General features: G+C 71.1%; 213 protein-coding genes and 4 tRNA genes (2 of these 217 cut by a window edge). 137 read left to right on the top strand and 80 right to left on the bottom strand.

All coding sequences use genetic code 11. From position 1 onward, the window contains the following. Together P8R59_RS02735 and P8R59_RS02730 are read left to right on the top strand one after the other, a co-directional pair. On the top strand, positions 1–46 hold the 3' portion of the coding sequence (locus P8R59_RS02735; protein WP_278102609.1) for a hypothetical protein. 350 nt of this gene lie to the left of the window's left edge; the window shows 46 of its 396 coding nt (coding positions 351–396); the start codon falls outside the window, past its left edge; its stop codon occupies positions 44–46. Positions 47–229: 183 nt separating this feature from the next. Next, positions 230–1,702 (top strand): amino acid permease, encoded by a 1,473-nt coding sequence (locus P8R59_RS02730; protein WP_431606875.1) that lies wholly within the window; start codon positions 230–232, stop codon positions 1,700–1,702. Between the two features lie 145 nt (positions 1,703–1,847). Here the strand turns inward: P8R59_RS02730 and P8R59_RS02725 are convergent, their stop codons facing one another. Beyond that, positions 1,848–2,411, bottom strand: a complete 564-nt coding sequence (locus tag P8R59_RS02725) for a VanZ family protein (protein ID WP_278102608.1) — start codon at positions 2,409–2,411, stop codon at positions 1,848–1,850. Positions 2,412–3,084: 673 nt separating this feature from the next. On the opposite strand from P8R59_RS02725, the gene P8R59_RS02720 reads away from it, so the two are divergent. Both P8R59_RS02720 and P8R59_RS02715 read left to right on the top strand, forming a co-directional pair. Next, positions 3,085–4,278, top strand: coding sequence for a DUF222 domain-containing protein (locus P8R59_RS02720; protein WP_431606874.1), 1,194 nt, complete (start codon positions 3,085–3,087; stop codon positions 4,276–4,278). Between the two features lie 62 nt (positions 4,279–4,340). After that, on the top strand, positions 4,341–5,132 hold the full coding sequence (locus P8R59_RS02715) for an excalibur calcium-binding domain-containing protein (RefSeq protein WP_278102607.1): 792 nt from the start codon (positions 4,341–4,343) through the stop codon (positions 5,130–5,132). Between the two features lie 22 nt (positions 5,133–5,154). On the opposite strand, the gene P8R59_RS02710 is transcribed toward P8R59_RS02715, so the two are convergent. Beyond that, positions 5,155–5,787 carry a LysE family translocator gene (locus tag P8R59_RS02710; protein WP_278102606.1) on the bottom strand — a complete coding sequence of 211 codons (633 nt, stop codon included), beginning with the start codon at positions 5,785–5,787 and terminating at the stop codon, positions 5,155–5,157. A gap of 75 nt (positions 5,788–5,862) precedes the next feature. Between P8R59_RS02710 and P8R59_RS02705 the strand changes: the two genes are divergently transcribed. After that, a complete protein-coding gene (locus tag P8R59_RS02705) occupies positions 5,863–7,188 on the top strand; it encodes a flavin monoamine oxidase family protein (RefSeq protein WP_278102605.1) in 1,326 nt (441 codons plus the stop codon). Between the two features lies 1 nt (position 7,189). On the opposite strand, the gene P8R59_RS02700 is transcribed toward P8R59_RS02705, so the two are convergent. Together P8R59_RS02700 and P8R59_RS02695 are read right to left on the bottom strand one after the other, a co-directional pair. Then, entirely contained in the window at positions 7,190–8,050 is an 861-nt protein-coding gene (locus tag P8R59_RS02700) for a sulfurtransferase (RefSeq protein ID WP_278102604.1), read from the bottom strand. Continuing rightward, positions 8,043–8,405 carry a carboxymuconolactone decarboxylase family protein gene (locus P8R59_RS02695; protein WP_278102603.1) on the bottom strand — a complete coding sequence of 121 codons (363 nt, stop codon included), beginning with the start codon at positions 8,403–8,405 and terminating at the stop codon, positions 8,043–8,045. Before P8R59_RS02695 ends, P8R59_RS02700 begins: the two co-directional genes overlap by 8 nt. 179 nt (positions 8,406–8,584) lie before the next feature. Between P8R59_RS02695 and P8R59_RS02690 the strand changes: the two genes are divergently transcribed. From P8R59_RS02690 to P8R59_RS02645, 10 genes are all read left to right on the top strand, one after another. Continuing rightward, the gene (locus P8R59_RS02690; RefSeq protein WP_077052446.1) at positions 8,585–9,460 is read left to right on the top strand and encodes a LysR family transcriptional regulator; all 876 of its coding nucleotides are present in this window, start codon (positions 8,585–8,587) and stop codon (positions 9,458–9,460) included. An 85-nt stretch (positions 9,461–9,545) separates the two neighbouring features. Beyond that, positions 9,546–10,688, top strand: coding sequence for an acyl-CoA dehydrogenase family protein (locus P8R59_RS02685; RefSeq protein WP_278102602.1), 1,143 nt, complete (start codon positions 9,546–9,548; stop codon positions 10,686–10,688). Between the two features lie 226 nt (positions 10,689–10,914). After that, positions 10,915–12,561, top strand: a complete 1,647-nt coding sequence (locus tag P8R59_RS02680) for an ABC transporter substrate-binding protein (protein ID WP_278102601.1) — start codon at positions 10,915–10,917, stop codon at positions 12,559–12,561. 10 nt (positions 12,562–12,571) lie between these two features. Beyond that, positions 12,572–13,579 carry an ABC transporter permease gene (locus tag P8R59_RS02675; protein ID WP_278102600.1) on the top strand — a complete coding sequence of 336 codons (1,008 nt, stop codon included), beginning with the start codon at positions 12,572–12,574 and terminating at the stop codon, positions 13,577–13,579. Then, positions 13,576–14,424 carry an ABC transporter permease gene (locus tag P8R59_RS02670; RefSeq protein ID WP_278102599.1) on the top strand — a complete coding sequence of 283 codons (849 nt, stop codon included), beginning with the start codon at positions 13,576–13,578 and terminating at the stop codon, positions 14,422–14,424. Before P8R59_RS02675 ends, P8R59_RS02670 begins: the two co-directional genes overlap by 4 nt. A gap of 3 nt (positions 14,425–14,427) precedes the next feature. Next, complete coding sequence (locus P8R59_RS02665; RefSeq protein ID WP_278102598.1) at positions 14,428–16,047, top strand: dipeptide ABC transporter ATP-binding protein; 1,620 nt, start codon at positions 14,428–14,430, stop codon at positions 16,045–16,047. 28 nt (positions 16,048–16,075) lie between these two features. Beyond that, positions 16,076–17,188, top strand: coding sequence for an LLM class flavin-dependent oxidoreductase (locus P8R59_RS02660; protein ID WP_278102597.1), 1,113 nt, complete (start codon positions 16,076–16,078; stop codon positions 17,186–17,188). Next, on the top strand, positions 17,185–18,171 hold the full coding sequence (locus P8R59_RS02655) for a ketopantoate reductase family protein (protein ID WP_278102596.1): 987 nt from the start codon (positions 17,185–17,187) through the stop codon (positions 18,169–18,171). Before P8R59_RS02660 ends, P8R59_RS02655 begins: the two co-directional genes overlap by 4 nt. After that, on the top strand, positions 18,168–19,217 hold the full coding sequence (locus tag P8R59_RS02650) for an LLM class flavin-dependent oxidoreductase (protein ID WP_278102595.1): 1,050 nt from the start codon (positions 18,168–18,170) through the stop codon (positions 19,215–19,217). The genes P8R59_RS02655 and P8R59_RS02650 overlap by 4 nt, the downstream gene beginning before the upstream one ends. Then, a complete protein-coding gene (locus tag P8R59_RS02645) occupies positions 19,214–20,524 on the top strand; it encodes an FAD-binding oxidoreductase (RefSeq protein ID WP_278102594.1) in 1,311 nt (436 codons plus the stop codon). The genes P8R59_RS02650 and P8R59_RS02645 overlap by 4 nt, the downstream gene beginning before the upstream one ends. A gap of 10 nt (positions 20,525–20,534) precedes the next feature. On the opposite strand, the gene P8R59_RS02640 is transcribed toward P8R59_RS02645, so the two are convergent. Beyond that, the gene (locus P8R59_RS02640) at positions 20,535–21,044 is read right to left on the bottom strand and encodes a DUF4188 domain-containing protein (protein ID WP_278102593.1); all 510 of its coding nucleotides are present in this window, start codon (positions 21,042–21,044) and stop codon (positions 20,535–20,537) included. A gap of 71 nt (positions 21,045–21,115) precedes the next feature. Between P8R59_RS02640 and P8R59_RS02635 the strand changes: the two genes are divergently transcribed. After that, complete coding sequence (locus P8R59_RS02635) at positions 21,116–21,727, top strand: MerR family transcriptional regulator (protein WP_278102592.1); 612 nt, start codon at positions 21,116–21,118, stop codon at positions 21,725–21,727. 9 nt (positions 21,728–21,736) lie between these two features. Here the strand turns inward: P8R59_RS02635 and P8R59_RS02630 are convergent, their stop codons facing one another. Next, the gene (locus tag P8R59_RS02630) at positions 21,737–22,027 is read right to left on the bottom strand and encodes a DUF4287 domain-containing protein (protein WP_278102591.1); all 291 of its coding nucleotides are present in this window, start codon (positions 22,025–22,027) and stop codon (positions 21,737–21,739) included. A gap of 90 nt (positions 22,028–22,117) precedes the next feature. Here P8R59_RS02630 and P8R59_RS19225 point away from each other — a divergent pair, with 90 nt between their 5' ends. Both P8R59_RS19225 and P8R59_RS02615 read left to right on the top strand, forming a co-directional pair. Beyond that, entirely contained in the window at positions 22,118–23,089 is a 972-nt protein-coding gene (locus P8R59_RS19225) for a GNAT family N-acetyltransferase (RefSeq protein ID WP_341210447.1), read from the top strand. Beyond that, positions 23,086–24,879 carry a S16 family serine protease gene (locus P8R59_RS02615; RefSeq protein ID WP_278102590.1) on the top strand — a complete coding sequence of 598 codons (1,794 nt, stop codon included), beginning with the start codon at positions 23,086–23,088 and terminating at the stop codon, positions 24,877–24,879. Before P8R59_RS19225 ends, P8R59_RS02615 begins: the two co-directional genes overlap by 4 nt. Before the next feature lie 9 nt (positions 24,880–24,888). On the opposite strand, the gene P8R59_RS02610 is transcribed toward P8R59_RS02615, so the two are convergent. The 3 genes from P8R59_RS02610 to P8R59_RS02600 are packed head-to-tail and all read right to left on the bottom strand — an operon-like array spanning position 24,889 to position 26,967. Further along, a complete protein-coding gene (locus tag P8R59_RS02610; protein WP_077052432.1) occupies positions 24,889–25,110 on the bottom strand; it encodes a hypothetical protein in 222 nt (73 codons plus the stop codon). Between the two features lie 55 nt (positions 25,111–25,165). Beyond that, positions 25,166–26,155, bottom strand: a complete 990-nt coding sequence (locus P8R59_RS02605; RefSeq protein ID WP_278102589.1) for a DNA-3-methyladenine glycosylase family protein — start codon at positions 26,153–26,155, stop codon at positions 25,166–25,168. A 50-nt stretch (positions 26,156–26,205) separates the two neighbouring features. Continuing rightward, the gene (locus tag P8R59_RS02600) at positions 26,206–26,967 is read right to left on the bottom strand and encodes a winged helix-turn-helix domain-containing protein (protein WP_077052430.1); all 762 of its coding nucleotides are present in this window, start codon (positions 26,965–26,967) and stop codon (positions 26,206–26,208) included. A 431-nt stretch (positions 26,968–27,398) separates the two neighbouring features. On the opposite strand from P8R59_RS02600, the gene P8R59_RS02595 reads away from it, so the two are divergent. From P8R59_RS02595 to P8R59_RS02565, 7 genes are all read left to right on the top strand, one after another. Further along, positions 27,399–27,692 carry a GNAT family N-acetyltransferase gene (locus P8R59_RS02595; protein WP_278102588.1) on the top strand — a complete coding sequence of 98 codons (294 nt, stop codon included), beginning with the start codon at positions 27,399–27,401 and terminating at the stop codon, positions 27,690–27,692. Between the two features lie 90 nt (positions 27,693–27,782). After that, entirely contained in the window at positions 27,783–27,992 is a 210-nt protein-coding gene (locus P8R59_RS02590; RefSeq protein ID WP_077052428.1) for a hypothetical protein, read from the top strand. 1 nt (position 27,993) lies between these two features. Further along, a complete protein-coding gene (locus tag P8R59_RS02585; protein ID WP_278102587.1) occupies positions 27,994–28,311 on the top strand; it encodes a hypothetical protein in 318 nt (105 codons plus the stop codon). Between the two features lie 78 nt (positions 28,312–28,389). After that, positions 28,390–29,544 (top strand): exonuclease SbcCD subunit D, encoded by a 1,155-nt coding sequence (locus tag P8R59_RS02580; protein WP_278102586.1) that lies wholly within the window; start codon positions 28,390–28,392, stop codon positions 29,542–29,544. Then, complete coding sequence (locus P8R59_RS02575) at positions 29,541–32,612, top strand: AAA family ATPase (RefSeq protein WP_278102585.1); 3,072 nt, start codon at positions 29,541–29,543, stop codon at positions 32,610–32,612. Before P8R59_RS02580 ends, P8R59_RS02575 begins: the two co-directional genes overlap by 4 nt. A gap of 9 nt (positions 32,613–32,621) precedes the next feature. Next, positions 32,622–32,804, top strand: a complete 183-nt coding sequence (locus P8R59_RS02570; protein ID WP_278102584.1) for a hypothetical protein — start codon at positions 32,622–32,624, stop codon at positions 32,802–32,804. A 119-nt stretch (positions 32,805–32,923) separates the two neighbouring features. Continuing rightward, complete coding sequence (locus tag P8R59_RS02565) at positions 32,924–34,411, top strand: MFS transporter (protein ID WP_278102583.1); 1,488 nt, start codon at positions 32,924–32,926, stop codon at positions 34,409–34,411. A 33-nt stretch (positions 34,412–34,444) separates the two neighbouring features. Here the strand turns inward: P8R59_RS02565 and P8R59_RS02560 are convergent, their stop codons facing one another. The 4 genes from P8R59_RS02560 to P8R59_RS02545 all read right to left on the bottom strand — a co-directional run bounded on the left by P8R59_RS02560 (position 34,445) and on the right by P8R59_RS02545 (position 36,467). Then, positions 34,445–35,002, bottom strand: coding sequence for a nucleoside phosphorylase (locus P8R59_RS02560; RefSeq protein WP_278102582.1), 558 nt, complete (start codon positions 35,000–35,002; stop codon positions 34,445–34,447). A 106-nt stretch (positions 35,003–35,108) separates the two neighbouring features. After that, positions 35,109–36,053, bottom strand: coding sequence for an aldo/keto reductase (locus P8R59_RS02555; protein WP_278102581.1), 945 nt, complete (start codon positions 36,051–36,053; stop codon positions 35,109–35,111). 70 nt (positions 36,054–36,123) lie between these two features. Then, positions 36,124–36,273: a hypothetical protein gene (locus P8R59_RS02550; RefSeq protein WP_160897446.1), complete on the bottom strand. Its 150-nt coding sequence runs from the start codon at positions 36,271–36,273 to the stop codon at positions 36,124–36,126. Continuing rightward, positions 36,270–36,467 (bottom strand): hypothetical protein, encoded by a 198-nt coding sequence (locus P8R59_RS02545; protein ID WP_077052421.1) that lies wholly within the window; start codon positions 36,465–36,467, stop codon positions 36,270–36,272. The genes P8R59_RS02550 and P8R59_RS02545 overlap by 4 nt, the downstream gene beginning before the upstream one ends. A gap of 113 nt (positions 36,468–36,580) precedes the next feature. Here P8R59_RS02545 and P8R59_RS02540 point away from each other — a divergent pair, with 113 nt between their 5' ends. After that, positions 36,581–37,078 carry a DUF427 domain-containing protein gene (locus P8R59_RS02540; RefSeq protein WP_278102580.1) on the top strand — a complete coding sequence of 166 codons (498 nt, stop codon included), beginning with the start codon at positions 36,581–36,583 and terminating at the stop codon, positions 37,076–37,078. Positions 37,079–37,080: 2 nt separating this feature from the next. Here the strand turns inward: P8R59_RS02540 and P8R59_RS02535 are convergent, their stop codons facing one another. Next, positions 37,081–39,141 carry an NAD(+) synthase gene (locus P8R59_RS02535; RefSeq protein ID WP_278102579.1) on the bottom strand — a complete coding sequence of 687 codons (2,061 nt, stop codon included), beginning with the start codon at positions 39,139–39,141 and terminating at the stop codon, positions 37,081–37,083. 61 nt (positions 39,142–39,202) lie between these two features. Further along, complete coding sequence (locus P8R59_RS02530; RefSeq protein ID WP_278102578.1) at positions 39,203–39,706, bottom strand: hypothetical protein; 504 nt, start codon at positions 39,704–39,706, stop codon at positions 39,203–39,205. A gap of 118 nt (positions 39,707–39,824) precedes the next feature. On the opposite strand from P8R59_RS02530, the gene P8R59_RS02525 reads away from it, so the two are divergent. Beyond that, positions 39,825–43,361, top strand: coding sequence for a TM0106 family RecB-like putative nuclease (locus tag P8R59_RS02525; RefSeq protein ID WP_278102577.1), 3,537 nt, complete (start codon positions 39,825–39,827; stop codon positions 43,359–43,361). A 275-nt stretch (positions 43,362–43,636) separates the two neighbouring features. On the opposite strand, the gene upp is transcribed toward P8R59_RS02525, so the two are convergent. Next, positions 43,637–44,269, bottom strand: a complete 633-nt coding sequence (gene upp, locus P8R59_RS02520; RefSeq protein ID WP_076495229.1) for a uracil phosphoribosyltransferase — start codon at positions 44,267–44,269, stop codon at positions 43,637–43,639. Positions 44,270–44,355: 86 nt separating this feature from the next. On the opposite strand from upp, the gene tadA reads away from it, so the two are divergent. After that, a complete protein-coding gene (gene tadA / locus P8R59_RS02515; protein WP_278103781.1) occupies positions 44,356–44,790 on the top strand; it encodes a tRNA adenosine(34) deaminase TadA in 435 nt (144 codons plus the stop codon). A 15-nt stretch (positions 44,791–44,805) separates the two neighbouring features. On the opposite strand, the gene P8R59_RS02510 is transcribed toward tadA, so the two are convergent. Together P8R59_RS02510 and P8R59_RS02505 are read right to left on the bottom strand one after the other, a co-directional pair. Continuing rightward, positions 44,806–45,735, bottom strand: coding sequence for an LLM class F420-dependent oxidoreductase (locus P8R59_RS02510; protein WP_278102576.1), 930 nt, complete (start codon positions 45,733–45,735; stop codon positions 44,806–44,808). Between the two features lie 9 nt (positions 45,736–45,744). Continuing rightward, a complete protein-coding gene (locus tag P8R59_RS02505; protein ID WP_278102575.1) occupies positions 45,745–46,857 on the bottom strand; it encodes an alpha/beta hydrolase in 1,113 nt (370 codons plus the stop codon). A gap of 100 nt (positions 46,858–46,957) precedes the next feature. Here P8R59_RS02505 and proC point away from each other — a divergent pair, with 100 nt between their 5' ends. After that, positions 46,958–47,803, top strand: a complete 846-nt coding sequence (proC, locus tag P8R59_RS02500; RefSeq protein WP_278102574.1) for a pyrroline-5-carboxylate reductase — start codon at positions 46,958–46,960, stop codon at positions 47,801–47,803. A gap of 1 nt (position 47,804) precedes the next feature. Further along, complete coding sequence (locus tag P8R59_RS02495; RefSeq protein WP_278102573.1) at positions 47,805–48,092, top strand: DUF1905 domain-containing protein; 288 nt, start codon at positions 47,805–47,807, stop codon at positions 48,090–48,092. A gap of 127 nt (positions 48,093–48,219) precedes the next feature. Here P8R59_RS02495 and P8R59_RS02490 read toward each other — a convergent pair whose 3' ends face one another. Further along, positions 48,220–48,891 (bottom strand): potassium channel family protein, encoded by a 672-nt coding sequence (locus P8R59_RS02490; protein ID WP_077052411.1) that lies wholly within the window; start codon positions 48,889–48,891, stop codon positions 48,220–48,222. After that, on the bottom strand, positions 48,884–50,299 hold the full coding sequence (locus P8R59_RS02485; protein WP_391518143.1) for a TrkH family potassium uptake protein: 1,416 nt from the start codon (positions 50,297–50,299) through the stop codon (positions 48,884–48,886). Before P8R59_RS02485 ends, P8R59_RS02490 begins: the two co-directional genes overlap by 8 nt. Before the next feature lie 95 nt (positions 50,300–50,394). Between P8R59_RS02485 and P8R59_RS02480 the strand changes: the two genes are divergently transcribed. The 6 genes from P8R59_RS02480 (at position 50,395) to P8R59_RS02455 (ending at position 52,295) form a co-directional block, all read left to right on the top strand. Then, the gene (locus P8R59_RS02480; RefSeq protein ID WP_077052409.1) at positions 50,395–50,790 is read left to right on the top strand and encodes an ArsR/SmtB family transcription factor; all 396 of its coding nucleotides are present in this window, start codon (positions 50,395–50,397) and stop codon (positions 50,788–50,790) included. A gap of 142 nt (positions 50,791–50,932) precedes the next feature. Further along, complete coding sequence (locus P8R59_RS02475; protein ID WP_022877899.1) at positions 50,933–51,124, top strand: helix-turn-helix domain-containing protein; 192 nt, start codon at positions 50,933–50,935, stop codon at positions 51,122–51,124. Between the two features lie 83 nt (positions 51,125–51,207). Continuing rightward, positions 51,208–51,306: a 30S ribosomal protein bS22 gene (locus P8R59_RS02470; RefSeq protein WP_003792170.1), complete on the top strand. Its 99-nt coding sequence runs from the start codon at positions 51,208–51,210 to the stop codon at positions 51,304–51,306. Positions 51,307–51,392: 86 nt separating this feature from the next. Continuing rightward, positions 51,393–51,686 carry a rhodanese-like domain-containing protein gene (locus P8R59_RS02465; RefSeq protein WP_278102572.1) on the top strand — a complete coding sequence of 98 codons (294 nt, stop codon included), beginning with the start codon at positions 51,393–51,395 and terminating at the stop codon, positions 51,684–51,686. A gap of 31 nt (positions 51,687–51,717) precedes the next feature. Continuing rightward, on the top strand, positions 51,718–51,996 hold the full coding sequence (locus tag P8R59_RS02460) for a glutaredoxin family protein (RefSeq protein WP_278102571.1): 279 nt from the start codon (positions 51,718–51,720) through the stop codon (positions 51,994–51,996). Further along, entirely contained in the window at positions 51,993–52,295 is a 303-nt protein-coding gene (locus tag P8R59_RS02455) for a Dabb family protein (RefSeq protein WP_077052406.1), read from the top strand. The genes P8R59_RS02460 and P8R59_RS02455 overlap by 4 nt, the downstream gene beginning before the upstream one ends. A gap of 9 nt (positions 52,296–52,304) precedes the next feature. Here the strand turns inward: P8R59_RS02455 and P8R59_RS02450 are convergent, their stop codons facing one another. From P8R59_RS02450 to P8R59_RS02430, 5 genes are all read right to left on the bottom strand, one after another. Continuing rightward, positions 52,305–53,360 (bottom strand): ATP-binding cassette domain-containing protein, encoded by a 1,056-nt coding sequence (locus tag P8R59_RS02450; RefSeq protein ID WP_278102570.1) that lies wholly within the window; start codon positions 53,358–53,360, stop codon positions 52,305–52,307. 72 nt (positions 53,361–53,432) lie between these two features. Next, the gene (aspS, locus tag P8R59_RS02445) at positions 53,433–54,773 is read right to left on the bottom strand and encodes an aspartate--tRNA(Asn) ligase (protein ID WP_278102569.1); all 1,341 of its coding nucleotides are present in this window, start codon (positions 54,771–54,773) and stop codon (positions 53,433–53,435) included. Positions 54,774–54,812: 39 nt separating this feature from the next. Beyond that, positions 54,813–55,694, bottom strand: a complete 882-nt coding sequence (locus P8R59_RS02440) for a carbohydrate ABC transporter permease (RefSeq protein WP_278102568.1) — start codon at positions 55,692–55,694, stop codon at positions 54,813–54,815. Beyond that, positions 55,691–56,638, bottom strand: a complete 948-nt coding sequence (locus tag P8R59_RS02435) for a carbohydrate ABC transporter permease (protein WP_278102567.1) — start codon at positions 56,636–56,638, stop codon at positions 55,691–55,693. The genes P8R59_RS02440 and P8R59_RS02435 overlap by 4 nt, the downstream gene beginning before the upstream one ends. After that, positions 56,635–57,873, bottom strand: a complete 1,239-nt coding sequence (locus P8R59_RS02430) for a sugar ABC transporter substrate-binding protein (RefSeq protein WP_278102566.1) — start codon at positions 57,871–57,873, stop codon at positions 56,635–56,637. Before P8R59_RS02430 ends, P8R59_RS02435 begins: the two co-directional genes overlap by 4 nt. A gap of 181 nt (positions 57,874–58,054) precedes the next feature. On the opposite strand from P8R59_RS02430, the gene P8R59_RS02425 reads away from it, so the two are divergent. Then, positions 58,055–59,047, top strand: coding sequence for a nucleoside hydrolase (locus tag P8R59_RS02425; protein WP_278102565.1), 993 nt, complete (start codon positions 58,055–58,057; stop codon positions 59,045–59,047). Between the two features lie 16 nt (positions 59,048–59,063). On the opposite strand, the gene P8R59_RS02420 is transcribed toward P8R59_RS02425, so the two are convergent. Genes P8R59_RS02420 through P8R59_RS02405 form a run of 4 tightly spaced genes read right to left on the bottom strand, consistent with a single transcriptional unit; the run spans position 59,064 to position 63,712 of the window. Beyond that, positions 59,064–60,431 (bottom strand): NtaA/DmoA family FMN-dependent monooxygenase, encoded by a 1,368-nt coding sequence (locus tag P8R59_RS02420; RefSeq protein WP_278102564.1) that lies wholly within the window; start codon positions 60,429–60,431, stop codon positions 59,064–59,066. Beyond that, positions 60,424–61,719, bottom strand: coding sequence for an amidohydrolase family protein (locus tag P8R59_RS02415; RefSeq protein WP_278102563.1), 1,296 nt, complete (start codon positions 61,717–61,719; stop codon positions 60,424–60,426). The genes P8R59_RS02420 and P8R59_RS02415 overlap by 8 nt, the downstream gene beginning before the upstream one ends. Beyond that, on the bottom strand, positions 61,716–62,972 hold the full coding sequence (locus tag P8R59_RS02410; protein WP_278102562.1) for an adenosylhomocysteinase: 1,257 nt from the start codon (positions 62,970–62,972) through the stop codon (positions 61,716–61,718). Before P8R59_RS02410 ends, P8R59_RS02415 begins: the two co-directional genes overlap by 4 nt. After that, positions 62,969–63,712, bottom strand: a complete 744-nt coding sequence (locus P8R59_RS02405; protein ID WP_278102561.1) for a hypothetical protein — start codon at positions 63,710–63,712, stop codon at positions 62,969–62,971. The genes P8R59_RS02410 and P8R59_RS02405 overlap by 4 nt, the downstream gene beginning before the upstream one ends. A gap of 67 nt (positions 63,713–63,779) precedes the next feature. On the opposite strand from P8R59_RS02405, the gene P8R59_RS02400 reads away from it, so the two are divergent. The 7 genes from P8R59_RS02400 (at position 63,780) to ccsB (ending at position 69,807) form a co-directional block, all read left to right on the top strand. Next, positions 63,780–64,172 (top strand): hypothetical protein, encoded by a 393-nt coding sequence (locus tag P8R59_RS02400; RefSeq protein WP_278102560.1) that lies wholly within the window; start codon positions 63,780–63,782, stop codon positions 64,170–64,172. A 91-nt stretch (positions 64,173–64,263) separates the two neighbouring features. Continuing rightward, a complete protein-coding gene (locus P8R59_RS02395; protein ID WP_278102559.1) occupies positions 64,264–64,950 on the top strand; it encodes a DedA family protein in 687 nt (228 codons plus the stop codon). Between the two features lie 84 nt (positions 64,951–65,034). Next, a complete protein-coding gene (locus tag P8R59_RS02390) occupies positions 65,035–65,679 on the top strand; it encodes a histidine phosphatase family protein (RefSeq protein ID WP_077052396.1) in 645 nt (214 codons plus the stop codon). Further along, the gene (locus P8R59_RS02385) at positions 65,679–66,272 is read left to right on the top strand and encodes a TlpA family protein disulfide reductase (protein ID WP_278102558.1); all 594 of its coding nucleotides are present in this window, start codon (positions 65,679–65,681) and stop codon (positions 66,270–66,272) included. The genes P8R59_RS02390 and P8R59_RS02385 overlap by 1 nt, the downstream gene beginning before the upstream one ends. After that, positions 66,269–67,018, top strand: coding sequence for a cytochrome c biogenesis CcdA family protein (locus tag P8R59_RS02380; RefSeq protein ID WP_278102557.1), 750 nt, complete (start codon positions 66,269–66,271; stop codon positions 67,016–67,018). The genes P8R59_RS02385 and P8R59_RS02380 overlap by 4 nt, the downstream gene beginning before the upstream one ends. 25 nt (positions 67,019–67,043) lie before the next feature. After that, positions 67,044–68,786, top strand: coding sequence for a cytochrome c biogenesis protein ResB (gene resB / locus P8R59_RS02375; protein ID WP_278102556.1), 1,743 nt, complete (start codon positions 67,044–67,046; stop codon positions 68,784–68,786). Positions 68,787–68,790: 4 nt separating this feature from the next. Next, positions 68,791–69,807 carry a c-type cytochrome biogenesis protein CcsB gene (gene ccsB, locus P8R59_RS02370; RefSeq protein WP_278102555.1) on the top strand — a complete coding sequence of 339 codons (1,017 nt, stop codon included), beginning with the start codon at positions 68,791–68,793 and terminating at the stop codon, positions 69,805–69,807. Positions 69,808–70,109: 302 nt separating this feature from the next. On the opposite strand, the gene P8R59_RS02365 is transcribed toward ccsB, so the two are convergent. From P8R59_RS02365 to P8R59_RS02355, 3 genes are all read right to left on the bottom strand, one after another. Beyond that, the gene (locus tag P8R59_RS02365) at positions 70,110–71,006 is read right to left on the bottom strand and encodes an endonuclease domain-containing protein (protein ID WP_278102554.1); all 897 of its coding nucleotides are present in this window, start codon (positions 71,004–71,006) and stop codon (positions 70,110–70,112) included. A 231-nt stretch (positions 71,007–71,237) separates the two neighbouring features. Further along, on the bottom strand, positions 71,238–73,280 hold the full coding sequence (locus tag P8R59_RS02360; RefSeq protein WP_278102553.1) for a YhgE/Pip domain-containing protein: 2,043 nt from the start codon (positions 73,278–73,280) through the stop codon (positions 71,238–71,240). Then, positions 73,277–76,174, bottom strand: a complete 2,898-nt coding sequence (locus P8R59_RS02355; RefSeq protein WP_278102552.1) for an MMPL family transporter — start codon at positions 76,172–76,174, stop codon at positions 73,277–73,279. The genes P8R59_RS02360 and P8R59_RS02355 overlap by 4 nt, the downstream gene beginning before the upstream one ends. Positions 76,175–76,296: 122 nt before the next feature. Here P8R59_RS02355 and P8R59_RS02350 point away from each other — a divergent pair, with 122 nt between their 5' ends. Next, positions 76,297–76,923, top strand: coding sequence for a TetR/AcrR family transcriptional regulator (locus P8R59_RS02350; protein ID WP_278102551.1), 627 nt, complete (start codon positions 76,297–76,299; stop codon positions 76,921–76,923). Here P8R59_RS02350 and P8R59_RS02345 read toward each other — a convergent pair. Continuing rightward, a complete protein-coding gene (locus tag P8R59_RS02345) occupies positions 76,910–77,911 on the bottom strand; it encodes an o-succinylbenzoate synthase (protein ID WP_278102550.1) in 1,002 nt (333 codons plus the stop codon). The two genes, P8R59_RS02350 and P8R59_RS02345, sit on opposite strands and share 14 nt — an antisense overlap. A 47-nt stretch (positions 77,912–77,958) precedes the next feature. Between P8R59_RS02345 and P8R59_RS02340 the strand changes: the two genes are divergently transcribed. From P8R59_RS02340 to P8R59_RS02325, 4 genes are read left to right on the top strand one after another with little or no spacing between them, the layout of a single operon-like run. Continuing rightward, positions 77,959–78,756, top strand: coding sequence for an LLM class F420-dependent oxidoreductase (locus tag P8R59_RS02340; protein WP_278102549.1), 798 nt, complete (start codon positions 77,959–77,961; stop codon positions 78,754–78,756). Positions 78,757–78,761: 5 nt separating this feature from the next. Further along, positions 78,762–79,664, top strand: coding sequence for a 1,4-dihydroxy-2-naphthoyl-CoA synthase (locus tag P8R59_RS02335; protein WP_278102548.1), 903 nt, complete (start codon positions 78,762–78,764; stop codon positions 79,662–79,664). A gap of 28 nt (positions 79,665–79,692) precedes the next feature. Continuing rightward, entirely contained in the window at positions 79,693–80,835 is a 1,143-nt protein-coding gene (locus P8R59_RS02330; protein WP_431606885.1) for an AMP-binding protein, read from the top strand. Positions 80,836–80,846: 11 nt separating this feature from the next. After that, positions 80,847–81,818 carry a 1,4-dihydroxy-2-naphthoate polyprenyltransferase gene (locus P8R59_RS02325; protein WP_278102546.1) on the top strand — a complete coding sequence of 324 codons (972 nt, stop codon included), beginning with the start codon at positions 80,847–80,849 and terminating at the stop codon, positions 81,816–81,818. 3 nt (positions 81,819–81,821) lie between these two features. Here P8R59_RS02325 and P8R59_RS02320 read toward each other — a convergent pair whose 3' ends face one another. Continuing rightward, positions 81,822–82,133: a DUF4229 domain-containing protein gene (locus tag P8R59_RS02320; protein ID WP_077052385.1), complete on the bottom strand. Its 312-nt coding sequence runs from the start codon at positions 82,131–82,133 to the stop codon at positions 81,822–81,824. A gap of 74 nt (positions 82,134–82,207) precedes the next feature. Here P8R59_RS02320 and P8R59_RS02315 point away from each other — a divergent pair, with 74 nt between their 5' ends. Genes P8R59_RS02315 through P8R59_RS02305 form a run of 3 tightly spaced genes read left to right on the top strand, consistent with a single transcriptional unit; the run spans position 82,208 to position 85,324 of the window. Further along, on the top strand, positions 82,208–82,633 hold the full coding sequence (locus P8R59_RS02315; RefSeq protein ID WP_278102545.1) for a PLD nuclease N-terminal domain-containing protein: 426 nt from the start codon (positions 82,208–82,210) through the stop codon (positions 82,631–82,633). A gap of 2 nt (positions 82,634–82,635) precedes the next feature. Further along, on the top strand, positions 82,636–84,411 hold the full coding sequence (gene menD, locus P8R59_RS02310; protein WP_278102544.1) for a 2-succinyl-5-enolpyruvyl-6-hydroxy-3-cyclohexene-1-carboxylic-acid synthase: 1,776 nt from the start codon (positions 82,636–82,638) through the stop codon (positions 84,409–84,411). 55 nt (positions 84,412–84,466) lie between these two features. After that, a complete protein-coding gene (locus tag P8R59_RS02305) occupies positions 84,467–85,324 on the top strand; it encodes a polyphosphate kinase 2 family protein (RefSeq protein ID WP_278102543.1) in 858 nt (285 codons plus the stop codon). On the opposite strand, the gene P8R59_RS02300 is transcribed toward P8R59_RS02305, so the two are convergent. Beyond that, positions 85,321–86,535 carry an isochorismate synthase gene (locus P8R59_RS02300; RefSeq protein ID WP_278103779.1) on the bottom strand — a complete coding sequence of 405 codons (1,215 nt, stop codon included), beginning with the start codon at positions 86,533–86,535 and terminating at the stop codon, positions 85,321–85,323. The two genes, P8R59_RS02305 and P8R59_RS02300, sit on opposite strands and share 4 nt — an antisense overlap. A gap of 161 nt (positions 86,536–86,696) precedes the next feature. Here P8R59_RS02300 and P8R59_RS02295 point away from each other — a divergent pair, with 161 nt between their 5' ends. The 4 genes from P8R59_RS02295 to P8R59_RS02280 all read left to right on the top strand — a co-directional run bounded on the left by P8R59_RS02295 (position 86,697) and on the right by P8R59_RS02280 (position 90,541). Next, positions 86,697–87,260, top strand: a complete 564-nt coding sequence (locus P8R59_RS02295; RefSeq protein WP_278102542.1) for a DUF402 domain-containing protein — start codon at positions 86,697–86,699, stop codon at positions 87,258–87,260. Positions 87,261–87,269: 9 nt separating this feature from the next. After that, positions 87,270–87,989: a demethylmenaquinone methyltransferase gene (locus tag P8R59_RS02290; RefSeq protein WP_278102541.1), complete on the top strand. Its 720-nt coding sequence runs from the start codon at positions 87,270–87,272 to the stop codon at positions 87,987–87,989. Between the two features lie 75 nt (positions 87,990–88,064). After that, complete coding sequence (locus P8R59_RS02285; protein WP_278102540.1) at positions 88,065–89,126, top strand: polyprenyl synthetase family protein; 1,062 nt, start codon at positions 88,065–88,067, stop codon at positions 89,124–89,126. A 41-nt stretch (positions 89,127–89,167) separates the two neighbouring features. Beyond that, positions 89,168–90,541, top strand: coding sequence for an FAD-dependent oxidoreductase (locus P8R59_RS02280; protein WP_278102539.1), 1,374 nt, complete (start codon positions 89,168–89,170; stop codon positions 90,539–90,541). A gap of 15 nt (positions 90,542–90,556) precedes the next feature. Here the strand turns inward: P8R59_RS02280 and P8R59_RS02275 are convergent, their stop codons facing one another. Then, a complete protein-coding gene (locus tag P8R59_RS02275) occupies positions 90,557–92,677 on the bottom strand; it encodes a carboxypeptidase regulatory-like domain-containing protein (RefSeq protein WP_278102538.1) in 2,121 nt (706 codons plus the stop codon). Positions 92,678–93,293: 616 nt separating this feature from the next. On the opposite strand from P8R59_RS02275, the gene P8R59_RS02270 reads away from it, so the two are divergent. Genes P8R59_RS02270 through P8R59_RS02250 form a run of 5 tightly spaced genes read left to right on the top strand, consistent with a single transcriptional unit; the run spans position 93,294 to position 98,641 of the window. Continuing rightward, on the top strand, positions 93,294–94,559 hold the full coding sequence (locus P8R59_RS02270; protein WP_278102537.1) for an extracellular solute-binding protein: 1,266 nt from the start codon (positions 93,294–93,296) through the stop codon (positions 94,557–94,559). Further along, positions 94,556–95,536 (top strand): carbohydrate ABC transporter permease, encoded by a 981-nt coding sequence (locus P8R59_RS02265; protein ID WP_283286243.1) that lies wholly within the window; start codon positions 94,556–94,558, stop codon positions 95,534–95,536. The genes P8R59_RS02270 and P8R59_RS02265 overlap by 4 nt, the downstream gene beginning before the upstream one ends. Beyond that, on the top strand, positions 95,536–96,384 hold the full coding sequence (locus P8R59_RS02260) for a carbohydrate ABC transporter permease (RefSeq protein ID WP_278102536.1): 849 nt from the start codon (positions 95,536–95,538) through the stop codon (positions 96,382–96,384). Before P8R59_RS02265 ends, P8R59_RS02260 begins: the two co-directional genes overlap by 1 nt. An 11-nt stretch (positions 96,385–96,395) precedes the next feature. After that, entirely contained in the window at positions 96,396–97,658 is a 1,263-nt protein-coding gene (locus P8R59_RS02255; RefSeq protein WP_278102535.1) for an ABC transporter ATP-binding protein, read from the top strand. Positions 97,659–97,681: 23 nt separating this feature from the next. After that, complete coding sequence (locus P8R59_RS02250; protein WP_278102534.1) at positions 97,682–98,641, top strand: alpha/beta hydrolase; 960 nt, start codon at positions 97,682–97,684, stop codon at positions 98,639–98,641. Between the two features lie 10 nt (positions 98,642–98,651). Here the strand turns inward: P8R59_RS02250 and P8R59_RS02245 are convergent, their stop codons facing one another. Further along, the gene (locus P8R59_RS02245; protein WP_278102533.1) at positions 98,652–99,998 is read right to left on the bottom strand and encodes a dicarboxylate/amino acid:cation symporter; all 1,347 of its coding nucleotides are present in this window, start codon (positions 99,996–99,998) and stop codon (positions 98,652–98,654) included. Positions 99,999–100,148: 150 nt separating this feature from the next. On the opposite strand from P8R59_RS02245, the gene P8R59_RS02240 reads away from it, so the two are divergent. Beyond that, on the top strand, positions 100,149–100,853 hold the full coding sequence (locus P8R59_RS02240) for a FadR/GntR family transcriptional regulator (RefSeq protein ID WP_278102532.1): 705 nt from the start codon (positions 100,149–100,151) through the stop codon (positions 100,851–100,853). 55 nt (positions 100,854–100,908) lie between these two features. Beyond that, on the top strand, positions 100,909–101,304 hold the full coding sequence (gene arr, locus P8R59_RS02235) for an NAD(+)--rifampin ADP-ribosyltransferase (RefSeq protein WP_278102531.1): 396 nt from the start codon (positions 100,909–100,911) through the stop codon (positions 101,302–101,304). A gap of 4 nt (positions 101,305–101,308) precedes the next feature. On the opposite strand, the gene P8R59_RS02230 is transcribed toward arr, so the two are convergent. Next, positions 101,309–101,446, bottom strand: coding sequence for a hypothetical protein (locus P8R59_RS02230; RefSeq protein ID WP_278102530.1), 138 nt, complete (start codon positions 101,444–101,446; stop codon positions 101,309–101,311). After that, the gene (locus P8R59_RS02225; protein WP_278102529.1) at positions 101,443–102,084 is read right to left on the bottom strand and encodes a dihydrofolate reductase family protein; all 642 of its coding nucleotides are present in this window, start codon (positions 102,082–102,084) and stop codon (positions 101,443–101,445) included. Before P8R59_RS02225 ends, P8R59_RS02230 begins: the two co-directional genes overlap by 4 nt. A 164-nt stretch (positions 102,085–102,248) precedes the next feature. Between P8R59_RS02225 and P8R59_RS02220 the strand changes: the two genes are divergently transcribed. Continuing rightward, on the top strand, positions 102,249–103,652 hold the full coding sequence (locus P8R59_RS02220; protein WP_278102528.1) for a hypothetical protein: 1,404 nt from the start codon (positions 102,249–102,251) through the stop codon (positions 103,650–103,652). Positions 103,653–103,704: 52 nt separating this feature from the next. Here the strand turns inward: P8R59_RS02220 and P8R59_RS02215 are convergent, their stop codons facing one another. Continuing rightward, a complete protein-coding gene (locus tag P8R59_RS02215; protein ID WP_076495316.1) occupies positions 103,705–104,193 on the bottom strand; it encodes a YajQ family cyclic di-GMP-binding protein in 489 nt (162 codons plus the stop codon). A 226-nt stretch (positions 104,194–104,419) separates the two neighbouring features. On the opposite strand from P8R59_RS02215, the gene P8R59_RS02210 reads away from it, so the two are divergent. From P8R59_RS02210 to P8R59_RS02185, 6 genes are all read left to right on the top strand, one after another. After that, positions 104,420–105,658, top strand: a complete 1,239-nt coding sequence (locus P8R59_RS02210; RefSeq protein ID WP_278102527.1) for a sugar ABC transporter substrate-binding protein — start codon at positions 104,420–104,422, stop codon at positions 105,656–105,658. Between the two features lie 98 nt (positions 105,659–105,756). Then, the gene (locus P8R59_RS02205; RefSeq protein ID WP_278102526.1) at positions 105,757–107,391 is read left to right on the top strand and encodes an ABC transporter permease subunit; all 1,635 of its coding nucleotides are present in this window, start codon (positions 105,757–105,759) and stop codon (positions 107,389–107,391) included. A 1-nt stretch (position 107,392) separates the two neighbouring features. Continuing rightward, the gene (locus tag P8R59_RS02200; RefSeq protein ID WP_278102525.1) at positions 107,393–108,322 is read left to right on the top strand and encodes a sugar ABC transporter permease; all 930 of its coding nucleotides are present in this window, start codon (positions 107,393–107,395) and stop codon (positions 108,320–108,322) included. 44 nt (positions 108,323–108,366) lie between these two features. Next, the gene (locus P8R59_RS02195; RefSeq protein WP_077052367.1) at positions 108,367–108,867 is read left to right on the top strand and encodes an FBP domain-containing protein; all 501 of its coding nucleotides are present in this window, start codon (positions 108,367–108,369) and stop codon (positions 108,865–108,867) included. Beyond that, entirely contained in the window at positions 108,864–109,739 is an 876-nt protein-coding gene (locus P8R59_RS02190) for a PfkB family carbohydrate kinase (RefSeq protein WP_278102524.1), read from the top strand. Before P8R59_RS02195 ends, P8R59_RS02190 begins: the two co-directional genes overlap by 4 nt. Before the next feature lie 109 nt (positions 109,740–109,848). Next, positions 109,849–109,930 (top strand) — tRNA-Tyr (locus P8R59_RS02185). Here the strand turns inward: P8R59_RS02185 and aztA are convergent. After that, positions 109,921–110,637 carry a zinc ABC transporter ATP-binding protein AztA gene (aztA, locus tag P8R59_RS02180; RefSeq protein ID WP_278102523.1) on the bottom strand — a complete coding sequence of 239 codons (717 nt, stop codon included), beginning with the start codon at positions 110,635–110,637 and terminating at the stop codon, positions 109,921–109,923. The genes P8R59_RS02185 and aztA overlap by 10 nt on opposite strands. A gap of 55 nt (positions 110,638–110,692) precedes the next feature. Here aztA and aztB point away from each other — a divergent pair, with 55 nt between their 5' ends. The 4 genes from aztB to aztD are packed head-to-tail and all read left to right on the top strand — an operon-like array spanning position 110,693 to position 114,953. Further along, positions 110,693–111,547 (top strand): zinc ABC transporter permease AztB, encoded by an 855-nt coding sequence (gene aztB, locus P8R59_RS02175; protein WP_278102522.1) that lies wholly within the window; start codon positions 110,693–110,695, stop codon positions 111,545–111,547. A 14-nt stretch (positions 111,548–111,561) separates the two neighbouring features. Continuing rightward, positions 111,562–112,812, top strand: coding sequence for an ABC transporter (locus P8R59_RS02170; protein WP_278102521.1), 1,251 nt, complete (start codon positions 111,562–111,564; stop codon positions 112,810–112,812). Between the two features lies 1 nt (position 112,813). Further along, entirely contained in the window at positions 112,814–113,722 is a 909-nt protein-coding gene (gene aztC, locus P8R59_RS02165; protein WP_278102520.1) for a zinc ABC transporter substrate-binding protein AztC, read from the top strand. A gap of 34 nt (positions 113,723–113,756) precedes the next feature. Then, complete coding sequence (aztD, locus tag P8R59_RS02160) at positions 113,757–114,953, top strand: zinc metallochaperone AztD (protein WP_278102519.1); 1,197 nt, start codon at positions 113,757–113,759, stop codon at positions 114,951–114,953. 46 nt (positions 114,954–114,999) lie between these two features. On the opposite strand, the gene P8R59_RS02155 is transcribed toward aztD, so the two are convergent. Continuing rightward, on the bottom strand, positions 115,000–116,013 hold the full coding sequence (locus P8R59_RS02155; protein ID WP_278102518.1) for a LacI family DNA-binding transcriptional regulator: 1,014 nt from the start codon (positions 116,011–116,013) through the stop codon (positions 115,000–115,002). 162 nt (positions 116,014–116,175) lie between these two features. On the opposite strand from P8R59_RS02155, the gene P8R59_RS02150 reads away from it, so the two are divergent. From P8R59_RS02150 to P8R59_RS02130, 5 genes are read left to right on the top strand one after another with little or no spacing between them, the layout of a single operon-like run. Further along, on the top strand, positions 116,176–118,203 hold the full coding sequence (locus P8R59_RS02150; RefSeq protein ID WP_278102517.1) for a beta-galactosidase: 2,028 nt from the start codon (positions 116,176–116,178) through the stop codon (positions 118,201–118,203). Then, positions 118,200–119,108, top strand: coding sequence for a carbohydrate ABC transporter permease (locus P8R59_RS02145; RefSeq protein WP_278102516.1), 909 nt, complete (start codon positions 118,200–118,202; stop codon positions 119,106–119,108). The genes P8R59_RS02150 and P8R59_RS02145 overlap by 4 nt, the downstream gene beginning before the upstream one ends. After that, a complete protein-coding gene (locus P8R59_RS02140) occupies positions 119,105–120,031 on the top strand; it encodes a carbohydrate ABC transporter permease (RefSeq protein WP_083735184.1) in 927 nt (308 codons plus the stop codon). Before P8R59_RS02145 ends, P8R59_RS02140 begins: the two co-directional genes overlap by 4 nt. Before the next feature lie 47 nt (positions 120,032–120,078). Then, a complete protein-coding gene (locus tag P8R59_RS02135; RefSeq protein WP_077052359.1) occupies positions 120,079–121,404 on the top strand; it encodes an ABC transporter substrate-binding protein in 1,326 nt (441 codons plus the stop codon). A gap of 10 nt (positions 121,405–121,414) precedes the next feature. Next, on the top strand, positions 121,415–123,478 hold the full coding sequence (locus P8R59_RS02130) for an alpha-galactosidase (RefSeq protein WP_278102515.1): 2,064 nt from the start codon (positions 121,415–121,417) through the stop codon (positions 123,476–123,478). 54 nt (positions 123,479–123,532) lie between these two features. Here the strand turns inward: P8R59_RS02130 and P8R59_RS02125 are convergent, their stop codons facing one another. Continuing rightward, entirely contained in the window at positions 123,533–124,480 is a 948-nt protein-coding gene (locus P8R59_RS02125; RefSeq protein ID WP_278102514.1) for a phytanoyl-CoA dioxygenase family protein, read from the bottom strand. Between the two features lie 73 nt (positions 124,481–124,553). Between P8R59_RS02125 and P8R59_RS02120 the strand changes: the two genes are divergently transcribed. Continuing rightward, positions 124,554–125,363, top strand: coding sequence for a helix-turn-helix domain-containing protein (locus P8R59_RS02120; RefSeq protein ID WP_278102513.1), 810 nt, complete (start codon positions 124,554–124,556; stop codon positions 125,361–125,363). An 18-nt stretch (positions 125,364–125,381) separates the two neighbouring features. On the opposite strand, the gene P8R59_RS02115 is transcribed toward P8R59_RS02120, so the two are convergent. After that, on the bottom strand, positions 125,382–125,729 hold the full coding sequence (locus tag P8R59_RS02115; protein ID WP_278102512.1) for a hypothetical protein: 348 nt from the start codon (positions 125,727–125,729) through the stop codon (positions 125,382–125,384). Positions 125,730–125,810: 81 nt separating this feature from the next. Beyond that, positions 125,811–126,188, bottom strand: a complete 378-nt coding sequence (locus tag P8R59_RS02110) for a hypothetical protein (protein ID WP_278102511.1) — start codon at positions 126,186–126,188, stop codon at positions 125,811–125,813. Positions 126,189–126,273: 85 nt separating this feature from the next. Between P8R59_RS02110 and P8R59_RS02105 the strand changes: the two genes are divergently transcribed. Then, a complete protein-coding gene (locus P8R59_RS02105) occupies positions 126,274–126,702 on the top strand; it encodes a MarR family winged helix-turn-helix transcriptional regulator (RefSeq protein WP_278102510.1) in 429 nt (142 codons plus the stop codon). Here P8R59_RS02105 and P8R59_RS02100 read toward each other — a convergent pair. Next, entirely contained in the window at positions 126,674–127,588 is a 915-nt protein-coding gene (locus P8R59_RS02100; RefSeq protein ID WP_278102509.1) for a LysR family transcriptional regulator, read from the bottom strand. The two genes, P8R59_RS02105 and P8R59_RS02100, sit on opposite strands and share 29 nt — an antisense overlap. 99 nt (positions 127,589–127,687) lie before the next feature. Here P8R59_RS02100 and P8R59_RS02095 point away from each other — a divergent pair, with 99 nt between their 5' ends. Further along, the gene (locus P8R59_RS02095; RefSeq protein ID WP_278102508.1) at positions 127,688–131,122 is read left to right on the top strand and encodes a bifunctional proline dehydrogenase/L-glutamate gamma-semialdehyde dehydrogenase; all 3,435 of its coding nucleotides are present in this window, start codon (positions 127,688–127,690) and stop codon (positions 131,120–131,122) included. On the opposite strand, the gene P8R59_RS02090 is transcribed toward P8R59_RS02095, so the two are convergent. Next, positions 131,092–131,763: a pyridoxamine 5'-phosphate oxidase family protein gene (locus P8R59_RS02090; protein WP_278102507.1), complete on the bottom strand. Its 672-nt coding sequence runs from the start codon at positions 131,761–131,763 to the stop codon at positions 131,092–131,094. The two genes, P8R59_RS02095 and P8R59_RS02090, sit on opposite strands and share 31 nt — an antisense overlap. Positions 131,764–131,820: 57 nt before the next feature. Between P8R59_RS02090 and P8R59_RS02085 the strand changes: the two genes are divergently transcribed. Further along, on the top strand, positions 131,821–133,323 hold the full coding sequence (locus P8R59_RS02085) for a PLP-dependent aminotransferase family protein (protein WP_278102506.1): 1,503 nt from the start codon (positions 131,821–131,823) through the stop codon (positions 133,321–133,323). Positions 133,324–133,800: 477 nt separating this feature from the next. On the opposite strand, the gene P8R59_RS02080 is transcribed toward P8R59_RS02085, so the two are convergent. Together P8R59_RS02080 and P8R59_RS02075 are read right to left on the bottom strand one after the other, a co-directional pair. Next, positions 133,801–135,246, bottom strand: a complete 1,446-nt coding sequence (locus P8R59_RS02080) for an HNH endonuclease (protein WP_278102505.1) — start codon at positions 135,244–135,246, stop codon at positions 133,801–133,803. Positions 135,247–135,328: 82 nt separating this feature from the next. Then, positions 135,329–137,020, bottom strand: coding sequence for a phytoene desaturase family protein (locus P8R59_RS02075; protein ID WP_278102504.1), 1,692 nt, complete (start codon positions 137,018–137,020; stop codon positions 135,329–135,331). Positions 137,021–137,085: 65 nt separating this feature from the next. Here P8R59_RS02075 and P8R59_RS02070 point away from each other — a divergent pair, with 65 nt between their 5' ends. From P8R59_RS02070 to P8R59_RS02055, 4 genes are all read left to right on the top strand, one after another. Then, complete coding sequence (locus P8R59_RS02070) at positions 137,086–137,883, top strand: inositol monophosphatase family protein (protein WP_278102503.1); 798 nt, start codon at positions 137,086–137,088, stop codon at positions 137,881–137,883. A gap of 228 nt (positions 137,884–138,111) precedes the next feature. Next, on the top strand, positions 138,112–139,608 hold the full coding sequence (locus P8R59_RS02065) for a M23 family metallopeptidase (RefSeq protein ID WP_278102502.1): 1,497 nt from the start codon (positions 138,112–138,114) through the stop codon (positions 139,606–139,608). A gap of 55 nt (positions 139,609–139,663) precedes the next feature. Then, positions 139,664–139,735: transfer RNA gene (locus P8R59_RS02060), tRNA-Thr, on the top strand. 30 nt (positions 139,736–139,765) lie between these two features. Continuing rightward, positions 139,766–139,842: transfer RNA gene (locus P8R59_RS02055), tRNA-Met, on the top strand. A 246-nt stretch (positions 139,843–140,088) separates the two neighbouring features. Here the strand turns inward: P8R59_RS02055 and P8R59_RS02050 are convergent. Then, positions 140,089–141,006, bottom strand: coding sequence for a CPBP family intramembrane glutamic endopeptidase (locus tag P8R59_RS02050; RefSeq protein WP_278102501.1), 918 nt, complete (start codon positions 141,004–141,006; stop codon positions 140,089–140,091). Between the two features lie 249 nt (positions 141,007–141,255). On the opposite strand from P8R59_RS02050, the gene P8R59_RS02045 reads away from it, so the two are divergent. The 5 genes from P8R59_RS02045 (at position 141,256) to P8R59_RS02025 (ending at position 147,037) form a co-directional block, all read left to right on the top strand. Further along, the gene (locus P8R59_RS02045) at positions 141,256–141,693 is read left to right on the top strand and encodes an SHOCT domain-containing protein (RefSeq protein ID WP_083696726.1); all 438 of its coding nucleotides are present in this window, start codon (positions 141,256–141,258) and stop codon (positions 141,691–141,693) included. Between the two features lie 76 nt (positions 141,694–141,769). Next, the gene (locus P8R59_RS02040) at positions 141,770–143,461 is read left to right on the top strand and encodes an MFS transporter (RefSeq protein ID WP_278102500.1); all 1,692 of its coding nucleotides are present in this window, start codon (positions 141,770–141,772) and stop codon (positions 143,459–143,461) included. Further along, the gene (locus P8R59_RS02035) at positions 143,458–144,975 is read left to right on the top strand and encodes a leucyl aminopeptidase family protein (RefSeq protein WP_278102499.1); all 1,518 of its coding nucleotides are present in this window, start codon (positions 143,458–143,460) and stop codon (positions 144,973–144,975) included. Before P8R59_RS02040 ends, P8R59_RS02035 begins: the two co-directional genes overlap by 4 nt. A 44-nt stretch (positions 144,976–145,019) precedes the next feature. Beyond that, entirely contained in the window at positions 145,020–146,585 is a 1,566-nt protein-coding gene (locus P8R59_RS02030; protein WP_278102498.1) for an SLC13 family permease, read from the top strand. Next, entirely contained in the window at positions 146,582–147,037 is a 456-nt protein-coding gene (locus P8R59_RS02025) for a hypothetical protein (protein WP_278102497.1), read from the top strand. Before P8R59_RS02030 ends, P8R59_RS02025 begins: the two co-directional genes overlap by 4 nt. Before the next feature lie 14 nt (positions 147,038–147,051). Here the strand turns inward: P8R59_RS02025 and P8R59_RS02020 are convergent, their stop codons facing one another. From P8R59_RS02020 to P8R59_RS02005, 4 genes are all read right to left on the bottom strand, one after another. After that, on the bottom strand, positions 147,052–148,065 hold the full coding sequence (locus P8R59_RS02020; RefSeq protein ID WP_278102496.1) for a hypothetical protein: 1,014 nt from the start codon (positions 148,063–148,065) through the stop codon (positions 147,052–147,054). Beyond that, entirely contained in the window at positions 148,062–149,222 is a 1,161-nt protein-coding gene (locus tag P8R59_RS02015; protein ID WP_278102495.1) for a sensor histidine kinase, read from the bottom strand. The genes P8R59_RS02020 and P8R59_RS02015 overlap by 4 nt, the downstream gene beginning before the upstream one ends. Further along, complete coding sequence (locus P8R59_RS02010) at positions 149,219–149,872, bottom strand: response regulator transcription factor (RefSeq protein WP_278102494.1); 654 nt, start codon at positions 149,870–149,872, stop codon at positions 149,219–149,221. The genes P8R59_RS02015 and P8R59_RS02010 overlap by 4 nt, the downstream gene beginning before the upstream one ends. Before the next feature lie 429 nt (positions 149,873–150,301). Further along, on the bottom strand, positions 150,302–150,592 hold the full coding sequence (locus tag P8R59_RS02005; protein WP_077052720.1) for a hypothetical protein: 291 nt from the start codon (positions 150,590–150,592) through the stop codon (positions 150,302–150,304). Between the two features lie 135 nt (positions 150,593–150,727). Here P8R59_RS02005 and P8R59_RS02000 point away from each other — a divergent pair, with 135 nt between their 5' ends. Further along, positions 150,728–151,654, top strand: coding sequence for an aldo/keto reductase (locus P8R59_RS02000; RefSeq protein ID WP_278102493.1), 927 nt, complete (start codon positions 150,728–150,730; stop codon positions 151,652–151,654). A gap of 10 nt (positions 151,655–151,664) precedes the next feature. On the opposite strand, the gene P8R59_RS01995 is transcribed toward P8R59_RS02000, so the two are convergent. From P8R59_RS01995 to P8R59_RS01980, 4 genes are all read right to left on the bottom strand, one after another. After that, positions 151,665–152,678, bottom strand: coding sequence for a hypothetical protein (locus tag P8R59_RS01995; RefSeq protein ID WP_278102492.1), 1,014 nt, complete (start codon positions 152,676–152,678; stop codon positions 151,665–151,667). After that, complete coding sequence (locus tag P8R59_RS01990) at positions 152,665–153,180, bottom strand: RNA polymerase sigma factor (protein WP_077052334.1); 516 nt, start codon at positions 153,178–153,180, stop codon at positions 152,665–152,667. The genes P8R59_RS01995 and P8R59_RS01990 overlap by 14 nt, the downstream gene beginning before the upstream one ends. Before the next feature lie 292 nt (positions 153,181–153,472). After that, a complete protein-coding gene (locus P8R59_RS01985) occupies positions 153,473–154,315 on the bottom strand; it encodes an NAD-dependent epimerase/dehydratase family protein (protein ID WP_278102491.1) in 843 nt (280 codons plus the stop codon). A 121-nt stretch (positions 154,316–154,436) separates the two neighbouring features. After that, the gene (locus P8R59_RS01980; RefSeq protein WP_278102490.1) at positions 154,437–154,844 is read right to left on the bottom strand and encodes an Asp23/Gls24 family envelope stress response protein; all 408 of its coding nucleotides are present in this window, start codon (positions 154,842–154,844) and stop codon (positions 154,437–154,439) included. Positions 154,845–154,964: 120 nt separating this feature from the next. Here P8R59_RS01980 and P8R59_RS01975 point away from each other — a divergent pair, with 120 nt between their 5' ends. The 4 genes from P8R59_RS01975 to P8R59_RS01960 all read left to right on the top strand — a co-directional run bounded on the left by P8R59_RS01975 (position 154,965) and on the right by P8R59_RS01960 (position 157,318). Next, positions 154,965–155,507, top strand: coding sequence for an RNA polymerase sigma factor (locus P8R59_RS01975; protein ID WP_076494424.1), 543 nt, complete (start codon positions 154,965–154,967; stop codon positions 155,505–155,507). 4 nt (positions 155,508–155,511) lie between these two features. After that, on the top strand, positions 155,512–156,081 hold the full coding sequence (locus P8R59_RS01970) for an Asp23/Gls24 family envelope stress response protein (protein WP_278102489.1): 570 nt from the start codon (positions 155,512–155,514) through the stop codon (positions 156,079–156,081). Further along, positions 156,081–156,398, top strand: a complete 318-nt coding sequence (locus tag P8R59_RS01965; protein WP_278102488.1) for a hypothetical protein — start codon at positions 156,081–156,083, stop codon at positions 156,396–156,398. The genes P8R59_RS01970 and P8R59_RS01965 overlap by 1 nt, the downstream gene beginning before the upstream one ends. A 71-nt stretch (positions 156,399–156,469) precedes the next feature. Continuing rightward, the gene (locus P8R59_RS01960; RefSeq protein WP_278102487.1) at positions 156,470–157,318 is read left to right on the top strand and encodes an SDR family oxidoreductase; all 849 of its coding nucleotides are present in this window, start codon (positions 156,470–156,472) and stop codon (positions 157,316–157,318) included. Positions 157,319–157,358: 40 nt separating this feature from the next. Here P8R59_RS01960 and P8R59_RS01955 read toward each other — a convergent pair whose 3' ends face one another. From P8R59_RS01955 to P8R59_RS01945, 3 genes are read right to left on the bottom strand one after another with little or no spacing between them, the layout of a single operon-like run. Continuing rightward, positions 157,359–158,057: a methionine ABC transporter permease gene (locus P8R59_RS01955; RefSeq protein WP_278102486.1), complete on the bottom strand. Its 699-nt coding sequence runs from the start codon at positions 158,055–158,057 to the stop codon at positions 157,359–157,361. Then, complete coding sequence (locus P8R59_RS01950; RefSeq protein WP_278102485.1) at positions 158,054–159,076, bottom strand: methionine ABC transporter ATP-binding protein; 1,023 nt, start codon at positions 159,074–159,076, stop codon at positions 158,054–158,056. Before P8R59_RS01950 ends, P8R59_RS01955 begins: the two co-directional genes overlap by 4 nt. Positions 159,077–159,082: 6 nt before the next feature. Continuing rightward, a complete protein-coding gene (locus tag P8R59_RS01945) occupies positions 159,083–160,033 on the bottom strand; it encodes a MetQ/NlpA family ABC transporter substrate-binding protein (protein ID WP_278102484.1) in 951 nt (316 codons plus the stop codon). Between the two features lie 171 nt (positions 160,034–160,204). Between P8R59_RS01945 and P8R59_RS01940 the strand changes: the two genes are divergently transcribed. Then, positions 160,205–161,293, top strand: a complete 1,089-nt coding sequence (locus P8R59_RS01940; RefSeq protein ID WP_278102483.1) for a pyridoxal-phosphate dependent enzyme — start codon at positions 160,205–160,207, stop codon at positions 161,291–161,293. After that, positions 161,290–162,450 carry a cystathionine gamma-synthase gene (locus P8R59_RS01935; protein ID WP_278102482.1) on the top strand — a complete coding sequence of 387 codons (1,161 nt, stop codon included), beginning with the start codon at positions 161,290–161,292 and terminating at the stop codon, positions 162,448–162,450. Before P8R59_RS01940 ends, P8R59_RS01935 begins: the two co-directional genes overlap by 4 nt. A gap of 255 nt (positions 162,451–162,705) precedes the next feature. Here the strand turns inward: P8R59_RS01935 and P8R59_RS01930 are convergent, their stop codons facing one another. After that, positions 162,706–163,341 carry an NADPH-dependent F420 reductase gene (locus tag P8R59_RS01930; RefSeq protein ID WP_278102481.1) on the bottom strand — a complete coding sequence of 212 codons (636 nt, stop codon included), beginning with the start codon at positions 163,339–163,341 and terminating at the stop codon, positions 162,706–162,708. 345 nt (positions 163,342–163,686) lie between these two features. On the opposite strand from P8R59_RS01930, the gene P8R59_RS01925 reads away from it, so the two are divergent. The 4 genes from P8R59_RS01925 to P8R59_RS01910 are packed head-to-tail and all read left to right on the top strand — an operon-like array spanning position 163,687 to position 166,504. Further along, positions 163,687–164,484, top strand: coding sequence for a sulfite exporter TauE/SafE family protein (locus P8R59_RS01925; RefSeq protein ID WP_278102480.1), 798 nt, complete (start codon positions 163,687–163,689; stop codon positions 164,482–164,484). A 33-nt stretch (positions 164,485–164,517) separates the two neighbouring features. Beyond that, positions 164,518–164,967: an FAS1-like dehydratase domain-containing protein gene (locus P8R59_RS01920; RefSeq protein ID WP_278102479.1), complete on the top strand. Its 450-nt coding sequence runs from the start codon at positions 164,518–164,520 to the stop codon at positions 164,965–164,967. After that, a complete protein-coding gene (locus tag P8R59_RS01915) occupies positions 164,964–165,368 on the top strand; it encodes a MaoC/PaaZ C-terminal domain-containing protein (RefSeq protein ID WP_278102478.1) in 405 nt (134 codons plus the stop codon). Before P8R59_RS01920 ends, P8R59_RS01915 begins: the two co-directional genes overlap by 4 nt. Beyond that, a complete protein-coding gene (locus P8R59_RS01910) occupies positions 165,368–166,504 on the top strand; it encodes a UDP-N-acetylmuramate dehydrogenase (RefSeq protein WP_278102477.1) in 1,137 nt (378 codons plus the stop codon). Before P8R59_RS01915 ends, P8R59_RS01910 begins: the two co-directional genes overlap by 1 nt. A 61-nt stretch (positions 166,505–166,565) precedes the next feature. Here the strand turns inward: P8R59_RS01910 and P8R59_RS01905 are convergent, their stop codons facing one another. The 3 genes from P8R59_RS01905 to P8R59_RS01895 all read right to left on the bottom strand — a co-directional run bounded on the left by P8R59_RS01905 (position 166,566) and on the right by P8R59_RS01895 (position 169,189). Continuing rightward, positions 166,566–167,177, bottom strand: a complete 612-nt coding sequence (locus P8R59_RS01905) for an endonuclease domain-containing protein (RefSeq protein ID WP_278102476.1) — start codon at positions 167,175–167,177, stop codon at positions 166,566–166,568. Positions 167,178–167,602: 425 nt separating this feature from the next. Then, positions 167,603–168,802, bottom strand: a complete 1,200-nt coding sequence (locus P8R59_RS01900) for a pyridoxal phosphate-dependent aminotransferase (RefSeq protein WP_278102475.1) — start codon at positions 168,800–168,802, stop codon at positions 167,603–167,605. Positions 168,803–168,865: 63 nt separating this feature from the next. Continuing rightward, the gene (locus P8R59_RS01895) at positions 168,866–169,189 is read right to left on the bottom strand and encodes a hypothetical protein (RefSeq protein ID WP_278102474.1); all 324 of its coding nucleotides are present in this window, start codon (positions 169,187–169,189) and stop codon (positions 168,866–168,868) included. Between the two features lie 55 nt (positions 169,190–169,244). On the opposite strand from P8R59_RS01895, the gene P8R59_RS01890 reads away from it, so the two are divergent. Then, positions 169,245–170,540 carry a chloride channel protein gene (locus P8R59_RS01890; protein ID WP_160897439.1) on the top strand — a complete coding sequence of 432 codons (1,296 nt, stop codon included), beginning with the start codon at positions 169,245–169,247 and terminating at the stop codon, positions 170,538–170,540. Positions 170,541–170,618: 78 nt separating this feature from the next. Here P8R59_RS01890 and aceB read toward each other — a convergent pair whose 3' ends face one another. After that, complete coding sequence (gene aceB, locus P8R59_RS01885) at positions 170,619–172,277, bottom strand: malate synthase A (protein WP_278102473.1); 1,659 nt, start codon at positions 172,275–172,277, stop codon at positions 170,619–170,621. A gap of 120 nt (positions 172,278–172,397) precedes the next feature. Then, on the bottom strand, positions 172,398–173,714 hold the full coding sequence (aceA, locus tag P8R59_RS01880; protein ID WP_077052716.1) for an isocitrate lyase: 1,317 nt from the start codon (positions 173,712–173,714) through the stop codon (positions 172,398–172,400). Between the two features lie 127 nt (positions 173,715–173,841). Here aceA and P8R59_RS01875 point away from each other — a divergent pair, with 127 nt between their 5' ends. The 8 genes from P8R59_RS01875 (at position 173,842) to P8R59_RS01840 (ending at position 184,310) form a co-directional block, all read left to right on the top strand. Next, a complete protein-coding gene (locus tag P8R59_RS01875) occupies positions 173,842–175,317 on the top strand; it encodes a helix-turn-helix transcriptional regulator (protein WP_278102472.1) in 1,476 nt (491 codons plus the stop codon). 240 nt (positions 175,318–175,557) lie between these two features. After that, on the top strand, positions 175,558–177,156 hold the full coding sequence (locus P8R59_RS01870; protein WP_278102471.1) for a glucoamylase family protein: 1,599 nt from the start codon (positions 175,558–175,560) through the stop codon (positions 177,154–177,156). Positions 177,157–177,222: 66 nt separating this feature from the next. Continuing rightward, positions 177,223–177,828: a TetR/AcrR family transcriptional regulator gene (locus tag P8R59_RS01865; RefSeq protein WP_278102470.1), complete on the top strand. Its 606-nt coding sequence runs from the start codon at positions 177,223–177,225 to the stop codon at positions 177,826–177,828. Positions 177,829–178,150: 322 nt separating this feature from the next. Next, positions 178,151–179,413, top strand: a complete 1,263-nt coding sequence (locus P8R59_RS01860; protein ID WP_278102469.1) for an extracellular solute-binding protein — start codon at positions 178,151–178,153, stop codon at positions 179,411–179,413. A 4-nt stretch (positions 179,414–179,417) separates the two neighbouring features. Continuing rightward, on the top strand, positions 179,418–180,365 hold the full coding sequence (locus tag P8R59_RS01855) for a carbohydrate ABC transporter permease (RefSeq protein ID WP_278102468.1): 948 nt from the start codon (positions 179,418–179,420) through the stop codon (positions 180,363–180,365). A gap of 11 nt (positions 180,366–180,376) precedes the next feature. After that, entirely contained in the window at positions 180,377–181,276 is a 900-nt protein-coding gene (locus tag P8R59_RS01850; protein ID WP_278102467.1) for a carbohydrate ABC transporter permease, read from the top strand. A 23-nt stretch (positions 181,277–181,299) separates the two neighbouring features. Beyond that, positions 181,300–183,180 carry a glycoside hydrolase family 3 protein gene (locus tag P8R59_RS01845; RefSeq protein WP_278102466.1) on the top strand — a complete coding sequence of 627 codons (1,881 nt, stop codon included), beginning with the start codon at positions 181,300–181,302 and terminating at the stop codon, positions 183,178–183,180. Next, entirely contained in the window at positions 183,177–184,310 is a 1,134-nt protein-coding gene (locus P8R59_RS01840; RefSeq protein WP_278102465.1) for a LacI family DNA-binding transcriptional regulator, read from the top strand. Before P8R59_RS01845 ends, P8R59_RS01840 begins: the two co-directional genes overlap by 4 nt. A gap of 20 nt (positions 184,311–184,330) precedes the next feature. Here P8R59_RS01840 and P8R59_RS01835 read toward each other — a convergent pair whose 3' ends face one another. Then, a complete protein-coding gene (locus tag P8R59_RS01835) occupies positions 184,331–185,905 on the bottom strand; it encodes a PucR family transcriptional regulator (protein WP_347404940.1) in 1,575 nt (524 codons plus the stop codon). Between the two features lie 41 nt (positions 185,906–185,946). Between P8R59_RS01835 and gabT the strand changes: the two genes are divergently transcribed. From gabT to nusG, 8 genes are all read left to right on the top strand, one after another. Beyond that, complete coding sequence (gene gabT / locus P8R59_RS01830; RefSeq protein WP_278102464.1) at positions 185,947–187,305, top strand: 4-aminobutyrate--2-oxoglutarate transaminase; 1,359 nt, start codon at positions 185,947–185,949, stop codon at positions 187,303–187,305. Between the two features lie 91 nt (positions 187,306–187,396). Then, complete coding sequence (locus tag P8R59_RS01825) at positions 187,397–188,854, top strand: flavin monoamine oxidase family protein (protein ID WP_278102463.1); 1,458 nt, start codon at positions 187,397–187,399, stop codon at positions 188,852–188,854. After that, entirely contained in the window at positions 188,851–189,750 is a 900-nt protein-coding gene (locus P8R59_RS01820) for a universal stress protein (protein WP_278102462.1), read from the top strand. The genes P8R59_RS01825 and P8R59_RS01820 overlap by 4 nt, the downstream gene beginning before the upstream one ends. After that, positions 189,747–191,297: an APC family permease gene (locus P8R59_RS01815; protein WP_077052307.1), complete on the top strand. Its 1,551-nt coding sequence runs from the start codon at positions 189,747–189,749 to the stop codon at positions 191,295–191,297. Before P8R59_RS01820 ends, P8R59_RS01815 begins: the two co-directional genes overlap by 4 nt. A 38-nt stretch (positions 191,298–191,335) precedes the next feature. Next, positions 191,336–192,697 carry an NAD-dependent succinate-semialdehyde dehydrogenase gene (locus P8R59_RS01810; protein ID WP_278103777.1) on the top strand — a complete coding sequence of 454 codons (1,362 nt, stop codon included), beginning with the start codon at positions 191,336–191,338 and terminating at the stop codon, positions 192,695–192,697. A 173-nt stretch (positions 192,698–192,870) separates the two neighbouring features. Beyond that, positions 192,871–192,943 (top strand) — tRNA-Trp (locus P8R59_RS01805). A 43-nt stretch (positions 192,944–192,986) separates the two neighbouring features. After that, positions 192,987–193,262, top strand: coding sequence for a preprotein translocase subunit SecE (secE, locus tag P8R59_RS01800; RefSeq protein ID WP_077052305.1), 276 nt, complete (start codon positions 192,987–192,989; stop codon positions 193,260–193,262). A gap of 61 nt (positions 193,263–193,323) precedes the next feature. After that, on the top strand, positions 193,324–194,457 hold the full coding sequence (gene nusG / locus P8R59_RS01795) for a transcription termination/antitermination protein NusG (RefSeq protein WP_278102461.1): 1,134 nt from the start codon (positions 193,324–193,326) through the stop codon (positions 194,455–194,457). A gap of 412 nt (positions 194,458–194,869) precedes the next feature. Here the strand turns inward: nusG and P8R59_RS01790 are convergent, their stop codons facing one another. Beyond that, positions 194,870–195,823, bottom strand: coding sequence for a type IV toxin-antitoxin system AbiEi family antitoxin domain-containing protein (locus tag P8R59_RS01790; protein WP_278102460.1), 954 nt, complete (start codon positions 195,821–195,823; stop codon positions 194,870–194,872). Between the two features lie 403 nt (positions 195,824–196,226). Between P8R59_RS01790 and rplK the strand changes: the two genes are divergently transcribed. The 6 genes from rplK (at position 196,227) to P8R59_RS01760 (ending at position 200,929) form a co-directional block, all read left to right on the top strand. Beyond that, the gene (gene rplK, locus P8R59_RS01785; RefSeq protein WP_076494491.1) at positions 196,227–196,658 is read left to right on the top strand and encodes a 50S ribosomal protein L11; all 432 of its coding nucleotides are present in this window, start codon (positions 196,227–196,229) and stop codon (positions 196,656–196,658) included. An 11-nt stretch (positions 196,659–196,669) separates the two neighbouring features. Then, positions 196,670–197,362 carry a 50S ribosomal protein L1 gene (gene rplA, locus P8R59_RS01780; protein WP_278102459.1) on the top strand — a complete coding sequence of 231 codons (693 nt, stop codon included), beginning with the start codon at positions 196,670–196,672 and terminating at the stop codon, positions 197,360–197,362. A 199-nt stretch (positions 197,363–197,561) separates the two neighbouring features. After that, the gene (locus P8R59_RS01775) at positions 197,562–198,365 is read left to right on the top strand and encodes an amino acid ABC transporter substrate-binding protein (RefSeq protein ID WP_077052301.1); all 804 of its coding nucleotides are present in this window, start codon (positions 197,562–197,564) and stop codon (positions 198,363–198,365) included. A 119-nt stretch (positions 198,366–198,484) separates the two neighbouring features. Continuing rightward, positions 198,485–199,108, top strand: a complete 624-nt coding sequence (locus tag P8R59_RS01770) for an amino acid ABC transporter permease (RefSeq protein WP_431606884.1) — start codon at positions 198,485–198,487, stop codon at positions 199,106–199,108. Beyond that, positions 199,095–199,874: an amino acid ABC transporter ATP-binding protein gene (locus tag P8R59_RS01765; RefSeq protein WP_278102457.1), complete on the top strand. Its 780-nt coding sequence runs from the start codon at positions 199,095–199,097 to the stop codon at positions 199,872–199,874. Before P8R59_RS01770 ends, P8R59_RS01765 begins: the two co-directional genes overlap by 14 nt. A gap of 2 nt (positions 199,875–199,876) precedes the next feature. Beyond that, positions 199,877–200,929 (top strand): NAD(P)H-dependent flavin oxidoreductase, encoded by a 1,053-nt coding sequence (locus P8R59_RS01760; RefSeq protein ID WP_278102456.1) that lies wholly within the window; start codon positions 199,877–199,879, stop codon positions 200,927–200,929. On the opposite strand, the gene P8R59_RS01755 is transcribed toward P8R59_RS01760, so the two are convergent. Next, positions 200,926–201,204 carry an acylphosphatase gene (locus P8R59_RS01755; protein ID WP_278102455.1) on the bottom strand — a complete coding sequence of 93 codons (279 nt, stop codon included), beginning with the start codon at positions 201,202–201,204 and terminating at the stop codon, positions 200,926–200,928. The genes P8R59_RS01760 and P8R59_RS01755 overlap by 4 nt on opposite strands. 15 nt (positions 201,205–201,219) lie before the next feature. After that, positions 201,220–201,870 carry a LysE/ArgO family amino acid transporter gene (locus P8R59_RS01750; protein WP_278102454.1) on the bottom strand — a complete coding sequence of 217 codons (651 nt, stop codon included), beginning with the start codon at positions 201,868–201,870 and terminating at the stop codon, positions 201,220–201,222. A gap of 69 nt (positions 201,871–201,939) precedes the next feature. On the opposite strand from P8R59_RS01750, the gene P8R59_RS01745 reads away from it, so the two are divergent. Continuing rightward, complete coding sequence (locus tag P8R59_RS01745) at positions 201,940–202,842, top strand: LysR family transcriptional regulator ArgP (RefSeq protein ID WP_278102453.1); 903 nt, start codon at positions 201,940–201,942, stop codon at positions 202,840–202,842. Here P8R59_RS01745 and P8R59_RS01740 read toward each other — a convergent pair. The 4 genes from P8R59_RS01740 to P8R59_RS01725 all read right to left on the bottom strand — a co-directional run bounded on the left by P8R59_RS01740 (position 202,829) and on the right by P8R59_RS01725 (position 206,917). Next, positions 202,829–203,851 (bottom strand): NADP-dependent oxidoreductase, encoded by a 1,023-nt coding sequence (locus P8R59_RS01740; RefSeq protein WP_077052295.1) that lies wholly within the window; start codon positions 203,849–203,851, stop codon positions 202,829–202,831. The two genes, P8R59_RS01745 and P8R59_RS01740, sit on opposite strands and share 14 nt — an antisense overlap. Positions 203,852–203,985: 134 nt before the next feature. Continuing rightward, positions 203,986–204,450 carry a MarR family winged helix-turn-helix transcriptional regulator gene (locus P8R59_RS01735; RefSeq protein WP_431606873.1) on the bottom strand — a complete coding sequence of 155 codons (465 nt, stop codon included), beginning with the start codon at positions 204,448–204,450 and terminating at the stop codon, positions 203,986–203,988. Between the two features lies 1 nt (position 204,451). Continuing rightward, positions 204,452–206,146: an MDR family MFS transporter gene (locus P8R59_RS01730; protein WP_278102451.1), complete on the bottom strand. Its 1,695-nt coding sequence runs from the start codon at positions 206,144–206,146 to the stop codon at positions 204,452–204,454. Positions 206,147–206,242: 96 nt separating this feature from the next. Then, the gene (locus P8R59_RS01725) at positions 206,243–206,917 is read right to left on the bottom strand and encodes a YqaJ viral recombinase family protein (RefSeq protein ID WP_278102450.1); all 675 of its coding nucleotides are present in this window, start codon (positions 206,915–206,917) and stop codon (positions 206,243–206,245) included. 774 nt (positions 206,918–207,691) lie between these two features. Between P8R59_RS01725 and P8R59_RS01720 the strand changes: the two genes are divergently transcribed. The 4 genes from P8R59_RS01720 (at position 207,692) to P8R59_RS01705 (ending at position 214,322) form a co-directional block, all read left to right on the top strand. After that, positions 207,692–208,159: a hypothetical protein gene (locus P8R59_RS01720; RefSeq protein WP_278102449.1), complete on the top strand. Its 468-nt coding sequence runs from the start codon at positions 207,692–207,694 to the stop codon at positions 208,157–208,159. Between the two features lie 416 nt (positions 208,160–208,575). Then, the gene (rplJ, locus tag P8R59_RS01715) at positions 208,576–209,091 is read left to right on the top strand and encodes a 50S ribosomal protein L10 (protein WP_278102448.1); all 516 of its coding nucleotides are present in this window, start codon (positions 208,576–208,578) and stop codon (positions 209,089–209,091) included. A gap of 38 nt (positions 209,092–209,129) precedes the next feature. Beyond that, positions 209,130–209,516, top strand: coding sequence for a 50S ribosomal protein L7/L12 (rplL, locus tag P8R59_RS01710; RefSeq protein WP_076494519.1), 387 nt, complete (start codon positions 209,130–209,132; stop codon positions 209,514–209,516). A 225-nt stretch (positions 209,517–209,741) separates the two neighbouring features. After that, entirely contained in the window at positions 209,742–214,322 is a 4,581-nt protein-coding gene (locus P8R59_RS01705) for an ExeM/NucH family extracellular endonuclease (RefSeq protein WP_278102447.1), read from the top strand. Between the two features lie 51 nt (positions 214,323–214,373). Here P8R59_RS01705 and P8R59_RS01700 read toward each other — a convergent pair whose 3' ends face one another. Beyond that, positions 214,374–215,381, bottom strand: a complete 1,008-nt coding sequence (locus P8R59_RS01700; protein WP_278102446.1) for a LacI family DNA-binding transcriptional regulator — start codon at positions 215,379–215,381, stop codon at positions 214,374–214,376. A 236-nt stretch (positions 215,382–215,617) separates the two neighbouring features. On the opposite strand from P8R59_RS01700, the gene P8R59_RS01695 reads away from it, so the two are divergent. The 3 genes from P8R59_RS01695 to P8R59_RS01685 all read left to right on the top strand — a co-directional run bounded on the left by P8R59_RS01695 (position 215,618) and on the right by P8R59_RS01685 (position 219,403). Next, on the top strand, positions 215,618–216,949 hold the full coding sequence (locus P8R59_RS01695; RefSeq protein ID WP_077052289.1) for an ABC transporter substrate-binding protein: 1,332 nt from the start codon (positions 215,618–215,620) through the stop codon (positions 216,947–216,949). 124 nt (positions 216,950–217,073) lie between these two features. Next, a complete protein-coding gene (locus P8R59_RS01690; protein ID WP_431606872.1) occupies positions 217,074–218,429 on the top strand; it encodes a carbohydrate ABC transporter permease in 1,356 nt (451 codons plus the stop codon). Then, on the top strand, positions 218,426–219,403 hold the full coding sequence (locus tag P8R59_RS01685; RefSeq protein ID WP_077052288.1) for a carbohydrate ABC transporter permease: 978 nt from the start codon (positions 218,426–218,428) through the stop codon (positions 219,401–219,403). The genes P8R59_RS01690 and P8R59_RS01685 overlap by 4 nt, the downstream gene beginning before the upstream one ends. A gap of 151 nt (positions 219,404–219,554) precedes the next feature. On the opposite strand, the gene P8R59_RS01680 is transcribed toward P8R59_RS01685, so the two are convergent. Both P8R59_RS01680 and P8R59_RS01675 read right to left on the bottom strand, forming a co-directional pair. Further along, on the bottom strand, positions 219,555–220,226 hold the full coding sequence (locus P8R59_RS01680; protein ID WP_077052287.1) for a DUF305 domain-containing protein: 672 nt from the start codon (positions 220,224–220,226) through the stop codon (positions 219,555–219,557). 1 nt (position 220,227) lies between these two features. Further along, positions 220,228–220,935: a DUF3105 domain-containing protein gene (locus P8R59_RS01675; protein ID WP_077052286.1), complete on the bottom strand. Its 708-nt coding sequence runs from the start codon at positions 220,933–220,935 to the stop codon at positions 220,228–220,230. 235 nt (positions 220,936–221,170) lie between these two features. Here P8R59_RS01675 and P8R59_RS01670 point away from each other — a divergent pair, with 235 nt between their 5' ends. From P8R59_RS01670 to P8R59_RS01660, 3 genes are all read left to right on the top strand, one after another. Continuing rightward, positions 221,171–222,508, top strand: a complete 1,338-nt coding sequence (locus P8R59_RS01670) for a multidrug effflux MFS transporter (protein ID WP_278102445.1) — start codon at positions 221,171–221,173, stop codon at positions 222,506–222,508. A 76-nt stretch (positions 222,509–222,584) separates the two neighbouring features. Then, the gene (locus P8R59_RS01665) at positions 222,585–223,289 is read left to right on the top strand and encodes a phosphatase PAP2 family protein (protein ID WP_278102444.1); all 705 of its coding nucleotides are present in this window, start codon (positions 222,585–222,587) and stop codon (positions 223,287–223,289) included. Between the two features lie 9 nt (positions 223,290–223,298). Then, entirely contained in the window at positions 223,299–225,200 is a 1,902-nt protein-coding gene (locus P8R59_RS01660; protein WP_278102443.1) for a helicase HerA-like domain-containing protein, read from the top strand. Between the two features lie 80 nt (positions 225,201–225,280). Here the strand turns inward: P8R59_RS01660 and P8R59_RS01655 are convergent, their stop codons facing one another. Continuing rightward, complete coding sequence (locus P8R59_RS01655) at positions 225,281–226,762, bottom strand: MFS transporter (RefSeq protein ID WP_278102442.1); 1,482 nt, start codon at positions 226,760–226,762, stop codon at positions 225,281–225,283. A gap of 135 nt (positions 226,763–226,897) precedes the next feature. Beyond that, positions 226,898–227,765 carry the 3' portion of a carboxylesterase/lipase family protein gene (locus P8R59_RS01650; RefSeq protein ID WP_278102441.1) on the bottom strand. 686 nt of this gene lie beyond the right edge of the window, so only the last 868 of its 1,554 coding nucleotides appear in the window; the start codon falls outside the window, past its right edge; the stop codon is at positions 226,898–226,900.

Genomic DNA, 227,765 nt, shown 5'->3' with positions numbered 1-227,765 from the left:
CGCGCGCGGACTGTTCGCGGTCTTCGGCCGGCGCCGGCGGCGCTGAGGGGCAGGGCGGGACGCGGCGCCGTCCGGGCGGTCCGGTTCCCCTGTGACCGCGGCTCTCCCGAGTCCGGCGCGACCGCGGGTATCCGGCATCCATTACTCTTGCCTGCGCCGTGACTGCTCTGGAAGCGCCGGCGCCGGCGCGTGATCTCCGCCGGGTCCCACGATTGCGAGTTCCCCCCTCATGACCTCCTCCTCGGGTTCGTCGCCCCTGCCCCGCGACGCCGCCGCGACAGCGGAGCCGCCGCGCACGCTCCGTCGAGCCATGGATGCCAGGCACCTGGTCATGATCGCCCTCGGCGGCGTCATCGGCTCGGGACTCTTCCTCAGCTCGGGGTACACGATCCAGCAGGCCGGGCCCCTGGGGGCCGTGCTCGCCTATCTGCTCGGCGCGTTCGTGGTGTGGCTCGTGATGGTGTGCCTCGGCGAGCTCGCGGTGGTGTATCCCGTGTCGGGGTCGTTGCACGTCTACGCGGCCCGCACGATGGGACCGGCCACGGGATTCGCGACGGCGTGGCTGTACTGGCTGTGCTGGGTGGTCGCACTGGGGTCGGAGTTCACGGCATCCGGGATCCTGATGCAGAGATGGTTCCCCGATGTCGCGGTGTGGGTGTGGTGCCTGGTCTTCGCCGCCGTCCTCTTCACGCTCAACGCGATCTCGGCCCGGGTGTTCGGCGAGACGGAGTTCTGGTTCGCCCTCATCAAGGTGGTCGCGATCGTCGCGCTCATCGTGCTGGGCGGCATGGCGATCTTCGGATTCACGCCGCTGTCGCCGGAGCCGCACGAGGCGGTGCTGCTGAGCAACTTCCTGACTCCGGAGGGCGTCCTCCCCGCGGGGCTGGGGGGAGTCCTGATCACCTCCCTGGCGGTGTTCTACGCCTTCAGCGGTGCGGAGCTGGTGGGCGTGGCCGCGGGCGAGACGAAGGATCCGGGTCGCAACATCCCGCGCGCCCTGCGGTCGACCGTACTGCGTCTGCTCGTGCTGTTCGTGCTGTCGATCACCGTGATCGCGGCCCTGCTGCCCTACGACCGGGCGAGCCTCAGCTCGAGCCCGTTCGTCGACGTCTTCGAGTACGTCGGCGTCCCGTACGCCGCCGACATCATGAACTTCGTCGTCATCACGGCCCTCCTCTCGGTCGGCAACAGCGGACTGTATTCCTGTGCGCGCATGCTGTTCTCGCTCGCCGAGGAGGGTTACGCCCCGCGCGCGTTCACCCGCCTGACCCGCCGCGGCATCCCGATCGTCGCGCTCCTGGTCAGCCTCGGGATCGGACTGGTGTCGCTGATCTCGAGCGTCATCGCGGCCGAGACGGTGTACCTCGTGCTGGTCTCGATCGCGGGCTTCGCCGCCGTCGCGGTGTGGATGTCCATCGTCGCCGCGCAGTTCTTCCATCGGCGGCAGTTCGTCCGCGGCGGGGGAGACGTCGCCACCCTGCCCTTCCACACGCCCTTCTACCCTGTGGTGCCGATCCTCGCGTTCGTGTTGCTCACGGCGTCGATCGTCGCGATCGCCTTCGACCCCGATCAGGCTCCGGCGCTGTACTTCGGCATCCCGTTCGTCCTGCTCTGCTACGGCTACTTCTGGGTGCGGTACGGCCGCCGCGGTGCGCGGCCCGTGCCGGTGAACGAAGAGGCTCCGGTCGACGAGGTCGACTGAGTCGAGCGGGCGGCGGTGGCCCGCGGCGGCGGTGGCCCGCGGCGGCGGGTGCCGGGGTGGTGGGGTGTCGGCGCGCCGGGGTGCGGGGCGGTGGGCAGCGGCGCGACGGAGACGCGCGGGCTCGGGCGGCGATATCGCGGCGCGATCAGGGGTGAGCGGCGCGCGGCGACGAGCGACTCCGCCACCAGGCGAACGAGAGCAGCGATGCGACCGCAGCGCCGAAGGCGTTGACCAGGACGTCGTCGGTCGACGTGACGCGCCCGAGGGGGAGCAGGAGCTGGAGGATCTCCAGGACGCTCGAGCACGCCGCCGCGATGAGGAAGACGAGCGGGACGACCAGCGGGGGCGGCCCGAGGCGGAACCGCACCGGGAGAAGTGCGCCGAGTGCGGCGAACACCAGCAGGTTGCCGACCACCTGGATCACGGCGTCGCCGCCCGACAGAACTGCAGCCAGGTCTCCGAACGGCACGAGACGGATGCCGCCCGCCCCGCCGGTGGGAGTCATGATCATCCACACCCACGGCGCGGTCCCGAGCGCCATCCCGACCTCGGCGGCGGCGGAGCGGCGTGCCCACCGCGGCGACCATCCCCGTCGGATCCTCCGACGAGCGAGCAGGACGGCGACGAGGATGCCGAGGGGGAGGCCCACCAGGACGGTGACCCCGACGACCGTGCCGTAGCGGTCGGCGATGGAGGTGACGACGTCCACGAGCCTCCCGAGGTGGATGCGTCGGAAGGACGCGGCGGGCCGTTCGACCCTACTGCCGCGCGTGCGGCGGGCCGTTCGACCGTTCTGGAGCGTGAGCGTGGGGCGTGCCGTGAGACCGTTCCGGAGCGTGGGCGTGGGGCGTGCCGTGAGACCGTTCCGGGGCGTGAGCGTGGGGCGGGTGGCGGGGCCTCGTCAGGATGTCTTCTGTGTGCGATCCGCGTCGCGTCGACGGCTTCTACACAGGCGCCCGTCGCCGTGAGTTGTCCACCGATATGCCCTCTGGCCTGGGGAATGTCGATGTCGTCGGATATCGTTAGAACATGTCTTCGAATGTTCCGCCCGGCGCCGCCGGGGGCGATGCCGAACCGCCGGTAGGCCGTGCAGCTTCTGCGGCCGGACCGTCCGCGGGTGCTCCGCCGCCCCAGGCCACGGGTCCCGTCGCCGGTGCGCCCGCAGGCACAGGCCCGTCGGGGGATGTGAGAGTGCTCTCGGTGCTGGTGACGGAGGTCGTTCGGGCCGAGGCCGTGGTCGCGGCGGCCGAGGTCGCGCGCGTGCGTGCTCTGGCGGCGGCAGGACGATTCGTGCTGGAGTCGTCGTCGAGAACGCGGGCGTCGGGGCGTGCGGCGGAGATGGCTCTGCGAGAGTCGCGTCCGAGATCGCCGCGGCGTGCCGGGTGTCGGACCGGGCGGTGCAGCGCGACGTGGACGAGGCGATGACCCTGGTGGAGTCGTTCCCGAAGGTGGTGGCCGCCTGGGAAGCGGGGGCCGTGTCGCGGCGGCACGTGCGGGTGATCGCCGAGGTCGGGATGCAACTTCCGGCGGAGAAACGGGTCGAGTTCGATGCCCTCGCCGCCGCGCTGGCGGGTGAGGTGTCGAGCCCCGGGCGTCTGAAGTCTCGGCTGACGATCGCGTCCGAGGCGTTGCAGCCGCGGACGATCACCGAGCGTCATCGGGCCGCGCGGGAAGGACGGTGTGTGCGGATCGTGCCCGGGGTGGAGGGGATGTCGGATCTGATCGCGACGTTGCCGACGGTGTTGGCCGAGGCGGTGTTCGACCGGCTGACGCAGCAAGCCCGCGTGATCGTCGACGCCCGCCCCGACGAGGCGGCGACGGCCCGGGCGATGACGCCCCGGAGCCCGGCCTCGTGGGGGCCAGTCGGCTCGAGCGGCTCGGCGAAGGCACCCGACACCCGGTCAGTGGACCAGGTGCGCGCGGACGTGTTCGCCGACATGCTCCTGACGGCCGATCCCGCGATCGATCCGACGCGGATCGGCGACGGTCCGGGGACCCTCGGGAGGATTCGTGCCCGCGTTCAGGTCGTGGTCCCCGCGCTGACCGTTCTCGACCCCGCGCGCGAGGCCACCTCCCCCGCCGAGCTCGTGGGGCGCGGCCCCATCGATACTGCCCTGGCCAGGGATCTGGCGGACGCGACGAGCGTGCCGTGGGACCGCGTCATCACCCACCCCGTCTCCGGCGCGGTGCTGCACACCGACACCTACGCGCGCACCGCCGCGATCGACCGGCATCTCCGCGCCCGTGACCGGCACTGCCGGTGGCCCGGATGCATCACTCCCGCGATCCGGAGCGAGGTCGACCACACCCTCGACCACCACCTCGGTGGCGCCACCCGCGTGTCCAACCTCGCGCACCTGTGCCAGCGGCACCACACCCAGAAGCAGTTCACGCGATGGACCGTGCGACAGGGCGACGCGGGGGTCCTGGAATGGACCTCCCCGACCGGCCGCACGTACACGCACACCCCCGATCCCTACCCACCCGCCACTCCGTCGCCCGGCGTCCGGTTCGAATACGACACACCCCCCTGGGAGATGCAGGACGAGCAAGACGGCACGGAGAGCGCGTCGTGATCCGGCCTGCTGTGCGCGTTCGATCCTTCAGGTGACCGAGGGTCCTCGTCTACTGGCATGCTGTGCCCGAGGGCGCGCATCCGACGCGCCGCACAGGACTGTACGGTCCAATTCTCGGGGGAGAACACATGGGGGATTCCGGGCTGCCCGCGGCCGGTTGGTATCCGGCGGCGCACGCGAACGGCGAGGAACGATGGTGGGACGGAACGCGGTGGTTCGACGGCGACGAGGCCGCCACGGCGGTCGTCGACGCGGCGACGGCGGCCTTGCCCGGACACGCAGCGGCTGCCCGCGATGGCGCTGAGCCGGTCCGGCAGCCCGGGGTCATGCGGCGTCGCACGGGTGCCGTGTTCGTCGGGGCGGGGCTGATCGTCGGACTGCTGTTCGGTACCGCGAGCGGAGGTATCGGCTCATTGGGCGAACGAGACACGCTGAAGGCGCAGGTGAGCGCGCTGGAGGGCGAGGTCGCCGATGCGGAAAGCGCTGTCGACACCGCTGAAGACGCCGTCGACACTGCTCGCGAAGATCTGGAGGCTGCGAAGGCGCGCGCGACCGCTGCCGAGCAGAAGCTCACGGCAGCGACCGCGCAGGTGACCGCCCTCGAAGCGGCCGCCGTCACCGCGAAAGCGGATCTCGACGCGCGGGTGGCCGAGATCGCCGACCTGAAAGCCAAGATCCCCGCGTCCACCGAACCCGTTCAGTCCACGCCGGTGCAGGAGGCATCGACCACCGAGAATGTCTCCTACGCGAACTGCACCGAGGCGCGCAACGCAGGTGCCGCACCCGTTCGCCGCGGCGACCCCGGCTACAGCTCCCGCCTCGACAGGGACGGGGACGGCATCGGCTGCGAATGAGCAGCGTCGCCACTTCCGTCCTCTACGCTTTCGCGCCCGTCAGCGCCAGCGTCCCACCGAGCCCGATCATCATCACACCGCCTGCACCCGAGAGCGCCGCGATGCGCTTCGGTGAGCGGGCGAACCACTCGCGCGCGGTGCCCGCCGCGAGCGCCCATGTGCTGTCGCACAGGAGGGCGAGAACCTCGAACAGCAGCCCCAGCAACAGCAGTTGAGCCCACACGGGTCCCGCCGCGGGTGAGACGAACTGGGGGAGCACGGCGACGAAGAAGGCGATCGTCTTCGGGTTCGTCATGCCGACGACGATGCCCTGGCGCAGGAGAGTCCACGACGATCGGGGGCCGCCGACGGCACCTGTCGCCGCGTCTCCACGGTGCCGGATGGCCTGGATGCCGAGCCAGACGAGATACACCGCGCCGGCGATCTTGATGACCGTGAAGGCCACGATCGACGAGGCCACGATCGCCCCCACCCCGAACGCCACCGCCAGCACGGCCGGGATCGTTCCGAGGGCGTTCCCGACCACGCTGAGCACGCCCGCGCGGCGACCGAGCGCGATGGACCGGCCGATGACGAACAGCACGCTCGGCCCCGGGATCACGATGATGACGACGGAGGCCAGCGCGAACGCCACCAGGTTCTCCCACGGGATCATGCGCTCACACTAACGTCGGCAGACCCCCCGCTCGGACTACTCTCGTGACACGGTCGTCTACCCGAGGGAGCCGTCATGCAGGAGCAGTTCGACACCGTCGTCGTCGGAGCGGGAATCGCGGGTCTGTCCGCCGCCCGTCTCCTCGCTCGCGAGGGCAATCACGTCGTCGTCGTGGAGGCCCGCGACCGAGTCGGCGGTCGCGTCCACTCGCAGCGCGACGGGCACCACGTCACCGACCGCGGGGCGTCCTGGATCCACGGCATCGACGACAGCCCCGTCGAGGCGGCCGCGCGCGCGTTCGGCATGCCGATGGCCGAGTTCACGGTCGGCGGGTACCAGCCCGACAGTCGCCCGCTGGCCTATTTCGGTCCGGATGCCGCCCGCCTCGCACCCGAGGAGGTGCAGGCGTTCGCCGCCGACGTCCGCGCCCTGAACGCCGACCTCGTCGAGATCATCGCCCGCTCGGCCCCGGACGCCACGTACGCCGACGTCGTCGAGGAGGCCCTCGCCGGGCGCGACTGGGCGCCCGAGCGCGCGCAGCGCGTGCGCGAGTACAACGGCCGCCGCGCCGAGGAGCAGTACGGCGTCCACATGACGGTGCTCGGCGCGCACGGACTCGACGACGACACCGTCAACGGCGACGAAGTCGTCTTCCCGCGCGGCTACGACGAACTCGCGACCCACCTCGCCGAGGGTCTCGACGTCCGCCTCGAGCACGTCGTCACGGCCGTCGACTGGTCCGGTGACGGCGTCACCGTCACCACGGACCACGGAACCTTCCACGGTGCCGGCGCCGTCGTCACGCTCCCCATCGGCGTCCTGCAGTCCGGTGACGTCACGATCACGCCGCCGCTGCCGGACACGCACCAGCGGGTGCTCGGGGTCCTGGCATCCAATGCCTTCGAGAAGGTCGTGCTGCGCTTCCCCGAGAAGTTCTGGGATGCCGGGGTCTACGGCATCCGTCAGTTCGGCGACGAGGGGGAGTGGTGGCACTCCTGGTACGACCTCGGGCGGATCCACGACGAAGCGGCTCTCCTGACCTTCGCCGCCGGTCCCGCAGCGGTCGCCACCCGGCACTGGAGCGACGAGGAGATCACGGCCTCGACGATGACGCAGCTGCGCCGTCTGTACGGCGACGCGATTCCCGAGCCCGAGAGCGTCGTCGTCACCCGATGGCAGGACGACCCGTTCTCGCGCGGGTCGTACAGCTACATGAAGCCCGGCTCGGTCGGCCCCGACCACGACGACCTCGCCGTACCCGTCGGGGGTGTCCTGCACCTCGCCGGCGAAGCGACGTGGGGCGACGATCCCGCCACCGTCCCCGGCGCTCTGCTGTCGGGGCACCGCGCCGCCGAGAACGTGCTCGGCCGCGCGGTGCCGATCGAGGAGCTCTGGACCTGAGTCAGCGCGGCTCGGGGCCGGTCGCCACGGGGAGCTCGGGGTGGTTCGACCACTGGCTCCATGAGCCGGGGAACACGCGCGGCGTGAACCCGGCGAGGGTCAGCGCCACCGCCTGGTGCGCGGCCGTGACGCCGGACCCGCAGTACACGCCGACCTCGGCCCCCGGAGTCGCACCGAGCGCGGCGAACCGCTCGCGCAGCGCCTCCGGATCGTGGAACCGCCCGTCGGCCCCCACGTTCTCGGTCGTCGGCGCGCTGACAGCTCCCGGAACGTGCCCCGCGCGCGGGTCGATCGGCTCGACCTCACCGCGGTACCGTTCCCCGGCGCGCGCGTCGAGCAGGAGCGACCCGTCCGCGAAACCGGCCACGTCCTCGAGCGGCAGCACCGGCAGAGCGCCGTAGGCCAGGGTCACCGATCCCGGCGCGGGGGCGACGGCATCCCCGGATTCCACCTCGAAGCCGGCGTCGGTCCACGCCCGCAGCGATCCGTCGAGCAGGCGCACGTCGGCGACGCCGGCGTACCGCAGCAGCCACCAGGCGCGCGCGCTCGAGAGGTTCTTCAGGTCGTCGTAGACGACGACGGTGTCGCCGTCGTCGATGCCCCAGCGCCGAGCGACCTCCTGCAGCGCTTCGACGGGCGGAATCGGATGCCGCCCCTCGGTGGGCTCGCCGTGCGCGGCGAGGTCGTGGTCGAGGTCGACGTACTGCGCGCCGGGGATGTGTCCGGCGAGGTACTCGGGCCGCCCGTCGGGACGGTCGAGGCGCCAGCGCACGTCGAGCACTCGGACCGGACCGCCGTCGGCGAATCGACCAGCGGCGAGAGCGTCGTGCAGCTCGGTCGCGGTGACCAGGACGTCAGACATGCGCGTGCACCGATTCGGCCTCGTGGATGCCGGACAGCTTGAACCCGAGCCGGCCGTGCGCGAACCCCCCGCCGGCGCGGATCGCCGTGGCGACCCAGGCGGCCTCGGCGAGCTCCGTCTTGGACGCCCCGGCGCGGACCGCGGCCTGCGAGTGGGCGTCGATGCAGTAGGTGCACTGCGTCGTGATCCCGACCGCGAGCGCGATGAGCTCGCGGAACTTCAGCGGGATCTCGCGCCCCTCCGGAGCGAACACGCTGTCGTTGAACGCCGTGAACGCGGCCAGCACATCCGGCGTCGTCTCCTTGTAGTCGCGCGTGTAGGCGCGGTCTCCCTCGCGGTCGAAGAAGTCGCTCATCTCTCACTCCTCGTGGCGGCGCCGGTCGGATGGCGCACCGTCCGAGCCTAGGAAGGCGGCCCGGCGGTCAGCAATGCCGGGTCTGTGATGAGCACTCATCGTCGCGCCCGATGGATGCCATGTGAACGCGCGTGACCGTCGCCGAGCGGGCGGGGCACCCGGCCGTCTATCGTCCAGGAATGGCCGAGACTCTGGACATCATCCAACTCCGCACGTTCGTCGCCATCGACGAGTGCGGAGGATTCGGTCGTGCCGCCGTGGCCCTGCACATGTCGCAGCCGACGGTGAGTCAGCACGTGCGCTCCCTCGAGAAGCGGCTGCAGCAGCCGCTGGTGGAGCGGGACGGTCGGCGCGCCCGGTTCACCCTGGCGGGCGAGAAGCTGCTCGCCGAGGCCCGGCGCATCCTCGCGGTCCACGATGAAGCCCTCGCGCGCCTGGACGTCACGCGCGCCCGCACGATCGTGGTCGGTTCCACCGAGACGGCGGCCGAGCAGATCCTGCCCGAGCTCCTGGGGACCCTCCGACGTGCGTTCCCCGACCGGCAGGTACAGTTCCACATCGATCGCTCCACGAAGATGACGGATGCCGTGACCAAGGGCACGATCGACCTCGCCGTCGTGCTCGACACCGGCTCGACCGTCGCCGGCGTCGAGGTGGGCGAGCTGCCCCTGAACTGGTACGCGTCGCCCTCCTGGCAGCCGCCCGGACACGGCGAGGCCGTGCCGCTGGTGGCCTACATCGAGCCGTGCGGCATGCGGCAGCGCGCGCTCCAGGAGCTCGGCGACATCGGCGCCCGCGTCGACATCGCGGCCGAGTCCGGAAGCCTCGAGGGCGTGATCGCCGCGGCCCGTGCCGGTCTCGGCATCGCGGTCCTGCCCACCGCCGGCCGCGCGCCCGCGGGACTGGTCGTGCGGCGCGATTTCCCCGACCTCGGCCGGATCTTCGTGCGGCTCATCACGCGGCGCGGGCTCGAACCCGACGTGGAGCAGGCGGCGATGGCATCCCTCGACGGGTTCTTCGCCGTCCGACGTCACATCCACGCCGTATCGGCGTGATCCCCCGACCATCGGAATGCCCGATGAGTGCGGTTCGGGGATCGCTGTTGGACGCGCGCGGTCCCGCGCGCGGAGCATGGGGAGCATGACTGCCTCTCCGACCCTCTCGCGCGTCGACCTCGGCGCCCTCACCGCCGCCGTCGCCGAAACCGCGGAACGCTACGACCGTTCCGGCGCCTTCCCCACCGACGGCCTCGCCGCCGTCCACCGCGCGGGAGTCTTCCAGGCGGTGCTCGGGGAACGCTTCGGCGGAGATCAGGTCGACGCCCTCGAGCGGCTCCGGATCCTTCAGGCGATCGGTCGCGGCGACCCCTCCGTGGCCCTCATCGTCGCGAACACCGTGGCCACCCACGTCGCCCAGATCGACCGCGACGTGTGGCCGGCGCACCTGTACGAGAAGGTCGTCGCCGAGACCGCGGAGCGTCCGGTCTCCATCAACACCGCCCGCGCCGAGCCCGAGTTGGGCGCGCCCGCACGGGGCGGACTCCCCGCCACCACGGTCCGGCGCACCGCGGACGGTTGGGCCGTGACCGGACGCAAGGCCTACGTCACCGCCAGCACCGGCCTCGACTACCACCTGGTGTGGGCCAAGACCGACGACCCCGAGCCGCGGGTCGGGCATCTCATCGTCCGCGGCGACGCGCCCGGCATCACCATCATCCCCACGTGGGACCACCTGGGCCTGCGGGCCAGCTCCACCCACGACGTCGTCTACGACGGGGTCGAGGCTCCGGAGGACCACTTCCTCGAGATCCCGTTCACGGGGGTGTACCGCGACCCCGCGGCGCAGGCGAGCGCCCTCGGCCTGACGCACGCGGCGCTGTACGTCGGCGTCGCCCGCGCGGCGCAGGACTTCTTCACCCGTTTCGCCCACGATCGCGTACCCGCGGGGCTCGGGCGTCCGATCGCGACCACGGACCGCATCCAGACCGTCGCGGGCGAGATCGAGGCGCAGCTCGTCCAGGCCGAGACGCTGCTGTACGGAGTGACCGAGAAGGCCGTGGCGGGCGACCCCGAAGCCGTCGCGCGCGTTCCGCTGGCGAAGGTCCTGATCGTCCGCTCGGCGATCGCCGCCGTCGAGGCGGCCGTGGCCGCGCTCGGGAACCCGGCCCTCAGCCGCACCAACCCCCTCGAGCGCCACCTGCGCGACGTCTTCTCCGCGCGCGTCCACCCGCCCCAGGAGGACCAGGCGCTCCTCACCGCCGGACGACGGGTCCTCGGAGTCTGACGCAACACGGCGTCATGCGCGCCGGCCCCGCCGCCGGCGCAGGATCCACGCTCGACACCTCGAAACCCCCGGAATCCTGCGGATCCCGGGGGTTTCGGCATCCATCACCAGGACCGATCGTTTCCGATCCGCCGTCGTCGTTGGACGCTCGCCCACGGCCCGCTGAGACTCGCTGGAGAGTTCCCGACCGCGCCCGGCGGTCGGTCCCCGACCAAGGATCACAGCCATGTCCTCATCCCCGAAGCGTCGACGGCGCGCCGCCCTCGGCGCCGCCCTCGCCCTGTCCCTGACCCTCCTCGCCGGCTGCGCCGGCTCCACGACCGCGGCCGCCCCCACCGACGCCGCTCCCACCGAGGGCGGCGACGTCGTCTTCCTGATCAACTCCCTCGGCACCAGCTGGGTGCCCAACGAGAGCTCGATCTCCAGCTACCAGGGCAACATCTGGGGTCAGGTCACCGACAAGCTCGTCTACGTCGACGACAAGGGCGAGGTGTCGCCCTGGATCGCCGAGAGCTGGGATCAGAACACGGATGCCACCGAGTTCACGCTGCACCTGAAGGAGGGCGTCACGTTCTCCGACGGCACGCCGCTCGACGCCGCCGCGGTCGTGGCGAACCTCGACTACTGGGCGTTCGGCAGCGCGGACAAGGGCATCGCCCCCATCGGCCTGTTCCCGAAGACGTACCAGAAGGCCACGGCCGTCGACGCCGCGACCGTCACGGTGACGTTCTCCGCCTCGACGCTCGGGTTCATCCCGACCCTCGGCTACCACGGCTCGATCCTCGTCTCGCCGAAGACGCTGGCCCTCAGCAAGCAGGACCAGGGCAACCTCGACAACTTCTCGGGCTCGGGTCCCTTTACCATCAAGAGCTGGGCCGACGGCGACGACGTCGTGCTCGAGAAGCGCGCCGACTACAACTGGGGCCCCGCGGCCCTCGGACACACCGGCCCCGCCTACCTCGACACGCTCACCTACAAGCAGGTCGCCGAGTCCAGCACCCGCATCGGCGCGCTGAGCTCGAACCAGGCCCAGGTCATCTACAACGTCCAGCCGAGCGAGATCGCCGGTCTCACCGACAAGGGCTTCGTCGCGGGCCTCCCGCGGTACCTGGGCTTCACCAACGGGTACGCCGTCAACGTGCAGGCCGCTCCGTTCGGCGACGTGAAGGTGCGCCAGGCGCTTCAGCACGGCATCGACCGCCAGCAGATCCTCGACACCGTCTACACCGACGGGTGGGAGGCCGCCGAAGGCTTCATCCAGAGCGGTGTCCCCGAGTCGACCGACCACTCCGCCGACTTCGCGTACGACCCGGAGGCATCCGCCGCGCTCCTCGACGAGGCCGGCTGGGTCAAGGGAACCGATGGCAAGCGCAGCAAGGACGGGCAGACCCTGGCGGTTACCCTCTACGCCAACCCGTACCTCGCCACGTCCGCGTCGATCGACGAACTGGTCTCGCAGCAGCTCGGCGACCTCGGTTTCGACGTCACGGTCCAGACCTACGACGTGGCGACCTTCGGCGAGAAGGTCAAGATCGGTGCCAACACCCCGCTGTACGAGGTCACCCGGTCGTTCATCGACGTGGGGACCGTCGCCGGCATCCTCACCAACGCCAACAAGGGCGAAGACTGGTTCGGCCTCGGCGAGACGGACACCACGCTCAACGGTCTCCGCGACCGCATCGCCCGTGCAACGGACAAGGACGACCGCGCCGCGGCCGTCGACGAGCTGCAGACGTACGTGCTCCAGCAGGGGCTGTTCGTGCCGATCACCCAGATCGTGCAGCGCATCTACGTCCAGAGCCCGAAGCTGCAGGGCGTCACCTACAACGGCGCCGCGATCGCCGACTACGCCACCGCGTACCTGCAGAAGTAGGACTCCCGATATGAACTCCGCCTATCTGATCTTCGCGGCCAAGCGCCTCGGCCAAGCGGTCGTCGTGGTGCTGCTGGCCTACGTGCTGACCTTCGTGGTGATCAGCGTGCTCCCCGGCGATCCGCTCACGAGCACCCTGCGCAACCCCGAGAACGGCTTCACCGAAGACCAGATCCAGAAGATGGTGGAGTTCTACGGACTGGACCGCCCGGTCTGGGTGCAGCTGGTCGAGGCGCTGGGGCGCTTCGTCCGGGGCGACCTCGGGGTCTCCCTGAGGTCGAGCCAGCCGGTGGCCACGATCGTGGGGGACGCCCTGCCGTCGACGTTCGCTCTCGCGGCGTCGGCGCTGGGCGTCGCCCTGGTCCTCGCCTTCGCCCTCGCGTACGGCACCCAGGTGCTCCCGCGCCGGGCGGCGCAGGTGCTGCGCTCGGTTCCGGCCCTGTTCCTCTCGGTGCCGAACTTCGTGATCGGCCTGCTGCTGCTGAACGTCTTCGCCTTCCAGCTGAGCCTGTTCTCGGTCATCGAGCCGGACAGCCCGGTGGCCACGTTCTTCGCGGCGGTGGCGCTCGGCATCCCGGTATCGGCGCTGATCGCGCAGGTGCTCATCACCGGGCTCGATCACGAGTTCGGCGAGGACTACGCCGTCGTCGCCTACGCCCGGGGGCTCGGACGGGCGCGCCTGTTCTTCGCGCACCTGCTCAAGCCCTCGGCGCTCCCGGTCGTCACGATCATCGCGCTCACGGTCGGCGAGCTGCTCGGCGGCGCCCTCATCACCGAGACGGTCTTCGGCCGGGCGGGGATCGGCAGCGTCGTCCAGACGGCGGTGGCGACCCAGGACCTCCCCGTCCTGCAGGCGATCGTCGCGCTGGCCGCGGTCGTGTTCGTCGCCGTGAACCTCGTCGCCGACCTGCTCTACCCCGTCCTGGATCCGCGCGTATCGCTGCTGCAGCCGCGCCGGACCGCCGTGCCGGCCCCGACCGCGGACACGGCGCTTCCCGAGAAAGCGAGCGTCCGATGACCGCTGTCCTGACCCCCGCGCTGTCCGGTTCGGACGCGCTCGGCGCTCGACGTCGCGGCATCCCGGTCGCCGTCGTCCTGGCGATCCTCGTGATCGTCATCGTCACCGCCTGGGCGATCGCGCCCTCGGTGTTCACCGCGTCCGATCCCGTCGTCGGCGACACGAGCGAGAAGCTCCTCGCCCCGAGCTTCGCGCACTGGTTCGGCACCGACAACCTCGGTCGCGACGTCTTCACCCGCGTGGTCTACGGCACCCGCTCGTCGGTGCTGAGCGCCCTGATCGCGGTGGGCATCGCCGTGGTCGTCGGCGGGTTGCTCGGGCTCGTCGCGGGCTTCTTCGGCGGTCTCGTGGACGTTCTCACGGCGCGCGTCGTCGACGTGCTGCTGGCGATCCCGAGCTTCCTGCTCGCCGTGGTCGTCGTGAGCTCGCTGGGGTTTCAGACCATTAACGCCGCCATCGCGACCGGTGTCTCGGCCGTCGCCGTCTTCGCACGGGTGATGCGCTCCGAGGCGCTGAAGGTGCGCGGCACGGTCTACGTCGAGGCCGCGCAGCTGCAGGGCGGGTCGCGCCTGCACGTGCTGCTGACGCACGTCCTGCCCAACGCCTCGCGGTCCGTCCTGTCGCTGGCCGTCCTGCAGTTCGGGGTGTCGATCCTGGTCATCGCGGGACTCGCGTTCCTCGGCTACGGCGACCCGCCCCCGGCATCCGACTGGGGCCTGCTGGTCTCGGCGGGCAAGGACTACCTCGTGTCGAGCCCCTGGCTCGTCTACGCCCCCTCGGCGGTCATCGTCGTCGTGGTGCTGTCGATCAACCGCGTCAGCCGCTGGCTGCGAGCGAAGGACTGAACCATGACGGACACCCTCCTCTCCGTGCGCGACCTGTCGGTGTCGTACGGCGGCCGCCGGGTCGTCTCCGACGTCTCGTTCGATCTGCAGCGCGGCCGGAGCCTCGCCCTCATCGGCGAGTCCGGCTCGGGCAAGTCGACCATCGCGAAGGCCGTGCTACGGCTCCTCCCGCGCGACTCCGGTCAGGCCGAAGGCCGCGTGCTGCTCGAGGGCGACGACGTGCTGGGCCTGCCCCTGGCCCGCTTCCGCCCCCTGCGCGGACGCCGTCTCGGGTTCGTGCCGCAGGACCCCGCGTCGGCCCTCAACCCCGTCCGGACCATCGGCAGCCAGGCGCACGAGGCGGCCGCCCTCACCGGGGAGCGGGATGCCGCGCGCCGCCGCGCCGCCATCCTCGAGGTCTTCGACCGCGTGGGGCTGGCCGATCCGGAGCGCGTGTACCGCTCGTACCCGCACCAGCTCTCCGGGGGGATGCTCCAGCGCGTGCTGATCGGGCTCGCGGTGCTCCCCGAGCCGGCGCTCCTCGTCGCCGACGAGCCCACGAGCGCCCTGGACGTGACGATCCAGAAGCGCATCCTCGACCTGCTCACGGACCTCCGGACATCCCTCGGGATCGGCCTGCTCCTCATCACGCACGACCTCGCGCTCGCGGCCGAACGCGCCGACGACCTCGTCGTGCTGCGCGACGGCGTGATCCAGGAGGCGGGGCCGGTGGCGGAGGTGTTCGCCTCGCCGCGCTCCGAGTACGCCGCGGCGCTCCGCGCCGACGTCCCCGCGCTCTCGCCCGACCGGTACCGGGCGGTGCTGGCGGAACGGCGTATCGACGTCGCCCGCCCCGCCGTGCAGGTGTCCGACGTCGTCAAGACGTTCCGTGTCGGCGGGGAGGAACTGCGCGCGGTCGACGACGTCTCGTTCGAGGTGGCCGCCGGCAGCACCCACGCACTCGTCGGCGAATCGGGTTCCGGGAAGACGACGACCGTCCGCCTCCTCCTGGGTTTGGAGACCCCGGATGCCGGCGACCTCCGCGTCGCGGGCGACAGTGTCCACGGGCGTTCGCGCAAGGACCTGCGCACCGTGCGGCGCCACCTGCAGCTGGTGTACCAGAACCCCTTCACGTCGCTCGACCCGTCGTGGCACGTCGAGAGCCTGGTCCGCGAGCCCCTCGACCGCTATCGGGTGGGCGACCGGCGTGCGCGGCGCGAGGCGGCCCGTGCCGCCCTGACCGCGGTCGGGCTGCGCGAACACCTGTGGCGGCGCCGCGCCGCGGCCCTGTCGGGCGGCCAGCGTCAGCGCGTCGCGATCGCCCGCGCCCTCGTCCTCGAGCCCGATGTGCTGGTGCTCGACGAACCCACGAGCGCGCTCGACGTCACCGTCCAGGCCGAGATCCTCGACGTGCTCACGCGACTGCAGGTCGAGCGGGGCCTGACCTACCTGTTCGTCTCGCACGATCTCGCGCTCGTCCGCCAGATCGCGGACACCGTCACCGTTCTCCGTCACGGCCGCGTCGTCGAGCACGGCACAGCGGCAGAGGTGCTCGACACGCCCCGGCACCCCTACACCCGCTCCCTCGTCGCCGCCGTCCCCGATCCCCGCGGCATCCGATCCTCCGTGCCCGCCACGGTCTGAACCTCCGTCCTCCGCGAAAGGAACCCCCATGCCCGTCGAATTCGTCAACATGGTCGGCAGCCGTCCCCCCGGATCCCCGGCTCCCGGGGGGAACACCTTCACCACGCCCATCGACGTGGACTGGCTCCGCCACTACGCGCGGACCATCGAGTCCTACGGATTCGACTACACGCTGATCCCGTACGCCTCGGCCAGCGCCGACCAGTACGCGCTCGCCGCGACCGTCCTCGCGGCGACGCAGAAGCTCAAGACCGTGGTCGCCGTGCGTCCGAACTCGGCGTTCCCCACCGTCGCCGCCCAGGGGCTGTCCACGCTCGACCAGCTCTCGGGCGGGCGGGCGCTCGTTCACATCATCTCCGGCGGCAGCGACCAGGAGCAGGCCCGCCAGGGCGACTACCTCGACAAGGAGCAGCGCTACCGCCGCTCGTCCGAGTTCATCCAGGTCCTCCGCCGCGTGTGGACGGAGAAGCAGCCGTTCTCGCACGAGGGTGAGTTCTACCGCTTCGACGGCTTCGGACCCGGATACGCGACCCACTCCGGGGACGCGCTCCCCGTGTCCCTCGGCGGGTCCAGCGAGTTCGCCTACGCGTCCGGTGGCGCGCACGCCGACATCTTCGCGCTGTGGGGCGAGCCCCTCGCGCAGACGGCCGAGCAGATCGACCGGGTTTACGCTCACGCCCGCGCCGCGGGGCGCACCGACCGCCTCCGGTTCTGGGTCACGTTCCGCCCGGTGGTCGCCGCGACCGACGCGCTCGCTCGCGAGAAGGCCCGTGGCATCCTCGAGGCGGCCCGCCCCTTCTACGAGAAGGTGAAGGACATCAACAGCACGAACGTCGGCTCGGTGCGTCTGCGCGAGATCGCGGAGCAGGCGGAGGAGCACGACGGCGGCGTCCTGTGGACCCCGCGCGGCGTCGCCGGTTCCGGTGGCGCATCGTCGCTGCTCGTCGGCTCGCCCGAGACGGTCGCCGAGGCCATCGTCCGGTACGTCGAGCTCGGCGCCGACATCGTGTCGCTCCCGACGCTCGGCGACCTGAACGACGCGGTGGATGCCGGGCGCCTGGTCATCCCGCTCGTGCGCGAAGAGGTCGCCCGGCGCGGGGTCGACCCCGAGGTCGTGTTCGGTCGGCGGAACGTCGCGTGAGCGGACGCCGGCTCATCGTCGGGGCGGGAGCCCTCGGCGCCCTCCTGGCCGCGCAGTGGCGGGCCGCGGGCGTGCCCGCCGTGCTCGTCGCGCGCGGGGCCGCGCTCGAGGTCATCCGCGAGCGCGGCGTGACCGTCCGCCGCCCGCACGGCGACGAGACCGTCGTCGTGGACGTGGTCGGCTCGGTCGACGCCGCCGAGCCGGCGGAGGGCGATTCCGTCGTCCTCGCGGTGAAGGCGCAGGATGCCGAGCAGGCGCTGGCCTCCCTCGCGTGGCGCCCCCTCGCCGGGGGAGGAGCGGTCGCGGATCTGCCGGTGGTGACGCTGCAGAACGGGCTCTCCGCCGAAGCCGTCGCGTCGCGGCGTTCCGCGGCCGTGGTGGGCGTCTCCGTCGGCATCGCCGCCAGTCACCTGCGCCCGGGCGAGGTCGTCTCGCCCTCGTGGCCGACGATCGGTGTCGCGCGCGTGGGCGCGGGGACGGACGCGGGTGAGCCCTTCATCGAGGCCGCGCGGGAGGATCTCGCCCGCGCGGGCTTCGCGGCATCGGTGGTGGACGACATCGCGGCAACGAAGCGCCGAAAGCTCCTCGCCAATCTCCGCAACGTGGTGGAGGTCTTCGACGTCGACGCGGCGGAGCGGGATGCCGCCACCGACGCGCTGCGACGGGAGGCGGAGGCGCTCTTCGCGCGGCTCGACCTGGCCGTGGCGCCCGCCGAGCAGGGATTCCTCCCGGTCGAGGACGTCCCGGGCCACGTGCCCGGGCGGCTGTCGACGTGGCAGAGCCTCGAACGCGGCACGAGCGTCGAGAGCGACTACCTCGTCGGCGACATCGTGCTGCTGGCTCGGGGTTCAGGCCGGACGGTCCCGCTCGCCGAGGCGATCCAGCACGCCCTCGGCATCCTGGCCGCCCGGGGCGACCGTCCGGGCAGCGTGCCGTTGCCAGCCGAGATCGCCCACGCCGCGCGGGCGGGGGTGGCATCGTGAGCGCCCCCGCGGTCTCGGCGCCCTCCGCCGGTACGTCGGCCCGGGAGCTGCACATCGGCTTCCACACCCGCGTGCCGTTCGAGACCGGAAAGGCGGCCGAGGGGCTCCGCGACGGGATCGCGCTGTTCCGTGAGGCCGAAGACCTCGGGTTCGACCGCGGGTGGGTGTATCAGCGGCACTTCGACAACTACCTCGCCGCCCCGCTGGTGTTCCTGCCCGTCGTCGCCCAGCACACCTCCCGCATCGGACTCGGCACCGCCATCATCGGCATCCGCTACGAGGATCCGGTCCTGCTGGCCGAGGCCGCCTCCACCGCCGACCATCTGAGCGGTGGCCGGCTGGAGCTCGGATTCGGGACCGGGCTCGGAGGCTTCGACCGAGCCTTCGGGCAGGAACCGAACGACGGACGGCAGCAATCCCTCACCCGACTGGATGCCTTCCTCGGGGCGCTCCGGGGTGACGCGGTGGGTACCGCGCCGAACGGCGATCCCCTCACCGTGCGGGGTGCCAGCCCCGATCTGCTCGCACGCATCTGGTACGGAGCGGGCTCGATCGCCTCGGCGGAGCGCGTCGGGCAGCGCGGGATCAACCTCATGCTCAGCACGATCCTCACCGGCGACATCGCCGAGTACGAGGCCGAGCAGCGGGCGGCGATCGAGGTCTTCCGGGGCCTTCACCCGACCACCGAGCGTGCTCGCGTGTCGGTGAGCCGCTCGATCCTGCCCGCCACGTCGCCGGAACGGGCGCGGCGGTACGCCGCCTACGACGCCGACCGGCGTGCGCACGGTCCCGCGGCATCCCGCCCGCAGGGGGCCGTGGCACCGGCCGCACCGCCGCCGGGCGCCTACACGATGAGCCCGGCGATCCACGGCGAGCCGTCCGCGGTCGTCGACACACTGCTCGCCGACCCCGCCGTCGCCGAGGCGGACGACCTCATCGCGTTCCTCCCGCCGGAGTTCGGTCTCACCGAGAGCACGCGCCTGCTCGAGGACATCGCCGAGCACGTCCTCCCCGCTCTCCGAGCCGAACGAAAGGTCCGTGCATGACCGCTCCCGCGACCGAGATCGACCGGGCGATCGACCGCTCGGGACTCCGACCGGTGGGCGCGCCCACCGAGGTCGTCGTGGCCCGCGACGTCGCCGAGGTGCAGGAGACGGTCCGGCGCGCGGCGGCCGCCGGCACCCCCCTCATCACCCGGGGGGCCGGCTCGGGTCTGGCCGGCGGGGCCGTCGCGGGGGAGGGCGCGATCGTCCTCGACCTCTCCCGTCTCACCCGCATCCGCGCGATCGACCCGGTGGACGGCACCGCGGAGGTCGAGGCCGGCGTCATCACGGCCGACCTGGATGCCGCGGCTCGCGCCCACGGCCTGATGTACGCCCCGGATCCGGGCAGTGTCGGCATCTCCACGGTCGGCGGCAACATCGCCACGAACGCGGGGGGCCTGCGCGGCGCGAAGTACGGTGTGACGCGCGATGCGGTGCTGTCGGTCGACGTGGTCCTGGCCGACGGTTCGCTCGTCCGCCTCGGTCGGCCGACGATCAAGGGCGTCACCGGGTACGACCTGGCGGGCCTCGTGGTGGGGTCCGAGGGGACGCTCGGGATCGTCGTCGCGGCCCGCGTGCGCCTGCTGCCGGCGCCGCAGCGGGTGGCCACGGCCTCCGCGTTCTTCGCGACGCTGGAGGACGCCGCGCGCGCGGTCGCCGCGATCGCGGTGAGCGGTGCGCGCCCCGCGGTGCTCGAGATCCTCGACGGCGCGACGCTCGGGGCGATCGACGCCGCGTCCGGGACGGCGCTGCGCGCTCAGGGGGAGGCCCTGCTGCTGGCGCAGACCGACGGCTTCGGCGCCGCGGAGGAGATGGCCGTCGTCCTCGCGGCGGTCGCTCCGACCGCGACCCATCACGAGTGGACCGAGGATGCCGAGCGCGCCGCCGACCTCCTGTCCGCGCGGCGTCAGGCGCTCCCGGCACTGGAACGCATCGGGCGCCCCTTGATCGAGGACATCGCGGTCCCGCGGAGCCGGCTGGCCGAGGCGATCAGCGGCATCCGTCTGATCGCGGATCGCCACGGGGTGCCGATCTTCGTGTTCGGTCACGCCGGTGACGGCAACCTGCATCCGATCATCGTGGTCGAGCCGGGCGAGGGCGACCTGCCCGAGACCGCCGTCCGCGCCGCCGACGACATCTTCGCTCTGGCGCTGTCGCTCGGCGGGACGGTGACCGCCGAGCACGGTGTCGGCCGACTCAAGCGCGAATGGGCCCGGCGCGAACTGGGCGAGGACGCCGTGCGGCTGCACGACGAGATCAAGCGGGTGTTCGATCCGCTCGGCATCCTGAACCCGGGCAGCGGGTACTGAGCCGGTCCGGTCACTGCGCGGGTTCGACCGACGGGCGCGCCGACGTGCGCCCGTCGGCCGCGCGGGCCGCCGCCCGGTCGTGCCGTGAGCCGACGGGCACGATCGCCGTCGCCTTCGGCAGCCCCATCGCGGGCGTCGCGACGAAGATCGACTCGGCGCGGTCGACGAGGTACGTCTCGTGCCAGATGCCCACGGCGCCGGCCGCTTTCCGCGCGCGCTTGTTGAAACGGGTCCAGGCCGGGCGGTGCGTCTGCGCGGGCGCCGACGCGTAGGCGTACAGCTTCTCCAGCGACGACCAGTACTGCACGAGGTACGGGCCGCGCGCTCCGATGAGCATCGTGAACCCGAGGAGTCCCGACTCGGGGTCCGTGCTGAGTTCGCGCAGCATCGGCCCCATCTCTGCGGAGATGGGCAGCCACAGGTCGGGCCGCCACCACCGGTTGATGGTCATGCCGATGTGGAAGACGACGAGTTCGCCGTCGTGCTGGTGGGTCATGCGACCCGGATTGATGGATGCCATGGGCCCGTCCTCACTGGATAGTGTCACTATCTAGTGTTGGATAGTAGAACTATCCAGTCAAGGGGGAATCGATGCGCATCTCGGAACTGTCCGCTCGCAGCGGCGTCTCCGTGGCGACGATCAAGTACTACCTCCGCGAGCGCGTGCTGCCCGAGGGGGAGCGGACGTCACCGACCCAGGCGACGTACGGCGAAACGCACCTGCGCCGACTCGGCGTCATCCGGGCCCTCGTCGCCGCCGGGGTCGGGATCGCCGGGGTGCGCAACGTCATCGCCGTGCTCGAGAACCCCCCGGAGGCGCCCGGCGCGCTCCTCGGAGCAGCGAGCTCGGCGGTGAACCCGGCCGACGACGACGCCCACCTCGACCTGGAGCCGGCGCGCGCGCTCGTGGCCCGCTTCGGCGGCGAGCCGGACGAATGCGCGCCGGGTCAGGTCGCCGCCGTCGCCCGCGCCCTGAACTCCCTCGACCGTGCGGGATTCGCGGTTCCGGAACCCGTGCTCGCCGCGTACGTCGAGCATCTCGCCGCCATCGGCGAGGCGGAGCTCGAGGCGACGCCCGCGGACTCCGCCGAAGAGGCCGTCCGCTACGTCGTCCTCGGCACCGTGCTGGTCGAACCGCTCATCCTCGCCCTCCGTCGGGTCGCCGAGCAGATGGCCGCTTCGCGCCGGTTCGGAGGCGGCTGAGCCGTCCGGTCAGCGGTGCGGATTCGACGCGGCGCCGTCGAGCCACAGCGTGTCGGTCGGGTCGCTGTGCGTGCCGCCGGAGCCGACGTGGGTGGCGCTGATCCGCGGGCCCTTCGTGATGACGTGCACGAGAGCCATGCCGTGACCGCGTCCGAGGTCGTAGTCGGTCTTCAGCCACTCCAGGATCGGGGTCGCCTTGGTGTCGGGGCCGAATCCGCGTTCCGCCGCGAGATCGACGAGCTGGCGCGGCGTCAGCCCGGTCTTCTTCTCGACCGCGTCGAGGTACGCCTGGAAGGACATCGGCACTCCTGTCTCGGTGGCGGGCGGCGGGGCGGTGGGCGCCCGGCGCTCGAGGGTCAGGCTAGCGACACGGCGCGATAGCGTCGAGGGATGGCCGTCACGTTCCACCGCGCACCCGTCGCCGAGATCGCCCCGCTCACCCTCTACCGTCTGCTGTGGCTCCGGGTGTCGGTCTTCGTCGTCGAGCAGGAGGCGGCGTACCCCGAGATCGACGGCCGCGACATCGAGCCCGGCGCCGAGCTGCTCTGGGCCGAGGACGAATCCGGAGCCGTGCTCGCGACCCTGCGCGTGCTGCGCGAAGGCCGCAACACCCGCATCGGGCGGGTCGCGACCGCCGCGTCCGCGCGGGGCCGGGGGCTCGCCGCCGAACTGATGCGCGCCGCCGTGGGGATCCTGGATGCCGAGGCCCCCGGCATCCCGATCCTCCTCGATGCCCAGGCTCAGCTCGCCGAGTGGTACGGCCGCTTCGGATTCGTCGTCTCGGGCGAGCCCTTCGCCGAGGACGGCATCCCGCACCTGCCGATGCGGCGCACCCACCTCGCCACCGAGCGACTCGTGCTCCGGGAGTGGACCCGCGCGCAAGACGACCGGACGTTCCTGTTCGACATGTACCGCCGGCCCGAGGTGCGTCGGTACATCGGCGACGGTCGGACGATGACGGATGCCACCGAGGTCGACGCCCTGCTCGATCGGTGGAGCGACCGCGGCGACGGGGTCCTCGGCGTCCGCGCCGTCACGCGAACCGATGGGCGGAGGCTGGGCGCGATCCTGCTGAAGCCCATCCCGTGGTCCGCCGGGGTGGGCGACGGGCGAGCCGACGACGTCGAGATCGGCTGGCACTTCCACCCCGACGCCCAGGGCGACGGATACGCGACGGAGGCCGCCGCGGCGGTGCTCGCGCTCGCGCACGCGACCGGCATCCCTCGCGTGGTCGCCGTGACCCACCCCGACAACCGCGCCTCGCAGGCGGTCGCCGAGCGCATCGGCATGCGGCCGGCCGGAGAGACCGACGACTACTACGACACGACGTGCGCGCTGTTCGTCTCGGAGCGGCCATCGTGAGACGCACCGCCGCCGCGGCCGTCGCTCTCGTGTCCGTCCTCGTCCTCTCGGGGTGCGGGCTCCAGTTCTCCCTCGGTTTCGGCACCGGGTCGGACGGCCGGTTCGAGGGCAGCGAGATCACCGTGCCCGTGCTGTACGCGAGCGGCAAGAAAGGGGTGCTGGCCGCCCAGCGCATCACCGCGTCCTCCGCCGACGGCGACGGCCTCAGCGTCGACATCACCGAGAACGACGTCAGCGGCGTCGATCCGGTCACGCAGTCCGCGACCTGGACGGCGGTCACCGCCGCGACGCTCCTCACCGGCGCTCGGCCGGACACCGCGTACACGTTCGGCTTCGACACGCGCCTCGCGACCCCGGCGGCGGGCGCCGTCACCGCCGTGGGCGTCCTCGCGCTGTACTACGGCACCGAGATCCAGTCGGGGGTCGCCCTGTCCGGAGCGGTGACCCCGTTCGGCGCGATCCGACCCGTCGCGGGGCTCGCGGAGCAGGTCGCCGCGGCCGTCGAGGCCGGAGGGATCGACACGATCCTCGTTCCGGCCGGTCAGCGGATGGTGCGGAACGCGCAGGGCGAGACGGTCGACCTCGACCAGCTCGCCGCGACCGGCGGGATGACGGTGACCGAGGTCGCCGACATCGCCGGCGCCTACGCCGTGATGACGGGGGAGGACCTTCCGGAGGCGGCGTTCCCCACGCCGCAGCCTTCTCCGTCGCCCCTCGCGACGGCCGCGGAGGTCGCCGAGGACGACGGGCCGCTCGGCGCGGCCGTCGACGCGATCCTGGAGGCCGCCTCCGCATCCCTCGAGACCGCGACCGGCCCGGCGCTCGCCGACCCGGCGCGCACCGCGTTCGCGAACGCCTCGGCCCTGCGCGCGGAGGGAGAGACCGAGGCGGCGTTCGCGGCTGCCACGACGGCCGCCGACGCGGCGGCCCTCGCCGCAGCAGCGCAGGCGCCCGTCGGGGAGGCGACGGCGGATTCGGCGCGGGTGCGCGAGGCCGCCGGAGGGCTTCTCGACGGCCTCGCTGAGCGGTCGCCCGAGACCCTCGACGATCTCGACGCGATCCTCCGGGCGGCGACCGCCGCGACCGAGGCCTACGCCCTCGCCCGGTACGCCGAGGACATGTCCGCCGAAGCGGTGGACGACTCCTCCGTCGTCGCCGCCACGAACGCCGCCGCGCTCGCGCGGTCTTCCCTCCGCACGGCTCAGACTGTCGCCGGCCTGCCCGCGGGCGGCGGTGGCCGACTCGTCGGCGACGCCGACCTCGACGGGGTGGCCTCGCTGCTGCGGCGAGCGGGCATCGCCGCGAGCGACGCGTATCGGTCGCGGGTGATCGCGGCGCGCGCCGACGCCGACGGCATCGACGTCGACGCCGCTGAGGCGCGCGTGGCGGCGGCCGACCCCGCGGCGCTGCGCGCGCTCGCCCTCGCCCGCGCGCGCGACGAGTTGGCCGAACGAGCCCCCGACGACCGCGGGTGGGCCGCGCTCGGCATCGCTCTCGTCGGATACACGCGCGTGTCGCCCGTGCTCGCGGCGACGCAGACCGTGCGTCCGCCCTCGGACGTGGATGCCGCGGACGCGGCGGCGCGACGGATCGCCGTGGCCGACGAGTACACGGTGTCGGCGGTCGACGCGCTCACGGAAACGGGGGCGACGACACCGTTCGTCCGGGGCGCGCTCGCGGAGGCGACGATCGACGCCGAGACGACGCCCGCCGCGGGGGCCGCGGGTTACGTCACTCCGTTCGTGACCGCCCGGGTGCTCGCCTTCGCCGCCGGCGTCGAACGTTCCTGAGTCCGCGCGTCAGAGCTCGACGCCGTTGTCGGGGTCGTTGACGCCGACGTTGCGTCCGCGGTTCGACTCGAACGCGATGAGCCACCCCAGCGAGATCACGGCCGCCAGCAGCAGGCCGAGCCACACGTTCTGCCACACCAGACCGAACAGGATGCCGGCGCCCAGCAGCACCACGGAACCGAGAAGCCAGTACGTGCGTCCGCGGGGCCAGCCCGTCCCGGAGTGCGTCATGCGCCCAGCCTAGGCGCGTGCCGCCTCCGATGCCCCGCGCGACCGGTCGTGGTCGTCACCGGTCGCGGTGGTCTTCGGGGGCGAGCCGTGGGCCGCGCCGCGGTTCCAGTCCGGCTCCCGCGTAGATGAGACGGATGACGCGCTGGCGGTGCCCGGCGAAGGGCTCGAGGAGTTCGAGCATGCCGTCGTCGTCGGTGCGGTGCCCCGTCAGGGCGTAGCCGACCTGGTGAGCCAGGTGGTAGTCGCCGATGCTCACGGCATCCGGATCCCCGAACGCCCGGATGCGCGTCTCGGCGCTTGTCCAGACGCCGACCCCGCGCAGGCTGATGAACACCCGGTCGCGGGCTTCGCCGTCTGCGGCGTCGAGCGCTGCCCGTTCGACCGAGGCGCCCCGGCGCGCGGCCTCGACGATCGTGCGCGACTGCGGCGGTTCGAGTCCCGCGCGATGCCAGGCCCAGGACGGTACGTGCCGCCAGCCCTCCACGTCCGGCGGGGCGAACATCGGGCGCGGCGTCGGACCGGGGGCGCGCTCGCCGTACCAGGTGACGATGGTGCGCCACGCGGAGAACGCCTGGAGGCTCGTGACCTTCTGCTCCATGACCGCGCTCACCAGCGCATCGAACACGAGGTCGGTTCGACCGATGCGGAGGTCGGGGTGCCGTCGATGCCACTCGGCGACCGACGGATGCCGCGACGCGTCGAAACCGTCGGGCTCGTCGAGCGCGCCGCACAGCGCGGGCAGCTGGTCCACCGCCCACTCGGCGCCCGGACCCCACGCCGCGGCACGGACCGTGCCGTCGGCGGTGCGGCGGAGCGCGAGCGTCGCGACGCCCGTCGGGGTGCGACTCGCGCGCCAGATCACACCCCCGGTGCGCAGCGCGCCCGACGCCAGGAACGTCGGGTCGTTGCGTCCGTGGCGTTGCGCGCCGACCGTGGCCTCGACGTCGACGGGCTGAGGCGGGCGGTACTCCGTCTGGAGGGGCTCGGCGACCGGCGGTCGCGGGTCGCGCGACGACGGTCGCACGTGCACCCGCGTCGATCTCATGCCGACACCCTACGTCGCCCCGCCGACATGACGCTCAGCGGGGCGGCTGCTCAGAAGCGGTCGGGCGAGGGCGTGCCGTGGCCGTAGCGGATGGACACGTCGGCGTGCCGATCGAACCGGTAGCCGACCCCCCGCACGGTGCGGACGATGTCCTCGTACGCGCCGAGCTTCGCGCGCAGACGCCGCACGTGCACGTCGATCGTGCGCTCACCGGGCGCTTCGTCATCGGTCGCGCCCTCCCACAGCGACGAGACAAGCTCGGTGCGCTCGATCGTGCGGCCCTCGCGGAGCACGAGGTACTGCAGCAGCTCGAACTCCTTGAAGGTGAAGGCGGCGGACTCGCCGTCGATGAGGACGCGCTTGCGCGAGATGTCGACGACGACGCCGCGGGGAGCGCGGTCCTCTTCGGCCGGTTCCTCCTTGGTGCGGGCGACGGCGGAGGGTTCGTGGAGGGCGAGCCGTACCACGTCGACGTCGCGACCGCCGGCACCGGCCGGGGCGAGTGCGACCGTCGCGTAGGTCTCGGCGGCGGGCGCGAGCTCGCCGAGGGTGCGGCGCAGCGCCTCGACGAGGGTGCCGAGGCTGACGCCGGCTTCGGCGGCCTTGGCCTCGTCGATGCCGACGTAGAGGGCGAAGCCGCGGGGAGCGGTCCCGGCGGGCAGTGCGGCCCGTGCCGCGGGGGTGGGGGTCGCGGGGGCGGCGGCCGGAGCGGCGGGCCGCGCGGCGACGACGCGACGCGCGGGCTGCGGGCGGACCGCGGTGGCGGAAGTGGCGGTGGTGGCGGGGCGGTCGAGAACGGCGGAGATCGACATGAGGGAAGTGTCCTTCAGTGGTGAACCCGGGCGTCGAGGGAGCGGGGTTCAGCGGGAGGTGTGTGGCCGAGGGGCCGGAGCGCGGTGTCCGGGTACGCGTGATCGACGCGGAAGGCGGACGACCGGGCGACGACGCCGGCGTTCAGAAGCGCGGGGTCGTCGGGGCGAGGGTCGCTGTTAGCGGCACATTCGACAACACATGACAACGCGGCCGGGCATCATGATGCCGGCAGTTCCGTTCGCCTCCCGGGCGGACAGAGCAAGCGCGTTGAGAGTCATGCGGCTGATTATGACCCACCATGGCGGATCGCGTCAAATCGTGACCGGCGAGGATGTGGCATTCTGCTCTGTTCTCGACGTGCGAGCGCCCGCGGACCGTGCACATTGCGTTCTCAGCGCCCGTTCCCGAGAAGCGGCGTACCGTGAGGTGCATGACCGACCTGCGTTTCGCCGACGATCGTGCCGCCTCGCGCTACACCCTGCACGACGGCGATGATCTGGTGTCCGTCCTCGACTATCGCGACGACGGCCGCACGATCGCGCTCACGCGCGCGTTCACCATTCCGACGTTCCGCGGACGGGGGTACGCCGCCGTGGTCGTGGAGCGGGCGGTCGACGCCATCGAGCAGGCGGGAGACCGCGAGATCCTCCCCGTGTGCTGGTACGTGGGCGAGTGGTTCGACGCTCACCCCGAGCGTGCGGGCCTCCTCCGCGCCCGAAGCTGAGCGACCCGGTACCCGGGCCTCCCTGAAGCGTCAACCCCCGGCCGCGGGGGCTCCTCGGCGACGAAGCTGGGAGCGTCGAAAGGGGATGCCATGACCGACGACCGCGACCTTCCCGAGGGCGTCATCGATGCGAACCCTCCCGGCGGCTGGGTGAGCGGCGATGTCGCCGACGGCGAGACCGCCGAGCAGAACGAGCGGGCGAAGGGGTCGCCGCGTCTGAACGACGCCGAGCCCTCGGACCCGATCGAAGGCGATGCCGCCAGTCAGGGCATCGACCCCGACATGAGCACGGAGGACTGACATGACCGACCACTCCCGCAGCCCCCAGCCGTCCGACGGCCCCGAGGGCGGGGCCTCGCCGGCGGATTCCGTCGGCGGCGCCGTGCACCCCGAGGGCAAGACGACGCGACCGGGCGAGCAGTCCGCACCCGCGATGGACACGCACCCCACCGACGACGAGGCGCGCATCGCCGGCGTCGTCGTGCAGACGCGCGCCGATGTCGGCGACGCGTCCGAAGAGCGCATCGCCGACGTGCTCCGTCAGCGCTTCTCCGACGTGGGCCTCGACCTGGGTGACGACCGCATCCGTGCTCTCGCGGCCGAGGTCTCCGCCGGCTGACGGCGCCGGACGCCTCGGCGTGCGCGACCCGCGCCCCGGCTGAGCGTCGATGTCGGAGGCCCGACGTACCGTGTGAACATGCGGATCCTGCACACCTCCGACTGGCACATCGGGCGGTCGTTCCACGGCCACTCGACGCTCGACGCCCTGGCCGACGTGCTCGGTGCGCTCGTCGAGCAGGTGCGCGTGCACGCCGTCGACGTCGTGATCGTCGCGGGCGACGTATTCGACTCCGCGGCTCCGTCGGCGGCCTGCTACCCGCTTCTGACGGGCACGCTCGCGGCGCTCGCCGACGCGGGCGCACGCGTCATCGTGACCTCGGGCAACCACGATTCCGCAGCCCGGCTGGGTTTCCAGTCGGCCCTCCTGCGCGAAGAGATCACGGTCGTCACCGATCCGCTCGCCGTCGGTTCCCCGGTGACGATCGACGATGCGCACGGTCCCGTCCACTTCTACGGCATCCCCTACCTCGAGCCCGCGATCGTGCGCCACCTGTGGGAGGGTGTCGAACTCCGCAGCCAGGCGCAGACCATCGGCCACGCCATGGACCTCGTGCGCCGCGACCTGGCGGCGCGCGGCGGCAGGTCGGTCGCGATCGCGCACTGCTTCGCCGCCGGTGTCGAGGCAACGCCCGGCGTGGAGCGCGAGATCCGCCAGGGCGGGCTCGACAACGTGCCGCTCCCGGTCTTCGACGGCCCCGACTACGTCGCGCTCGGGCACATCCACGGGCGCCAGCAGCTCTCCGACCGCGTGCGCTACGCCGGGGCGCCCGTGCACTACAGCTTCGGTGAGGCCGGCAAACCGAGAGGGTCGTGGCTCATCGATCTGGATGCCACGGGCCTGGCATCCGTCCAGTGGCTCGATCTGCCCGTGCCGCGGCCGCTGGTCACCCTCCGGGCATCGTTCGACGACCTGCTCGGCGATCCCGCGTTCGACGCGCACGTCGACCAGTGGGTGCGGGCCGAGTACACCGACTCCACACCGCAGATCGATCCGATGCGCCGGTTGCAGGCCCGGTTCCCCTGGTGCGCGACGGTCGCCCACACCCCGGCCGAGGCGCGGAAGGACGACGGCCTCGGCTACGCCCGACGTGTGCGCGCCGCCCGCGACGAGACCGAGATCATCGACGCGTTCCTCACGCACGTACGCGAGGGCGAAGGGGCCTCCGACGCCGAGCGCGAGCTCATTCGAGAGGTGCTCGACGCGCGCGCCGTGACGGAGGCGCGGTCGTGAAGCTGCATCGCCTCGAACTCGAGGGCTTCGGGCCGTTCCTCGAACGTCAGGTCGTCGACTTCGACGCCTTCGCCGACGACGGGATCTTCCTCATCACGGGCCGCACGGGCGCCGGGAAGTCGAGCGTCCTCGACGGCGTCTGCTACGGCCTCTACGGGGGTGTTCCCCGCTACGACGGAGCCGAGCGGCGTCTGCGCAGCGATCACTGCGGACTCGACGACCCCACGAGCGTGACGGTCGAGTTCAGCGCCGAGGGGCGCCGGTGGCGCGTCACGCGCTCGCCCGAGTACGAGCGTCCCAAGCGCAACGGAGCGGGAACCACGAAGGAGCCCCACCGGGCCGCTCTCGAGGTGCTCGAGCCCGAGGGCTGGACGGGTGTCGCAGCGAGACCGGTCGACGTGGCGGCGCAGCTGGACGGAATCCTCGGGCTCACCCAGCAGCAGTTCCTGCAGGTGATCCTGCTCGCTCAGAACCGGTTCGCCCGGTTCCTTCTCGCCAAGAACGACGAACGGCAGGCGCTGCTGCGCACCCTCTTCGGCACCCGTTCGTTCGAGCAGTACGCGACGGCCCTCGACGATCGGCGCAAGCGCGCGGCCGAGCGGCTGGCCGCGGAGGGCACCGAGGTGTCGACGCTGCTGGACGAGGCGGAGCGCATGGTGGCCGAGGTCGATGCGGCCCGCGAGGTCGGGCCGGAGGCCGATGCCGTGGGCGGATCCGACGTGCGCGAAGACGTGGCGGAGTCCGGGGGCCCAGGGCGCGCGACGCTGACGATCGACGAACGGCTCGCACGTCTCATCCGCGCCGTCGAGCGGTTGCAGTATCGCGTCGAGGCAGCCGCGCACGAGCGGGAGGCGGCGAAGGGTGCGCTCGATGCCGCGCTCGCCGCGGAGCGCGAGGCGGCGTCGATGCACGAGCGTCAGGTCGAGCGGCAGACGGCGCGGCAGCACCTCGCGGCCCTCGAGTCGGACGCCGACCGCGTCGCGGTCCTGCGGGCGGAGTCGGCGGCCGCGGCGGCCGCGGAGGTCCTGCGGGCGTCGGTCGACGCGCTCGACCGCACACGGCGCGCGGTCGAGCCCGCACGTGCCGCTGTCGACGCCGCGGTCCGGGCTGCGGCCGACCTCGGCGAGGTCGGACTCGACGCGGCGGCCGACCTCACCATCCGCGACGACGAGCTCACGACGGTGATCGCGCGCGTCGACGAGGCGCTCGCCCTCGAGGACGAGTGGGCGACGATCGAGGCCGACGTCGCGAGGCGTCGAGCGGACGTCGAGCGTGCCGAGCGGTCCGCCGACGAGGTCCGCACGCGGCGCGACGGGGTGCCGGCCGCGCTCGCCGCCCTCGATCAGCGAATCGCCGCTCTGACCGATGCCGCCTCCCGTCGCGACGTCGCCGCGGCCGAACGGACCGAGGTCGCCCGCCGGATCGACGCGGCGCTGGACGCCGAGAAGCTCGCCGAAGAGCGGGACATCGCCGATCTCGCCGCCCTCGTGCGCGCCGACGAACTGCGTCTCGCCGTCGAGGCCTGGAGCTCCCTCCTGCGGCGCCGGCTCGCCGGGGCCGCAGCCGAACTCGCACACGCCCTCGTGGACGGCGAACCGTGCGCCGTCTGCGGATCGCGCGAGCATCCGGCGCCCGCGGTGGGCGCCGGCGAACCCGTCACCGACGCCGAGGTCTCGGCCGCCGAAGACCGCAAGAACGCCGCGACCGAGCTCGACCGGCTGGCATCCGACGCTTCGCGGGTCGCCCGTGACGCCCACGCGCTCGCCGCCGCCCGGGCCGGAGGAGAATCGGTGACCGCGCTTCGCGAGCGACACGACCGCGTCGGCGAGACGCTCGCCCAGGCAGAGGCCGACGTGGCCGAGTTCGACCGCCTGGCCGCCGCGCGCGCCGAGCTCCTCGACCGCGAGAAGGCGGACTCGATCGAGAGTGAGCGGTGGGCGCACGAGCTCGCCGTGGCCCGCCAGGATCTCGCGCTGCACCTTCAGCGCGCCGAGGCGCTGCGCGCGGCCGTCGAGGACGCACGCGGCACGTTCGACAGCGTGCGGGCGCGTCGCCGCGACCTCCGGGCGCGCAGAGACGCCGTCCGAGCGGTGATCGCCGCGCGGATCGAGCACGAGACGCGCACCCGTGCCGCCGCGGATGCGCGCGCGACCTTCGACGGGCTGCGGGGCGAGAGCGCCTTCGCCCACGAGGACGACGTGCGCACCGCCCTTCGCGACCCCGCCGCCCGCCGCCGCCTGGAATCCGCGGTCGGCGAGCACGAGGCCGCGCTCGCCGCCGTCCGCCGTCGACTTCTCGAACTCGAACTCGTCCTCGTCGGGGCGCCCGACGAGCCCATCGACTTCGCCCCGGCGGCTGCGGGGGTGCGCGACGCCCGCTCCGCCGTGGAGTCCGCCGCCGCCGCTCACGCCGCTGCCTCCGCGGTGGCGACGCGCGTGCGCGATCTCGCCCAGCGGGTCGATGCGGGCAGTTCCTCGGTCGCGCGACTGTCCGAGGCGCATGCGGTCGTCGCGCGCCTGGCCGACACGATGGCCGGCCGTGCCCCGAACACCCGCCGGATGACCCTCGAGACCTTCGTCCTCGCGGCCGAGCTGGAAGAGATCGTGGATGCCGCGAACCTCCGTCTCGACCACATGTCCGCCGGTCGCTACCGGCTGCAGCACACCGACGCGTTGGCCGCGCGGGGAGCCGCGAGCGGTCTGGGACTCGAGATCATGGACGCCTTCACCGGCCAATGCCGACCGCCCCAGTCGCTGTCGGGCGGCGAAACGTTCCTCGCGTCCCTCGCCCTCGCGCTCGGGCTGGCCGAGGTCGTGACGGCGCGGGCGGGTGGCATCCGGCTCGACACCCTGTTCATCGACGAGGGCTTCGGCTCCCTCGACGACGAGACCCTCGACCTCGCGATGCGAACGCTCGACGAGCTGCGCCAGGGCGGCCGTACGGTCGGCGTCATCAGCCACGTCGCGTCGATGAAGGATCAGCTGCCGGCCCAGGTGCGGGTGACGGCGACCCCTCGCGGTCCGAGCGTGATCCGTCAGGACTCCGCGACGGTCGCAGCGCCCGCCTAGGCTGGGATCATGCGTACGAGCACCCTCTGGACCGTTCTCGGCGTGATCGCGGCGGTGATCATCGCGGGGCTGATCGTCAACGTGCTCCTGTGGTTCATCGGGTTCGTCTTCCGGCTGGTGCTCATCGCGGTGGTGGCGGTCGTCGTGTTCCTGGTGCTGCGCGCGGTGTTCGCCCGGCGCGACGCGGACTGACGCTCCGCAGAAGTCCGGGCGGGACCGGCCCGACGCACGGCGACGTCCGCCCGCGACCCCGACCGCGCGATGGCGCAAGCCCGCCCGCGGCGTCGTCGCCCGCGAGTAGCGTGAGCGCGATGCCTGAAGAACGCACGTCCCCCCACCCGCCTACGCGCGACATCCAGCTCTCCCCGCGCCACCGCTGGCGTGCGTACTGGATCGCCGTCTCGGTCGCGGCCCTCACCATCCTCGATCTCACGAAGGTCAACGTCGCGCTGCCGTCGATCGAATCGGCGTTGAACGCGGGACCCACGGAGCTGCAGCTCGTGGTGTCGGGCTACATCCTGACCTTCGGTCTGGTGCTGGTGCCGGCGGGTCGGTTGGGCGACCTGCGGTCGCGACGGGTGCTGTTCCTGGTCGGACTGTCGCTGTTCCTCCTCACCAGTCTGGCGTGCGCACTCGCGCCCAACACCGCGGTGCTCCTGACCGCCCGTCTCCTGCAGGGAGTGGCCGCCGGCATCCAGATGCCCCAGGTGCTCGGACTCGTGCAGCAGCTCTTCCAGGGCAAGGAGCGCGGTCGCGCGTTCGGCCTGTTCGGGGCGACGATCGGCATCGCGACGGCGTTCGGTCCGACTCTCGGGGGACTCCTGATCGCCCTCGGCGGTCAGACCGACGGCTGGCGGCTCATCTTCTGGATCAACATCCCCCTCGTCGCGATCGTGATCGTCCTGGCGGCGTGGCTGCTCCCGAGCACCCGGACGAAGTCGCACCGCGCGCTCGACCTCGATCCGATCGGCGTCGTGCTCTTCGGGCTGACGATCGTCGCCCTGATGTGGCCGTTCCTCTTCACGACCGGGTCGCCCGACGACGACCCTCGTCGCTGGTGGCTGCTGGTGGCCTCCGCGGTGTTCGCCGCCGCGTTCGTCTTCTGGGAGCGCCGCTACGCCGACCGCGGGCGGATGCCGCTGATGCCGTTCGCGATCTTCGGGCTCGGCTCGTACCGCAACGGTGTGCTGATCTCGACCGCCTACTTCGCGGCGGTGCCGGCCATGTTCCTCCTCGGCACGCTGTACCTGCAGGGCGGCCTCGGGCTTCCCCCGGTGTTCGCCGGCATGGTGACGATCGGGTTCGCGGTGGCCTCGGCCGGCAGCGCCTGGATCGGCGGCACCCTGGTGACCCGGCTCGGACGCCCGCTCGTGGTGGGCGGCATCCTCGGGATGGTCGTCGCCGCGGGGGCCCTCGTGCTCGTCGCCGTCGTCACCCCGCCGGAATGGACGCCGTGGGCGATGGCCGCGGTCATGGCCGTGGGCGGTCTCGCCGGGGGACTGGTCGTCTCCCCGAATCAGACGCTCACCCTCGCGGACATCCCCGTCTCCCGCGGCGGGGTCGCCGGGTCGATCGGCCAACTGGGGCAGCGTGTCGGAACGGCGGTGGGGACGGCCATCGCGCTGGCCCTCTTCTACGCCACGGTGTACCGCGAGCAGGGCGACCGCGAAGAGCTCACGGTGTTCCACGACGCCTACGCCAGCGGGATGATCGCCGTCGGCGTCTTCCTCGGGCTCGCGCTCATCGTCGGTGTCGCCGACCTCGCCGGTCGCGCCCGCCACGGGTCGCAGACGCCGTAGCGGTGGCCGCCGGGCGTGCCCCGGGAGCGCCGGTCACACGCCGTAGAGCTCGCGGATCTTCGCGCGGAGCTCGTGGCTGCACCGCTCGACGACGTCGTCCCACAACTCGGTCGCGCCGTCCTGGGCGCGGTCCGAGACGGCGCGCAGGATGCGGATCGGGACGTCGAACTGCTGCGCGACCCACGCGAGCGCGTAGGACTCCATGTCGACCATGCGCGCGTCGAGTCCGCGGATGAGGGCGACGGCGTCGGCGTCGTCGACGAAGTGATCGCCGGTCGCGATCACGACGCCCTCGGGGGCGATGTCGACCCGCGCGGGCAGCCAGACGTGCTGACCGAAGGTGCCGTCGAGGCCCTTCACGTCGTGCTGGATCGTGGCGGAGATGTCGTAGATGCCGCCTTCGAGGTCGGGGTCGATGGCGCCCGCGGTGCCCACGACCACGATCTCGTCGTAGGTGCCCTCGCACAGCGCGCGGGTCAGGGCGTACGCGGCGGGGATCTTGCCGACGCCGGTCAGCAGTCGGTCGAAACCGGGGATGTCGGGTTCGAAGGCGACGAATTCGGACGCGTGGGCGGCGACGAGGAGCTTCACCCCACCATTCTGGCCGACCGCGCGGCCGCGGCGGACCGCTCGGCGCGCGCGACCGCGGAGCCCGGTGCGACCGCCGGGCCGCGTCGCCGCGCGGCCCGGCGCGGGCTCAGCCCTGGGCGGCGGCGGACACGTCGTCCAGACGCGCCAGCTCGTCGGCCGACAGGTCGAGCGAGATGCTCGCCAGAAGGTCGGGCACCTGCTCGGGGCGCGACGCGCTGGCCAGCGGAGCGACCACGGTCGGCTGCGCCTTCAGCCACGCCAACGCGGTGCTCGCGATCGACGCGCCGTGGGCACGACCGATCTCTTCGAGCGCGTCGATGACCGCGAGTCCGGCAGGCGTCGCGAGCTTCGCGGCACCGCCCGCGCGGGGCGAATCGCCCGCGGCATCCGTCGTCCGGTACTTGCCGGTGAGGAATCCGCTGGCCAGCGCGTAGTAGGGCACGAGAGAGAAGCCGTACTGCTCGGCGACGGGCACGATCTCGGTCTCGACGGCGGTGCGGTGCACGAGGTTGTAGTGCGGCTGCACGGCGACGGGGAGGTCGGCGCCGGCGGCCTCGGCGAGCGAGATCCACTCGCGGATGCGGTCCGCGCTGTAGTTCGAGACGGCGACGTAGCGCACGAGCCCGTCGGAGACGAGGTCGGCGAACGCGCCGACGGTCTCCTCGAGCGGCGTCTCGGGGTCGTCGAAGTGGGCGTAGTACAGGTCGATCGCGTCCACGCCGAGCCGGCCCAGCGACGCCTCGGCCGCCGCGCGCACGTTCGCGGCGGACAGGCCGCGGAAGTCGGGGTGCGTGCTGACCTTCGTGGCGACGACGACGTTCTCCGGCTTGCGGCTCGCGAGCCACTCGCCGATGATCGTCTCGCTCTCGCCGCCGGAGTTGCCGGGCGCCCACGCGCTGTAGCCGTCGGCCGTGTCGATGAAGTCGCCGCCGCCGGCGTGGAAGGCATCCAGGACGGCGAACGAGGTGTCCCGGTCGGCGGTCCAGCCGAAGACGTTGCCGCCCAGGGAGAGGGGTCGGATGTCGAGGTCGCTCTGTCCGATGCGCGTCATGATGCCCTTTCGTTCGGTGATCGATGCCTTCAGGACAACGACCCCGATCGACGGGAATTCCCGGCGGGCGTCAGTTTCCGGAGCCGCCGGACAGGATGCCGATGAGTCCGCTGCCCAGCAGCCACAGTCCCACCGCCGAGACGGCGATCCAGATCACGACCTGGCCGCGCGGGTACTTGCGGGGCTTCTCGCCCTGGCCGCCGTCGTCGGGGGCGGTCATGAGCGCACCATCATCACGATCGACACGATGATCACGGCGAGGCCCCCGATTCCGGCGATGGCGGCGATCACGGGGCCGCCGCCCGCGAGGAGCGCGGCGATGCCGAGCCCGAGGAACAGCACGCCGAGAACGATCCCGCCCACTTGGTAGACGCGGTACCGCCGACTGATTCCGGTGCCGTGTTCGCCGCTCACTCGTGCCCCTCCTCGCTCCAGGGTATCGAACCGCCGCGCGCTCCCGTGCCACCCGCCGGTCCGAGCGGGGTCGATCCGACCCCGGGCCGGTCGCCGCGGCGTACCGTGGACCCATGGCGCGCCCCGTACCCGACCCCGTCCGTCCCGGCCAGGAATCCGTGTGGGACTACCCGCGTCCGCCGCGGGTGGAACGGGTGCGCACGCGGGTGCAGATCGATTTCGGCGGCGTCCGCATCGCCGACACCGACGACGTGGTGCGGGTGCTCGAAACGAGCCATCCGCCGGTCTATTACCTGCCCATCGCGGCGTTCGGGGAGGCGCTCACGCCGGGTCAGGGAGCCTCGTTCTGCGAGTTCAAGGGCGGTGCGCGGTACTTCGACGTCCACGGTGGGCAGGGGGCGGTCGCCGAACGGGCCGCGTGGAACTATCCGAGCCCGATGCCCGGATACGAGGTCCTCGCCGACCGGGTCGCCGTGTACGCGGCGTCGATGGATCGGTGCGTCGTCGCCGGCGAGACCGTCGAGCCGCAGCCGGGCGGCTTCTACGGGGGCTGGGTGACGAGCGACCTCGCGGGGCCGTTCAAGGGCGTGCCCGGCTCGATGGGCTGGTGAGGTCAGGCGCCGTCGAACGCCTGCGGCACGGCGGCTCGCAGCTCGGCGAGCCACGCGCGCGCGTTGCCGTCCGACGGCGCGCGCCAGTCGCCACGGGGTGACAGGGACCCGGCGGGGGAGACCTTCGGCCCGTTCGGGATCGCGCTGCGCTTGAACTGCGCGAAGCCGAAGAAGCGCTGGAGGAACACCTCCATCCACCGGGCGACCGTGGGCAGGTCGTAGGACGGCCGCGCCCCCTCCGGGTAGCCCGGGGGCCAGGCGCCGGCATCCGGGTCCTCCCACGCCTTCGCGGCGAGGAAGGCGATCTTCGAGGGCCGGAAGCCGAAACGCAGCACGTGGTACAGCGTGAAATCGTGCAGGTTGTAGGGGCCGATGCGGTCCTCGGTCGACTGGATCCTGCCGTCCTGGCCGGCGGGCACGAGCTCGGGACTGATCTCGGTGTCGAGCACCGCCTGCAGCACCTCGACGGTCGCGGCGCTGAGCTCCCCGGCCGAGATGACCCAGCGGATCAGGTGCTGGATGAGGGTCTTGGGCACGCCCGGGTTCACCGAGTAGTGGCTCATCTGATCGCCCACGCCGTACGTCGACCAGCCGAGCGCGATCTCGGACAGGTCGCCCGTGCCGATCACGATCCCGTTCTTCTGGTTCGCCAGCCGGAACAGGTAGTCGGTGCGCAGCCCCGCCTGGACGTTCTCGAAGGTGACGTCGTGCACGGGTTCACCCGCCGCGAACGGGTGCCCCATCCGGGAGAGCATCTCGGATGCCGCGGGCCGGATGTCGATCTCCTCGATCGTCGCGCCGACCGCCTCGGCCAACGCGATCGCGTTGCGCTTGGTCTTCTCGCTCGTCGCGAACCCGGGCAGCGTGTACGTCAGGATGTCGCTGCGCGGGCGGCCCATCCGGTCCATCGCCTGCGCGATGACCAGGAGCGCGTGGGTGGAGTCGAGCCCCCCGCTCACACCGAGCACGGGCCGCGGAGCACCGATCGCCTCCAGGCGCTGGACGAGGCCCGAGACCTGGATGTTGAACGCTTCGTAGCAGTCCTGCGCGAGGCGCGCGGGATCGTCGGGGACGAACGGGAATCGATCCAGCGAGCGCCGGAGGCCCAGGTCGCCGGTCGGCGGCGCCAGCTCGAACGACACCGTGCGGAAAGGTGTCCCGGACGTGCGGCGGTTGTCGTCGAACGTGCCCTGGCGCAGCCGGTCCTGCCGCAGACGGTCGAGGTCGACGTCGGCGACGCTCCGGCGCGGGCCGTCGGGAAAACGCTCGGTCGTGGCCAGCAGCTGGCCGCCCTCGTAGATCATCGTCTGGCCGTCCCACGACACGTCGTTGGTCGACTCGCCCGGACCGGCGGCGGCGTAGGCGTACGCCGCGAGGCAGCGCATCGACTGGGACTGCGACAGCAGATTACGGTCGTCGGCGCGTCCGATCGTGATGGGGCTGCCCGAGAGGTTGGCGAGCACCGTCGCTCCGGCCAGCGCCGCGGGGGACGACGGGGGGATCGGTACCCACACGTCCTCGCACACCTCGGCGTGCACGGTGAGACCCGGCACGTCGGCGGCGTCGAACAGCAGATCCGGGCCGAAGGGCACCGTGTCGCCCGCCACGACGATGTGCTGACCGACCTGGTCGTCGCCCCGGGCGTACCAGCGCTGCTCGTAGAACTCGCGGTAGGTGGGCAGATAGGACTTGGGGGCCACGCCGAGGATGCGACCGCGGTGCACCACCACGGCGCAGTTGTAGAGCCGATTGCCGTGGCGGAGAGGGGCCCCGACCAGGAGGACCGGCAGGAGGTCGGCGGATGCCGCGACGATCCGCGCGACGGCCGCTTCGACGGCATCCAGCAGGGGATCCTGCATCACCAGATCGTCGATGGCGTACCCCGACAGGCACAGTTCGGGGAAGACGGCCACCGCGACGCCGTCGGCGTCGCACTCGCGCGCGGACGAGAGCACGGCCTCGGCGTTGGTGGCGGGGTCGGCGATCGCGACGGGGATCGTGCACGCGGCCACACGCGCGAACCCGTGCCGGTAGACGTTTTCGAACGGCAGCTCGGTGATCACGCGACCAGTCTGTCAGGTGTCCCCGACACCGTGGCGGACGGCACGGGCGGACGGGGGAGCGTCAGCGCGAGTCGCACTCCCCGGCGAGGTCCGTGCTGATCCCCGCCGCCGCACCCACGCGTCCGATGGCGTCGGTGGCGTCGGGCAGCTGCTGGAACTCCTGGAACACGACCGAGAGCGAGGAGGCGTCGTGCGCGTCGCCGAGGTGCTCGAACAGGGTGGCGCCCTGGTCGTAGTACGCCGCGACCGTCTCGACATCGGGGCGCACGTCCTCGGGCCACGGGGTCCCGGAATCGCGGAACGCCGAAGCGCTGCGGCGGAACAGGTCGGCTCCGTCGTTCGCCATGGTCTGCAGCTTCGGAAGGGTCTCTGTCGTGATCTCCTCCTGCGCGAAATGGACGAACTCCTGCTGATAGGCGCGCGTGGCGCAGAGGATCGACAGCGTCGTCGCCTTCACCGCCGCGTCGTTCGCCGTCGGCGCCGCGTCCGGCTGCACAGAGCCGCCGCTGCACCCGCCCAGCATCAGGATCCCCCCGACGATCGCCGTCGCAGCCCGAAGTCTCATCCCAGCCCCCATGCGTCGGACACTACGAGCCGACGGTGAACGTCCGGCGGTCTCCGGATCAACGAGGTGTGGACAGTGCGACCGGCGATGTCGGCGGCCCCGGTTAGCGTTGACCATCATGCGGTACATCGAGCAGGACGCCCGGATCGTCTGGAGCGCCAGCGACCTCAAAGCGGCGGCGGAGTGCGAGTTCGCCTGGCTGCGGGCGATCGACGCGAAGATCGGCCGCATCGAGGCCGTGCCCGACCCCGAGGATGCCACGCTCGAACGCGCCGCGGCCCTCGGTACCGCGCACGAGCTGCGCGTCCTCGACGACTACCGACGACGATTCGGTGCCGCCGTCCGCGAGATCCCCGCGGCGCGCTCCTCCGACGCCGCGGCGCTCGCCGACGCCGTGCGGCTCACCGGTGAGGCCCTCGCCGACCCGACGGCCGAGGTGGTGTACCAGGCCGCTTTCTCGACCGACGAGTTCGTGGGCTTCGCCGACTTCCTGATCCGCGAACCCGACGCGGGCGACGGTGGCCCGCGCCCGTGGATCGTGCAGGACACCAAGCTCGCCCGCCGCGCCCGCGTGACCGCGCTCATGCAGCTCGCGGCCTATGTCGACCAGCTCGACCGCCTCGGTGTCGTGCGGTCCGACGAGGTGCAGTTGCTCCTCGGCGACGGCGGCACGAGCACGCACCGGGTCGACGACCTCCTGCCCGTCTTCGCCCTCCGTCGGGCGCGGCTGCGCGCCCTGATCGCCGACCGGCGGGTGTCGCTCGGAACGGCGGGGCCGGTGATCCCCTGGGGCGACCCGCGGGGCGAGCTCGCCGTTCTCGCGTGCGGACGCTGCCCGACCTGCGAGATCGAGGTCGTCGCCCACCGCGACCTGCTGCTCGTCGCCGGCATGCGGCCCGTCCAGCGCGACCGCCTGCGGGCTGCGGGCGTCGACACGATCGACGCGCTGGCGTCCGCACCCGCCCCGCCCGCCGGCATGAGCGTCGACACCTTCGTCTCGCTCCGGACGCAGGCGCGCCTGCAGCTCGAGAGCCCGGCCGGCGACGGTTCGGAGGGCGACCACGTCGTGCCGACGTTCGAGGTCGTGGCGCCCAAAGCCCTCGGTGTGCTGCCCCGCCCCGACCACGGCGACCTGTTCTTCGACTTCGAGGGCGACCCGCTGTACACCGAGGGCGACCGGGAGCAGTGGGGCATCGAATACCTGTTCGGCTGGGTCGACACCCGCGAACGCTACGGAGCGCTGTGGGCGCACACGTTCGCCGAGGAACGGGTGGCGCTCGAGCGCTTCCTCGACATGGTGGCCGTGCGCCGCGAGCAGTTCCCCGGCATGCACATCTACCACTACGCGCCGTACGAACCCACGCACCTGCTGACAATGGCGGCTCGCTACGGCGTGCGCGAGGCCGACGTCGACCGGCTGCTGCGCGACGGCGTCTTCGTCGACCTGTACCCGGTCGTGCGCCGCGCGCTGCGGGTGGGGTCGCGCTCGTACTCGATCAAGAAGCTCGAGCCGTTGTACATGGGCGACGAGGTGCGCACCAGCGACGTGCAGCGCGGCGACGACTCCATCGTGAAGTACGTCGAAGCCCGCGCGCTCGCCGCCGACGGCGAGGCCGAAGCCGCCCAGCGGGTGCTCGACGACCTGGCCGACTACAACCGTTACGACTGCGTCTCCACCCGCCGCCTGCGCGACTGGCTCGTCGAGCGGGCGCGCGAGGGCGGGGCGATGCCCGCGCGCGGGGCCGAACCGGACGAGCAGGCGTACGAGCCGTCGCTGCGCGCGACGGAGCTGCAACGCTGGGCGGCCGACGCCGCCGAACCCGACGCGACGGCCCTGCGCCTTGCCGCCGCCGCGATCGACTACTACCCGCGCGAAGAGAAGACGTACTGGGCGACCCACTTCCTCCGCCTGCGCGAGCCGGTCTCGATCTGGGAGGACACCCGCGACGTGATCGTCGTCGATGCCGCTCGCTCGCGGGTCGTCGCCGACTGGCACATTTCGGAGTCGGGTCGTGGCGCCGAGCGGCGCCTCGTCGAGGTGCGGGGCGAGGTCGCCCCCGGCAGTCGGCTGTCGGTGGATGCCGAACCGTTCGCCGTCTACGACCTGCCGGCGCCGTTCCCGCTCGAGGTCCGGCCCCGGTGGATCCACGGGGCCCGGCGGGTGACGGTACGGGAGGTCCTCGACGACGGCGCCATGATCGAGGAGGTGGCCGTCGACGGGGTGACCTGGGACACCCTTCCGCTCGCTCTCACGCCGCCCGCCCCGCCGCGCGCCGGAAACCAGCAGAAGGCGATCGACGCGTGGGCGGATGCCGTTCTGGCCGCGGCCCCCGCCCTCCCGGAGGGACCTGCGGCCGACATCCTCCGCCGCCGGCCGCCGCGGACCCGTTCCGGTGCTCTGACGCCGGTGACCTCGATCCACGGGGGCGCCGGAGACGACGAGGTCTCCGCGATCGCGCGGAGCGTCGCCGACCTCGACCGCAGCTACCTCGCCGTGCAGGGACCCCCCGGAACCGGCAAGACCTACGTCGGGTCGCACGTCATCGCCCGGTTGGTGGCCGAACGCGGTTACCGCGTCGGGGTCGTGGCGCAGTCCCACGCGACCGTCGAGCACATGCTCGACCAGGTCATCTCCGCGGGCGTCCCCGCGGGCAGGGTCGGCAAGGCCCCGAAAGACCCGGGCGCGGAGCACTCGTTCACCGTGCTGCCGAAGAACGGCGTCCCCGCCTTCGCCGCCGAGAACGCCGCGCACGGCTTCGTCGTCGGGGGGACGGCGTGGGACTTCAGCCACGAGGGGCGCATCCCGCGCGGCAGTCTCGACCTCCTCGTGATCGACGAGGCGGGGCAGTTCTCGCTGGCATCCACGATCGCCGTTTCGCTCGCGTCACCGCGCCTGCTGCTTCTCGGCGACCCTCAGCAGCTGCCGCAAGTCAGCCAGGGCACCCATCCCGAGCCGGTGGACACTTCGGCTCTCGGGTGGGTCGTCGACGGCGCCGAGGTGGTGCCGCCCGAGTTCGGGTACTTCCTCGCGCGGACGCGCCGCATGCACCCGGCGGTCGCGGCACCGGTGTCGCGTCTCTCCTACGAGGGGCGTCTCGCCGCACACCCGTCCACGGCGCTGCGGTCCCTCGCCGGTGTCGAGCCCGGGCTCCGTGCGGTTCCGGTCCGGCACCACGGCAATGCGACATCCTCGCCCGAGGAGGCGGCGGCCGTCGTCGCCCTCGTCACCGACCTCGTCGGTCGCGAGTGGACGGGTGCCGACGGCGGTGTCGGCGATGCCGCCGTGGTCCATCCGCCGCGGCCGCTGCGCGCCGACGACATCATCGTGATCACGCCGTACAACGCGCAGCAGGTCGAGGTGGAAGAGGCTCTCGCGGCGGCAGGTTTCGCCGACGTGCCGGTGGGCACGGTCGACCGGTTCCAGGGCAAGGAAGCTGTGGTCGCGATCCTCACTCTCGCGGCGTCCTCCGGACGCGAGGCTCCGCGAGGACTGGAGTTCCTGCTTCTGCGCAACCGCATCAACGTCGCGATCTCGCGGGCGATGCAGGCGGCGTTCGTCCTGTTCTCGCCCGCCCTGCTCGACGACCTGCCCCGCACGCCCGAGGGCGTCGCGCGTCTGAGCGCCTTCGCTCGCTTGGTCGGTGCCGACGGCTGACGCCGCGAGACGCTCCTCGCCGACAGCGCGACCCGCGCACGGCGAGTCCCGCGCCGGTCGCTTCCGCGCCGGTCGCTTCCGCGCCGGTTGCTCCCGCGCGCGCTCGACCGCCCCGCGTACGCGTGTTCCGGGTTTGGGGCGTATTTAGCGCTTTGGGGCGCGAAAATACCCGCCCCAAAGCGCAAATCGCGCCCCAAACCGGAGGCTCCGGCCACGCAGCGTCGGACCGGCCGCGCGGCGTCAGGCCACGCAGCGTCGGACCGGGCCGACAGGCGTCAGGCCGTGCCGTAGAGGCGGTCGCCGGCGTCGCCGAGCCCGGGCACGATGTAGCCCTTCTCGTTCAGGCGCTCGTCGAGGGCGCCGAGCACGAGGGTGACGTCGTGTCCTTCGACCTGCTTCTCGATCGCGGCGACGCCCTCGGGGGCGCCGAGCAGGCAGATCGCCGTCACGTCCTGTGCGCCGCGGTTGAAGAGGAATGTGATGGCCGCGCCGAGCGAGCCGCCGGTCGCGAGCATCGGGTCGAGCACGAAGCACTGGCGGTCGCTGAGATCGTCGGGCAGGCGCTCGGCGTAGGTGGTGGGCTGGAAGGTCTCCTCGTCGCGGACCATGCCCAGGAAACCGACCTCGGCGGTGGGGAGGAGCTTCACCATCCCCTCGAGCATGCCCAGGCCCGCGCGCAGGATCGGCACGACGATGGGTCGCGGCTCGCTGATCTTCACACCCTGGGTGGTCGTCACCGGGGTCTGGATCTCGATCGGGTCCACGCGCACGTTGCGGGTGGCTTCGTACGCCAGCAGCGTCACCAGCTCCTCGGTGAGCTGACGGAAGACCGGCGACGAGGTCTGCCGGTCACGCAGCACCGTGAGCTTGTGGGTGATGAGGGGGTGGTCGGCGACGTGGACACGCATAGGCTCAAGGCTAGCCGCTCGACCCCGAGAGTCCGCCCCCGTCTTTCCGGAGCACCGTGACCCCCACCGCCGCCGACCTCGCCGCGATGCAGCGGGCCCTCGCGCTCGCCGCCGAGGCCTCCGCGCACGAGGATGTGCCCGTCGGCGCCGTCGTCATCGACGCCGACGGACGCGTGATCGGCGAGGGACGCAACCTCCGCGAGGCGACGAACGACCCCACCGCCCACGCCGAGGTCGTCGCCCTGCGCGCGGCCGCCGCGCACGCGGGCACGTGGCACCTCGCCGGGTGCACGCTCGTGGTCACGCTCGAACCGTGCGTCATGTGCGCGGGGGCGATCCTGCAGGCGCGCGTGCCGCGCGTGGTCTTCGGATCATGGGATGCCAAGGCCGGTGCCGCCGGGTCGCTCTACGACGTCCTGCGCGACCGGCGTCTGCCGCACCGCGTCGAGGTGGTCGGCGGGGTCGCCGAGACCGCGGCATCCGCTCTGCTGCGGGACTTCTTCGAGACCCGTCGCGACTGACCGCGCCGGCGCGACTCAGCGCGGTAGCAGCGGCAGCAGCTCGGTGCCGACCTCGTCGGCGTGATCGATGTCGCGCAGGTCGAGGAGCTGGAAGTACACGCGTTCCGCACCGAGATCCCGCAGACGCTCGACCTTCTCGGCGATCTGCTCCGGTCGACCGATCAGGTTGGCGCCGTTGTCGAACTGCGCGCGCGTCTGGCCGATCGCGGCCGCGCGGCGTTCGATCGCGGCGTCGTCCGCGCCGACGATGGTGGGCAGTGCGACCGAGAACTTCAGCGACGCGGGGTCGCGTCCGATGTCCTCGCACGCGGCGCGGACGACGGCGAACTTCTCGGCCACGACGTCCTCCGGGACGAACCCGATGTTGAACTCGGTCGCGAACCGCGCCGCGAGGGCGGGCGTCCGCTTGGGGCCGCCGCCGCCGACGATCACCGGCACGGGTGACTGGACGGGCTTGGGCAGCGCGGGGGCGGCATCCAGGCGGTAATTCGCGCCCTCGAACGAGAAGGTCTCACCAGCCGGCGTCGACCACAGCCCCGTGACGATGGCGAGCTGCTCCTCGAGCAGATCGAACCGCTTCGGCGGGAAGGGGATGCCGTAGGCGGCATGCTCCGCTTCGAACCAGCCCGTGCCGAGGCCGAGTTCGACCCGACCGCCCGACATGGCGTCGACCTGCGCGACCTGGATCGCCAGGATGCCGGGCACGCGGTACGTCACCGACGACACCAGGGTGCCGAGCCGGATGCGGGACGTCTCGCGGGCGAGGCCCGCGAGCGTGGTCCACGCGTCGGTGGGGCCGGGCAGCGGGTCGCCCTCGCCCATCCGCAGGTAGTGGTCGGAGCGGAAGAATCCGTCGAGGCCGTGGGTTTCGGCCGATCGCGCGAACGCGAGCTGATCGTCGTAGGAGAACCCCTGCTGGGGCTCGGTGAAGAGGCAGTACTCCACGGGGACCTCTCAGTCGGCCGAACGCAGGATGATCGCCTCGGTGGGCGGGGCAGGGTCGGCGGGGCGACCCACGTACCCGATCACCGTCAGCAGAGCCTGGCGGAACTGCGCCGGGCGCTCGAGATGGGGCGCGTGGCCGGCGCCCTCCACGGCGATCTCGGTGACGTCCCCGCCGGCGGCGGCGTACGCGTCCAGCACGTCGCGGGTCTGCGACACCATCGGCTGCGCCGGGGCCGCGTCCTCGCCCGGCCAGTCCGGAATGATGCCGAGGGCGCCGAGGTGGTTGAAGTCGTAGAACGAGGCGTCCGAGACGATCGCGTCGGCCGTGCCGTGGATCCACAGGATCGGGGGCTTCTCGGCGAGGTCGACGATGCCCGAGACATCGAAGTGCTTCGGCGCCATGGTGTTGAGCACGCCGATCTTCCCGGCGGCGAAACCCGGCCAGTTCGGCGATGCCACGGCATCCCCGGGGTAGTTCCCGCCCGCGGTGGAGGTCGTGAGCATCGACTCGACCCAGGCGTCCTCGTGCTCGCTCGTGTAGCCGGGAGCGACGTACCCCGACCGGAAGACCGAGCGCGGAGAGGTGGGGGCCTCGTCGGTCGTGTCGTGGTCGATGAGGCGTTGCACGAAGTCGGGGTTCGCGCCGCCGGCGCCGACTCCCGCGTCGTCGTCGGTGAGTCGGGACCCGTCGCGGCGCGTTCCGCCGAATCCGTAGGGCGACACCGGCGCCTGCAGGGTGAGGGAGAGGACGGGGTGGTCCAGCGCGTACTGCAGGACGACGCCGCCGCCCATCGACCAGCCCACCAGGTGCGCGGTCGGGATGCCGAGGGCGCTCAGGGTCGCGTGGAGGTCGTCGCTGAAGTCGCGGACGCCGCGGGTCGCGTCGATCGGGGTGTGCTCTGTTCCGCCGAAGCCGCGCAGGTCGACCGCGAGCACGCGCAGGTCGCTCGGCAGGTCCTGCATGATCTCCTGCCAGAACAGCGCCGAGGAGACGTTCCCGTGGACGAACACCACGGTCTGCTCGGGTGAGGTTGCGGGGTCGTCGGTCGCGCGCTCGAGCACGTTGACGCTCAGCCGACCGGTCTCGACCAGGCGTGAGGTGATGCCGTCGAAGAGAGTCATGGGGGTCCTCCGTGTCACTCGCGTCCGCTCCGCTACGGGCGCGTTCCGACTCTAACGCGCGCCCCTATCGGCCGCACTCAGGGTTCGTAGACTTGCGTGCATGACGGATGCCACTCCCACCCTGCCCCCGCTCGCGTTCCTCGGCGCCGGTTCCATGGGGGGCGCGATCCTGCGCGGACTCGTCGCCGCGGGTCTCACCGGCGGGGGAGTGACCGCCACCAACCGTTCGGCGGCCAAAGCGGCCGAACTCGCCGGGCTGGAGGGCGTCACCAGCGTCGCGCTGGAGACCGTCCCCGACGGCAACACCGCCGCCGCGGCATCCGCCGACGTGATCCTCATCGGCGTGAAGCCCGCCATGGTGCCCGATCTCCTCGACGAGATCGCGCCGCACCTCCGACCCGGCGCGGTCGTGGTCAGCCTCGCGGCCGGGGTGACCCTCGAGACCTTCGCGCGGCACCTCGGCGCGGGCGTCGCGACGCTGCGCTCGATGCCGAACACGCCCTCGCTCGTCGGCAAGGGCGTCACCGGTCTCGCCGCCGGTGCCGACGCGACGGCGGACGATGTCGCGCTCGTCCGAGCGCTCTTCGAGACGGTCGGCCACGTCGTCGAGGTTCCGGAGTCGCAGATCGACGCGCTCTCCACCATCTCGGGTTCGGGGCCCGCGTACGTGTTCCTCCTCATCGAGGAGTTCACGAAGGCGGCGGTCCGCATGGGCTTCGACGACGACGCCGCACGTCTGCTGGCCGAGCAGACCTTCATCGGCGCGACGGCGCTGCTGGCATCCGCCGACGTGGATCCGGCCGAACTCCGCCGCCGCGTCACCAGCCCGAAGGGCACGACCGAGCGCGCGGTCGCGGTGCTGCAGGACGCGCACCTCGACGACACGTTCACCGCGGCGGCCGAGGCCGCGCTCGCGCGGGCGAAGGAACTCGCCGCCGGGGCGTGACATGCGCCTGAGGTTCGAGGGACCGATCTGGTACTGGCGCGGACCCGCGCCGTACCACTTCGTCACCGTGCCGCCCGTCGAGGCCGCGGCGATCGCCGAGGTCGCCCCCGTGGTCACCTACGGCTGGGGCATGATCCCCGCCGCCGTCACGATCGGGGAGACGCGGGTGACCACGGCGCTCTGGCCGAAGGACGGCGCTTACATCGTGCCGATCAAGAAAGCGCTGCAGGATGCCGAGCACCTCGGCGTCGACGACGTCGTCACCGTCGCGCTGGAGATCGACGCCTGACGGCATCCCCTCTCCCGCGATAAACGCTTCTCGCGGCCAGAAACGTGCTGCGCACGCGTTTCTCGTCGCCGATCGCGTTTATCGAAGAACGGGACGTCGGGCGGTCAGAGCCGCGGGCGCGCAGCGGTCAGCGATCCAGCGCCGCGAACCGCTCGATGTCGCTGTTGGTGCCCGAGACGATGATGAGGTCGTGGTTGGTGACGATGGTGTTCGCCTCCGCGTAGCGGAAGGGGCGGCCCGGGCTCTTCACGCCGACGACCGTCACGTTGTACTTCGTCCGCACGCCCGACTCGTTCAGGCCGACGCCGCGGACGAGCTTCGGCGGGTACATCTTCGCGAGCACGAAGTCGTCGTCGAAGCGGATGAAGTCGAGCATGCGGCCGCTGACGAGGTGCGCGACGCGCTCGCCGGCTTCGGCCTCGGGGTAGATGACGTGGTTCGCGCCGACACGGGCGAGGATCTTGCCGTGCGACTGCGACACCGCCTTCGCCCAGATCTGGGGCACCTTCAGGTCGACCAGATTCGCCGTGATGAGCACGGACGCTTCGATCAGGGACCCGACCGCGACGACCGCGACCTGGAAGTCCTGCGCACCGATCTGGCGCAGTGCGTCGATGTTGCGCGCGTCGGCCTGGACGGCGTGCGTGACGCGCTCGGACCACTTCTGGACGAGGTCGAGGTTGCCGTCGACGGCGAGCACCTCGCGGTCCAGCCGGTCCAGCTCGCCGGCGCACGCCGCGCCGAAACGCCCGAGGCCGATGACGAGGACGGGCGCGTCGCTGCGGATCCGTTCAACCAACGATCGGCCTTTCGACGGGCAGCGCGTAGAGCTGCGAACGGGAGGACGCCGCGACGGCCGCGGCGAGAGTCACAGTACCAATGCGCCCCATGAACATCGTGAGCGCCAGCACGTACACGGCCGGGTCGGGGAGTTCGGCGGTGAGTCCGGTCGACAGGCCCACGGTGGCGAAACCGGAGATGACGTCGAAGAGCACGTATTCGATCGGGGCGTCGGTGATGCGGCTGATCGTGACCGTGGAGATAGCCACGATCGTCGCCCCCCACGCCACGACCGAGAGCGCCACGCGCTGCACGTCGCTGGGGATGCGCCGCCCGAACGCCTGCACCGACGGGCGCCCCTTCGCCTCCGAGAACACGGCGAGGGCGAGGACGGCCAGCGTCGTGACCTTGATGCCGCCGGCGGTGGATGCCGAGCCCCCGCCGACGAACATGAGCATGGATCCGACGATGAGCGTGGCACCGTTGAGATCGCCGATGTCGACGACGGAGAAGCCTCCGGACCGGGTCATGGCCGACAGGAAGAACGCCTGGAACGTGGTGTCCCACGCGTCCATGCTTCCGAAGGTGAGGGGGTTGTCGTATTCCAGCAGCAGAATGACGCCGGCGCCGGCGAAGAAGAGGACCACGGTCGTGATAATCGTCAGCTTCGCGTGCAGCGACCACAGCCGGAACCGCCACCAGTGGCGCCACAGCGTGAAGATCACCGGGAACCCGATCGAGCCGAGGAACACGCCGATCATGAGCACGGTCAGCAGGAAGTAGTCCTGCGCGAACGGCGTCAGGCCGTCGGCGTTGGGGATGAAGCCTGTGTTCGTGAACGCCATCGCGGCGTAGTACGGCGCCTCCCACAGGGCGACGAGCGGGTCGATCCCGCCGATGACCAGCGAGGGATAGATCAGCACCGTGAGACCGGCCTCGATGACGAGGGTGGACAGCGCGACGGTGCGCAGCAGCTGGCCGACCTCGCCCAGGCGGATCGTCTGCCCCTCGTTGACCGGCCCGCCGTGGGCGCGGAGCGGGTTGCTGTCGCCCGCGGCGATGAGCTTGGCCCGAAGGCCCAGGCGCTTGGAGATGACGAGGCCCAGGATCGAGGCGAGGGTGAGCACGCCGAGTGCGCCGACGTTCACCCCCAGGTAGGTGATGACGTGCCCGAGCGGCGACCAGTGGCTGTACATGTTCACCGTCGACAGACCGGTCACGCAGATGGTGGACACGGCGGTGAACAGCGCGTCGGCGAGCGGCGTGCGTTGGCCGTCCGCGGCCGCGGCCGGGAGCGAGAAGAGCGCGGTGAACAGGAGGATCAGGATGACGAACACCAGCACCGCGAATCGAGCGGGGGACGCCGTGGTCAGATCGCGCAGCCCGTCCCATGCTCGGAAAGCGATGCGGCGTACGCGCATCGACATACGCACCTCGTCGGGCGTCGCCGCCATGCGTCGCTCCCTTCGGGGATGGAACCCGAATCATGGTACTCGGGCGGGCTCGCGGCTAACCTAATGCCATGGCGGACATCTTCGACGTGATCGCTGACGGCACGCGTCGCGACATCCTTCAGCTGCTCCTGGACCGGGCGACCGGCGGTGAGCGGGGCACGAGCGTCTCGCAGATCGTGCACGCGCTCGGCGTCAGCCAGCCCACCGTCTCGAAGCACCTGAAGGTGCTGCGCGAGGCGGAACTGGTCTCGGTGCGCGAGGAGGGCCAGCACCGCTACTACAGCCTGGCGGTGGCTCCGCTCGACGAGGTCGATGACTGGCTCGTGCCGTTCTTCTCGGTCGACGTCGAGAACGAGCCCGCCCTGCCGGAACCCGCCGTCCACGCGGCCGAGGTGATGGGCCGCGCGGCCGCCTCGGTGAAGCACTCGGTCACCTCCGCGTTCCGCAAGCTCCCCGGCCGCTGAACGGCCGCCGGGCCCCGGGAACACGGCATCCGCATCACACTTCCGTCACAGAAGCCCCATAGGTTTACACGCGTCTCGGGCAGACCCTAGAGTGTGTCCACAGCGAACAGGGGTGGCGGACACCCGCGGCGAAGGGTGATCGATGGCAGAGCTGCCCGACGTGCGTTTCCTGACGGTCGCCGAGGTCGCAGATCTGATGCGGGTCTCGAAGATGACCGTCTACCGCCTCGTACACGCCGGAGAACTGCCCGCCGTGCGGTTCGGACGCAGCTACCGGGTGCCCGAATCGGCGGTCGCCGAGGCTGTGCAGCGGCCGGTGTCCGACGTCGGCTAGACTGGTCCGAGGCCTTTTTCCAACGCCTGCCCGTTCCCGGGAGCCGACATCGGCACCCAGACCCCGACTTAGTGAGGTTTTCCGTGGGTTCTGTCATCAAGAAGCGCCGTAAGCGCATGGCGAAGAAGAAGCACCGCAAGCTGCTTCGCAAGACTCGTCACCAGCGTCGCAACAAGAAGTAACGCGACCACCACACCGAGCGCCTGTCATCCGACGGGCGCTTCGTGTATGCGGCATCCGATCACCGACGTCCTTTCGAGGAGCACACATGCAGTCCATCTCGGTCCACGACCTGCACGCCGGACGCAATCGTCCGCTGATCGATGTGCGCGAGGTCGACGAGTTCGCCGGAGGACACGTCCCCGGCGCCGTCAACCTGCCGATGTCGACGCTCGGCGAGAACCTGGACCAGCTCCCGGAGGGGGCCTTCGACGTCATCTGCCAGGCCGGCGGTCGCTCGGCGCGGGTCGTCGAGGCCCTGTCGGCGCGCGGCCACGACGCCACCAACGTCGAGGGCGGCACGGGCGAGTGGATCGCCTCGGGCTACGACGTCGAGTCCTGACACCCCGTCGCGCCCTCCTAGGATAGGTGGGGTGACGACCCTCACGCTCATCGGCAAGCCCGACTGTCATCTCTGCGACGTCGCCGAGCAGATCGTCGAGACGGTCGTGGGCGAGCTTCCGGCCGAGGTGGCCGACCGGCTCGTCATCGAGCAGGCGTCGATCGCCGAGGACACCGCCCTCTACGAGCGGTGGTGGGAGAAGATCCCCGTCGTCCTGATCGACGGCAAACTGCACGCGCACTGGCGCGTATCCGCCGACCGTCTCCGTGCCGCCCTTCTCGCGGCCGACCCCGAAGGAGCCTCCGCGTGAGCATTCGTCACATCGTCCTGTGGAAGCTCGCGGCGGACGACGCCGACACCCGCGCGCTGCACGCGGAGCAGATCGCCGAGCGGCTGCTGTCGCTCCGCGGCGAGATCGCCGAGATCGAACACCTCGAGGTGGGGCGGAACGTCGCCTACCCGCAGACGAACTGGGACGTGGCGCTCGTCAGCGAGTTCGCGGACGTCGAGGCCCTCGAGCGCTATCAGGTGCACCCGGCGCACCAGGAGGTGGCGGCGTTCGTCCGCACCGTGGTGACCGAGCGCGCGGGGATCGATTTCCCCGCCTGAGCCCAGCCCTCAGCTGAGCGGCCGCGTCGTCACGGGAACGGCCGCGAGGGCGATTCGCACCCGGGCGTGAAGGTCCAGGCGTGCATCGGCGGCGTGATCCACGTGGACGAGGCTCCCGTCGAGCGTGCGCACGAGCGACCGCCGCACGCGACCGAGGAACCTGCTCTCCTCGACGACGGCATCCATCCCGGGCGCGTCCGGCGCCACGAGGACGACGTTCTCGGGGCGGACCAGCACTTCGCAGTGCCCGTCGTGCGCGGACCCGGCCAGGGGGAGATGCTGCCCCCACACGTCGACTTCGGATCCCTCGACGATGCCGGGCACGCTGCTCACCGGTCCGAGCACCGCCGCGACGGCGGGCTCGGCCGCGCGGGCGTAGACCTGCTCGGGTGTGCCGTCGGCGGCGATGCGTCCGCGGTCGAGGACGATCACGCGGTCGGCGACGGCGATGGCTTCGGCGGTGTCGCGGGTGACCCAGACGGTCGTCGTTCCGCGGCGGCGGAGCTCGCTGACCAGAGCGTCCCGCAGCCGCTCCCGACCGACGGTGTGCAGAGCGCTGAGCGCATCGTCGAGCACCAGGGCTCGGGGCTCGGCGGCCAGCGCCCGCGCGATCGCGAGCCGTTGCCGGTCGCCCCGCGACAGGCGCCGTATCCCGGCATCCGGGGAGGTCAGCCCGACGAGGGCGAGGAGGCGTCTCACCTCGTCGTCGGCCCCGTGGGGATGACGCCCGCGGGGCAGCACGGCGTCGCGTACCCGCCCGAAGCGCGGAGCGCCGTCATCGAAGACCCCACCGAGTCGCGGCGCATCGGGTCGCGCCCGCCCGTCGATGAGCACCTCGCCGTGGTCGGCCCGCTCGCGGCCGGCGATGATCCCCGCGAGGGTGGTCGCGCCGCAGCCGGACTCGCCGACGATCGCGACGATGCCCCCCGCGGGCAGGTCCAGGTCGACTCCGTCGAGGACCCGCGCGCCCGCGCGGGAGCGGGTCACGCCCGAGAGCCGTACGCTCCACCCCGCGCCCGAGGAACCGTCCGAGGGGACGGCCACCGCGGCGCTGCCTTCGACCATGACGACACGCTAGGCGTCACGGATGACCTCGCCCGGCCCGGTGAGTGAACCTCGGGCGTCGGGCGGGGGAACTCAGGGAGCCAGGCGCGTGGGGCCGCGGAAGAGGAAGGTGACCTCGCGGATCGACGACTCGCCGAGCAGGAGCATCAGGACGCGCGCGAGGCCCATGCCGAAGCCGCCGTGCGGCGGGGCGCCGAAGCGGAAGAAGTCGAGGTAGAAATCGAGGTGCTCGGGGTCGAGCCCCTTCTCCTTCGCCTGCTCCACCAGGACGTCGACGCGGTGCTCGCGCTGCGCGCCGGTGGTGATCTCGACGCCGTTGAACAGCAGGTCGTACGACTTCGTGAGCCCGGTCTCGGGGTCGCGCATGTGGTAGAACGCGCGGATCTCGGGGTGGTAGTCGGTCACGAAGACGAACTGGTGGCCGAACGCTTCGCGGACGTGCGCGGCGATCTGGCGCTCGCCCTCGGGGTCGAGGTCGCCGTCGGTACGCGGGATGTCGTAGCCGCGGGCCGCGACGATCTCGCGGGCCTCCGCGAGCGGGATGCGCGGGAACGGCAGCGTCGGCACCTGCACCTCGACGCCGAACAGCTCCTGGATCTCGTCGCCGTGCTTGTCCTTGACGGCCTGGAACGCGGTCTGCAGGAGCTCCTCCTGCATACGGGCGACGTCCTCGTGCGAGTCGATCCAGCTGATCTCTGCATCCACCGAGGTGAACTCGGTCGCGTGGCGGCTCGTGAAGGACGGGTCGGCGCGGAACGCGGGCGCGATCTCGAAGATCTTGCCGAAGCCGGCGACCTGCGCCATCTGCTTGAAGAACTGCGGGCTCTGCGCGAGGTACGCGGTCTTGTCCTCGAAGTAGGGCACCTCGAACAGCTCGGCGTTGGACTCCGAGGGGGATGCCATGAGCTTGGGGGAGTGGATCTCGATGTAGTCGCGCTCGACCCAGTACGTGCGCATGGCGTGCTCGAGGGTGGTCTGCACGCGGAAGATGAGGTTGTTGCGACGCTGGCGGAGGTCGAGGAAGCGCCAGTCCATGCGCTTGTCCAGACCGCTGTCGGCGGCGATCGGGGTCTCGGGGTTGGCGGCAGCGGCGATCTCGAGGTCGCCGATCTTGATCTCGACGCCGCCGAGCTTGACGCGCTCGTCGTGCTTGAGCTCGCCGCGGACCGTCAGGAACGTGCCGTTGGCGAGGGCGCCGATCGTCTCGGTGAGGGCCAGGGCCGCGGCATCCTGTTCGCCGGCCTCCTCGGAGGGACGCGTGGCCGGGTTGACCAGCTGGACGGCGCCGGTCTCGTCGCGGAGGACGATGAACTGCACCTTCTTCTGATCGCGGACGGTCTCGACCCACCCCGACACCGAGACGGGGCCGGCGGGAAGGGACTTCAACTGCTGGATCAGGACGCGTTCGCTCACGAGGGACCAGTCTACGTGCGGGGGCGGGCCCGCCCGTGCTCAGCGTCCGGCGCCGGCGCTCAGACCCGCCTTGACGTGTCGCTGAGCCGCGAGGATCACCACCAGGGCGGGCACGCTCGCGATCAGGGAAGCGGCCATCGTCGCCGCCCACGTGTTGAGGTTCGAGTTCGCCAGCGCCAGGATCAGCACCGACATGGGGTACATCTCGTTGCGGTTGACCAGGGTCAGGCCGAACAGCAGATCGCCCCAGCTGAAGAGGAACGCGAAGACGCCGGCGGTGACGATGGCGTTGCGCGAGAGCGGGACGACGATCCGCCACAGCGTGCCGATCGGCCCGAGTCCGTCGACCGTCGCCGCCTCGATCACCTCGGTGTCCAGGCGCAGCATGAAGGCCCTCATCACGATGACCGCGAACGGGACGCCCGCGGTGGCGTTGGCCAGGATGAGCCCGATGAACGTGTTGAGCAGGCCCCACGAGTTGAACATCGCGTAGAACGAGGTGGCCAGGACGACGCTCGGGATCATCTGCGCGAGCAGCAGCAGGATGAGGGCGATGCTGACCGCCCGCGACCGCAGGCGGCTGAGCGCGTACGCGGCGGGGATGGCCACGAGCAGCGTCACGAGCACCGAGCCGAGCGAGACCAGGACCGACACGCGCAACCCGCCGATGCCGGCGTCGTCGAGCGCCTTCTCGTAGCCGCCGAGCCCGGGGGAGACCGGGAACCAGGCGGTGTCCGCCGAGTTGGCGGAGGGCTGCAGCGACGCAGAGATCATCCAGTAGACGGGGAAGAGGTAGACGGCGAGCACGACGATCGTGACGATCGTCCACGTCCAGCCGCGGCGGCGGCGACGCTCGGCGACGGGAGCGGCGACCGAGGCGGTCGTCGCGGGGGCCGGGGCGGCGGGCAGGGTCGCGGTCATTCGTCACGCTCCTGGCGCATGGACATCACGGTGTACACGATCGCGAACAGGATGCTGATGCCCAGCAGCAGCATCCCGTAGGCGCCGCCGAGTCCGAACTGGAACTGCTGGAACGCCTGCCGGTAGGACAGCAGGCCGAGGGTCACCGTGCTGTTGGCGGGACCGCCGGCCGTGAGGACGAGCACGAGGTCGACGATGAGGAGCGTGTAGACGACGCTCATGACGACGAGCACCGAGATCACGGGCCAGATCGTCGGCAGCACGATCGAGACGAGGCGACGCCAGGCGCCCGCCCCGTCGAGCTGAGCCGCCTCGAGCTGTTCGGCCGGCACCTGCTTGAGGGCCGCGCCCAGGATCGTGGCCCAGTAGGGCAGGCTCGCCCACACGGCGACCACGATGACGGCCGGGAGGGCGGTGGCCGGGTTCGCCAGCCACGCCTCGGCGGGAAGTCCGAGAGACCCCAGCACGTCGTTGATCGGTCCGTCCCCGGCGAGGAGCGACTTCCAGACGGTCGCCACGACGACCGCCGGGAGCAGCCACGGCAGGAGGATCAGGGTCGGCAGCCAGCGGCTGCCGGGGAATCTCCGGGCGAAGAGGAGCGCGAGGAGAAGCCCCAGGACGAGCTCGACGACGACCGAGACCACGGTGATCGTGACGGTGTTCGCCAGCGCGCGGAAGGTGATCGGCTCGGAGAGGATCGCCTCGAAGTTCGCCGTCCCGACGAACGGCGCCCGGCCGGTGATGAACGTCCCCGTCGTGAAGTTCGTCGTGCTCATGTACACGCCGTACCCGAGGGGGAACAGGAAGAAGACGATGAAGAACACGATGGCCGGGGTGAGGAACCCCCACAGCTCACCGCGCTGGCGCGCGGCCAGGGAACGCCGGAACCGACCGGGGGTGCGTGCCCCCGGCCGGCCGGTCGTCGTCAGCGTGTCCGCCGTCACTTGCCGCTGGCCTGCTCCAGGGCGGCCTGTGCCGTCTGTCCGCCGACCGTCGCCGCCTGGATGGCGTCGACGTACTGCTGCTGCAGCGTGTTCCACTCGGTGCCGAGCTGCGCGGAGTTGTACGCGCCGTCGACGGCGTCGACGAACGGGGCGGCGGCGGGGACCTTCTCGACGAAGGTGGCCTGCGCGCTCTTCAGCGCGGGGATGTATCCGCCCTGGACCGCGGTGTCGACCTGGTTCTCCTCTGACGCGCGGCACTTGACCAGCGCTGCGGCCGCGGCTTCCTTCGTCGCGTCGGCGTTGGCGGCGACGCCGTAGGCGTAGCCGAGGAGGTTCACCTTCGGCGACTCACCGGAGGTGGCGGTCGGGAAGGGGAACGTGCCCCACTCGAACGGGATCGAGGTGTCGACGAGGTTCCAGGGGCCCGACACCGTCAGAGCCGTCTTGCCGGAGGTCCACTGGTCGATCGAGTCCCAGCCCCAGTTGACGAACTCGGACGAGAGCGAGCCGTTGTCGACGAGCTTCTTGTACAGGTCGACGGCCTCGACGGCACCGGTGCCGGTCGGGTCGGCGGGGTCGCCGCCGGCGGAGAGGAGGAACGGCAGGAAGTACACCGGGGTCGAGCCGTCGCCGCCGATGCCCGGGAGGACGATGCCCTTCTGGTCGGCCGTGGTCAACGACGCTGCGAGCTTCACGAGGTCGTCGAAGGTCTTCGGCGCGGTCTCGGACACTCCGGCGGCGGCGAAGGCGGCCTTGTTGTAGAAGATGGCGTAGTCCTCGACCTGCACGGGCAGACCGTAGAGCGTGCCGTCGTAGCGGCCGAGGTCGGCGGCGCTGTCGGCGAGACCGTCCGTGCTCACGTCGTACGAGCTGAGGTCTGCGAGCACGCCCTGGGCGGCCAGCTGCGGCAGCTGCGTGTCGGTGGAGAGGAGGGCCACGTCGGGCAGGGCCTTGGCGCCGGCGGCCTGCAGCAGCTTCGTGGTGTAGTCGCCGGACTGGGTCTGCACGTCGACCGTGATGCCGAGGTCGGCGGCGCACGCTTCGAAGTACTGCTTCTGCAGGCCCTGGTAGGGCTCGAAGTCGATGTTGTTCCAGACGGTCAGGCTGACGCCGTCGAACCCGTCGGTCGGGGCGGGGGCGGCCTGACCGCCGGCGCAGGCCGTGAGGGCGAGAGCGGCGGTGAGACCGGCCGCGGGGAGTGCGACGCGACGCAGTCGCTGAGACGTGGATGCCATGGGGTGTGTCCGTTCCCGACGACGCCGACGGCGCCGATCGACATGTGCTGTGAGGGACGCGGGTCGGGGCCGCCCGCGTCATCCCTCACTCTGGGGTGTTCTCGTGACGAACAGGGAACGAACGCGTCACGCGGTGTAACACCGCGCCGTGTCGGCGGGAGCGACCGGGCAGGGTGAGTGCATGGCATCCGCTTCTCCTTCCGTCGTCCGCCGCGTCCTCGTGGACACCGACACCGGCCTCGACGACGCGCACTCCCTCATGTACCTGCTGGCCCAGCCCGACGTCGCGATCGAGGCCATCACGACGATCTACGGCAACACGCCGGTGGAGGACTCCGCGCGCAACGTCCGCACCGTGCTGCGGCTCGCGGGGCGCGAGGACATCCCGGTGCACCTGGGGGAGGCCGCGCCGATCGAGGGCGAGGCGTCCATCGCCGACTTCGTCCACGGCACCGACGGCCTCGGCGACCGCTTCGACCGCGCCGAGCTGCGCGTCGAGGACGAGAGCGCGGTGGATGCCATCGTGCGCATCGCCGCGGAGCACCCCGGTGAGGTGGACCTGCACCCCCTGGGGCCCCTCACCAACATCGCCCGCGCGCTCGAGCGCGACCCCGACCTGTTCCTGAAGTTCCGATCGGTGGTCATCATGGGCGGGGCGGGTCCGTACCCGGCCCCGGGTGGTGCGACCCTGACGGATGCCAACACCGCCAACGACCGTCGCGCCGCCGAGATCGTGTTCGGTGCGCGCAACTCCGGCAACGTCGTCATGGTGGGAGTGAACGTCACGGCGACGGCGATCCTCGACGAGCACGTGCTCGCCGTGCTGCGCGGGGTCGGGACCCCGTGGGCGACGTTCGCCGGCGAGGTGCTCGACGCGTACAACGACTTCTACCAGTACAAGTGGGGGCGTCGGATCTCGTCCGCCCACGACGGCCTGACGACCGTCATCCTGCACCGCCCGGAGATCGTCACGAGCTGGATCGAGGGACCGGTGGACTACACGCCGTACGCCGACTCCCTCGCGACCCGCATCGCGCTCACGCACGACGGCCTGCCGCTGGTGTGGGGGACACCGGAGGGGCCGATCGTCCGCGCGGTGACGGCGTTCGACAAGACGGAGTTCCTCCGCCGGTTCGTCCACGCTCTCTCGACGGGTCCGGCGCCGCGCGACTGACCGCGGCGCCGGCGGCTCACCGCGCGCCGGAGCGCGCGGGGTGGTCGTCGCCGAGGCGGTCGCGGCGGTCGGTGCGCAGCCGCGAGCGGAACGTGCCGTCCTGCGGGAAGCCGCCGTACAGCCCCCGCTCGCGCAACGCCGGGACGAGGAGCTCGGCGAAGTCCTCGACGGATCCGGGTGACAGGAACGGGTGCAGCAGGAAGCCGTCGACCCCCGACTCCTCGACGAAGGCCCCGATGGAGTCGGCGACGGTGTCGGGGGTGCCGAGGAAGCGGTCGTCCGCGAACGCGGTCACTTTCGAGAACTGGCGGCGCACGTCTCCGGCGGTGAGCACGGGCGCGTCGCTGCGCGTCTCCTTCGTCTGCGTCGCGTTCGTGCTGCGCTTGACGAGCGGCTCGTCGTCGGCGTACTGCGAGAAATCGATCCCGCCCCACCCGGCGTAGGCCGCCAGCTGCGCCTCCGCGGCGTAGTGCTCCTGGAGGGAATCGATCTTCTCCTGCACCGCGATCGCGGTCGGGGCGACCACGAGGTTCATGCCCACCACGGCGCGGATCTGGGAGGCATCCCGCCCCAGCTCCTCCGCCCGACGGCGGATGCCTGCGAGCCCCTCGCGCACCGCGACCGGATCGGAGTCGCCCACGAAGATCAGTTCGGCGTGCCGGGCGGCGAACTCGCGGCCGCGCGGCGACCATCCGGCCTGGATGACCACGGGGGTGCGCTGGGGCGACGGGGTCACGAGGTGGGGGCCGGCGACGCGGAAGTGCTCGCCGACGTGATCGATGCGGTGCACCTTGGCGGGGTCGGCGAAGACCCCGGATGCCTTGTCGCCGACGAACGCGTCGTCGTCCCAGCTGCGCTCCCACAGCGCGTAGGCGACCTCGAGGAACTCGTCGGCGCGGTCGTAGCGGCTGTCGTGCGCCATGACGTCCAGACCGAAGTTCGCCGCCGCCCCCGGCAGGTACGACGTCACGACGTTCCAGCCGATGCGCCCGCCGGTGAGGTGGTCGAGAGTGGAGAAGCGGCGCGCGTGTGCGAACGGGTGCTCGTACGTCGTCGACACCGTCGTCCCGAACGCGATGCGGTCGGTGACCGCGGCGAGCGCCGGGATGTGCAGCATCGGGTCGAGCGCCGGGATCTCCACGCCGTGACGGATCGCGGTCTCGGCCCCGCCCCGGTACGTGTCGTACAGCCCGAGCACGTCGCCGAAGAAGAACAGGTCCATGCCGGCGTCCTCGACGCGCCGCGCCTGGTCGGTCCAATACCCAAGCGACGTCGCCGACAACCGGTCGTCGGCGGGGTGGGTCCACAGGCTCGCGGCCGAGGAGCCGTTGCCGACGCAGGCCTGTTCGTAGAGGCCGAACAGCAGCGGGCGGGGGTCAGACATGGGCGGTGGTCCGTTCGTGATCGGCGGTGGTCGCCCAGCGGACGCGGCCGCCGACGACGGTGAGGGATGCCTCGGCGGGGCCGTCCTCGACGAGCTCAGCGAGGGCGTCGCGCGGCGTGGCCGAGGCGACGGGGAAGACGGCGAGGTCGGCGCGGGCCCCCGCACGGAGGACGCCGGTGTCGGCGTCCAGTCCGAGGGCGCGTGCGCCTCCCGTCGTCGCGGCCGCGAACAGGCGCGCGTGGAGGTCGTCGTCGGCGTACCCCTGGGCGCGGGCGATGTCCGCGAGCGCGGCGACGTCCTGCCACGGGGAGAGGCTCGGCGACGACGACAGCGAGTCCGTGCCGACGGCGATCGCGTTGCCCTCGCGCAGGTACGCGGCGACCGGGGGCGGGTCCAGGCCGATCACGGCGTTCGAGCGGGGGCACAGCGCCACGCTGACGCCGCGGGCGCGCAGGAGCGCCCGGTCGTCGGCATCCACGTAGATCCCGTGCGCGAGATGCGTCGTCGGGGTCAGGGCGCCGAGGTCGTCGAGGTACCGGATGACACCCGTGCCGACGCCGCCGTCGCGGAGCAGGGTGAACTCGCCGCGTCCGTTGGCCCGCCACCGCTCGGCGAGATCGCCCGTTCCGGAGCGCACGTACGCGTCCTCCCACGCCGACTCCGCCGCATGGATGTGCTGGCGCACACCGAGCGTCCGCGCGAGGCGCGAGAGATCGCGCAGCACGGCCGTGTCGAGCGAGTAGATCGCGTGGGGCGACAGACCCGTCGCCGGCGGGGTGGGGAGGGCCGCAAGCTCGGCGCGCACCGTGCGCTCGCCGTTCTCGGCCCACGCGCGCTCGGTCCAGCCGAGCACCTCCCAGAACGCGATGCCGTGGAGCCCCGCGTCGTGCACGGCGGAACCGGCGGCGGCATCGGTGACGATCTCGGCGACGGCCGTCGTGCCGGAGCGCAGGGCCAGGGCGGCGCCGGCCGCGGCCGACGCGCCCCAGTCGCGGGGGACAGGGTAGAGCTCCATGAAGGCGCTCATCCACGCCTCGAAGCCGGTGTGCTCGGCGAGGCCGACGGCCGCCATGTCGCTGTACTGCAGGTGCGTGTGGGCGTTGACGAGACCGGGGGTCAGCGCGCCGTCCCACTCGTGCAGCTCGGCGTCGGGGCCGGCGGCGGCGAGCACCTCGTCGGCGGGACCGACGTCGCGGATGCGACCGTCCGCGATCGTGACGGCTCCGTCCGTCAGCGGCGGCGAGCCGGGAGAGAGGACGACCGGGGCGCGGTGGACGACGACGGTCACTCCTCGCCCTCCTCGGGATTCCACGTCGCGAGGAACGCCTGCTGCGCCGCGGACGGCGCGTCCAACGTGCCGCCGAACGAGGAGAGGGCGATGGCGGCGACCTCGTCGTCGGCGGCCCGGGGCAGGTCGTGCACCCCCGGGGCGAGGTCGGGGGTCGAGAGCACGTGGGCGACGGAGGCGAGCTGGACACCGAAGGAGAGGTCCATGATCTCCACCGGGTTGCCTTCGGCGGCGCTGACGTTGAGGCAGTTCCCGTCGTCGAGGACTTGGACCTCGGCACCGCTCGGCATCCGGAGGATCGAGACGGCTCCCGTGCGCGCGATCTCGACGGCCCCCGCCGCGCGAGCGGCATCCAGGGCGATCTCCTGGCCCACGCCGCCGCCGACCGCGACGACCGCTCCGTCGCGGAGCGCGTCGAGATGCGGGACGTCGATCGTGTGACGGATGCCGGTGGCCGAGATGACGATGTCGGCGAACCGCACGGCCTCCGCCAGGGTGCGCACCTCGAACCCGGCGAAGGCCGCCTGGAGCGCGGCGACCGGATCGGTCTCGGTCACGACCACCCGCGCGCCGAGCGCGGCGGCGTGCTGCGCGATACCCGTTCCGACGCGTCCGAACCCGACGACGGCGACGGTCGCGCCGCGGAAGGAGCGGTCCGCCACGTCGGCGACGGCGAACACGACCGACTGCCCGGTGCCGTGCATGTTGTCGAACAGCGACTTCGACCGGGCGTCGTTGGCGGCCACGACGGGGATGCGCAGCGCGCCCTCGGCCTCCATGCGACGCAGCGGCCGTACCCCCGAGGTCGTCTGCTCGGTCGCCCCGCGCATCTCCGCGACGACGTCGGGGCGCTCGAGGTGGGCGAGGCGGATCGTCGAGGCGCCGTCGTCCACGATCACGTGGGGACGGTGCTCGAGGAGCGCCAGGGCGTTGGCCCGGTCCTCGGTGCGGTCGGCGTCGGCGCGGGCGTAGGTCGGGATGCCGGCGTGGGCCAGCGCCGCGGCCACCGCGTCGTCGGTGTTGCGACCGGCGGAGGTGACGGTCACGTCGGCCCCGGCCTCGGCCAGCGCGAGGGCGATCGTCGCGGTCTTGGGCTCCAGCACGTCCGAGACGCCGATGCGGACCCCTGCGACGGTGCCGTCGCGGGCGAGCCGCGCGGCGAGCGCCGTCGTCACGGGCATGTGGGCGCGGGCCCACTCGATCCGGTCGTGCCCGGCCCGCCACAGCCCCGGGTCGGCGATCCGGCCGCTCACGGAGTCACCGCCGAGGCGAAGGCGTCGTCGGCGCCGGTGATCAGGGCCGCGATCAGAGCGTCGACGAGGTGGAGCTGCGCCGAGGTGGGTCGCTCGCCCTCGACGGGGAGGGGCGAGGGCATCTCCACCAGGGATCCGTTCGGGGTCGTGCGCACGTGCGGGCGCGGGGACGGCAGGTCGGCGGCATCCACCGGCCGGGGGGAGGCATCGGCGACCAGACCCCGCACGTCGGTCGCCGTGAAGCCGTCGTGGCCGACACCCGTCAGGATCGTCACGGGCGTCGAGCCGGGCGCGGCGACGGCCTCGACGCGGATGCCGTCGAGCCGGGCGGCGAGTCGTTCGACCGGATCGTCGGTCGCGCGCACGACGGCGGCCCCCAGACGTCGCAGCACCGTCGTCAGCGCGGTGGCCGGCGCGCCGTCACCGACGATGCGCACCGTGCCTCCGGCGAGCGTCAGGTTCGTGCGAGCCGACAGTGCCAAAACGACCTGCTCGGCCCGCAGGTGGCCGTACAGGATGCCGAACGCCCGCGAGGCGAGCGGGTCGGGCGCCGCGGGATCGTGGATGACGTCGAGGTCCCAGGCCGAGCGGAGATCGGCGCGGAGGTCGGCGGGCACGGCGGGAAGAGGGCCGCCGTAGGAGAGCGCGACGGGCCCGACCGGACGCGCGTCGAGGAACCCCCGCGCGATCGGGAACACGGCGTCGGGCCCGGCGGGGGCGGCGGACGTGGAGGACGACACGGCTCGAACGTAGGGCGCGACGCCCGTCCGACGCGAATCGATGACGCCGCATCTCTAGGATGTGGCCGTGACGTATTCCCTCTCCCCGGAGTCGTACCGGACGCTGCGGCCCGAGCGGCCGCCGCGTCCCGCGCGCCGGGGCTGGGACCTCGTGATCACCGTCGTGCTGCTCGTCCTCCTGCCGCTCGCCGCCCTCGCCTGCTCCTACGCGGGGTTCTTCCTCGCGTTCGCGTCCGACGCCTGCGGCTCCGTGACGTGCGACTACGGCGTGATGAACTTCGGCCTCTGGTTCGCCGTCCTCGCCCCGTGGGTTGTGCTGCTGCTGACCGTGGTCGTCGCGATCATCCGGCTGGTGCGGCACCGCATCGCCTTCTGGGTGCCGCTGACGGGGATCGCGCTCATGGCCGTGACGTGGTTCGTCGCCGCCGCGATCGTCGGCGCCGGGGTCTCGGCATCCTGACCTCCTCCTCACAGGTGCTGCCGAGCCTGCGGCCCTAGGCTTCGTGCGGGCGTCCGGACGGGCGGCCGATCACCGAGCGCGAAGGCACCCGATGACCGACAGCACCCTGACCCTGCGCGGCGCGTCCGCGGACTCCTCCTCGGGCGACCAGTCCTGGCTGACGTCGCTCGCCGACTGGACCGTCTCGCTGATGGAGATCATCGGCCCCATCGGCGCCGGCCTCGCGATCGCGCTGGAGAACCTTTTCCCGCCGCTCCCGAGCGAGGTCGTGCTCCCGATGGCCGGACTCACCGCCAGCCGCGGCTCGTTCACGCTCTTCGAAGCACTGCTGTGGACCACCCTCGGCTCGGTCGTGGGCGCGTTCGCGCTGTACGGACTCGGCCGCTGGCTCGGAGCCGCCCGGCTCCGCGCGATCGCGGCGAAGGTCCCGCTGCTGCACCCCGAGGACGTCGACCGCACCGTCGCGTGGTTCGAGCGGCACGGGGGCAAGGCCGTGTTCTTCGGGCGGATGGTGCCGATCTTCCGCAGCCTCATCTCCATCCCCGCCGGCGTCGCGAAGATGCCGCTGTGGCGCTTCGGCCTGCTCACCGCCGCCGGCAGCCTCATCTGGAACACGATCTTCGTGCTGGCCGGGTACCTGCTCGGCGAGAACTGGCACGTCATCGAGCAGTACGCCGACGTCCTGAAGTACGTCGTCATCGTCGGAGTCACGGTGGGCGTCGCGTGGTTCTTCTATGTGCGCGTGCGCTCGTTGCTCGCCTCGCGCCGCGACGCGTGACCGGGGCGGGCGGATAGGTCGCCGTCGAACCAACGGCGCTCCTCGCTCAGCGTGCCCACAAGACCCGACCGTAGACTGGAGTCCGTGCCCGCAGACCGCCTCCATCTCGTGCGCCACGGGGAAGTCCACAACCCCCGCCGCGTGCTGTACGGTCGGCTCCCCGGATTCGGGTTGAGCGTCGACGGTCGCCGCATGGCACGGCAGGCCGCCGAGTACGTGCACGCGCTCGAGCGCCCGATCGGCGCCCTCGTCGTCTCGCCGCTGCAGCGCACGCGCGAGTCGGCCGAACCCTTCGTCGGACTCTTCGGCATCGAGCCGTTCATCGACGATCGCGTCATCGAGCCGACCAACGTGTTCGAGGGCCGACGGATGAAGAAGGCCCTGGCCAACCCGCTGAACTGGCGGCACCTCTCCCGCCCGGCGGTGCCCAGCTGGGGCGAGCCGTACGAGCGCATCGTCGCGCGCATGACCGAGGCGATGGCCGACGCCTGGGACCGCGTGCCCTCGGGCGACGTCGTCGTCGTCTCCCATCAGCTCCCCATCTGGGTGACGCACCTCGCGCTCTCCCAGCAGCCCACCCGCCACGACCCCCGCAAGCGCCGCTGCGCGCTGTCGAGCGTCACGAGCTTCGAGCGGCGAGACGGCGCCGCCGGCTCCTCGCGCTGGGTCGAGGTGGCGTACGCCGAGCCGGCCGCGACGGCCGGAGCCGTCGACGTAGGAGCCGTGTGATGCGCCGAATCCTCTCCGCCGCCGCCGCCCTCGCGCTGGTCGCGGGCCTCGCCTCGTGCAGCGCCGACCCGCTCGCCGAGCAGTACCGCGCCGGCGACAACAAGGGCTACATCGCCGCCAACGGGTTCCAGACGCAGGAGCTCGCCCCCGAGAACCGCGGCGAGCCCGTGGATTTCTCCGGCACGCTCGACAACGGCTCCACCGCCTCCAGCGCCGACTACGCCGGCACGGTGCTCGTCGTGAACTTCTGGTACGCCACCTGCGGCCCGTGCATCATCGAAGCGCCGCGCCTCGAGCAGGCCTACCAGACGTTCGAGGGTCAGGACGTCTCGTTCCTCGGCGTCAACACGTACGACCAGCCCGCGACCGCTCTGTCCTTCGCGCGTGACAACGGGGTGTCGTACTCGAGCCTGATGGCGGTGAGCGACGCCGAACTGAAGTTGGCGTTCGCCGACAAGACGCCCATCAACGCCACCCCCACGACCCTGGTCCTCGACCGGCAGGGCCGCGTCGCCGCGCGCATCATCGGCGAGCTGCCCGAGGCATCCATCCTCGAGGCGATGGTGCGCACGGTCCTCGCGGAGACCACGTGAACCCGGGCGCTCTCGTCTTCGACGGCGCGCTCTGGCTCGCGATCCCCATCGCCCTGGCCGCGGGTCTGATCTCGTTCCTCTCCCCGTGCGTGCTGCCGCTCGTTCCGGGCTACCTCGGATACATCGGCGGTGCCGTCTCGCCGCGAGGGGGATCGGCATCCGCGCCGGCCCGGTCTCGGCTGGTGTTCGGCACGCTGCTGTTCATCGCCGGATTCACGCTGGTGTTCATGGCCGTCAACGTCTTCAGCGGCACCGTGGGCATGTTCTTCCTGCGGTACGCCGACGTGATCACCCGCGTGATGGGCGTCGTCATCATCCTCCTGGGCCTGGTGTTCGTCGGGCTGTTCGGCCTCGCCCAGCGCTCGGTGCGCCTGCAGGCCCGCAGCAACCTCGGCCTCATCGGCGCCCCGCTCCTGGGCATCGCGCTCGGGGTCGGCTGGACCCCGTGCATCGGCCCGACCCTGGCGGCGATCCTCTCGGTGTCGTACAACCTGGGCGACCCCGGCCGCGCCGCCCTCCTGGGCCTCGCGTACTCGCTGGGCCTCGGCATCCCGTTCCTGCTCCTGGCTCTCGGCTTCGGGTGGGCGACCCGTTCGGTGGCGTTCGTGCGTCGCCACATCCGGCTCGTGAACCTCATCGGCGGCGGCCTGCTGATTGTGCTCGGCCTGCTGATGGTGACCGGCCTCTGGGGCACGTGGATGTCGACGCTGCAGGGGGTGATGCAGGGTGTCCAACTCCCGCTCTGACCTCTCGCCCGACCGGAAGAAGACCGTGACCGAACCCACCGACGGCGTGCTGCGCCCGTCCGACCACGCCGACTCCGCGCCCCCGTCCGGTGACGACGTCGTCTCGCCGCGCCTCGGCGTCGTCGGGTGGCTGCGCTGGGCATGGCGCCAGCTCACGAGCATGCGCACCGCGCTCGTGCTGCTGCTGCTGCTCGCGATCGCCGCGGTCCCGGGATCGCTCGTCCCGCAGCGCAGCGCCGACCCGAACGGCGTCACGCAGTACTTCACCGACAACCCCGACCTCGCGCCGGTGTTCGACAAGCTCAGCCTGTTCGACGTCTACACGTCGCCGTGGTTCTCGGCGATCTACATCCTGCTGTTCATCTCGCTGATCGGCTGCGTGCTGCCGCGCACCAAGCACCACTGGAAGGCCCTGCGGGCGCAGCCGCCGCGGACGCCCGCGCGGCTGTCGCGTCTGGACGACCATCGCACCGTCGACGTGCCCGTGCCGCCGGGGCAGGATGCCGCGACCGTCGCGGCCGCGGCCGTCGACTCCGCCGCGGCGCAGCTGCGCAAGAGCGGCTACCGCGTCGCCCGGTACGACGGGCGCGGCGCCTTCTCGGTCTCGGCCGAGCGGGGGTACCTGCGCGAGACCGGCAACCTCGTCTTCCACGCCGCGCTCGTGGGCGTGCTCGTCGCCGTCGGCGTCGGCGGTGGATTCACCTACACCGGGCAGCGCGTCCTCGTCGAGGGACAGGCGTTCACCAACAGCCTCCTCGACTACTCGTCGTTCAACCCCGGCCGCTTCGTCGACAGCAACGCCCTCGCCCCCTACTCGATGACGCTCGACCGTTTCGACGTCACCTACGTGCCGCCCGGGCAGCCCGGTTCGGGGCAGGCCGGCAACTTCGCCGCCAACGTGACCACCCTCACCCCGGACGGTCAGCGCCAGGACGGACAGGTGCGGGTCAACCACCCGCTCGACGTGCAGGGCGACCGCGTCTACCTGCTCGGCAACGGCTACGCGCCGACGGTGACCATCCGCAACGCCGACGGCGTGGAGGTGTTCCACGACTCCGTGGCCTTCCTTCCCCAGGATGCCAACATGACCTCGCTCGGCGTCATCAAGGTCGCCGACGGCATGCCCGAGCAGCTCGGTCTCATCGGATTCTTCTACCCCACGATGGACACCCTCACGTCGGGGGCGCTCACCTCGACCTACGGCGACCTGGAGTACCCGGTCCTCACCCTGCGCGTGTACGCGGGCGACCTCGGTATCGACGACGGCACCCCGCGGTCGGTCTATACCCTCGACCCCACGGGCATGACCCAGATCGCCGGGGGCGACAGCGGCACGCCGGCCCTGCGCCTCATGCCCGGCGAGACCCAGGACCTGCCGAACGGCCTCGGCACCATCACGTTCGAGAACGAGGCGCCCGCCGGCTCCACGGGATACGCCGGGTCGGTGAAGCGCTTCGCGTCGCTGTCGATCCACCGTGATCTCGCGGGTCCCTGGGTGCTCGGCTTCGCCGCGCTCGCGACCCTCGGCCTGCTCGCCGCGCTGTTCGTGCCGCGCCGTCGCATGTGGGTGAAGGCCACGTCCCACGGCGACACCGTCCGTGTGGAGTACGCGGGCCTCGCCCGCGGGGAGGACCCCACGCTCGCCGCCGCGGTCGACCAGGTCGTCGAACGGCACCGTCCCTCACTCCCGGCTCCGAAGCCGCGGAGCCGCCCCTCCCGTCCGGCTTCGGACGACCAGAGCCGCCCCGACACCGGAAAAGTAGACTGACACCATGCCCGGAACCGACCCGCTGCTCCTCGACGAGATCTCTCTCCTGCTCGTGTGGACGGCCGTTGCGATCTACGTGCTGGCCTTCATCGCGTACGCGATCGACCTGGCCCGCCGCTCCGACCTCGCGATCAAGGCCAAGGACGAGGTCGTCGCGCGCGAACTGGTCACCGCGGGGGGCGGCGGCGTCATCGACGCGTCGCCGCGGTCGGCGGCATCCGGAACCTCCTCCGCGAAACCGCGGTACCTGTGGGCGCGCATGGGCACGGCGCTCGTCGCGCTCGGCTTCCTTTTCCACCTCGCGGGAACCGTGCTGCGCGGTGTCGCCGCGGGACGCGTCCCGTGGTCGAACATGTACGAGTTCGCGCTGACCGGCGTGCTGCTCGTCGTCGCGGTGTACCTCGTTGTGCTGACCCGCTTCGACCTCCGCTTCCTCGGCGCGCTCATCACCGGGCTCGCCATCGTGCTGCTGGGCGGAGCGACGCTGGCGTTCCACGTCGAGGTCGTGCCGCTGGCCGATCCGCTGAAGTCGGTGTGGCTCGTCATCCACGTCTTCGTCGCGTCGTTGGCGACGGCGCTGTTCGCCCTCGCCTTCGGGCTGTCGGTGATGCAGCTGCTGCAGACGCGTCGGGAGCGCAAGCTCGCCCTCGCGGCGTCGTCGGACGCCCCGGCCCCCCGTCGCAGCTTCCTGCAGACCCTGCCGAACGCCGACGCTCTCGAGTCGCTCGCCTACCGTTTCGCGATCGTCGGGTTCATCTTCTGGACCTTCACGCTCATCGCCGGGTCCATCTGGGCCAACGACGCCTGGGGTCGCTTCTGGGGCTTCGACACCAAGGAAGTCTGGACCTTCGTCATCTGGGTGCTCTACGCCGGATACATCCACGCCCGCGCGACCCGCGGCTGGCGCGGCACCCGCTCGGCCTGGCTCTCGATCATCGGCTTCGCCGCCGTGCTGTTCAACTTCACGATCGTCAACGTCTTCTTCAAGGGCCTCCACGCCTACTCCGGCCTGACCAGCTGAGGTCGCGGGGGTCCGCGGTTCGGCGCGAGCCGCGGGCGCGTGGCGGCGGCGGCTCGCGCACCCGGTTCAGTGTCCAAGACACGCGGGTGTGTCATGCCGGTGTCCGCGTGTCTTGGACACTGAACGCCGGGGTACCGGGTCGAGCGCCACAGGATCCTTCGCATGCGCCCGCCCCTGCGCGGCCGCGGCGGCGTCGCAGCCGAAGGCGTTGAGTGTCCAAGACACGCGGATGTGCCGCGCCGGTGTCCGCGTGTCTTGGACACTGAACGGGCCCTCGGACACCGAGGAGTGCGCGCGGGAGCTCACGCGCGGGGGCGCCACCCCCGGGAGAGCAGCGCGTCGCGAACGGGCGCGACGACATCCCGCTCAGGGTTCTGCAGGTGGTGGCCCAGTACGCGGACGAGGATCCAGCCGGCGCTCGCGATGGCCGGCCACCGGTCGGCATCTCGTCGGAACTGCTCCATCGAGGCGTGCTGACGCCCGTCGTACTCGACCGCGACCCGGTACTCGCGGTAGGCGAGGTCGAGGCGTGCGATGAAGCGCCCGCCGGCGACGAGGTCGCCGTTTAGCTCCGGTTCGGGCAATCCCGCCCGCTGCAGGATGAGACGGAGGTCGGTCTCGCGCGGAGACTCCGCTCCGCGACGAGCGAGTTCGAGGGCCGCGTCGAGATCGGCAGCGCCTCTCCGACGCAACCGCTCGGCGGCTGCCCGAAGGTCTCCCGTGTCGACGTTGCCGCGCGTCAGGATCGCGTCGGCTGCGGCCACGAGCGCGTCGAGGGGAACCATCCCGCCGAGCTGCGCCCAGGTCTCGGCCGCGGTGGGCACCGGGAGTCCCGAGCGGAGGGTGAGTTCCGCGGCATCCATCCGGATCCGGTGCCCGATGACGCCGGTCGTGCGCGGTTCTCTCGCGGGCGGGCTGGCCGAGACGTGGAGGTCGCGCATCGCGTACAGGGGTAACGGGAGATCCCACACGGCGGCGGCGGTGGTGTGGCTGAAGAACTGTGGCCCACGCAGCCGAGGAGCATACGCGCGGCATCTCTGGAGAAGGGTGCCGAACTCCTGATCGGAGCGCATCCGGATGCCGTGAAACGGCGCCGCGAGGTCACTCGCGAACAGGCGTCCCGAGGTCAGCCCCATTCCTCCAGCGCTCGCGACGTCGAAGGCGACACCGAGGGCGGAGGGAAGCGGTGAGCGGCGCACCGCCCCAAGAAACCGTGGGCGCGCGTCCTTCCGCGCGCCTTGCTCGCCGTTCTGCGGACAACGGCGCCGATATCGCCCGTGGGGAGGACGGGTGCTCGGTGCCGCCATGTCTCCGCATCCCCGCGTTCAATGTCCAAGACACGCGGATGGGGTCACCGCTCGTCCGCGTGTCTTGGACACCGAACCGGGTACGCACGCACGCACACGCGCGCGCGCCCCCGCGCCCCCCGCCTACGCGGGCTGGGTGGCGGTGCGGACGGACGCCGTACGGCGGCGGACGACGACGAGCGTCGTCACGATCAGAGCCAGCACGGCCCAGACGGCCAGCGCCACGATCCCGGTGCCGACGCCCCCCGACGACGCCAGTGCGCCCAGCATCGCGGAGTAGGCCGGCGAGGTCGGCAGCAACGCGGCGAAGCCGGCGAGCACCGGCGGCACCGTCGAGACGATGTTGGCCGCGATGGCCAGCGCTCCGACGATCGCGGCGATCCATCGGCCGGCGCCGCCGAACACCGCGACGAGTGCCTGGTTCACGGCAGCGAAGGCCACTCCGGCGGCGATGCAGACGAGTGCGAACAGCGCCCAGTCGCCCCAGTCGTAGTTGGATGCCACCTGCACCACGGCGGCGACGAGGAGCCCCTGCACGGCGCCGACGATCGCCGCGGGGGCGAAGCCGCGGAGGGCGACGAGTCCGGACGCGCGCCGGCTCGTGAGCGCCCGCGCCGACACGGCCTGGAACGCGACGAACGACGCGACCCCGCCGAACCACAGCACGGCCATGGCCAGCAGCGGGACCGCCGAGATGCCGAAGAGCGACGTGCTCACGCCCGTGGCCGACACCGGGTCGGCGACGACCTTCGCGAGGTTCGTGGCCTGCGCGTCGGTGTAGGTGGGCAGCTGGGCGACGGCGGTGTCGAGTCCGTCGGCGAGCGAGGAGGTTCCGGATGCCACCTTCTGGACGCCGTCCGCGAGTTGCGCGGAGCCGTCGCGGGATGCGGAGACACCGGATGCCACCTGCGCCGCGCCGGAGCTGAGCGTGGCGGCGCCGGCTCCCAGCTGACGCGTGCCGTCGGCCACCTGGCTCGCGCCGGTGCTCAGGCCGTCGATGCCGCCGGCGATCGTGTCGATGCCGTTCGCGGCCTTGAACCCGCCGTCGGCGAGCTTCTGGTTCGCGTCGGCGATCGCGCGGACTCCGGCGGGGAGCTTCGCCGCCTGACCGGCGAGCGTGCCGATCTGGGTCACGGTCTCGGTGGCCTGCGGGAGCGCCGCGTTCGCGTCGGCGGCGGCCTTCTCCAGCGCGTCGCACTGCTCGGGCGTGCCGGTGCACTCGTCCGCGGCCTTTTGCAGCGCCGCGGCCGCCTCCACGAGCGCGTCGTTCACCTTCGGAGCGGCGTCTGAGAGGTCGGTCGCTGCCTGCGCGAAGCCCGGCGGAATCTGGTCGGCCAGGTCGTTGATCTCGGCCGCCAGCGCCTTGTTGCCGTCCGCGAGGTCGCGGACGCCGGACGCGGCCTCGCGCGTCCCCCCGGCCAGCGCGGTCGCGCCGCCGGCGATCTGCGAGGCGCCGTCGGCGAGCGGCGTCGTGCCCGCGGCCAGCTGCTGCGCCCCGGACGCGACCTGGCCGGCGCCGTCCGAGAGCTGCCCCAGGCCGTCGGTCAGCGTGGTCGCGCCGGTCGCGGCCTGCCCGGCGCCGTCGGCGAGCTGGTGCGCGCCGCTGGCCGCTTCCCCCAGCTTCTCGCCGAGGGTGGTGAAGCCGAGGAACACGTTCGTGAGGTACTGCGACGACAGCTCGGTGCCGAACACGGAGGAGGCGGTGGATGCCAGCTGCGCGGTGATCGCGCCGTCGACCACGCGCGCGTCGGGGGCCGTTTCGAGCCCGATCGTCGCGCGTTCGGGCGTCTCGCCGGGCCGGGTGGACAGCGCCGCCGAGGTGAAGTTCTCGGGGATGGTGACGACCGCGGTGTAGGTGCCGTCCTTGAGGCCTGCCGCGGCATCCTCGTCGTTGGAGATGACCCAGTCGATGTTGCTCGGCTGGTCGTCCGCGCCCTGGACGAGCCCGCCGGTGAGCTGCCGACCCAACGGCACCGTCTGGCCGTTGAGCTGTACGGGCTTGTCGTCGTTGACGATCGCGGCGGTGATGTTGTCGAGGCGATCGGTCGGGTTGTAAAGCGCGCCGACGAGGATGCCGCCGATCACGGCCGGCAGCAGGAGGACGCCGATGAGGGTCAGCCAGGTCACGGGGCGACGCGAGCGGGAGCGCTCGACGGGGACGGTCATGCGAACACCTCGGAGAGATCGGTGGAGGACTCGGGGGCCGGGCGGTGCCTCTGCGGCGCGGGGAGCGCGAGCGAGGTCACGTCCGGGCGGTGGGCGTCGGCGAGGAGGGCGAGCGCGCGACGCTCGTCGCGGGCCGACACGACCAGCGTGAACGCCGACCCGGCATCGTCGGCGCGCTCGCGCGCGGCGACGGCGGCGCGTCGGAGTTCTTCGGCGACGTCGGAACGGGTGTCGGCGTCGAGCCGGTCGACGTCGCACAGCACCGCGAGGCGTGTGCGGCCGGCCAGCGCCCGGGTGACCTCGTCGACGGCGGATCCGGGATCGTCGAGGAGCGCCAGCCCGACGCGGGAGCGGACGGCGCCGGCTCGCTCGGGGAGCAGGAGGCCGTCGACGCGCAGGCGACCCTCGACCGCGGAGAGTCGGCCGGCGAGTGCGAGCAGGAGGGGGCGCGTGACGCGCGTCTCGCCGGTCACCAGCAGCGTGCCGCCGTATCCGACGCGCAGGTGGACGTCGGCGAACGCCGGCTCTTCGTCGTCGGAGGAAGTGGCGGCGCGCAGGTCGTCGGCGGCGAGGGCGATGGCGGGCTCCGTCGGCCAATCCCGCAGGCCGATCTCGCGTTCGACGGCCTCGCCCTCGACGTCGAGCTTGGGAAGCAGTCGGTCGAGCCAGCGCGGCATCCACCACGCCTTCGCCCCCAGGAGCGCGAGCACCGCGGGGACCAGGGTCATGCGCACGAGGAACGCATCGACGGCGACGCCGACGGCGAGGCCCAGCGCGATCGGCTTGAGGCTCGAATCGCCTTCCGGCACGAACGCGACGAACACCGAGAACATGATGACCGCGGCGGCCACGACGACGCGGGCCGAGCCCATGAAGCCGCTGCGCACCGCCCCCAGCGCGACCTCGCGGGGCGTGCGGCCCTCGCGGTCGGCGTGCACGTAGTCCTCGCGCATGCGCGAGACCAGGAACACCTGGTAATCCATCGCGAGGCCGAACAGCACGCCCATGAGCACGATCGGCATGAAGCTGATGATCGGTCCGACCTTCGCCACGTGGAGCGCGTCGGCGAACCAGCCCCACTCGAACACGGCCGCGACGACACCGAACGAGGCGGCCACCGACAGCAGGTACCCGCCCGCGGCGGTCAGCGGCACCCAGATCGAGCGGAACACGATCATGAGCAGGATCAGCGACAGGCCGACGACGAACAGGCCGAACGGCAGCAGCGCGGCGCCGAGCTGGTCGGAGATGTCGATGGTGACGGCGGTGTACCCGGTGACGAGGAGCCGGACGCCGAACTGGTCGTAGAGGCGGTCTTCGGCGGCGCGGAGCTCCCGCACGAGGTCGGCCGTGCGGGGATCCTCGGGGCCCGTCTCCGGCACGATCTGCACGATGCCGGTGTCGGCCGTCTGGTTCGGGGTCGCCAGGGCGACCTGAGCGACGCCGGGGATCTTCGCGACCTCGTCGCCGATGTCGGTCATGAGGGTGAGCGGGTCGTTCGAGGTGACGATCGTGCCGGTCATGATGAGCGGACCGTTGGCACCGGGCCCGAAGTACTCGTCGGTCAGTTCGTAGGCTGTGCGCGCCTCGTTGCCCGGGGGCAGCTGTCCCGCGGTGGGGAGCGTGAGGGCGAGGCTCCCGGCGGGGATCGCGGTGACGCCGAGCAGACCGATGACGGCGACGGAAGTGACGACGGGATGCCGCGTCACCAGGCCGACCCACCGCTTGGCGGGGCCGGTGCGCTCGGTGCGGGCCTTGCGGGCGGCCGCCTTCCCGGCGCGGGCGGCCTCGGCCACGGCGTCGGCCTCGGCGCCCTGCTCCGCCGTCATCGTGCGGCGACGGCGTGCGGACGTCCGCTTCCTGGCGAAGCCCCAGCCGACCACGCGGCCCTTCGCGAATCCGAGGAAGGCGGGCGTCAGCGTCAGCCCGATGCACACCGCGATGGCGACGGCGACGGATGCGGCGACGCCCATCGTGGTCAGGAACGGGATGCCGGCGAAGCCGAGGCCGATCAGGGCGATGAGCACCGTGATGCCGGCGAACACGACCGCCGAGCCCGCCGTGCCCGTGGCTCGGGCGGCGGATTCCTCGGGGTCCATGCCGCCGCGTACTTGATCCTGATGTCGCGACACGATGAAGAGGGCGTAGTCGATGCCGACGGCGAGTCCGAGCATGACCGCCAGCAGCGGGGTCGTGGAGGACACCGTGGCGAAGCCGGTCGCGATGAAGATGAGGGCGACCGAGAGCGCGACGCCGAGGATGGCGGTGGCCAGCGGCATCCCGGCCACGAGGAACGATCGGAACGTCAGCATGAGGACGATCGCGGCGATCACCACGCCGAGGGCTTCGGTGATGCTCGCCCCGGGGATCTCGGTGGCGAAGAGCTGACCGCCCAGCACCGCCTGCGACCCCGCGGGGAGGGCGGTGCCGAGCGCCGTGGTGGCCTCGCGCAGGCCGTCCTCGGTGGCGGTGGGCACCTCGGTGGCCTCACCCGAGAACTGGATGCGGATGATGGCGGCACGGTCGTCGTCGGACACCCCGCCGGAGATGCGCTCGTCGAACGGGTCGGTGACGGCCTCGACGAAGTCGAGCTTCTCGATGTCGGAGATCGTCGTGCCGATGGCATCCTGATATCCCTGGTCGCGGACGCCGGCTCCGTCGGCGGAGACGACCACGATGTCGGCACTGGCGCCGCTCACCTGCGGGAAGGTGCGCGAGAGCATCTCGAGACCGGCCTGCGACTCGGTTCCGGGGATCGCGAACGTGTTGTCGGTGCCCTTGGCGAAGAGCGCGACTCCGCCGCCCGCGAGCACGAGGATGAGGAGCCAGGCCGACAGGACCCGCCACGGGTGACGGAACGACCAACGGCCCAGGGTGTACAGGAATGTGGACACGGTGGCTGCTCCCGAGGTCGGCGGTGGGTCGATACAGCACCGTATCGGATACAACAATGTATCGTAGTCTCCAGGGCGTGGGGCCAACCTGAGTCTCGCCCGTGAAGCCAGAGGAGCGCCGCATGACCGACACGGCACCGGCGCCGTCGCGACGACGCGAGAACACCCGCACCAGACTCATGGATGCCGCGGCTCAGCTGTTCGCCGAAGAGGGCATCGACGCGACGTCGGTGGAGGCCGTCTGCGAGCGCGCGGGATTCACCCGGGGGGCCTTCTACTCGAACTTCGCCTCGAAGGAGGAGCTGTTCCTCGCGCTGTGCGAGAGGTCGGCGGAGGCGACGCTCGCGACGCTGCGCGAACGCATCGCCTCGCTCGAGGCGGACGATCTCGATGCCCACACCGAGCTGCACAACCTCGTCCAGCAGGTGCTCGAGATCGCCGCCCAGGATCGACTCGACGTGCTCCTGAACGCCGAGATCCGCACGCAGGCGCTGCGCAATCCGGACTTCGCGGTGGCCTACCTCGCGCTCGATCGGGGGCTGTCCGAGAACGTCTCGCACCTCGTCCGCGATATCGCCGAGGCGAGGGGCCTCCGGCTGCGGGTCCCCCCGGAGGCGGCGACCGAGTTGCTGCTGTCGATGTGGGTGTCGGCGACCGAGCACGCGCTCATCGCCGGTCGCGACCCGCGCGCGGCGCAGCCCGAGCTGGCGGCGCGGCTCTCGCACATCCTGACGCTCATCCTCGAGTGAGGTCGGCCTCCCGGAGGCGGTAGCAACGCGTCAGGCGCTGCAGCCACCAGTCGCGCCGGTCGGCGGAGGCTTCGACGCGGTCGAGCGAGGCCGTGGTCGGGCTCGCGCGGGTCATCGAGAGCGCCCCGCCCTGCGGACGCAGGGGTGAGGCGACGACGTCCTCGGTGAACAGCGCCGCGGTGCCCAGGCCGCAGTCGAACTCCAGGTCGGGCAGGGCGGAGGCGAGGGCCAGTCCCATCGACAGCCCCACTGACGTGTCGAGGGCGCTCGACACCACCGCGGGAAGACCCGCCTCCGCGACGATCGCGAGAGCGGCGCGCACCCCGCCGAGCGGCTGCGCCTTGATCACCAACAGGTCGGCCGCTCCCGCGCGGGCGACCCGGAGCGGGTCGCTTGCCTTCCGGACGCTCTCGTCCGCGGCGATGGGGATGTCGAGGTAGCCGATGCGCTCCCGGAGCTCGGCGAGTTCCTCGACCTCGGCGCACGGCTGCTCGATGTACTCGAGATCGAACTCGGCGAGGGCGTGGACGGCGCGCTCGGCCTCGTCGACGTTCCATCCGCCGTTGGCGTCGATGCGGACGCGTCCCTCGGGCCCCATCGCCGCGCGCACCGCGCGGACTCGCGCCACGTCGTCGGCGAGCACCTGCCCCGCTTCGGCGACCTTCACCTTGGCCGTCCGGCATCCGTCGAAGCGGGCGAGCACGCCCTCGACCTCGGACGCGGTCACCGCGGGGACGGTCGCGTTGACGAGGACGCTGGTGCGCACCGGGGGAGGGGCGGGATGCCAGCCGAATTCGAGCGCGGCGGCGAGCCACGTCGCGGCCTCGGCGTCGTCGTACTCGACGAACGGCGAGAACTCCGTCCATCCCTCCGGTCCCTCGAACACGACGGCCTCGCGCGTCCGGATGCCGCGGAACCGGGTGGCGAGGGGGAGGGCCACGACGCGGGCCGTGGCGAGGACGTCGGTGAGCGGCGGGAGGGGACTCATCCCCCCATCCTGGCCTCGGTGTCGGACGCCGGGAATAGGCTGGCGGCATGCTCTTCGACACCCCGGTCCGGCTCGGCGTCCAGATCCAGCCGCAGCACGTGCAGTACTCCGACATCCGCGACGCCGTCTTCCGTCTGGAGGAGATGGGGGTCGACATCCTGTTCAACTGGGACCACTTCTTCCCCCTCTACGGCGACCCCGACGGCGAGCACTTCGAGTCGTGGACGATGCTCGCCGCCTGGGCCGAGCAGACCGAGCGCGTGGAGTTCGGCGCGCTCGTCAACTGCAACAGCTACCGCGGGGCCGACCTGCAGGCCGACATGGCCCGCACGGTCGACCACATCAGCAAGAAGGGCGGCGACACCGGTCGCTTCATCTTCGGCACCGGATCGGGCTGGTTCCAGCGCGACTACGACGAGTACGGCTACGAGTTCGGGACGGCAGGGTCCCGCCTGAACGCCCTCGCGAGCGATCTCGACCGGATCGTCGACCGCTGGGGCAAGCTCAACCCCGCCCCCACCCGCAAGATCCCCGTCATGATCGGCGGCAAGGGCGAGCAGAAGACGCTGCGCATCGTCGCCCGCCACGCCGACATCTGGCACAGCTTCGTCACGCCCGACGAGCTGCCCCACAAGTTCGAGGTCATCGAGCGCTGGGCCGAGACCGAGGGGCGCGACCTGTCCGGCCTCATCGTGTCGAACGAACTCAAAGACCGCGACGAGAGCGTCGCCGACGCGCTGTACGACGCCGGGACGCGCCTGTTCACGCTCGGATTTTCCGGTCCCGACTGGGACTACTCGATCATCGAGCGGTGGCTCGCCTGGCGGGACAGCAAGAACGCCTGAGTGACGTGAACGTCTCCGACATCTTCGACCCGGCCGAGTGGACGCTCGCACCCGGCGCCGAGGACTACACCGACATCACCGCCCACGTCACGCACGACGGCCGGGTGGCCCGCATCGCGTTCGACCGACCGGAGGTGCGCAACGCCTTCCGCCCGCACACCGTCGACGAGCTCTACTGGGCCCTCGACATCGCCCGGCAGGACCACCGCATCGGCGTCGTGCTGCTCACCGGCAACGGTCCCAGCCCGAAGGACGGGGGGTGGGCGTTCTGCTCGGGCGGCGACCAGCGGATCCGCGGGCGCGACGGGTACAAGTACTCCGACGACGAGACGTCCGTCGCCGACCACGGCCGGGCGGGGCGCCTGCACATCCTCGAGGTGCAGCGCCTCATCCGGTTCATGCCGAAGGTCGTCATCGCGGTGGTCCCGGGATGGGCGGCGGGCGGCGGTCACTCGCTCAACGTCGTGTGCGACCTGTCGATCGCGAGTGCGGAGCACGGTCGCTTCAAGCAGACGGATGCCGATGTCGGGTCCTTCGACGCCGGTTACGGCTCGGCCTACTTCGCTCGTCAGATCGGGCAGAAGTTCGCGCGCGAGGTCTTCTTCCTCGCCGAGGAGTACTCGGCCCAGCGCGCGTATGAGATGGGCGCGGTCAACCGCGTCGTCCCGCACGCCGACCTCGAACGTGAGGCGCTGGCGATGGCCCGGACCATCCTCACGAAGTCGCCGACGGCGATCCGCATGCTGAAGTTCGCGTTCAACGCGGTCGACGACGGGCTCGTCGGGCAGCAGCTGTTCGCGGGCGAGGCGACGCGGCTCGCGTACGGCACCGACGAGGCGGCCGAGGGGCGCGATTCGTTCCTCGAGAAGCGCGACCCCGACTGGTCGGGCGTCCCGTGGCACTACTGAACCCGGGATGCCGCGCCCCGGTGCGGTCGTGAAGCTGGAGGCGGCGGCATCCGACGATCCCCGCGACGTGCTGCGCGCGCTGCGCCACGCCGTCCTGGGGGCGGGGCCCGCGGTCGCCCTGGGTGGCGGCGGGCTGCCGGACGAGGTGCCGGCCGGGACGGCGGCGGTCATCACGACGTCGGGGTCGACGGGCGTGCCGAAGTCGGTCGCGATCGGCCGCAACGCGTTGATCGCGAGCGCTTTCGCGACGGCGGCGCGCATCGGCGAGGGCGCGTGGCTGCTGGCGGTGCCGGCGACCTACGTCGCGGGCGTGCAGGTCCTCGTGCGCGCGCTCGTGAGCGGGCGGGAGCCGGCGGTCCTGGCCGGGCCCTTCCGTCCCGAGCCCTTCGCCGCGGCTGCTCTCGGCATGGCGTCGCACGAGAACGGCGAGCGCGTCCCCACCTACACCTCTCTCGTCCCGGCGCAACTGCAGCGGCTGCTGGACGCCTCCGAGGGCGACCCCGAGGTTCTGCGGGCGCTCCGCTCGTTCGAGCGCATCCTCATCGGCGGACAGGCGCTGCCCGTCGCCCTGCGCGAGCGGGCGGCCGCGGCCGGCGTACGGATCGTGCGGACGTACGGGTCGACCGAAACCAGCGGCGGGTGCGTGTACGACGGGGTCCCGCTGGACGGGGTGGAGCTCGCGATCGTCGACGGCGAGGTGCGCATCTCGGGCCCGACCCTCGCCGACGGCTACCTCGGCGATCCCGACCGCACGGCCGAGGTCTTCCCCGCGGATGCCGCCGGTACCCGGTGGTACCGCACCGGTGACGGCGGCGAGTTCGCCGACGGAGTGCTGCGGGTCATCGGGCGCCTCGACAACGTCATCGTGTCGGGCGGCGTGAACGTCTCGCTCGACCGGGTCGAGGCGGCGGTTCGTGGCATCCCGGGTCTGGAGTCCGCCGTCGTGATCCCGGTCGAGGACGCGCAGTGGGGGCAGGGGTCCGCCGTCGTGGTGGCGGCGTCCGGAGACGAACGGGAGACGCTCGAGCGTGTGCGCACCGCCGTTGCCGCAGCGGTCGGACCCGTCGCCCGGCCCGCGAGGGTGGTCCTGGTCGACGCCCTGCCGGTCCTGGCATCCGGGAAGCCCGACCGCGCCGCCCTGCGGCAACGGTTCGGCTCCGCGAAGAATTAGGCTTTCCCTCCGTGGCAGCACAGTCTCGCAAGCGCTCGCGTCCGGCCCCGAAGCGGCGTCCCGGCGGCAACCCCCAGAAGGCCCACCGTCCCGCGCCGCGCGCGGCGACACGCGCGACCGCGCGCGATTGGATCGGGGCCGCGCGCCTGCGGACGCTGCCGCTCGCGATCACCCCGGTGCTCATCGGCACCGGCGCCGCGACGCTCGTCGACGACCAGTTGCATTGGGTGATCGCCCTCGCGTGCCTCGCGGTCGCGTTCGCGCTGCAGATCGGCGTGAACTACGCCAACGACTACAGCGACGGCATCCGGGGGACCGATGACGTCCGCGTCGGCCCCGGCCGACTGACGGGCGGCCGGAAGGCGAAGCCGCGCACGGTGCTCATCGTGGCGCTGGCGTTCTTCGCGCTCGCCGCGGTCGTGGGGCTCGCCCTCGTGATCCGCACCGAACAGTGGTGGCTCCTCGCCGTGGGTGCGGCCTCCATCGTCGCCGCCTGGTTCTACACCGGCGGGAAGCGGCCCTACGGCTACAACGCCCTCGGCGAGGTGTTCGTCTTCGTCTTCTTCGGCCTCGTCGCCACGCTCGGGACGACGTGGCTGCAGGTGCAGGCCCTCCCGCAGGAGGCGTGGTTCGGAGCCGTGGCCGCGGGTCTCCTCGCGTGCGCGGTGCTGCTGGCGAACAACCTGCGCGACATCGATCAGGACCGTCTCGCGGGCAAGCGCACGCTCTCGGTGCTCATCGGCCGTCGGGCCACGCAGGTGCTGTTCACGCTGTTCGTCCTGGTGCCGTTCGGGATCGCGGTGTTCCTCGCCCTGGTCTACCCCATCGCGTGGTTGACGCTCATCGCGCTGCTGGGAGCCCTGTCGGCGATCCTCATCGTGTGGACCTACCGGTCACCGCGCGAACTCATCGTGGCGCTGCAGGTGACGAGCTTCACGTCCGTCGCGTACGGAGCCGTGCTGTTCTGGGCCTTCGTGGCCTGAGGCTCAGCGCGTCGCGTCGGGCCGGTCATCGCCGGCCGCGTCGACCACCGCGTCCTCGACGTCGGCGTCGCGCTCCGCGGCGGTGCGGCGGTCGTTCGCCTGGCGCGCGGCACGGCGCTCGGCGAGGTCGCCGGTGACCTGGTCGAGCGGGCGTCGCAGGAACAGCAGCGACAGGCTCAGACCGATGAGGGCGGCGAACACCGCGGCCAGCCACGGCAGTTCCTGGAAGACGGGGAACAGCAGCAGGATGCCGAGCGGCACCACGAAAGCGAGGAGACGCAGCACCGTGTAGACCAGGGCGGAACGGGCACGCATACGACCACTCTACGACCGCTCCGCCCTCACCCGGCGCCCGGCCGCCGCCCAGGCAGCGCCGGTAGAATCACTGCATGGCACGCCTGCTGCTGATCCTGGCGCTCGTGGCGACCGCGTTCTGGGTCTACACGATCGTCGATTGCGCCGTTCAACCGGCGACCCGCCACCGCGGCGTCAGCAAGCCCGCGTGGATGGTGATCGTGATCCTGCTGCCGGTGCTCGGTGGCATCCTGTGGTTCGTGATCGGCCGCGGTCGCGCCGGTGGCCCGGTGCTCCGACGTGCTCCGGACGACGACCCCGAGTTCCTCGGCGGACTCTCGGCCCGTGCGCGCGCCGACCAGGACGAGCGCATCCGCCGCCTCGAGGAGGAGCTCGCTCAGCTCGACTCCGAGGGCGAGGATCCGCGCGACAGCCGACCCGCGCCGAAGCCGGACGGCGACGACCCCGGCGGGAAGCCGGGCGACGACGACACCCGCGGTCAGCGCGGCGCCGTCAGCTGACCGTGGCACAGGGGGAAACGGGCGCCGCGGCGCCCTCGACGGACGCGGCTGCGGCGCTGCTGGCCGGGCTCGTCGCCCGCGGCGTGCGGCACCTGGTCGTGAGCCCCGGGTCGAGGTCGCAGGCCCTGGCCCTCGTGGCGGCCGACCTGGAGCGCGCGGGACTCGTGCGCCTGCACGTGCGCATCGACGAACGCGTCGCGGGGTTCACGGCCCTGGGTATCGGGCGCGAGACCGGGATGCCGGCCGCCGTGATCTGCACGTCCGGCACGGCGGTCGCGAACCTGCTGCCCGCCGCCCTGGAGGCCCACCACTCCGGCGTTCCGCTGCTGCTCCTCACCGCAGACCGCCCCCCGGAGCTGCGCGGCGTCGGTGCGAACCAGACCACCCGGCAGCCCGGGCTCTTCCACTCGACGACCCGGTTCGAGGCCGATCTCTCCGTCCCCGACACCGTGGATCCGGATGCCACCGCCCCCCAGACCGCCGCGTTCGACGCGGTCGCCGCGACGGCGCTCGCCGCGGCGCTGGGCGAAGGCACGCGCCCGGCCGGTCCCGTTCATCTGAACGTCCCCCTGCGCGAACCGCTCGCGGGTGCCGCCCCGGCGTGGCTCGTGGACCGTGCGACGCGACCGGCTGCGCCCGGTGATCCGGCCGCCGACGAGGCATCCGGAGCTCTGTACCAGGGTGGGGGCGGGATCGGGATCGCCGACGTGGCACCCGAGCCCGAGGCGCCGGTGATCCTCGAACCAGGGCGGCGGACGATCGTGGTCGCCGGCGCGGATGCGGGCCCCGCGGCCGAGGAGCTCGCCCACCGCGGCGGCTTCCCGCTCGTCGCCGAGATCGTCAGCGGCGCGCGCTACGGCCGACACGTCGTGCACGCCTACCGCACGCTCCTGCGCGACCCGGCGCTCGGGGGCCGCATCGAGCGGGTCGTGGTGTTCGGGCACCCCACCCTCAGCCGCGAGATCGCGCGCCTACTCGGACGCGAGGACGTCGAGGTGATCGCGGTGCGCGGTCCGGGCGAGCCCATCAACCTCAACGGGGCGACCCGGGCGGCGGACGCCGTGGATGCCGACGGCGCCGGGGACCGCGCGTGGCTGGGGGAGTGGATGCGCGCGTCGCGCGCGGCGGCCGTCGATCTCAGCCCTCCCGCTCCCGACGCGGACGGTCTGTCGTCCGCTGTTCCGCACGAGCGACTCGGCGCGATCAACGCTGAGGTCGCGGTGATCCGCGCTCCCGTCGACCGTGCCGCCCTGGTCGACGCCGTGTGGCGCGCGACCTGGCCCCACGACCGGCTCGTGTTCGGGTCGTCGCGTCTCGTCCGGGTCGCCGACGAACTGCTCGGGGGCAAGAAGGTGGCCGTGCACGCCAACCGCGGGCTCGCCGGCATCGACGGGACGATCGCGACCGCGACCGGTGTCGCCCTGGCCAGCCAGGACGACGAACGCCCGGGCGTCACGCGCGTCCTGCTCGGCGACCTCGCGTTCCTGCACGACGTGGGGGCACTCCTCCTTCCCCCCGGGGAGCACGAGCCGCGGCTTCAGGTGATCGTCGGCAACGACGGTGGCGGCACGATCTTCGACGGCCTCGAGGTCGCCGGCGTCGCGGGGGCGGACGCGATGGAGCGCGTGCAGTACACGCCGCAGAACGTCCGGCTCGAGCAGCTCGCGCTCGCGTACGGCTGGGAGTACCGCCGGGTGACGACGCGCGTCGCCCTCGACCAGGCGCTCACGTCCCCTGCGGGCGGTCGCCAGCTGATCGAGGTTCCGCTCGAGCGCTGACCCGCGCGGCGTCAACCTCTTGGCGAGAGTTCGTCTGGCACGGCACGATGTGTCGATGAGTTCGCACAGCCGTTGGACCACGCCCGCCGCCGTCGCCCTGAACGTCGCACCGGGGTTCCGTCTCGCCGATGTCGACCCCCGGTCCACGCCGGGCTACGACGGCGACAAGGACCAGGGCAAGGCCGACCTGGACGCGGGCGTCGCACCGCTGGCCGACCTGCAGGAGCGTCTTTTCGCACAGAGCGTCGCCGGCACGGCGACCGGTTCGGTGCTGCTGGTGCTGCAGGCGATGGACACCGCCGGGAAGGGCGGCATCGTCAAGCACGTCGTCGGCGCCGTCGACCCGCAGGGCGTCGAGCTGGCCTCGTTCAAGAAGCCGACCGCCGAGGAGCTGGCGCACGACTTCCTGTGGCGCATCCGCAAACGTCTGCCGGACGCGGGTCGCCTCGGCGTCTTCGATCGCTCGCACTACGAGGACGTGCTCATCGGACGCGTCCGCTCCCTCGCCCCGGCCGACGAGATCGAGCGGCGCTACGGAGCGATCGTCGCGTTCGAGGCCGAGGCGGCGGAGCTCGGCATCCGGGTCGTCAAGGTCATGCTGCACATCTCGAAGGACGAGCAGCGCGAGCGCCTGGCATCCCGTCTCGACCGGCCCGACAAGCACTGGAAGTACAACCCGTCCGACGTCGACGAGCGTGCCCTGTGGGACGACTACATGGATGCCTACCAGGTGGCGCTCGAACGCACCTCCACGCCGCTCGCCCCGTGGCACGTCGTGCCCGCCGACCGCAAGTGGTACGCGCGGCTCGCGGTGCAGCGGCTGCTCATCGACGCCCTCACGGACATCGACCCGCAGTGGCCCACGGCCGACTACGACGTCGCGATCGAGAAGCAGCGGCTCGCGGAGTCCTAGGCCAGGGCCTCGACGATCGGCCGGAACTTCACGCGGGTCTCCAGCAGCTCCGACTCCGGCACGCTCTCGGCGACGATCCCGGCGCCCGCGTACGCGGTGATCGTCGCGGTGGGGGATGCGGGGGCGGCGGGGTCGATCTGCGCGCAGCGCAGGGCGATGGCCCACTCGCCGTCGCCCGACGCGCCGATCCACCCGACGGCGCCGGCGTAGCGCCCGCGGTCGAAGGGCTCGAGGCGGCGGATGACGTCCATGGCCACCGCGGTGGGGGTTCCGGCGACCGCGGCGGTGGGGTGGAGCACGGCGACGAGGTCGAGGGAGGATGCCGCTTCCGACAGCTCGCCCTCGACGTCGGTCGCCAGGTGCCAGACGTTCGGGAGCTTCAGCGTGAAGGGCTGCTCGGCGGCCGCGAGGGCCGAGGTGTGCGGGCGGAGGGCGGCGAGGACGCTCTGCACGGCGAACCGGTGCTCCTCCTGGTCCTTCGCGCTCTCGGTGAGGGCGAGGGCCGCGGCGACATCGCTGTCGGCGTCGCCTCCGCGCGCCGTGGTCCCGGCCAGCACCCGGGCGGTGACGGTGCCGCGCGACACGGTGACGAGCGTCTCGGGGCTCGCGCCGATCAGACCGTCGACGGCGAACACCCAGCAGTCGGGGTAGCCCTCCAGCAGCGACCGCACGAGGCGGCGACGGTCGGAGCCGGCGGGGATCGTGCCGACGATGTCGCGCGCGAGCACGACCTTCCGGACCTCACCCACTCCGATCGCCTCGACGGCGTGGTGCACGGCCTCCTGGTATCCCTCGGCGGTCTGCCTCCCGGGACCGAGCGTGGCCGACCAGTGCGGACCGAACGGGGAGCGGGGCGGCAGCTCGGGTTCGGGCTCGTCGGGGGTGTCGGCGAAGGCTAGCCGCGTGACCCACGCGCGACCGCCATGGCGTCCCACGATCGTGCCGGGAACCCGCAGGATGCTCTCGCGCTCCGACCGGGGGTCGAACACGAACGAGCCGAAGGCCACGAGCCCCGTACCGGGCAGGCCCAGGGGGTCGTCGATGTCGGCGGCGGCGGCGATCCGGCGCCAGCGATCCGCGATCGTCGCGTCGCCCGGCTGCGCGCCGGTGTACCGCAGCGTCAGCAGGTCGCCGAAGCCCGCGAGCGACTCTCCTCGGCGGCTCCAGAACAGCGGGTCGTAGCCCGTCGTGTAGTCGAGGACGTCGTCCATGGGGGAGAGTTCGCGCGTGACGACGCGCAGACGCGGGACGAGGTCATCCGCCGGCTGCTGCACCTTTCCACAGTAGACCGCGACTGAGACTCGGGGCATGGAAGCGCCAGGACGCCAGCACCGTCACCTGTCGTGCATGCGCCGCGACTTAGACTCGCGGCATGACGTCCCGACCCGCACCCGGCACCCGGCTCGTGTTCCGCTGGCGCAAGTGGGACGGGTCCCCGCACTGGGAGCAGGACTGCGTCTACCTCGGCAGCGACGACTGGGGCGACTGGTTCGGGCAGCAGATCGGGTGGCGCAGCGTCCGCCCCGGCCGCGAGTTCGTCTGCCGCGAGCCCAACGTCACCCTCGTCCCGGCCAGCGGCGACTGGGCCTTCACGCACAACGCCGCCCCGCACCCGGTCGCCGTCTACATCGATCTCGCGTGGGATGCCGGATGGGACGATGACGGCGCCCCCGTGGGGATCGACATGGACCTCGACGTCGTGCGGCGCACCGACGAGCGCGGCACGTGGATCGACGACCGCGACGAGTGGGACGAGCACCGGGTGAAGTACGGCTACCCGGCCGACGTCGTGACGCACCTCGAGTCCGTGGCCGTCGACCTGGAGCGCCGTGTGCGCGACCGTGAGGCGCCCTTCTCGGACGACGTCACGGGGCCGTGGCTGAAGCGTCTGGCCGACCTCGCGCAAGCCGGGGACGGCGAGTCCGGCCGCGCCTAGACTCGACGGGTGAGCAGCGACCCGAACCGCGCCGATCTCGGCAAGGACCCCCAGCGCGTCAGCGGAATGTTCGACCAGGTGGCCGCGGCCTACGACCGCACCAACTCGGTGCTGAGTCTCGGCAACGACAGGTTCTGGCGCGTCGCGACCCTGAAGGCCGTCGCGCCGCAGCGCGGCGAGCGGATCCTCGACCTCGCCGCCGGCACCGGCACGTCGTCGATGGCGTTCGTCCCCAGCGGCGCCCACGTCGTCGCGGCCGACTTCTCCCGCGGGATGATCGCCGAGGGGCGACGTCGCCACGGGAACGTCCCGAACCTCGAGTTCGTGCAGGCGGATGCCACCGACCTGCCGTTCCAGGACGGGGAGTTCGACGCGGTGACGATGTCGTTCGGACTCCGCAACGTCAACGACCCGCGTCGCGCGCTGCGGGAACTGCGCCGGGTCACGAAGCCCGGGGGGCGCATCGTCGTGTGCGAGTTCTCCCACCCGCCGTCCCGGGCGTTCAACGGCCTCTACCGCTTCTACAACGACCGGGTGCTCCCGACCGTGGCGAAGGCGGTGAGCTCCAACGCCGAGGCGTACGACTACCTCAACGAATCCATCCGCGACTGGCCGGACCAGCCGACGCTGGCAGCGTGGATGCGGGATGCCGGGTGGGTCGACGTCGCCTACCGCAACCTCACCTTCGGCATCGTGGCTCTCCACCGCGGTAGCAACCCGGGGGCGTGACGCCGCGGGGGCGCGCGCTGTCAACCGTCGAGATACCGGCGGCTGGCCCGGACCGCGCCAGGATAGGCTGAAACCGTGACCCCGAGACCGCCCGCGGCCGGCACCCGCCTGTCGGGCAAGCTGGGCCTGAGTGACCGCATCTTCGGCGGGCTGCGCGCGCGCACCCTGCTGTCCACCGTCGAGGCCGGCCTCGACCTCGTCGAGAGCACCCTCGAGCGTGAGGTGCGCAGCGCCGACAAGCTCGCCGACGTCACCGCCCGATACCTGTACGAAGCGGGCGGGAAGCGCGTGCGCCCGATGCTCGCGATCCTCACCGCGCAGCTCGGTCGGGGCACGACGCCCGAGGTCGTCGAGGTGGCCACGGCCCTCGAGCTGACGCACCTCGGGTCGCTCTACCACGACGACGTCATGGACGGCGCCGACAAGCGCCGCGGCGTGCCCAGCGCCCAGACGGTGTGGGGCAACAACATCGCCATCCTCACCGGCGACCTCCTCTTCTCCCGCGCCAGTCAGCTGATGGCCCGGCGCGGCGAGCGCGCGATCCAGCTGCAGGCCGACACGTTCGAGCGGCTCGTCCTCGGTCAGATGCACGAGACCGTCGGCCCGCAGGAGGGCGACGAGCCCGTCGAGTTCTACCTGCGCGTCCTCGCCGACAAGACCGGGTCGCTCATCGCCGCCGCCGCTCAGTCGGGCGTGATCTACTCGGGCGCGCCGGAGGAGTTCGAGGCCCCGATGGTCGTCTTCGGAGAGAAGGCCGGTGTCGCCTTCCAGCTGCTCGACGACGTGATCGATCTGTCGCCCGACCCGTCCGAGACGGGCAAGGTGCCCGGCACCGACCTGCGCGCGGGTGTGCCGACCATGCCGTACCTGCTGCTCGGCCACCGGTCGGACCAGGCCTCGGCCGATCTGCGCGCGCGCATCGACGAGGGGCAGGACCGGATCGCCGCCGGCGCGGATCCCGCGATCCTCGACGATCCGCTCACGGAGCTGCGCGAGCACGAGACCACGCGCGAGACGCTGGACCTCGCCCACCGGTGGTCGCAAGAGGCGATCGACGCCCTCGCGCCCCTTCCGGACGGCGCCGTCCGCGAGGCCCTGACGCGGTTCGCCCGCGCGGTGGCCGACCGCTCCGCCTGACTTTTTCCCACCCCCCCCCGATCGCGATCGAGAGGATCTCCATGACGAAGCTGCGCCTTGCCATCGTCGGCGCCGGACCCGCGGGCATCTACGCCGCCGACATCCTGCTGAAGGCCGAGCGCGAGTTCGACGTGTCGATCGACCTGTTCGAGCAACTCCCCGCCCCGTACGGCCTGGTGCGCTACGGCGTGGCCCCCGACCACCCGCGCATCAAGGGCGTCATCACCGCTCTCCGTGAGGTGCTCGACCGGGGCGATATCCGGATCTTCGGCAACGTCGACTTCGGTACCGACATCACGCTCGACGACCTCAAGCAGCACTACAACGCCGTGATCTTCGCCACCGGCGCGATCCGGGACGCCGACCTCGACATCCCCGGCATCGACGCGAAGGGGTCCTACGGCGCCGCCGACTTCGTCAGCTGGTTCGACGGCCACCCCGACGTCCCTCGCGAGTGGCCGCTGGAGGCCGAGTCTGTCGCGGTGATCGGCAACGGCAACGTCGCCCTCGACGTCACGCGCATGCTCGCCAAGCACGCCGACGACCTTCTCCCCACCGAGGTGCCCGACAACGTGTACCAGGGGCTCAAGGCCTCGCCCGTCACCGACGTGCACGTGTTCGGTCGTCGTGGCCCCGCGCAGGTGAAGTTCACCCCCCTCGAGCTGCGTGAACTGGGCGAGCTCCGCGATGTCGACATGGTCGTGTACGACGAGGACTTCGACTACGACGAGGCCTCGCTCACGGCGATCCAGACCAACAAGCAGGTCAAGGTCATCGACCGCGTGCTGCAGCAGTGGCGCACCCGCCCGGGCGTGAATAACGCCGGCGGAGAGGCCTCCCGCCGCCTGCACCTGCACTTCTGGGCGAAGCCCGTGGAAGTCGTGACGGATGCCGACGGCCGCGTGGCGGCGTTCCGGTACGAGCGCACGAAGCCCGACGCCGAGGGCGGCGTCATCGGCACCGGAGAGATCCGCGAGGTCGCGATCCAGGCGATCTACCGCGCCGTCGGCTACTTCGGCTCGCCGCTGGCCGACGTGCCGTTCGACGAGCGTCACGGCGTGATCCCGAACCACGAGGGCCAGGTGCTGGCATCCGACTCGAACGAGCGGATCCCGGGCCTCTACGCCACCGGGTGGATCAAGCGCGGACCCGTCGGCCTCATCGGCCACACCAAGTCGGATGCCATGGAGACGGTGCGCCACGTCATCAACGACCAGGCCGAGTGGTGGCGCCCCGCGCACCCCGAGGAGGAGGCGATCCCCGCGCTCCTGGCCGAGCGCGGAGTGCGCTGGACCGACCTCGCCGGCTGGCACCGGCTCGACGAGCACGAGATCGCCCTCGGCGCGCCGCACGAGCGCGCGCGCATCAAGGTCGTTCCGCGCGACGAGATGATCCGGGTCTCGCGCGGCGAGTGACCGCTCGGCCGGTCCTCAGCAGGGCTGGCCGGCGCTCGCTGCAGCGAGGACGACGTTCACGTTCTTCTTCTCGGAGCCGTTCACCGTCGTCTGCCTCAGGGCGGTGGCGAAGTCGTTCTTGTTGTTCCACCACTCGTCGGCTGCAGCGATGCCGCAGGCCGTGAACCGGACCTTGACGCTCGCGCTGCGGAGGCCCTGGACGAGATAGGTCCCGTCCGGGCGAACGACCGCCGTACCCACCGGCGAGGTGCCGTCCTCGGCCGCGAAGACGGCCGCCTCCACGCGCCCTTGATCGAAGCTCGTCCCCGGCGGAAGGGACACGGTGCCCGAGAGGGATGCCGCCCGTTCGAGGGAGGCATCCACGCCCTCACGTGCCTCCCGGACGCCGAGGACGACGTCCGACGCGCTCACGAAGCTCGGTTGGTCCTGCCACCACTCGTAGGCCACGGGGAGGTCGTCGGCGCGGAAGAGAAGGCGGTAGGTCGCCGGCGTCAGTCCGCGGATGGTGTAAGTCCCGTCGGCCCGGACGTCGGCGGTCCCCACACGCTCCCGGGCGGCGCTGTAGGCGTCGACATGCACCTGCCCCGCGGTGGCGACGACGCCCGCAGGCAGCGTGACCCGCCCCGATATCGACGAGGGACGATCGAGGTAGGCGTTGAACCCGCTGCGGACCTGCGACACGCGAACCGCGATCGGTGACGCCGAGGCGTAGTCAGCCGCGTTGTTCCACCACTCCGCCGCGACGGGCAGCATGTCGGACGAGAAGCGGAGCCGGTACGAGCCAGCGGGGAGCCCGGAGAGGGTGTAGCTCCCGTCCGCGGCCGTGGTGGTCGTGCGGGCCGCCGCGTCCGGTCCCGCGTACGCGGTGACGGTCACCCCGGCGGCGGTGGATCCGAGCCCGGTCGGGACCCATACGCGCCCCGAGATGATGGCGGCGGGCGCGAGAGCGGCATCCAGGGCCCGGTCTTCCCCGACCGCGAGCGTGACCGGTGTCGACGAGGCCTCGTCGGCGGCGTCCTCCCACCATTCGTCGAGGACCGGGAGTCGCTGCGCGACGAAGGCGACGCGGTAGGCGGTGGGGCGCAGCGAGCCGAAGGAGTAGGTGCCGTCGGGCCGGACTGTCGTGGCAGCGACGCCGCCGCCGTCGCTGGCGCGGGTCAGTCGCACTTGCACGATCCCGTCGGAGAAGCTGACCCCCGGTGGCAGGGTGACCTTGCCATGAATGGTGGGGGCCTTGGCGAACGTGACGTTCACACCGGTCCGATTTTCTCCGGCGACGACCGTGATCGGGTCTGCGGACGCGAAGTCGGGCTTGTCGTTCCACCACTCCGGGAGGATGGGCAGCGATCCGCTCCCGAAGGAGACCCGGTACGTTCCGGGAGCGACGTTCGGGATGCGATAACGACCGTCACCGTCGACCAACGCGCTGATCGGGTACCAGCTGCCGTCCTCGCGGTAGAGCTGCACACTGGGGTTGCTCTCGCCGGGGCGGACTCCCGCCGGGAACGTCATCCGTCCGGAGATCGTGGCGGCGGCGACCATGGTGACGTCGTAACCGGTGGCCACTTCGCCCGCGCCGAGGGCGATCCTGTCCGCGCTGGCGTAGTCCGCTTTCCCGGTCCACCACTGTTCGACGACCGGCAGCTGGTTGCTGAAGAACTGGAGCGAGTACGACCCTTCCGCCAGCCCCGTGATGATGAAGCCGCCGTTTCCGAGCGAGCGCGCGTTTCCGCGCGGTTGACCGGAGCCGAGGAAGGCGCGGACCGTCACCTCGCCCCGGATGCCGGCGGGGAGGGTGATCCGGCCGGAGATCGAGCCGCTGCGCCGCAGGGTCGCGTCGATGCCCGTCACCGAACCGCCGTCGGCGATGACGATGGGTGTCGCCTCGGTGTCGTATTCCTTGCCCTCCCACCACTCGCCCAGGACGGGGGCGTCGGACGGGACGGCGAACTTCACCTGGAAGGACCCGCCCCTCGCCGCAGTGATCAGGTAGGAGCCGTCTGCGGCGACGGGCGAGGATCCGGCGAGCGTTCCCTGCGCGTACGCCTGCACGGCGAACCGGCTCAGGTCCACCGTCACGCCGTCGGGGATGATGACGCGCCCCGAGATCGTCGCCTCGGTCGACTGGCGTTGCACGGACGGCGGATCGGCCGAGGCGGAGGGCGTCGGGGTGACGGTCGGCGTTGGACTTTCCGTCGGCGTGGGACTCGCCGTCGGCGTGGGACTTGCCGTCGGCGTGGGACTCGCCGTCGGCGTGGGACTTGCCGTCGGCGTGGGACCCGCTGTCGGCGTGGGACCCGCTGTCGGCGTAGGACTTGCTGTCGGCGTGGCGGTGGGCGGCGTCGACGGATCGGCACTTGCGGTCGGCGCGGGACCCGACTGCGCCGACGCGGGAGCGACACCACTGAGCATCAGCGCGACGCTCAGTGCGACGGCGCCCCACGCGACGAACCGTCTCTTCGGCGACGAAAGAGAACGTAGTGACATGACCGACCCCCCAAGGCCTCGTGTCCCGATACACAGCGACCCGTCCCCCGGGTTCGCCCGGTGGATCCTCCGGCTGTGTTCACAGGAATAGCACAGAGAAGGTGCGGGCGTAAGGCTCGTGCGCGAATCGTCACTCGCCGTCCGCGCGCGAGTAACACCCACCCCGCCGCCGGGGCAACCCTCGCGACCGCATCCGAGCCCCCTCGGCAGGATGGAACGCACGACGCCGGGCAGCATCGCCCGCGCACCGAGGCGAGGGGGCCGGATGCGAAGGGTGATACGGATCGCGGCCGGGGTCTCGGCCCTCGTGCTGGCGGGGACGCTCGGGGCTTGCTCGGCGGGTGACGGGGTGCCGACCCTCACGTGGTACATCAACCCCGACGACGGCGGTCAGGCCGAGATCGCGGCATCCTGCACCGAGGCCGCGGACGGGGCGTACCGCATCCAGACGTCGCTGCTCCCGCGCGATGCGGCGTCGCAGCGCGAGCAGTTGGCTCGGCGGCTGGCGGCGAGCGACCGGTCGCTGGACATCATGAGCCTGGATCCGCCGTTCATCCCCGAGCTGGCCGAGCCCGGCTTCCTCGCGCCGGTGCCCGAGGATCTGCGGAACACCGACGGGGTGGTGCAGGGGGCCGTGCAATCGGCGAGCTGGAAGGACGAGCTCGTGACGGTCCCGTTCTGGGCCAACACGCAGCTGCTCTGGTACCGCAAGTCCGTGGCCGAGGCGGCGGGACTCGACATGACTCAGCCGGTGACGTGGGACCAGGTCATCCAGGCCGCCGAGGACCAGGACAAGAAACTGGGCGTCCAGGGCGCTCTCGCGGAATCTCTCACGGTGTGGATCAACGCCCTCGTCGCCTCGGCGGGCGGCAAGGTCCTCGAGGACCCGGATGCCAAGCCCGACGAGATGCAGCTCGGACTCGACACCGACGCCGGCAAGAAGGCCGCCGACATCATCAATCGGATCGGCGCGTCGGGCCTCGGCGGATCGGGGCTGCCGACCGCGGACGAGAACGCGAGCATGAATCTGTTCCAGGGCGACGACGGCTCCTTCATGGTGAACTGGCCCTTCGTGTACCCCGCCATGCAGGGCGCGGCCCCCGAGGTGGTCGACGACCTCGGCTGGGCGGTCTACCCCCGAGTGGATGCCGGAACCCCGGCGGCGCCGCCGGTGGGGGGCATCAACCTCGGCGTCGGGGCGTACAGCGCGCACACCGACCTCGCGTGGCAGGCGGTGGCGTGCATCGTGAGCCCCGAGAACCAGGCGCAGTACTTCGTCACCAACGGCAACCCGCCGTCGAACGCCGCGGCGTACGACGACCCGGAGGTGCAGGAGAAGTTTCCGATGGCCGACACCATCAAGGAATCGCTCGACCTGGGCGCGCCGCGTCCGCAGACGCCGTACTACAACGAGATCTCGATCGGTCTGCAGCGCACGTGGCATCCGCCCACCGCGGTGAGCCCCGACTCGACGCCGCAGACCTCGACCGATTTCATCCTCGCGGTGCTGAGAGGGGAGAGGCTGCTGTGACGACGGAGATCGCCTCGGCCGGAAAGCCGAGGACCGAGAACGCGCGGCCGCAGGAGGCCGCGAAACCCCACAAGAAGCGCTCCGACCGCGCCCGTGCGGAGGCACGTCTCGGGTGGATGCTGGCGGGACCGGCGTTCGGCATCATGCTGCTGGTCACGCTGTACCCGATCGTGCAGGCGCTGTGGGACTCGCTGTTCAGCCTGCGGTTGACCGCCCCCGACGACCGGGAGTTCATCTGGTTCCGCAACTACCAGGTGATCCTCGGCGACCCGGCGTTCTGGCAGTCGATGGGCGTGACGCTGTTCATCACCGTGGTGACGGTGCTGCTCGAACTGGTCATCGGTTTCGGCTTCGCGCTCGTGATGCACCGCGCGATCAAGAAGCTGCGGGGCTTCGCCCGCACGGCCATCCTCGTGCCCTACGGGATCATCACCGTCGTGTCGGCCTTCGCCTTCTTCTACGCCTTCGACATCAACTCCGGCGGGTACGTCAACAACTGGCTGTCGTGGATCCCCGGGTTCGACGAGAATCTGAACTGGTTCGCCGCGCAGAACACGTCGCTGGTCGTGATCATCCTCAGCGAGGTGTGGAAGACGACCCCGTTCATCTCGCTGCTGCTGCTGTCGGGCCTCGCGCAGGTGCCGGGCGATCTGGAGGAGGCGGCGAAGGTCGACGGCGCCACCCCGTGGGAGGTGCTGCGCCGTGTGATCCTGCCGAACATGAAGGCCGCGATCATGGTCGCCGTGCTGTTCCGCACCCTCGAGGCGTTCCGCATCTTCGACAACATCTTCATCATGACCGCGGGTGCCAACAACACCGAGGCGCTGTCGCTGCTGGCGTACAACACCTCGATCGGGCGCCTGGAGATCGGTCTCGGATCGGCGATCTCGGTGCTGCTGTTCCTCAGCGTGCTGATCATCGCCGGGATGTTCATTAAGGGCTTCAAAGTCGATCTGTCGGCCGGGAGGAATGGGTGATGCGCGCGATGACCTGGCCCCAGCGGATCACGTGGCTCGTGATCATCGCCGTCGTGCTCGTGTGGTCGCTCTTCCCGGTCTTCTCGATCGCGATGACGTCGTTCAAGACCCCGGCGGGGCTCTTCTCGGGCACGCTGCTACCGCAGGAGTGGACGCTCGACAACTACGCGACGATCCTCGCTCCCGGCGGCAGCGCCCAGGACCTGTTCCTCCCGGCGCTGCGCAACTCGATCGGCATCTCGCTCATCGCGACGTTCATCGCGGTGGTGCTCGCGACCCTCTGCGCCTATGCGATCGCCAGACTGGACTTCCCCGGGAAGCGGATCATCCTCACCACCGCGCTGGCGGTGTCGGTGTTCCCGATCGTGTCGATCGTCACGCCGCTGTTCAACCTGTGGCGCGTCATCGGGCTGTACGACACCTGGCTCGGGCTCATCATCCCGTACCTGTCGTTGACGCTTCCCATCTCGATCTGGACCCTCGCCGCGTTCTTCCGTCAGATCCCGTGGGAGCTCGAGCAGGCTGCGCAGGTCGACGGCGCGACCCCGTTCGAGGCGTTCCGCAAGACCGTCGTGCCGCTGGCCGCGCCCGGCGTGTTCACGACCGCGATCATCGCGTTCTTCATCGCCTCAAACGACTTCGTCTACGGCATCTCGTTGACCTCGACGGATGCCGCCCGCCCGGTGCCGGCGGCCCTGTCGTTCTTCACCGGGGCCTCGCAGTTCGAGGAACCCACCGGCGCGATCTCCGCCGCCGCGATCGTCGTCACCATCCCCATCGTCATCGTCGTCGTGATCTTCCAGCGCCGGATCGTGTCCGGTCTCACGCAGGGCGCCGTCAAAGGCTAAGGAGACAGTCCATGGCATCCATCACCCTCAACCGGATCGTCAAGACCTACGACGACGGCTTCACGGCGGTCAAGGGCGTCGACCTCGACATCGCCGACGGCGAGTTCGTGATCCTCGTGGGGCCGTCGGGGTGCGGCAAGTCGACGCTGCTGCGCATGATCGTCGGGCTCGAGGACATCTCGGACGGCGAACTGAGGATCGACGATCAGGTCGTCAACGACAAGGCGCCCAAGGATCGGAACCTGGCGATGGTGTTCCAGAACTACGCGCTCTACCCGCACCTCACCGTGTACGAGAACATCGCGTTCCCGATGCGGCTGAAATCCAGCGACCTCGACGACAAGGAGATCGACGAGCGCGTCCGCCGCGCCTCGAAGCTCCTCGAGCTCGACGAGCACCTCGAGCGCAAGCCCGCGAACCTTTCCGGCGGTCAGCGTCAGCGCGTGGCGATGGGCCGCGCGATCGTGCGCAACGCCAGTGCGTTCCTGTTCGACGAGCCGCTGTCGAACCTCGACGCGAAGCTGCGCGGCCAGATGCGCACCGAGATCGCGCGCCTGCAGCGTTCGCTCGGCATCACGACCGTGTACGTCACGCACGACCAGACCGAGGCCATGACCCTGGGTGACCGCGTGGCGGTGCTGCGCCGCGGCGAGCTGCAGCAGGTCGCCAGCCCCCGCGGGCTGTACGACCAGCCGGTGAACCTGTTCGTGGCCGGCTTCATCGGTTCGCCGCCGATGAACTTCCTCAGCGGAACAGTCCACGGCGACACGCTGCGGCTCCCCATCGCCGACGTCCCGCTCGACGATCGGCTGCGGGCGGCCGTCGAGGGGCGCGACCTCGTGATCGTCGGCATCCGTCCCGACGCGTTCGAGGACGCCGACGCCACGGAGCGCGACCTCGACGGGGGAGTCACCGCCGAGCTCGACATCGAGATGACCGAGTGGCTCGGCGAGGTGCTGTACGCGTACGTTCCCTACGAGACCGATGCGACGGTGAAGGACAAGCTGTCGGAGCTCGATCGAGACCTCGACGGCGAGAGCCTGCGCACGGAACTCGTCGTGGCGCTGGATGCCATGAGCGGGATCCGTGCGGGGGATGCCGCGCGCCTGTGGTTCTCCCCGGACTCGCTGCACCTGTTCGACCCGGAGACGGGCGTGAACCTCACCCGCGACGAGGCCAAGGCCGAGAAGCTGGAGGAGGACGCCCGCGCCGCGCGGAAGCGCGCGCTGGAGCGGGCCAAGGAGCGCGCCGCGCGCGAGCAGCAGCACGCCTGACGACCCCGCTCTAGGCTGTGGCCATGGGGGAGTGGCATCCGGACATCCTCGGGCCCGGCTTCGAGCAGCAGACGTTGCCGCTGGGGAGCGACGACGAGGGCGAGGTCGTCGCGACGCTCGTGCGGGCGATACCGCACCCCGGCGCGCGCCTGTTCGGACCGTGGCGCGACGTCGACGTGCTGTACGTGCACGGCTGGTCGGACTACTTCTTCCAGACGGGTCTCGCGCGCTCCTTCGCCGACCGGGGCGCCCGGTTCCACGCGTTGGACCTGCGCAAGTACGGGCGCAGCATCCGTCCGGGGCAGACGCGCGGTTACGTCGCGGCGCTCGACGTGTACGACGCCGACATCGAGGCCGCCCTGGATGCCATGGGCACCGAAGCGCACGGTCGGCGTCTCGTGCTCCTGGGGCACAGCACGGGCGGACTGACGCTGACGCTGTGGGCGGCGCGGCATCCCGGGCGCGCGCACGCCGTCGTGCTCAACAGCCCGTGGCTGGAGTTGCAGCTGGGCCCGCTCGGCCGCCAGGCCCTCGCTCCGATCCTCAACGCCCGCGCGCGAATCGATCCGCTCGGCACGCACCCCGCCGTCGACCTCGGGTTCTACACGCGCGCGCAGCGCGAGGTCGGCACGCTCCCCGACAGCCCCGACGGGTGGCGACCCGAGCGCGGATTCCCTACCCACCCGGGGTGGCTCGCCGCGGTGGTCGCCGGCCACGCGCGGGTGGCATCCGGGGTCGAGATCGGGTGCCCAGCGCTCGTGCTGCTGTCGAAGCGGTCGACCTCGGCGCTCAGCTGGAGCGACGCGATGCGCTCGAGCGACTCGGTGCTCGTCGTCGACGACATCGCCCGCGCGGCCACCCGCATCGCACGGGAGGTCACGATCGCGCGCATCGACGGGGCGCTGCACGACGTCTTCCTGTCCCGCCCGGACGCCCGGGATGCCGCGTACTCCGCGCTCGAGCGGTGGGTCGCGTCGGAGTGAGCGCCCGCGCTCAATCGGCGCGGTCGGCCGTGGCGAACTTCTCCGACAGCGCGTCCTCGTCGATCGCCTCGGCCGTGACGGTCGTGCGGCCGGCGTAGACGTCGCGGTCGATCTCGTCCGTACCGGTGGCGACGAGCATCGCCACCATGGTGTCGCCGTTGACGTTGAGGAACGTCCGGAAGATCCCGGTGAACCAGTCGACGGCGATGAGGAGGCCGACCGCTTCCAGCGGAAGGCCCAGCGACGTGGCCAGGAACGTCGCGGCGACCGCGAAGCCACCCGGGACCGTGATGGTGCCCATGTTGAGCATGATCGCCAGGGCCATGCCGAGGACGATCTGCCCCGGGGTCAGCTCGACGCGTCCCGCCTGGGCGAGGAAGAGGATGACGATCGTGTAGTTCAGCACCGCGCCGTACGAGCCCATGGTCAGACCGACCGACAGGGTGAAGCTCGCGACCCGCTGGCTGATCCCGACCTTCTCGACCGCGTTCTTCAGCACCGTGGGGAAGGTCACCGCCGAACTCGTGGTCGTGACCGCGATGACGGTCTGCTCGGCGAGCTTCGCCGGGAGGGCCCACGGGTTCAGTCTCGTGCGCGCGGCGACGACGATGAAGAAGAGGACGGAGACGATCACGACCCCCAGCAGCGTCGAGCCGAGGTACGACAGGGCGGTGGTGACCACGGCGAATCCGACATCGCCGGCGAGAGCCGCAAGCAGACAGAACACGCCGATGGGGGCGATCCGCATGACCAGACGGATCATGCCGAGCACGATCTGCTGCAGCTGGTCGAGCAGGGTCAGCACGAGGCGGTTGCCGGTCGCCCGCACGTACCCGTTGAGGGCGAGGCCGAAGAGCAGCGAGAAGACGATGATCGGGAGCATGCTCGCGGTGGACATCGCGTTGAAGATGTTCGTCGACACGAACCCGAGGATCGTCTCCTGCCAGGTGGAGGTGGGGGTCGCGGAGTCCTGCAGGGCGGGGTCGACCGAGCCCGAATAGTCGATGCCGACGCCGGGCTGCAGCGTCGCGGCGAGCCCCCAGCCGACCAGCGCGGCGACGACGGAGAAGCCGATCATCCACGCGAACGTGCGTCCGGCGAGGCGCCCCATGCCGCTTCCGGTCATGGACCCGGTCGCCACGATGACGGATGCCATCACCAGCGGCACGATGGCCATCTGGATCAGCCGGATGAACAGGTCGCCGATGAATTTCAGGTTCCCCGCCCATTCTCCGGTGACGAGCCCGAACACGATGCCCAACACCGCTGCGGCGGCGATGAGGCTCGCCGGGTGCCGCGCGATGCGCCAGGCCGTCGCGAGACCGCGACCGCCGTTCGTGGTGCTCTGGTTCGTCATGACCGCTCCTCTGCCCGTGGTTTATGGTCGGGCCAATTCTGCGCAGCGGGCGTTTCCAAGGGCGCATTCTCGTGTTTCAGGGGGATTAAGGTCGGACCAATCTGGTCGGGTGGGTGCGCGGCGCCTGGAAGGATGGAGCCGGGAGGAGCCATGAGCGATCACACGGCACTGGCGCCGCTGGAACGACGGGGCGGGTCCGTCCACGAGGAGATCGTGGCGCGCCTCCGCGCGCTCATCCTCGCCGGAGTCCTCCAGCCCGGTGACCGTCTGGCGACCGAACGCGAACTCGCCGAACAGCTGGTCGTCTCCCGCTCCGCGGTGCGCGAGGCGCTGCTCCGGCTGCAGTCGGCGGGGCTCGTCGAACGTCGACAGGGAAGCGGGACGCGGGTGAGCGACCGCATCCCGATCTCCACCGTGCTCGCCTCGCTCCGCGACGATGACGACGACACCCTCACCGCATCCACGGAGTTCCGCACCGTGGTCGAGCCGCAGATCGCCCGCCTCGCGGCCGCGCGGATCCAGCCCGCCGAGCTCGACGCGCTCGGCGCCCTGCTCGCGGAGTCGGACGTCGCGCAGGATGCCGAGAGGTCGGTGAAGCTCGATATCGCCTTCCACGTGGCCGTCGCCACGGCGACCCGCAACCGCCTGCTCGCCTCGCTGAGCGAACTGACCGTGTCCTGGACCCTGGAAGCGCGCCTGTTCTCGCACGTCGCCGAGCATGGGCGCCGGATGTCGCACGACGGTCACCTGCGCGTCCTCCGCGCGCTTCGCGCGGGGAGCCCGGACGCCGCCGAAGCGGCCATGCGCGTGCACCTCGACGAGATCGCCGACCTGGCGCAGGAACTCTCGGAGTGATTCGATCAGACCCCGCCATGTCGGATGCGCAGCGCGGCGGCGGAGAGGAGAACCGATGGACGCCGGCCCCTTCTTCCACGGGACGAAGGCCGACCTGAAGGTCGGAGATCTGCTGATCCCGGGATTCCGGTCGAACTACCGCCCCGAGGTCGTGATGAACCACATCTACTTCACGGCGGTCCTGGACGGAGCGGGGCTCGCCGCCGAGATCATCCCCGGCGACGGTCCGCCGCGGGTCTACGAGGTCGAGCCGACGGGGGAGTGGGAGAACGACCCCAACGTGACCGACAAGAAGTTCCCCGGCAATCCGACCCGGTCCTACCGGAGCGCGGCGCCCCTGCGCATCGTCGCCGAGCGTGACGACTGGACGCGGCTGACGCCCGAGGCGCTCGCGGAGTGGCGGACCCGCCTCGCGCGGATGCGCGACGAGAACGCCGAGATCATCAACTGACGCTTCAGGTGGGCTCGGTCGTGCGGATGAGCCCGCAGGTCACGCACGACCATGCCACGAGGAAGCGTTCGTCGTCGAGCACCTCGAACCGCAGCGGGTCGCCGCAGGTCGGGCACGTGGGCAGCCCGTCGGGTGCCCTCACCGCTCGAACGTCACGTGCACGACACCGCTCTCGGCGACCTCCGACGTGACACGGTAGTCGGCGTGGAGGTGCTCCAGGTCGTCCCACAGCCGCGTGCCCCGCCCGAGGATCACCGGGCGGATCGCGACATGCAGGCGATCGACGAGCCCCGCGGCGAGGGCCGAGCGCACCGTGGACACCCCGCCACCGATGCGCACGTCGGCGTCGCCCGCCAGCTCGGTCGCCCGGCGCACGGCATCCGCGATGTCGGTGTCGACGAAGTCGAATCGCGTGCCGTTCGCGAACTCGATCGGCGCGCGTTCACGGTGCGTCAGTACCAGGACGGGCACCCGGAACGGCGGCTCGTCGCCCCACCATCCGCGCCACTCCGGATCGTCGGGGAACGAGTGGATGCCGAACATCCCCGCGCCCATCACCTCGGCGCCGACGCCCTCGAAGTAGGCGGCCGCGTAGCGGTCGTCGACCCCGGTCGTGCCCGCGCCGGAGGTGTCGCCGAGCACCCGCTCGCGGAACGTCCGCGTCGCCATGTAGTCCGCGACGAGCAGACCCCAGTCGGCCCCCATCGGGTTCTCGGGCGACATGTCGGCGGGCGCGGCGACCCCGTCGAGCGAGACATTCAGATCGACGCGGACGGCCATGGCGTTCCTTCGTGATTCGGGCGGCGAGTGACGGATCGCACCCTATCAATCCTCCCGATGGCGGTCGTGGCTGTGCCCTCGGGGTGGGTCGGAGGAGTTTTCCTTGCCACGCGTGGCAAGCGCCCCTAATCTCAGCGGCATCCGACCCGAAAGGAGCCTTCCCCATGCCCGCGACGACACCACCCGCTGCTCCTCCGTCCGGACTTCCCCGTCGGCTGCTGCTCGTGGGAGCGGCCGCGGGCGTAGCCGGAGCCGTGAGTGCAGCGTCCGCCTCGCCGGCCGAAGCCGCTCCGGGAACCACGGCGTGGCTCCTCGGCGGAAATTCCGGCGTATCCACCGACGGTTCCAACTTCCTCGGGCCCACCACGGCCGGCGCCCCCTTGATCTTCAAGACGCGTGCTTCGGGGGCGACCTCGAACGCCGAGCGCATGCGGATCCTCGCGAACGGGAATGTGGGCATCGGGGTGACCACCCCGACGGCGAAGCTTCATGTGAAGACCGGTGGGACGGCGATCCAGGCCTCGTCCACGAGCACAGCCGCATCGTCCGCGACGATCTCAGCGAGTGCTGCCGCAGGCGCGGGCGTCGTCGGGAGCTCGACCAGCGGGGCCGGCGTCAAGGGCACATCGACGAACGCCTACGGCGTCGTCGGTTCGGGGTCGACCGGTGGAGTCCTCGGGCAGACGGGCTACTACGGCGTGGTCGGGATGGGTCAGAGCGTCGGCGGGTATTTCGGCGGCACGACCGGCCTGCTCGCCGGAGGCTCGGGCGCCGCCAACGGGGTGATCGCGAGCGGACGGATCGGCGTCTACGCGCAGGCCTCCGTCTCGGGGCAAGCCCAGGCTCTCCTCGCCGAGGGCGGGCAGTACGCGGTCTCCGGCACCGGTGGCGCGACGGCCGGTGTCCGTGGCGACTCCGGATACGTCGGAGTCTGGGGGCAGGGCGCGTCCTGGGGTCTGTACGGCGTCGCCACCGCCACGTCGGGGCAGAACTACGGCGTGTACGCGACGACCAGTAGCCCCGACGGCTTCGCGGTCTTCGCCCAGGGGCGTGTGCACGTGAACGGCACGCTCAGCAAGAGCGCAGGGTCCTTCAAGATCGACCACCCGCTCGACCCGGACAACAAGTGGCTGTCGCATTCGTTCGTCGAGTCGCCGGACATGCTGAACGTCTACAACGGGATCGTGACGACCGACGCCGATGGGCATGCCACCGTCGATCTCCCCGACTACTTCGACGCTCTCAACCGCGATCCGCGGTATCAGCTCACCGTCATCGGGCAGTTCGCCCAGGCGATCGTGTCGCGAAAGGTCTCCGGCAACTCCTTCGAGATCCGAACCGATCACGGCAACATCGAAGTGTCGTGGCAGGTCACCGGTATCCGGCAGGATGCCTACGCCACGGCCCACCCGATCCAGGTCGAGGAGGACAAGACCGACGAGGACAAGGCGGCATCCGGGGCGAGCGGGCAGCGGCGGGGTGTCAGCGCCGATCCCCGCGCTCCTCGGTCGGTGGATGTGGAGATCCCCGCCGCCGACTCCCTGCCGCAGGCGCCGAAGCTGCCGTGACGGGAAGCGCCGACCCATCGGATGCCCGGGTCGGCGCCGTCAGCGGCGACTCTTACCGGTAGTTCGTGAACTGCAGGTCGACGTCGAGGTCGGCGGCCTTGAGGAGGCGCTGGACCTCCTGCAGGTCGTCGCGCGACTTGGACTGCACCCGCAGCTCGTCGCCCTGGATCTGCGACTTCACGCTCTTGGGGCCCTCGTCGCGGATGATCTTGCCGATCTTCTTCGCGTTCTCCTGCGAGATGCCTTCCTTCAGCGTCGAGGTGATGCGGTACTCCTTGCCGCCGGCGACCGGGTCGCCCGTCTCGAGGCTCTTCAACGAGATGCCGCGCTTGATGAGCTTGGTCTGGAAGACGTCGAGCACGGCTTTCGCGCGCTCCTCGGAGTTCGCCTTGATGAGGATCGCTTCGCCGCTCCACTCGATGGAGGCGTCGGTGCCCTTGAAGTCGTAGCGCTGCTCGACCTCTTTGCGCGCCTGGTTCAGGGCGTTGTCGGCTTCCTGGCGGTCGATCTTGGAGACGATGTCGAATGAGCTGTCGGCCATCCCGCGATTCTAGCGAGCCGAGGCGGGCGCGCCTCCGGGGTGGCCTGTGAGCGCTCACGACATCACAGCTTGGTATCGACGCGCGCGGCCGTTTTGCGAAGTCGGGTGAGGTCACTCAGTATGTAAGCGCTTGCAGCGTAAGCGCTTGCATGACGACACGGGGCCGACGGCGTCCACGATCCGGACGATCCGCCGCCCCTCCCCCCACCAGAGAGGCACACCACCAATGAAGGTGAAATCCACGAGCGCACTCGGCTTCGGCGTCCTCATCGCCGCCGGTTCGCTGCTGCTGGCCGGTTGCTCCGGCAGCGGCGCAGCTCCGCAGGCCAGCGGCGACGCCGCCGCGGCCGGCACCCTGACCGTCTGGGTCGACGCGAACCGCGCGGACGCCCTGAAGGACGTCGCCGCGACCTTCGCGGACGAGAAGGGCATCAAGGTCGACCTCGTCGAGAAGGACTTCTCGAAGATCCAGGCCGACTTCGCCGCGCAGGTCCCCACCGGCAAGGGCCCCGACATCACCGTCGGCGCGCACGACTGGCTCGGCGGCTTCGTGCAGGACGGCCTCGTCGCCCCCATCGAGCTCGGCGACAAGGCATCCGAGTTCCAGGACGTCGCCATCCAGGCGTTCACCAACGACGGCAAGGTCTACGGCCTGCCGTACGCGACCGAGAACATCGCGCTGATGCGCAACGTCGACCTCGTCCCCGAGGCGCCGACCTCGTTCGACGACATGATCGCCAAGGGCACCGCCGCCGGCGTGCATTACCCCTTCGTCGTGGGACTGGACCCGGCCAACGCCGACCCGTACCACCTGTACCCGTTCGAGACGTCGTTCGGCAACTCCGTGTTCGCACGCAACGCCGACGGCAGCTACGACGGCTCGCAGCTGTCGATCGGCGACGAGGCCGGCCAGGCCTTCGCCGCGTGGCTCGGCGCGCAGGGCGCAGCCGGCACCATCAACCTGAACCTCACCCAGGACCTCTCGAAGGAGGCCTTCAACTCGGGCCAGACGCCGTTCATCCTCACCGGCCCCTGGAACGTCGCGGATGCCGAGGCCAAGGGCATCAACATCGCCGTCGACCCGATCCCGTCGGCCGGCGGTCAGCCCGCGCAGCCCTTCGTGGGCGTGCAGGGCTTCTACCTGAACGCGAAGTCGCAGAACGCGCTCGCCGCGAACGAGTTCCTGGTGAACTACCTCGGCACCGAGCCCGTGCAGACGGCGCTCTACGAGGCGGGCGACCGTCCGCCGGCACTGAAGGCGGCGTACGAGAAGGCCGCATCCGACCCGATCATCGCCGGTTTCGGTGAGGTCGGCGCCCAGGGTGCGCCGATGCCGAGCATCCCCGAGATGGGTTCGGTCTGGGAGTTCTGGGGTGTCGCCGAGGTCGCGCTCCTCAAGGGCGAGGACCCCACGGCCACGTGGACCAAGATGTCCGACGACATCCAGGCCAAGATCGCCGGTTGATCCACCGCCACGGCGGGCGTCCTTCGCGGCTGCCCGCCGTGGCATCCCCTCTTCCCCCACCCCCGGACTTCGTCCCCCTGACGCAGAAGGCCTCAACGATGACGGCTCCCCTCCTCGAGAACGACACCCCTGTCGGCTCGACCCCTCCCGACCCCGCGGCCGAGCGACGCCGCCGCCGCGCCGAGCGCTACGCCGAAGCCGCCGCGGCCGGATGGAAGGTCTGGCTCGTCAAGATCGTCGCGCTGTCGATCATCGACGCGGCCGCCGTGTACGCCGTCATGGTGCTCGCGGGCACGGGACAGTGGGTGGTCGCCGGTGCCGTCGCGCTCATCGCCGTCGGCGTGAACGTCGTCTACCTCACGCCCGGGCTGCTCCCGGCGAAATACCTCACGCCGGGCCTGATCTTCCTGCTGATCTTCCAGATCTTCGTCGTCGCGTACACCGTGTACATCGCGTTCACCAACTACGGCTCGGGCCACAACTCGACCAAGGACGACGCCGTCAACGCGCTGCTCCTGCAGTCGCAGACCCGCGTGGCCGACTCGGCGACCTACCCGATCACCGTCGTCGAGCGCGACGGGGTGTTCTCGCTGCTGGTGACCGACCCGGTCACGGGCGACGCCGCCGTGGGGACGACCGCGTCCGAGCTCGAACCCGTGGATGCCGAGTTCTCGGGCGGTCGCGCCGTCGCCGCCGGCGGTTACACGAGCCTCGACTTCGCCGGCATCGTCGCCAACCAGGGCGCCATCGGTGCGATCGCGGTGCCGATCTCCGAGGATCCCAACGCCGGGTTCCTCCGCACCACGGACGGCTCGAACGCGTACCTGTTCACCTCCAGCCTGACCTGGGATGCCGCGGCCGACACGATGACCGACACCACCGACGGCACGGTCTACCGCGACATCGGGACGGGGGCGTTCACCGCCGACGACGGCTCCGAGCTGCTGCCCGGCTGGGTCGTGACGGTGGGGGCGGACAACTTCGTGCGCGCCTTCACCGAGGACTCCATCCGCGGTCCCTTCCTCGCCGTCGCGATCTGGACCTTCGCGTTCGCGTTCCTGTCGGTGGCGACCACCTTCGTCCTGGGCCTCTTCCTCGCGATCGTGCTGAACGACCCGCGTATGAAGAGTCGGAAGTACTACCGGGTCGTGATGATCCTGCCGTACGCTTTCCCGGCATTCCTCTCGGCGCTGGTCTGGGCGGGGATGTTCAACCAGGACTTCGGGTTCATCAACCAGACGATCCTCGGCGGGGCCACCATCCCGTGGTTGCAGGACCCGGTTCTGGCGAAGATCGCGATCCTTATCGTCAACCTCTGGCTCGGCTACCCGTACATGTTCCTGGTGTGTACGGGCGCGCTGCAGTCGATCCCGGACGACATCACCGAGGCCGGGCGTGTGGACGGGGCGAGCGTGTGGCAGATCTTCCGCCACATCAAGTTCCCCCTGCTGCTGGTCTCGGTGGCACCGCTGCTGATCTCGTCGTTCGCGTTCAACTTCAACAACTTCAACCTCATCTACATGCTCACGGGCGGGGGACCGCGGTTCGCCGACGCCTCTATCAACGCCGGTGCCACCGACATCCTGATCTCGATGGTCTACAAGGTCGCGTTCGTCGGCCAGCTGCGCGACTTCGGCCTGGCCAGCGCCTTCTCGATCGTGATCTTCCTGCTCGTCGGCGTGATCTCCTACATCGGATTCCGCCAGACCAAGGCCCTCGAGGAGCTGAACTGACATGGCGATCGACACCGCGACCCTCACCCGCCCCGCCCGCGCCGACCGCGCCGACCGGGTAGCGCGACCGCCGCGCCGCCCGTTCGGCACCTGGTTCCGGCAGACCGGTTGGCGTCATCTCGTCGGCATCGCGATGCTGATCTTCTCGGCGTTCCCGCTGCTGTACGTGCTGTCGGCCGCCCTGAACCCTGGCGGGACGCTGCTCACGGCCAACGGTCTGTTCCAGACGATCAGCGTCGACAGCTTCGTGCGTCTGTTCTCGCTGCCGCAGCAGCCCTTCGCCGCGTGGTTCGTCAACTCGCTCGTGATCGGGCTCGTCACCGCCGCCGGCACCGTGTTCCTCGGCGCGCTCGCCGCGTACTCCTTCTCCCGCATGCGCTTCGCCGGACGCCGATTCGGGCTCCTCAGCCTGCTGCTGGTGCAGATGTTCCCGCAGCTGCTGGCGTTCGTGGCGATCTTCCTGCTCATGACGACGATCGCCGACGTCTTCCCCGCGATCGGGCTGAACTCCCAGATCGGTCTGATCATGGTGTACCTCGGCGGCGCGCTCGGTGTGAACACGTACCTCATGTACGGCTTCTTCAACACCGTGCCCGCGTCGATCGACGAGGCGGCCAAGATCGACGGCGCCGGTCACGCGCGCATCTTCTTCACGATCATCCTGCGCCTGGTCGCCCCGATCCTCGCGGTCGTCGGGCTGCTGTCGTTCATCGGCACCATGAACGACTTCGTCCTGGCATCCGTGATCCTCGTCGACCCCGACAAGCAGACCCTCGCCGTGGGCCTCTACCAGTTCGTGTCGCAGGAGACGGCCACCAACTGGTCGGTCTTCGCCGCGGGAGCGGTGCTCGCGGCGATCCTGCCCATGGCGCTGTTCCTCGCCCTGCAGAAGTACATCGTGGGAGGGCTCACGGCCGGCAGCGTGAAGTGACGGGCCGGCCCGGCGCGCCCGGGTCGCTCGTAGACTCGGATGCCATGCGAGCACTCACCGAGAACGAGGTGCGCGAGGCGTTCGTCAACGCCGCACCGGACGACCTGCGGGTCCTGGCTCTGCCCCACGACTTCCTGCTGACCGACTGGGACCACCTCGACTTCTTCGCGTGGCGGGATCCGCGCACCCGCGGACGCGGCTACCTCGTCACCGAGCGGGGCGGTGAGCCCACCGGTGTCGTGCTGCGGGCCGCGGACGGGCAGTCGCGCGCACGGGCGGCGATGTGCAATCTGTGCCACACGATGCAGCCGGGCGACCAGGTCGCCTTGTTCACGGCGCGGAAAGCCGGGGCGGCGGGGGACCAGGGCGATACGGTCGGAACGTACATGTGCGCCGACCTGTCGTGCCACGAGAACGTGCGCCTCGCGATGCCGCTGGCGCCGAGTGAGATCCGCGGGAGTGTGGACATGAAGATCGACGGCACCAAGCGCCGAACCGAGGCGTTCGTCGAGCGTGTGCTCGACACGGCCGGAGTCCAGCGGTGACCGGTCGCGTCGTCGTCATCGGCGACGCCCTGATCGACGAGCTGCGCGACGACGCCGGTGTCCGCGAGTTCGTCGGCGGTGCCGCCCTGAACGTCGCGGTGGGACTGTCGCGCCTGGGCGTCCCCACGGCGCTCATCGCCATGGTCGGCGACGACGCGGCGGGCGAGCAGATCCGCGGCTACCTCGCCGAGTACGACGTCGACCTGCTGCAGAGCCCCTCCGAGCACGGGTCGTCCCGTGCCGTGAGCACGCGTTCGGCCGGGGGTGAGCCCGAGTACGTCTTCAACGAGGCCGCGCAGAACCGCCGCGTGCACTACGGCGACGCCGAGCGCGCCGCGCTCGCCGAGGCGCCGCTCGTCGTGGTGAGCTGCTTCCCGTTCGACGATCTCGACCAGACCGACGCGCTGCTGGATGCCGTCGGCTCGACGTCGCTCGCGATCGACCCGAACCCCCGGGCCGGGATGCTGCACGACCGCGAGGCCTTCGTGCGCGGATTCGAGAAGGCTGCCGCCCGGGCGCAGCTGGTGAAGGTCGGCGAGGACGACGCGCAGCTGCTCTACGGCGGGCCGCTCGAGGATCTCCGCGAGAAGCTCGCCGGCCTCGGCGTCGAGGCCGTGCTCGCGACGTACGGGGCCGGGGGAGCGGCCGTCGACGCCCACGGGCTGACGGTCTCGCGTCCGATCGTCGAGCTTCCCGAGCCCATCGTCGACACCATGGGCGGCGGCGACGCCGTGCTCTCGACGACGGCGGCGCTCGTGCGCGGCGGCCTCCCCGAGGACGAGGCGGGATGGGGTTTCGTGCTCGACCGCGCGATGGAGGTGGCCGCGGTCACGTGCCGCAGCGAGGGCGCCCTGCTGCGCATCCCCGAGTGACCCGGGCCGTTCTCGAGGAGCTGCCCCGTGTTGGAAGCACCCCCTCGCAGAGGGTAAGGTAGGTGATCGCGCCTCTGGTCGACTGCGAAAGCCGGGCGGGTGCGCACCTGGCGAGTTACCCAAGCGGCCAAAGGGATCTGACTGTAAATCAGACTGCATTGCATTCGGGGGTTCGAATCCCTCACTCGCCACCGAGAACATCAGCGAAAGCCCCGGGAGACCGGGGCTTTTCGCTTTCCCCGGCGGACTTTCCGGCGACGAGACGGCCCGAGTCCAGCCGCACGACGACGTCGGCCTCGGCGATGAGCCTGTCGTCGTGGCTCACGCACACGACGGCGACCCCGCGGGCGGTCTCCTCCGCGATCGCACCGTGGATGAGCGCGGCGCTCGTGGCATCCAGGGCCGTCGTCGGTTCGTCGAGGAGAAGCAGGTCGGCGCCGCGTGCCAGGCCCTGTGCGAGGAGGGCGCGCTGACGCTGTCCACCGGAGAGCGCGCCGAAGGGCGTCCGCTGCAGGGTGGTCATGTCCAGGCGCCGCAGCGCCTCGTCGACGGCGGCGCGATCGGCGCGCCCCAGGCGGCGCAGGGCACCCACACGCCCCCAGGCGCCGATGACAACGACGTCGCGGACGGTGAGGGGCAGTCGGTCGGCCACGGCGGCCCTCTGCGGAACGAAAGCGCGCGACGTCGCGTGGACGTGGACGATTCCGGCCGACGGTTCACGCGCCCCCGCCAGCACCTCCACCAGCGTCGATTTGCCCGAGCCGTTGGCTCCGACGATCACCGTCAGGGCGCCCGCGGCGATGTCGAGTTCGACCCCGTCCAGGGCGCGTGTCTTGCCGAAATCGACGCGGATGCCGCGAGCCTCGACGACGGGGGAGGGAGAGGGTGCAGGGGGCATGGCATCCATTCTATGAGTTTGATAACCGTTCTCAATAACGCTACGGTCGTGCCTCGTGTCCTGGCTCACCGATCCGTTCTCGCTCGAGTTCGTCCAGCGCGCCCTCCTCGGCGGCGCGTTGGTCGCGGTGCTGTGCGCCGTCGCCGGGACGTGGGTGATCATCCGCGGCATGGCGTTCCTCGGTGAGGCGCTGGCCCACGGCATGCTCCCGGGCGTCGCCCTGGCCACCGTCCTCGGGCTGCCGGTCCTGCTGGGGGCCGCGGTCAGCGCGATGGCGATGAGCCTCGGCATCGGCGTCCTCCAGCGCCGCGCGCGGCTGTCGTACGACACGAGCATCGGCCTGCTGTTCGTCGGCATGCTCGCGCTCGGGGTGATCGTGATCTCGCACGCCGGAAGCTTCGCGACGGATGCCACGGCCATCCTGTTCGGCGACATCCTCGCGGTGGGCGTGGGCGACCTGGTCGTCCTCGCCGTCGCGGTCGTCGTGGGTGTGGCGGCCGCCGTCGCCGCGAACCGATCACTCGTCGCTCTGGCGGTCGACGAGCGGGTCGCGCGGGTGCTGGACCTGCGTCCGCGGCTGGGCCGCGCCGTGCTCGTGGGACTCGTGACCCTCGCGGTCGTCGCGTCGTACCAGGCCGTGGGGTCGCTGCTCGTCGTGGGGCTGCTCGTGGCCCCCGCGGTCGCCGCGCGGCAGTGGACCGAGAGGATCCCCACCACCATGGCCCTCGCGGCGGTCATCGGCGCCGTCGCCGTCGCGGTCGGCCTGCTGGTCTCGTGGCACGCGGCCACCGCGGCCGGGGCCACCATCGCCGCCACCGCGATCGCCGCGGCCGGCGCCTCGTGGGCGCTCCGCGCGGCCCGCGACGCCGCTGTCCGCCGCCGCCCTGTTCTCGTCCCCGTTCCGTCCTGACGCAGAAAGACCGCATGCTCCCGCGCTCCTCGCCCCTCCTGTTCCCCCTGACCCTCGTCGCGTTGCTGGCCCTCGCCGGGTGCGCGGCCGGCTCTCCGACCGGGCCGACGCCCGACACGACCCCCGACGCGGCCGTCGACACGCACGGCGCCATCGCCGGCGCGGCGGAACTGGCGGAACCCGCGCTCGGGTTGACCTCGATCGACGCCGAGGGCCGCGTGTCGCACCTCGACCTGCTCGACGAATCGACGGCGGATCTGGGGACGGTGCGAGCCCCCGACGCGGTGCACGGCGACGGTCGGTACCTCTTCGCGATGGACGGGGCCGGCGTCTCGATCGTCGACAGCGGCGTGTGGACGTGGGATCACGTCGACCACTTCCACTACTACCGCGCCGAGCCGCGCGTGCTCGGCGACGTCGAGGGCGGGGGAGCGGGCGGGTCCGGGGGCGGGGGAGTGGCGACCGTCGCGACGTCGAACTCGTCGACCACCGGTGGAACGGGGCTGTTCTTCCCCGAGAGCGGCGACGCCGTCCTCCTCGACACCGAGGCGCTCTCGAAGGGCCGCATCGTGGAGACGTTCCGCCTCGCACGCGAGCCGGGTGCGGGCCTCGTCGTCCCGGTCGGGTCGTTCGCGGCCGTGGCCGCCGCCGACGTCCTGGCTCTGCACGCCGCCGACGGCACGCCGACCGGCGACTCCGCCGACTGCGTCGATCCCGCCGGGACGATCACCACCCGCGTGGGAGCGGTCATCGGATGCCGGGACGCGGCGCTCCTCGTCCACGTCGAGGACGAGGAGCCCGTCATCGAGCGCATCCCCTACCCCGCGGGCACGACCGCGGCGCGGGCGACCGCCTTCGCCAACCGCGAGGGGCGTCCCCGCGTGGCAGCGCTCGCCGGGGACGACGGCATCTGGATCCTCGACACCCGGGCGCGGTCGTGGTCGCTGATCCCTGCCCCCGAGCCCCTCGTGCACGTCACCGCGGTCGATGACGCCGACGCGAATCTGCTCGCCCTCACCCGCGACGGGCGCGTGCTCGTGCTCGACGGCGAAACGGGCGCGGAGCGCGCGGCATCCGCCCCGCTCGTCGCCGAAAGCCTCGCGGCGGGCGCGTCCGCGATGCTCGTGGCCGACCAGCAGCGCGCCTACCTCAACGGTCCCGTCGAGGGGCGCCTCTGGGAGATCGACTTCGCCGACGGTGCGCGCATCGCCCGGGAGTTCCCCGCCGAGCGCAGCCCCGCGTTCTTCGTTCAGACGGGACGCTGAGATGAGACTGCTGCGCCTCACCGCCGCCCTCCTGCTCGCCGCGGGGGTGCTCACCGGCTGTTCCGCCCCCGCGAGCGACCGTCCGCTCGTCATGGTGTCGACGAACATCCTCGGCGACGTCGTCTCGAACCTCGTCGGCGACGACGTCGAGGTGGTGACCCTCATGCGACCCGGGGCCGACCCGCACGCGTTCGAGATATCCGCGGCGGAGGCGGCGCGACTGCGCTCGGCCGACCTCGTCGTCTCGAACGGTCTCGGCCTCGAGGAAGGGCTGCAGCAGCATCTCGACGCGGCCGCGGGGGCGGGGGTCGCCGCGTTCGTCGCCGGCGACGCCGTCGACGTCCTGCCCTACACCTCGACCGACGCCGGTGGCGCCGACGATCCGCACTTCTGGACCGACCCGGCGCAGACGATCGCCGTGGTCGACGCGCTCGTCCCCGTGCTCGAGGCGATGGACGGGGTGGATGCCGCCGCGGTCGCCGCCCGGTCGGCCGCCTACCGCAGCGAGCTGACGGAGCTGGACGCCGACATGACGGACGCCTTCGCGGCCATCCCGTCCGCGCAGCGCGCGCTGGTGACGAATCACCACGTCTTCGGCTACCTCGCCGAGCGATTCGGATTCCGTGTCGTGGGAGCCGTGATCCCCGGGGGGACGACGCTCGCCGCCCCGAGTGCGAGCGACCTCGCCGATCTGGTGTCGGCGATCGACGACGCCGGCGTCCGCACGATCTTCGCCGAATCGTCGCAGCCGGACCGGCTCATGAAGGTGCTCGCCGAGGAGGCCGACGTCGATGTGACGGTCACCGAGCTGTTCACGGAGTCGCTGACGGATGCCGCCGGCGGAGCCCCCGACTACCTGACCATGATGCGCGTCAACACGGAGCGCATCGCCACCGGCCTGTCGCCCTGAGCGCCCGGCCACCCCTGAGAGAAAGAGAAATCACATGCGCACCCTTCCCCTCCGCCGCGCGGGCGTGCTCGCCCTCGCGGTCGGCGCGACCGTCGGTCTCGCGGCCTGTGCCGGCACCGGCTCCGCGACCCCGGGCTCATCCGCGTCGGCGGTGGCCGAGACCGACACCCGCGTGGCCCTGTCCTACCCGGGCGGCATCGTCGTCCTCGACGGGGAGACGCTGGAAGTCCTCGGCGACGTCAACTCCGAGGAGTTCACCCGCCTGAACCCCGCCGGCGACGGGCGCCACATCATGGTGACGACCAGCGCGGGCTTCCAGGTGCTGGATGCCGGCTCGGCCGACGCCGCGCCCGCGCTCACCGACCTGGTGTTCCCGGCGGAGAAGGCCGGACACGTCGTCGTGCACGGCGGCAAGACCGTGCTGTACGCCGACGGCACGAGCGACACCACCGTGTTCGACAGCGCCGCGCTGTCGGCATCCACCGGTCTTCCCGCCGTGGAGACGATCCCCGGCGTCGAGGCGCACCACGGCGTCTCGATCGTGCTCGAGGACGGCACGTTCCTCACCACGGTCGGTAACGCCGACGGCCGCACCGGCGTCGTCGCGAAGTATCCCTCGGGCCGGACCCTCGCCGAGAGCGCAGACTGCCCGGGCGTGCACGGCGAGGGCACCGCGAAGGACGAGGTCGTCGTCTTCGGCTGCGAGAACGGCGCGCTCGTCTACGACGACGGCGCCTTCACCAAGCTCACCGCCCCGGACCAGCCCTACGGGCGCATGGGCAACGCCTACGTCAGCGAGACCAGCCCGCTGGTGATCGGCGACTACAAGGACGACCGGGATGCCGAGGGCTACCTGCTCCACCGCGTCGCGCTGATCGACACGCAGGCCAAGACGCAGGCCGTCGTCGATCTGCCCGAGGGGGTCGAGTACACCTTCCGCGACATCGCGCGCGGCCCGGGGGACCGCGGCTACATCCTGGCGACGGACGGGTCGATCCACGTCATCGACCCCGCCACGGGCGCGCTGACCGACGCGTTCCCGGTGATCGACGCGTGGGAGGGGCCGGTCGAGTGGCAGGACGCGCACCCCGCGATCAAGGTCAGCGGCGACGTCGCCTACGTGACCGAGCCGGTGAAGAACGCGGTGCACGCCGTCGACCTGACCACGGGCGAGGTGATCACCCGTGCGACGTTGACGGTCACGCCGAACGAGATCGCACTCACGCGCTGACGCCGCCGAGCCGTCCCGGGGGAACCCTCGGGGCGGCTCCGCGCGCTCAGGCCGATTCGCGCCAGACGATCGGGCTCTCCAGCAGGATCGGGGCCGTGAAGGTCTGGCCGTCGAGCTGCGCGAGGACGGCGCGGGCGGCGGCGCTGCCGAGTTGATCGGCGGGTTGGTGCACGGTCGACAGCGGGGGATCGCAGCGCAGGGCCCAGGAGCTGTCGTCGAAGCCGACGATCCCCACGTCGTCGGGGATGCGTCGACCCGCCTCGCGGAGGGCTTCGATCGCGCCGGCGGCGACGGCGTCGCTCGAGGCGAAGACGCCGTCGATGTCGGGAACCCGGTCGAGCAGGCGCTTCATGCCGGCCTTGCCGTCGGAGAACGAGTAGAACGGCACCCGCTCGACGAGCTGGGGGTCGAAGTCGCCGCCCAGCGCGTCGACGAACCCCGCGAGGCGGTCGGCGCCGGAGTCGCGGTCGAGCGCGGCGGCGACCATGCCGACGCGACGCCGACCGGTGCCGGCGAGGCGTTTCGTGATCTCGCGCGCGGAGCCGCGGTTGTCGATCGCGACGTGGGCGGCGTCGCCGATGTCGCGCGGGTTGCCGACGAAGGCGGCCGGGAGACCCAGCTCGACGACCGCGCGCGTGATGGGGTCGCCCACGCGCGCCGACACGATGATCACGCCGTCGATGAGGCCGCCGCTGAGGTAGCGCGCGAGGCGGTCCACATCGCGCGGGGTGTCGGCGATGAGGCACGACAGCTGGTAGTCGGCCTCGGAGAGTGCGCTATTCGCGCCGAGCAGGATCGAGGCGATGTTGGGGTCCTCGACGAACAGCGAGTGCGGTTCGTGCACGATCAGACCGATCGCCTGCGAGCTCTGCATCACGAGGCTGCGCGCCGCGCGGTTGGGGACGAACCCGACCCGGGCGATCGCCGCCTCGATCGCGGCGCGCGCGTCCTCCGAGACGTATGGCTGGCCGTTGAGCACGCGGCTGACCGTGCCCCGCGAGACGCCCGCCTCGAGGGCGACGTCCTTCACGGTGGCGCGACGTCGACGCTCCGTTTCCACGTTCCCGATCCTAGGGGCGACCCGCCCGATGTGTGAACGAGCACAGATTGATAACGAACACTTGACGCGGAAAACGCCGGGTGCCACTCTGTGTACGTTCACAGAACCTCGACGGAGAGGCATCCGCTCGAGACTGTGCACGTTCACAGAACGAGGAGCAGGATGACCGGCCGGACCCCCTTCGCCCACGAGGGCATCGCCTTCGGGTGCGACTACAACCCCGAGCAGTGGTCGCCCGAGGTGTGGGACGAGGACATCCGCCTCATGCGGGAGGCCGGGGTCGACCTCGTCGCCGTCAACATCTTCGGCTGGTCGCACCTGCAGCCCGGTCCCGACGCCTTCGACTTCGCCGCGCTCGACGACATCCTCGAGCGGCTGCACGCCGCCGGCATCCGGGTCAACCTCGGAACCGGAACCGCCTCGGCGCCGGCATGGCTCAGCCGCGCGTACCCCGAGGTGCTGCCGATGGCCGAGGACGGCACCCGCCGCTACCCGGGCGGACGCCAGGCCTGGTGCCCCAGCTCGCCCGTCTTCCGCACGGCATCCCTCCGCCTGGTCGAAGCGGTCGCCGCGCGGTACGGGGCGCACCCGGCGGTGGCCCTCTGGCACGTCTCGAACGAACTCGGATGCCACAACGCCCTCTGCTACTGCGACGAGAGCGCCGCCGCCTTCCGCGTGTGGCTGCGTGGGAGGTACGGCTCGGTCGCCGAGCTGAACCGGGCGTGGGGCACCGCGTTCTGGAGCCAGACCTATCACGACTGGGAGGAGATCCTCCCGCCGCGAGCCGCCCTGTCGGCCCGCAACCCCGGGCAGCTGCTGGACTTCCACCGCTTCAGCTCGGACGCGGTCTTCTCCCAGTACCGCGCCGAGGCCGACGTCCTCCGTCGCCTCAGCGACCGCCCCGTCACGACGAACTTCATGGTCACGGCCCACATCGAGAACATGGATTACTGGTCGTGGGCCGACGAGATGGACGTCGTCGCCAACGACCACTACCTCGACCACCGGCTCGGCGACCCGCTCAGCGAGCTCGCCTTCGCCGCCGACCTCAGCCGCGGCCTCGCGCAGGGGGCCCCGTGGATCCTCATGGAGCACTCCACCGGCGCGGTGAACTGGCAGCCGCTGAACCTCGCCAAGGAGCCAGGTCAGCTGCTGCGGAACTCCCTCACGCACGTCGCGCGCGGCGCGGACGGCGTCTGCTTCTTCCAGTGGCGCGCCTCGCTCCAGGGAGCGGAGAAGTTCCACTCCGCGATGCTGCCCCACGCCGGCACCGACTCCGCCGTGTGGCGCGAGGTCGTCGAACTCGGCGGGATCGTCGACCGGCTCGGCGAGGTCGCCGGGTCGCGGGTCGTGGCGGATGCCGCGGTGATCTTCTCGTGGGAGGCGTGGTGGGCCACCGACACCGAGTGCCGCCCCAGCCAGTCGGTCGGCTACCTCACGCAGGTGCACGCCACGTACGCCGCACTCCACGCCCAGGGGCTGACCGTGGACATCGTGCGCCCGGGGGCCGACCTCTCCGCGTACCGCTTCGTGGTGGTCCCGGGCCTGCACCTCCTGCGCGCCGACGAGGCCGCGGTGCTCACCGACTGGATCGCCGCGGGCGGGACCGCGGTCGTCACCTACAACTCGGGCATCGTCGACGAGAGCGACCGCATCTGGGCGGGCGGCTACACGGGTCCGCTGCGGGAGGCCCTCGGCATCCACGTCGAAGAGTTCGCGCCCGTCGCGCCCGGCGTCGCGATCGCGCTCGACGACGGCACGCGCTCGCACCTGTGGAGCGAACGCCTGCGCGCGACGACGGCCGAGACCCTCGCGACGTTCGCGGACGGTCCCGCGACGGGGTCGCCCGCGATCACCCGCAACGCCCACGGGCGGGGGAGCGCGTGGTACTTCGCCACGCAGCTCGAGCCCTCGACCCTCGCCGACCGGCTCGGCGCGATCGCCCGTGCCGCGGGCGTCCGACCGCCGGCCGCGGTCGAGGCCGCGGGCGCGTTCGAGATCGCGGGCGCGTTCGAGATCGTCCGTCGACGCGGGGAGGACGCGTCCTACGTCTTCGTCGTCAACCACGGCGACACCGAACTCGTCGCCGACGTGCGCGGCACCGAGCTCATCACGGGCATCGCGGTCGAGGGCCGACTGCGCGTCCCATCCGGCGCCGTGCGCGTCGTCCGAGAGGAGAACCACTCATGACCGCTCCCGCCGCCGGGGCAGCGACGCCCCGGGTGCGTCGACGCATCCCCCACAAGAGGGCCATCGTGGCCTTCATCGCTCCCTTCGTGGTGCTGTTCGTGCTCTTCTACCTCGTGCCGATCGGCTACGCGGTGTGGAAGTCGCTGCTCGTCGTCGAGCGCGAGGGCACGTTCGGCCAGGCCCGGGAGGTGTTCGGCGGACTCGCGCAGTACGCGCTGGTGTTCCAGAACACCGCGTTCTGGACCTCGGTCGGCCGCGTGCTGCTCTTCGGCGTCGTGCAGGTGCCGGTGATGCTCGGCCTCGCGCTGCTGTTCGCCCTCCTGCTGGACTCGCCGCTGCTGCGCGGCAAGCGCTTCTTCCGCCTGGCGTTCTTCGTGCCGTACGCCGTGCCGGGCGTGATCGCCGCGATCATGTGGGGCTTCCTGTACTCGCCCAACCTGTCGCCGTTCCCCGCCGTCACCTCGAACGTCGATCTGCTGTCGGCCGACCTGGTGCTGTGGTCCATCGCGAACGTCGTGACCTGGGTGTTCGTCGGCTACAACATGCTCATCATCTACTCGACGCTCCTGGCGATCCCGCAGGAGATCTACGAGGCGGCCCGCATCGACGGCGCCGGTCAGGCCCGCATCGCGTGGTCGATCAAGATCCCGCTCATCCGGCCGGCCCTCGTGCTCACCGGTGTCCTCTCGATCATCGGAACGCTCCAGCTCCTCGCCGAGCCCCAGACGTTCCGCTCGTTCAGCTCGGCGGTGACGAGCACCTTCACCCCGAACATGACGATCTACGCGACCAGCTCGATCCCCAACGTCTCGCTCGCGGCGGCGTTCTCGGTCGTGCTCGCCCTGGCGACGTTCGTGCTGTCGTTCACCTTCCTCCGTCTCAGCCGCCGTGGAGCCCAGTCATGAGCGCGATCGCCCCCCGCCCCACCGACACCCGCACGCTCACGACCGGTCGACGCGCCCCCGCGCGGCGTCCCGCCGGCTCGGGCCCCCGCGAGAGCATCGTGTCGCGCACGACCGCGATGGTCGTGATGGGCATCTTCACGCTGTACTTCCTCATCCCGCTCTGGTGGCTGGTCGTGGCATCCACGAAGGACCGTGGTCAGCTGTTCAGCACCAACGCGCTGTGGTTCGCCGACTTCCGGTTCTTCGACAACGTCGGCCAGCTCTTCGCGTACCGCGACGGGGTGTACCTGAAGTGGCTCGGCAACAGCGTCCTGTACGCCGGTGTCGGCGGCGTGATCGCCACGGTGATTGCCGCGATGTGCGGCTACGCCCTGGCGAAGTACCGCTTCCCCGGCCGCGAGGCCATCTTCAACACAGTGCTCGGCGGAGTGCTCGTCCCGGCGACGGCGCTGGCACTGCCGCTGTTCCTCCTGTTCAGCCAGGTGCAGCTCACCGACACGTACTGGGCCGTGCTGCTGCCGAGCATCGTGAGCCCGTTCGGCGTCTACCTGTCCCGCGTGTTCGCCGAGGCGTCCGTCCCCGACGAACTCCTCGAGGCCAGCCGCCTCGACGGGGCGGGCGAGGTGCGCACGTTCTTCACGGTGTCGATCCGGCTGATGTTCCCGGCGCTGGTGACGGTGTTCCTCTTCCAGTTCGTCTCGATCTGGAACAACTTCTTCCTGCCGCTGATCATGCTGCGCAGCGAAGAGCTCTTCCCCGTCACGTACGGCCTCTACGCGTGGAACTCCACCATCAACCAGTTCCCCGAGCTGCGCACGTACGTGCTGGTCGGGTCCCTCATCTCCATCCTCCCGCTCATCGTGACGTTCCTGTTGCTCCAGAGGTACTGGCGCACCGGGCTCGGTACGGGAGCCCTGAAGTGACACACCTCCCACCGGCACGACCGGCGGGCCAACCGAGAGAAGGAATCATGCAGCACAAGAAGAGAGCGGTCAGCGTCGCCCTGCTCGCCGCGGGCGCCCTGGTCATGGCGGGATGCTCGTCGTCGAGCACCGGCAGCACCGACGCGGCGTCGTGCGCCCCCGCCGGCGAGAACGTGACGCTCACGTTCACGTCGTGGATCCCCGGCATCGAGGATGCCGTCGCGATCTGGAACGAGCAGAACCCCGACATCAAGGTCGAGGTGCAGACGGGCCCCTCGGGCAACGCCGGCACGTACCAGAACTTCTTCAACCAGCTCCAGGCGGGGAACGCCCCCGACCTCGGGCAGATCGAATACGACGCGCTGCCGAACTTCCGCGTCCAGGACGGCCTCGCGAACCTCGGCGCGTGCGAGGACGTCGTCGCGGCCAAGGACCAGTTCGTCGACTGGACCTGGAAGCAGGTCACGCTCGGCACCGAGAACGAGGTCTACGGCGTGCCGCAGGATGCCGGTCCCATGGCGCTGTTCTACCGCAAGGACCTGTTCGAGCAGAACGGCATCGCGATCCCCACGACCTGGGACGAGTACCGCGAGGCGGCCGTGAAGATCCGTGCGCTGGGCGGCTACATCACCAACTTCTCGCAGAGCGACATCAACCAGTTCGCCGGTTTCGTGTGGCAGGCGGGCGGTCAGTGGTTCTCCAACGACGGCGACGCCTGGAAGGTCGACCTCACCAGCGACGCCTCGACGAAGGTCGCCGACTACTGGCAGGGCCTGATCGACGACGACCTCGTCTCGTCGTACCCCGCGTGGACCGACGAGTGGAACAACGCCTACAACACCGGCCAGGTGTGGTCGTGGAACTCCGCCGTGTGGGGCGCCAACTCCATCTCCAGCGGTGCTCCCGACACCTCGGGCAAGTGGGCGGTCGCCGAGAGCCCCCAGTGGGCGTCGGGCCAGTCGGCCGCCGGCAACTGGGGCGGCTCCTCGATCGCGGTCTTCAAGTCGACGAAGCACCTCTACGAGGCGGCGAAGTTCGCGCTGTGGCTGAACACGTCGGAGGAGGCGCTGACGTCGCTGAACAAGACGGCGGCGATCTACCCGGCCACCAAGGACGGGCTGACGCTCCCGTCCCTGCAGGACGGCGTGCCGTTCTACGGCGACCAGAAGATCTACGACGTCTTCGCCAAGGCGTCCGGCGAGGTCGACCCGAACTTCGTGTGGGGTCCGACCATGACGCAGGTCTACGCCGACGTGTCGGACGGCTTCAAGTCGGCCGTCGCCGGCTCGGGCACGCTCACCGAGGCTCTGGCATCCGCTCAGGACAAGACGATCGCGACCCTCGAGGCGCAGTCCATCCCGGTCGCGAAGTAACCTCCATCGCATGATCCATCACCTCCGCGCCGCGGGCGTCGACTTCATCCTCGACGCCCGCGGCACGGCGGCGCCGGTCGTGGTGCACTGGGGGCGCGCCCTCGGTGACCCCGACGCCGCCGCCCTCACCGCCCTGGCCGACGCGACCGCCCCCGCGGTCGCCCCGAGTTCGATCGACCGTCCGTTCCGGGTCGGCGTCGTCCCCCTGCTCACCGACGGATGGACCGGGCGTCCCGCCGTCGAGATCTCCCCGTCCACCCCGGTGCTCCACCACGTCGGCACCGTGCGCGACGGCGATGCGCTGGTCACGACCATCGCGCTCGGCGACGCGCACATCGAACTGCGGCATACGCTCACCCCCCAGGGCGTGCTCCTCGTCGACCGGAAGCTCACCAACACGGGGACGGATGCCATCGAGGTGCGCGCGCTCGCCGCCCTCCTGCCCGTTCCCGCGCGGGCGCGCGAGGTCCTCGACTTCACCGGCCGGTGGGCGGGGGAACGCGAGCCGCAGCGCTCGCGGCCCGGCCACGGCGTCTGGGCCCGCGACACCCGACACGGTCGCGGCGGTCACGACGACCCGTTCCTGTTCACCGTCGGCACGCCCGGGTTCGGGTTCCGCCACGGGGAGGTGTGGGCCACCCACGTCGCGTGGAGCGGTGACCGCTCCGTCTGGTTCGAGCGCGGCGACATGGGTCTGTCGGTCGTCGGAGCCGGCGAACGTCTCGACGGGCTCGTCCTGGCCCCCGGCGAGACCCACGAGGCGCCGACCGTGGTGGCGACGTGGTCCGATGCCGGCCTCGACGGTCTCTCCTCCCGCCTGCACCCGTGGGTGCGGTCGTGGGCGACCCCGCGGGGTCCGCGTCCCGTGACGCTCAACACGTGGGAGGCGGTCTACTTCGACCAGTCCCTCGAACGTCTCACGCCCCTCGTCGACGCGGCCGCGCGGGTCGGCGCGGAGCGCCTGGTCCTCGACGACGGCTGGTTCCACGGCCGCACCGACGACCGGCGTGCGCTCGGCGACTGGACCGTCGACGAGCGGGTGTGGCCCGACGGTCTCGGTCCGCTGATCTCCCGCGTGAACGGCGACGGTCTCGAATTCGGGCTGTGGGTCGAGCCCGAGATGGTCAGCGCCGACTCCGACCTCGCCCGTGCACACCCGGAGTGGATGCTGACACCGGCGGATGCCGTGTCGTGGCGGTTCCAGCACGTGCTCGACCTCGAACACCCCGACGCCTGGCAGCACATCTTCGACCGCCTCGACGCGCTGCTCACCGAGTACCCGATCGCGGCGCTGAAGTGGGACCACAACCGCGACCTGCTCGTCCCGCACACCGGGGGTCAGGTACGGGCGCTGTACCGGCTCCTGGACGCTCTGCGCGCGGCGCACCCGGGCGTGGAGATCGAGTCGTGCGCGTCCGGCGGCGCCCGGATCGACCTCGGCATCCTGCGTCGCGTCGACCGGTTCTGGACGAGTGACACCAACGACCCGCTCGCCCGTCAGCGCATCCAGCGGTGGACCGGCATCCTGATCCCGCCGGAGTTCCTCGGATCGCACGTGGGCGACGAGCGCGCGCACACGACGGGGCGGACGGCATCGCTCGCCTTCCGCATGACGACGGCGCTGTTCCTCCACGCGGGGATCGAGTCCGACATCTCGCGCCTCGACGACGCGCAGCTCGCGGCGCTCGCCGGGTGGACGGCGCTGTACCGCGCCCATCGGGCGCTGCTGCACGGCGGGACGACGGTGCGGGTCGACGACGCCGATCCGGCGCTGCTCCAGCACGGCGTCGTCGCTCCCGACCGCGGCGAGGGACTGTTCGCCTACGTCGCGCTCGACCGGTTCGACGCGGCGTTGCCGTCGCCGATCGTGCTGCCCGGTCTCGATCCGGACCGGCGGTACCGCGTGGCCGTGCTCGACGTCGGTGCGCCGGTGCGCACGATCCAGGATGCCGACCCCGCCTGGATCGTGGCCGGTGGCACCGTGCTGCCGGGTTCGGTGCTCGCCGAGGGCGTGCTCGCCGCGCCGCTGCTGGCGCCCGGGGAGGCACTGCTGATCCGCGTCACGGCCGACTGAGCGGACAGGGAAAAGCCCCGCCCCCGAAAGGGGCGGGGCTTTTCCGTCTCTGGTTCAGTCCTCGTCGGGTGTGAAGGGTACGCTCCCGGCGCTGCAGTACGAGCCGGGGGAGTGGACGAGGTGCGCGATCCGCAGCTCCGCGTCGGCGTCGCCGGACATCTCGGGCCGCAGCTGCGGGGAGGCGTTCCACTGGAACTGCTCCTGCGCGGGGAAGCGACGGGCGTGCGCCTCGAGCCCGAGCGGCAGCAGGCGCATGCGGCGATCCACCCACTCTGCATCCCACGGTCCCTCGGCCTGGATCTGCTCGGCCGCACGGAATTCGTAGTAGATCGTGCGGCGGAGCCGGTTCCCGGTCACGGCTTCGGATCCGTGCACCACCATCACGTCGTGGACGAGCACGTCGCCGGGTTCGAGTTCGACCTGCACCACGCCGGGGGCGTCCCAGCCGTACTCGTCCTGCAGCTGGCACACGTCCACGGGCGCGAGGTGCGAGCCGGGGGCGACGCGGAGGGCGCCCTCGCCGGCCTTGGAGGCGTCGAGGTAGACGTCGACGTTGAAGATGCGGTGCGTGCGCGGGTGCACGGCATCCTGGTGCCAGTCGATCGCGGCGCCGTCGCCGGTGTCCTTGAAGACGAGGGACTCGTAGGTGGGGACGAGGTCGGGGCCGGCGAGGCTCTCGGCGATGCCGAGGACCGCGGGCGATCCGAGGAGTTCGAGCGAGGCGGCCGAGCCCTTGCCGTGGAGGTAGTCGACGCGGAACATGCGCCGGGCGCCGCCGCGGGTGGCCCACTGGTAGTCGGGGCCGTCCGGGCTGTCGGGACCGAGTGCGCGTCCGGTGGCGATCCACTCGTCGGCGGCGTCCTGCAGGCGGGCCAGCAGGTCGGCGGGGATGCGGCCGGGCAGGACGACGTAGCCATGTGCGTCGAAGTGCGCGATCTGCTCGGGGGTCAGGTGGTACGGGGCGGTGGACACCGACGTCGGCGTCGAGGTGAGGGTGCTCATGACCTCACGGTACGACCGGACGTAAGGCGATTTCCTCGCGCTCGCACGGATGTTCTTCCGGGATACTAGGGTCATGGATGCCGCGATCCCGTCGTTCGACCTCGCGTGCTGGCGCGGGGCCGTCCCCCGGATGTCGGTGGCTCACACGCACGACGATCTGGAGTTCAACTCCGCCCCGGTGGAGCTGGAGTACCTCGTCGACGGGCGGCAGGTGGTCATCCCGGCCGGGGCGCTCGCGGTGTTCTGGGCGGCACGGCCGCACCAGCTCGTGCGCGATTCCGGGGGGAGCGAACTGGCGTGGCTGACGGTGCCGCTCGCGCAGGCGCGGGGGTGGCGTCTCCCGGGGGAGTTCCTGACGCGGATGTTCGCCGGCGGCGTCGCGGTCGCGGCGGAGGCCGTGGGCCCGTTGGCCCTGGCCGAGCGGGCCGCGTCCTGGAGCACCGAACTCGCCCCGACGCACCCGTTGCACCGCGCGGCGGTGACGGAGGTGCAGGCCTTCGTGCTGCGCGCGGCGTTCGCAACGGCCGCGGAGGGGCCGGTCGAGAAGGTCGGGGGAGGCCTCCGGGCCGACGTGGCCGACATGGCGGCCTGGATCGCCCAGCATGCCGCCGAGGACGTCACCGTCGCCGCGGTCGCCGCGCACGTGCACCTGCACCCGAACCACGCGATGTCGGTCTTCCGTCATGCTCTGGGCGTCACGATCGGCGAGTATCTCGCGCAGTGCCGGATCGCGCGGGCGCGCGAGCTGCTCCTGACGACGGATGCCGCGATCCCCGACGTCGCGGCATCCGCGGGGTTCGGCTCGCTCAGTCAGTTCTACGCGCGATTCCGCGATCACGCGGGCGAGGCGCCCGCCGCCTACCGTCGCCGTCACGCCGGATGACGGGCCGTCGACGGACGCTCAGCAGGTGGCGAGCAGCGCGCGGGACTTCGTCTCGAGGAACGAGACCAGCGCGCCGAGCACGTTGAGCTCGTTCCCGAGGTTCACGATCCCCACGGCGGTGAGCTCGATCGTCGTGTCGCGCGCCTCCATGGTCGCCTTCCACCGGCCGTCGCTCCCGGCGATGGGCTGGAGGTAGGTGATGGTGGCGGCTTCGGTGAGGTCGACGACGATGAGTCCCCGGGTCACCTCGGTGTCGTCCTGCTGCTCGAGGACCCGCATGTCGCTGCCGGTCAGATACCCCAGGCTGCGGAACTCTTCGAGCCACTGCTCGAGCAGCTGGATGTCGAGCAGATCACGTACGGGCACAGCACACTCCTGTTCGGGCGCGGGGGTGCGCTCGAACAATTATCACGGGTCGTGCGGCGAGGTGGGTCGTGTGCTACCGGTTCAGGCCGCGCGCACCGGCCTCGCCGGGCGGCGGGGGGCGACGTGTTGAGCGGGAGTCCGCGGGAGGGAACTCTCGTCGTCCTGCCACGTCCGCAGGTCGATGACGAGCCCGGCGGAGGCGTTCGCCTGATCGGCCAGTGCGCGGAGGTAGTCGCCGACGAGCTGCTCTGCATCGGCGGAGTCGAACACGAAGCGCATCGGGATGGACGGATGCAGCCAGATGGCGGAGCGTCCGGGATTCTCGGGGTCGCCGGTCCAGGTGAGGGTGAAGGACTCGTTGCGACGGAGCTTGGTGGAGGTGATCACCTTGACGTAGGCCATGAGACGGTCGGGGAAGGTCACCGGCGAGAGGTCGGTGCCGTAGTAGAGGCGGGCCATGTCGCGACCGTAGCACTATTTAACTGAGTTAAATAATTAAATGAAATACTCACAGGTTTAACCAGGTCTGGCTAGGGTGGATGCCATGTCCCTGCGCCCCGCACTGTCCACGGCCCTCGACGACTACGTCGAGGCGCGGCGCTCCGCCGAGGCGGCCACGCGCGCCGAACTGCGGCTCAGCGACACCGAGGTGCGCGCCCTGCTGCGGATCCGCGAGCGGCCCGGCATCCGCCCCTCCGAACTGCGCGATCACCTCGGGGTCACCTCGGCGGGAGTCACGACACTCGTCGACCGCCTCGTCGAGCGAGGACTCCTGCGCCGCGAGCTCGACACCGAAGATCGGCGCGTCAACCACATCCACCTCGAGGTCGACCTCGACGCCCTGCCCTGGTCGCAGCTCGACCGCTTCGCCCGCGATCTCGACGACGCCGTCGACGGGGAGCCGGTCGCCCAGTCGACGGCCTTCGCGGAGATGCTCGGTCGGATCACCCGGTCGGTCCTCGCCCCGCGCTGATTTCGGGGACGCGGGCGAACGCGTCCTCCAAGGCGGCGCGCACCGCGCGGATGCCGGGGCGATCCGCCGTTCCACGGCGCACGGCGGTGAAGATCTCGCGCCGCGGCCGCTCGGGAAGATCGATCGATCGCGTGGCGGGCTCGTCCCCGCCGAAGACGAGCGCGGGGATCATCCCCACCGCGTGCCCGGATGCCACGAGCCGCACATGTGCGGTGAGGTCGGCGAGCGCGAACCGGACGTCGGGCTCGAACCCGGCGGCCCGGCACTGCTGCGTCGCCCACTGACGGGCGGCGGTCCCCTCCGGTTCCATCACCCACGCCCGGTCGCGCAGGTCGGCGAGCGAGGTGGCCGGATCGCCGTGCGCGACGGCGAGGCGGATGGCATCCCGCCCCAGCGTCCGGCGTTCGAGAAGGGCGCGCTGCTCCCGCGTGTGGCCGGGGTACTGCTCCGCCACGGCCAGGTCGAACCCGCGGGCGGCGACTTCGAACAGTCCCTCCTCGGGGGCGAGTTCGGCGATCTCGACCCGCAGGCGGGGTTCGGTCTCGGCCAGGACGTCCAGGGCTCGGGGGACGAGTCCGTGCGCGGCGGACTGCATCACGGCCAGGCGGACGGGGGCGAGCGAGGGCTGGAGCAGCTCGAGTTCGGCGCGCGCGGCCTCGTCGGCGGTGAGCATGCGGGCCGCGTGCGCGGCGAGGGCCTCGCCCTGCGCGGTGAGGCGGACGCGCCGACCCTCGGGTTCGAGGAGCGGGACCCCCGCCTCGCGTTCGAGCTGGGCGAGCTGCTGCGAGATCGTGGAGGGGCTGAACGACAGGGCGTCGGCGACGGCGGAGAGCGTGCCCCGCATCGAGAGCTCGTGCAGCAGCCGGAGGCGGCGCAGATCGAACATGGCATCCTTTCGCTCTGATCGAAGAATAACGTTCGTAAATCATCGCTTTTCCCGAATCGTGAACAGTCGCACACTGAGGGCATCCGAGGAAGGATCCCCATGTCGCTCACCGATGTCACTCCGGCGGAGATCGCGCCGGCCGACCTGGCCGACGACGCCGTCGCCCTCGTCCGCCGCTGGCTGGCCGAGAGCCGCTCCGAACCCGTCGACGCGGCGGCCACGCGGTTGGCCGGCGTGCTGCGCGACCCGAACGGTCTCGCCTTCACCGTGGGCTTCGTCGACGGGGTCGTGCGGCCCGAGGACCTCCGTGTCGCGGCGGCCAACCTCGCGGGGCTCGCCCCGCTGGTGCCGACGTTCCTCCCGCTGCACCTCAAGGCCGCGATCCGCCTCGGGGCGCTGACCGCGCCGATCCTCCCGCGGGTCGTGGTGCCCGCCGCGCGGACGGCGCTGCGCTCGATGGTGCGGCACCTCATCGTGGACGCGAGCGACCGCCGGCTCGGCGACGCCATCGCCGCGATCCGGGGCCGCGGCGAGGGCATCCGGCTCAACGTGAACCTGCTGGGCGAGGCGATCCTCGGGAAGAAGGAGGCCGCGCGGCGGCTGGAGGGCACCCGTCGCCTGCTCGCGCGCGACGACGTCGACTACGTCTCGATCAAGGTCTCCTCGACCGTCGCCCCGCACACGCCGTGGGCATTCGACGCCGCCGTCGCCGACGCGGTGACGGCGCTGCGCCCGCTCTACCGCGTGGCGAAGGAGACCGGCACCTTCCTCAACCTCGACATGGAGGAGTTCAAGGACCTCGACCTGACCCTCGCCGTCTTCGAGACGCTTCTCGGTGAGCCCGAGTTCCACGGCGTCGAGGCGGGGATCGTGCTGCAGGCGTACCTGCCGGACGCCCTGGCCGCGATGATCCGCCTGCAGGAGTGGGCCGCCGCGCGGGTGGCATCCGGGGGTGCTCCGATCAAGGTCCGCGTCGTCAAGGGAGCGAACCTGCCGATGGAGCGCGTCGACGCCGACGTGCACGACTGGCCGCTCGCGACCTGGCCGTCCAAGCAGGCGACGGATGCCTCCTACAAGGCGGTGCTCGACTACGCCCTGCGCCCCGAGCACACCGCGCACGTGCGGATCGGCGTCGCCGGGCACAACCTCTTCGACGTGGCGCTGGCGTGGCTGCTCGCCGAGCGTCGCGGGGTCACCGGCGGCATCGACGTGGAGATGCTGCTCGGCATGGCGACCGCGCAGCAGGCGGTCGTGCGTCGCACCGTCGGGTCGATCCTGCTGTACACGCCGGTGGTGCACCCGCAGGAGTTCGACGTCGCGATCGCGTACCTCATCCGGCGGCTCGAGGAGGGGGCGTCGAGCGAGAACTTCATGTCGGCCGTGTTCGACCTCGGCACGCACGAGGCGCTGTTCGCCCGCGAACGCGACCGCTTCCTCGCCTCCCTCGCCGACATGCCCGTGGGGGTTCCGGCCTCCCACCGGGTGCAGGACCGTACGGTCGCGGCCGCACCGGCGCCGCGGGACGGCTTCCGCAACACCCCCGACTCGGACCCCGCGATCGCCGCGAACCGCGCGTGGGCCGAGGGGATCGTGACGCGTATGCCGTCGTCCCGGCTCGGCATCGACACCATCGCCGCGCACACGGTGACCGAGGAGTCCGTGCTCGACGAGCGGATCCGCGTGGCGGCGGCCGCTGCCGTCGCGTGGCGCGACCTCGGGGCCGACGCGCGCGCCGAGATCCTGCACCGTGCGGGTGATGTGCTCGAAGCGCGCCGCTCCGAACTCGTCGAGGTGATGGGCGCCGAGTGCGGCAAGGTCGTCGAGCAGAGCGACCCCGAGGTGTCGGAGGCCATCGACTTCGCCCACTACTACGCCGAGCAGGCGCGGCACCTCGACCACGTCGACGGTGCCCGGTTCACGCCCGTGGCGCTCACCGTCGTCACGCCCCCGTGGAACTTCCCCGTCGCGATTCCCGCCGGGTCGACCCTCGCCGCGCTCGCCGCCGGGTCGGCCGTGGTCATCAAGCCCGCGGCGCTCGCCGAGCGTTCCGGCGCGGTGATGGTGGAGGCGCTGTGGGAGGCCGGTGTGCCGCGCGACGTCCTGACGCTCGTGCAGGTGTCCGAGAACGACCTCGGGCGGCAACTGCTCACGCACCCGGCCGTGGAGCGCGTCGTGCTCACGGGGGCGTACGAGACGGCCGAGCTGTTCCGCTCCTTCCGTCCCGACCTGCCGCTGCTGGCCGAGACGAGCGGCAAGAACGCGGTCATCGTGACACCGAGCGCCGACCTCGACCTCGCCGCGAAGGACGTGGCCCTGTCGGCGTTCGGTCACGCCGGTCAGAAGTGCTCCGCGGCATCCCTCGTCGTGCTCGTCGGGTCTGTTGCGACGTCTCGTCGCTTCCGCGACCAGCTCGTCGACGCCGTCACCTCTCTCGAGGTCGGGATGCCGTGGGACGACGCCGCGCGCGTCGGACCGCTCATCGAGCCCGCGCAGGGCAAGTTGCTCCGGGCCCTCACGACCCTCGAGCCCGGACAGCGGTGGCTCGTCGAACCGCGCCGCCTCGACGAGGACGGGCGCCTGTGGCGCCCCGGCATCCGGGAGGGAGTGCAGCCGGGGAGCGAGTTCCATCGCACCGAGTACTTCGGTCCGGTGCTGGGCATCATGACGGCCGAGACCCTCGACGAGGCCATCGAGATCGTCAACGCCATCGATTACGGCCTGACCTCGGGTCTCCACGCTCTCGACGAGGCCGAGATCCAGCGGTGGCTCTCGCGCATCGAGGCCGGCAACGTCTACGTCAACCGCGGCACCACCGGCGCCATCGTGCAGCGCCAGCCGTTCGGCGGGTGGAAGAAGTCCGCGGTGGGCGCCGGGACCAAGGCCGGCGGTCCGCACTACCTGTTCGGGTTCGGGTCGTGGACGGATGCCGAGTCCCGCGCGCCGCGGGGTGCGGACGCCCTCGCGGGTGCCGCCTCGGCGGCGGTGCCCGCGGAGGACCGTGAGTGGCTGGCATCCGCTCTGGCCTCCGATGCGGCCGCGTGGGCGTCGGAATTCTCCGTGGCTCGGGACGTCACGGGCCTGGAGTCCGAGCAGAACGTCCTGCGCTACGGCACGGTGCCGGTCGCGGTGCGGCTCGAGGATGCCGCCGACGTCGCCCTGGTGCGCGTCGTCGCAGCCGGCGTGCGGGCCGGCTCCGCGGTCACGGTCAGCGCCGGTCGTGAGCTGACCGCCGCGGTGCGGGCGTGGCTCGAGGGGGCGGGCGTCGCGTACGAGATCGAGGACGCCACGGCGTGGGGGCGGCGCGCGGCACGGCTCGCGCGCACCGGGGGTCGGGTGCGGCTGCTCGGCGGCTCGGCGGAGCGTTTCGCCGAGGACACGGCCGGATCGCCCGCCGTGGCGTTGTACGCGGGCGAACCGACGCGAGCGGGAGAAGTGGAGCTGCTGCCTTTCCTGCGGGAGCAGGCCGTATCGATCACCGCGCACCGCTTCGGAACGCCCCGGCGTTACACCGTGCCGCCGCTCGCGACCAGCTGACTCCGCCGGACGGAGGCGGGGATCGGTGTCCCCGCCTCCGTCTGCGGTGACGTGACCGGGTCGCCGGCGACCGTGCGCAGCGGGAGTTCGCCCGCCCAGACCGCGCGGTCTTCGCCGTCGTCGTCCTCCTCGACCGCCGAGTCGGCGTTGTCCTTCACGCTGGCCTCGGCCAGGGGCAGGCGCAGCACGAGCGTCGCCGCGAGCTCGCGCGCGGTCATGGGTCGGACTTCGGCGGCGCGCCCCGGCATGAGGTGCTCCGACAGCGCCAGCAGCGCGTTCTCCTTCTCCTCGGCGGGGACGGCGGATGCCACCCCGTGCACGACCGCGCACCGGTACCGCATCGAGCTGTCGAACAGCGACCGGGCGTACTTCAGCCCCAGGAGGTGGGTCACGGTGAGGCACACGGGCGCCCCCGCGGCGATCCGCCGGAAGAAGTCGCTCCCCGTGGATCCGTGGATCAGCACGTCGTCGCCGTCGCGGCCGATGCCGACGGGGAGGGCGACCGGACGGTTGTCGCGCACGATCGCGAGGGTGGCCGCGAGGGATCCGTCGAGGATCTCGTACAGCGCCGCCCGGTCGGTCGTCTGATACTGCGGCAGGCGGCGCACCCGCGTGAGCGGAGTGAGGGGGAGGTCGGTCATACGTCGATCTCAGTCGCTCGAGCGGTCCACTGCCTAGGCCGGTTCTCGCGTTTTCGCATGGACCAGTGCCAGGCTGGGGCGATGATCTCGTCCGGCATCCTGGATCGTTCGTCGTCCGTCCCGTTGCACGTTCAGCTCACGCACGGACTGCGGGGGGCTATCGTCGACGGCCGGTGGGTGCCGGGGGAGGCGCTGCCGTCGACGCGGGCCCTGGCCGACGACCTCGGCGTCGCCCGCGGTACCGTCGTCGCGGCGTACGAGACCCTCACCGGGGAGGGGTACCTCGTGGCCCAGCCGGGCGGGCGGACGACGGTCGCGGCGCTGCCGCTCGGCCCCGCGGTGCCCGCGAGTGCGCCGGTCCCGCCCCGCTCGCCGGGCGCGGTCGCGATCGATCTGCGTCCCGGGCGGCCCGGTACGCGCGGCCTCGCCGACGCAGCGTGGCGATCCGCCTGGCGGCGTGCGAGCGCGCGCGACCCGGAAGCGGACGTCGACGACGAGAACGGACTGCCCGCGCTGCGCGCGGAGATCGCCCGACACCTCGGCCGCACGCGGGGGTTGGCGGTCGACCCGGCCGACGTGATCGTCACCGCCGGGACCAGCGACGCCCTGCTGCTGGCGGCGCTGGCGCTTCCGCGGCGGCGGCCGGGGCGGTTCGGGGTGGAGAACCCCGGGTATCCGCGGGTGCGGACGATCCTTGCCCGCGTCGGCGTCGAGGCGGTTCCGCTTCCGGTGACCGTCGAGGGCGGACTCGACCTGGATGTCGTGGAACGGCATGGCGATCTGGATGCCATCGTCGTGACGCCCCACCACCACTACCCGCTCGGCAGCCGGATGGATGCCACGGCGCGAGCCCGTCTGATCGCCTGGGCGCGTCGGACCGGGACGGTGGTGATCGAGGATGACTACGACAGCGAGTTCCCGCACGGGCGGGCGCCGTTGCCGCCCCTGCGGTTCCTCGATTCCCACGGGGTTGCCCTGGTGGGCACCGTGTCGAAACTGCTCAGCCCGGCGCTGCGGTGCGGGTGGATCGTCGCCGCGGGGGCCGTCCGCGACCGCCTGAGCGCGGCCCGCGCCGACCTGGATCTGCCCGTCTCCAGCGTCCTCCAGCACGCGCTGGCGTTGTATCTCGCGGAGGGATCCCTCGCGCGGCACACCGCCCGTCGACGTCGGGACTACCGCCACCGCCGTCGCCTCGTGTTGGAGGCGTTGGAGCTGATCGAGGGCGTGGAGCTGGCGGCGATGAACGGGGGGCTCCACGCCGTCGTGCTGTTCGGCGGGTCCGGCGCGCATGGTTCGGGTGGTTCGGCGACTTCGACGGGGGCGGCCGCGCGCATGCCGGGGTCGGAGCCGGAGGGGGAGCGGGAACGCGAGGAGAAGGTCGTCGCCGCGGCCGCCGGTCGGGGTGTGCTCGTCTCGGGGCTGTCGGAGTACGGCGTCCCGGGAGCCTCCGCAGATCTCCCCTCGGGCATCGTGCTCGGATACGCCGAACCGGCGACCCCGCAACTGGCGCGTGGTCTCGCCGTCGTGGCGGACGTGTTGCGACACACCGGCCGCACCTGAGCTTCGGTCTGCTCGCGGGGTCGGGCGACCAGGGTGGGGCGGAAAGAGGGCCACGCGGAGCGACGCGGAGATCGGAACCGCGGGAACGGGCTGCGGGGAACGGGGCAGCCAGGAACGGAAGAGCGGAGAGCTGAGCCCGGGAGGGGAACGTCGGGAGCGGCAGGCCGGCTCGGCCTGGTCCACCGCGCGGTCCAGACCTTCTCGGGAGATGACCACGGGAACGGAACCGGGGAAACGGAATCACGGGAAGGGGACAGGGACAGAGTCAGACGGTGGGGCCGGGCCGGGGCTACGCCGAAGCCATGAGCGACTGGGGCAGAGCCAGAACGGCGGCGCTGAGTCGGAGCCAGGCCGGAACGTGAGCGACAGGGGGGCAGAACGGTGGGGCTGGGTCGGAGCCAGACCGAAGCCGTGAGCGACTGGGGTCAGAACGGCGGGGCTGGGCCCGAGCAAGGCCGGAGCTGTGCCCCGCAGGGGTCAGAACGGCGGGGGATCAGCATCCGGCACGAAGACCACCCGAGACGGGACCCTCTCGTGATGCTCCTGGCCGAGCGGGCTGCGGAACCTTAACGTGCCATCGCTTTCCTGCGTCACGGTCCATTCGGTCTCGGTCTTCAGCGTGTGATGTCGCACGCAGAGGTGGCACAGGTTGTCGAGGCGCGTGGGACCGCCCTCGTGGGCCTCATGATTGTGGTCGATCTGGCAGCGGACGATGGGCGCGCGGCATCCGGGTGCTCGGCAGTGCCGATCGCGGGCAGCGAGGAATCGTCGTTGCGACGTCGTCGGCGCATACCGGTCGACCTCGAGCACCGACCCCGTGACCGGGTCGCACAGGACGCGATCCCACCCCGGAGCCTGCGCGGCCAACCGCCGTGCGGTGTCGGGGTCGATCGGCGTGAGTCCGTCGATGCTCGCGCCGGTGTCGGCGCGCCCGAGGAGGGTCAGCACCGGCACCGTCACCTGGACGTGTCCGCGGATCGCGCCCAGCCCGCCCGGGCAGACGCTGTCGTCGGTCGGGTCGACCGCGGGGGTCGCGGTGAGCAGCAGATCGGCGCAGACGTCCGCGCCGATCTGCGCCAGGGTGCGGGTGTCGGACGGCCCGGCGTTCGGGGTCGGGCCGATCGCCCCTGCCGACGTCTCGTGCGTCCGGATCCGGCCTTCCGCCGCCTCCGGCGCCTGGATCCGAGGTGCCGGTGCCTCGGGTGCATGAACCCGAGGTGTCGGAGCCTCGGCCGCCGCCGTTCCGTCTCCTTCCGCCTCGACCGCCGCCGCGCGGATCGCTGCGGCCTGCCGTCTCAGCCGATCGCGGATGCCGTACGCCACCGTCGCGGGGAGGATCACGCTCAGTTCAGCCATGCCGTCGGCGAGATCGCGGACGCTCACGCCGCGCGTCACGGCGGCGCGCGCGTGTCTCACGGTCATGCCGACCGGGTGAACGCTCTCGGCGAGCTCGCGTCCGAACGCCCGCACGCGGCCGGGGGAGTCGCGCTCCGCCCTCGCGAGGACGACCTGCTCCCACCCGGCGCGCGTTGCATCGTCGTCGATCACGATGCCCGTCTCGAGGATGGCCTGCGCGTGCCGCACGCCGATGCGCCCTTCCTCGAGGGCATCCACCGTGGCGGCGAACTTCTCGGTGAGGGTGTGGGCGTCGGACAGCTCTCTCTGCACCGTGAGGTCGTGGCTCTGCGTTGCGACGGCGATCTCGAGCGCGAGCGAGCGGACCGGCATCTCTCTTTCCCGCGTGGTTCGCGAGCGGGACCGCGCGATCTCGTCGAGCGCGATCTGAAGAGCCTCCGCCCGGAGCCTGACGAGCGATGCATGGACGCCGGCCGCCCGGATCGACTCCTCGCGGATCGCCGCGACGAGCACACGCAGCCGGTCATCGTCGGCTGACGAGGTCTCGCCGAGGGGGATTGGGGGCATGACTCAAAGATAGAACATATGTTCGAATTAAGTGCTGAATCTCACCTTCGCGGAAAGCAAGATCACCCGCTCGTGGGGCCCCCTATCCCCGACCCAGGATCTCCAGCGCGGCCATCGCCGCGTTCTGCCCTCCGATGCCGCTCACGGCACCACCGCGTCGGGCCGATGAACCGCAGATCAAGATGCGGCGGTGCTCGGTGTCGACGCCCCACCGTTCCGCGGCGCCCAGCTGATCCCCGCCGCCACCCGCAGCCCCGCCGCCACCCGCAGCCCCGCTACCACCCGCAGCCCCGCCGCCACCCGCAGAACCCCCGCCACCCGCAGAACCCCCGCCACCCCCGTCGCCGTCGAGCCACGGCCAGGACAACCCGCCGTGGAAGATGTCGCCGCCGATCATCCCGAGCGAGCGCTCGAGGTCGGTCGTCGTGCGCGCCTCGATGCACAGGCGCCCGTCGGGGGCTTTCATGATGCAGTCCCGCAGCGGTTCGGCGAGCACCGAGTCCAGCGACTGCTGCGCGGCGGCGAGCAGTCGCGCGCCGGCGGCGACGGGGTCTTCCTCCTCGATGAGTCGGTGCGGAACCTGGAGCCCGAAGAGCGTCAGGGTCTGCGCCCCGCTCGCCCGCAGGTCGTCGCCGAGGATCGTCGGGTCGGTGAGGGAGTGGCAGTAGATCTCGGCCGGGAGCGGCGAGGGCACGAGTCCGGCGGAGGCGGCGACGTAGGCGGCATCCAGTTGGGTCATCGTCTCGTTGACGTGGAACGTTCCGGCGAACGCGGCTTCGGGCGAGACGGACGTGTCCTTGAGCCGGGGCAGCCGCGACAGGAGCATGTTGACCTTGATCTGCGCGCCCTCGGGCTGAGGGGCCGTCGTCGGTGCGCCGCCCGCCGTGAGGAGGCGCGCGAGCACCGCGCGGCCCACGCCGCTCAGCACGACCTCGCCGACGAACGCCTCGGACCGGTCGGTGACCGCGTGCACCTCGCCCGACGGTGACACGGCGATCACCTCGACGCCCGTGCGGATCTCGGCACCCGCCTCGCGGGCCGCGCGTTCGAGCTCGGCCGTCACCGCGCCCATGCCGCCCACGGGGACGTCCCAGTGCCCGGTCTCTCCGCCGATGACGTGGTACAGGAAGCACCGGTTCTGCGCGAGCGACGTGTCGTCGGACGACGCGAACGTCCCGATGAGTCCGTCGGTCAGGGCGATCCCGCGCGCCAGGTCGCTCTCGAACGATGCCCGCAGCAGGTCGCCGAGGGGGCGTTGCGTGAGCGCCTCCCACAGCTCGTCGTCGCCGAGGCGCGCCCGCATCTCGTCGGCCGTGGGCAGCGGCTCGGTCATCGTCGGGAACACCGCGCGCCCGAGCGGCGCGAGCCGGTCGCCGAACGCCGCGAAGCGCTCGGCCTCGCCGGGATCGCCGAGCGTCCGGGCGAAGGACGCCGCGGTCGCTTCGGCATCTTGCGTGTCGATCAGGATGCCACGACCCGGGTCGGTGGGATCGGGTGTGTAGGAGGAGTACCTGCGGCGCTTCAGCTGGATGCGCAGGCCCAGATCGTCGATGATCTTCCGCGGCAGCAGGCTGACGAGATACGAGTAGCGGGAGAGGCGTGCGTCGACGCCGGGCCACGGGCGTTCCGACACGGCGGCGCCGCCGACGGCATCCTGTCGCTCGAGGACCACCACCGAGCGGCCCGCGCGGGCGAGGTAGGCCGCGGCGACGAGGGCGTTGTGCCCGCCTCCGACGATGACGACGTCGTATCGAGTGGTCTCCGGGGGGTTCATGTGCCCACGGTAGCGACGGGCGCCGACATCGCCCAGAGGGGTGGCATCCCAGTAGCGTGGATGCCATGACCCGCGCCGCAGACCTGCTCGAGATCGCCACTCGCATCGCCCAGGAGGCCGGCGATCTGGCCGCGCAGCGGCGGCGCGAGGGCCTCGAGATCGCGACGAAGTCGGTCGCGGCCGACATCGTCACCGCCGCCGACAAGGAGGTTGAGGCCTTCGTGCGGGCCGAGCTGGCGCGGGAGCGTCCCGAGGACGGCTTCTACGGCGAGGAATCCGCCGCGCAGGAGAGCCGGAGCGGCATCACCTGGGTCGTCGACCCGATCGACGGCACCGTGAATTACGCCTACGGGATTCCGGCGTGGGCCGTCAGCATCGCCGCCGTCGAGGGGTCCGCCGACACGGCGACCTGGAGCGCGGTCGCCGGTGTCGTCTACAACCCCGTCTCGGGCGAGATGTTCCGGGCGTCGCGCGGCGGGGGAGCGTGGCTCGGCGAGACCCGTCTCTCGGTCACGGCCGAGGTCGGTCCCGCCGGTGGCCTCGTCGCCACGGGGTTCGGATACGACCCCGCCACGCACGCCCCGACCCTCGAGCTCCTGGCCCGCGTCATGCCGATCGCGCGCGACATCCGCCGCATCGGCGCCGCGTCGCTCGACCTGGCATCCGTCGCCGCCGGACGAATGGATGCCTACTACGAGAAGGGCACCAACCCGTGGGATCACGCCGCGGGCGTGCTGCTCGTCGAAGAGGCCGGCGGCATGGTCGGTGGGGCGCCGGGCGGGCGTCCGGGGAAGGGCATGGTCATCGCCGCGGGTCCCGGGTTCTACGGGCGACTCGAGCAGATCCTCGAACCGGAGCTGTGAAAGCCGACGCCTTCATGGCATTCCCAGTGAGGCCGGGGTAGGGTAGTTATCTGTTCGTTATTTTCGCGACCCGAACCTGCGGAAATGGCAGAAGCCCGAAAGCCCGAAGCCGTCGCGCCTGCGACATGAACCGAGAGCCCCCGCGCGTTGCCGTCAGAAGCCCCCGAGACTGAGCCCGCCCGAACGCGGCGATCCAGTCGCCCCTCCGCCACGCCCGTCGCCCCCGAGTTGACGCGTGCCGAGCGCCGCCGCCGCACGGCCGAGACGATCGTCGAAGACGCCGCCCCCGAGTCGGTCGCGCTCGACCCGGCGCCCGTCGACGCCGACCACGCGTCGCAGCCCGAGATCGTCGAGCAGGTCGCCGCCGCCGTCGTCGAGACGGTGATCGCCGCCACGATCCAGCCGACCCTCCCCGCTCCGCGCCGGCGATCGTCGCGTGCCGCTGCGAGCTCCGCCGCCCCCGAGGTGACGGAGGCCGAAGCGATCGCGACGACCGAGGTCATGGCATCCGAGTCCTCGGCATCCGATGCCCTCGAGGTGACCGTCGTCGACGAGCGCCGCTCCGACGACGAGGTCGCGGTCATCCTGCAGAGCGCCGACGCGGCCGAGGCGACCACGCCGGTCTCCCTCCCGACGTCGCCGATCACCCTTCCGGTGACGCGTCGCAGCCGTCGTCGTCCCGCCGCCATCGAGGCTCCCGAGCCGGTCGCCGTGCCGGAGCCCGTCGAGCAGCCGGCCGCCGCGGATCCGGCGCCCGCCGCGGAAGAGCCTGCCGCCGCCGCCGAGCCTGCGCCCGCGGCTGAGCCCCGCCCGGCCGCCCCGGCGGACGAGATCGCCGACGAGTTCGAGGCCGCCGCGCGGCTGTTCTCGTTCACGGGCGAGAACGCCGTTCAGCGTCCCGCGCCCGAACCGGTCGCCGAGGCCACGCGGCCCGTCACCCAGGGCCTGCCCGTGGATGCCGCGCCCCGCCGCCGCAACGGCCGCCGCGTCGCCGCTGCCTCCTTCTCGGTCGGTGTCATGGGTCTCGTCGGTCTCCTCACGGTGGGGATGACGATGCCCGTCAGTGCCCTCGCCTCCGCCAACGGGACGACCAACGTCGCAGCTCCCGCGGACGTCGCGACCCAGAACCTCGCGGTCGCAGGAGGAGACGTCGGCGGCGGATCGATCCAGGCCTACGTCGCGCCCGCGCAGTCGCAGTCCGCGATCGTCGACCGCGCCGACGGGTACTCCGCGGCCACCTACGCGCAGGTCGCGGCCGACACCGGCATCAAGAACCCGAGCGACTTCTACGTCAACGACACCTCGGCGGCCATCCAGTGGCCGTTCGCGGTGGGCGTGGGCATCACCTACGGCTTCGGCATGCGCGACGGCGTCATGCACGAGGGCGCCGACTTCGTCCCGGGCGAGGGTGCTCCGATCCAGGCGATCGCCGACGGCGTCGTCCGCGAGGCCACCGAGGCCGGCGGCGGCTACGGCGTCGTGGTCGTCATCGATCACAAGATCGACGGCCAGCTCGTCTCGAGCCGGTACGCGCACATGCTGTACGGCTCGCTCCAGGTCAAGGCCGGCGACACCGTCCACGTCGGCCAGGTCATCGGCCACACGGGCAACACCGGCCACTCGTTCGGCGCCCACACGCACTTCGAGATCCTCATGAACGGGACGGTCGCCATCGACCCGATCGTCTGGCTCCGCGCGAACGCCGGACGCCACTCGCTCGATTAGAAGCAGTCGCCAAGCTCTGATATTCTCTTCTAGTTGCCTGGAGCGATCCGGGTACGCCCCGATAGCTCAGTGGCAGAGCACTTCCATGGTAAGGAAGGGGTCGTCAGTTCAATCCTGACTCGGGGCTCACAGCATCTCCTTCACGGGGATGCCGCGCGGCGGGGTAGCTCAGTTGGTGAGAGCGCACGACTCATAATCGTGAGGTCGCGGGTTCAAGCCCCGCTCCCGCTACCACACTTGTTCTACTCGAACAGATGGCCTTCGAATCAAGGTCTGTCTTTTCGGTAGGCGAAGCGTCGGAGATTCCTCCAGCGCTTCTTTCGTTGTTCTTCACGCGGAGCGCTGCTCGGCGCATACCTGCGGGCAGCTTTCGCTGAACGGAGTCGGGCACGGACGTGAAGCGGGCGGGCGGCCTCGAGGGCGGCAGGCACCTCACGGCCTCGTGAGGATCCTGGTCGCGGCGGCGCCGAACGCGCGCCCTCACACTTCCGTCGGAGCCGCGCGCTTCTCTCGTCTCTCGCGCGCGTCCTGCCGGATGCAGCTGATCAGCAGCACGAGCACGAGCGCCCAGAGAAGTGCTTGGACGACGACGTTGATCGGCGAAGGGTCGAGGTTGTCTGCGGATCTGGAGGTGAGGTCGCCGCTTGATACGCGGAGGGTGAAGTCGTTGAGTGCGTGGAGTCCCATCGCGATCCACAGCCGGCCGGTCGCCCGGAAGACGCCGTAGAACACGGCGCCCGATGTCGCTGTGACGACGACCTGGAACGCGACGAAGCCGGCCCCGGTCCCGGCGAGGACGCTGCCGAGGGCGTGAGCCGCACCGAACATCAACGAGGTGACGAGGAGCGTCACCGTTTCGCCATGATGGGCACGGAGGCTGGCGCGGAGAACACCGCGGAAGTACAGCTCTTCTCCCACGCCCACCAGGATGTTGACGAGCACGATCACGACGAGCATCGCGGCGCTCCAGGCTCCCCAGGGGGTGCCCGCAAGAAGGACGATCGACTGGATCAGCAGAAGCGCCGGGAACGCGAGCATCCACCATCGCCGGGGATGTGTCTCGAATGCCGCGGGCGTGCGCCAGACGTGCTTCGTCCACCCTGCCCACCACACGAACCAGACACCGGCCGCGACGAGCGGGATCAGCACCGGGAAGTGGCCGAGGGAGAGCTCGGCGACGTCGTCCTCCGTCGAGATCCCTTCGGTCAGGAGCTCGGCGACACCGCCGGCAAGGGCGACGTAGACGATCGCGGCGACCAGTCCCACCCAGAACCGTCGGGGCACCCGCTCCGCGAGTGTCTCGGTCGTCGGCGGATGCGCGTTCGCCGGCGTGTGGCGTCGATCGGAGGGCCCTGTCGTCACCACAACTCCGTTCCGCGCCGCGAGGGAGTCGCTCATCGACGCCGCGTCTCCCTTCATCCTCGCAGCATCGGTCGATCGAGTGCGAGACCGGGCTCCCGGCGGGGTCTCGATGCGAACCTCCCACGAGACGAGGTTCCACACGGGTGAAAGCGGTCGTCGCCTCGCGCGACACCGCCCCCACTTCTAGGGGTTCTCGGCCCCGATATCGCCGTTCCGCCCTGCGCGCCGAGGGGGCGGCTTTTATTCTGGCGAAGCTTCGCGTCGTCAACCCGAAAGGCACGTCCCGTGCGATTCTCCGAGACCATCACTCCCATCTCCGCCGTCGAATACCACGGATTCTGGGGTTCGTTCTGGGACCTGATCTGGTGGTTCCTGGCCGTCTTCATCTTCATCAGCTACCTCTTCGTCCTCTTCTCCGTCATCGGCGACCTCTTCCGCGATCGGAAGCTGAACGGGTGGGCGAAGGCGGCGTGGGTCATCTTCCTGGTGTTCTTCCCGATCCTCACCGCGCTGGTGTACCTCATCGTCCGCGGTCGCGGGATGGGGGAGCGCAGCCAGGCGCAGGCCGCCCGGTACGAGGAGGCCCAGGCCGCCTACATCAAGTCCGTCGCGGGTCAGACGCTCACGCCCGCGGATGAGATCGCGAAGGCGAAGGCGCTCCTGGATGCCGGGACGATCTCGCAGGCCGAGTTCGACCGGCTGAAGGTCAAGGCGCTCGGCTGAGCCGAGCTTCCACCATCCGAAGGAGAGCGCCGGCGCCCGGCGCCGGCGCTCTCGAAGTCCCACTGGGAAGGTCACGATGACGGATACGAAGACCTCGGCCGCGACGACCACGGGCACCGCGTCGTGGCTTCCGCTCATCGTCGTGGTGTTGACGCAGGTTCAGGCGTCTTTCGCCGTGAACGCGCTCACCGTCTCGATGGCGGGGATCACGACCGATCTGAACACTCCGGCGACCTCGGTCGGAACGGCCATCACCGCGGGCACGTTCGCGATGGCCGCCTTCATCCTTCTGGGGGCGAAGATCGGTGCGCGCTTCGGCACCCGCGGTGTCTTCCAGATCGCCGTCGCCATCCACGCGGCGGCCATGGCGGGCGTCGCGTTGAGCCTCAGCCCGGCGATGCTGTTCATCGCGCAGGCGTCGTCGGGTGCCGTCATCGCACTGATCGCGCCGGCGTTGACGGTGTTCATCGCCACCAACTACAGCGGTGATCGTCAGGCGAAGGCGATCGGGCTCCTGGCCGCGGCCATCCCGCTCGCCGGCATCCTCGCCCTCCTCCTGGCCGGCTGGTTCGCCGAGACCATCGGGTGGCGGTACTCCTTCGCCCTCATGGTCGCCCTCGGCGTGGTCAACCTGGCGCTCAGCTTCCGGTTGAAGCGCGTCCCGGCGCAGCGCGATCTCCGCATCGATTGGACGGGCGCGCTCCTGGCGGCGGTGTCCATCATCCTGCTGAGCTTCGGCTTCTCGGGGCTGAACTCGTGGGGCCTGTGGCTGGCCACCGCGCAGGCGCCCTTCGACGTCCTGGGCGTCTCGCCCGCGCCGCTCCTGATCATCCTCGGACTGATCGGCGGCCAGCTCTTCTTCCTGTGGGTCGGCAAACGTCAGCGCGAGGGTGCCCCGCGCATCTTCGACCTGCGGGTGCTGGCATCCGGAACGGAACTCGCCATCACGGCGTGCATGTCGATCATGCTGTTCGTCGGCACCGCGGCCAACTTCCTCATCCCGCTGTACATGCAGGTGGTGCAGGGGCTGACCGGCATCCAGACGTCGTTCTCGATCATCCCGTACACGATCTCGATCTTCCTGGCGTCGACGTTCGTCGCCTACCTCTACAAGGTCGCGCCGCCGCGGATCATCGGGGCGGTCGGGTTCGTGGTGGTCGCGGCGGCGCTGTCGCTGATCGCGTTCACGATCCGGGGCGACTGGGGTCAGGCGTTCATCGTCGTGGGGCTCGTCCTCCTCGGCCTCGGGCAGGGATCGATCGTCGCCCTCGTGTTCAACACGCTCCTCTCGTCCGCTCCGAAGCAGCTCGCGGGCGATGTGGGGGCCTGGCGCGGTCTCGTCCACAACCTCAGCGGTTCCGTCGGAATCGCCGTGGCGAGCGCCTTCGCCGTCGGCATCCTGGCCGCGACCCTGCAGGCGAGCGCCGAGGCGCACCCCGAGATCTCTCCTCAGCTGATCAGCGAGGTCAACATCAACGAGGCCGACTTCCTCACGAACGCCCAGTTGGAGGCGGTCCTTCGGACGACGAGCGCGTCCGAGGCCGAGACCGCCGCCGCGATCCAGGTGAACGAAGAGGGCCGTGTGCTCGCGCTCAAGGTGTCGCTGCTCGCGCTCGCGGGCCTCGCGCTGCTGGCGATCATCCCGGCGACCCGCATGCCGGGCCGTATCGCCGGAGAACTGCCCGAGAAGGTGGAGCCCGACGATCCGGATGCCATCGACGCGAGCATCCCCCTCAACCCGGTGGCCCAGAAGGAGGCGTCCTCATGACGCAGGGAACAGCATCCATCGACTCCCCGTCCGTGCCGGGCCTCGTCGAGCTCGACGCGGTCGTCGTCACCCGGGGTGACGGCGCGGAGGACGCCGAGGCCGTCGGCTACGTGGTCTTCGCCGAGGGCGAGGTGCCATCGGCGCTCGGACTCGATCGCGCGGCGCTCGTGCGCGCCGGCTTCGACGCGAAGGTGGGGAGCACGCTCTCCCTCCCGGTCGCGTCCGGGCCCGATCTCGTCGCGGTCGGCGGGGGCGCCCCGAGCGACCTGACCCCCGCGCTCCTGCGTGACGTCGCGGCGGCGTTCGCGCGCGCCGCGGCCCGTCGGGCGCGGATCGCGCTCGTCGTGGACGGTGGCGTGCCCGACGGCACGGGCGCCGTCGAGGCCGCCGCGCTCGTCGAGGGGATTCTCCTCGCGCGCTACGGATACACCGGTCTGAAGTCGGAGTCGAAGCGCGTCCCGCTCGCCGCGCTGCAGCTCTCGCTCGAGGGCGTCGCCGACGATGCCTTCGAGCGGGGGACGGCCACGGCACGCGTCGCCGCGCGCGCCGCCGTCGTGGCACGCGATCTCGCGAACACCCCGCCCGGACGCCTCACGGCGACACGGATGGCGGAGGTCGCCGTCGAGCTCGGTGCGACGTACGGGTTCGACGTCGAGGTGTTCGACAAGGCCGCCCTCGTCGAGCTCGGCTGCGGTGGTCTGCTCGGGGTGAACCAGGGGTCGTCCGAGGAACCGCGCATGGTCAAGCTTGTCTACCGTCCGGCGGGCGGTGGCGGCCGCCACCTGGGGCTCGTCGGCAAGGGCATCATGTACGACTCCGGCGGGATCAGCCTCAAGCCGTCCGACCCGATGCATCTCCTCATGAAGATGGACATGGCGGGGGCCGCGGCCGTGCTCGGCGCCTTCACCGCCCTGCGCGACAGCGGCGTCTCGGCCGCGGTCACGGGCTGGCTGATGTGCACCGACAACATGCCCTCCGGGACGGCGTACAAGCTGGGCGACGTCCTCGTCGCCCGCGACGGGACCACCGTCGAGGTGAAGAACACCGACGCCGAGGGGCGCCTGGTCATGATGGATGCGCTCGCGCTCGCCGTGGAGGACGAGGTGGATGCCATCCTCGACATCGCCACCCTCACCGGTGCCGCGCTGATGGCCCTCGGCGGGTCGACCGCGCCGGTCTTCTCCAACGACGAGGCCACGGCCGACCTGGTCATCGCGGCCTCCGCCGCCACCGACGAGCCGGTGTGGCGGCTGCCGCTAGAGAAGAAGTACCGGCCGCAGCTGGATTCCGCGATCGCCGACATGTCCAATCTCGGCGGTCCCTACGCGGGAGCGACGACCGCCGCGCTGTTCCTGTCGCACTTCGTGCGCGAGATCCCCTGGGCGCACATCGACATCGCCGGGACCATGCAGACGGAGAAGGACGATTCCTGGCGGTCGGCGGGGGCGACGGGCTTCGGCGCGCGTCTGCTGCTGCACGCCGCCGCGCACTTCGGATCGGACGCGTCCGCCTGACCGCGGACGTCCGACCTCCCCTCCTCCTTCGAATCGGTGCCGAGATGGACCCTGTCGTCGCGACGCTGACGATCCTGCTGCTGGCCGTCGTCGCCTTCGTGAGCAACCGAGTTCCGCTCGGCGTCGTGGCGATCGGTGTCGCGCTCGCGTTGTACTTCACGGGAGTGCTGCCGCTGTCGACGGCGCTCTCCGGCTTCGGCGACCCGACGGTCCTCTTCATCGCGGCGCTCTTCGTCGTGAGCGAATCGTTGGATGCCACGGGGGTCACGGCCTGGGCGGGGAAGATGGTGATCGCGCGAGCGGGCACCCGTCGCCTCTCTCTGCTCATCGTCCTCAGCCTGCTCGTGGCGGGGCTGACGGCCCTCATCAGCGTCAACGGCGCGGTCGCGGCGCTCCTCCCGCTGGTCGTCGTCGTCGCGGCGCGCGCGGGCATCCACACCTCTCAGCTGCTCATGCCGCTGGCCTTCTCCGCGCACGCGGGGTCGATGCTGCTGCTCACGGGGACGCCCGTGAACATCATCGTGTCGGAGGTGGCGGTCGAGAACGGCGGCCGCGCGTTCGGCTTCTTCGAGTTCGCCGCCGTGGGCGCGCCCCTGCTGATCGGCACCGTGGCGATCCTGGCGATCTTCGGCCGCCGCCTCCTGCCCGAGCGCAACGGCGGAGTGATGTCCGTCGACCTGTCCGACCACGCGCGGCTCCTCCGTCGGCAGTATTCGCTCGAGGGCGACACCGGGCTGATCCTGGGACCGGCTCGGGGCGTGACCGAGGTCATCGTGCCTCCGCGGTCTCCGCTGATCGGGGTGCGGCTGACTCCGGGAATGGTCACGCCCAGCGGCGATCTGGTGCTGTTGGCCGCGCGCCGCGGCGAGGAGGTCCTCCGCGAGGGCGAGTTCCGTGCGCGGCTCGGCGACGTGCTCCTGCTCCAGGGGGCGTGGGACGATCTGGTCGCCCGCACCGAGGGACCCGAGGTCCTGGTCGTGGACACCCCCGCGCAGCTGCGGCGTTCGGTTCCGCTGGGCGTCGGCGCCAAACGCGCGATGACGATCGTCGGACTCATGGTCGTGCTGTTGGCCACGGGGCTCGTTCCTCCCGCGGTCGCGGCTCTCCTCGCCGCGTGCGCGCTGGTCGTGACCCGGACGGTGTCACCGTCGCAGGCGTATCACTCGATCTCCTGGACGACGGTCGTGCTGATCGCCGGGATGATCCCGCTCTCCACGGCCTTCACCGAGACCGGCACGGCCGATCTCGTCGCCGGGTGGCTGCTCGCCGTCGTGGGCGACGCCGGTCCCCAGATCGCGCTGCTGGCCCTGGTCGTCCTCACCGTCGTGCTGGGCCAGCTCATCAGCAACACGGCGACGGTGCTGATCGTCGCGCCGATCGCGGTGGCCGTGGCGACGACCCTCGGTGCCTCCGTGCAACCGTTCATGATGGCGCTCACGGTGGCGGGAGCGGCATCCTTCCTCACGCCGATCGCGACCCCGGCGAACCTGATGGTGCTCGAGCCGGGCGGATACCGGTTCGGCGACTACTGGAAGCTCGGTATCCTCCTGGCCGTGTTCTTCGTCGTCATGGCCGTGTTCTACGTCCCCCTGATCTGGCCGCTCTCATGAGCGCCGCCTCACGCCGCGTCTCGTGGCCGAGAAGGCTGCGACTGCGGGCGACGGATCTCGTCGACGTCTTCGTCTACCTCGTGGTGCTGGGAGCCTTCATCCAGCTCCTCCCCGGTGTCATCGCGGAGTCGTTCCTCCTCGCCCTCCTCACCGCCGTCGTGCTCAAGATCGTGCTGGAGGTCGTGCTGACGGTGAAGAAGGCGACGGTCGCGAGACTGCGCGGTGCGCGCACGGGAGCGACGCGCGCGGTCAACATCGCCACGCTCGTCCTCCTGCTTCCCGGAAGCAAGTTCGTCGTCCTGGAGCTCGTCGCCCTCCTCTTCGGCGATGCCGTGAGGCTCGGCGGATTCTGGGCGGTGACCCTCCTGGTCGCGGTGCTGACCCTCGCTCGGGGACTGGTGAGGTCCGTCCTGGATTCCTCGCCCGGGCCGCACCGGGACACCGCTCTCTGACCTTCGGGAGGGTGTCAGGATGCCGAGGTGTCCGGCCGCATCCCGACGTCTCGGCCGGCGTGGTCGAAGGCCGCCCGCACCGTGCCACCGGTCGTACCGGCGACGGCGGACACCGCGGCCCTCCGCCCCGGGGGGAGCCTGCGCACGGTCACGTGCTCGAGCCCGGGCAGCTCGAGGATTCCCACGATCCGGTCGGCGAGGTCGTCCGAGATCCCCTCGTCGTCGATGGTCCCGCCGCCGATGAGGAGGACGCGGACACCCCCGTCGCGGGCCGCGTCGATGGCGGCGGTCACGCGCGGGTGGAACAGGTCTCCGGCGCGGAGCCGATCTCGGATCCGGCCCTCGACGATGCCGATCCGGCGCTGGGTGGGCTCGTCGAGGTATTCGGTGCCGGCGATGTCGAGGAGGACGGGTTCGCTCTCGTCGGTGACGCGGGCGAGTTCGTCCTGGTACGCGCGCGTCGCCGCCACGGCCGCCTCGGAGAGCATCTCGGCGCGCTCGCGGTCGGACCGCGCGGACGTCTCGCGTCCGACGATGCGGCGGAGGGTGCTGAGCCAGATGAAGCCGATGGCACCGGCGACGAGGGGCCCGGACACGATCCGTCCCCAGGACGGGTCGGTCTGGTCGCTCACGAGTGCCCAGGTGGTGCCGGCCGCGATGAGCAGGGCGAGGCAGACGCCGCCGACGAGCGGTCGGCCGCGGGGGATGAGGAGCGCGATCGGGTACGACGCGAAATCGAACAACCACACGATGTGCGACACGTCCGGGGAGGTCAGCACGATCACGGTGATCGTCGCCCCGAGAGTCACCACGGCCGCGGTCGGTGCCGCCGGGAGTCGCCCCCGGGGCGGCAGGGTCACCGCGACGGCCGCGACGGCCGCCAACGCGTAGGCGAGGACCACCGGGGCCGTGTCGACGTCGAAGGCATGCACCTCCAGACCGTGCGCGATCCCCGTCATCCACACGAACAGGAGGGCGACCCGCGCGGGGAGTCCGTCGAGGCCTGATCCGGCGGAGGGCGGAATCATGGATGCCACTCCACGACCACCGTCGTGCCCGCCGGCGTGCTGTCGATGCGGGCGTCGCCGCCAGGCAGGTCCCGCATCCGGCCGATCACGCTGGAGCGCACCCCCAGACGTTCGAGCGGAATCCGTTCGAGGACGAAACCCGGTCCGGTGTCCGTCAGCGATACCGAGAGGGCTCCGTGGACGGCGCGCACGCTCGCCTCCACCGCGCAGCCCGGGGCGTGACGTGCGACATTGCGTGCGGCCTCGGCCACCGCCGCGCACACCGTTTCGGTGGCCCGCCTCGGCACCAGCGAGGCATCACCGTCGCCCGTGAGCGTCGCCTCCGGCAGGATCTCCCGCAGCGTCGCCGCGATCCGGCTCTGCGCGTCCAGGCCGGTGATCATCGTCCCGTCGTCGGGTGCGACGAGTGTGCCTCGCAGACGGCGGAGAGTGCGCCCGGCTTCGGTCCGCACCACGTCGGGCGTCGGGCCGGTGAGATGGAGGGCGACGGAGAACACCGAGAGCAGCTCGTCGTGCACGACGCGCGCGAGCTGCTCCTCGCGGCGCGCCCGCGCATCCAGCAAGGCGCGACGCGCCTCCTCCGCGCGGGCGGCGTTCTCGGCCCGCGAGAGGGCGAGCAGACGCGACCGCATGGCGAGGAACAGCACGGCGAAGACGACGTTGCCCAGGTGCAGCGGCGTCTGGGCGGCGATGAGATCGGGTACCCGCCCCAGGAAGACGATCCCCGACAGTGCGGGGAGGAAGGCGGCCACGAGCGGGAAGATCACCGCCAGGGGAGGCGCGGTGAGCAGGACGAGATAGCAGACGGCCACGGATTCGAACCGCCAGACCCAGGGGAACAGCGCGTCCGGGTCGGGGCCGCGGTACGCGAGGAACACGGTCGTCTCCAGCACGATCACCAGAACCACGACCGCGCCCCACATGGTCTGCAGGACCGCCTCCGGCGCGCGCCCACCCACGACCGCACTCGTCAGGACGACGACGACCATCGCCGCCCCCAGCCCGTTCCACCAGAGGCTGAAGGAGCCGACCTGGCTCGTGGCCCGCGTGAACTCCGCCACGACCAGCACGACGGCCGAGAGCGACATGAGCATGCCGAGCGATCGGTCGACCGAGGGGCTTCGATCGCCGGGGCTGAGGGGATGCCGGATTCTCATCGTCCGAACTCGACGATGCCGTCCTCGACGGCCCGCCTGAGCAGATCGACCTTGGTGGTGGCCGTCCGCTCGACCGCGGCGTACTTGGCGCGCACTCGACGGATGTGGTCCAGAACGGTTTCGCGCGAGATGTGCAGCAGAAGTGCCACGTGTTCCGCCGTCTCGCCCGACGCGTAGAGTCCGAGGACCTCCGCCTCCCGCGTCGACAGGGCGGCATCGACGAAATGAGTGTCCTGATCCAGCGCGGCCGCCCAGTCCGTCGTCGCCGACACCTCTCCGTTGTGCACCGCTCGCACGGCGTCGATGACGACGCGGGGGGATTCGCTCTTCCGGATCATTCCGTCAGCCCCCGCCCGCGCGGCATCCCGTATCAATTGCGGACGGTCGCCGGACGTGTACGCGATGATCCGCGCGTGCGTTCCGGAGAGAGCGGCGATGTTCTCCGCCGGACTGGAGCGATCCGCCAGGACCAGGTCGAGTAGCACGACATCGAGCGATGGAGAATCACGGAGGAGCTGGTTGACGGTCGAGCCCGTCGTCAATACCCGGAGGTCGGGTTGGGCGTTGAGAAAAGCGGTCGCGCCGATCACCACCGCGGGATGATCGTCGACGATCCCGATGCGGATGATTTTTCTTCCCCCGGGCGGCACGCTCGAATGCTACCGCGGCAAGTCGCGAAAAAGCCCGAGGGTGGACGACGACGTCCCCTCGGGCTTTTTCTTTCTCTGCCGTTCGGGTCCGGCTCGAGTTAATTTATTTAGTTAAATCGGTTGAATTTTTATTCCGGTGGGCTTTCTTTGCTCACCGGACAGGCAGAGCCTGATTCAGCGAGATCTCGCGTGAATCGAAGAGCCCTCGTTTCGCCACGACCATGGTGTAACCCTGGGACCGTAATTCGTGAGCGACCTCCGGCGTCAGGGGACGACGATCGATCTTCTCCCACCCGGTGGCGAGCCGGTATCCGTGCGTGACGGTGCGTACGCGTGCCATTGACTTCCTCCCGCGCTCATCGTGGCAGCAAGTGGATCCATTTGCGAAATTCACTGGTTACGTAAACATGAACGGGATCTCTGAAGGGCCTATATTCGCGGGCGGCGGCCGTTTCCGGTGAGTTCTCCCCAATCGGCGGCCGGGCCGCCGCCGGGCCGGAGAGATGACAGGAATGCCATGTGCACCTGGAAACACGCCACTCGAAGAGAGCCGGCCCAGCCGATGACCTCGTCGTCGTGCACCGCCTTGTACATCACCCGGTCGCCGGGCGAAACGCGGCGGATCTCGACCCGCCCGTACTCGTGGCCGTGCGGGTCGATCATCCGCCACGTGCCGGTGGGACCCTCGACTGCGGCGAGGATCGGATGCCACTGCGTCACGGGTGCCGGAACCTTTCTCCGGCCGAGGAGGATCACGGTACCCCCGACCGCCGACACGGGCCACCGCTCGCGACGAGGAACCCGGACGGCGCGGGCGACCCGGTGCATGTCGGCGGCACGCACTAGCGTCGTGCCATGAGCGATGAGCCCGTCCCGGTCGCGGCCCTCGGGCTCGGCCTCGCAGCGGTGGGACGCCCCGCCTACATCACCACCGGTCGCGCCGCCGACCTCGGCGACGCCGCCGACCGCACGGTCCCGGCGATGCGCGCACGCAGCCACGACCTGCTCGATGCGGCGTGGGATCTCGGCATCCGCTACATCGACGTCGCCCGGTCGTACGGGTACGCCGAAGAGTTCCTGGGCGCCTGGTTGCACCGACACCCCGACCGTTCGTCGCAGATCACGGTCGGGTCGAAGTGGGGATACGCCTACGTCGGGGGATGGCGAATGGATGCCGCGGTGCACGAGCGAAAAGAGCACTCGGTCGCGATGCTCCGACGGCAGTGGCCCGAGACGCTCGCGGCGCTGGGACGCGCGCCCGACATCTACCTGATCCACTCCGTCACGCCCGACAGCCCGGCGCTCGGCGACGCCGAGCTTCTCGCCGACCTCCGACAGCTCGCCGAGGCGGGGGTCCGCGTGGGGCTGTCGACCAGTGGTCCGCATCAGGGCGCGGTGCTCGACGCGGCGCGGACCCTCGACGCCTCGCCGTTCTCGGTGGTGCAGGCCACGTGGAATCTCCGCGAGAGCTCGGTCGGGCCGGCGCTCGCGCGCGCCCACGACGAGGGGTGGACCGTCGTCGTGAAAGAGGCGCTCGCGAACGGGGAGCTCGTGGCCGATCCGCCGGCCGAAGCCGCGGGCGAGGCGGGCGACGTCTTCGCCCTGGGCGCCGCGCGTGCGCAGGCCGGCGTCGACATCGTCCTGAGCGGGGCGTCCACTCGCGACCAGCTGCGTCGCGGTGTGGAGGCCCCCGCGGTGCCGGTCGCGGATGCCGCGCTCCGACGGCTCGCGGACGATCCGGAGCGGTACTGGCGTCGGAGATCCGAGCGACCTTGGCGGTGAGGCGCGGCCGCTACGGCGCGGCGGGAGCGGGGGGCGCGTCCGGGCGGTCCTCGACGTCCCACAGCGTGTAGGAGGTCACGGAACCGGCCGGGAGCCCCAGGGTGTCGTCGGCGGCCCGCAGGCTCGTCTCGACCCCGAGGATCCGCCCCGAGTCCAGGGAGACGAGAAGGGTGGCATCCGTGTTCGGCGTACCGGTCGGAATGCCGCCCAGTCCGATCGCCGCGCGCCCCACCCGATCGGTCGTGCGGCCCAGGACCCGGACATCGGCGGCCTCCCGGACGACATCCAGGAGCGCGGACTCCTGTGCGTCGCTGAAGGTCCACTCGCCCAACAGGGTCTGCACTCCGATGATGGCGTCGCCGGAGGTGAGCGGCGTCTGCGGACCGATCGCCGTCGCCACCAGTTCCCGCATCGCGTCGATCGTCGCCGGCGGCGGATCGATCGAGAGCGGATGGAACTGTCCGCGGATGAAGGACGCGTCGCCCACCACCGTGCCCGGCGCGGGGTCGTCGGCGGGGACGGTGTCGCCGGCCGCGTCGGTCGATTCTGCCACCGTCGTGACCACCGAGCCCGACAGGTCGGTGTTCCACGACACGTCGACCCACTCGCGGCGGAACACCGTCGCGTCGGGCTCTCCGACGGTGGCGCTGAAGAACCATCCGAGCGTGAGCGATCGGCGCACCGCGTCGTCGCGCCCGGGGTTGTGCGCGAGACGATCCTGCGCGGCGGTGAGGAGGGTGGGCACGTCGTCGTCCACCGCCGCGTACTTCAGCGGCTCGGGCGTCAGCGCGGTCGCCGTCGGCGCGGGCCACCAGACGATGGTGCCCACCACGAGCGCCACCACGGCGACGGCGGCGGCGGCGAGGCCCGGCAGCACACGCCGGCGGCGGGCGGCGATCGACCGCGGGGGTCGCTCGAGGATCTCCCGGAGGCGCCGCTCGGCGGCGAGGGGCACCGGCGCGTCCGCCGGCGTCCGCGCGGGGTCGAGAGCACGCAGCGCGCGTGCGAGGTCATCGTCGCTCACCGGGCACCTCCTCCCACGGAGTGCGAGCGTCCTGCAGCGCGGGACGCAGCCGCGTCCGCACCCTGTTCAGGCGGGTCCAGACGCTTCCGGGACTGATTCCCATGACCACGGCCACCTCCGCGGCGGACAGGTCTTCCCAGTACGTCAGCCAGAGGATCTCCCGTTCGTGATCCGGCAGAGCGCGGACGGCCTCCACCAGTCGTCGGGTCATCTCCGAGTCGGATCCGGCCGCGAGGGTGCGCACGTGGTGCTCGATGTGGATCCACAGCGCCTCCTCCCGGTCGCGGCGTCGGTATTCGTTGGCGATGAGGTTGCGCGCCGTGCGGTACAGCCACGGCAACCCGAACGGCTCGGACGGCACGTGCTTGCGCCACGCGATCTCGAAGCAGTCCATCGTGAGGTCGGCGGCCGCTTCGCTGTCGGATACCCGGCGTTCGATGAACCGTCGGACGGCGGTGTAGTGCTCGCGGAACAGCCCGACGAACTCGCTCTCGTCCTTCATGGGCGCGCGTTCCCGTGCGCTCGACAGTGCTGTGTCGGCCGCACCCGGATCCTTACACGCCGGCGTCGCCGAACTTTTTCCGGAGAGGCTGTAAGGAATCCCGATCGGCAGACACCACACAGACGGGGGCGGGCGCCCCAAGGACGCCCGACTGCCCGCGCCAGGCGGATGTTCGGATCTGAGGCCGGCGGGTGAGGGGTTGCGTCGCGTGGGGGTGACGCAATCCCTCGAATCTCCACGTGTTCCAGGATGCCAGAGCCCCCCGCGCGGGCGCGGATGGGTCGTGCGCCCCTCAGCGGCCGTCGCGCCAGGAGTGCTGCGGCTCGTATCCCAGCAGGCGGCGGGCCTTGTCGATCGACAGTAGGGTGCGGGTGTCATCCAGGCCGGTGCGCGTCTCGACACCCGGGAAGACCTCGGCCACGAGCTCGGCATTGGGGCGCGTCATCACGGTGTCGGCGGCGGCGATGATGAACGTGTCGAAGCCCGCGGGGGCGTTCTCGAGCGCACGCTGCACGGCCTGGGCGCCGTCGCGCGCGTCGATGTAGCCCCACAGGTTCCACTTCCGCGTCCGCGCGTCGGCGTCGAACGGGAACTCGGCGTAGTCCTCCGGCACCATGACGTTCGAGAAGCGGAGCGCCGTGATCGACAGCTCGGGGTGCCAGCGCACGAGCTCGGTCGCGAGCCGTTCCTCGAGCACCTTCACGAGCGAGTACACCGACTCGGGGCGGGGGGCGTAGTCCTCGTCCACGGGGATGTAGGGCGGGTCGATGTCGAAGGGGAGACCCAGCACGGTCTCGCTCGAGGCGTACACGACGCGGTGGATGCCGAGCCGCACCGCGGCCCAGAACACGTTGAACGTGCTCGTCATGTTGTTGTGGAAGGTCGCGATGTCGGACCGGATGCCGGGAGCCGGGATGGCGCCGAGGTGCACGAGCGCGTCGATGCCGTCGTGCTGATCGTTGACCCCCGCCAGGGCATCGATGACCTGGCCGTAATCGGTGAGGTCGACCTGCACGAAGCCGGGCCCGCGCTCGCCGCGGACGTCGAGGCCGATGACCTCGTGACCCGCGGCGCGCAGCTCCCGCGCGACGACGGTACCGAGTTTGCCGGACGAGCCGGTGAGAGCGATGCGCATGGGCGTCCTTCGATCGGGGGCGTGATCACGACGTTACCGGCAGCCCGGCGCCGCGCGGCCGCCTCGACGGCGAAAGGCCCGCGCCGTCGCGTGTCGCGGCGCGGGCCTCGGGGAAGCGGCGTCAGTTGACGCGGGCCTCGGGCTGCTCGTCGTCGTCGTCGTCGCCCGGGATGTAGACGTCCACGACCGTGACGTTGATCTCGGCGACCTTCATGCCGACCAGCTCGGTGATCGCCTGGTGCACGGCGGCGCGGACGTTCGAGGCCACGCGCTGCAGCTGCTCGGGGTAGTCGACCTGGATGTCGATGTCGGCGGCGACCTCGGTCTCGCCGACCTCGACGCTCACGCCCTGCGCGTGGTCCTTCGCGCCGACGGCCTGACGGATGTTGCCGATGACGCGGGCGGCTCCGCCGCCGAGCGCGTGCACGCCGGGGACCGAGGCGGCGGCGATGCCGGCGACCTTGGCGACCACGGGGTCGACGATGACGGTCTTGCCGACCTCGGGGGTGGTGGGAGTGGTGGATGCCATGAGTTCGTCCTTTCGTCAACCGTCCGCGCGCTTCGGGCGCGGGGTGTTTCGCTATGGGGACGAGCCGGATTCGCGATTCGTCACGAAACCCGACCTGGAAATCTGCTGACAGGAACAGGCATGACCTCTTTGTCCACCGCGACCGACGCGTTCCTCGCGTCGCGCGCGGCTGACGGTGATCAGATCGCCTTCGGGGTGCTCGTGCGTCGTCACGCCCCGTTCCTGGTCGCCTTCGCCACGAAGCTGACCGGCTCCCGCGCCGACGCCGATGACTGCGTGCAGGAGGCGCTCATCACCGCGTGGCGGCGACTGCCCGACCTCGCCGATCCCGAGAAGGTGCGCAGCTGGCTGACGACCATCGTGTCCCGCAAGGTGACCGATCGGATGCGTTCGCGGAAGATCTCGGAGCAGATCGACGAGGAGATGGTGTCGGTCGGAGATGACCCGGAGCGCTCGGTTGTGGCATCGTCGCAGATGGACGCGTTGAAGAAGGTCCTGGCCGATCTCCCCGAAGAACTGCGCGTCGTGTGGGTGCTGCGCGAGATCGGCGGCCACAGCTACGACGAGATCGCGACCGAGGTCGGCGAGACCGCCGCCACCGTACGCGGGCGGCTCGCCCGGGCGCGTAAGACCGTGTTGGAACGCATGCAGGAGTGGAGGTGATCGAATGAGTGACGACGTGGACGACGTGGGCGGTTCGGGATTCTCGCTCGAGGATCTCTCCGCGTATCTCGATCGAGGGCGTACCCCCCGGATCCCCGCGATCGAGCGCAATGCCGAGTGTCAGGCCCTCCTGGCATCCATGGAGCGGATGGGCCACCTCTCGCGCGAGATCATCGACGAGCAGGCCGCTGAACCATTGGCGGAGTCCTGGTACGACGAGATCATGCGCGAAGTGATGCGCGAGTTCCGCGCCGGGCGCGACATCCCCCTCGCGCGCACCGCGGACGGCACGCAGCTCGTGGTGACCGAGGGTGCCCTCTACGAACTGATCCGCACGGTCGGGGACGATGTTCCGGGCGTGCTGGTCGGCCGTGTCCGCATCGACCAGCCGGAGCCCACGGGACCGCTGGACGTGCGGGTGACCGTGAGCGTCCTGTTCGGGTACCCGATGCAGGGCACGGTGGAGCTCATGCGCGACGGCATCCGTGCGGCGATCGAGCGCCACGGCGAACTTCGGGTGGGGCGCGTGGACGTCACCGTCGGTGACGTGCACGTCGATGTGGAGGACGAATGATGACGGAAACCGCTGCCGACCTCGCACCGCGCATCGACCTGGCCGTGACCGCCGTCGCCGGCGTCCGCGAGTCGTACTCGGCGCGACCCGTCGTGGCGCGTGCGTACGAGCGGATGGCCGAGGTCGAGGGTTCGCTCGCGGCGGTCGACGAGACCGCGGGTGCCCGCGCGGTGACCGTTTGCATCGGCGTGTCCACTGATGACGACAGCGCGGCCGTCGCGTCGGCGGTCGCCGAGGCCGTGCGCCAGGCCGGAGCGAACGCCCCGACCGACACCGTGCGCGTCCGGGTCGCGCGCCTGGTGGCCCCGCGATCCTGAGCGCTCGCGCGGCCACCTCCCCGCGCCGCGGAATACGCTGAGAGGACTCTCTCTTCCCCCACGGAGGACGCATGCCCGACCAGCCCGTCATCGCCGTCACCGGATCGACCGGAGCCGTCGGAGGGCGCGTGGCCCGCGACCTCGCGGCCCGCGGCATCCGGCAGCGCCTGCTCGTCCGCGACGCGTCGCGGGCTCCCGTACTCGAGGGCGCCGAGGTCCACGTCGCCCGCTACTCCGACGCGGATGCCGCCGCCGACGCGCTCGTCGGCGTCGAGACGTTGTTCATGGTCTCCGCGTCCGAGACGGCCGACCGGGTCGAGCACCACCGGACGTTCGTCGAGGCCGCCGCGCGCGCGGGTGTCCGGTCGATCGTCTACACGTCGTTCTTCGCCGCGGCCCCCGACGCGGTGTTCACCCTGGGACGGGACCACGCGGCCACCGAGGAACTCATCAGGGCGTCGGGGATGTCGTGGACGTTCCTGCGCGACAACTTCTACATGGACATGATGGAACTCTTCGCGGGCGACGACGGTGTCATCCGCGGTCCCGCGGGCGAAGGGCGCTGCTCGCTCGTGTCGCGGTCGGACGTGGCCGCCACGGCCGTCGCGGTGCTCCTGGACCCCGCCGCCCACGCCGACCGGACGTACGACCTCACCGGGCCCGAAGCGCTGACGCTCGAAGAGGTCGCGCAGAAGATCTCCGCCGTCCGCGGCCACCCCGTGCGCTACGTCGACGAGACGCTCGACGAGGCCTACGCCTCGCGTGCGGTCTACGGCGCCCCGCCCTGGCAGGTGGAGGCGTGGGTGACCACGTACACCGCGATCGCGAGCGGGGATCAGGCTCGCGTCTCCGGCGACGTCGAGGCCGTGACCGGACGTCCCGCGCAGACTTTCGAGGAGTTCCTCGGCGCGGTGGCCTGAACGGTCGCGTCGCCGACCCGCGGCGACGCGACCGTCCGGGTCAGCGGCGGAGGATCCGCCGCGCGATCCTGTTCCCGAGGAACTGCGCCAGCTGGACGAGCACGATGATGATGCCGATGGCGATCCACATCGTGAGGAAGTCCCACCTGCGGAAGCCGTAGGTGAGCGCGAACGAGCCCAGTCCGCCCGCGCCGACCGCGCCCGCGACGGCCGTCATGTCGACGATGGCGACGACGACGAACGTGTAGCCGAGGATGAGCGGCCCGAGCGCCTCGGGGACGAGGAGCGTCGCGATGATGCGCCACGGGCCGGCGCCCGCGGCGCGTGCCGCCTCGATCACGCCGGGGCTGATCGTGACGAGGTTCTGCTCGACGATCCGCGAGAACCCGAACGTCACCGCGATCGAGAGGGGCACGACCGCGGCGGTGGTGCCGATCGCCGTCCCCACCACCGCCGCCGTCACCGGGGACAGCGCCAGGATCAGCACGATGAACGGGATCGGCCGGAACACGTTCACCAGGAGGTTCAGCACGACGTTGACCGCGCGGTTCGGGAGCACCCCGCCCGTGCGCGTGACGTAGAGCGCGAGTCCGAGGAGGAGGCCGCCGATCCCGCCGAACACCATGGTCAGCAGCACCATCGTGAGGGTCTGGCCGATCGACTCGAGCAGGATCGGTCCGTACCGGTCCCAACTCCACTGCGTCGCGGCGGGAACGATCAGAGCGCTGAGCGTCGTCATCGCGCCACCTCCTCGACACGGGTGACCGCGCGCAACTGCGCGATCACGGCATCCACCGATTCGTCCGGCCCCGTCAGCTCCACCGTGAGCGAGCCGAAGGACCGTTGCTGCAGGGAGCTGATCCCCCCGTACAGCAGCTCGAAGGTCACACCGGCGCTCGCGGCGCGCGACAGGATGCCGCCGATCCCGGCGCCGTCGACGACGTCCGCGATCACGATCCGACCCGGGTGGGCCTCGCGCAGACGCGCGAGGTCCTCGGTGCCCGGGCGGTCGTGCAGCGCCGTCGAGACGAAAGCCCGACCGGTCTCGGAGGTCGGTTCGGCGAACACGTCGAACGCGGTCCCCGTCTCCACGATCCGTCCGGCGCTGAGGACGGCCACACGGTCGGCGATCGACCGGACGACGTCCATCTCGTGCGTGATGACCACCACGGTGACACCCAGTTCGCGATTGACCCGGCGGAGCAGATCGAGCACGTCCGCCGTGGTCGCCGGGTCGAGGGCGCTCGTGGATTCGTCCGCCAGCAGGATCGGGGGAGAGGTCGCGAGAGCGCGAGCGATGCCGACGCGCTGCTTCTGACCCCCCGAGAGCTGGTCGGGGTAGGCGTGCGCCCGGTCGAGCAGCCCCACGAAGTCCAGCAGCTCGGCCGCACGCTTCTCGCGGTCGGCTTTCGACCATCCCGCGACCTTCAACGGGTAGATGACGTTGCCGGCGACCGTGCGGGAGGCGAACAGGTTGAACTGCTGGAAGATCATCCCCGTCCGGCGGCGGATGGGGCGCACCTGCCGCTCGGGCAGGGTCGAGATGTCGACGCCGTCGACCACGACCGTGCCCGAGGTCACCCGTTCGAGCCCGTTGATCAGGCGCACCAGAGTGCTCTTGCCCGCACCGGACTGGCCGATGACGGCGAAGATCTCTCCCGCGTCGATCTCCAGGTCGACGCCGTCGAGCGCGGTGACGGTGCTGCCGTCGACGTCATACGACTTGGTGACGCCCGAGAGGCGGATGAGCGGCGGCATGCGGGATCAGGCCCCCGCTTCCTTCTGCTTCTCGATCTGAGCGAGCCATTCGCGCACCTGCGCCGGCTTCTCCTCGACGATGCGGGCCGTTCCGCTGGACTCGGACACCACGATGTCGGTCACGCGCGGGTCGTGGTACGCCTCCCAGACCTTCTGGTAGACGGGGTTGTCCTCCTCGCCGGCGCGCGAGGCGATGATGTTGATGTACGGCCAGCTGTTCGCGTCGGAGGGGTCGACCGAGAAGATCGCCTTGTCGATGATCCCGGCGTCCGTGGCGAAGTTGTTGTTGACGATCGCGGCCGCGATGGACGGGTCCTGGAGCGCCGGAGCGGTGAGCGAGGCGTCGACCGGCTCGACCTGCACACGGCTGGTGACGATGTCGGCCGGGGTCGGGGTCGTCGCGTCGTTCAGCGTCAGCAGCCCCGCGGACTGCAGCACCTTCAGCGCGCGCGCCTGGTTGGTGGCGTCCTGCGGGATGGCGACACGGCCGCCCTCGGGGATGTCGGCGACGTCGGAGTACTGCTCCGAGTAGATCGGGAGGGGCACGATGAGGGTCGGCCCGACGACGGCCAGACCGTCGCCCGTGGCGACGTTGTGGTCGGACAGGTAGTCGATGTGCTGGAACGCGTTCAGGTCGATCGATCCGTCGGCCAGCGCGGGGTTCGGCGTCTCGTAGGAATCGAAGGCGACGACCTCCAGATCGATGCCCTCCTCCGCCAGGATCTCCTTCAGGACCGGCCAGTGGCCCTGGGCCGCGTCCGTCGTTCCGAGGCGCACGGTGGTGCGTTCGCCGTCGGCCGCGGGGGTGTCGGACGAGCCGAACAGGCGCGGGATCAACAGGGCGCCCGCGACGACGACGGCGACCGCGACGATCGCGATCGCGGCGTACAGTCCGCCGCGGCGGCGGGGCTTGGACGGGAGGGTGGGCCCGGTCGGGCCGCTGGTGCTGTCACTCATGGTGGTCTCCTTGGTGCATCGCCCGGTTCGGGCGTCCGAGCACCGTACGCAGACGCCCGTGGCATCCCCAAGTCGCGTGACGAAGCGTGACCGGAGGTGACCGGATGCCACGCTTCCGCGTCGAGGCGACGGAATCGTCGGGTATGCTGACGGCGTGCTGACCTGTCGCTGTTGTCGCTGAACGCCCCCGCGTTCTTCTTCGACGACCCCGTCAGCCGCGCCCTCGGGCGCATCGACCCCCAGGACTCCATCGTGCGTTACGCCCAGAGCGTCGCCGACCTCGTCGGCAACACCCCCCTCGTCCGTCTGAACCGCGTGACCGACGGCATCGCCGCCACGGTCCTGGCGAAGATCGAGTACTTCAACCCCGGCGGCTCCGCCAAGGACCGCATCGCGGCCAACATCATCGACGCCGCCGAGCGCGACGGCTCGCTCCGCCCGGGCGGCACGATCGTCGAGCCGACCAGCGGCAACACCGGCGTGGGCCTCGCCCTCGTCGCGCAGCAGCGCGGCTACCGGTGCGTCTTCGTCGTGCCCGACAAGGTCGCGGAGGACAAGCGCGCGGTGCTCCGCGCGTACGGCGCGGAGGTCGTGGTGACCCCGACCAACGTCGAACCGGACGACCCGAACTCGTACTACAGCGTCTCGGACCGCCTGGTCCGCGACATCCCCGGCGCGTTCAAGCCGAACCAGTACGCCAACCCGAACGGGCCGCGCAGCCACTACGAGACCACGGGTCCCGAGATCTGGCGCGACACCGAGGGTGCGCTCACCCACTTCGTGACGGGCGTCGGCACGGGCGGCACGATCAGCGGCACCGGCCGGTACCTGCGCGAGGTCGCGGGATCGTCGGTGCGCATCGTCGGCGTCGACCCGGTCGGTTCCATCTACTCGGGCGACGACATCCACGGCTACGACGTCGAGGGTGTCGGCGAGGACTTCTGGCCGTCGGCGTTCGACCCCACGGTGGTCGACGCGTACGAGCGCGTCTCGGATGCCGAGTCGTTCGCGATGACCCGTCGCCTCGCCCGCGAGGAGGGGCTGCTCGTCGGCGGCTCCAGCGGCATGGCCGTCGTCGGCGCCCTCCGGGTGGCTCGCGACCTCCCCTCCGACGCCGTCGTCGTGGTCCTCCTCCCCGATCACGGCCGCGGCTACCTCAGCAAGATCTTCGACGACCAATGGATGACGGCGCGCGGCTACGACGTCGAGCCCGTGGCATCCGTCCTTCCCGCACAGAGCACCCAGGAGCACTCCGAATGAGCACCCACGACGCCGCGCGCGGCTTCGACAGCCTCGCCGTCCACGCGGGACAGGCCTTCGACCCGACGACCGGCGCGGTCATCCCGCCGGTGCACCTGTCGACGACGTACGCGCAGGACGGGATCGGTGGCCTTCGCGGCGGTTACGAGTACGGCCGGAGCGGCAACCCGACGCGCACCGCGCTCGAGACGCAGATCGCCGCTCTCGAGGGCGGCGCCCGCGCGCTGTCGTTCGCGTCCGGACTCGCCGCCGAGGACGCGCTGCTGCGCGCCGCCCTCGTCCCGGGCGACGAGGTCCTGCTCGGCAACGACGTGTACGGCGGCACCTACCGCCTGCTCGCGCGGGTGCTGGGGCCCTGGGGCGTGAAGCTCCGCGTCGTCGACATGAGCGACCTGGATGCCGTGGCCGCCGCCATCGAGGAGCGCGCCCCGCGCATGGTCTGGGTCGAGACGCCCAGCAACCCGATGCTGCGCATCACCGACATCGCCGGACTCGCGCGACTCGGCCACGCGGCCGGCGCGATCGTCGTCGTGGACAACACCTTCGCCTCCCCGGCGCTGCAGCGCCCCATCGCGCTCGGGGCCGATGTCGTCGTGCACTCGGCCACCAAGTACCTCGGCGGACACTCCGACGTCGTCGGCGGCGCGCTCGCGTTCGCGGACCCCGACCTGGCGGAGAAGACGCAGTTCCTGCAGTTCGCGGCCGGGGCCGTCTCGGGTCCCTTCGACGCGTACCTGACCACCCGCGGCATCAAGACGCTCGGCATCCGGATGGAACGCCACAGCGCCAACGCGCAGGCCGTCGCCGAGCACCTCGCGGGTCACGACCGCGTCGCGAAGGTGTACTACCCGGGCCTCCCGACCCACCCCGGCCACGCGCTCGCAGCGTCGCAGATGAGCGCCTTCGGCGGCATCGTGTCGCTCGAACTCGCCGACGGCGCGACCGCGCGCCGCTTCGCCGAGTCGACGCGCCTGTTCACCCTCGCCGAGTCGCTCGGCGGCGTCGAGTCGCTCGTGAACTACCCGGATGCCATGACCCACGCGTCGGTGCGCGGCACCGAACTCGCGGTGCCCGACACGATCGTCCGCCTGTCGGTGGGCATCGAGTCGGCCGACGACCTCGTGGCCGACGTGGACCGGGCGCTCGCCGCGCTCTGACGCGCTCGCGCGCTGACGTGTCCGGGCGCCGGTGCCCCGGGCGTTGCCGCGCCGGGTGCTGCGGTGCCCGGGCTTCACCGCGCCGGGTGCTGCGGCGCGCCGGGCTTCACCGCGCCGGGTGCTGGCATCCATAAACACGATCCGCGCGTATAAACACGCTGAGGGAGCGTTTATACGCGCGAATCGCGTTTATGCGTCGGATGTCGGCCGGGCGGATGCGGCGCGGTGCGGGGGCCGCGCGGTGCCGGACCGGGGTCAGCGCTGGGCGGAGGCCAGGTTCTGCTCGAGCTCCTCGCGGTTCTGGCGGATGCCGTAGCCCGGGGTGTCGCGCTCGATGCGCCAGCTGTCGGCGAGCGGACCGATGACGACGGTGTCGAAACCGAACTGGTCGTAGATGCGGGTGATCAGCGCGATGCCCTCGTCGGAGTCGCTCGCCGTGGCCAACGCCCGGCGGTTCGCCGTGCCCGCGGGGGAGCCGGTCGTCAGGATCTCCGCGGAGCCGATGTGGTTGAAGGCCTTCACGACGGTGCTCTCGGGCAGGTGCTCCTGCAGCATCTGCGCGGTGGTGGTGCGCTTCTCGTCGAGCTCGGCGATGTGCCCGTCGCGCTCCCAGTAGTAGTTGTTGGTGTCGAGGACGGTCTTGCCGCGCAGCGGCTCCACGGGGATGTCGCGATACGCCTTCAGGGGGACGGTGACGACGACGATGTCGCCGGCCTCCGCGGCCTCCTGCGCGGTCGCTGCGCGCGCCCGCTCGCCGAGCGTGCCGACGAGGTCCGCGAGCGTCTCAGGACCGCGGGAATTCGCGATCACGACGTCATACCCGTGGTCCACGAAACCCTGCGCGAGGGCCCGGCCGATGTTTCCTGCTCCGATGATTCCTACGGTGGTCATACCGGACCCGAACGAACGGGACGGCGAGCGCATTCCCGCCGATAGACGCATCGAGTTAGTTAGTTAGCAGTATGAGATATCAGTGTCAAGAGGCAGCGGGTTCGGTCCGAGCCGGGTAACTTCTCTCCTGTCGCACCCTCGCGATCGTGGTCGCAGACCGGTGTTCGGGTCACCGTTCCGCTTGACCTGTGAGGGCGACGGCCCCCGGTGGACGCGGCTTCGGACCACCGGGGGCCGCTTTCTTTTCCCGGGATGCCGTGACGTCGCGGTCTTCGCCGAGGTGGAAGACTGGTCCGTCGGCGGGCGCCGGCCCGCACCCCCTCGTCTCGCAAGGATCCCCGCCCCGTGATCGACACCGCCCGCCCGACCCGTTCCGCCCGCTTCTTCATCGTGTGCATCGCGGTGGGCCTCCTCGCCGGGCTCATGTCCGGCCTCTTCGGCGTCGGCGGCGGAACCGTGATCGTGCCGCTCTTGGTCCTCGCCCTGGGCTTCGACCAGCGCTTCGCCGCCGGCACCTCGCTCGCGGCGATCGTGCCCACGGCATCCGTCGGTGTCATCACCTACGCCGTCGACGGGCACGTGGCGTGGATTCCCGCGCTGATCCTCGCCGCCGGCGCGGTCGGGGGCGCGCAGATCGGCACGTGGTTGCTCCCGAAGCTGTCGCAGACGGCTCTGCGGTGGTCGTTCGTGGCGTTCCTCGTCGCCGTGATCGTGAGTCTGTACTTCGTCATCCCCTCCCGGGATGCCGAGCTCGAACTGACCTGGATCACGGGACCGGGGCTCCTCGTGCTCGGCGTGGTCACCGGCATCCTGGCGGGTCTGCTCGGCGTGGGCGGAGGCATCATCGTCGTGCCCGCGTTGCTGCTCCTCTTCGGCACGAGCGACCTCATCGCCCGCGGCACCTCGCTGCTGATGATGATCCCGACCGCGATCTCCGGCACCGTCGGCAACCTCCGCCGCTCCAACGTCGACCTCGTCGCCGCCGCCTGCGTCGGTGTCGCGGCGTGCACGACGACCGCCCTCGGCGCCTCGCTCGCGAAGCTCGTCGACCCGTTCGTCGGCAACGTCCTGTTCTCGATCTTCCTCGTCTTCATCGCCACGCAGATGGCGGTCAAGGCCGTGCGCGGACGCCACCAGCGCTGAGGTGGCCGCGGGGCGGGTCGATAGACTGAGCCGGTGCCCGTGAACCCCGAACTGGTCGGTCGTGCCTTGCCGCCCACCGCGCCGTACCTCGTCGGTCGAGAGAAGGTGCGCGAGTTCGCCCGCGCCGTCTTCGCCGACGCCCCCCAGCACTCCGACTCCGCCGCCGCTCGCGCGCTCGGCTACGCCGACGTCGTCGCGCCGCCGACGTTCGCGATGGTCGTCCAGGACCTGACGCTGCAGCAGCTGCTCGGCGACCCCGACTCGGGCATCGAGCTCTCGCGTCTGGTCCACGCCGAGCAGCGCTTCCGGTACTCCCGGCCCATCGTCGCGGGCGACGAACTCACCGCGACGCTGTCGGTCACCGGCATCCGCACCCTCGGCGGCAACGCGATGATCACGAGCGAGGCGGAGATCGTGGATGCCGACGGCGCCCACGTCGTGACGACGACCAGCGTGCTGCTGGCGGGGGAGGCCGGCGCATGAGCGCGTTCACCGTCGGAGACGTCGTCGCCGAACGTTCCGTCCACCTCACCCGCGAGTCGCTCGTGCGGTACGCGGGCGCGTCGGGCGACTTCAACCCCATCCACTACCGCGACGACGTCGCCGCCGAGGTCGGGCTGCCGGGCGTCCTCGCCCACGGCATGCTGACGATGGGCGTCGCCGTCGGGACGCTCGCCGAGGTGCTCGGCGACACCGGCCGCATCCTCGAGTACGGCGTGCGCTTCACCCGGCCCGTGGTCGTCGACCCGGTCGAGGGCGCCGATCTTCACGTCAGCGCCAAGGTGGGCGCGGTCGACGACGAGGCCGCCCGCATCGACCTCACCGTGACGCACTCGGGCACGACGGTCCTCGGCAAGGCGCAGGTGCGCGTGCGGCTGTCCTGATGCCCGAGATCACCCCCGTCCCGCTCTCCGAGCTGACGACGCTGCGCACGGGCGGTCTCCCCGAGCGCACGATCGAGGCGCGCACTCCCGACGAACTCGTCGGCGTCCTGCGGGATCTGTGGGCGAGCGGTGAGCCGTGGCTCGTCGTGGGCGGCGGGTCCAACCTGTTCGTCGGCGACGAGCCGTTCGAGGGAACCGTGGTGCTGGTGCGGACCGCCGGCATCGAGGAGCTGCCCGGTTCCCGCCCCGACACCGTGCGGCTGCGGGTGCAGGCCGGCCACGACTGGGACGCGCTCGTCGCCGAGACCGTGGCCCGCGGGCTCGCCGGCATCGAGGCGATGTCCGGTATCCCGGGGACCGTGGGCGCCGCGCCGGTGCAGAACATCGGGGCCTACGGTCAGGAGGTCGTGCAGACCCTGGTCGAGGTCGAGCTGCTCGACGAATCCACCGGCGAGCTGTCCACCGTCGCGGCATCCGACCTGGGGCTCGGCTTCCGCACCTCGGTGCTGAAACAGCACTACGGGTCGGTCGCGGAGCGCCCCGGCGTCATCGTCTCGGTGACGCTCGAGCTCGACCGCGTCGGCGACGGCGACCGGCCGATCGCGGGCGGTCAGCTGCGCGGAGCCCTGGGCCTGGATGCCGACGCGGCGGTGTCGCTGCGATGGATCCGCGAGCACGTGCTCGCCACCCGCGCGCGCAAGGGCATGGTCCTCGACGGGGAAGACCCGGACACGTGGAGCGCGGGGTCGTTCTTCCAAAATGCGATTGTCTCCGAGGCGTTCGCGCGGACGCTCCCTGCCGAGTGCCCGAAGTGGCCTCTCGGGCCCGTCGTCGACCCGGTGACGGTGATCCCGCTCGCGGCCTTCGACGGCATCGTCCCGCCGCCGGTCACCGAGTTCCGCGAGGTGAAGGTGAGCGCGGCCTGGCTCATCGAGCACGCCGGGCTCTCGCGCGGCTTTCGCTTCCCCCGCTCCCGCGCCGGGCTGTCCACCAAGCACACCCTCGCGCTGACCAATCGCGGCCGCGCGACGGCGGCCGAGATCGCCGAGCTCGCCCGTTTCGTGCAGAACCGGGTCCAGTCCGAGTTCGGCCTCCTGCTGCAGCCCGAACCGGTGCTGGTGAACGTCGAGCTCTAACGAGCGTGAGTCGCCAAGATTTGTCGCTTGCGGCGGGCCGGAGGCGACACATTTTGGCAACTCACGCGTGGGCTTGCCCCAGCAGGCGGCGGATGCGCATCAGCAGCGCTTCGGGGGCGTCGAAGTCGCGAGCCGTCACCACGCTGACCCGGTAGCCCAGCGACTCCAACTCCGCGCGGCGAGACTGGTCGCGGCTCCATTGCCGCGGATCGCGGTGGTAGTCGCCGTCGTACTCGATGACGAGGCGTGCGCCGCGGTAGAGCAGGTCAACGCGCGCCACGAATCGATGACCGTCGAAGATCTCGACGTTGCTCTCGGGCACGGGGAGACCGGCTTGGATCAGAAGGACACGGAGCTCGCTCTCCCTCGGCGACTCCGCCCGGTCGTCGGCGAAGTCGACGGCGAGCCGACGCCGGCGCGATCCTCTCCCGCCGAGGAACCGTCGGTGCATCCGCTCGAGGTCCGCGCGCGTCGCGAGAGGATCGCGGCACGCCAGCAAGCGGTCCGAGATGGCGGTCAGAGGGCCGACGTCGAGGAGTTCGGCAAGCTCGGCCCACGTACGCAACGGCGAACTGCAGCGCAACCCCTCGACTTCGACGATGTCGGAAGGCTCGACGGTGAGTGAGCGGCCGGTGACTCCCGGGCGACGGATGCGATTGCATCCGCTCGGCACGCCGATGGTCGGTGACTCCTTCGCAGCTCGGCCGAGCGATGCGGGGAGAGGGAGCCCCAGAAGGACGGCCGCGGAGGGTCCGCACAGGAACGCATGATCCGGCAGAGCGCGCATCAATGCGCTTAGACGCTGCAACTCCGTGGCATCCGGTCGGCTCCGAGTTCCCGAGTACGGCGCGTCCCACCCCACCGAGCGGAGGCTGCTAGGCGAGAGTCCGTACGCCCGCCCTTCCGCAACGGTGAACGCGATCGTGGGTCCGATGGGGCGATGCGAGAGCGGCATCCGCCGATGATGTCGCGCCCGCCGTCCGACCGTTCCTCGTTGTCCCCATGTGGAGGAGGGTCACACGCGTGAGTCGCCAGGAATTGTTGTCTCCGCGGAGGCAGAGGCGACAAATCTTGGCGACTCGCGCGAAACGACGTCCGTCAGGAGAACAGGCGCTGCAGGCGCTGGACGCCCTCCAGCAGTTCCTCGTCGCCGAGGGCGTACGACAGGCGGAGGTACCCGCTCGGGCCGAAGGCCTCGCCGGGGACCACCGCGACCTCGGCCTTCTCGAGGATGAGGTCGGCGAGCTCGAGCGAGGTCGTCGGCGTGACGCCGTCCCACTCACGGCCCAGCAGACCGCGCACGTCGGGGTAGACGTAGAACGCGCCGAGCGGGTTGGGGACCTCGACGCCGTCGATCTTCGACAGCTCGCCCACGATCAGCTGGCGGCGGCGGTCGAAGGCGAGACGGAACTGCTCGGCCTCGTCCTGGGGGCCGTTCAGTGCGGCGGCGGCGGCGATCTGGGCGATGTTGTTGACGTTGCTGGACAGGTGCGACTGCAGGTTGCCGGCGAGCTTGATGGCATCCGCCGGTCCGACCATCCAGCCGACGCGCCAGCCGGTCATCGCGTACGTCTTCGCGACGCCGTTGACGAGGATCGTCTGCCCGGCGAGCTCGGGCACGGCCTCGACGATCGACACCGCGCGAGCGCCCTCGTACGTGAGGTTCTGGTAGATCTCGTCGGTGATGACCCAGATGCCGTGCTCGAGGGCCCAGCGGCCGATCTCGGCGGTCTCTTCCGGCGTGTAGACCGAGCCCGTGGGGTTGGAGGGCGAGACGAACACGAGGACGGTCGTCTTGTCGGTGCGAGCGGCCTCGAGCTGGGCCACGGTGACCTTGTAGTCCTGGTCGGCGCCGGCGAACACCTCGACGGGCACGCCGTCGGCGAGGGCGATGGCCTCGGGGTACGTCGTCCAGTACGGGGCCGGCAGCAGCACCTCGTCGCCGGGGTTCACCACGGTCTGGAACGCCTGGTACACGGCCTGCTTGCCGCCGTTGGTCACGATCACCTGCGACGGGGCGACCTCCAGGCCCGAGTCGCGCCGCGTCTTGGCGACGATGGCTTCGCGCAGCACCGGGAGTCCGGCGGCGGGGGTGTATCGGAAGTTCGCCGGGCTGTGCAGCGCCTCGGCGGCGGCATCCACGATGAACTGCGGGGTGGCGAAGTCGGGCTCTCCGGCCGCGTACGAGATGACGGGACGGCCGGCGGCCTTCAGGGCCTTGGCCTTGGCGTCGACCTTGAGGGTGGCGGATTCGGCGATGGCGGAGAGCTTGCGGGAGAGCGGGGCGCGGTCGGTCACGGCGTAGAGCCTACTCGGCACGCCCGGGATGCCGCGGGCTCGGCGACGGGCGTCACCGAAGGGTTACACGGCGGAGCTGAAGAACACCCACACGACGGGGAGGACGAGGACGGCCCCGAGGGCGGTGCCGATGATCGAGAGGACCGGGTTCCGTTGCTGACGGACGCGCAGGACGATCCCGACGATCCCGACGACGAGGGCGACGAGCCCGAGGAATCCCATGATCGGCAGGAGCACGACGCCGAGCCACCAGATCGCGTTCATGCCGGGGGCGAGCCCGATCAGGAAGATCATCAGCGCCGGCAGCAGCATGAACGCGGCGAGGATGATCGCGACGATGCCGAAGCCGTCGCTGGCGCGTCGACCGGCCGGGGAGACAGAGGCCATGCGGTCACGCTAGCGCGTGGCGGGCGGGCTGTCGCCGGTGCGTTAGCGTGGCGTCGTGACAGCAGAGGCCCCGGAACGCACGCGCGTGCATCGTCGGGGGCTCGGCATCCTGCTCCGTCTGGGGCTGGCGACCGCGATCGTCGGGGTGGCCACGGGGCTCGCCGTGCTCCTGCTGGTCTGGATCGTCCACACCGTCGAGCACCTCGTCTGGGGCCACGAAGAAGGGCCGTTCCTCGACGGCCTGGCGTCCCCGGCGGTGTGGTGGCTGCCGATCGTGACCGTGGGCGGCGCGGGTGTCGTCGCCGCCGTCGGCTGGTACCTGCTGCGTCGCTTCGGCCGGAAAATCGCCACCGTCGAACAGGGCGTCGCCGGCGCGCACATGCCCTGGTGGGAGACGCTCGCCGACACCGTGATCCAGGTCACCTCGGTCGCCCTCGGCGCCTCGATCGGCAAGGAGGTCGCCCCGCGTGAACTCTCCGCGATGGCCGGCTCGAAGATCGTGCGTTGGTTCCGCCTCGACGCGCGCTGGGGGCGCATCCTCATCGCCGCCGCCGCGGGCGCCGGTCTCGCAGCGGTGTACAACGTGCCGCTCGGCGGAGCGCTCTTCGCGATCGAGATCCTGCTCGCGCAGTTCAGCGTCGGCGCGGCCGTCGTCGCCCTCTCGGTCAGCGCGATCGCCACGCTCGTGGCACGCCCGCTGGTGGGGGACGACTCGCTGTACCACGTGGCATCCATCGACGTGAACGCGTCGCTCATCGTGGCGGCGATCCTCATCGGACCGCTCATGGGGTGGGGCGCCACGAGCTTCGGGGCCGTGACGTCGCTCCTGGCGAAGGTGCGGCCGACGGGGTGGAAGCTGCTCGTCGCGCTGCCCGTGACCTTCACGGCGGTCGGGGCGCTCGGCGCGGTCTTCCCGCTGATCCTCGGCAACGGTCGCGCGCTCGCGACGGCGGGTTTTGATCTCACGCAGCCCGCACTGCTCCTGCTCGCCCTCGCCGCGCTGAAGTACGTCGCGACGGTCGTGTCGCTCGGCTCCGGAGCCGTCGGCGGCACGCTCCAGCCGTCGGTCGCGATCGGCGCGAGCCTCGGCGCTGCGGCCGCCGCGGCGTGGGCGCTCGTCTGGCCGGGTGCGGATGCCACGGGCCTCGCGATCGTGGCCGCGGCGGCGTTCCTCGCGTCGAACATGCGCGCGCCGTTCACCGCGATCGTGCTCGTGATCGAGTTCACCGCGACCGGCTTCGACCTGCTGCTGCCGATCTTCCTCGCCGTAGCCGGGTCGCTCGCCGCCGCGCGGCTTACCTCGCGCGCGAGCCTGCGCCGCTTCGCTCCGCGCGACCCCGGACGCGAGTAGCGCCCGGACCCCGGGCGCGCGTAGCGATTCCGCACGCCACGACGGGCCGGAGCCGAGGTCCCGGCCCGTCGTGTGCCGTCAGTCGAGGTACTTCGCGTACGCCGGCAGGGTGAGGAACGCCGGGAACTCCTCGCGCAGCGCCACCTCGTGGAACACCTCGGCGGCGTCGTCGAAACGGTCGCCCTCGAAGCGGGTCGTGTCGGCGAGCACGTCGCCGAGCAGCCCCTCGACGTACTCGCGGGTGATGCGGGTGCCGTCGGCGGTGGAGCGGTCCTGGTGGATCCACTGCCAGATCTGCGAGCGCGAGATCTCGGCGGTCGCGGCGTCCTCCATGAGGTCGTCGATCGCGACGGCCCCGAGGCCCCGCAGCCACGCCTCGATGTAGCGGATCGCCACCGCCACGTTGCCGCGCACCCCGCCCGCGGTGATCGGCAGGCCGATCCGCAGGTCGAGGAGCTGCTCGGGCCGCACCTCGACGTCCTCGCGCAGCCGGTCGAGCTGGTTCTCGTGCTCGCCGAGCACGGCGTCGAATTCCGCGCGGGCCACCGGGATCAGGTCGGGGTGGGCCACCCACGTGCCGTCGAAGCCGTCGCCGGCCTCGCGCCGCTTGTCGGCGGCGACCTTCTCGAACGCCGCCTCGGTCACCTCGGGCTTCCGGCGGTTGGGGATGAAGGCGCTCATGCCGCCGATCGCGTACGCCCCGCGCTTGTGGCAGGTGCGCACGAGCAGCTCGGTGTACGCCCGCATGAACGGCACTGTCATCGTCACCTCGCTGCGGTCGGGCAGGACGAACCGCGCCCCGCGGCCGCGGTAGGTCTTGATGATCGAGAAGATGTAGTCCCAGCGGCCCGCGTTGAGGCCCGCGCAGTGGTCGCGGAGGGCGAAGAGGATCTCCTCCATCTCGAACGCCGCGGGGAGCGTCTCGATGAGGACCGTCGCGCGGATCGTGCCATGGGCGAGGCCCAGACGCTCTTCGGTGAACGAGAACACGTCGTCCCACAGTCGCGCCTCATCGGCGGACTCGATCTTCGGCAGGTAGAAGTACGGTCCGCGACCCGCCGCGATGAGCGCGTGCGCGTTGTGGAAGACGTACAGCCCGTAGTCCACGAGAGACCCGGATGCCGGCAGCTCGCGGCCCGCGCGGTCGATCACGGTGATGTGCTTCTCGGGCAGGTGCCAGCCGCGCGGGCGCATCACGATCGTGGGCGTGCGCTCGGCGGTGACGCGGTACTCCTTGCCCTCGGGGCTCGTGAAGCTCAGCTGCCCGCGGATGGCGTCGAACAGCGAGAGCTGGCCCCCGATGACGTTGCGCCACGTGGGGGAGGTGGCATCCTCCTGGTCGGCCAGCCACACCCGCGCACCGGAGTTCAGCGCGTTGATCGTCATCTTCGGGTCGGTCGGGCCCGTGATCTCGACGCGGCGGTCCTCGAGGCCGGGACCCGCACCGGCCACGCGCCACGACGGGTCCTCGCGGATGTGCGCCGTCTCGGACCGGAAGTGCGGGTCGTCGCCGTTTCCGATCTCGAAGCGGCGGCGTTCGCGCGCGGCGAGCCGGTCGTGACGGCGACGGCCGAAGCGGTCGTGCAGCTCGGTGAGGAAGGCGAGGGCGGCGGGGGTGAGGATCTCCCGGTCGCGGCCCTCGAGCGGACGCTCGATCCGCAGGTGCGGAGCGGGGGTGGATGCCGTGGGCTCGGGGCCGCGGCGGGCGGTGGTGGGAGGGGGTTCGATGAGGGTCATGATCGTGGCTTTCTGTCTGTGTCGGCGCGTAGCGCGTGGCGCCACCGGAGGCCGAGTGTCCAAGACACGCCGCATGCGGTACGGCGGATACGGCGTGTCTTGGACTGTGGAAAGAGAGGGTCAGTGGAACTGCGCGGTCTCGGTGGAGCCGGCGAGGGCGAGCGTGGCGCTGTCGGGGTTGAGCGCGGTCGAGACGACGTCGAAGTAGCCGGTGCCGGCTTCGCGCTGGTGGCGCGTGGCGGTGTACCCGTTCGCTTCGGCGGCGAACTCGGCCTCCTGCAGCTCGACGTACGCGCTCATGGCGCGTTCGGCGTAGCCGCGGGCGAGGTCGAACATCGAGTGGTTCACGGCGTGGAAGCCGGCCAGCGTGATGAACTGGAAGGCGTAGCCGAGGGCGGCCAGGTCGGCCTGGAACGTGGCGATCTGCTCGTCGTCGAGGTGGCGCTTCCAGTTGAAGCTCGGCGAGCAGTTGTAGGCGAGGAGCTTGCCCGGGTAGCGGGCGTGGATCGCCTCGGCGAAGGCGCGGGCGAGCTCGATGTCGGGCTCTCCCGTCTCGACCCAGATGAGGTCGGCGTAGGGGGCGAAGGCGAGGCCGCGAGAGATGACGGCATCCAGGCCCGGGCGCACCCGGTAGAAGCCCTCGCTCGTGCGCTCGCCGGTGAGGAACTCCGCGTCGCGCGGGTCGACGTCGCTCGTGAGCAGGTCGGCCGCCAGGGCGTCGGTGCGCGCGATGATCACCGTCGGGACTCCCGCGACGTCGGCCGCGAGACGGGCGGCGTTGAGGGTCCGGATGTGCTGCTGGGTGGGGACGAGCACCTTGCCGCCGAGGTGGCCGCACTTCTTCTCGCTCGCGAGCTGGTCTTCCCAGTGGATGCCGGCGGCCCCCGCCTGGATCAGCGACTGCGCCAGTTCGTAGGCGTTGAGCGGGCCGCCGAAGCCGGCCTCGGCGTCGGCGACGATCGGGGCGAGCCAGTCCTGCGTGATCTCGCCCTCGGCGCGCTCGATCTGGTCCTGCCGCAGCAGCGCGTTGTTGATGCGGCGCACCACGGCGGGCACGGAGTTGGCGGGGTACAGGCTCTGGTCGGGGTAGGTCTGTCCCGCGAGGTTGCCGTCGGCGGCGACCTGCCAGCCCGAGAGGTAGATCGCCTTCAGGCCCGCGCGCACCTGCTGCACGGCCTGGCCGCCGGTGTAGGCGCCGAGGGCCCGGATGTATTCCTCGGTGTGGAGGAGGTTCCAGAGGTTCTCCGCGCCGCGGCGGGCGAGCGTGGATTCCTCGCGGACGCTGCCGCGGAGTCGGACGACGTCCTCGGCCGAGTACGTGCGCTCGATGCCGTCCCACCGCGGGTCGTTCTCCCACGCGGCGCGGATCTCATCGGCGGTCTCGGTCTGGTCGCCGGGGCGCAGGGGCGGCTGGGCGGGGGTGGCCTGGATCGTCATGTCGTCCTCCTTCGGGTACCGGGCATCGGTGCCCGTGGAGACCACTGTCGGCGAAGAATCACCGCCGGAACCAAGAATCACGCGGTGAAGTTTTGCCGTTCTTCTGTTTCGGTGAGATCATCCCGACATGGACACCGGAGTCTCCCTGACCGCGGCCTCCGCGGCATCCGACGATGAGGGCGTGGACACGCTCACGATCGGCAAACGCATCCGCCAGCTGCGCACGGCGCGCGGGATGACGCTGGACGAACTCGCCGCGGCGGTCGGCCGCGCGCCCAGTCAGATGTCGATGATCGAGACGGGTCGCCGCGAAGCGAAGCTCACGCTCCTGCAGGCGATCGCCCGCGCCCTCGGCACCGGTCTCGACGCCCTCCTGGATGCCGAGCCCCTCGACGAGCGCGCATCGCTGGAGATCGCGGTCGAGCGCGCCATGCGCGGGTCGACGTTCCAGGCGCTCGGCATCACGCCGTTCCGCGTCGGCAAGACCGTGCCGGACGAGGCGCTCGCCGCGATGCTCGCCCTGCAGGCCGAGATCGAACGGCTCCGCGACGAGCGCTCCGCCACCCCCGAGGAGGCGCGGCGGGCGAACGTCGCGCTCCGCCGCCTCATGCGCACGCAGGACAACCACTTCCCGGAACTCGAGCGCACGGCATCCGAGATCCTCGCCGCCGTCGACCACCCCGGCGGCCCGCTCACCCAGCGGGCGGCCAGCGACATCGCGGCTTATCTGGGCTTCTCGCTGCACTACGTGCCCGACCTGCCGCAGACCACGCGCAGCATCGCCGACGTGAAGAACGGGCGGTTGTACCTGTCGACGCGGGTGGCGAAGGGCGACCCGCGGGCGTCGGTGCTGCAGGCGCTGTCGAGCCGCATGCTCGGGCACACCGAGCCCAAGACCTACGGCGAGTTCCTGCGCCAGCGCGTCGAGACGAACTACCTCGCCGGCGCCCTCCTCATCCCCGAGGCGCACGCGGTGGCGGCGCTGACGGAGGCCAAGGCCCGCCGCGCGCTCAGCATCGAGGACCTGCGCGACACGTACTCGGTGTCGTACGAGACGGCCGCGCACCGCTTCACCAACCTCGCCACGGTGCATCTCGGCATCCCGGTGCACTTCCTCAAGGTGCACGAGTCGGGGACGATCACGAAGGCCTACGAGAACGACGACGTGAACTTCCCCACCGACCGGCTGGGGTCGATCGAGGGGCAGATGTGCTGCCGCCGGTGGACGAGCCGCGTGGTCTTCGACGAGGACGACCGCTTCAACCCCTACTACCAGTACACCGACACCGGCAACGGCACGTACTGGTGCACGGCCCGCGTCGAGCAGTCGAGCGAGGGGGCGCACTCCGTGAGCGTGGGGGTGCGCTTCGACGACACCAAGTGGTTCCGCGGGCGCGACACCCCCAACCGCGGCGTCTCGCGGCACGCGGTCGAGGTGTGCTGCCGGCGTCCGCCCGCCGACCTCGAGGTCGCGTGGCGCGACAACGCCTGGCCCAACGTGCGGACCCCCCGGACCCTGCTCGCGACGCTGCCGACCGGGGCGTTCCCCGGCGTCGACACGACCGAGGTGTACGAGTTCCTGGAGGCTCACGCCCCGAAGTGACGGCCGCGTCTCCACGGCGTGGCGCCCAGAGCACACGTTCGGGTCGAGCGCACACGTTCCGGGCGTCCCGTTCGTGTGCGCTCGGCTGGAACGTGTGCGCTCGCGGGGCGGCGCGGGGTGGCGCGGCGCGGGGCGGACGGGGCGGCGCGGGGCGGAGGGTTGCGAAAAAACCGCACACATGTAAGGTTTTGGGCACCGAGCTCCGTCCCCCCGGAGCGCTTTCGATGAGGAGAGCCCGTCATGAAGCACACCCGCTTGGCATCCACCGCGATCGCGAGTCTCGTCGTGGGCGGTCTGTTCGCCGCCGCCCCCGCGACCGCCGCCCCGCCGGGGCCGCCCCCGCACGCCGGAGCACCGATCGGTGCGGGAACCGGACCCGGCGCCCGCGAGCTGCTGCGCTACGCCCAGGACACCTGGACGTCGATGGCCGCCATGGCGCACGCCGACACCGGACTCCCCGACGACAACATCGGGGGAGACCTGGATGCCGCCACGGCCTCGGGCTACACCTCACCGACGAACATCGGCGGTTACCTGTGGTCGACCGTGACCGCGCGAGACCTCGGCATCATCGGCGCCGACGAGGCGCGCGAACGTCTCACCGCCACCGTCTCGACCCTCGAGCGCATGGAGCGCAACGACGGCAGCGGCATGTACTACAACTGGTACGCCCCCGACACCGGCGCGAAGCTGGAGATCTTCCCGACCTCGGGCGAGGTCATCCACCCGTTCCTCAGCACCGTGGACAACGGGTGGCTCGCCGCGGCGCTCCGCATCGTCCGCGAGGCCGAGCCGACGCTCGCCGACCGCGCCGACGCGCTGTACGAGTCGATGGACTTCTCGGCGTTCTTCGACCCGGCCGGGGCGCCGGGGCTCCCGGCGGGCACCAACCGCGGTGGATTCTGGGAGCAGCCCCCAGGCGACGGCTGCACGGTCGAGGCTCCGATGTACAACGGCAGCGGCGCGGAGGCGTTCTACACCTGCCACCACTACGACACCACGGTGAGCGAGAGCCGCATCGCGACGTATCTCGGCATCGCGCAGGGCGGCATCCCGGCGACGGCCCTCTACGGCACGCACCGCACGATGCCGGCCGGGTGCGACTGGGCGTGGCAGGAGCAGCTGCCGACGGGGCAGACCCGCAACTACGACGGCGTCGACGTGTACGAGGGCGTCTATTCCTACGACGGCATGTCGTTCGTGCCCAGCTGGGGCGGCAGCATGTTCGAGTCGCTCATGCCCGACCTCCTCGTGCCCGAGACCGAGTGGGGGCCGCGCTCGTGGGCGCTGAACCACCCGATCACGGTCGCGGTCCAGAAGCGGCACGGCCTCGATGAGGCCGGCTACGGCTACTGGGGCTTCTCGCCCGCCAGCAACCCGTTCGGCGGCTACAGCGAGTACGGCGTCGACATCGCCGGCATCCGCTCGGACGGGTACACCTCGGATGCCGAGAAGACCGACGTCGACATCGACCGCCCCGGCTGCACCACCGGAACCAACCCCGACCCGACCTTCGGCGACGGCGTGGTGACGCCGCACGCGGCCTTCCTGGCCCTCCCGTACGACCGTCCGGGCGTGCTCAAGAACCTCCGCGGTATCGAGAAGAAGCTCGGCGCGTACGGCCCCGGCGGCTTCTACGACGCCGTCGCGGTCGAGAGCGACACGATCGCGAAGCGGTACCTGTCGCTGGATCAGTCGATGATCATGGCCGCGATCGGCAACGCCCTCACCGGCGACACCCTCAAGGACTACTTCGTCGACGACGAGCTCGAGCAGCGGTTGCGTCCCGCCATGGAGCAGCAGGTGTTCGGCTCGTCCTGGGGCACGCGCCGCCACTGACCGACCGCCCGACCGATGCCCGGTACCCTCACGGGACCGGGCATCGGTGCGTGCGGGAGGAGACGGATGACGGACGAGGGGATGCCGCGCGCCCCGCGGGGGAGCTACCCGAAGGGGCTCCAGCGCCGCCAGCGGATCGTCGACGAGGCCATGGTCGTCTTCGCGCGGTCAGGGGTGACGAGCGGATCGCTGCGCGAGGTCGCCAAGCGCGTCGGGCTGACCCCCGCCGGGCTCCTGCACCACTTCGCGACGAAGGAGGAACTGTTCGCCGAGGTGCTGCGCCAGCGCGACGAGCGCGTCCGGGCCGCGGCCGGCGACCCCGCGGAGCACACCCTCGTCGAGCAGATGGGCAAGGTGGTCGCCCACAACGCCACCGCCCGCGGCCTCACCGCGCTCTACACCGTGGTCGTCGCCGAGGCGAGCGATCCCGATCATCCCTCGCACGCCGCGTTCGCCTCCCGCTACCGCGACAGTGCCCGACGCGCCGCCGAACTGCTGCGCGCGGGGCAGGCTGCGGGGGAGGTGCGGCCCGACATCGACCCCGACCGCGCCGCCCGTCTCCTCAGCGCCGTCATGGACGGGCTGCAGCAGCAGTGGCTCCTCGACGACTCGGTCGACATGCCCGCGCACTTCGCCGAGTTCGTACGGGGGTATCTCCGGCCGCCTGCCTGAGTCCCGGCATCCCGGCGTCCCGTGCTCGTCGCCGAGCGCACACGATCCGGCCGAGCGCACACGGTCCGGGCGTCCACAGCGGGTGCGTTCGACCGGATCGTGTGATCTGGCCGAGCGCACACGATCGGACCGAGCGCACACGATCGAGCCGAGCGCACACGATCCGGCCGAGCGCACACGAATCGGGCGACCGTAGCGGGTGCGTTCGACCGGATCGTGTGGTCTGGGCAGGAGAAGGGTGGGTTGCCCCGGCGCTAGTTATGCGCTTAAACTAGCCGCGACACCGCGTCCGACGACGGGCGCCCGTTCGAGGAGGAACACGATGAGAATGACCCGATGGGGCGCCGTCGCCGTTGTCGCGGCGGCCGCGATCGCGCTGACCGGGTGCGGACGCACCTCCGATTCCGGCCCCGGTGTCGCCGAGGCCTCGACGATCGGCGACGCCAAGGCCGAGGGCACGCTCACGATGTGGGCGATGGGTGCCGAGGGCGAGGCGCTGCCGGCCTTCGTGAAGCAGTTCGAAGAGGCCAACCCGGGCGTCACCGTCGAGGTCACCCCCGTGCCGTGGGATGCGGCGTACAGCAAGTTCCAGACCGCGATCGCCGGCGGCAACACCCCCGACCTCGCGATGGTCGGCTCCACCTGGATGGCCGACTTCGGCGACGCGCTGCAGACGGTTCCCACCGACCTCTCCACCGACGGCATCTTCCCCGGCGCCCTCGACTCGACGATGATCGGCGACCGCGCGACCGGCGTGCCGTGGTACGTCGACACTCGCGTGCTCTACTACCGCACCGACATCGCCGCGCAGGCGGGCTGGAACCAGGCGCCCACCACGTGGGACGAGCTGAAGCAGATGGCCGCCGACATGCAGGCCAAGGGCGGCGCCCAGTACGGCATGCGCCTGCCGGCGGGCAACGACTCCTTCCAGGGCAACCTGTGGATGCCGTGGTCCAACGGTGCGGAGCTCGAGAACGGCTCGGAGTGGACCCTCGACACCCCCGAGACCGTCGAGGCGCTCGAGTACTACCAGAGCTTCTACACCGACGGCATCGCCAACCCCGCCGCCGATCGCTCGGCCGGAGCGCAGGAGGCGGACTTCGTCTCGGGCGCGACGCCCATGCTGATCGACGGCCCGTTCCTCATCGGACAGCTCGAGGAGCTCGGCGGCGCGGGCTTCAGCGACAAATTCGCCACCGCGGTGCTGCCGACGAAGGAGTCGTCCACGTCGTTCAGCGGCGGGGCGAACCTCGCGGTGTTCGACACCTCCGACAACGCCGCCAGCGCGTGGAAGCTCGTGCAGTGGCTGACCCAGCCCGACACCCAGGCCGCCTGGTACGAGGCGACCGGCGACCTGCCCTCGGTGCAGGATGCCTGGAAGTCCGACGCCCTGGCCTCGTCGAAGACCCTCGCGGCCTTCGGCACGCAGCTGGAGACCGCCAAGTCGGTTCCGGCCACGACCACGTGGGTGCAGGTCGCCGCCGCCGGTGACGCGATGCTGGAGAAGATCCGCCTCGGGCAGCAGAGCCCGGCCGACGGTCTCAAGGAACTCCAGGCCACCGCCGACCAGCTGGGCCTGGGCTGAGATCATGACGCACGCAGTCGTGGGCGCGACCGGACGGGTTCCGGCCCCCGGTCGCGCCCGCGCCGGCGGGGCATCGAGCCGCCGTCGGCGCCAGGGATGGGTCGCCTGGGGTTTCGCCCTGCCGTTCGTCGCGGTCTTCGCGGTGTTCATGGTCGTGCCGATCGTGGGCTCCTTCGCGATGTCGTTCACCGACTTCCGGTCGCGCGACATCCGCTCCCCGTTCGCGGTGAACTTCGTCGGGCTCGACCAGTACCTCGCGGTGCTGGGCGATCCGGTGTTCCTCACCTCGCTGGGCGTGACCGCGACGTTCGTGATCGTCGGCATCCCGGTGACCATGGCCGTCGCCCTCGCGCTCGCGCTGGCGCTGAACTCCAGCGGCGGACGCATCGTGTCGGTCCTGCGCGTGGGCTTCTACGCCCCCGTCGTGACGAGCATCGTCGCGGTGGCGGTCGTGTGGCGCTACATCCTGCAGCCCGAGGGGCTGTTGAACTCGGCGCTCGCGATCATCGGCATCCAGGGTCCCGATTGGCTCAATGACACCCGCACCGCGCTTCCGTCGCTCATCGCGATGGCGGTGTGGCGCAACGTCGGAACGCTCATGGTGATCTTCCTCGCGGGGCTCCAGGCGATCCCCACCGACGTCAAGGAGGCCGCCCTCATGGACGGCGCGTCGTCGTGGCGGCGTCTGACCTCGGTCACCCTCCCGCTGCTGCGTCCGACGCTGCTGCTGGGGGCCGTGCTCATCTCGGTCGGGTTCCTGCAGTTCTTCGAGGAGGCCTTCGTCATGACTCAGGGCGGCCCGCTCAATTCCACCCTCTCGGTGGCCTATTACACGTTCAAGCAGTTCGGCTTCGGGCAGTACGGCACGGCATCCGCCGCCAGCTACCTGCTGTTCCTGGCGATCGCGCTGCTCAGCCTGCTGCAGTTCCGTCTGCTGCGCTCGAAGGATTGAGGGAGGATGCCATGACGATCACCGCCCCCGCGGCCCCCGTAGCCGCCGCCGAGACGCCGCCCGCTCCGCGCCGGCGCCGTCGTGTCGAGAACCGGATGACCCCGGGCCGCGCCCTCACCCTCACCGTGCTCGTCGTCGGGCTGCTGGTGTGGATGCTGCCCTTCGCCTGGATGCTGCTGGGCTCGGTGAAGACCCAGCGCGAGATCCTGCAGCGGCCGCCGACGTGGTGGCCCGAGCAGTTCACGTGGGAGAACTTCGCCGCGTGGTTCGGGCAGCTGAACTTCGGCCAGTTCTTCGGCAACAGCCTGTTCGTGGCCCTGGTCACCGTGGTCGGCAACCTCGTGTTCTGCTCGATGGTGGGGTACGCGCTGGCGAAGATGGACTTCCCCGGCAAGAAGGCCCTGTTCGTCGTGGTGATGGTGACGCTCATGGTCCCCGGTGTGGTCACTTTCGTGCCCCTGTTCGTGATGGTGTCCTCGCTCGGTCTCGTCGACACCTACGCGGCGCTGATCCTGCCGTTCGTCACGACGCCGCTGGGCGTGTTCCTCATGCGGCAGTTCATGCTCGGCATCCCCGATCCGCTGCTCGAGGCCGCGCGCATCGACGGGGCGGGGGAGCTGCGGATCTTCGCCCGCATCGTGATGCCCCTGTGCGGGCCGCCGCTGGCGACCCTCGGCATCCTGACGTTCCTGGCGTCGTGGAACAACTTCCTGTGGCCGCTGGTGGCGGCGCAGACCGAGGGGAAGTACACCCTCCCCGTCGCGCTGTCGCTGTACTCCACCGGACAGAACGCCACCGATTACGGTCTGCTGCTCGCGGGTTCGGTGCTGGTGATCGCGCCGATCATCCTGCTGTTCGTCTTCCTGCAGCGCTACTTCATCCAGGGCATCGCCTCGACCGGCTTGAAGTGACCCGAGCCCTCGAAAGGACTCCCATGACCTCCCCCCGATTCCTCACCGCGCCCGACGGCACCCGTTTCCGCGACCTCAACGGCAACGGCGTGATGGACCCGTACGAAGACCCGCGCCGCAGCACCGAGGAGCGCACCGAGGATCTGCTCGGGCGGCTCAGCCTCGAGGAGAAGTGCGGCCTGATGTTCCAGACGGTCATCGAGGTGGGCCAGGACGGCGAGCTGCTCGAGGCCCCCGGCCGGATCTCGAAGTCGCCGACGACCGCCGTCGTCGTCGGCAAGAACATGACGCACTACAACGTGCACGCGATCCGCACGGCCCGGCAGGCGGCGACCTGGAACAACGCGCTCCAGGCGCTGGCCGAGACGACGCCGCACGGCATCCCCGTCACGATCAGCACCGATCCGCGCCACGCGTTCGTGGAGAACACCGGCGTGGGGTTCGCGGCGGGCCCGTTCTCGCAGTGGCCCGAGGGTCTCGGGCTCGCGGCCCTCGACGACGTCGAGACCGTGCGCGAGTTCGCCGACGTCGCGCGGCGCGAGTACGTCGCCGTCGGCATCCGCGCCGCCCTGCACCCGCAGATCGACCTCGCCACCGAGCCGCGGTGGGGCCGTCAGGCGCAGACCCTCGGACAGGATGCCGCGCGCGTCGCGGAGTTCACCGCCGCGTACCTCCGCGGGTTCCAGGGCGAGGAGCTCGGGCCCGACAGCGTCGCGTGCACGACGAAGCACTTCCCGGGCGGCGGGCCGCAGCAGGGCGGCGAGGACGCGCACTTCCCGTACGGTCGCGAGCAGGTCTACCCCGGCGGGATGTTCGACTACCACCTCGAGCCCTTCCGGGAGGCGATCCGGCGCGGCACCGCGGGGATGATGCCGTACTACGGCATGCCGGTCGGTCTCGAGGTCGACGGTCAGCCGATCGAAGAGGTCGGCTTCGGCTACAACCGCCAGATCATCACGGGTCTGCTGCGCGAGGAGCTCGGCTACGACGGGGTCGTCGTGACCGACTGGGAGCTGGTCAACGACAACCACGTCGGCGATCAGGTGCTCCCCGCCCGCGCGTGGGGCGTGGAGGAGCTCACGGCGAGCGAGCGCATGGAGAAGATCCTGGATGCCGGCGCCGACCAGTTCGGCGGCGAGGAATGCGTCGAGATGCTCGTGGACCTCGTCCGGGCAGGCCGCGTGTCCGAGGAGCGCATCGACCGGTCCGCGCGGCGTCTCCTGCGGGTGAAGTTCGCCCTGGGCCTGTTCGACGACCCGTACGTCGACGTCGACGCGGCCGAGCGGATCGTCGGCAACGCCGAGTTCCGTGAGCTGGGGGAGCGGGCCCAGGCGCGCTCGCTCACGGTGCTGGTGAACGAGGGCGACGTGCTGCCGCTGCGTCCCACCGGCGCCGTGTACGTCGAGGGCTTCCGCGCCGACGACGTCGCGGAACTCGGGCGCGTGGTGTCCGACCCCGCCGAGGCCGATCTCGCGCTCGTCCGCATCGGCGCGCCCTTCGATCCGCGCGACGACCTGTTCCTCGAGGCGTGGTTCCACCAGGGCTCCCTCGAGTTCGCGCCGGGCCTCGTGTACCGGCTGCAGCAGATCGCGGCATCCTGCCCGCTCGTGCTCGTGGTGAACCTCGACCGCCCGGCGATCCTCACCCCGTTCGTCGGACACGCGGCGGCGATCGTGGCGGACTACGGCAGTTCGGCGCGCGCGGTCCTCGACGCCCTGACCGGGCGCGTCGCGCCGCAGGGGCGCCTGCCGATCGAGATCCCCCGGTCGATGGATGCCGTCCGCGCGTCGCGCGAGGATGTACCGTCGGACACCGGTGACCCCGTCTTCCCCGTGCACTTCGGGCTGGAGCTCGCGGGGGTGGAGGACTCGGCGGAGCCGATGAGGGGGTACGCGCACCGATGAGCGAAGCGGACGCGGCACGTCGACCGACCGTCTACGACGTGGCCCAGGAGGCCCGGGTGTCGATCGCGTCGGTGTCGTTCGCGTTCCGCCGCCCCGACAAGCTCAGCGACGCGACGCGCGAGCGCGTGCTCGAGGCTGCACGGCGACTGGGCTACGCGCCCAGCGCCGCAGCCCGCGGCCTCGCGCACGGCCGCACGGGCACGCTCGGCCTGCACGCGTTCGACCTGCTGCTGGAGCGGGCGGATCCGCTCACGCAGACCCCCTCGTTCACGGACCTCGCGATGCCCCGGCTCGATGCCGACGGCGTCATCCCGTGGGCGCAGACCGACGACGACGTCCTGTCGGATCCGCGCGCGTTCCCGCTCTACGTCGACGAGGTGCAGCGCGGATTCGAGCTGGAGTGCTGGGCGCTCGGGCGCCCCGTGATGCTCAGCAGCGGCGCCGGGACCGACGTCTCCGTCGCCGACACCGCGGGCCGCGTCGACGGGTTGGCGATCTTCCCGTCGCCGCAGACCGCCCCGGCCCTGGCCCGGTACGCCCCGACGATCCCGATCGTGCTGTTCAGCGCCGCCCCGGGGGACGATCACCACCACCGCGTGCGCGTCGACAACGCCGGGGGGATGCGTGCCCTCGCCGATCATCTCGTCCGGGAGCACGGCATCCGCGACATCGCCTTCGTCGGACGCCCCGAGGCCTCCGACACGGCCGAGCGACTGATCGGGCTGCAGGACGGCCTCGCCGACCTCGGCCTCCTGCTGCGCCCGCAGGTGGTGGATGCCACCGTCCGCGGTGAGGACGACCTCGTTCCGCAGCTGCGCGCGCTCATCGCCGGCGGGCGGATGCCGCAGGCCCTCGTGTGCGCGACCGACCAGCACGCGTTCGCCGTGTTGGACACGCTCGCCGCCGAGGGACTCCGGGTTCCCGAGGACGTCGTGGTGACCGGCTTCGACGGCACGCTGGCGGCACGCCTCAGCTCCCCGCCGTTGACCACCGTCCGGCAGCCGATGGAGGCGATGGGCCGCGCGGCTGCGCGCATCCTCGCCGGGGTCGCCGGCCCCGCCGACCGCCCCTTCGACGTGGTGTTCGAGCCTCGGCTCGTGGTGCGCCGCAGCTGCGGCTGTCCCGGCTGAGTCGGAGGCGCGCCTCGTCCTCAGGCGGGCTGCACCCGCAGGGCCGCCCACAGCTCGGCACGCGTCGCGAACGACGAGAGGTCCCGGTCGAGCAGTCGCTCGGCCAGGGCCAGGCGCGTGCGGACGGTGTGCCGGTGGACGCCGAGGGCCTGCGCCGTGATCTCGTGCGAGCAGTCGTGGTCGAGCCAGGCGCGCAAGGTCTCGACGAGTCGCGACCCCTCGGCGGCGTCGTGCGCGGTCAGCGGCGCCAGCTCGGCGGCGGCCAGGCTCGGCGCATCGGGGCCGAGAGCGGACAACACCCCGGATGCCGCCACCTCGCGGAACGTGGTGACGGCGTCGCGCCCGCGATCGCGTGCGACCCGTGCCTGTTCGACGGCCGCGGCGAAGCGGTCGTAGCCGGTGGGGTCGGACACGCCGATCCGCGCCCCGAACCGGTCGGCCGCCTCGTCGATCGCGTGCCGCTCGTCGGCGGGGACGACGATCACGACGCCGTCGTCCGCGCGGCCGAAGAACACCGCGCCGCGACGCTCATCTGCGCGCAGCTCCAGGAGTTCGGCCAGCCCGCTGTTGCGGGCGGCGGTCGCGTCGGTGAGCCCGACGACGATGGGGGCGGCCGGCAGTGGTCCCCACGCGTCGCGCGCGATGCGACGGGCCAAGGTCGGATCGTCGGTGAGCAGCGACTGCACGAGGCCCGCGCGGAGAGCGCCGCGGGCGCGGCCGAGGCCCTGGTGCTGCTCGAAGGCGAGCCCGGCCATCGCGATGACGGCGGTGACGACACCGCGGCCCTCCTGGTCGAGCTCCCCGGCCGCGATCGCGATGAGACCGCGCAGGTGCCCCCCGCGCCCGAGGGTCTGCAGCGTGAACGGGCGCCCCTGGATGCGCAGGGAGGATGCCGCGCGGGCGCCGCGCCGGAGCACCGCGGCGACCTCGCCGTTCAGAGCGGCCGACGTGTCGGCATCCAGGTCTCCGCCGGGATGCTCGCGCATGAGCTCGCCGGCAGCATCGTACAGACCGACCCACGTGCCGAGCTGCCGCGCCAGTTCGGCGAGGGTCGCGCCCAGTCCGTCGGGACGCAGCGCCGCCAGCGCGATCGACCGTTGCGCGGAGAGCGCCCACGTCCGTCTCGCGAACGCTTCCGCGGCGATGGCCTCGGCGTTGGCGCGCGCGACCGCGATGAACGGCGTGCGGTACGGCACCTCGAACAGCGGCAGCCCGGCCTCGCGGCACGCGGCGGCGAGCTCGGGAGGGATGCCGTCGCGCACGACCTCCGTGCCGAACCCCAGGCCCGCGACCCCTCTCACCGTCAGGCGTTGCACGTAGTCGGCGGCGGAGGTGGCATCCGGGCCCTGGAACTGGGTCCCCGTGGTCAACAGGACCTGTCCGTCGGAGAGGAACGGCGTCGGGTCGGCGAGGTCGCTGCTGTGCACCCACCGCACGGGACGCTCGAGCGCCGCGGGCTCGCCGTTCTCCAGGCGGAGGTGCAGGTCGGGGCGGCGCAGCAGTGCGCCGAGGGTGGAGGTGTCGGTGGCGTCCATGGGGCTCTCGCGGGATCCGCTGTACGAGTTGTACAGCGGGGTAACCAGAATGTACAGCACGGTGGGTGTCGGGTCGTGGTCGCCTTCCCTACGCTCGCGACATGACCGCACCGCACACCGTCACCGCACCCCCCGTCGGCGGCCCCTCCCTCCCGCAGGAGCGCCGCCTGGTCACCAGCATCCCGGGCCCCCGCTCGCAGGAGCTCCTCGACCGCAAGGCCGCCGCCGTCTCCGCCGGTGTCGGTCACACGGCCCCCATTCACGCCGTCGCGGCCGGTGGGGGAGTCATCGTCGACGCCGACGGCAACTCGCTCATCGACCTCGGCTCCGGGATCGCCGTGACCAGCGTCGGCAACTCCCACCCGGCGATCGTCGCCGCCGTGCAGGAGCAGGTCGCCGCCTTCACCCACACGTGCTTCATGGTGTCGCCCTACGACTCGTATGTCTCGGTGGCCGAGGCACTGAACCGCCTCACCCCCGGCGACCACGCGAAGAAGAGCGCGCTGTTCAATTCCGGCGCGGAAGCGGTCGAGAACGCGATCAAGATCGCCCGCAAGCACACCGGGCGTCAGGCCGTCGTCGCCTTCGACCACGCCTACCACGGCCGCACCAACCTCACGATGGCGCTGACGGCGAAGAACATGCCGTACAAGAGCGGCTTCGGCCCGTTCGCCGCCGAGGTGTACCGCGCCCCGCTGTCGTACCCCTACCGTGACGGTCTGTCGGGTGCCGAGGCGGCCGCGAAGGCCATCTCGCTCATCGAGAAGCAGGTCGGCGCCGAGAACCTCGCCGCCGTCATCATCGAGCCGATCCAGGGCGAGGGCGGCTTCATCGTCCCCGCCGAAGGCTTCCTCCCCGCTCTCGTGGACTGGTGCCGCGCGAACGGCGTGGTCTTTATCGCCGACGAGGTGCAGTCCGGCTTCGCGCGTACGGGTGCGATGTTCGCCTCCGACCTCTTCGGGATCGTCCCCGACCTGGTGACCACCGCGAAGGGCATCGCCGGCGGTCTTCCGCTGGCCGCCGTGACCGGTCGCGCCGAGATGATGGATGCCACGCACACCGGTGGACTCGGCGGCACCTACGGCGGCAACCCCATCGCGTGCGCCGCGGCGCTCGCCGCGATCGACGCGTTCGAGAACGACGGCCTCGTCGAGCGGGCCCGCGAGATCGGCGAGGTCCTGATCTCGCGCCTCACGGCGCTGCAGCAGAGCGACCCGCGCATCGGCGACGTCCGCGGACACGGCGCGATGATCGCGGCCGAGTTCGTCGACCCCGCCACCGGCGCCCCGGACGCCGCCCTCACCTCGGCCGTGGCGAAGGCCGCGATCGCCGAGGGCGTGATCGTGCTCACGTGCGGCACCTACGGCAACGTCATCCGGTTCCTCCCGCCCCTGTCCATCGGCGACGACCTGCTCAACGAGGGTCTCGACGTCGTGGCCGGAGCGCTCGCGCGCCACTGAGCACACCGACCCGAGGGGGTGGCATACGACCCGAACGAGCCACCCCCTCGTTCGCACCATCCCGGGTCATCAGGCAGAGAGAGAAGATTTCATGGACGAGATCACGCGTGACGTCGTCGTCATCGGAGCGGGGGCCGCAGGCCTGACCGCCGCGAACGACCTGCGCAAAGCCGGCCTGTCGGTCGTCGTGCTCGAAGCGCGCGACCGCGTCGGCGGACGACTGTGGACCGACGTCGTCGAGGGAGCCATGCTCGAGCTCGGCGGCCAGTGGGTCTCGCCCGACCAGCAGGCGCTCATCGACACCGTCGCCGACCTCGGCCTGTCGACCTACAGCCGCTACCGCGAGGGCGACAGCGTCTACGTCGGTCCCGACGGCGAGGCGAAGCGCTTCACGGGGGAGATGTTCCCGGTCGCGCCGGAGACCGAGCGGGCCATCGACGAGATCACGGCGCGACTGGATGCCATGGTCGCCGAGATCGACCCCGACAAGCCGTGGGAGCACCCGAACGCCGCGGAGTGGGACACGATCTCGTGGGACGCGTGGCTGCGCGCGCAGACCGATGACGACGAGGCGGTGCGAAACCTCGCCTTCGCCACGGGCTCCGCGATGCTCACCAAGCCGACGCACACGTTCTCGCTGCTGCAGTCGCTGCTCATGGCGGCCTCCGCCGGCTCCTACTCGCACCTCGTCGACGCCGACTTCATCCTCGACAAGCGCGTGGTCGGCGGCCTGCAGCAGGTTCCGGAGCTCCTCGCCGAGCGTCTGGGCGACGACGTGCTCCTGAACCAGCCGGTGCGCCGCATCGTCTGGGGTCCGGAATCCGCCGCCGCGGACCGCCCCGCGGATGCGGTGACCGGACGCCGCGTCGACGACCTGCGCGCGCTGACCGCCCGCGTCGAGGCCGCGAAGTCCTCGACGGGGGTCACCGTGACCACCGACGACGTGACCGTGCGCGCCCGCTTCGCGATCCTCGCGCTCGCCCCCGTGCTGTACCCCCGCATCTCGTTCGACCCGCCGCTGCCGCGCCTCCAGCACCAGATGCACCAGCACATCTCGATGGGCTTCGTCATCAAGGTGCACGCCGTCTACGACCGCCCGTTCTGGCGCGAGCAGGGCCTGTCGGGCACCGCGTTCAGCCCGTACGAGCTCTCGCACGAGGCGTACGACAACACCAACCACGGCGACGAGCGGGGCACGCTGGTCGGGTTCGTCTCGGACCAGAACGCCGACGACCTCTTCCGCGTGAGCGCCGAGGAGCGCAAGGAGCGCATCCTCGAATCGCTCTCGCACTACTACGGGCCCGAGGCGAAGAACCCCGTCGTCTACTACGAGAGCGACTGGGGCAGCGAGGAGTGGACGCGCGGCGCCTACGCCGCGAGCTTCGACCTCGGCGGTCTGCAGCGCTACGGCGCCGACCTGCGCGAGCCCGTCGGCCCCCTCCACCTCGCGTGCAGCGACATGGCGGGTGCCGGCTACCAGCACGTCGACGGCGCGATCCGCCAGGGTCACCGGGCCGCCGACGAGATCCTCGAACGGGCCCGCGGATGACCGCCCCGGTGGTCGTGGGGTACACCGCGACCGACACCGGCGCCGACGCGCTCGCGCTCGGCATCCGGTTGGCCCGGGCGATCGGGGCGTCGCTCGAGGTCGCCCTCGTCCTCCCCGACGACGCGCGCAGCGTGATCACGCCCCCGGATGCCGCGTACGCGCGGCTCGTGGCCGAGCAGGCCGAGCGCTGGCTCGGCGAGGCGGCCGCAACGATCCGGGATGCCGTGCCCCACCGCGAGCACGTCCGGCACGCCGATTCCTTCGCCGAAGGCCTGGTGGGCTTCGCCGACGAGATCGGAGCCGGCTACATCGTGGTCGGCGCGGCCAACGGGGGCCTCCGCGGGCGGCACCGGCTCGGGACGGTCGCGTCCGAGCTGCTGCACTCGTCCGACGTGCCCGTGGTGCTGGCGCCCGAGGGCTCGCGGCGCGTCGACCCCGCGATCGGCATCAGCCGGGTCACGGCCGCGATCGGCAGCCGCCCCGGCGCCGACGTGCTGCGCGAGGAGAGCATCGCGCTGTCGGCCGCGGCATCCGTGCCCCTGCGCCTGCTGTCGCTCGTGACCGTCGACCTGCCGCCCGGTCTCGAGACCGGAGCGATCCGCATCGCCGGTGCCCGGCACGCCGAAGAGGTGCTGTCGCAGGCCCGGGTCGAGCTGCCCACCGACGTCGCCGCCGAGGTGGTGGTCGCCGACGGCGACAGCATCGAGGAGGCCGTGCGCGACCTCCCCTGGGATCCCGCCGAGCTCGTCATGGTCGGCAGCAGCCGCCTCGCGCAGCCCCGCCGCCTGTTCCTCGGTTCGACCGCGGCGAAGATGCTGCACGAACTCCCCGTCCCCCTCGTCGTCGTGCCACGCAGTCGTGCCGACGTCTCCGCTTCGGAAGGACCGCGGCCATGACCGCTCCCGCACCCGCCACCGGCAGCGACGCCGGCGGACTGTCGAAGAAGGGTCTGAGCGCCGGCACGATCGGCCTGCTCGGCGCCGTCGTCATCGGCATCTCCTGCATCGCCCCCGCCTACACCTTCACCGCCGCGATCGGTCCCACCGTCGGGGCCGTGGGCGTCCAGGTCCCGGCGATCATCCTCGTCGGATTCATCCCGATGCTGCTGGTCGCCTTCGGCTACCGCGAGCTCAACAACCGCATGCCCGACTCGGGCACCTCGTTCACGTGGGCCGCCCGCGCGTTCGGGCCCTGGATCGGCTGGATGGCCGGCTGGGGACTCATCGCCGCGACCGTCATCGTCCTCTCCAACCTCGCCGGCATCGCCGTCGACTTCCTGTTCCTGCTCATCTCGCAGCTCACGGGTCAACCGGGCATCGCCGACCTGGCATCCAATCTGCCGGTCAACATCGTCGTCTGCCTGCTGTTCGTGCTCGGGGCCACCGTGGTGTCGTACCGCGACATGCAGACGACGCAGAAGCTGCAGTACGTGCTCGTCGGGTTCCAGGTGATCGTGCTCGTCGCCTTCGCCGCGGTCGCCGTCGCGCACGTCCTCGGAGGGGATGCCTACGACCCGACGCCGTTCGACTGGTCGTGGTTCAACCCGTTCGCGGTGTCGTCGTTCAGCGCGTTCGCCGCGGGCGTCTCGCTGTCGATCTTCATCTTCTGGGGGTGGGACGTCACCCTCACGATGAACGAGGAGACCAAGGACCCCGAGAAGACGCCGGGGCGCGCCGCGACCATCACGGTCGTCACGATCGTCTCCCTCTACCTGCTGCTGGCGGTGTCGATGATCATGTTCGCCGGTATCGGCGACGGCGAGTTCGGCCTCGGCAACGCCGACATCCAGGACAACGCCTTCTTCGCGCTCGCCGGACCCATCCTGGGACCCTTCGCCGCGTTCGTCTCGCTCGCGGTGCTCACCAGCTCGGCATCCTCGCTGCAGTCCACGTTCGTCGGCCCTGCCCGCACCCTGCTCGCCATGGGGCACTACGGCGCGCTGCCGCCGAAGTTCGCCGCGGTCAGCCCGCGCTTCTTCACCCCGGGCTACGCCACGATCGTGTCGGCGATCGTCGCCGCCGGTTTCTACGCCGTGATGCGGGTGGTGAGCGTCAACGTCCTGTCGGACACGATCCTGACCCTCGGCATCATGATCTGCTTCTACTACGGGCTGACGGCCTTCGCGTGCGTCTGGTACTTCCGCAAGCAGTGGTTCGACTCGGTGCGCAACGTCTTCTTCACCCTGCTGTTCCCGCTCGTGGGCGGCGTCATCCTCGCCGTGATCTTCGTCACGACGCTGATCGACAGCATGAACCCCGAGTACGGCAGCGGCTCGGAGGTCGGCGGCGTCGGCCTGGTGTTCGTCCTCGGCGTGACCATCATCGTGCTCGGCGCGGTCATCATGGTGGTGCAGTACTTCCGCCGGCCGGCGTTCTTCCGCGGTGAGACGCTCTCGATCGACGCCCCCGCCAGCGCCCGTCGGGGCCGCCGCCTCGCCCGATGACCTCGACCACCACCACGACCACGAATACGGGAGCCCACATGAGTGACTACGCCGTCGTCAACCCCGCCACGGGGGAGACCCTCGCCGAATACGACAGCCTGTCCGACGCGGGCGTCGAGGCCGCCCTCGCCGCCGCTCACGACGGCTACCGCGCGTGGTCGCGGACGGCGCCGGCCCAGCGCGCCGAGGCGCTCCGCCGCGTCGCCGAGCTCCACCGGGAGCGGCGCGACGACCTCGCCGCGATCATCGTGCGCGAGATGGGCAAGCCCCTGGAGGCCGCGCTCGGCGAGGTCGACTTCGCCGCCGACATCACCGAGTACTACGCCGACAACATCGACAAGATCACCGGCGACAGCCCGATCGACATCCTCGGCGAGGGCACCGCGGTCATCCGCCGCTCGGCGCTCGGCCCGCTGCTGGGCATCATGCCCTGGAACTTCCCCTACTACCAGGTCGCCCGGTTCGCCGCGCCGAACCTCGCGGTGGGCAACAGCATCCTGCTCAAGCACGCGCCCCAGTGCCCCGAGTCCGCCGAGGCGCTGCAGCTCATCTACCGCGACGCGGGGCTGCCGGAGGGCGCCTACGTGAACATCCGCGTCACGAACGACCAGGCCGCCACGATCATCGCCGACCCGCGGGTGCAGGGCGTGTCGGTGACCGGTTCCGAGCGCGCCGGAGCCGCGGTCGCCGAGATCGCCGGCCGCAACCTCAAGAAGGTCGCCCTCGAACTGGGTGGATCCGACCCCTTCATCCTGCTCTCCACCGACGACCTCGACGCCGCCGTCCAGGCCGCCGTCGACGCGCGCCTGGACAACAACGGCCAGTCCTGCAACGGGGCGAAGCGCTTCATCGTGGTCGACGACCTGTACGACGCGTTCCTGTCGAAGTTCAGCGCGGCCCTCGGGGAGGCGAAGGTCGGCGACCCGTTCGCCGAGGACACCGTGCTCGGACCCCTGTCGTCGCTGGCCGCCGCCGAGCGCCTCGACGAGCAGGTGCAGCGCGCCGTGTCCCAGGGCGCGACGCTGGAGGTCGGCGGCACGCGCGACGGCGCGTTCTACCCGGGCACGGTGCTCACGGGCGTCACGAGCGACATGGACGCCTACGGCGAGGAGTTCTTCGGCCCCGTGGCGACCGTCTACCGCGTCTCCGGCGAGGACGAGGCCGTCGCCGTCGCCAACGACACCGGATTCGGTCTCGGCTCGTACGTCTTCACCACGGATGCCGCTCAGGCCGAGCGCATCGCCGAGCGGATCGAGGCCGGAATGGTCTACGTGAACCTCGTGCTCGCCGACTCGCCCGAGCTGCCGTTCGGCGGCGTGAAGCGCAGCGGCACCGCGCGCGAGATGGGCCTCCTCGCAGCGGACGAGTTCGTCAACAAGAAGCTCATCCGCACGGCCTGAGTCGTGTCCGTCCCCCGGCGCGGTTCGCCACGCCGGGGGACATGGCATAGACTGGGACGTGCAGGAGAAATCTGCATTCTTTCGCCGTGCCTAGCGCACAGGCGGCATCCCTCCCCGAGAGATTCCTGGCGAAAGCATGTCGGTTTCGCATCCCGGGCCCCGCGAGGGGTCTTAGGGCGGTAGCTCAATTGGCAGAGCAGCGGTCTCCAAAACCGCAGGTTGCAGGTTCGATTCCTGTCCGCCCTGCGCACAGCACACGCTGGCAACGAGAAGCGACCTAGGTGGTTCGATGACGCAGGACGAGGCGAAGGGCGAGATCGTCGCAGACCGCGGCGCGCCCCGTGAGAAGAAGCTCAACTTCTTCGCGCGGATCGCTCTTTTCATCCGTCAGGTCATTGCGGAACTGCGCAAGGTCGTCACGCCGACGCGGCAGGAACTCGTCAAGTTCACGGCCGTCGTCCTCGGGTTCGTCGTCGTCATGATGGCTCTCGTGTACGGCCTCGACGTGCTGTTCGTGTGGCTGACCAGTGCCGTATTCGGCATCCCCGGCGCCGCCGGCGCCTGACCGGCGCTTCGGCGGACGCGCGGCCCCACGAGCGGCCGCCCCAGAACGGAAGAGATCACCAGTGTCTGAAAGATATGTCGACGACGCCGATTGGGCGCCCACGGCCGAGCAGTCCAGCGAGGACGACGAGGCGCAGGAGGGCGACATCCTGGCATCCCAGGAGCACGCCTCCGACGCGGCCGAGCACAGCGCCATCCACATCGTCGACGACGAGAACGACGATGACGACGACGAGCTCGACGACATCGACATCACCGACCCGGAGGCCGACGCCATCGTGAACGACGCTCTCGAGATCGACGAGGCCAGCGAGGCCGAGGCCGCCGCCGAGGTGCTCAACGACTCGCTCGAAGAAGAAGCCGCCGAAGAGGCCGCCGAGGCCGCCGACGAGGTCACCCCCTACGACGGTCCCGACATCAACGGCGAGCCCGACGCGCCCGTGCTCGACGAGGACTTCGTCGACGAGGTCGCCGGCGCCGCGAGCGTCGTCGACGAGGTCGAGGCGTCCGTGTCTCCCGCCGACGCCGCCGAGGCCCCGGTCGACGAGGACGCCGCCGACGACGACGAGGACCTCGACCCCTACGAGGTGTTCCGCGCCGAGCTGCGTTCGCTGCCGGGCAAGTGGTACGTCATCCACTCGTACGCGGGCTTCGAGCGCAAGGTGAAGGCCAACATCGAGCAGCGCAAGTCGACGCTCGAGGTCGAGGACGACATCTACCAGGTAGAGGTCCCGATGGAGGACGTCGTCGAGATCAAGAACGGCCAGCGCAAGATGGTCACGCGCGTGCGCATCCCGGGCTACGTGCTCGTGCGCATGGATCTCAACGAAGACACCTGGTCGGTCGTCCGCCACACCCCCGGCGTCACCGGCTTCGTGGGCAACGCCCACAACCCGACGCCGCTGCGTTTCGACGAGGCGTTCAACATGCTGAAGAGCCTCGTCGAGGTGAAGGAGTCCGCTCCGGCCAAGGGCGGCGCCGCCAAGGGTGCTCCCGTGGCGCAGCGCGTCATCCCGGCCGAGGTCGACTTCGAGACCGGCGAGACCATCACGATCAAGGAAGGCTCGTTCGCGGGTCTGCCCGGCACGATCAGCGAGATCAAGCCCGAGAGCGGCAAGCTCACGGTGCTGGTGTCGCTCTTCGAGCGCGAGACCCCGGTCGAGCTGTCGTTCGACCAGGTCACCAAGATGCTCTGACGCCCCGCGCGTTCGCGAACGCCCCGCCCGGCCTGTGCCGCGCGGGGCGTTCCGCGTTTCGCGCTGCCGCTCGTTCTGCTGCCCACTGCTGCCCACTGCGTTCTGCTGCGGTCTGCTGATGTGTGCCGATAAACGCGATCGGCGATGAGACACGGCTTGCCGTGGCGTGTTTCGTGGGGGATGCCGTTTATCGCGATGTTCGGCTGCGCGCGCGGCATCGATGGCGCGCGGGCGAGGGTGGGCGCGGTTGTCGATCGCGCGGTCACTGCGGGCTGTGGGCGTTGCATCCGGTCGCTGCCCGGTGGTGATAAACGCGATCGGCGATGAGACACGGCTTGCCGTGGCGTGTTTCGCCGGGGATGCCGTTTATCGCGATATTCGGCTGCGCGCGCGGCATCGTCCGTGCCGGTGTTCATCGTGAGCGCGGGTTCCGACCGACGTCCAGCAGCTGTGCGGCGTCGGTCGGGCGCGTGACGGGGAGGCCCGCGGCGCGCAGCGCGTCATAGGGCCCGTCGCCACGGAGGGCGCCGACGTAATCCCATCGCGCGATGCGCCACCCCGCGCGCCGAAGGGCATCTTCGCGACGTTTCTCGTCGCGCAGGGCCGACGCCGCCTCGGAGGGATCGTCTCGGCTGTATTTGATCCATCCGTCGACCTCGCCGAGCACCCGGAACTCCGGCCAGCAGAAGTCCGATCGGTACACGCGGCCGGCCACGCGATGTTCGGCTTGGAGCAGCGGCTCCGGGAATCCCTGCCAGTGCATGACCGCCCTGCTCACGGATTCCGCCACGGACTCCGCGTCGCCGGTCATGTGGTCGCACACCCACTCGACGCGGCGCCGCCCTCGAATCGAGCGCTGCGCAGACACCGTCTCCCGGACCCAGTCCGGCGTGACCTCGAACTGACGCGCCGCAGCGTCGGCAACGGCCAGGCCGAACGCGGGAGGCAACGCGCGGACGAGATCGGTCACCGTGTCGACGGGGCGGGTGACCCGCTGCCCTTCAACGGTCGCGCAACGGCGATCGTCGGCACTGGTGTGGGCGACGACGTCGCCGTAGACGAGTGACCGGGAACGTCTCGAGTCGAAGATGTGGATGCGAACGGGATGCCCGAAGGTGGGCAGGCCCAGGAGTGCGGCGGCCGACTCGTGCGAGAAGATCGCGTCCGGACGGATCAGCCAGTACGCGTGCACGCGCGCCAGGTATCGGTCCCAGGGAGCGAGAGCATCCCAGTCCGGTCGGGGGGCGTACACCCCGGGGCGTACGCGGTGAAGGTCGCTGGCCTTGTGAGGGTAACGGCCCGCGCGCTCGGCATCCGCGGTCCGGATGAGCGGCACGGGGCGGCCTCGGAGGGCGAGAGGGTACATCCGCCGAGGATTCCAGATGCGGAGGGGTCGCTTCCGGAGCCTGTTGATAACTCCGATGCCCCGTGACATCCGCGCCTGCTCCGGTCGAAAAACGCGGTCCGCGGCGAGAAATGGTTCGGCGTGCCGTGTCTCGTCGTGGATGCCGTTAATCGCGGAGGGGAGGGGGCCGGTACGTAGCGCTGGAGCACGGGGCGTGCGACGCGGACCGCGACGCCGGGCGCGAGCGCGGGGTGAAGCCGGGTACCGGACGCGAGCGCGGCTGGCGGGGGAGCGGGGATGCCGGGACATCGCGTATGATGGGGAGGTTGCTCGTGCGTCTGCGCGGGCGCGACCGCTGTCCGGAACGGCCGGACGTGCGGGAGAGAGGATGCCGCGAGGCATCCGCTCGAGAGAGGAAAAGGATATGGCACCCAAGAAAAAGGTGACCGGCCTGATCAAGCTCCAGATCAAGGCAGGCGCGGCCAACCCCGCGCCGCCGATCGGTCCGGCGCTCGGTCAGCACGGCGTCAACATCATGGAGTTCTGCAAGGCGTACAACGCGGCGACCGAGGCCCAGCGCGGCAACGTCATCCCCGTCGAGATCACCGTCTACGAGGACCGCAGCTTCACGTTCATCCTGAAGACGCCCCCCGCCGCGGAGCTCATCAAGAAGGCCGCCGGTCTCGCCAAGGGCTCGTCGACGCCCCACACGGTCAAGGTGGGCAAGCTCACCAAGGACCAGGTTCGCGAGATCGCTACGACCAAGCAGCCCGACCTGAACGCGAACGACATCGAGGCTGCGGCCAAGATCATCGCCGGCACCGCCCGCTCCATGGGCATCACGGTCGAGGACTGAGGGAGATAATCATGGCTACCAAGTCCAAGGCATACCGGGCCGCCGCCGAGAAGGTCGCGCCCGACACGTTCTACACCCCGACCGAGGCTGTTGCCCTCGCGAAGGAGACCGGCTCGAAGAAGTTCGACTCGACCGTCGAGGTCGCGCTGAAGCTCTCGGTCGACCCCCGCAAGGCCGACCAGATGGTCCGCGGCACGGTCATCCTGCCCCACGGCACGGGTAAGACCGCTCGCGTCATCGTCTTCGCCAACGGTCCCGCGGCCGAGGCGGCCCTCGCCGCCGGTGCCGACGAGGTCGGCGGCGCCGAGCTCATCGAGAAGGTCGCCGGCGGCTACACCGCGTTCGACGCGGCCGTCGCCACGCCCGAGCTCATGGGCCAGGTCGGTCGCCTCGGTAAGGTCCTCGGACCCCGCGGCCTCATGCCGAACCCCAAGACCGGCACCGTGACCCCCAACCCGGCCAAGGCCGTCGAGGAGATCAAGGGCGGAAAGATCGAGTTCCGCGTCGACAAGCACGCCAACATCCACTTCGTCGTGGGCAAGGCGTCGTTCTCGGCCGAGCAGCTCGACGAGAACCTGAAGGCCGCGCTCGAGGAGATCGTCCGCCTCAAGCCGTCCAGCTCCAAGGGCCGCTACATCCAGAAGGGCGCCGTGTCGACCACCTTCGGTCCCGGCATCCCGCTGGACGTCAACGCCATCGTCTGACGCACCACGCCGAAAGCCCCGTCGCGCCTCGTGCCGGCGGGGCTTTCGCGTGCGCGCTGCACGAACGTGCAACACGGCGTCATCCGGGAAGGATGCCGCGTCGATCCGTGTTGGGCTGGGGGTGCCCCCGGGCACGTCCCCGCGGGGTGCCCCCGCACACCTCCCCCGGAACTCACCCGCACCACAGCAAGGAACAGCTATGCCCCGTCGTCGTCTTCCCGTCCTCGCCGCCGCCCTCGGCGCCCTCGCGCTTGCGCTGACCGCGTGCAGCGGCGGCTCCACGTCCGGTTCGGCCGAGCAGGGCGATGACTTCGGTCTCGTCTCCGGCGGCACCCTCACCGTCGCCACCGAGGGCACCTACCGTCCGTTCTCGTACCACGACGAGTCCGGCACGCTGACCGGCTTCGACGTCGAGATCGCGCAGGCGGTCGCCGACAAGCTGGGGCTGAAGGTCCGCTTCCAGGAGACCCAGTGGGATGCCATCTTCGCGGGCCTGGACGCGGGTCGCTTCGACGTCATCGCCAACCAGGTCTCGATCAACGCCGAGCGCGAGCAGAAGTACCTGTTCAGCTCGCCCTACACCGTGTCGCGCGGGGTCGTGGTCACCACGGAGGACGACTCCTCGATCTCGAGCTTCGCCGACCTGGCCGGCAAGACCACCGCGCAGTCGCTGACGAGCAACTGGTACGAGCTGGCGACCGAGAGCGGCGCGCAGGTCGAGGCCGTCGAGGGGTGGGCGCAGGCCGTCGCCCTGCTGCAGCAGGGTCGCGTCGACGCCACGATCAACGACCAGCTGACCTACCTCGACTACGAGAAGACGAACAGCCCCACGGGTCTGAAGATCGCCGCGGAGACCGAGGACACCTCGGAGAGCGCGTTCGCGACGACGAAGGACAAGCAGGCCCTGACGGATGCCATCGACACGGCGCTCGAGGAGCTCCGCGCCGACGGCACCCTGGCCGAGATCAGCCAGAAGTACTTCGGCGCCGACGTCACCAAGTAAAGCCCCGGCGCACGCCCGCGCCTCCCGCCTAGCGTGGGAGGGCGGGCGTGCCGTGTTCGCGACAGGAAGGAGGCCGCGTGAACGACATCTGGACCCTGCTGCTCGATTCGTTCTGGCCGATGGTGCTGGTGGGATTGCGCGGGACGATCCCGCTGTCGCTGGCGTCGTTCGCCATCGGACTCGTCATCGCCCTGGCGATGGCGTTGCTGCGGCTGTCCCGCAACGTCGTGCTGCGCGGTATCGCGCGGTTCTACATCTCGGTCATCCGCGGAACCCCGCTGCTGGTGCAGCTGTTCGTGATCTTCTACGGGCTGCCGGCGGTGGGGATCGTCATCGACCCGTTCCCGGCCGCGGTCATCGCGTTCTCGCTCAATGTCGGCGGGTACGCCGCCGAGGTCATCCGCGCCGCGATCCTGTCGGTCCCGCGCGGCCAGTGGGAGGCGGCGCACGTGGTCGGTCTCTCGCCAAGCAAGACCCTGACGCGCATCATCCTGCCGCAGGCCGCCCGGGTGTCGGTGCCGCCGCTGTCGAACACGTTCATCTCGCTCGTGAAGGACAGCTCGCTGGCATCCCTCATCCTGGTCACGGAGTTGTTCCGGCAGGCTCAGAACATCGCCGCGTTCTCCTACGAGTTCATGGCGATCTACCTGGAAGCCGCCCTGATCTACTGGTTGTTCTGCCTCGTGCTCTCCGCCGGGCAGGGAGTGCTCGAGAGGAGGCTCGACCGCCATGTCGCACGGTGACGACGCTCTGACCCCGCTGCTGCAGGTCCGGGGTCTCGTGAAGAACTTCGGCACGAACCGCGTGCTCGACGGGGTCGACCTGGAGGTCCGCCGCGGCGAGGTGCTCGTTCTGATCGGACCGTCGGGTTCGGGCAAGACCACGGTCCTGCGGTGCCTCAACGCCCTCGAGACACCGGAGGCGGGTGTCGTGGACTTCGACGGCGGGCCGACCATCGACTTCGCCGGGAAGGTGGGGAAGTCCGACCGCGCGGCGATGCGCGACCGCTCCGCGATGGTGTTCCAGCATCACAACCTGTTCCCGCACCTGACGGTGCTGCAGAACGTCATCGAGGGCCCGGTGCAGGCGCACGGGGTGCCCAAGGCCGAGGCCGCCGCGCGTGCCGAGGCGCTGCTGGACCGCGTGGGGCTCACCGAGAAGCGCGACGCCTACCCCTCGGAGCTCTCCGGCGGGCAGCAGCAGCGCGTGGGGATCGTGCGCGCGCTCGCGCTGCAGCCCGATCTGCTGCTCTTCGACGAACCGACCAGCGCCCTCGACCCCGAACTGGTGGGCGAGGTGCTGAAGGTGCTGCGCGGCCTCGCCGACGAGGGGTGGACGATGGTCATCGTGACCCACGAACTCGGTTTCGCGCGCGAGGTCGCCGACGAGGTGCTCTTCTTCGACGAAGGGGTGATCGTGGAACGCGGCGCCCCCGAGGTGCTGTTCACGGCGCCGAAGAAGGAGCGGACCCGCCGGTTCCTCGATCGCCTCCTGCGCCCCCTGGACTGACCGTGTCACGGCTGACGGAGCTGTTCGGGATCGACGTCCCGATCGTCCTCGGGCCCTTCGGGGGTCTGTCGTCCGTCGAGCTGACCGCCGCGGTGAGCGACGGCGGCGGTCTCGGATCGTTCGGTCTCTACGGGTACGCGCCCGAGCGCATCCACGACACGATCGGCCGCCTGCGCGCGGCCACGGACCGGCCGATCGCCGTCAACCTGTGGTGGCCGCGCGGTGACGAGGTGGGACCCTCCGACGTCGATCTCGACCCGGTCCTGGATGCCACGGCCCCGCTGTTCGAGGCCGCCGGGGCCGCGCGCCCGGAACTCCCCGCCGCGTTCCTCCCGGCCCTCGCCGACCAGCTGGACGCCGTGTTCGCCGCCCGGCCCGACGTTGTGAGCGTGGTGTTCGGAGTCCCGGATGCCGCGACCGTCGCGCGCGCCCGGGAGCACGGCATCCGTCTGGTCGGCACCGCCACCTCGGTCGCCGAGGCGGTCGCGCTCGAGGACGCGGGTGTGGACGCCGTGGTCGCCACCGGGATGGAGGCGGCGGGCCACCGCGTGTCGTTCCTGCGCGATCCCGCGGAGTCCCTCGTGGGGACGTTCGCGCTCGTGCCGCAGGTCGTCGACGCCGTGTCCGTGCCCGTGATCGCCGCCGGCGGTGTCGCCGACCGCCGGGGGGTGGCGGCCGCCCTCGCCCTGGGCGCGGAGGGCGTGCAGGTCGGCACCGCGTTCCTGCGCAGCCGGCAGTCCGCGGCGACGGCGGCCCATCGCGCGTCGATCGCGGCCGCCCGGGACACCGACACCGTGCTGACGCGGGCCATGAGCGGGCGGCTGGCGCGCGGCATCCCGAACCGAGCCGTCCGCGAGATCGAGGCGGCCGACGCCATCGCGCCGTTCCCCGCCCAGAACTGGCTCACGGGTGTCTTCCGTGCCGCGGCCGCGGCGGCGGGGGAGGGCGAACTGCTGTCGCTGTGGGCGGGCCAGGCGGCGGGTCTCGCACGGCTCGACGACGCCGCCGACGTCCTGTCCGAACTGCGCGCGGGACTGCCCGACGCCCTCGGCTAGACGGAGTCGCGGATCTCGAAGCCGTCGCCGTCGGCGGCGTTCGGGACGTCGGTCACCTCGACCCGCTCGACGCGCGCCAGCGGTGGACCGTGCTGAGCCCACGCGACGAGCGACTCCACGGCGGTCGCTGTTCCGGCGACGTGCGCCTCGACAGCGCCGTCCCGGCGATTGCGCACCCAGCCGGTCGCCCCGACGCGCTCGGCCTCGGCGCGCAGTGCCCAGCGGAACCCGACGCCCTGTACGTGACCGCGGACGGTGATCTCGACGGCTGTCATGCCTCCATTGTGTCCTCAGCCGGTGAACACGGGGAGGACGAGCGAGAACGCCAGCGCCCACATCACGAGCGCGATGACTCCGTCGAGCACCCGCCATGCCGTGGGGGAGTCCAGCCAGCGTCCGAGGAAGCGCGCGCCGAAGCCGAGCGCGGTGAACCACACCACGCTCGCGGCTGCGGCCCCCACGCCGAAGACGCCGCGCTCCGCGCCGTGCGTGGCGGCGACGGATCCGAGGAGGAACACCGTGTCGAGGTAGACGTGCGGGTTCAGCCAGGTCAGCGCGAGGCAGGTGAGCACGGCGGCGGTCCGGGTCGTGGTGGTCGTGCGCGTGCGGACCGCGGCCGAGGTCGACGACTCCGGTTCGACGTGAAGCACCGCGCCGGAGGGGCGCAGCGCCCTGTGCGCGGCGACGATGCCGTAGCCGACGAGGAACAGCGCTCCCGCCCAGCGCACGACGCCCAGGAGCCACGGCACGGCGGTGACGACCGCGCCGACGCCCGAGACGCCCAGCGCGATCAGCACGGCGTCGGACACCGCGCACACCGCCACCACGGCGAGGACGTGCTCGCGGCGCACGCCCTGGCGCAGCACGAAGAGGTTCTGCGCGCCGATGGCGACGATGAGCGACAGGCCGAGCCCGAAACCGGCGGCGAGGGAGGAGAGCACGATCCGACCGTAGGGCCGCGCGAAGGTCAAGTACAGTTCATGATTCTGACGAAGCATTAGCATCGCTTCATGCCGATCCCGCTCGACCTCGCCCGCACGCTCGCGACCGTCGTGGACGAGGGAACCCTGGATGCCGCCGCCCGCCGCCTTCACCTGACCCCGTCGGCCGTCAGCCAGCGTCTCAGAGCACTCGAGGATCAGCTGGGTCGAGTCGTCCTGGTCCGCTCGAAGCCGGTGCGCGCGACGGCGGCGGGGGACGCGGTGATCCGACTGGCGCGCCAGCTCGCCCTCCTCGAGCACGATGCGCTGACGGCGATCGGGGCGGACGGCGGGTCCGTGGCATCCCTGCCTCTGGCGGTGAACGCCGATTCGCTCGCGACATGGTTCCTGCCGCCGCTCCAGCGCGTCGCGGAACGACGCTCCGTCGTGTTCGACCTGCACCGCGACGACCAGGACTTCACGGCCGGGCTCCTCGAGTCGGGGGCGGTCATGGCGGCGGTCACGTCGCGCGAGACGCCCGTGACCGGGTGTCGCGTGCGAAGCCTGGGCGTCCTGCGCTACGAAGCCGTCGCGTCGGCCGGATTCGCCGCGCGCTGGTTCCCCGAGGGCGTCGACGTCGCAGGCCTCGCCGCGGCACCGGTCGTCGACTTCGACCGGCGGGACGACCTGCAGACGCAGTGGCTCGCGGCGCGGGGTGTGCCCGTGGCGGAGCCGCCGCGGCACCGGGTGCCCGCCTCGCAGGACTTCGCGACAGCGGTGTCGCTCGGTCTCGGGTGGGGGCTGCTGCCCGGATTTCAATCGGCCGACGGACTCGCGAAGGGGACGCTCGTGCGCCTCGGCGGCGACCCGGTCGACGTGCCGCTGTTCTGGCAGCAGTGGAACCTCACCTCGCCGCTCCTCGACGAGGTCGCCGACGAGGTCGTGGCCGAGGGGCGACAGGTGCTCGCGGCCGACGGGATCAGTCGTCGCTGACGCGCAGCACGATCTTGCCGCGCGTGTGCCCCTTCTCGAGCTCGCGGTGGGCGTCGGCGGCATCCTCGAGATCGAAGACGCGGTCGACGAAGACGCGCACGGCTCCCGAATCCAGGAGGCGCGCGATCGTCGCCAGTGCGCTCCCGTCGGGGATCACCTTGTACCCGGTCGAGCGGATGCCGCGCGCCGAGGCCGCTTCGCGGAAGCCGGTCCACGCGCCCGTCGGGACCTCGATGAGCAATCCCCCCGGACGCAGCACCTCGAGGGACCGCGTGCCGGTGTCGTCGTGAACGTTGCCCACGAGGTCGACGACGACGTCGACGGCGGCGATGGCATCCTCGAACCGCACCGCGGTATGGTCCACGACCTCCGCCGCACCCAGCTCGCGGAGCCAGTCGAGGTTGCGGGGCGACCCGGTGGCGATGACGTGCGCACCGAAGTAGGCGGCGAACTGCACCGCGAAGTGCCCCACCCCGCCGCTCCCGGCGTGGATGAGGATGCGCTGGTTCGCGTGCGCCAGCGCCGTCTCGACGACGAGGCCCCACGCCGTGAGGGCCGCGAGCGGCACGCCGGCGGCTTCGACGTGCGAGAGCGACGTGGGCTTTCGGGCGAGCGAGAGGGAGGGGACGACCGCGTACTCGGCGTACGTCCCGGGGGTCCGCGGTGTCGGCGTCATCCCGAACACCTCGGTTCCCGGCGGGAACGGATGCCCCTCGTACGGAGCCTGGACCACGACGCCGCTGAAGTCGTAGCCCAGTGTCGCCGGCCACGACGTGATCGCGCCGCACGCGCCGCGACCGGCGCGGGTCTTGGCGTCGATCGGGTTGATGCCGGCCGCGACGATGCGGACGAGCACCTCGCTGAGGATCGGGGTGGGGACGGGGACCGTCGCGGCATGCAGGGCGTCGGGCTCGCCGGGGGCGTCCAGGACCGCGGCGCGCATGGTCTCGGGAAGTGTGGGACCGGGCGCCTCGACGCTGGCCTCGGGACGCGACGATCGGAATCTCATCGGGCGCTCCTCCTCGGGGGTCACGTCGACGGCGACTCCGTCTCGACTCCCTCAGTCAAGCGCGACATTGTCTCGGCGGTGTTACACCTCGGTCACCGTGTCGCGTCGCCTCGTCGGCGCCGCCGGCCGGAGGATCAGTTGCGCTCGGGGACCCCGCCCACGGCGAGGGCGTGCAACATCGTCGACAGGTTCCCGATCTCGTCGACCGACCAGTCCGCGAGCGCCTCGTACAGGCGGCTCTCGTGCGGGGCGCGGGCATCGCGCAGACGGTCGTGACCGAGCTCGGTGACGGCGATGAGACGCGACCGCCGGTCGTTGGGGTCGGGCGTCCGGGTGACGAGCCCCATCTCTTCGAGCTCGCTGATCGACCGGCTCAGGAAGCCCTTGTCCGCGGCGAGTCGCTCGGCCAGAGCCGACAGCGTCATCGGCCCGAACCGGCTCACCACCGACAGCGTCTTGAACGTCGCCGGAAGCATTCCCGGGCTGACCCGTTCCGCCGCCTCGGCCACGTAGCGGCGGAACGTGGTCATCAGCTCCGAGAACGACGATTCGAGCGCCTGCACGGCGGCGTGCCTCTCGGCGTCGTCTTCGTGGGTCACGTCACCCATCCTCCCCCATCGGGGCGCCCGAACGGGTGCGGTGACGGTGTGTGGCATCCACCGTCTCCACCGTCCCCGTGGTCGACAGCGTCGCCATGGCCCCCGGGACGGACACGGTGGCGAGGTCGGCTTCGCTCGCCGAGACGCGCTCGGACGTCGTCATGCGCGTGAGCGGGCGGTTGGGTAGGAAGAGGATCGCCAGCAGGCTGACGACCGCCACCGGCACCGCGATGAGGAACGCGTGGGCGATGGACTGGGCGTAGACGTCCTCGACGATCACGCGGACCGTCTCGGGCAGGCTCGACACCTGGGGGATCGTGCCCGACTGCAGGGCCTCGGCGACCGGGGCCCCGGCCGAGCCGAGTCCCAGGATCGCGGCCTGCAGGTCGGCCGCGCGGTCGGTGAACAGCCCTGTCGCCGTGCTCGCGAGCACCGCGCCCATGACCGAGACGCCGATGGTGCCGCCGAGGCTGCGGAAGAACGTCACGCCGGAGCTGGCCGCGCCCATACGCGCGGGGTCGGCGGTGTTCTGCACGATCAGGACGAGGTTCTGCATGGTCATGCCGACGCCCGCGCCGAGCAGGAACATGTACACCGACACGAGGGCGAAGTTGGTGTCGTAGTGGATCGTGGACAGCAGGTAGGTGCCCGCGATGAGCAGCACGCCGCCGACGATGAGGAACGGCTTCCAGTGTCCGAAGCGCGTGATGAGCGCACCGACGATGACGGATGCCAGCAGGAGGCCCGCGATCATGGGGATGGTCATGACGCCGGCCTCGGTGGGCGTGGCGCCCCGGGCCATCTGCATGTACTGGCTGAGGAACACCGAGGTGCCGAACATGGCCAGACCCGTCGCGATCGAGGCGATCGTGGCGAGGGTGAAGGTGGCATCCCGGAAGAGCGTGAGCGGCACGAGCGGCTCGGACGAGCGCAGCTCCACCACGATGAAGAGGATCGCCGCGAGGACGGCTCCGCCGACCATGAGGACCGTCTCGGTGCTGGCCCAGTCGAACGAGCGGCCGGCGTTGGTCACCCAGATCAGCAGGAGCGACACGGCGGTCGACAGCAGCACGATGCCGAGGTAGTCGATCTTGACCTTGCGCTTCGCGCGCTTCGGGAGGTGCAGGGTGCGCTGCTGGATGAGGAGCGCCGCCACCGCGAAGGGAAGGGCGACGAAGAAGTTGAACCGCCAGCCGAAGGCATCCGTGATCACTCCGCCGAGGAGCGGGCCGCCAACGGTGGCGACGGCCATCACCGCGCCGAACAGGCCCATGTAGCGACCGCGCTCGCGCGGGCTGATGATGTCGGCCATGATCACCTGGCTGAGGGCGGCCAGGCCACCGGCGCCGAGGCCCTGCACGGCGCGGAAGGCGATCAGCATGTCGGTGTTCTGCGAGAACCCGGCGGCGGCCGTCGCCAGCACGAAGATGGCGATCGCGACCTGGATCAGCACCTTGCGGTTGAACAGGTCGGCGAGCTTGCCCCAGATCGGTGTGGAGATGGCGGTCGTCAGCAGCGTCGCGGTGATCACCCACGTGTAGGCGTTCTGGTCGCCGGACAGGTCGTGGACGATGACCGGCAGCGAGGTCGAGACGACGGTGGATGCCAGCATCGACACGAACATGCCGAGCAGCAGTCCGATGAGGGCGGGGAGAACGCGCCGCGGCGCGGCGGTCTCGGGGAGGGAGGCGGTCATGCGGAGCTCTCCAGGGGAGGAAGAAGGATGCCGCGACGACGTCGGCGCGTTAGTTGACGAGGATCAACTATACGCGAAGTGTTTGATTCGGGTCAACTATCCCTCGAGGAGCGCGAGCGCGCGGTACCTCTCCGTCGGCTCCGGGCGAGGAGCGGGAGCGCGTCCGGCGGTCGTGCGGCGGTAGAGCTCGTCGATGAGGGAGGTCGCGAGGCGGACGAGGGACGCGATCTCCTTCTCGTCGCGATCCACCCACTGGCAGCGGGGCTCGTCGCCGACCGGGATGAAACCGTCGTGCTGTTCCCACGCGACCAGCGTGCGCTCGGCGCCGAGGACGTGCTGCTGCCACCACACCTGGCGCAGGTACGTGCGGGGGATCGAGCGCCACGCCTTGTTCGTCGTCTTGATCTCGGCGAGGACGATGCGTCCCTCCCCGTCGACGACCACGCCGTCGGGGGTGGCCAGATGCCGCCTCTCCACGACCGCGTGATACAGCGCCGACGAGGGCTGGATGCCGTGCGTCGCGGCCACCCAGGCCGCGATCTCGGGCTCGCGGCGACGGCCGTGCGCCGTGTAGGCGTTGCCCGAGAAGTTCGAGCCCAGGAGCTTGGCATCCGCCGCCCGGGCGATCGCGTTCGTGCTGGTGAGTGTTGCGACGTCGGTCGCGGTGATGCCGCGCGAGCGCGCCCGGATCCACGCGACACGGTCGCGGGAATCGGCGACGATCCGCGACTCGAGGTCGGCGCTGCGGGAGGCGACGAGCTCGGGGGACATGCGTTCGAGACTAACCCGGTCGGGCGCCCGGGTCGTTCGGCGCGGCGGTGTGTCCTGCGGGTCGGTGGCTGCGTCGCGAGCGCCCACGATCCAGTCGAGCGCCCACGAATGGGGCGACCGCGCCGTGGGCGTTCGACCCGATCGTGGGCGGTGGGTGGCGCCGACGGGTGCCCTGCACAGGGGATCGATACGGCGGGCCGTCCACAGAACCGCGGAACGGGGCGAAAAGGCGGGCGAGGGGCCGGGCACGCTGAAGGGATGCCGCGTGACCTCTCCCTAGCCGAAGCTCGTGCCGTCCTGCGCTCGAGGGAGCAGCTTCTCGAAAGAGACGTTGCGGCGAGACGGCTCCGCGCCTCGTCGGATGGGCCGTGGGAGCGTGTTCACCGTGGGATGTACGCCGGACGAGGTGAAGTGAGCGATCTCCGCCCCGCCGCGCGGCACCGGCTCGACACGCTGGCGGTCGTCGCGCGTATGCGGGATGGGGGTGCCGTCGTCTCGCACCTCTCCGCTGCGGTTCTGCACGATCTACCGCAGTACCGCTTCATGGCTCAGCCCGTGGAGCTCACTCTGGCGCCCGGTTCCCGCGGCTCGAGTCGCCCGGGCGTTCGCCGACGTCGTGACCGGCTCGACGAGGGTGATGTCGTCGAGATCGACGGTATCCGGTGCACCTCGCTCGAGAGGACGGTTTTCGATGTCGCGCGGACCTGCGGGCTCGAAGTGTCGGTCTCGTGTGCGGATGCCGCCGTCCGACGCGTGGCGGGTGAGGGCCACGGCGTGGACGGGGCGAGGCAAGAGGCCTGGCGGGACCGGATGCGAGAACGTGCGGCGCGGTCGGCCGGCCGGCGCGGTGTCACCGCGGCCCGATGGCTGATCGAGTTCGCTGATGCGCGCGCCGAGTTGCCGGGGGAAAGCGTCAGTCGACTCCAACTGTTCCGGCTCGGATTCCGCGATATGGACGTGCAGGTGGCGATCGCGGGACCGTCGGGCTCGATGTATTTCGCCGACATCGGGTTGCCCCAGGTCCGCACGTTCTGGGAGTTCGATGGTGAGGGAAAGTATCGCGATCGGGATCTGCGGGCGGGGAGGTCGATCGATGACGTCGTCTTGGCAGAGAAGCGTCGAGAGGACTGGATTCGCGGAACCACTCAGTGGCGCGTGTGTCGCGGCGGCTTCCGCGACATCGCCACCCCGGAAACGCTTGCCGAGCGCCTGCGTTCGTTCGGTGTCCGCCTCCCGCCGTGAGCTTGCGGGCATCGTGTCGGACGGCGAGGGCCCACGATCCGGTCGAGCGCCCACGAATGAGTCGACCGGAACGTGGGCACTCGACCGGATCGTGGGCCCTCGGCGGTGGGGCGGGGCGGGGCGGGGCGGCGCGGCGCGCGCGGGCGGCCGCGGACACGGGGCCGCGAGGATTTGGCGCACAGTGTCGGGGCTTGGTACAGTGGGGGCAAGCCAAAGACCGCCGGTCATCGTCGTGCGTGCACGAAGATCGAAGCGTCTGCCGAAAGGCAGAGGACCTGCGCAGGTATACGTAACTCTTCCCGATCGGGATTCCGAGCTCCGTGCGCCTGCGCCGGAGCTCTTCTTTTTTGCCGTCGCCCGGTGTCTTGGCCGGCGCCCCGCTTCCGCGGAGCGCCTCGTACACACAAGGAGTGGCCATGGCGCAGAAGGACGCATCGGTCGCCGAGCTCACGAAGCACTTCGAGAACTCGACTGCCGTTCTGCTGACCGAGTACCGCGGTCTGACGGTTGCCCAGCTCAAGCAGCTGCGCAACGACATCCGTCAGGACGCGGAGTACGCCGTGGTGAAGAACACGCTGACCAAGATCGCCGCCGCCAACGCGGGGGTCTCGGGACTGGACGACGAGCTCAAGGGCCCGTCTGCCATCGCGTTCGTGCACGGCGACCCTGTCGCCGTCGCGAAGAGCCTGCGTGCCTTCGCCAAGGCTAACCCTCAGCTCGTGGTGAAGGGCGGCTACTTCGATGGCGCCGCTCTCACCGCGGATGAGGTCAACAAGCTCGCCGATCTCGAAAGCCGTGAAGTCCTGCTGGCGAAGCTCGCCGGTGCGATGAAGGCGACGATGACCAAGGCGGCATACGTCTTCCAGGCGCTTCCGTCGAAGGCCGTTCGCACGGTCGACGCGCTGCGCGAGAAGCAGGACACCGCGGCCTGACCCGGCCCGGATGACAATCCCGATCAAGGAGAAACACAATGGCTAAGCTCAGCACCGAAGAGCTGCTCGACGCGTTCAAGGAGCTCACCCTCATCGAGCTCTCCGAGTTCGTGAAGGCGTTCGAGGAGACGTTCGACGTCACCGCCGCCGCCCCCGTGGCCGTGGCCGCTGCCGGCCCCGCCGGTGGCGCCCCCGCCGAAGAGGTCGAGGAGAAGGACTCGTTCGACGTCGTTCTCGAGGCCGCCGGCGACAAGAAGATCCAGGTCATCAAGGTCGTGCGCGAGCTCACCTCGCTCGGCCTCGGCGAGGCCAAGGCCGTCGTCGACGGTGCCCCCAAGGCCGTGCTCGAGGGCGCGAACAAGGAGACCGCCGAGAAGGCGAAGGCTGCCCTCGAGGAGGCCGGCGCTTCGGTGACCCTGAAGTAATTCAGTTCACCTTCGCGGTACACGAAGGCTCGGATGCCACGGCATCCGGGCCTTCGTCGTTCCCGCGTGATGACACCGCGTACCGGCGTGGGTGACACCGATGTTCACCGATTCGAAACATCGGAGTCTGGGAAATCGATATGTCTTCGTTTACGGTCTAAGGGACCCCCCGTCGATCCCCCCATCCGGCGTCGCTTCGTTGCGTGCGTCGGTACTTGGAGACCCATGCATCACGCACCCTCCCGCGCGTCCGCGCGCCGATTCACCACGACCCTCAGTGCCGTCCTGGGCGCCGCGCTGTTCGGATCCGCCCTCGTTCCCGCTGCGGCGTACGCCGCCGACGGCCCCCGGGTGGTGATCAACGAGGCGTACCTCAAGGGCGGCAGCGCCGGAGCGCCCTTCAACGACAAGTTCGTCGAGCTCCACAACGCCGGCGACACCGCGCAGGACCTCACCGGGTGGTCGCTGCAGTACCGCCCGGCGGCGAGCACCGACGTGCCGTCCGCGGCGAACACGCAGGCGCTGAGCGGCTCCATCGCCCCCGGCGGGTACTACCTCGTCTCCATCCGCGGGAACGGGGACACCGGCGCCGACCTGCCGACCCCGGATGCCACGAGCACCGGGCTGAACCCTTCGGGGACGAACGGGCAGCTCTTCCTGGCGAACGTCGCCGAGTCGCTCGCCCTCCCGGCGGGCGACGTCGACGACCCCCGCGTCGTGGACTTCCTCGGCTACGGGAGCGCCGCGGCCTTCGAGACGGCGCCGGCCGTGGTCGACGGTCCCAACGGGACCCCCAACTCTCTCGTGCGGACGGACTTCACCGACACGGGGGACAACTCGGCGGACTTCACCAACGCGACGACGGTCACCCCGCGGAACTCCTCGGGCGCCGAACCGGAACCGGAGCCGCCCGTCACGCCGACGACGGAGCCGACGACACCGGCGCCGACGCCGGGAGAGGCCGTCGCCATCCGCGACATCCAGGGGACCGGCGAGTCCTCGCCGCTCGTGGGGACCACGGTGACGACCCGCGGCGTCGTCACGGCGGCCTACCCGACCGGCGGATACAACGGCTTCTACATCCAGACGCCGGGGACCGGCGGCGACATCGACGTCGCGGCCCACACCGCATCCGACGCGATCTTCGTCTTCGGGTCCGCCGCGACGGCGAAGGTGCAGAAGGGTGACTTCGTCGAGGTCACCGGCGTCGTGTCCGAGTACAACTCCCTCACGGAAATCTCCGCGCCCGCGGACGGCGTGCGCGTGCTCGATGAGGTGGCCGCGGCGGTCCAGCCCGCCGCGATCGCGTGGCCGGCGGGCGAAGAGGACCGCGAGTCGTTCGAGGGGATGCTCCTCGCGCCGACGGGCGAGTTCACCGTCACGAACAACTACGACACCAACCGCTATGCCGTCCTCGGTCTGGCGTCCGGAACGACGCCGCTGCGCAGCCCCACGGACGTCGCCCGCCCCGGCACGACGCAATACGACGACGCCGTGGCCGACAACGAGGCGCGCGGCGTGGTGCTCGACGACGGTGCTTCCCTGAACTACCTCACCACGGGCAAGAACGACCCGCTGCCGTACGTGTCGCTCGAGAACCCCGTGCGCGTGGGCGCGGCCGTGACGTTCGAGACCCCGGTGATCCTCGACTTCCGCAACGACGTGTGGACGTTCCAGCCCACCGAGCAGCTCACCGTCGACAACGCCGACACCGTGCAGCCGGCGTCTTTCGAGAACACCCGGAAGAGCGCTCCCGAGCCGGTCGGCGGCAACGTCAAGATCTCCAGCTTCAACGTGCTGAACTACTTCACCACCACGGCGGAGAGCGTCGGCTGCACGTCGACCTACGACGATCGTGAGGGCAACCCCATCACGGCGCGCTCCTGCCCCGACAACGGTCCGCGAGGCGCGGCGAACGACGAGAATCTCGAGCGTCAGCAGGCGAAGATCGTCGCGGCGATCAACGGCCTCGGCGCCGATGTCGTCTCGCTCGAGGAGATCGAGAACTCGGCGAAGTTCGGGAAGGGCCGCGACGCTGCCCTGTCGACGCTCGTGGCGGCCCTCAACGACGCCCTCGCGTCCGAGCAGTGGGCGTTCGTGCCGTCGCCGGCCGCGCTCCCGGCGTCGGAGGACGTCATCCGCACGGCCTTCATCTACAAGAAGGCCGTCGTGGAGCCGGTCGGTGACAGCGTCATCCTCGACGACCCCGCGTTCACGAACGCCCGACAGCCCCTCGCGCAGGCCTTCGCCCCGGTCGGCGACACGGATGCCGCGATCCTGGCGATCGTGAACCACTTCAAGTCGAAGGGCGACAGCGACCCGAAGGCCACGGGCGACAACGCCGACGGCATCCAGGGGGCCTTCAACGGCGACCGTGTCCGCCAGGCGGAGGCCCTCGGGAACTTCGCGGAGGAGCGGTCGGCGGCGCTCGGCACCGACGACGTGTTCCTGCTCGGCGACTTCAACTCCTACACGCAGGAGGACCCGATCGAGAAGCTCCGCTCGTTCGGCTTCGAGCCGCTCGAGACCGGAACGGGCAAGTACTCGTATTCGTACGACGGGCAGTCCGGTTCGCTCGACCACGTCCTCGCGTCGCCGTCGGCACGGGAACTGGTCACGGGAACCGACATCTGGAACATCAACGCCGTGGAGGCGCTGGCTCTCGAGTACAGCCGCTACAACTACAACGCGCTGAACTTCTACGAGACCTCGCCCTACCGTTCGAGCGACCACGACCCGGTGATCGTGGGCCTCGACCTGTCGTCGACGACCGACATCAACCTGCTCGGCATCAACGACTTCCACGGACGGATCGACGCCAACACCGTGAAGTTCGCGGGCACGGTCGAGCAGCTGCGGGCGGAGTACGGCGACGACAGCACGCTGTTCCTCTCCAACGGCGACAACATCGGCGCCTCCCTGTTCGCCTCCTCGCTGTTCCAGGACGAGCCCACGATCGACGTGCTGAACGCGCTCGAACTGGCCGCCTCGGGCACCGGGAACCACGAGTTCGACAAGGGTGTGGCCGACCTGACGGGGCGCGTGTCGGATCGCGCCGACTTCCCCTACCTCGCGGCCAACGTCTTCAAGGACGGACAGCCGCTGCTGCCCGGCTACGCCGTCTTCGAGGTCGGCGGTGTGCGCGTCGGTGTGATCGGGGCGGTCACGCAGCAGACGCCGACGCTCGTGTCGAAGGAGGGCATCCAGGGCATCGAGTTCCGTGACCCCGTGACGGAGGTCAACCGTGTCGTGGCCGAGATCGACGATCAGGTCGACGTCATCGTGGCCCAGTACCACGAGGGCACCGAGCTCAGCGGCTCGGCCGCCACGCTCGAGCAGGCCGTCGCCCAGGGCGGTGCGTTCGCGGAGATCGTGAACGACACCGACCCGGCGGTGGATGCCATCTTCACCGGCCACACGCACGCCGAGTACGTGTGGGATGCGCCGATCCCCGGCGGCGACGGCACTCGCCCGATCCTGCAGACCGGCAGCTACGGCGCCAACATCGGCCAGATCGTTCTGAGCGTGGACGAGGGCGGCGACGTGGTGGACTACACAGCCCGCAACGTGCCTCGCCTGTCGGCGCCGAACGCGGACGCCGGCGCCGCGCTGGAGGCGGAACTCATCGCGACCTATCCGCGCGTGGCGAAGGTGAACGACATCGTCACGGCAGCTCGCGCCGAGGCGGACGTCGTCGGTCGTGAGCCGGTCGGATCGATCACCGCCGACATCACGACCGCCTTCCAGGAGGGCGGCTACGTCGACGGCGTGTACGCCGGCGGCAAGCGCGACGACCGCTCGAAGCAGTCCGCGCTCGGCGGGCTGGTGGCCGATGCGCTCCGCGAGACCCTCGCCGATCCCGAACGGGGCGGCGCGGACATTGCGGTGGTCAACCCGGGCGGGCTGCGGGCCGAACTGCTCTACGACGCCGACGGGGTGGTCACGCTGGCCGAGGCCAACGCGGTGCTGCCGTTCGTGAACAACCTGTGGACCACGACCCTCACGGGCGAGCAGCTGCGGGTGATGTTCGAGCAGCAGTGGGGCGACGCCTCGGGTCGAGGTACGACGAACCTCGCTCTCGGCGTCTCCGAGAACGTCCGCTACACCTATGACGCCACCCGCCCCGCGGGGGACCGCGTCCTGGGCATCTGGATCGATGGTGTGGCCGTCGACCCGGCGGCGGAGTACCGGGTGGGATCGTTCAGCTTCCTCCTCGGGGGCGGAGACAGCTTCTCGGTCTTCCCGGAGGGTGCGAACACGCTCGACTCCGGTCTCGTCGACCGCGACGGGTGGATCGACTACCTCCGCGCGCACCCCGGCCTCACCCCCGACTTCACGGCGCGCGGCGTGCAGGTCTCGGGTGTTCCCGCCGAGGTCACGCCCGGGGACGAGTTCGCTCTCACCGTGTCGAACCTCGACCTCACCTCGCTCGGTGCACCGCAGAACACGTCCCTCGCGGCGTCGTTCGGCACGGGGGACCCGATCGAGGTCGCCGTCGTCGGAGGAGCGGCGACCGTTACCGCGACGGTGCCCGCCGACGCGCTCGACGTGATCGAGCTGCAGCTCACCGCTCAGCCGACGGGGACCCTCGTGACCGTCCCGCTGCGGCTCGCGGATGCCGCGACGGTCGGCGGCGGCGGGGGCGACACCGCGGTCGGCGGGGGCGCCGGAGCCTCGGCCGGCGACGGCGCGCTCGCGATCACCGGCACCGACGGTGCGTGGATGGGCGCCGGCGTTCTGGCAGCCCTGGCGCTGCTCGGTCTGGGCGTGGTGGTCCGCCGCCGGTCGGTGCGCCAGACCGACTGACCCGGAACGAGAGAGGGACCCCGGATGCCTGGCATCCGGGGTCCCTTCGCGTCAGGCGCTGCGCGGGGGAGCGGTCGAGGCGCGCACCACGAGGCGCGCCGGGGCGAGCGTGCGCGGCGGAGGCGCCTCGCCGTCCAGCATGGAGAGGAGGAGGCGCGTGGCTTCGACGCCCTGTTGCTCGGGGTACTGCTCGACGGTCGTGAGGGCGAACATCTCGGCGTAGTCGTGCCCGTCGATCCCGACCACGCTGAGCTCGGTCGGCACCGAGATTCCCATGCGCCGCGCCGCGATGATCACGCCGATGGCCACTTCGTCGCACGCCGCGACGACGCCGCTGGGGCGGGAAGCAGCGTCGGCGAGGAAGGATGCCGCGGCGGCGTAGGCGTCGGTGATCGTCAGCGTGGAGGGGACGTTGCGGATGCGCACGGCGAGCCCGCTGTCGTTCATCGCGTTCCGGTAGCCGATCGAGCGTTCGTCGACGTCCCGCGCCGGAGCGTCGGTGGGCGGGGTGCTCCCGACGAACGCGATGTCGGTGTGTCCCAGCGCGATGAGGTGCTGCGTCGTGATGCGCGTGATGCCGATGTTGTCCAGGCCCAGGGTGGGGATGCCCTGGAGGGGGTTCCCGATGCAGACGGTCGGCTTGTCGATGGCGAGAAGCCGCTCCAGGTCGCTGTCACCGGGTTCGAGGGCGACGGCGATGATCCCGTCGAACCGCTTCCGGGCGAGGTACTTCGAGTACAGGCTCTCGCGGTCGCGCGAGCCGGGTTCTGCGACGTACAGCGTGACGTCGTAGCCCTGCGAGATCAGCGAGCGTTCGACGCCCTCGATGATCGCGCCGAAGTACCAGCGGTTGACCTTGGGGACGATCAGGGCGACCGTACGCGTGCGGCCCGTCGCGAGGCTGACGGCGCTCGTGGAGGGGACGTAGCCGAGAGTCGCCGCCGCGTCGGTGACGCGCCGGCGGGTGTCGTCCGAGACGTAGCCGCCGCCCGTCAGCGCGCGACTCGCCGTCGACTTGGACACGCCTGCCAGGCGTGCCACATCGGCGATTCCGCTCATGAGCCGTCTTCCTCGAGGATCTTCGACGTCCGTGTCGACGTCATGAAGAGTATCCGACAACTGACGAATCTGGAACCGGTTCCTCTGTGTCTCCGGGGTGAAATGCCGCGATATTCCGCCAGTTATTGAGTCGTGACCAAAGTTTGTTGCGGAACGCGTCGTTGTCCCCTACGGTGATCTGGAATCGGTTCCCGACGGGATCCGATGCAGCACAGAACTCAAAGAGGAGAAATCACATGGGCATGTCACAGCGGTATCGCCTGCTGGCTCCCGTCGGACTGCTGGCGGTCGGTGCGATCGCGCTCGCGGGCTGTGCCGAGGGCGACTCGGGCGGATCCGGCAGTGGCTCGGAGGGTACGACGACCGTTCGCATCTCCGGCGGCATCACCGGTAGCGAAGCCGACCTGCTGAACCAGTCCTTCGACCAGTTCACGAAGGACACGGGCATCAAGGTCGAGTACACCGGCGACAAGAGCTTCGAGGGCAACATCGTGACCAAGGTCACCGGTGGCGACGCCCCCGACATCGCGATCGTCCCGCAGCCGGGTCTCCTGCAGACCCTCGTCGGCACGGGCGACGTCAAGAAGGCCAGCGACACGGTCTCGGCCAACGTCGACCAGTACTGGGGCGCGGACTGGAAGTCCTACGGCACCGTGGACGGCGACTTCTACGCCGCTCCGATGCTCGCCAACGTCAAGGGCTACGTCTGGTACTCGCCGGCGAAGTTCACGGAGTGGGGCGTTTCGATCCCCAAGACCTACGACGAACTGCTCGCCCTGACCAAGACCATCCAGGAGAAGACGGGTGCCGCCCCGTGGTGCGCCGGTTTCGCCTCCGGTGACGCGTCGGGCTGGCCCGGCACCGACTGGATCGAGGACCTCGTCCTCCGTCAGTCCGGCCCCGACGTCTACGACAAGTGGGTCGCGAACGAGGTCAAGTTCACCGACCCGCAGATCAAGCAGGCCTTCGACGCCGTGGGTGAGATCCTCCTCAACCCCTCGTACGTCAACGCGGGCTTCGGTGACGTCAAGAGCATCAACTCGGTCGCCTTCGCCGACGTCGCGGCCAAGGTCGCCGACGGCAGCTGCCCGATGACCCACCAGGCCTCGTTCCTGTCGTCGAACTTCCTCACGGTCAAGAACGCCTCCGGCGGCGAGGTCAAGGTCGCTCCCGACGGCGACGTCTACGCGTTCCTCCTCCCGGGTGTGAAGGAAGGCGAGCAGTCGGTCGAAGGTGGCGGCGAATTCGTCGCGACGTTCTCCGACGACGCGAACGTGCAGAAGGTCGCGGAGTTCATGTCGAGCCCCGAGTTCGCCGACGCCCGCGTCAAGCTCGGCGGCGTGATCTCGGCCAACAAGGGTGCCGACCCGTCGCTCGCGTCCAGCGAGTTCCTGCAGGAGGCCATGAAGGTCGTGCAGAACCCCGACACCACGCTCCGCTTCGACGCGTCCGACCTCATGCCGGCCACCGTCGGCGCCGGGTCGTTCTGGAAGGGCATGGTCAGCTGGATCGACGGAACGCCGACCGACACCGTGCTCAGCGACATCCAGGCCGGTTACAACAACTGACCCCGACCGCAAGATCGGTGGGCCGTCCGCTTCGGCGGGCGGCCCACCGGTACCGTAAGCCCACACGGTGCCGCTGCGCGGCCCGTCCATCGATGAGCACGACGGCGTGTTCGGGAGGGAAGTCATGACTCAGATCAGGCAGGCGGAGAAGCCCCCGGCGGCATCTCCCCGACACGAGGCGCCGGATGCCGAGACGGCATCCCGCAACCTCGCACGAAGGCATCGGACCACCGTCACGGTCGTGGTCATCGCGCTCATCGCGGTGGTGGCGCTGTTCCTGTTCATGGTCACGCGGGCACCGTCCGAGACCAAACCCACCACCATCGGGTTCTCGCTGAACAGCTTCTTCAAGACGCTCGGCGAGATGAACCCGCTCGTGCAGATCCCGCTGGTGCTCCTCGTCTTCGGCGCCGTCGTGGGTCTGCTGCTGCTGCTCATCGAGTACGCGCCGCGCTCGGGCAAGCGCTACTTCTGGATCCGCCTGACCGCGTGCTTCGCGATCCCCGTGCTCGCCTTCATGCTGCTGCGCCCGTACCAGAACGCGGTGATCTACGTCCTCGCGATCGCGGTGATCCTCGGCGGGATCCTGTTCTACGCCGACTACCGGTCGCGTCAGGGTGCCGGCTACCTGTTCCAGCTGATCCTCTTCGCCGCTCCCGCCGCGATCCTCCTGCTGATGGGTCTGGTATACCCGGCCCTGTCGACGCTGGTGCAGTCGTTCCTGGACAAGACCGGGCAGAACTTCGTCGGGTTCGACAACTACGTCTGGACCTTCACCAACCCCGAGGGCTTCTGGTCGGTCATCAACACCCTGATCTGGGTGCTCCTGGCCCCGACGTTCGCCACCGCGATCGGACTCGCCTACGCCGTCTTCATCGACCGCGCCGCGGGGGAGCGGTTCCTCAAGGTCCTCATCTTCATGCCGTTCGCCATCTCGTTCGTCGGCGCCGGCATCATCTGGAAGTTCGTCTACGACTTCCGTCAGGGCGACCAGATCGGCATCCTGAACGCCATCGTGACGGCGTTCGGAGGCGACCCGGTCTCGTGGCTCTCGGCGACCCCGCTGATCAACACGCTGCTCCTGGTGGTCGTGTTCATCTGGAGCCAGACGGGCCTGGCGATGGTCATCCTGTCGGCGGCGATCAAGGCGGTACCGCCGGAGCAGATGGAGGCCGCCGAACTCGACGGCGCCAACGCCTGGGAGCGATTCATCAACGTGACCGTCCCCGGCATCCGCTCGTCGCTCATCGTCGTGCTGACCACCATCGCCATCGGCGCCCTGAAGATCTACGACATCGTCGCGGTCATGACCGGTGGGCGCAACGACTCCACCGTCCTCGCCTTCGAGATGGTCAACCAGCAGCAGCGGTTCCAGAGCTACGGGCACTCCGCAGCGCTGGCCGTGGTGCTGTTCCTGTTCGTCCTGCCGCTGATCATCTTCAACGTGCGCCAGATCCGGAAGCAGAGGGAAGTGCGATGACCACCTCCACCGTGGTGCTCGAGCCCACCGACGACAAGCGTTCGGCGCGTCAGGTCGCCCGCGACACGCGCAAGCACGAGGCGATGGCGCGCAAGCGTCTCACCTCCAAGGGGGCCACGATCGCCGCCGTCGCGATCGCGTTCTTCTGGACCATCCCCACGTTCGGTCTGCTCGTCACATCGTTCCGTCCCGGCTCCGACACGCAGTCGACCGGGTGGTGGACCATCTTCACCGATCCGTCGTTCACGCTCGAGAACTACCGTCTCGCGCTGACGTCGGGTGGGACGGCGCTGACGCTGGCCGCCTCGTTCGTGAACTCGCTGGCCATCACGATCCCGGTCGTGCTGTTCGCGCTGGCGATCGCCTCGCTCATCGCGTACGCGTTCGCGTGGATCGACTTCAAGGGGCGCAACTTCTTCTTCATCTTTATCTTCGCGCTCCAGATCGTGCCGCTGCAGATGGCCCTCGTGCCGCTGCTGAGCCTGTTCTCGCGCGGTCTCACGATCAACGATGTCACCATCTTCCCCGGGCTCGAGCTGCGTGGCGTGGAGCACAGCTTCGCGACGGTGTGGATCGCCCACGTCATCTTCGCGATGCCGCTGGCGATCTTCCTGCTGCACAACTTCATCGCGGAGATCCCGCACGAGGTCATCGAGGCGGCGCGCGTGGACGGTGCCGGGCACGGTCAGGTGTTCTTCCGCCTGATCCTGCCGCTCGCGGCTCCGGCCCTCGCGTCCTTCGCGGTACTGGAGTTCATCTGGGTGTGGAACGACCTGCTCGTGGCCACGATCTTCGCGCCGTCGTCGTCTCTGCCGCTCACGCAGTCGTTGAACTCGCTGTCGGGGACATGGGGCGACCAGTGGTTCCTGCAGTCGGCCGGAACGTTCATCTCGATCCTCGTTCCGTTGATCGTGTTCTTCCTGCTGCAGCGCTTCTTCGTCCGGGGTCTCCTCGCCGGAGCGACGAAGGGCTGAGTCCCGTACCAACGCCGAAGGGGCGTGGCATCCATCGATTGGATGCCACGCCCCTTCGCTGCTGCCGGCGATAAACGGCATCCGCGACCGGAAACGCGCCATCCCCGTGTTTCTCGACGTCGATGCCGTTTATCGCAAGAAGGGAGCCGGCTCAGCCGGTGCAGGACAGGCGGGTCTGGATGTCGCGCATCGCGTCGATCTCGGCCGACTGGCCAGTGATGATCGTCTGGGCCACGTCCTTCACGCGCGGGTCGCTGCCGAGCTCGACCACGGCCTCGGCCATGGGGATCGCGCCCTCGTGGTGGCGGATCATGAGGCCGAGGAAGAGGCAGTCGGCGGGCTGCCCCTCGAGCGAGCGGAGCTGGTCGAGCTCGGCATCCGTCGCCATCCCCATCTGGGAGAGGAGGTCGTCCTCGGACAGCGCGGAGGTGTCGCCGTGGCTGTGCGCGCTCGACGGAGCCATCCACTGCATGAGCGGCTGGGACGACGCCTGCGGCAGGCCCCACTGCACGAGCCAGCCGAACATCTCTCCGCGCTGACCCGCCTGGGTGGTGGCGATGTCGTACGAGAGGGTGCGCAGCTCGTCGTCGGAGGTCTTGCGGTAGATCTCCATCGCCATGAGCACCGCCTGCGTGTGGTGGACCTGCATGTCGCGGGCGAAGCCGGCGTCGGCGGAGGTGGTCGACGGGGTGGCGGGGGCTGCGGTCGCACCGAACGCGGTGAAGCGTCCGATCGCGAAGGCGACGGCCAGCAGCGCGACCACGGCCACCGCGACGACGATCCGCCGCGCGGCCGGCCGGGCCGCGGTGTCGTCGTCGGTCACGTCACGCCCTGCCGGGGCCGTCGATCGCGCCCGAGCAGGCGGCGTTGGGCTCGGGGGCGTTCTGGCTGCGCCAGTACTCGGTGAAGAACTCGGCGATGCGGGGGTCGGCGGGGTCGTCGACCTTGAGCTGGTGGTTCCACGCGCTCACGGCGACGGGGGTGTCCATGCCCGGGTAGGGCGAGAGGATGGCGTAGCTGGAGGGCATGACGGCCTCGAGCGCGGCGATTCCGTCGGCGTCGACCCGCTCGGGGTCGTAGGTGATCCAGATGGCCCCGTGCTCGAGCGAGTGCACCGCGTTCTCGTTCTGCTGAGGCTCGGTGTACACGCCGCAGTTCAGCCAGTAGGGGTTGTGCGGGCCGCCGGCGGGGGGCGTCTGCTCGTACGTGACCGCACCCTGTACGTGGTCGGAGCGGTTCTGGAAGGTCTCGACGCCCTCGATCTCGCGACCGGTCGTGTTGCCGGCCTGGTAGCTGGGGGCCGGAGCCGGGGCGAGCGCGAAGGATGCCACGACGACCGCGACCACCGCGAGGGCGGCGGTCGATCCGACGACCCACCAGACGAGCTTGCTGCGCTTTCGACGCGCGATCTGCTTCTGGTACTCGGCGAGCTTGTCCTGTCGCTTCTGCTCGCGTTGCTGCTTGACGGTCAGGTCGATGTCGGCCTGCGTGGCGGGGTTGCCGCTCTTGCGCTTGTCGGGGGAGGGGCTCATGCGGTCTGTGCTGTCTCTCTCTGGGGCGGGAGGCTCGGCGCGGGCCGATCCCGCCCAGCCTATGCGGATGAATGCGGTGGCGGCCTGGGAGGAACCCGCGAGGGGGGATGGTGGAGAACCGGGACCGCGCGATAGTATGACGATGTCGAATCGATTCGAGGTTCGACGATCCCCCGAATTCACAGCCCGGCATCGTCCGGGCTGTCCGTGTTGCGAAAAGGACCCTCTGACCGACGTGCTCGACACCGCTTCCCAGCCCGTGATCCCCCCGACCGCCCGCACCGAGCCCTCGGCGACGGGCGCCATCCGCGCGCTCGGAAGCAACCCGGCGACAGCGCCGATCGTGCTGCACCCCGGCGACAGCATCTCGGCGCGACGTCGCGTCCTCTACATCGTCCTGCTGGGCGCCCTGACGGCTCTGGGCCCCTTCACGATCGACCTCTACCTGCCCGCGTTCCCGGTGCTCGAGGCCGACTTCCAGACCTCGGCCGCCGCGATCCAGCTGACCCTCACGGGCACGATGATCGGATTCGCGCTCGGCCAGCTGATCGTCGGACCGCTCAGCGACAAGGTCGGTCGTCGCATCCCGCTGCTGGCGGTCACGGCCCTGCACGTCGCCGCGAGCGTGTTCGCCGCTCTCGCCCCGACCCTCGGCACGCTGTCGATCGCGCGCGTCCTCATGGGGGCCGGTGCGGCGGCGGGCGGCGTCGTCGCCGCCGCCATCGTGCGCGACCTGTTCGGCGGTCGCCGGCTGGTCGTGATGCTCTCGCGCCTCGCCCTGGTCTCGGGTGTCGCACCGGTGCTCGCGCCGCTCGCGGGGTCGTTGCTCCTGTCGGTCATGCCGTGGCGGGGCATCTTCTGGGTGCTCGCGGCGTACGGCACGGTCATGCTCGTCTCGGCGATCGTCTTCCTGCCGGAGACGCTGCCCGCCGCCCGTCGGGGCGGCAAGGGCGCGACCACTGTCTGGCAGCGGTACGCGAGCGTCTTCCGGGACCGGGTGTTCGTCGGTGTCCTCGTCATCGGGGCGATGACCTTCAGCGGACTCTTCTCCTACCTGTCGGCGTCCTCGTTCCTCTTCCAGCAGAGCTACGGCTTCGACGCGCAGCAGTACGGCGTGCTGTTCGCCGCGAACTCCGTGGGGCTCGTCATCGGCGTGCAGATCGCCTCGCGCCTCGCCGCGCGCTTCGGCCCGCAGTGGGTGCTCGCGTTCTCGACCGCCTCGCTCGTGCTGTGGGGCGTCGTGATCGTCGTCTTCGACCAGCTCGGTTTCGGGCTGTGGGGCACGATCATCCCGCTGTTCCTGTTCATGACCTCGTGCGGCTTCACGTTCCCGTGCGCCCAGGTGCTCGCCCTCGACCGCCACGGCAAGGCCGCGGGCACCGCGCAGTCGATCATCGGTGCCGCGAACTTCGGCATCGCGGGCGTCATCTCTCCCGTCGTGGGCCTGCTCGCCACCGGATCGGGGATCACCGCCACGACCATGGCATCCGTGATGGTGGGCTGTGCGGTCCTCGGGGTGCTGGCGCTGTGGCTCCTGGTGCGTCCGCGTACCGTCGAGCGCCTCGCCCCGTGAGGGCCGAACAGTAGCAGAGGGCGAACCGCCCGTCCCGGTGATGCCGGGAGGCCCGGCGGGACGGCATCATGGGGCGATGGACCTGGATGCCGCGCCCCCGCCGTTCGTGACGGTGCGCTCCGAGCGCGTCCGCGCGGTGCTCGGTCTGGTGCTGATCGCGCTCGCGTGCGGGCTCGGGGCCTGGGTGTACTTCCGCGGGCCGAGTCCGTTCGCGATCGACGTGTGGTGGAACCAGCTGTTCGCCTCCGCGCCGATTCAGCCGCTGCTGACGATCGCCCTGGTCATGAACCAGATCGGCGGCTACATCACCGCCATCCTCATCGTGCCGTTGGGGGGAGCGCTCGCGCTCTTCCTCACCGGGCGCCGGTGGACGGCGGTGTACTTCCTGGCCGCGTCCGCGGGGAGCGCCCTTCTCGTGCAGGTGCTCAAGCACACGTTCGGCCGTGCACGCCCCGAGGACATCCTCGTCCTCGCGGACTACGGCTCGTTCCCCTCGGGGCACACCGCGAACGCCGCGACGATCGCGGTGGTCGCCGCCATCGTGTTCCCGACCCTGTGGGTGCGGGTGGCGGGCGGTGCCTGGATCGTCCTCATGGCGTTCAGCCGTACGTACCTGCACGCCCACTGGCTCTCCGACACGGTCGGGGGAGCGCTCGTCGGCGCGGGTGCGGCCCTCGTGCTCGCGGTGGTGTTCTCCCGTCTCCGGGCCCGCGACGATGATCGGGCGACGCTCCGACGCAACCGACGGGTCCCGGATGCCGCGTCCTCCGCGCCGTCCTAGGCTGACGCCATGAGCGACACCGCGCCGTCCGTTCCCGGTCCCGCCGACGACCCCGAGGTCGCCCGACTCCGAGCCGAGGCCGAGGCGGCCGAGGCCGAACTCCGGCTGGCGCGCGCTCGCGCCGATCTCGCCGCGGCGGAGGCGGCGGCCGCGCGGGCCCGTGTCGCCGCCACGCCCGCGGCCGCCCCCGCTCCCGAGACAGCACCCGTGCCCGCTCCCGCCGCTGCTCCCAAGCCCGCGGCGACGCCTGAGCCTCCCGCGCCGGCGCCCGAGCCCGCCGCCGGGCCGCTGACCGACGCGCAGGTCGCGACGATCGCCGCCGGGTACGCCGGGTCCGCTGCAGCCCTCGACCTCGGGGTGCTCGTCAACGGCGGGCCCGTGGCATCCGTCCCCGTCCGGATCCCCCTCGCGATGACCAACCGGCACGGGCTGGTCGCGGGGGCCACGGGAACCGGCAAGACGCGGACGCTGCAGCTGTTGGCCGAGCAGCTGTCGGCGAACGGGGTGCCCGTGTTCGCGGCCGACATCAAGGGCGATCTCTCCGGGGTCGCCGCCCCCGGCGTCTCGAGCGAGAAGCTCCTCGCGCGCACGAGCGCCCTGGGGCAGGACTGGGAGCCGCGGGCCTACCCGACGGAGTTCTACGCCCTCGGCGACGACGCGGCCTCGGGCGTTCCCGTGCGGGCCACCGTGTCGGGGTTCGGTCCGTTGTTGCTCAGCCGCGTGCTCGGTCTGAACGCGACGCAGGAGTCCAGCCTCGGCCTCGTGTTCCACTACGCCGACGAGAAGGGGCTCGCGCTCGTCGACCTGTCGGATCTGCGGTCCGTGCTGACCTTCCTCACCAGCGACGAGGGCAAGAGCGAGCTGAAGGACCTCGGCGGGCTCTCCGGCGCGACCGCGGGTGTCATCCTCCGCGAACTGATCGCGTTCTCGGCGGCCGGCGCCGACACCTTCTTCGGCGAGCCCGAGCTCGACGTGACGGCGTTCCTGCGCACCACCGCCGAGGGCGAGGGCGTCGTGAGTCTCCTCGAGGTGCCGAACGTCGCCTCGCGTCCCGAGCTGTACTCGACGTTCCTGATGTACCTGCTCGCGGAGCTGTACGAGGTGCTGCCCGAGGTCGGCGACCTCGACAAGCCCAAGCTCGTGTTCTTCTTCGACGAGGCGCACCTGCTCTTCCGCGACGCGTCCAAGGCCTTCCTCGCGGCGATCACGCAGACGGTCCGTCTCATCCGCTCCAAGGGGGTCGGCGTCTTCTTCGTGACGCAGACGCCGAAGGACGTGCCGGGCGACGTGCTCGCGCAACTCGGGTCGCGCGTCCAGCACGCCCTCCGCGCCTTCACCCCCGACGATGCGACGGCGTTGCGCGCGTCGGTGCGGACGTATCCCGCGTCGGGGTACGACCTCGAGCGGGTCCTGCAGGAGCTCGGGACGGGCGAGGCGATCGTGACCGTCATGGACGAACGCGGCACCCCGACCCCGGTCGCCTGGACGCGTCTGTTCGCGCCGCGGGCCTCGATGTCGCCGATCCCCGCCGCCGATCTCGCCGCCGCCGTCTCGGCATCCCCCCTGTTCGCCCGGTACGGCACCCCGATCGACCGCGAGTCGGCCCGCGAGATCCTGGCGGCGCGCATGCAGGCGGCGACCGAGGCGCGCGAGGCGGCGGAGCGCGCGAAGCAGGCGGCGGCGACCGAGGCCGAGTACGCGAAGCAGCAGGCTGCGATCGACAAGGCGCACGCCGAGGCTCAGAAGAAGGCGCAGCGCGAGTACGACCGGCTGCTCAAGAGCACCGCGGCGCCGCGTTCGCGCTCCAGCGCTCCGACCGCGCCGCTCGACGACCTGCTCGGCCGGGGGTCGACGAAGACGATCCTCAACGGCGTGATCCGGGGCCTGTTCGGCACCGGTCGCCGTCGCTGAGCTCGCGCGCGAGTCGCCAGGATCTGTCGCTTCGGGCGCCCCGCGGGCGACAATTCCTGGCGACTCACGCGGAGAGCGGCTCAGCCGCGGCGGATGGCGAGCGGCATCGTCGAGGTGTCGATGAGCGGGTCCTCGTCCTGACGCGCCACGACCGCCTCCGCCTCGGCGGGCGTCTCGACGGCGGGCACCGAGCCCAGGAGCGGTCGACGCGCGGTCTCGCGCATCGCGAACAGCGCCACCAGGCCCAGCGCGGCGAAGAACATGATGTAGAACGCGGGCATGAGCGTGTTGCCCGTCCACTCGATGAGCGCCTGGCTGAACAGCGGCGTGGTGCCACCGAACAGGGACACCGCGATGTTGTACGCCACGGCCATCGCTCCGAAGCGCGACGCGGTGGGGAAGAGGGCGGGCAGAGCGGATGCCGAGATCGCGACGTAGAACGCCACCGGCACCGCCGCGAGGGTCAGGGCGATCATCACGGCCCACAGCTCGCCGATCTGCATGATGAGGAACGCGGGGACGAGCAGCACGATCGCCGAACCGGCCGCGATCGCGTAGACGGGCTTCCGTCCGATCCGGTCGCTGAGCCTGCCGATGAGGGGGAGGGTCGCCGACATCACCAGCAGGACGGGAACCGTGGCCACCGCCGCGCCGAGGTTGGAGATGCCCACCTCCTTCTCGAGGTACGTGGGCATGTAGCTCGTGAGCGCGTAGCCGGCGGTGTTGGTCGCGGCGACCAGCGCGATGCCGATGAGCAGCGCGCGCCAGTGGTGCCGGATGATGCCCGCGAGCCCCTGACGGGCCATGGGGTCGTCGGAACCGGCCTCCTGCACGGCCTCGGCGGCGTGCGTCTGCTCGAACGACGGCGTCTCGGGGATGCGCAGGCGGAAGTAGATCGCGACGATGCCGAGGGGGATCGCCAGAAGGAACGGGATCCGCCAGCCGTAGTCGACCATCGCACTCTCACCCGAGACCGCGGTGGTGATGGCGGTCGTCGCGGCCACCGCTGAGGCGCCCGCGGCGAAGCCGACGTACGAGCCCACGTCCAGCCACGACGACCAGAACCCCCGCGTGCGATCGGGGGAGAACTCCGAGACGTAGGTCGTCGCGCCGGCGTACTCGCCGCCGGTCGAGAAGCCCTGCACCATCTTCAGCAGGTACAGCGGCACGATCGCCCACAGCCCGATCGCGGAGGAGGTCGGCAGAATGCCGATGAGCGCGGTGGCCGTGGCCATCATCGCCATCGTCAGGAACAGCACCTTCTGCCGCCCGATGCGGTCGCCCAGCGGACCGAGCACGAACCCGCCGAACGGGCGGACAAGGAAGGAGATCGCGAAGCCCAGCAGCGTCACCAGCAGTCCCCACGGCTCGGGCAGATCGGAGGTGAAGACCACGGCCAACGTCACGGCCAGGTAGCCGTAGATGCCGAAGTCGAACCACTCCATGAAGTTGCCGACGACGGTGCCGCCGATGGCCGTGCGCACGCGCTTCTTGTCGACGACGATGACGTCGTCGACCTCGAGTCGGGGGGTTCCGGATGCCGCGGGGGGAAGCTGGCTCATACCTCCACCCCTACCGGGATCGGCGCGCTATTTCCAGTCGAGGTCGGTCGCCGCCCGGGTGTGTTAGCCCGCGTGAGTCGCCAGGATGTGTCGCTCAGGACGGCCCTCAGGCGACGAATCCTGGCGACTCACGCGTCAAGAGAACGACAGGATGTTGTCACCCCACGCGCGCCGCAGCTCGCCGTCGAGGTCGTCGACGACCACATCGTGGCGGTCGATCACGAGGGTCGCGCGGGTGTCTCCCGCGTCGGCGGCGAACGCCGGCCACGCGGGGGCATCGGGCGCCGACGGCTCGTCGCCGCGCGCGAACGCGGTCCAGCGCGCCTGCATCCGCGCCGAGATCAGTTCCGCCACCCGTCGACCGCCGAGACGGAAGGTGAGGTCCTTCGGGCCGCTCACGAGATTGCCCCACAGGTAGGGCAGCTCGGTGGCGTGCGTGGCACCGAGGCCGATGAGGCGCAGGAACGGCGAGGCGTGGTCGAAGCGGTACAGGTACACCGGTGCGACGGTGGAATGACCCTCGGCGACCCACAGCGTGGGCAGCCGGAAGCCGATGTCGCGTGCCACCCCCAGCCCGATCGCGCGGTGACGGACGTGCTCGTACGCGGTGAGCACCTGCTCTCGGGTCGGCAGCTCGACACCGGTGTTCTCGGCCGCCATGTCGGCGAACATCTGGTCGATCCGGTCGCCCGTGATGGGGATCAAGGGCGACTTCATGAACGAGAACAACGAGGCCTCGTCCTTGTTCGTCCCGATCATCACCGGCACGGGGATGCCGCGGCCCGCGCGGAGCGCATCGATCGGGGCCTCCGGGAGCAGATCGCCGTCGACGACGGGCGCGAACGCGAGGGTGCCGGGGTCGGTGGTGGGGACCTCGGCGTACACGGCCTTGCCCGCGGCCACGATCGCCTCGACCGAGGCGGAGCGGACGGCGGAGGCCGCGCCGGCGTCATCGGGGTCGATGCCGAGCCGGGTGAGGAAGCTGCGGGCCACTTTCTGCGCC

The sequence above is a fragment of the Microbacterium proteolyticum genome (genome assembly GCF_029639405.1).
GTDB lineage: Bacteria > Actinomycetota > Actinomycetes > Actinomycetales > Microbacteriaceae > Microbacterium.
Note: the sequence above shows the minus strand (reverse complement) of the source record. Positions and strands in the feature narration are given on the sequence as shown.

Bases quoted from the DNA above. Each gene is read 5' to 3' on its own strand.
- P8R59_RS02730 (WP_431606875.1), top strand. From the start codon at position 230: ATGACCTCCTCCTCGGGTTCGTCGCCCCTGCCCCGCGACGCCGCCGCG.
- P8R59_RS02710 (WP_278102606.1), bottom strand. From the start codon at position 5,787: ATGATCCCGTGGGAGAACCTGGTGGCGTTCGCGCTGGCCTCCGTCGTC.
- P8R59_RS02705 (WP_278102605.1), top strand. From the start codon at position 5,863: ATGCAGGAGCAGTTCGACACCGTCGTCGTCGGAGCGGGAATCGCGGGT.
- P8R59_RS02700 (WP_278102604.1), bottom strand. From the start codon at position 8,050: ATGTCTGACGTCCTGGTCACCGCGACCGAGCTGCACGACGCTCTCGCC.
- P8R59_RS02695 (WP_278102603.1), bottom strand. From the start codon at position 8,405: ATGAGCGACTTCTTCGACCGCGAGGGAGACCGCGCCTACACGCGCGAC.
- P8R59_RS02690 (WP_077052446.1), top strand. From the start codon at position 8,585: ATGGCCGAGACTCTGGACATCATCCAACTCCGCACGTTCGTCGCCATC.
- P8R59_RS02685 (WP_278102602.1), top strand. From the start codon at position 9,546: ATGACTGCCTCTCCGACCCTCTCGCGCGTCGACCTCGGCGCCCTCACC.
- P8R59_RS02680 (WP_278102601.1), top strand. From the start codon at position 10,915: ATGTCCTCATCCCCGAAGCGTCGACGGCGCGCCGCCCTCGGCGCCGCC.
- P8R59_RS02675 (WP_278102600.1), top strand. From the start codon at position 12,572: ATGAACTCCGCCTATCTGATCTTCGCGGCCAAGCGCCTCGGCCAAGCG.
- P8R59_RS02670 (WP_278102599.1), top strand. From the start codon at position 13,576: ATGACCGCTGTCCTGACCCCCGCGCTGTCCGGTTCGGACGCGCTCGGC.
- P8R59_RS02665 (WP_278102598.1), top strand. From the start codon at position 14,428: ATGACGGACACCCTCCTCTCCGTGCGCGACCTGTCGGTGTCGTACGGC.
- P8R59_RS02660 (WP_278102597.1), top strand. From the start codon at position 16,076: ATGCCCGTCGAATTCGTCAACATGGTCGGCAGCCGTCCCCCCGGATCC.
- P8R59_RS02645 (WP_278102594.1), top strand. From the start codon at position 19,214: ATGACCGCTCCCGCGACCGAGATCGACCGGGCGATCGACCGCTCGGGA.
- P8R59_RS02640 (WP_278102593.1), bottom strand. From the start codon at position 21,044: ATGGCATCCATCAATCCGGGTCGCATGACCCACCAGCACGACGGCGAA.
- P8R59_RS02635 (WP_278102592.1), top strand. From the start codon at position 21,116: ATGCGCATCTCGGAACTGTCCGCTCGCAGCGGCGTCTCCGTGGCGACG.
- P8R59_RS02630 (WP_278102591.1), bottom strand. From the start codon at position 22,027: ATGTCCTTCCAGGCGTACCTCGACGCGGTCGAGAAGAAGACCGGGCTG.
- P8R59_RS19225 (WP_341210447.1), top strand. From the start codon at position 22,118: ATGGCCGTCACGTTCCACCGCGCACCCGTCGCCGAGATCGCCCCGCTC.
- P8R59_RS02610 (WP_077052432.1), bottom strand. From the start codon at position 25,110: ATGACGCACTCCGGGACGGGCTGGCCCCGCGGACGCACGTACTGGCTT.
- P8R59_RS02605 (WP_278102589.1), bottom strand. From the start codon at position 26,155: ATGAGATCGACGCGGGTGCACGTGCGACCGTCGTCGCGCGACCCGCGA.
- P8R59_RS02600 (WP_077052430.1), bottom strand. From the start codon at position 26,967: ATGTCGATCTCCGCCGTTCTCGACCGCCCCGCCACCACCGCCACTTCC.
- P8R59_RS02595 (WP_278102588.1), top strand. From the start codon at position 27,399: ATGACCGACCTGCGTTTCGCCGACGATCGTGCCGCCTCGCGCTACACC.
- P8R59_RS02590 (WP_077052428.1), top strand. From the start codon at position 27,783: ATGACCGACGACCGCGACCTTCCCGAGGGCGTCATCGATGCGAACCCT.
- P8R59_RS02585 (WP_278102587.1), top strand. From the start codon at position 27,994: ATGACCGACCACTCCCGCAGCCCCCAGCCGTCCGACGGCCCCGAGGGC.
- P8R59_RS02580 (WP_278102586.1), top strand. From the start codon at position 28,390: ATGCGGATCCTGCACACCTCCGACTGGCACATCGGGCGGTCGTTCCAC.
- P8R59_RS02570 (WP_278102584.1), top strand. From the start codon at position 32,622: ATGCGTACGAGCACCCTCTGGACCGTTCTCGGCGTGATCGCGGCGGTG.
- P8R59_RS02565 (WP_278102583.1), top strand. From the start codon at position 32,924: ATGCCTGAAGAACGCACGTCCCCCCACCCGCCTACGCGCGACATCCAG.
- P8R59_RS02555 (WP_278102581.1), bottom strand. From the start codon at position 36,053: ATGACGCGCATCGGACAGAGCGACCTCGACATCCGACCCCTCTCCCTG.
- P8R59_RS02550 (WP_160897446.1), bottom strand. From the start codon at position 36,273: ATGACCGCCCCCGACGACGGCGGCCAGGGCGAGAAGCCCCGCAAGTAC.
- P8R59_RS02540 (WP_278102580.1), top strand. From the start codon at position 36,581: ATGGCGCGCCCCGTACCCGACCCCGTCCGTCCCGGCCAGGAATCCGTG.
- P8R59_RS02530 (WP_278102578.1), bottom strand. From the start codon at position 39,706: ATGAGACTTCGGGCTGCGACGGCGATCGTCGGGGGGATCCTGATGCTG.
- P8R59_RS02525 (WP_278102577.1), top strand. From the start codon at position 39,825: ATGCGGTACATCGAGCAGGACGCCCGGATCGTCTGGAGCGCCAGCGAC.
- upp (WP_076495229.1), bottom strand. From the start codon at position 44,269: ATGCGTGTCCACGTCGCCGACCACCCCCTCATCACCCACAAGCTCACG.
- tadA (WP_278103781.1), top strand. From the start codon at position 44,356: ATGCAGCGGGCCCTCGCGCTCGCCGCCGAGGCCTCCGCGCACGAGGAT.
- P8R59_RS02505 (WP_278102575.1), bottom strand. From the start codon at position 46,857: ATGACTCTCTTCGACGGCATCACCTCACGCCTGGTCGAGACCGGTCGG.
- proC (WP_278102574.1), top strand. From the start codon at position 46,958: ATGACGGATGCCACTCCCACCCTGCCCCCGCTCGCGTTCCTCGGCGCC.
- P8R59_RS02495 (WP_278102573.1), top strand. From the start codon at position 47,805: ATGCGCCTGAGGTTCGAGGGACCGATCTGGTACTGGCGCGGACCCGCG.
- P8R59_RS02485 (WP_391518143.1), bottom strand. From the start codon at position 50,299: ATGTCGATGCGCGTACGCCGCATCGCTTTCCGAGCATGGGACGGGCTG.
- P8R59_RS02480 (WP_077052409.1), top strand. From the start codon at position 50,395: ATGGCGGACATCTTCGACGTGATCGCTGACGGCACGCGTCGCGACATC.
- P8R59_RS02475 (WP_022877899.1), top strand. From the start codon at position 50,933: ATGGCAGAGCTGCCCGACGTGCGTTTCCTGACGGTCGCCGAGGTCGCA.
- P8R59_RS02465 (WP_278102572.1), top strand. From the start codon at position 51,393: ATGCAGTCCATCTCGGTCCACGACCTGCACGCCGGACGCAATCGTCCG.
- P8R59_RS02450 (WP_278102570.1), bottom strand. From the start codon at position 53,360: ATGGTCGAAGGCAGCGCCGCGGTGGCCGTCCCCTCGGACGGTTCCTCG.
- P8R59_RS02440 (WP_278102568.1), bottom strand. From the start codon at position 55,694: ATGACCGCGACCCTGCCCGCCGCCCCGGCCCCCGCGACGACCGCCTCG.
- P8R59_RS02430 (WP_278102566.1), bottom strand. From the start codon at position 57,873: ATGGCATCCACGTCTCAGCGACTGCGTCGCGTCGCACTCCCCGCGGCC.
- P8R59_RS02425 (WP_278102565.1), top strand. From the start codon at position 58,055: ATGGCATCCGCTTCTCCTTCCGTCGTCCGCCGCGTCCTCGTGGACACC.
- P8R59_RS02420 (WP_278102564.1), bottom strand. From the start codon at position 60,431: ATGTCTGACCCCCGCCCGCTGCTGTTCGGCCTCTACGAACAGGCCTGC.
- P8R59_RS02395 (WP_278102559.1), top strand. From the start codon at position 64,264: ATGACCGACAGCACCCTGACCCTGCGCGGCGCGTCCGCGGACTCCTCC.
- P8R59_RS02385 (WP_278102558.1), top strand. From the start codon at position 65,679: ATGCGCCGAATCCTCTCCGCCGCCGCCGCCCTCGCGCTGGTCGCGGGC.
- ccsB (WP_278102555.1), top strand. From the start codon at position 68,791: ATGCCCGGAACCGACCCGCTGCTCCTCGACGAGATCTCTCTCCTGCTC.
- P8R59_RS02360 (WP_278102553.1), bottom strand. From the start codon at position 73,280: ATGACCGTCCCCGTCGAGCGCTCCCGCTCGCGTCGCCCCGTGACCTGG.
- P8R59_RS02350 (WP_278102551.1), top strand. From the start codon at position 76,297: ATGACCGACACGGCACCGGCGCCGTCGCGACGACGCGAGAACACCCGC.
- P8R59_RS02345 (WP_278102550.1), bottom strand. From the start codon at position 77,911: ATGAGTCCCCTCCCGCCGCTCACCGACGTCCTCGCCACGGCCCGCGTC.
- P8R59_RS02340 (WP_278102549.1), top strand. From the start codon at position 77,959: ATGCTCTTCGACACCCCGGTCCGGCTCGGCGTCCAGATCCAGCCGCAG.
- P8R59_RS02320 (WP_077052385.1), bottom strand. From the start codon at position 82,133: ATGCGTGCCCGTTCCGCCCTGGTCTACACGGTGCTGCGTCTCCTCGCT.
- P8R59_RS02315 (WP_278102545.1), top strand. From the start codon at position 82,208: ATGGCACGCCTGCTGCTGATCCTGGCGCTCGTGGCGACCGCGTTCTGG.
- P8R59_RS02305 (WP_278102543.1), top strand. From the start codon at position 84,467: ATGAGTTCGCACAGCCGTTGGACCACGCCCGCCGCCGTCGCCCTGAAC.
- P8R59_RS02300 (WP_278103779.1), bottom strand. From the start codon at position 86,535: ATGGACGACGTCCTCGACTACACGACGGGCTACGACCCGCTGTTCTGG.
- P8R59_RS02295 (WP_278102542.1), top strand. From the start codon at position 86,697: ATGACGTCCCGACCCGCACCCGGCACCCGGCTCGTGTTCCGCTGGCGC.
- P8R59_RS02280 (WP_278102539.1), top strand. From the start codon at position 89,168: ATGACGAAGCTGCGCCTTGCCATCGTCGGCGCCGGACCCGCGGGCATC.
- P8R59_RS02270 (WP_278102537.1), top strand. From the start codon at position 93,294: ATGCGAAGGGTGATACGGATCGCGGCCGGGGTCTCGGCCCTCGTGCTG.
- P8R59_RS02260 (WP_278102536.1), top strand. From the start codon at position 95,536: ATGCGCGCGATGACCTGGCCCCAGCGGATCACGTGGCTCGTGATCATC.
- P8R59_RS02255 (WP_278102535.1), top strand. From the start codon at position 96,396: ATGGCATCCATCACCCTCAACCGGATCGTCAAGACCTACGACGACGGC.
- P8R59_RS02250 (WP_278102534.1), top strand. From the start codon at position 97,682: ATGGGGGAGTGGCATCCGGACATCCTCGGGCCCGGCTTCGAGCAGCAG.
- P8R59_RS02245 (WP_278102533.1), bottom strand. From the start codon at position 99,998: ATGACGAACCAGAGCACCACGAACGGCGGTCGCGGTCTCGCGACGGCC.
- P8R59_RS02240 (WP_278102532.1), top strand. From the start codon at position 100,149: ATGAGCGATCACACGGCACTGGCGCCGCTGGAACGACGGGGCGGGTCC.
- arr (WP_278102531.1), top strand. From the start codon at position 100,909: ATGGACGCCGGCCCCTTCTTCCACGGGACGAAGGCCGACCTGAAGGTC.
- P8R59_RS02225 (WP_278102529.1), bottom strand. From the start codon at position 102,084: ATGGCCGTCCGCGTCGATCTGAATGTCTCGCTCGACGGGGTCGCCGCG.
- P8R59_RS02220 (WP_278102528.1), top strand. From the start codon at position 102,249: ATGCCCGCGACGACACCACCCGCTGCTCCTCCGTCCGGACTTCCCCGT.
- P8R59_RS02215 (WP_076495316.1), bottom strand. From the start codon at position 104,193: ATGGCCGACAGCTCATTCGACATCGTCTCCAAGATCGACCGCCAGGAA.
- P8R59_RS02210 (WP_278102527.1), top strand. From the start codon at position 104,420: ATGAAGGTGAAATCCACGAGCGCACTCGGCTTCGGCGTCCTCATCGCC.
- P8R59_RS02205 (WP_278102526.1), top strand. From the start codon at position 105,757: ATGACGGCTCCCCTCCTCGAGAACGACACCCCTGTCGGCTCGACCCCT.
- P8R59_RS02200 (WP_278102525.1), top strand. From the start codon at position 107,393: ATGGCGATCGACACCGCGACCCTCACCCGCCCCGCCCGCGCCGACCGC.
- P8R59_RS02195 (WP_077052367.1), top strand. From the start codon at position 108,367: ATGCGAGCACTCACCGAGAACGAGGTGCGCGAGGCGTTCGTCAACGCC.
- aztA (WP_278102523.1), bottom strand. From the start codon at position 110,637: ATGCCCCCTGCACCCTCTCCCTCCCCCGTCGTCGAGGCTCGCGGCATC.
- P8R59_RS02170 (WP_278102521.1), top strand. From the start codon at position 111,562: ATGCTCCCGCGCTCCTCGCCCCTCCTGTTCCCCCTGACCCTCGTCGCG.
- aztC (WP_278102520.1), top strand. From the start codon at position 112,814: ATGAGACTGCTGCGCCTCACCGCCGCCCTCCTGCTCGCCGCGGGGGTG.
- aztD (WP_278102519.1), top strand. From the start codon at position 113,757: ATGCGCACCCTTCCCCTCCGCCGCGCGGGCGTGCTCGCCCTCGCGGTC.
- P8R59_RS02150 (WP_278102517.1), top strand. From the start codon at position 116,176: ATGACCGGCCGGACCCCCTTCGCCCACGAGGGCATCGCCTTCGGGTGC.
- P8R59_RS02145 (WP_278102516.1), top strand. From the start codon at position 118,200: ATGACCGCTCCCGCCGCCGGGGCAGCGACGCCCCGGGTGCGTCGACGC.
- P8R59_RS02140 (WP_083735184.1), top strand. From the start codon at position 119,105: ATGAGCGCGATCGCCCCCCGCCCCACCGACACCCGCACGCTCACGACC.
- P8R59_RS02135 (WP_077052359.1), top strand. From the start codon at position 120,079: ATGCAGCACAAGAAGAGAGCGGTCAGCGTCGCCCTGCTCGCCGCGGGC.
- P8R59_RS02130 (WP_278102515.1), top strand. From the start codon at position 121,415: ATGATCCATCACCTCCGCGCCGCGGGCGTCGACTTCATCCTCGACGCC.
- P8R59_RS02125 (WP_278102514.1), bottom strand. From the start codon at position 124,480: ATGAGCACCCTCACCTCGACGCCGACGTCGGTGTCCACCGCCCCGTAC.
- P8R59_RS02120 (WP_278102513.1), top strand. From the start codon at position 124,554: ATGGATGCCGCGATCCCGTCGTTCGACCTCGCGTGCTGGCGCGGGGCC.
- P8R59_RS02110 (WP_278102511.1), bottom strand. From the start codon at position 126,188: ATGGCCCGCCTCTACTACGGCACCGACCTCTCGCCGGTGACCTTCCCC.
- P8R59_RS02105 (WP_278102510.1), top strand. From the start codon at position 126,274: ATGTCCCTGCGCCCCGCACTGTCCACGGCCCTCGACGACTACGTCGAG.
- P8R59_RS02100 (WP_278102509.1), bottom strand. From the start codon at position 127,588: ATGTTCGATCTGCGCCGCCTCCGGCTGCTGCACGAGCTCTCGATGCGG.
- P8R59_RS02095 (WP_278102508.1), top strand. From the start codon at position 127,688: ATGTCGCTCACCGATGTCACTCCGGCGGAGATCGCGCCGGCCGACCTG.
- P8R59_RS02090 (WP_278102507.1), bottom strand. From the start codon at position 131,763: ATGACCGACCTCCCCCTCACTCCGCTCACGCGGGTGCGCCGCCTGCCG.
- P8R59_RS02085 (WP_278102506.1), top strand. From the start codon at position 131,821: ATGGACCAGTGCCAGGCTGGGGCGATGATCTCGTCCGGCATCCTGGAT.
- P8R59_RS02080 (WP_278102505.1), bottom strand. From the start codon at position 135,246: ATGCCCCCAATCCCCCTCGGCGAGACCTCGTCAGCCGACGATGACCGG.
- P8R59_RS02075 (WP_278102504.1), bottom strand. From the start codon at position 137,020: ATGAACCCCCCGGAGACCACTCGATACGACGTCGTCATCGTCGGAGGC.
- P8R59_RS02070 (WP_278102503.1), top strand. From the start codon at position 137,086: ATGACCCGCGCCGCAGACCTGCTCGAGATCGCCACTCGCATCGCCCAG.
- P8R59_RS02050 (WP_278102501.1), bottom strand. From the start codon at position 141,006: ATGAGCGACTCCCTCGCGGCGCGGAACGGAGTTGTGGTGACGACAGGG.
- P8R59_RS02040 (WP_278102500.1), top strand. From the start codon at position 141,770: ATGACGGATACGAAGACCTCGGCCGCGACGACCACGGGCACCGCGTCG.
- P8R59_RS02035 (WP_278102499.1), top strand. From the start codon at position 143,458: ATGACGCAGGGAACAGCATCCATCGACTCCCCGTCCGTGCCGGGCCTC.
- P8R59_RS02030 (WP_278102498.1), top strand. From the start codon at position 145,020: ATGGACCCTGTCGTCGCGACGCTGACGATCCTGCTGCTGGCCGTCGTC.
- P8R59_RS02025 (WP_278102497.1), top strand. From the start codon at position 146,582: ATGAGCGCCGCCTCACGCCGCGTCTCGTGGCCGAGAAGGCTGCGACTG.
- P8R59_RS02020 (WP_278102496.1), bottom strand. From the start codon at position 148,065: ATGATTCCGCCCTCCGCCGGATCAGGCCTCGACGGACTCCCCGCGCGG.
- P8R59_RS02015 (WP_278102495.1), bottom strand. From the start codon at position 149,222: ATGAGAATCCGGCATCCCCTCAGCCCCGGCGATCGAAGCCCCTCGGTC.
- P8R59_RS02000 (WP_278102493.1), top strand. From the start codon at position 150,728: ATGAGCGATGAGCCCGTCCCGGTCGCGGCCCTCGGGCTCGGCCTCGCA.
- P8R59_RS01990 (WP_077052334.1), bottom strand. From the start codon at position 153,180: ATGAAGGACGAGAGCGAGTTCGTCGGGCTGTTCCGCGAGCACTACACC.
- P8R59_RS01985 (WP_278102491.1), bottom strand. From the start codon at position 154,315: ATGCGCATCGCTCTCACCGGCTCGTCCGGCAAACTCGGTACCGTCGTC.
- P8R59_RS01980 (WP_278102490.1), bottom strand. From the start codon at position 154,844: ATGGCATCCACCACTCCCACCACCCCCGAGGTCGGCAAGACCGTCATC.
- P8R59_RS01975 (WP_076494424.1), top strand. From the start codon at position 154,965: ATGACCTCTTTGTCCACCGCGACCGACGCGTTCCTCGCGTCGCGCGCG.
- P8R59_RS01970 (WP_278102489.1), top strand. From the start codon at position 155,512: ATGAGTGACGACGTGGACGACGTGGGCGGTTCGGGATTCTCGCTCGAG.
- P8R59_RS01965 (WP_278102488.1), top strand. From the start codon at position 156,081: ATGACGGAAACCGCTGCCGACCTCGCACCGCGCATCGACCTGGCCGTG.
- P8R59_RS01960 (WP_278102487.1), top strand. From the start codon at position 156,470: ATGCCCGACCAGCCCGTCATCGCCGTCACCGGATCGACCGGAGCCGTC.
- P8R59_RS01955 (WP_278102486.1), bottom strand. From the start codon at position 158,057: ATGACGACGCTCAGCGCTCTGATCGTTCCCGCCGCGACGCAGTGGAGT.
- P8R59_RS01950 (WP_278102485.1), bottom strand. From the start codon at position 159,076: ATGCCGCCGCTCATCCGCCTCTCGGGCGTCACCAAGTCGTATGACGTC.
- P8R59_RS01945 (WP_278102484.1), bottom strand. From the start codon at position 160,033: ATGAGTGACAGCACCAGCGGCCCGACCGGGCCCACCCTCCCGTCCAAG.
- P8R59_RS01935 (WP_278102482.1), top strand. From the start codon at position 161,290: ATGAGCACCCACGACGCCGCGCGCGGCTTCGACAGCCTCGCCGTCCAC.
- P8R59_RS01930 (WP_278102481.1), bottom strand. From the start codon at position 163,341: ATGACCACCGTAGGAATCATCGGAGCAGGAAACATCGGCCGGGCCCTC.
- P8R59_RS01915 (WP_278102478.1), top strand. From the start codon at position 164,964: ATGAGCGCGTTCACCGTCGGAGACGTCGTCGCCGAACGTTCCGTCCAC.
- P8R59_RS01910 (WP_278102477.1), top strand. From the start codon at position 165,368: ATGCCCGAGATCACCCCCGTCCCGCTCTCCGAGCTGACGACGCTGCGC.
- P8R59_RS01895 (WP_278102474.1), bottom strand. From the start codon at position 169,189: ATGGCCTCTGTCTCCCCGGCCGGTCGACGCGCCAGCGACGGCTTCGGC.
- aceB (WP_278102473.1), bottom strand. From the start codon at position 172,277: ATGACCCTCATCGAACCCCCTCCCACCACCGCCCGCCGCGGCCCCGAG.
- aceA (WP_077052716.1), bottom strand. From the start codon at position 173,714: ATGACGATCCAGGCCACCCCCGCCCAGCCGCCCCTGCGCCCCGGCGAC.
- P8R59_RS01875 (WP_278102472.1), top strand. From the start codon at position 173,842: ATGGACACCGGAGTCTCCCTGACCGCGGCCTCCGCGGCATCCGACGAT.
- P8R59_RS01870 (WP_278102471.1), top strand. From the start codon at position 175,558: ATGAAGCACACCCGCTTGGCATCCACCGCGATCGCGAGTCTCGTCGTG.
- P8R59_RS01865 (WP_278102470.1), top strand. From the start codon at position 177,223: ATGACGGACGAGGGGATGCCGCGCGCCCCGCGGGGGAGCTACCCGAAG.
- P8R59_RS01860 (WP_278102469.1), top strand. From the start codon at position 178,151: ATGAGAATGACCCGATGGGGCGCCGTCGCCGTTGTCGCGGCGGCCGCG.
- P8R59_RS01855 (WP_278102468.1), top strand. From the start codon at position 179,418: ATGACGCACGCAGTCGTGGGCGCGACCGGACGGGTTCCGGCCCCCGGT.
- P8R59_RS01850 (WP_278102467.1), top strand. From the start codon at position 180,377: ATGACGATCACCGCCCCCGCGGCCCCCGTAGCCGCCGCCGAGACGCCG.
- P8R59_RS01845 (WP_278102466.1), top strand. From the start codon at position 181,300: ATGACCTCCCCCCGATTCCTCACCGCGCCCGACGGCACCCGTTTCCGC.
- P8R59_RS01840 (WP_278102465.1), top strand. From the start codon at position 183,177: ATGAGCGAAGCGGACGCGGCACGTCGACCGACCGTCTACGACGTGGCC.
- gabT (WP_278102464.1), top strand. From the start codon at position 185,947: ATGACCGCACCGCACACCGTCACCGCACCCCCCGTCGGCGGCCCCTCC.
- P8R59_RS01825 (WP_278102463.1), top strand. From the start codon at position 187,397: ATGGACGAGATCACGCGTGACGTCGTCGTCATCGGAGCGGGGGCCGCA.
- P8R59_RS01820 (WP_278102462.1), top strand. From the start codon at position 188,851: ATGACCGCCCCGGTGGTCGTGGGGTACACCGCGACCGACACCGGCGCC.
- P8R59_RS01815 (WP_077052307.1), top strand. From the start codon at position 189,747: ATGACCGCTCCCGCACCCGCCACCGGCAGCGACGCCGGCGGACTGTCG.
- P8R59_RS01810 (WP_278103777.1), top strand. From the start codon at position 191,336: ATGAGTGACTACGCCGTCGTCAACCCCGCCACGGGGGAGACCCTCGCC.
- secE (WP_077052305.1), top strand. From the start codon at position 192,987: ATGACGCAGGACGAGGCGAAGGGCGAGATCGTCGCAGACCGCGGCGCG.
- P8R59_RS01790 (WP_278102460.1), bottom strand. From the start codon at position 195,823: ATGTACCCTCTCGCCCTCCGAGGCCGCCCCGTGCCGCTCATCCGGACC.
- rplK (WP_076494491.1), top strand. From the start codon at position 196,227: ATGGCACCCAAGAAAAAGGTGACCGGCCTGATCAAGCTCCAGATCAAG.
- rplA (WP_278102459.1), top strand. From the start codon at position 196,670: ATGGCTACCAAGTCCAAGGCATACCGGGCCGCCGCCGAGAAGGTCGCG.
- P8R59_RS01775 (WP_077052301.1), top strand. From the start codon at position 197,562: ATGCCCCGTCGTCGTCTTCCCGTCCTCGCCGCCGCCCTCGGCGCCCTC.
- P8R59_RS01770 (WP_431606884.1), top strand. From the start codon at position 198,485: ATGGTGCTGGTGGGATTGCGCGGGACGATCCCGCTGTCGCTGGCGTCG.
- P8R59_RS01765 (WP_278102457.1), top strand. From the start codon at position 199,095: ATGTCGCACGGTGACGACGCTCTGACCCCGCTGCTGCAGGTCCGGGGT.
- P8R59_RS01755 (WP_278102455.1), bottom strand. From the start codon at position 201,204: ATGACAGCCGTCGAGATCACCGTCCGCGGTCACGTACAGGGCGTCGGG.
- P8R59_RS01745 (WP_278102453.1), top strand. From the start codon at position 201,940: ATGCCGATCCCGCTCGACCTCGCCCGCACGCTCGCGACCGTCGTGGAC.
- P8R59_RS01740 (WP_077052295.1), bottom strand. From the start codon at position 203,851: ATGAGATTCCGATCGTCGCGTCCCGAGGCCAGCGTCGAGGCGCCCGGT.
- P8R59_RS01730 (WP_278102451.1), bottom strand. From the start codon at position 206,146: ATGACCGCCTCCCTCCCCGAGACCGCCGCGCCGCGGCGCGTTCTCCCC.
- P8R59_RS01725 (WP_278102450.1), bottom strand. From the start codon at position 206,917: ATGTCCCCCGAGCTCGTCGCCTCCCGCAGCGCCGACCTCGAGTCGCGG.
- rplJ (WP_278102448.1), top strand. From the start codon at position 208,576: ATGGCGCAGAAGGACGCATCGGTCGCCGAGCTCACGAAGCACTTCGAG.
- rplL (WP_076494519.1), top strand. From the start codon at position 209,130: ATGGCTAAGCTCAGCACCGAAGAGCTGCTCGACGCGTTCAAGGAGCTC.
- P8R59_RS01705 (WP_278102447.1), top strand. From the start codon at position 209,742: ATGCATCACGCACCCTCCCGCGCGTCCGCGCGCCGATTCACCACGACC.
- P8R59_RS01700 (WP_278102446.1), bottom strand. From the start codon at position 215,381: ATGAGCGGAATCGCCGATGTGGCACGCCTGGCAGGCGTGTCCAAGTCG.
- P8R59_RS01695 (WP_077052289.1), top strand. From the start codon at position 215,618: ATGGGCATGTCACAGCGGTATCGCCTGCTGGCTCCCGTCGGACTGCTG.
- P8R59_RS01690 (WP_431606872.1), top strand. From the start codon at position 217,074: ATGACTCAGATCAGGCAGGCGGAGAAGCCCCCGGCGGCATCTCCCCGA.
- P8R59_RS01685 (WP_077052288.1), top strand. From the start codon at position 218,426: ATGACCACCTCCACCGTGGTGCTCGAGCCCACCGACGACAAGCGTTCG.
- P8R59_RS01675 (WP_077052286.1), bottom strand. From the start codon at position 220,935: ATGAGCCCCTCCCCCGACAAGCGCAAGAGCGGCAACCCCGCCACGCAG.
- P8R59_RS01665 (WP_278102444.1), top strand. From the start codon at position 222,585: ATGGACCTGGATGCCGCGCCCCCGCCGTTCGTGACGGTGCGCTCCGAG.
- P8R59_RS01660 (WP_278102443.1), top strand. From the start codon at position 223,299: ATGAGCGACACCGCGCCGTCCGTTCCCGGTCCCGCCGACGACCCCGAG.
- P8R59_RS01655 (WP_278102442.1), bottom strand. From the start codon at position 226,762: ATGAGCCAGCTTCCCCCCGCGGCATCCGGAACCCCCCGACTCGAGGTC.